This is a genomic window from Pseudomonas sp. R4-39-08 (assembly GCF_003852275.1).
Classification (GTDB): domain Bacteria; phylum Pseudomonadota; class Gammaproteobacteria; order Pseudomonadales; family Pseudomonadaceae; genus Aquipseudomonas.
In genome coordinates, this window is the sequence record NZ_CP027733.1 from 3,364,922 (window position 1) to 3,593,744 (window position 228,823).

General features: G+C 60.8%; 212 protein-coding genes, 1 tRNA gene and 6 pseudogenes (2 of these 219 cut by a window edge). 104 read left to right on the forward strand and 115 right to left on the reverse strand.

Features of this window, described 5'->3' with window-relative positions; genetic code table 11:
• From C4J88_RS15545 to C4J88_RS15560, 4 genes are all read right to left on the reverse strand, one after another.
• Positions 1 to 931, reverse strand: partial view of a diguanylate cyclase gene (locus C4J88_RS15545; RefSeq protein WP_124407478.1) — the 5' portion only. The gene continues 197 nt to the left of window position 1, outside the view; 931 of the gene's 1,128 nt are visible here — the first part of the coding sequence; the start codon lies at positions 929 to 931; its stop codon lies beyond the left edge, outside the window.
• 90 nt (positions 932 to 1,021) lie between these two features.
• Positions 1,022 to 3,259 carry a 1,4-alpha-glucan branching protein GlgB gene (gene glgB / locus C4J88_RS15550; RefSeq protein WP_124407479.1) on the reverse strand — a complete coding sequence of 746 codons (2,238 nt, stop codon included), beginning with the start codon at positions 3,257 to 3,259 and terminating at the stop codon, positions 1,022 to 1,024.
• Entirely contained in the window at positions 3,256 to 6,603 is a 3,348-nt protein-coding gene (gene treS / locus C4J88_RS15555) for a maltose alpha-D-glucosyltransferase (RefSeq protein ID WP_124407480.1), read from the reverse strand. Before treS ends, glgB begins: the two co-directional genes overlap by 4 nt.
• A gap of 92 nt (positions 6,604 to 6,695) precedes the next feature.
• Positions 6,696 to 8,684, reverse strand: a complete 1,989-nt coding sequence (locus C4J88_RS15560; protein WP_124407481.1) for an alpha-1,4-glucan--maltose-1-phosphate maltosyltransferase — start codon at positions 8,682 to 8,684, stop codon at positions 6,696 to 6,698.
• Positions 8,685 to 8,889: 205 nt separating this feature from the next.
• Here C4J88_RS15560 and C4J88_RS27430 point away from each other — a divergent pair, with 205 nt between their 5' ends.
• Complete coding sequence (locus C4J88_RS27430; protein WP_164484545.1) at positions 8,890 to 9,066, forward strand: hypothetical protein; 177 nt, start codon at positions 8,890 to 8,892, stop codon at positions 9,064 to 9,066.
• On the opposite strand, the gene C4J88_RS15565 is transcribed toward C4J88_RS27430, so the two are convergent.
• Positions 9,044 to 9,535 carry an MgtC/SapB family protein gene (locus tag C4J88_RS15565; protein ID WP_124367308.1) on the reverse strand — a complete coding sequence of 164 codons (492 nt, stop codon included), beginning with the start codon at positions 9,533 to 9,535 and terminating at the stop codon, positions 9,044 to 9,046. The genes C4J88_RS27430 and C4J88_RS15565 overlap by 23 nt on opposite strands.
• A 122-nt stretch (positions 9,536 to 9,657) precedes the next feature.
• On the opposite strand from C4J88_RS15565, the gene C4J88_RS15570 reads away from it, so the two are divergent.
• Positions 9,658 to 9,897 (forward strand): DUF3203 family protein, encoded by a 240-nt coding sequence (locus tag C4J88_RS15570; RefSeq protein ID WP_124407482.1) that lies wholly within the window; start codon positions 9,658 to 9,660, stop codon positions 9,895 to 9,897.
• Positions 9,898 to 10,150: 253 nt separating this feature from the next.
• Positions 10,151 to 11,560 carry a GntR family transcriptional regulator MpaR gene (gene mapR / locus C4J88_RS15575; RefSeq protein ID WP_124370965.1) on the forward strand — a complete coding sequence of 470 codons (1,410 nt, stop codon included), beginning with the start codon at positions 10,151 to 10,153 and terminating at the stop codon, positions 11,558 to 11,560.
• A gap of 179 nt (positions 11,561 to 11,739) precedes the next feature.
• Here the strand turns inward: mapR and C4J88_RS15580 are convergent, their stop codons facing one another.
• Complete coding sequence (locus C4J88_RS15580) at positions 11,740 to 12,486, reverse strand: SDR family oxidoreductase (RefSeq protein WP_124363173.1); 747 nt, start codon at positions 12,484 to 12,486, stop codon at positions 11,740 to 11,742.
• 120 nt (positions 12,487 to 12,606) lie between these two features.
• Complete coding sequence (gene glsB, locus C4J88_RS15585) at positions 12,607 to 13,515, reverse strand: glutaminase B (RefSeq protein WP_124407483.1); 909 nt, start codon at positions 13,513 to 13,515, stop codon at positions 12,607 to 12,609.
• A 331-nt stretch (positions 13,516 to 13,846) separates the two neighbouring features.
• Between glsB and C4J88_RS15590 the strand changes: the two genes are divergently transcribed.
• Positions 13,847 to 14,929: an LLM class flavin-dependent oxidoreductase gene (locus tag C4J88_RS15590; RefSeq protein WP_124408632.1), complete on the forward strand. Its 1,083-nt coding sequence runs from the start codon at positions 13,847 to 13,849 to the stop codon at positions 14,927 to 14,929.
• 54 nt (positions 14,930 to 14,983) lie between these two features.
• Here the strand turns inward: C4J88_RS15590 and uvrA are convergent, their stop codons facing one another.
• The 7 genes from uvrA to C4J88_RS15625 form a co-directional block, all read right to left on the reverse strand.
• Positions 14,984 to 17,509, reverse strand: coding sequence for an excinuclease ABC subunit UvrA (gene uvrA / locus C4J88_RS15595; RefSeq protein ID WP_124407484.1), 2,526 nt, complete (start codon positions 17,507 to 17,509; stop codon positions 14,984 to 14,986).
• Positions 17,506 to 19,218 (reverse strand): ATP-binding protein, encoded by a 1,713-nt coding sequence (locus tag C4J88_RS15600; RefSeq protein WP_124407485.1) that lies wholly within the window; start codon positions 19,216 to 19,218, stop codon positions 17,506 to 17,508. Before C4J88_RS15600 ends, uvrA begins: the two co-directional genes overlap by 4 nt.
• A 100-nt stretch (positions 19,219 to 19,318) precedes the next feature.
• Positions 19,319 to 22,390, reverse strand: coding sequence for an error-prone DNA polymerase (locus C4J88_RS15605; RefSeq protein ID WP_124407486.1), 3,072 nt, complete (start codon positions 22,388 to 22,390; stop codon positions 19,319 to 19,321).
• 410 nt (positions 22,391 to 22,800) lie between these two features.
• Positions 22,801 to 24,216, reverse strand: a complete 1,416-nt coding sequence (locus C4J88_RS15610) for a DNA polymerase Y family protein (protein ID WP_124407487.1) — start codon at positions 24,214 to 24,216, stop codon at positions 22,801 to 22,803.
• Positions 24,217 to 24,223: 7 nt separating this feature from the next.
• A complete protein-coding gene (imuA, locus tag C4J88_RS15615; RefSeq protein WP_124407488.1) occupies positions 24,224 to 24,838 on the reverse strand; it encodes a translesion DNA synthesis-associated protein ImuA in 615 nt (204 codons plus the stop codon).
• Positions 24,838 to 25,455, reverse strand: coding sequence for a transcriptional repressor LexA (lexA, locus tag C4J88_RS15620; protein ID WP_124367318.1), 618 nt, complete (start codon positions 25,453 to 25,455; stop codon positions 24,838 to 24,840). The genes imuA and lexA overlap by 1 nt, the downstream gene beginning before the upstream one ends.
• Before the next feature lie 225 nt (positions 25,456 to 25,680).
• A complete protein-coding gene (locus C4J88_RS15625; RefSeq protein WP_124367319.1) occupies positions 25,681 to 26,268 on the reverse strand; it encodes an NUDIX domain-containing protein in 588 nt (195 codons plus the stop codon).
• Positions 26,269 to 26,450: 182 nt separating this feature from the next.
• Here C4J88_RS15625 and C4J88_RS15630 point away from each other — a divergent pair, with 182 nt between their 5' ends.
• Positions 26,451 to 27,377: an alpha/beta hydrolase gene (locus C4J88_RS15630; RefSeq protein WP_124407489.1), complete on the forward strand. Its 927-nt coding sequence runs from the start codon at positions 26,451 to 26,453 to the stop codon at positions 27,375 to 27,377.
• A gap of 195 nt (positions 27,378 to 27,572) precedes the next feature.
• Here C4J88_RS15630 and C4J88_RS15635 read toward each other — a convergent pair whose 3' ends face one another.
• The 4 genes from C4J88_RS15635 to C4J88_RS15650 all read right to left on the reverse strand — a co-directional run bounded on the left by C4J88_RS15635 (position 27,573) and on the right by C4J88_RS15650 (position 30,176).
• Positions 27,573 to 28,730: an alpha-hydroxy acid oxidase gene (locus tag C4J88_RS15635; protein WP_124407490.1), complete on the reverse strand. Its 1,158-nt coding sequence runs from the start codon at positions 28,728 to 28,730 to the stop codon at positions 27,573 to 27,575.
• Positions 28,731 to 28,798: 68 nt separating this feature from the next.
• The gene (locus C4J88_RS15640; protein ID WP_124407491.1) at positions 28,799 to 29,536 is read right to left on the reverse strand and encodes a DUF72 domain-containing protein; all 738 of its coding nucleotides are present in this window, start codon (positions 29,534 to 29,536) and stop codon (positions 28,799 to 28,801) included.
• On the reverse strand, positions 29,533 to 29,964 hold the full coding sequence (locus C4J88_RS15645; protein WP_124370978.1) for a DNA methylase: 432 nt from the start codon (positions 29,962 to 29,964) through the stop codon (positions 29,533 to 29,535). Before C4J88_RS15645 ends, C4J88_RS15640 begins: the two co-directional genes overlap by 4 nt.
• Positions 29,965 to 29,966: 2 nt before the next feature.
• On the reverse strand, positions 29,967 to 30,176 hold the full coding sequence (locus tag C4J88_RS15650; RefSeq protein ID WP_124363186.1) for a hypothetical protein: 210 nt from the start codon (positions 30,174 to 30,176) through the stop codon (positions 29,967 to 29,969).
• Between the two features lie 210 nt (positions 30,177 to 30,386).
• On the opposite strand from C4J88_RS15650, the gene C4J88_RS15655 reads away from it, so the two are divergent.
• The gene (locus C4J88_RS15655; protein WP_124407492.1) at positions 30,387 to 30,890 is read left to right on the forward strand and encodes a DUF4142 domain-containing protein; all 504 of its coding nucleotides are present in this window, start codon (positions 30,387 to 30,389) and stop codon (positions 30,888 to 30,890) included.
• A gap of 30 nt (positions 30,891 to 30,920) precedes the next feature.
• Positions 30,921 to 31,481, forward strand: a complete 561-nt coding sequence (locus C4J88_RS15660) for a type 1 glutamine amidotransferase domain-containing protein (RefSeq protein ID WP_124407493.1) — start codon at positions 30,921 to 30,923, stop codon at positions 31,479 to 31,481.
• 62 nt (positions 31,482 to 31,543) lie between these two features.
• Here the strand turns inward: C4J88_RS15660 and C4J88_RS15665 are convergent, their stop codons facing one another.
• Positions 31,544 to 31,750: a hypothetical protein gene (locus C4J88_RS15665; RefSeq protein ID WP_124363189.1), complete on the reverse strand. Its 207-nt coding sequence runs from the start codon at positions 31,748 to 31,750 to the stop codon at positions 31,544 to 31,546.
• 279 nt (positions 31,751 to 32,029) lie between these two features.
• Between C4J88_RS15665 and C4J88_RS15670 the strand changes: the two genes are divergently transcribed.
• The 4 genes and pseudogenes from C4J88_RS15670 to C4J88_RS28125 form a co-directional block, all read left to right on the forward strand.
• Entirely contained in the window at positions 32,030 to 32,506 is a 477-nt protein-coding gene (locus C4J88_RS15670) for a hemerythrin domain-containing protein (RefSeq protein WP_124370981.1), read from the forward strand.
• Between the two features lie 380 nt (positions 32,507 to 32,886).
• Entirely contained in the window at positions 32,887 to 33,495 is a 609-nt protein-coding gene (locus C4J88_RS15675) for an SCO family protein (protein ID WP_124407494.1), read from the forward strand.
• Positions 33,495 to 33,977 carry a copper chaperone PCu(A)C gene (locus C4J88_RS15680; protein ID WP_124407495.1) on the forward strand — a complete coding sequence of 161 codons (483 nt, stop codon included), beginning with the start codon at positions 33,495 to 33,497 and terminating at the stop codon, positions 33,975 to 33,977. Before C4J88_RS15675 ends, C4J88_RS15680 begins: the two co-directional genes overlap by 1 nt.
• Positions 33,967 to 34,314 (forward strand): annotated as a pseudogene (locus C4J88_RS28125) (hypothetical protein); the annotation flags it as partial. The gene C4J88_RS15680 and the pseudogene C4J88_RS28125, both read left to right, overlap by 11 nt.
• A gap of 16 nt (positions 34,315 to 34,330) precedes the next feature.
• On the opposite strand, the gene C4J88_RS15690 reads toward C4J88_RS28125, so the two are convergent.
• Positions 34,331 to 34,843, reverse strand: a complete 513-nt coding sequence (locus C4J88_RS15690; RefSeq protein ID WP_124407496.1) for a GNAT family N-acetyltransferase — start codon at positions 34,841 to 34,843, stop codon at positions 34,331 to 34,333.
• A gap of 212 nt (positions 34,844 to 35,055) precedes the next feature.
• On the opposite strand from C4J88_RS15690, the gene C4J88_RS15695 reads away from it, so the two are divergent.
• The 4 genes from C4J88_RS15695 to argE are packed head-to-tail and all read left to right on the forward strand — an operon-like array spanning position 35,056 to position 38,609.
• Positions 35,056 to 36,345 (forward strand): NAD(P)/FAD-dependent oxidoreductase, encoded by a 1,290-nt coding sequence (locus C4J88_RS15695; protein ID WP_124407497.1) that lies wholly within the window; start codon positions 35,056 to 35,058, stop codon positions 36,343 to 36,345.
• Between the two features lie 22 nt (positions 36,346 to 36,367).
• A complete protein-coding gene (locus C4J88_RS15700) occupies positions 36,368 to 36,778 on the forward strand; it encodes a RidA family protein (protein WP_124404468.1) in 411 nt (136 codons plus the stop codon).
• An 11-nt stretch (positions 36,779 to 36,789) separates the two neighbouring features.
• Complete coding sequence (locus C4J88_RS15705; RefSeq protein ID WP_124407498.1) at positions 36,790 to 37,467, forward strand: DUF1028 domain-containing protein; 678 nt, start codon at positions 36,790 to 36,792, stop codon at positions 37,465 to 37,467.
• On the forward strand, positions 37,464 to 38,609 hold the full coding sequence (argE, locus tag C4J88_RS15710) for an acetylornithine deacetylase (protein ID WP_124407499.1): 1,146 nt from the start codon (positions 37,464 to 37,466) through the stop codon (positions 38,607 to 38,609). The genes C4J88_RS15705 and argE overlap by 4 nt, the downstream gene beginning before the upstream one ends.
• A 121-nt stretch (positions 38,610 to 38,730) precedes the next feature.
• Here the strand turns inward: argE and C4J88_RS15715 are convergent, their stop codons facing one another.
• Positions 38,731 to 39,642, reverse strand: a complete 912-nt coding sequence (locus tag C4J88_RS15715; protein ID WP_124367334.1) for a LysR substrate-binding domain-containing protein — start codon at positions 39,640 to 39,642, stop codon at positions 38,731 to 38,733.
• A 251-nt stretch (positions 39,643 to 39,893) separates the two neighbouring features.
• Between C4J88_RS15715 and C4J88_RS15720 the strand changes: the two genes are divergently transcribed.
• Positions 39,894 to 41,309, forward strand: coding sequence for a cytosine permease (locus tag C4J88_RS15720; protein ID WP_124363198.1), 1,416 nt, complete (start codon positions 39,894 to 39,896; stop codon positions 41,307 to 41,309).
• A 190-nt stretch (positions 41,310 to 41,499) separates the two neighbouring features.
• Here C4J88_RS15720 and C4J88_RS15725 read toward each other — a convergent pair whose 3' ends face one another.
• Positions 41,500 to 42,705 carry a YgcG family protein gene (locus C4J88_RS15725; protein ID WP_124407500.1) on the reverse strand — a complete coding sequence of 402 codons (1,206 nt, stop codon included), beginning with the start codon at positions 42,703 to 42,705 and terminating at the stop codon, positions 41,500 to 41,502.
• A gap of 154 nt (positions 42,706 to 42,859) precedes the next feature.
• Positions 42,860 to 43,675 (reverse strand): diaminopimelate epimerase, encoded by an 816-nt coding sequence (dapF, locus tag C4J88_RS15735; protein WP_124407501.1) that lies wholly within the window; start codon positions 43,673 to 43,675, stop codon positions 42,860 to 42,862.
• 66 nt (positions 43,676 to 43,741) lie between these two features.
• Between dapF and C4J88_RS15740 the strand changes: the two are divergent.
• A pseudogene (locus C4J88_RS15740) lies at positions 43,742 to 44,348 on the forward strand (AAA family ATPase).
• Positions 44,349 to 44,361: 13 nt separating this feature from the next.
• On the opposite strand, the gene C4J88_RS15745 reads toward C4J88_RS15740, so the two are convergent.
• From C4J88_RS15745 to C4J88_RS15755, 3 genes are read right to left on the reverse strand one after another with little or no spacing between them, the layout of a single operon-like run.
• Positions 44,362 to 44,778 (reverse strand): SRPBCC family protein, encoded by a 417-nt coding sequence (locus C4J88_RS15745; RefSeq protein WP_124371000.1) that lies wholly within the window; start codon positions 44,776 to 44,778, stop codon positions 44,362 to 44,364.
• 26 nt (positions 44,779 to 44,804) lie between these two features.
• Positions 44,805 to 45,602, reverse strand: coding sequence for an SDR family NAD(P)-dependent oxidoreductase (locus C4J88_RS15750; protein ID WP_124367338.1), 798 nt, complete (start codon positions 45,600 to 45,602; stop codon positions 44,805 to 44,807).
• Between the two features lie 16 nt (positions 45,603 to 45,618).
• The gene (locus tag C4J88_RS15755) at positions 45,619 to 46,623 is read right to left on the reverse strand and encodes an aldo/keto reductase (protein ID WP_124407502.1); all 1,005 of its coding nucleotides are present in this window, start codon (positions 46,621 to 46,623) and stop codon (positions 45,619 to 45,621) included.
• Between the two features lie 112 nt (positions 46,624 to 46,735).
• Between C4J88_RS15755 and C4J88_RS15760 the strand changes: the two genes are divergently transcribed.
• Together C4J88_RS15760 and C4J88_RS15765 are read left to right on the forward strand one after the other, a co-directional pair.
• Complete coding sequence (locus C4J88_RS15760; RefSeq protein ID WP_124367340.1) at positions 46,736 to 47,629, forward strand: LysR substrate-binding domain-containing protein; 894 nt, start codon at positions 46,736 to 46,738, stop codon at positions 47,627 to 47,629.
• A gap of 191 nt (positions 47,630 to 47,820) precedes the next feature.
• Positions 47,821 to 49,983 (forward strand): TonB-dependent siderophore receptor, encoded by a 2,163-nt coding sequence (locus C4J88_RS15765; protein WP_124407503.1) that lies wholly within the window; start codon positions 47,821 to 47,823, stop codon positions 49,981 to 49,983.
• A 3-nt stretch (positions 49,984 to 49,986) separates the two neighbouring features.
• On the opposite strand, the gene C4J88_RS15770 is transcribed toward C4J88_RS15765, so the two are convergent.
• From C4J88_RS15770 to C4J88_RS15785, 4 genes are all read right to left on the reverse strand, one after another.
• Positions 49,987 to 50,424, reverse strand: a complete 438-nt coding sequence (locus C4J88_RS15770; RefSeq protein WP_124363208.1) for a carboxymuconolactone decarboxylase family protein — start codon at positions 50,422 to 50,424, stop codon at positions 49,987 to 49,989.
• A gap of 93 nt (positions 50,425 to 50,517) precedes the next feature.
• A complete protein-coding gene (locus C4J88_RS15775; RefSeq protein WP_124371006.1) occupies positions 50,518 to 51,963 on the reverse strand; it encodes a mechanosensitive ion channel family protein in 1,446 nt (481 codons plus the stop codon).
• Positions 51,964 to 52,243: 280 nt separating this feature from the next.
• Positions 52,244 to 53,110 (reverse strand): pirin family protein, encoded by an 867-nt coding sequence (locus C4J88_RS15780; RefSeq protein WP_124407504.1) that lies wholly within the window; start codon positions 53,108 to 53,110, stop codon positions 52,244 to 52,246.
• A 76-nt stretch (positions 53,111 to 53,186) separates the two neighbouring features.
• A complete protein-coding gene (locus C4J88_RS15785) occupies positions 53,187 to 54,392 on the reverse strand; it encodes a multidrug effflux MFS transporter (protein ID WP_124407505.1) in 1,206 nt (401 codons plus the stop codon).
• 100 nt (positions 54,393 to 54,492) lie between these two features.
• Here C4J88_RS15785 and C4J88_RS15790 point away from each other — a divergent pair, with 100 nt between their 5' ends.
• From C4J88_RS15790 to C4J88_RS15810, 5 genes are all read left to right on the forward strand, one after another.
• Complete coding sequence (locus tag C4J88_RS15790; RefSeq protein ID WP_124407506.1) at positions 54,493 to 55,599, forward strand: efflux RND transporter periplasmic adaptor subunit; 1,107 nt, start codon at positions 54,493 to 54,495, stop codon at positions 55,597 to 55,599.
• Positions 55,600 to 55,601: 2 nt separating this feature from the next.
• Positions 55,602 to 58,676, forward strand: a complete 3,075-nt coding sequence (locus C4J88_RS15795) for an efflux RND transporter permease subunit (protein WP_124407507.1) — start codon at positions 55,602 to 55,604, stop codon at positions 58,674 to 58,676.
• A gap of 110 nt (positions 58,677 to 58,786) precedes the next feature.
• Positions 58,787 to 63,649, forward strand: coding sequence for an RHS repeat-associated core domain-containing protein (locus C4J88_RS15800; RefSeq protein WP_177412913.1), 4,863 nt, complete (start codon positions 58,787 to 58,789; stop codon positions 63,647 to 63,649).
• Positions 63,649 to 64,065 carry a hypothetical protein gene (locus tag C4J88_RS15805; protein WP_164487538.1) on the forward strand — a complete coding sequence of 139 codons (417 nt, stop codon included), beginning with the start codon at positions 63,649 to 63,651 and terminating at the stop codon, positions 64,063 to 64,065. The genes C4J88_RS15800 and C4J88_RS15805 overlap by 1 nt, the downstream gene beginning before the upstream one ends.
• A gap of 151 nt (positions 64,066 to 64,216) precedes the next feature.
• Positions 64,217 to 64,636: a hypothetical protein gene (locus tag C4J88_RS15810; protein WP_124407508.1), complete on the forward strand. Its 420-nt coding sequence runs from the start codon at positions 64,217 to 64,219 to the stop codon at positions 64,634 to 64,636.
• An 87-nt stretch (positions 64,637 to 64,723) separates the two neighbouring features.
• Here C4J88_RS15810 and C4J88_RS15815 read toward each other — a convergent pair whose 3' ends face one another.
• On the reverse strand, positions 64,724 to 65,380 hold the full coding sequence (locus tag C4J88_RS15815; protein ID WP_124407509.1) for a hypothetical protein: 657 nt from the start codon (positions 65,378 to 65,380) through the stop codon (positions 64,724 to 64,726).
• Positions 65,381 to 65,786: 406 nt separating this feature from the next.
• Here C4J88_RS15815 and C4J88_RS15820 point away from each other — a divergent pair, with 406 nt between their 5' ends.
• Positions 65,787 to 66,203, forward strand: coding sequence for a hypothetical protein (locus C4J88_RS15820; RefSeq protein WP_124407510.1), 417 nt, complete (start codon positions 65,787 to 65,789; stop codon positions 66,201 to 66,203).
• 180 nt (positions 66,204 to 66,383) lie between these two features.
• Here the strand turns inward: C4J88_RS15820 and C4J88_RS15825 are convergent, their stop codons facing one another.
• From C4J88_RS15825 to C4J88_RS15835, 3 genes are all read right to left on the reverse strand, one after another.
• Positions 66,384 to 67,613 (reverse strand): M20/M25/M40 family metallo-hydrolase, encoded by a 1,230-nt coding sequence (locus C4J88_RS15825; protein ID WP_124407511.1) that lies wholly within the window; start codon positions 67,611 to 67,613, stop codon positions 66,384 to 66,386.
• 48 nt (positions 67,614 to 67,661) lie between these two features.
• A complete protein-coding gene (locus tag C4J88_RS15830; RefSeq protein ID WP_124407512.1) occupies positions 67,662 to 68,720 on the reverse strand; it encodes a diguanylate cyclase in 1,059 nt (352 codons plus the stop codon).
• Between the two features lie 80 nt (positions 68,721 to 68,800).
• On the reverse strand, positions 68,801 to 69,433 hold the full coding sequence (locus C4J88_RS15835; RefSeq protein ID WP_124407513.1) for a LysE family translocator: 633 nt from the start codon (positions 69,431 to 69,433) through the stop codon (positions 68,801 to 68,803).
• 156 nt (positions 69,434 to 69,589) lie between these two features.
• Between C4J88_RS15835 and C4J88_RS15840 the strand changes: the two genes are divergently transcribed.
• The gene (locus C4J88_RS15840) at positions 69,590 to 71,002 is read left to right on the forward strand and encodes a PLP-dependent aminotransferase family protein (protein WP_124407514.1); all 1,413 of its coding nucleotides are present in this window, start codon (positions 69,590 to 69,592) and stop codon (positions 71,000 to 71,002) included.
• Positions 71,003 to 71,014: 12 nt separating this feature from the next.
• Here the strand turns inward: C4J88_RS15840 and C4J88_RS15845 are convergent, their stop codons facing one another.
• Positions 71,015 to 71,485 (reverse strand): Lrp/AsnC family transcriptional regulator, encoded by a 471-nt coding sequence (locus C4J88_RS15845; protein ID WP_124367355.1) that lies wholly within the window; start codon positions 71,483 to 71,485, stop codon positions 71,015 to 71,017.
• 123 nt (positions 71,486 to 71,608) lie between these two features.
• On the opposite strand from C4J88_RS15845, the gene C4J88_RS15850 reads away from it, so the two are divergent.
• Positions 71,609 to 72,850 (forward strand): methionine gamma-lyase, encoded by a 1,242-nt coding sequence (locus C4J88_RS15850; protein WP_124407515.1) that lies wholly within the window; start codon positions 71,609 to 71,611, stop codon positions 72,848 to 72,850.
• Positions 72,851 to 72,890: 40 nt separating this feature from the next.
• Here the strand turns inward: C4J88_RS15850 and aqpZ are convergent, their stop codons facing one another.
• From aqpZ to C4J88_RS15915, 13 genes are all read right to left on the reverse strand, one after another.
• On the reverse strand, positions 72,891 to 73,595 hold the full coding sequence (gene aqpZ, locus C4J88_RS15855) for an aquaporin Z (RefSeq protein WP_124407516.1): 705 nt from the start codon (positions 73,593 to 73,595) through the stop codon (positions 72,891 to 72,893).
• A gap of 308 nt (positions 73,596 to 73,903) precedes the next feature.
• Entirely contained in the window at positions 73,904 to 75,088 is a 1,185-nt protein-coding gene (locus C4J88_RS15860) for a sugar transporter (protein ID WP_124407517.1), read from the reverse strand.
• A gap of 122 nt (positions 75,089 to 75,210) precedes the next feature.
• Positions 75,211 to 75,504, reverse strand: a complete 294-nt coding sequence (locus tag C4J88_RS15865; RefSeq protein ID WP_305955136.1) for a type 1 fimbrial protein — start codon at positions 75,502 to 75,504, stop codon at positions 75,211 to 75,213.
• A 134-nt stretch (positions 75,505 to 75,638) separates the two neighbouring features.
• On the reverse strand, positions 75,639 to 76,040 hold the full coding sequence (locus tag C4J88_RS15870) for a response regulator (protein WP_124407518.1): 402 nt from the start codon (positions 76,038 to 76,040) through the stop codon (positions 75,639 to 75,641).
• Positions 76,037 to 77,254, reverse strand: a complete 1,218-nt coding sequence (locus C4J88_RS15875) for an EAL domain-containing protein (RefSeq protein ID WP_164487721.1) — start codon at positions 77,252 to 77,254, stop codon at positions 76,037 to 76,039. The genes C4J88_RS15870 and C4J88_RS15875 overlap by 4 nt, the downstream gene beginning before the upstream one ends.
• A gap of 9 nt (positions 77,255 to 77,263) precedes the next feature.
• Positions 77,264 to 78,364: a fimbrial protein gene (locus C4J88_RS15880; RefSeq protein ID WP_124407519.1), complete on the reverse strand. Its 1,101-nt coding sequence runs from the start codon at positions 78,362 to 78,364 to the stop codon at positions 77,264 to 77,266.
• Positions 78,364 to 80,961, reverse strand: coding sequence for a fimbria/pilus outer membrane usher protein (locus tag C4J88_RS15885; protein ID WP_256659035.1), 2,598 nt, complete (start codon positions 80,959 to 80,961; stop codon positions 78,364 to 78,366). The genes C4J88_RS15880 and C4J88_RS15885 overlap by 1 nt, the downstream gene beginning before the upstream one ends.
• Positions 80,962 to 80,995: 34 nt before the next feature.
• Positions 80,996 to 81,736: a fimbria/pilus periplasmic chaperone gene (locus C4J88_RS15890; RefSeq protein ID WP_124407520.1), complete on the reverse strand. Its 741-nt coding sequence runs from the start codon at positions 81,734 to 81,736 to the stop codon at positions 80,996 to 80,998.
• 61 nt (positions 81,737 to 81,797) lie between these two features.
• Positions 81,798 to 82,343 (reverse strand): fimbrial protein, encoded by a 546-nt coding sequence (locus C4J88_RS15895; RefSeq protein WP_124404501.1) that lies wholly within the window; start codon positions 82,341 to 82,343, stop codon positions 81,798 to 81,800.
• Between the two features lie 255 nt (positions 82,344 to 82,598).
• Entirely contained in the window at positions 82,599 to 86,234 is a 3,636-nt protein-coding gene (locus C4J88_RS15900) for a transporter substrate-binding domain-containing protein (protein WP_124407521.1), read from the reverse strand.
• Positions 86,234 to 86,860 (reverse strand): response regulator transcription factor, encoded by a 627-nt coding sequence (locus C4J88_RS15905; protein WP_124404503.1) that lies wholly within the window; start codon positions 86,858 to 86,860, stop codon positions 86,234 to 86,236. Before C4J88_RS15905 ends, C4J88_RS15900 begins: the two co-directional genes overlap by 1 nt.
• A 133-nt stretch (positions 86,861 to 86,993) precedes the next feature.
• A complete protein-coding gene (locus C4J88_RS15910) occupies positions 86,994 to 88,202 on the reverse strand; it encodes an EAL domain-containing protein (RefSeq protein ID WP_256659037.1) in 1,209 nt (402 codons plus the stop codon).
• A gap of 120 nt (positions 88,203 to 88,322) precedes the next feature.
• Positions 88,323 to 89,321 (reverse strand): bile acid:sodium symporter family protein, encoded by a 999-nt coding sequence (locus C4J88_RS15915; RefSeq protein WP_124407522.1) that lies wholly within the window; start codon positions 89,319 to 89,321, stop codon positions 88,323 to 88,325.
• An 85-nt stretch (positions 89,322 to 89,406) separates the two neighbouring features.
• On the opposite strand from C4J88_RS15915, the gene C4J88_RS15920 reads away from it, so the two are divergent.
• Positions 89,407 to 90,195: a helix-turn-helix domain-containing protein gene (locus tag C4J88_RS15920; RefSeq protein WP_124367360.1), complete on the forward strand. Its 789-nt coding sequence runs from the start codon at positions 89,407 to 89,409 to the stop codon at positions 90,193 to 90,195.
• A 109-nt stretch (positions 90,196 to 90,304) separates the two neighbouring features.
• Positions 90,305 to 90,736, forward strand: coding sequence for a hypothetical protein (locus C4J88_RS15925; protein WP_124407523.1), 432 nt, complete (start codon positions 90,305 to 90,307; stop codon positions 90,734 to 90,736).
• Between the two features lie 121 nt (positions 90,737 to 90,857).
• On the opposite strand, the gene C4J88_RS15930 is transcribed toward C4J88_RS15925, so the two are convergent.
• The 12 genes and pseudogenes from C4J88_RS15930 to C4J88_RS15985 form a co-directional block, all read right to left on the reverse strand.
• Positions 90,858 to 92,102 (reverse strand): zinc-dependent alcohol dehydrogenase, encoded by a 1,245-nt coding sequence (locus tag C4J88_RS15930; RefSeq protein ID WP_124407524.1) that lies wholly within the window; start codon positions 92,100 to 92,102, stop codon positions 90,858 to 90,860.
• A 60-nt stretch (positions 92,103 to 92,162) separates the two neighbouring features.
• On the reverse strand, positions 92,163 to 93,302 hold the full coding sequence (locus tag C4J88_RS15935) for a carboxylate-amine ligase (protein WP_124407525.1): 1,140 nt from the start codon (positions 93,300 to 93,302) through the stop codon (positions 92,163 to 92,165).
• A 6-nt stretch (positions 93,303 to 93,308) separates the two neighbouring features.
• A complete protein-coding gene (locus tag C4J88_RS15940; RefSeq protein ID WP_124367363.1) occupies positions 93,309 to 94,253 on the reverse strand; it encodes a class I SAM-dependent methyltransferase in 945 nt (314 codons plus the stop codon).
• 9 nt (positions 94,254 to 94,262) lie between these two features.
• Positions 94,263 to 95,642, reverse strand: a complete 1,380-nt coding sequence (locus tag C4J88_RS15945; protein ID WP_124407526.1) for an iron-containing redox enzyme family protein — start codon at positions 95,640 to 95,642, stop codon at positions 94,263 to 94,265.
• A 165-nt stretch (positions 95,643 to 95,807) separates the two neighbouring features.
• On the reverse strand, positions 95,808 to 96,083 hold the full coding sequence (locus tag C4J88_RS15950) for a type II toxin-antitoxin system RelE/ParE family toxin (RefSeq protein WP_124404510.1): 276 nt from the start codon (positions 96,081 to 96,083) through the stop codon (positions 95,808 to 95,810).
• A complete protein-coding gene (locus tag C4J88_RS15955) occupies positions 96,083 to 96,277 on the reverse strand; it encodes a stability determinant (RefSeq protein WP_124407527.1) in 195 nt (64 codons plus the stop codon). The genes C4J88_RS15950 and C4J88_RS15955 overlap by 1 nt, the downstream gene beginning before the upstream one ends.
• 375 nt (positions 96,278 to 96,652) lie before the next feature.
• Positions 96,653 to 98,394 (reverse strand): annotated as a pseudogene (locus tag C4J88_RS15960) (ABC transporter substrate-binding protein).
• Between the two features lie 160 nt (positions 98,395 to 98,554).
• The gene (locus C4J88_RS15965) at positions 98,555 to 98,827 is read right to left on the reverse strand and encodes a DUF2160 domain-containing protein (protein ID WP_124363237.1); all 273 of its coding nucleotides are present in this window, start codon (positions 98,825 to 98,827) and stop codon (positions 98,555 to 98,557) included.
• Between the two features lie 11 nt (positions 98,828 to 98,838).
• Positions 98,839 to 99,639: a carbohydrate ABC transporter permease gene (locus tag C4J88_RS15970; RefSeq protein ID WP_003232361.1), complete on the reverse strand. Its 801-nt coding sequence runs from the start codon at positions 99,637 to 99,639 to the stop codon at positions 98,839 to 98,841.
• A 10-nt stretch (positions 99,640 to 99,649) separates the two neighbouring features.
• Positions 99,650 to 100,516: a carbohydrate ABC transporter permease gene (locus tag C4J88_RS15975; protein ID WP_017527241.1), complete on the reverse strand. Its 867-nt coding sequence runs from the start codon at positions 100,514 to 100,516 to the stop codon at positions 99,650 to 99,652.
• Entirely contained in the window at positions 100,513 to 101,610 is a 1,098-nt protein-coding gene (locus tag C4J88_RS15980) for an ABC transporter ATP-binding protein (RefSeq protein ID WP_124407528.1), read from the reverse strand. Before C4J88_RS15980 ends, C4J88_RS15975 begins: the two co-directional genes overlap by 4 nt.
• Positions 101,610 to 102,704, reverse strand: coding sequence for an ABC transporter ATP-binding protein (locus C4J88_RS15985; RefSeq protein WP_124363240.1), 1,095 nt, complete (start codon positions 102,702 to 102,704; stop codon positions 101,610 to 101,612). Before C4J88_RS15985 ends, C4J88_RS15980 begins: the two co-directional genes overlap by 1 nt.
• A 337-nt stretch (positions 102,705 to 103,041) precedes the next feature.
• Between C4J88_RS15985 and C4J88_RS15990 the strand changes: the two genes are divergently transcribed.
• A complete protein-coding gene (locus C4J88_RS15990) occupies positions 103,042 to 104,859 on the forward strand; it encodes a sigma-54-dependent Fis family transcriptional regulator (protein WP_124407529.1) in 1,818 nt (605 codons plus the stop codon).
• A gap of 29 nt (positions 104,860 to 104,888) precedes the next feature.
• On the opposite strand, the gene C4J88_RS15995 is transcribed toward C4J88_RS15990, so the two are convergent.
• The 3 genes from C4J88_RS15995 to C4J88_RS16005 form a co-directional block, all read right to left on the reverse strand.
• A complete protein-coding gene (locus tag C4J88_RS15995; RefSeq protein ID WP_124408637.1) occupies positions 104,889 to 107,006 on the reverse strand; it encodes a TonB-dependent receptor domain-containing protein in 2,118 nt (705 codons plus the stop codon).
• Between the two features lie 81 nt (positions 107,007 to 107,087).
• Positions 107,088 to 107,369 carry a hypothetical protein gene (locus C4J88_RS16000; protein ID WP_124407530.1) on the reverse strand — a complete coding sequence of 94 codons (282 nt, stop codon included), beginning with the start codon at positions 107,367 to 107,369 and terminating at the stop codon, positions 107,088 to 107,090.
• 123 nt (positions 107,370 to 107,492) lie between these two features.
• The gene (locus C4J88_RS16005) at positions 107,493 to 108,233 is read right to left on the reverse strand and encodes a hypothetical protein (protein ID WP_124407531.1); all 741 of its coding nucleotides are present in this window, start codon (positions 108,231 to 108,233) and stop codon (positions 107,493 to 107,495) included.
• Positions 108,234 to 108,448: 215 nt separating this feature from the next.
• Here C4J88_RS16005 and C4J88_RS27785 point away from each other — a divergent pair, with 215 nt between their 5' ends.
• The 8 genes and pseudogenes from C4J88_RS27785 to C4J88_RS16040 all read left to right on the forward strand — a co-directional run bounded on the left by C4J88_RS27785 (position 108,449) and on the right by C4J88_RS16040 (position 114,432).
• Entirely contained in the window at positions 108,449 to 108,583 is a 135-nt protein-coding gene (locus tag C4J88_RS27785; protein WP_256658869.1) for a hypothetical protein, read from the forward strand.
• A gap of 53 nt (positions 108,584 to 108,636) precedes the next feature.
• Positions 108,637 to 109,017 (forward strand): annotated as a pseudogene (locus C4J88_RS16010) (NAD(P)H-dependent oxidoreductase); the annotation flags it as partial.
• A 794-nt stretch (positions 109,018 to 109,811) separates the two neighbouring features.
• Positions 109,812 to 111,527 carry a carbamoyltransferase N-terminal domain-containing protein gene (locus C4J88_RS16020; RefSeq protein WP_124407532.1) on the forward strand — a complete coding sequence of 572 codons (1,716 nt, stop codon included), beginning with the start codon at positions 109,812 to 109,814 and terminating at the stop codon, positions 111,525 to 111,527.
• A gap of 75 nt (positions 111,528 to 111,602) precedes the next feature.
• Entirely contained in the window at positions 111,603 to 112,778 is a 1,176-nt protein-coding gene (locus C4J88_RS16025; RefSeq protein WP_124407533.1) for an MFS transporter, read from the forward strand.
• Position 112,779: 1 nt separating this feature from the next.
• Positions 112,780 to 112,971, forward strand: a complete 192-nt coding sequence (locus C4J88_RS27790) for a hypothetical protein (RefSeq protein ID WP_256659138.1) — start codon at positions 112,780 to 112,782, stop codon at positions 112,969 to 112,971.
• Between the two features lie 26 nt (positions 112,972 to 112,997).
• Positions 112,998 to 113,450, forward strand: coding sequence for an HAD family hydrolase (locus tag C4J88_RS16030; protein WP_372237993.1), 453 nt, complete (start codon positions 112,998 to 113,000; stop codon positions 113,448 to 113,450).
• Positions 113,450 to 114,079, forward strand: a complete 630-nt coding sequence (locus C4J88_RS16035; protein WP_124407534.1) for a YdcF family protein — start codon at positions 113,450 to 113,452, stop codon at positions 114,077 to 114,079. The genes C4J88_RS16030 and C4J88_RS16035 overlap by 1 nt, the downstream gene beginning before the upstream one ends.
• 146 nt (positions 114,080 to 114,225) lie before the next feature.
• The gene (locus C4J88_RS16040) at positions 114,226 to 114,432 is read left to right on the forward strand and encodes a hypothetical protein (RefSeq protein WP_372237994.1); all 207 of its coding nucleotides are present in this window, start codon (positions 114,226 to 114,228) and stop codon (positions 114,430 to 114,432) included.
• Here the strand turns inward: C4J88_RS16040 and C4J88_RS16045 are convergent.
• Together C4J88_RS16045 and C4J88_RS27435 are read right to left on the reverse strand one after the other, a co-directional pair.
• The gene (locus tag C4J88_RS16045) at positions 114,429 to 114,863 is read right to left on the reverse strand and encodes a hypothetical protein (RefSeq protein ID WP_124367377.1); all 435 of its coding nucleotides are present in this window, start codon (positions 114,861 to 114,863) and stop codon (positions 114,429 to 114,431) included. The two genes, C4J88_RS16040 and C4J88_RS16045, sit on opposite strands and share 4 nt — an antisense overlap.
• A gap of 127 nt (positions 114,864 to 114,990) precedes the next feature.
• Positions 114,991 to 115,167, reverse strand: coding sequence for a hypothetical protein (locus tag C4J88_RS27435; RefSeq protein ID WP_164487663.1), 177 nt, complete (start codon positions 115,165 to 115,167; stop codon positions 114,991 to 114,993).
• A gap of 718 nt (positions 115,168 to 115,885) precedes the next feature.
• Between C4J88_RS27435 and C4J88_RS16055 the strand changes: the two genes are divergently transcribed.
• From C4J88_RS16055 to C4J88_RS27795, 3 genes and pseudogenes are all read left to right on the forward strand, one after another.
• The gene (locus C4J88_RS16055; protein WP_372237995.1) at positions 115,886 to 116,125 is read left to right on the forward strand and encodes a hypothetical protein; all 240 of its coding nucleotides are present in this window, start codon (positions 115,886 to 115,888) and stop codon (positions 116,123 to 116,125) included.
• A gap of 195 nt (positions 116,126 to 116,320) precedes the next feature.
• Positions 116,321 to 116,551 (forward strand): hypothetical protein, encoded by a 231-nt coding sequence (locus tag C4J88_RS16060; RefSeq protein ID WP_124408638.1) that lies wholly within the window; start codon positions 116,321 to 116,323, stop codon positions 116,549 to 116,551.
• A gap of 22 nt (positions 116,552 to 116,573) precedes the next feature.
• A pseudogene (locus C4J88_RS27795) lies at positions 116,574 to 116,699 on the forward strand (integrase); the annotation flags it as partial.
• A 126-nt stretch (positions 116,700 to 116,825) separates the two neighbouring features.
• Here C4J88_RS27795 and C4J88_RS16070 read toward each other — a convergent pair.
• Positions 116,826 to 116,916 (reverse strand) — tRNA-Ser (locus C4J88_RS16070).
• Positions 116,917 to 117,068: 152 nt separating this feature from the next.
• Here C4J88_RS16070 and C4J88_RS16075 point away from each other — a divergent pair.
• Positions 117,069 to 117,740, forward strand: coding sequence for a Bax inhibitor-1/YccA family protein (locus C4J88_RS16075; protein ID WP_053256786.1), 672 nt, complete (start codon positions 117,069 to 117,071; stop codon positions 117,738 to 117,740).
• Between the two features lie 69 nt (positions 117,741 to 117,809).
• On the opposite strand, the gene murB is transcribed toward C4J88_RS16075, so the two are convergent.
• The 8 genes from murB to C4J88_RS16115 form a co-directional block, all read right to left on the reverse strand.
• Positions 117,810 to 118,829, reverse strand: a complete 1,020-nt coding sequence (gene murB, locus C4J88_RS16080; RefSeq protein WP_124407535.1) for a UDP-N-acetylmuramate dehydrogenase — start codon at positions 118,827 to 118,829, stop codon at positions 117,810 to 117,812.
• Complete coding sequence (locus C4J88_RS16085; RefSeq protein WP_124407536.1) at positions 118,826 to 119,290, reverse strand: low molecular weight protein-tyrosine-phosphatase; 465 nt, start codon at positions 119,288 to 119,290, stop codon at positions 118,826 to 118,828. Before C4J88_RS16085 ends, murB begins: the two co-directional genes overlap by 4 nt.
• Positions 119,290 to 120,054 carry a 3-deoxy-manno-octulosonate cytidylyltransferase gene (gene kdsB / locus C4J88_RS16090; RefSeq protein WP_124407537.1) on the reverse strand — a complete coding sequence of 255 codons (765 nt, stop codon included), beginning with the start codon at positions 120,052 to 120,054 and terminating at the stop codon, positions 119,290 to 119,292. Before kdsB ends, C4J88_RS16085 begins: the two co-directional genes overlap by 1 nt.
• Entirely contained in the window at positions 120,051 to 120,236 is a 186-nt protein-coding gene (locus tag C4J88_RS16095) for a Trm112 family protein (RefSeq protein ID WP_003174668.1), read from the reverse strand. Before C4J88_RS16095 ends, kdsB begins: the two co-directional genes overlap by 4 nt.
• A 24-nt stretch (positions 120,237 to 120,260) precedes the next feature.
• Positions 120,261 to 121,271, reverse strand: coding sequence for a tetraacyldisaccharide 4'-kinase (gene lpxK / locus C4J88_RS16100; RefSeq protein ID WP_124407538.1), 1,011 nt, complete (start codon positions 121,269 to 121,271; stop codon positions 120,261 to 120,263).
• Positions 121,271 to 121,699, reverse strand: coding sequence for a biopolymer transporter ExbD (locus C4J88_RS16105; protein ID WP_124367383.1), 429 nt, complete (start codon positions 121,697 to 121,699; stop codon positions 121,271 to 121,273). The genes lpxK and C4J88_RS16105 overlap by 1 nt, the downstream gene beginning before the upstream one ends.
• The gene (locus tag C4J88_RS16110) at positions 121,696 to 122,331 is read right to left on the reverse strand and encodes a MotA/TolQ/ExbB proton channel family protein (protein ID WP_122676958.1); all 636 of its coding nucleotides are present in this window, start codon (positions 122,329 to 122,331) and stop codon (positions 121,696 to 121,698) included. The genes C4J88_RS16105 and C4J88_RS16110 overlap by 4 nt, the downstream gene beginning before the upstream one ends.
• A 109-nt stretch (positions 122,332 to 122,440) precedes the next feature.
• Positions 122,441 to 124,666 carry a DNA internalization-related competence protein ComEC/Rec2 gene (locus C4J88_RS16115; RefSeq protein ID WP_124407539.1) on the reverse strand — a complete coding sequence of 742 codons (2,226 nt, stop codon included), beginning with the start codon at positions 124,664 to 124,666 and terminating at the stop codon, positions 122,441 to 122,443.
• 135 nt (positions 124,667 to 124,801) lie between these two features.
• Here C4J88_RS16115 and C4J88_RS16120 point away from each other — a divergent pair, with 135 nt between their 5' ends.
• Complete coding sequence (locus tag C4J88_RS16120) at positions 124,802 to 125,317, forward strand: DUF2062 domain-containing protein (RefSeq protein WP_124407540.1); 516 nt, start codon at positions 124,802 to 124,804, stop codon at positions 125,315 to 125,317.
• Between the two features lie 3 nt (positions 125,318 to 125,320).
• On the opposite strand, the gene C4J88_RS16125 is transcribed toward C4J88_RS16120, so the two are convergent.
• Positions 125,321 to 126,679 (reverse strand): sensor histidine kinase, encoded by a 1,359-nt coding sequence (locus tag C4J88_RS16125; protein WP_124407541.1) that lies wholly within the window; start codon positions 126,677 to 126,679, stop codon positions 125,321 to 125,323.
• Positions 126,666 to 127,394: a response regulator transcription factor gene (locus C4J88_RS16130; protein ID WP_124367386.1), complete on the reverse strand. Its 729-nt coding sequence runs from the start codon at positions 127,392 to 127,394 to the stop codon at positions 126,666 to 126,668. Before C4J88_RS16130 ends, C4J88_RS16125 begins: the two co-directional genes overlap by 14 nt.
• Before the next feature lie 205 nt (positions 127,395 to 127,599).
• Between C4J88_RS16130 and C4J88_RS16135 the strand changes: the two genes are divergently transcribed.
• From C4J88_RS16135 to C4J88_RS16150, 4 genes are all read left to right on the forward strand, one after another.
• Positions 127,600 to 130,353 (forward strand): response regulator, encoded by a 2,754-nt coding sequence (locus C4J88_RS16135; RefSeq protein ID WP_124407542.1) that lies wholly within the window; start codon positions 127,600 to 127,602, stop codon positions 130,351 to 130,353.
• Between the two features lie 161 nt (positions 130,354 to 130,514).
• Positions 130,515 to 131,504: a 2-hydroxyacid dehydrogenase gene (locus tag C4J88_RS16140; RefSeq protein ID WP_124371048.1), complete on the forward strand. Its 990-nt coding sequence runs from the start codon at positions 130,515 to 130,517 to the stop codon at positions 131,502 to 131,504.
• 71 nt (positions 131,505 to 131,575) lie between these two features.
• Positions 131,576 to 132,016, forward strand: coding sequence for a hypothetical protein (locus C4J88_RS16145; RefSeq protein WP_124367389.1), 441 nt, complete (start codon positions 131,576 to 131,578; stop codon positions 132,014 to 132,016).
• Positions 132,013 to 132,417, forward strand: coding sequence for an META domain-containing protein (locus tag C4J88_RS16150; protein WP_124363263.1), 405 nt, complete (start codon positions 132,013 to 132,015; stop codon positions 132,415 to 132,417). The genes C4J88_RS16145 and C4J88_RS16150 overlap by 4 nt, the downstream gene beginning before the upstream one ends.
• A gap of 641 nt (positions 132,418 to 133,058) precedes the next feature.
• Here the strand turns inward: C4J88_RS16150 and C4J88_RS16155 are convergent.
• Positions 133,059 to 133,520 carry a TlpA disulfide reductase family protein gene (locus C4J88_RS16155; protein ID WP_124363264.1) on the reverse strand — a complete coding sequence of 154 codons (462 nt, stop codon included), beginning with the start codon at positions 133,518 to 133,520 and terminating at the stop codon, positions 133,059 to 133,061.
• A 115-nt stretch (positions 133,521 to 133,635) separates the two neighbouring features.
• Here C4J88_RS16155 and arsC point away from each other — a divergent pair, with 115 nt between their 5' ends.
• The 3 genes from arsC to C4J88_RS16170 are packed head-to-tail and all read left to right on the forward strand — an operon-like array spanning position 133,636 to position 134,991.
• Positions 133,636 to 133,989, forward strand: coding sequence for an arsenate reductase (glutaredoxin) (arsC, locus tag C4J88_RS16160; protein ID WP_124407543.1), 354 nt, complete (start codon positions 133,636 to 133,638; stop codon positions 133,987 to 133,989).
• Complete coding sequence (gene wrbA, locus C4J88_RS16165; protein ID WP_124367392.1) at positions 133,986 to 134,600, forward strand: NAD(P)H:quinone oxidoreductase; 615 nt, start codon at positions 133,986 to 133,988, stop codon at positions 134,598 to 134,600. The genes arsC and wrbA overlap by 4 nt, the downstream gene beginning before the upstream one ends.
• The gene (locus C4J88_RS16170; RefSeq protein WP_124363267.1) at positions 134,584 to 134,991 is read left to right on the forward strand and encodes a DUF2069 domain-containing protein; all 408 of its coding nucleotides are present in this window, start codon (positions 134,584 to 134,586) and stop codon (positions 134,989 to 134,991) included. Before wrbA ends, C4J88_RS16170 begins: the two co-directional genes overlap by 17 nt.
• Before the next feature lie 62 nt (positions 134,992 to 135,053).
• On the opposite strand, the gene C4J88_RS16175 is transcribed toward C4J88_RS16170, so the two are convergent.
• Together C4J88_RS16175 and ttcA are read right to left on the reverse strand one after the other, a co-directional pair.
• Positions 135,054 to 135,725 carry a DNA-3-methyladenine glycosylase I gene (locus tag C4J88_RS16175; RefSeq protein ID WP_124407544.1) on the reverse strand — a complete coding sequence of 224 codons (672 nt, stop codon included), beginning with the start codon at positions 135,723 to 135,725 and terminating at the stop codon, positions 135,054 to 135,056.
• Between the two features lie 67 nt (positions 135,726 to 135,792).
• A complete protein-coding gene (gene ttcA, locus C4J88_RS16180; protein ID WP_124363269.1) occupies positions 135,793 to 136,617 on the reverse strand; it encodes a tRNA 2-thiocytidine(32) synthetase TtcA in 825 nt (274 codons plus the stop codon).
• A gap of 295 nt (positions 136,618 to 136,912) precedes the next feature.
• Here ttcA and C4J88_RS16185 point away from each other — a divergent pair, with 295 nt between their 5' ends.
• From C4J88_RS16185 to C4J88_RS16195, 4 genes are all read left to right on the forward strand, one after another.
• Positions 136,913 to 137,515, forward strand: coding sequence for a Yip1 family protein (locus C4J88_RS16185; protein ID WP_124371051.1), 603 nt, complete (start codon positions 136,913 to 136,915; stop codon positions 137,513 to 137,515).
• 128 nt (positions 137,516 to 137,643) lie between these two features.
• Positions 137,644 to 138,138 carry a SprT family zinc-dependent metalloprotease gene (locus tag C4J88_RS16190; protein ID WP_124367396.1) on the forward strand — a complete coding sequence of 165 codons (495 nt, stop codon included), beginning with the start codon at positions 137,644 to 137,646 and terminating at the stop codon, positions 138,136 to 138,138.
• A 134-nt stretch (positions 138,139 to 138,272) separates the two neighbouring features.
• The gene (locus C4J88_RS27800; RefSeq protein ID WP_256658866.1) at positions 138,273 to 138,581 is read left to right on the forward strand and encodes a transposase; all 309 of its coding nucleotides are present in this window, start codon (positions 138,273 to 138,275) and stop codon (positions 138,579 to 138,581) included.
• 8 nt (positions 138,582 to 138,589) lie between these two features.
• Positions 138,590 to 139,420, forward strand: a complete 831-nt coding sequence (locus tag C4J88_RS16195; RefSeq protein WP_256659123.1) for an IS3 family transposase — start codon at positions 138,590 to 138,592, stop codon at positions 139,418 to 139,420.
• A gap of 64 nt (positions 139,421 to 139,484) precedes the next feature.
• On the opposite strand, the gene C4J88_RS16200 is transcribed toward C4J88_RS16195, so the two are convergent.
• The gene (locus C4J88_RS16200; RefSeq protein WP_124407545.1) at positions 139,485 to 140,660 is read right to left on the reverse strand and encodes a CaiB/BaiF CoA-transferase family protein; all 1,176 of its coding nucleotides are present in this window, start codon (positions 140,658 to 140,660) and stop codon (positions 139,485 to 139,487) included.
• Positions 140,661 to 140,819: 159 nt separating this feature from the next.
• On the opposite strand from C4J88_RS16200, the gene tusD reads away from it, so the two are divergent.
• The 6 genes from tusD (at position 140,820) to C4J88_RS16230 (ending at position 144,256) form a co-directional block, all read left to right on the forward strand.
• Positions 140,820 to 141,212: a sulfurtransferase complex subunit TusD gene (tusD, locus tag C4J88_RS16205; RefSeq protein WP_124367398.1), complete on the forward strand. Its 393-nt coding sequence runs from the start codon at positions 140,820 to 140,822 to the stop codon at positions 141,210 to 141,212.
• Position 141,213: 1 nt separating this feature from the next.
• A complete protein-coding gene (gene tusC, locus C4J88_RS16210) occupies positions 141,214 to 141,564 on the forward strand; it encodes a sulfurtransferase complex subunit TusC (protein WP_124407546.1) in 351 nt (116 codons plus the stop codon).
• Positions 141,564 to 141,842, forward strand: a complete 279-nt coding sequence (gene tusB / locus C4J88_RS16215; RefSeq protein WP_124407547.1) for a sulfurtransferase complex subunit TusB — start codon at positions 141,564 to 141,566, stop codon at positions 141,840 to 141,842. Before tusC ends, tusB begins: the two co-directional genes overlap by 1 nt.
• The gene (locus C4J88_RS16220) at positions 141,839 to 142,174 is read left to right on the forward strand and encodes a TusE/DsrC/DsvC family sulfur relay protein (RefSeq protein ID WP_124407548.1); all 336 of its coding nucleotides are present in this window, start codon (positions 141,839 to 141,841) and stop codon (positions 142,172 to 142,174) included. Before tusB ends, C4J88_RS16220 begins: the two co-directional genes overlap by 4 nt.
• A complete protein-coding gene (locus C4J88_RS16225) occupies positions 142,171 to 143,172 on the forward strand; it encodes a glycosyl transferase family protein (protein ID WP_124367401.1) in 1,002 nt (333 codons plus the stop codon). Before C4J88_RS16220 ends, C4J88_RS16225 begins: the two co-directional genes overlap by 4 nt.
• Positions 143,173 to 143,260: 88 nt before the next feature.
• Positions 143,261 to 144,256 carry a glutathione S-transferase family protein gene (locus C4J88_RS16230; protein ID WP_124367402.1) on the forward strand — a complete coding sequence of 332 codons (996 nt, stop codon included), beginning with the start codon at positions 143,261 to 143,263 and terminating at the stop codon, positions 144,254 to 144,256.
• Between the two features lie 189 nt (positions 144,257 to 144,445).
• Here C4J88_RS16230 and cysG read toward each other — a convergent pair whose 3' ends face one another.
• From cysG to C4J88_RS16260, 6 genes are read right to left on the reverse strand one after another with little or no spacing between them, the layout of a single operon-like run.
• Positions 144,446 to 145,840: a siroheme synthase CysG gene (gene cysG, locus C4J88_RS16235; RefSeq protein WP_124407549.1), complete on the reverse strand. Its 1,395-nt coding sequence runs from the start codon at positions 145,838 to 145,840 to the stop codon at positions 144,446 to 144,448.
• On the reverse strand, positions 145,841 to 147,121 hold the full coding sequence (gene serS, locus C4J88_RS16240) for a serine--tRNA ligase (protein ID WP_124363280.1): 1,281 nt from the start codon (positions 147,119 to 147,121) through the stop codon (positions 145,841 to 145,843). It abuts the gene before it with no gap.
• 16 nt (positions 147,122 to 147,137) lie between these two features.
• Positions 147,138 to 147,512, reverse strand: a complete 375-nt coding sequence (gene crcB, locus C4J88_RS16245) for a fluoride efflux transporter CrcB (RefSeq protein WP_124363281.1) — start codon at positions 147,510 to 147,512, stop codon at positions 147,138 to 147,140.
• Positions 147,509 to 148,834 (reverse strand): replication-associated recombination protein A, encoded by a 1,326-nt coding sequence (locus tag C4J88_RS16250; protein WP_124367404.1) that lies wholly within the window; start codon positions 148,832 to 148,834, stop codon positions 147,509 to 147,511. Before C4J88_RS16250 ends, crcB begins: the two co-directional genes overlap by 4 nt.
• A 27-nt stretch (positions 148,835 to 148,861) precedes the next feature.
• Entirely contained in the window at positions 148,862 to 149,485 is a 624-nt protein-coding gene (lolA, locus tag C4J88_RS16255) for an outer membrane lipoprotein chaperone LolA (RefSeq protein WP_124363283.1), read from the reverse strand.
• Positions 149,486 to 149,539: 54 nt separating this feature from the next.
• Positions 149,540 to 151,948 (reverse strand): DNA translocase FtsK, encoded by a 2,409-nt coding sequence (locus C4J88_RS16260; RefSeq protein ID WP_124363284.1) that lies wholly within the window; start codon positions 151,946 to 151,948, stop codon positions 149,540 to 149,542.
• A 500-nt stretch (positions 151,949 to 152,448) separates the two neighbouring features.
• Here C4J88_RS16260 and aat point away from each other — a divergent pair, with 500 nt between their 5' ends.
• From aat to infA, 3 genes are all read left to right on the forward strand, one after another.
• Entirely contained in the window at positions 152,449 to 153,129 is a 681-nt protein-coding gene (gene aat, locus C4J88_RS16265) for a leucyl/phenylalanyl-tRNA--protein transferase (RefSeq protein ID WP_124407550.1), read from the forward strand.
• A 56-nt stretch (positions 153,130 to 153,185) separates the two neighbouring features.
• Positions 153,186 to 153,893 (forward strand): arginyltransferase, encoded by a 708-nt coding sequence (locus C4J88_RS16270; protein ID WP_124367407.1) that lies wholly within the window; start codon positions 153,186 to 153,188, stop codon positions 153,891 to 153,893.
• 100 nt (positions 153,894 to 153,993) lie between these two features.
• On the forward strand, positions 153,994 to 154,212 hold the full coding sequence (gene infA, locus C4J88_RS16275; RefSeq protein WP_002553999.1) for a translation initiation factor IF-1: 219 nt from the start codon (positions 153,994 to 153,996) through the stop codon (positions 154,210 to 154,212).
• 241 nt (positions 154,213 to 154,453) lie between these two features.
• Here infA and clpA read toward each other — a convergent pair whose 3' ends face one another.
• Positions 154,454 to 156,724, reverse strand: a complete 2,271-nt coding sequence (gene clpA / locus C4J88_RS16280; RefSeq protein WP_124367408.1) for an ATP-dependent Clp protease ATP-binding subunit ClpA — start codon at positions 156,722 to 156,724, stop codon at positions 154,454 to 154,456.
• A 29-nt stretch (positions 156,725 to 156,753) separates the two neighbouring features.
• Positions 156,754 to 157,122: an ATP-dependent Clp protease adapter ClpS gene (gene clpS / locus C4J88_RS16285; RefSeq protein WP_124363288.1), complete on the reverse strand. Its 369-nt coding sequence runs from the start codon at positions 157,120 to 157,122 to the stop codon at positions 156,754 to 156,756.
• A gap of 224 nt (positions 157,123 to 157,346) precedes the next feature.
• Between clpS and C4J88_RS27805 the strand changes: the two are divergent.
• Positions 157,347 to 157,622 (forward strand): annotated as a pseudogene (locus C4J88_RS27805) (cold shock domain-containing protein); the annotation flags it as partial.
• A 56-nt stretch (positions 157,623 to 157,678) separates the two neighbouring features.
• Here C4J88_RS27805 and icd read toward each other — a convergent pair.
• Entirely contained in the window at positions 157,679 to 158,935 is a 1,257-nt protein-coding gene (gene icd / locus C4J88_RS16295; protein ID WP_124407552.1) for an NADP-dependent isocitrate dehydrogenase, read from the reverse strand.
• 494 nt (positions 158,936 to 159,429) lie between these two features.
• Here icd and C4J88_RS16300 point away from each other — a divergent pair, with 494 nt between their 5' ends.
• Complete coding sequence (locus C4J88_RS16300; RefSeq protein WP_124407553.1) at positions 159,430 to 161,655, forward strand: NADP-dependent isocitrate dehydrogenase; 2,226 nt, start codon at positions 159,430 to 159,432, stop codon at positions 161,653 to 161,655.
• Between the two features lie 57 nt (positions 161,656 to 161,712).
• On the opposite strand, the gene C4J88_RS16305 is transcribed toward C4J88_RS16300, so the two are convergent.
• On the reverse strand, positions 161,713 to 162,585 hold the full coding sequence (locus C4J88_RS16305; protein ID WP_124407554.1) for a LysR family transcriptional regulator: 873 nt from the start codon (positions 162,583 to 162,585) through the stop codon (positions 161,713 to 161,715).
• A gap of 72 nt (positions 162,586 to 162,657) precedes the next feature.
• Positions 162,658 to 163,638: a DMT family transporter gene (locus C4J88_RS16310; protein WP_124407555.1), complete on the reverse strand. Its 981-nt coding sequence runs from the start codon at positions 163,636 to 163,638 to the stop codon at positions 162,658 to 162,660.
• A 183-nt stretch (positions 163,639 to 163,821) separates the two neighbouring features.
• Here C4J88_RS16310 and C4J88_RS16315 point away from each other — a divergent pair, with 183 nt between their 5' ends.
• From C4J88_RS16315 to nuoN, 21 genes are all read left to right on the forward strand, one after another.
• Complete coding sequence (locus C4J88_RS16315; protein ID WP_124363292.1) at positions 163,822 to 164,268, forward strand: NUDIX hydrolase; 447 nt, start codon at positions 163,822 to 163,824, stop codon at positions 164,266 to 164,268.
• Between the two features lie 59 nt (positions 164,269 to 164,327).
• Positions 164,328 to 165,452, forward strand: a complete 1,125-nt coding sequence (gene mnmA, locus C4J88_RS16320) for a tRNA 2-thiouridine(34) synthase MnmA (protein ID WP_124367413.1) — start codon at positions 164,328 to 164,330, stop codon at positions 165,450 to 165,452.
• Positions 165,449 to 166,072: a high frequency lysogenization protein HflD gene (gene hflD, locus C4J88_RS16325; protein WP_017137510.1), complete on the forward strand. Its 624-nt coding sequence runs from the start codon at positions 165,449 to 165,451 to the stop codon at positions 166,070 to 166,072. The genes mnmA and hflD overlap by 4 nt, the downstream gene beginning before the upstream one ends.
• Before the next feature lie 125 nt (positions 166,073 to 166,197).
• A complete protein-coding gene (gene purB / locus C4J88_RS16330) occupies positions 166,198 to 167,568 on the forward strand; it encodes an adenylosuccinate lyase (protein WP_124363294.1) in 1,371 nt (456 codons plus the stop codon).
• An 83-nt stretch (positions 167,569 to 167,651) separates the two neighbouring features.
• Positions 167,652 to 168,818 carry a cupin domain-containing protein gene (locus C4J88_RS16335; protein ID WP_124407556.1) on the forward strand — a complete coding sequence of 389 codons (1,167 nt, stop codon included), beginning with the start codon at positions 167,652 to 167,654 and terminating at the stop codon, positions 168,816 to 168,818.
• Positions 168,811 to 169,233: a GNAT family N-acetyltransferase gene (locus C4J88_RS16340; RefSeq protein WP_124367415.1), complete on the forward strand. Its 423-nt coding sequence runs from the start codon at positions 168,811 to 168,813 to the stop codon at positions 169,231 to 169,233. Before C4J88_RS16335 ends, C4J88_RS16340 begins: the two co-directional genes overlap by 8 nt.
• A gap of 218 nt (positions 169,234 to 169,451) precedes the next feature.
• Entirely contained in the window at positions 169,452 to 170,189 is a 738-nt protein-coding gene (locus C4J88_RS16345; protein WP_124407557.1) for a secretin N-terminal domain-containing protein, read from the forward strand.
• Between the two features lie 177 nt (positions 170,190 to 170,366).
• Positions 170,367 to 171,692: an isocitrate lyase gene (aceA, locus tag C4J88_RS16350; RefSeq protein ID WP_124407558.1), complete on the forward strand. Its 1,326-nt coding sequence runs from the start codon at positions 170,367 to 170,369 to the stop codon at positions 171,690 to 171,692.
• 808 nt (positions 171,693 to 172,500) lie between these two features.
• Positions 172,501 to 172,914, forward strand: coding sequence for an NADH-quinone oxidoreductase subunit A (locus C4J88_RS16355; protein WP_003192109.1), 414 nt, complete (start codon positions 172,501 to 172,503; stop codon positions 172,912 to 172,914).
• A gap of 10 nt (positions 172,915 to 172,924) precedes the next feature.
• On the forward strand, positions 172,925 to 173,599 hold the full coding sequence (locus tag C4J88_RS16360; RefSeq protein ID WP_124367418.1) for an NADH-quinone oxidoreductase subunit B family protein: 675 nt from the start codon (positions 172,925 to 172,927) through the stop codon (positions 173,597 to 173,599).
• A gap of 71 nt (positions 173,600 to 173,670) precedes the next feature.
• A complete protein-coding gene (gene nuoC / locus C4J88_RS16365) occupies positions 173,671 to 175,455 on the forward strand; it encodes an NADH-quinone oxidoreductase subunit C/D (protein WP_124367419.1) in 1,785 nt (594 codons plus the stop codon).
• Between the two features lie 2 nt (positions 175,456 to 175,457).
• Complete coding sequence (gene nuoE / locus C4J88_RS16370; protein ID WP_003232080.1) at positions 175,458 to 175,955, forward strand: NADH-quinone oxidoreductase subunit NuoE; 498 nt, start codon at positions 175,458 to 175,460, stop codon at positions 175,953 to 175,955.
• Entirely contained in the window at positions 175,952 to 177,310 is a 1,359-nt protein-coding gene (nuoF, locus tag C4J88_RS16375; RefSeq protein ID WP_057024316.1) for an NADH-quinone oxidoreductase subunit NuoF, read from the forward strand. Before nuoE ends, nuoF begins: the two co-directional genes overlap by 4 nt.
• A 136-nt stretch (positions 177,311 to 177,446) precedes the next feature.
• Positions 177,447 to 180,161 carry an NADH-quinone oxidoreductase subunit NuoG gene (gene nuoG / locus C4J88_RS16380; RefSeq protein ID WP_124407559.1) on the forward strand — a complete coding sequence of 905 codons (2,715 nt, stop codon included), beginning with the start codon at positions 177,447 to 177,449 and terminating at the stop codon, positions 180,159 to 180,161.
• Complete coding sequence (nuoH, locus tag C4J88_RS16385; RefSeq protein ID WP_003174724.1) at positions 180,158 to 181,165, forward strand: NADH-quinone oxidoreductase subunit NuoH; 1,008 nt, start codon at positions 180,158 to 180,160, stop codon at positions 181,163 to 181,165. Before nuoG ends, nuoH begins: the two co-directional genes overlap by 4 nt.
• 11 nt (positions 181,166 to 181,176) lie before the next feature.
• On the forward strand, positions 181,177 to 181,725 hold the full coding sequence (nuoI, locus tag C4J88_RS16390) for an NADH-quinone oxidoreductase subunit NuoI (protein ID WP_003174725.1): 549 nt from the start codon (positions 181,177 to 181,179) through the stop codon (positions 181,723 to 181,725).
• 9 nt (positions 181,726 to 181,734) lie between these two features.
• Positions 181,735 to 182,238 (forward strand): NADH-quinone oxidoreductase subunit J, encoded by a 504-nt coding sequence (gene nuoJ, locus C4J88_RS16395; protein WP_065884950.1) that lies wholly within the window; start codon positions 181,735 to 181,737, stop codon positions 182,236 to 182,238.
• Positions 182,239 to 182,240: 2 nt separating this feature from the next.
• Positions 182,241 to 182,549 (forward strand): NADH-quinone oxidoreductase subunit NuoK, encoded by a 309-nt coding sequence (nuoK, locus tag C4J88_RS16400; RefSeq protein ID WP_003174727.1) that lies wholly within the window; start codon positions 182,241 to 182,243, stop codon positions 182,547 to 182,549.
• Positions 182,546 to 184,399: an NADH-quinone oxidoreductase subunit L gene (gene nuoL / locus C4J88_RS16405; protein WP_124367422.1), complete on the forward strand. Its 1,854-nt coding sequence runs from the start codon at positions 182,546 to 182,548 to the stop codon at positions 184,397 to 184,399. The genes nuoK and nuoL overlap by 4 nt, the downstream gene beginning before the upstream one ends.
• Before the next feature lie 55 nt (positions 184,400 to 184,454).
• Positions 184,455 to 185,987 (forward strand): NADH-quinone oxidoreductase subunit M, encoded by a 1,533-nt coding sequence (nuoM, locus tag C4J88_RS16410; protein WP_025858974.1) that lies wholly within the window; start codon positions 184,455 to 184,457, stop codon positions 185,985 to 185,987.
• A gap of 7 nt (positions 185,988 to 185,994) precedes the next feature.
• Positions 185,995 to 187,458, forward strand: a complete 1,464-nt coding sequence (gene nuoN, locus C4J88_RS16415; protein WP_124367423.1) for an NADH-quinone oxidoreductase subunit NuoN — start codon at positions 185,995 to 185,997, stop codon at positions 187,456 to 187,458.
• Positions 187,459 to 188,097: 639 nt separating this feature from the next.
• Here nuoN and C4J88_RS16420 read toward each other — a convergent pair.
• A complete protein-coding gene (locus tag C4J88_RS16420) occupies positions 188,098 to 188,850 on the reverse strand; it encodes an outer membrane beta-barrel protein (RefSeq protein ID WP_124363303.1) in 753 nt (250 codons plus the stop codon).
• Positions 188,851 to 189,102: 252 nt separating this feature from the next.
• On the opposite strand from C4J88_RS16420, the gene C4J88_RS16425 reads away from it, so the two are divergent.
• Positions 189,103 to 189,339, forward strand: coding sequence for a DUF6555 family protein (locus C4J88_RS16425; RefSeq protein WP_124363304.1), 237 nt, complete (start codon positions 189,103 to 189,105; stop codon positions 189,337 to 189,339).
• A 44-nt stretch (positions 189,340 to 189,383) separates the two neighbouring features.
• Here the strand turns inward: C4J88_RS16425 and C4J88_RS16430 are convergent, their stop codons facing one another.
• Both C4J88_RS16430 and C4J88_RS16435 read right to left on the reverse strand, forming a co-directional pair.
• Positions 189,384 to 189,578, reverse strand: a complete 195-nt coding sequence (locus C4J88_RS16430) for a DUF6021 family protein (RefSeq protein WP_124407560.1) — start codon at positions 189,576 to 189,578, stop codon at positions 189,384 to 189,386.
• 14 nt (positions 189,579 to 189,592) lie between these two features.
• Positions 189,593 to 189,772: a hypothetical protein gene (locus C4J88_RS16435; protein WP_124367428.1), complete on the reverse strand. Its 180-nt coding sequence runs from the start codon at positions 189,770 to 189,772 to the stop codon at positions 189,593 to 189,595.
• A 114-nt stretch (positions 189,773 to 189,886) separates the two neighbouring features.
• Here C4J88_RS16435 and C4J88_RS16440 point away from each other — a divergent pair, with 114 nt between their 5' ends.
• Entirely contained in the window at positions 189,887 to 190,396 is a 510-nt protein-coding gene (locus tag C4J88_RS16440) for a DUF3087 family protein (protein WP_124408639.1), read from the forward strand.
• On the opposite strand, the gene C4J88_RS16445 is transcribed toward C4J88_RS16440, so the two are convergent.
• The 3 genes from C4J88_RS16445 to C4J88_RS16455 all read right to left on the reverse strand — a co-directional run bounded on the left by C4J88_RS16445 (position 190,391) and on the right by C4J88_RS16455 (position 193,239).
• The gene (locus C4J88_RS16445) at positions 190,391 to 191,764 is read right to left on the reverse strand and encodes an MFS transporter (RefSeq protein WP_124363308.1); all 1,374 of its coding nucleotides are present in this window, start codon (positions 191,762 to 191,764) and stop codon (positions 190,391 to 190,393) included. The genes C4J88_RS16440 and C4J88_RS16445 overlap by 6 nt on opposite strands.
• A gap of 117 nt (positions 191,765 to 191,881) precedes the next feature.
• Positions 191,882 to 192,271, reverse strand: coding sequence for a hypothetical protein (locus C4J88_RS16450; protein ID WP_124407561.1), 390 nt, complete (start codon positions 192,269 to 192,271; stop codon positions 191,882 to 191,884).
• Between the two features lie 86 nt (positions 192,272 to 192,357).
• Positions 192,358 to 193,239, reverse strand: a complete 882-nt coding sequence (locus C4J88_RS16455; RefSeq protein WP_124407562.1) for a Dyp-type peroxidase — start codon at positions 193,237 to 193,239, stop codon at positions 192,358 to 192,360.
• Between the two features lie 138 nt (positions 193,240 to 193,377).
• Here C4J88_RS16455 and C4J88_RS16460 point away from each other — a divergent pair, with 138 nt between their 5' ends.
• Both C4J88_RS16460 and C4J88_RS16465 read left to right on the forward strand, forming a co-directional pair.
• Entirely contained in the window at positions 193,378 to 194,994 is a 1,617-nt protein-coding gene (locus C4J88_RS16460; RefSeq protein WP_124407563.1) for an NADP-dependent glyceraldehyde-3-phosphate dehydrogenase, read from the forward strand.
• Positions 194,995 to 195,037: 43 nt separating this feature from the next.
• Positions 195,038 to 196,099, forward strand: a complete 1,062-nt coding sequence (locus C4J88_RS16465) for an FUSC family protein (RefSeq protein WP_124407564.1) — start codon at positions 195,038 to 195,040, stop codon at positions 196,097 to 196,099.
• A 166-nt stretch (positions 196,100 to 196,265) separates the two neighbouring features.
• On the opposite strand, the gene C4J88_RS16470 is transcribed toward C4J88_RS16465, so the two are convergent.
• Positions 196,266 to 197,018: a TetR/AcrR family transcriptional regulator gene (locus tag C4J88_RS16470; protein ID WP_124407565.1), complete on the reverse strand. Its 753-nt coding sequence runs from the start codon at positions 197,016 to 197,018 to the stop codon at positions 196,266 to 196,268.
• A 352-nt stretch (positions 197,019 to 197,370) separates the two neighbouring features.
• Between C4J88_RS16470 and C4J88_RS16475 the strand changes: the two genes are divergently transcribed.
• From C4J88_RS16475 to C4J88_RS16490, 4 genes are read left to right on the forward strand one after another with little or no spacing between them, the layout of a single operon-like run.
• Entirely contained in the window at positions 197,371 to 198,078 is a 708-nt protein-coding gene (locus tag C4J88_RS16475; RefSeq protein ID WP_124367435.1) for an ABC transporter ATP-binding protein, read from the forward strand.
• Positions 198,075 to 199,274 carry an ABC transporter permease gene (locus C4J88_RS16480; protein WP_124367436.1) on the forward strand — a complete coding sequence of 400 codons (1,200 nt, stop codon included), beginning with the start codon at positions 198,075 to 198,077 and terminating at the stop codon, positions 199,272 to 199,274. The genes C4J88_RS16475 and C4J88_RS16480 overlap by 4 nt, the downstream gene beginning before the upstream one ends.
• The gene (locus C4J88_RS16485) at positions 199,267 to 200,745 is read left to right on the forward strand and encodes a TolC family protein (protein WP_124407566.1); all 1,479 of its coding nucleotides are present in this window, start codon (positions 199,267 to 199,269) and stop codon (positions 200,743 to 200,745) included. The genes C4J88_RS16480 and C4J88_RS16485 overlap by 8 nt, the downstream gene beginning before the upstream one ends.
• On the forward strand, positions 200,735 to 201,979 hold the full coding sequence (locus C4J88_RS16490) for an efflux RND transporter periplasmic adaptor subunit (RefSeq protein ID WP_124407567.1): 1,245 nt from the start codon (positions 200,735 to 200,737) through the stop codon (positions 201,977 to 201,979). Before C4J88_RS16485 ends, C4J88_RS16490 begins: the two co-directional genes overlap by 11 nt.
• Positions 201,980 to 202,081: 102 nt before the next feature.
• Here C4J88_RS16490 and C4J88_RS16495 read toward each other — a convergent pair whose 3' ends face one another.
• The 12 genes from C4J88_RS16495 to C4J88_RS16550 all read right to left on the reverse strand — a co-directional run bounded on the left by C4J88_RS16495 (position 202,082) and on the right by C4J88_RS16550 (position 213,657).
• Positions 202,082 to 203,476: an FAD/NAD(P)-binding protein gene (locus C4J88_RS16495; RefSeq protein WP_124407568.1), complete on the reverse strand. Its 1,395-nt coding sequence runs from the start codon at positions 203,474 to 203,476 to the stop codon at positions 202,082 to 202,084.
• A gap of 12 nt (positions 203,477 to 203,488) precedes the next feature.
• A complete protein-coding gene (locus C4J88_RS16500; RefSeq protein ID WP_124371088.1) occupies positions 203,489 to 204,256 on the reverse strand; it encodes an ABC transporter ATP-binding protein in 768 nt (255 codons plus the stop codon).
• 3 nt (positions 204,257 to 204,259) lie between these two features.
• Positions 204,260 to 205,600: an ABC transporter substrate-binding protein gene (locus tag C4J88_RS16505; protein ID WP_124407569.1), complete on the reverse strand. Its 1,341-nt coding sequence runs from the start codon at positions 205,598 to 205,600 to the stop codon at positions 204,260 to 204,262.
• A 21-nt stretch (positions 205,601 to 205,621) separates the two neighbouring features.
• A complete protein-coding gene (locus C4J88_RS16510; RefSeq protein WP_124407570.1) occupies positions 205,622 to 206,671 on the reverse strand; it encodes a branched-chain amino acid ABC transporter permease in 1,050 nt (349 codons plus the stop codon).
• A gap of 4 nt (positions 206,672 to 206,675) precedes the next feature.
• A complete protein-coding gene (locus C4J88_RS16515) occupies positions 206,676 to 207,557 on the reverse strand; it encodes a branched-chain amino acid ABC transporter permease (RefSeq protein ID WP_124367443.1) in 882 nt (293 codons plus the stop codon).
• On the reverse strand, positions 207,557 to 208,327 hold the full coding sequence (locus C4J88_RS16520; RefSeq protein WP_124371091.1) for an ABC transporter ATP-binding protein: 771 nt from the start codon (positions 208,325 to 208,327) through the stop codon (positions 207,557 to 207,559). The genes C4J88_RS16515 and C4J88_RS16520 overlap by 1 nt, the downstream gene beginning before the upstream one ends.
• Complete coding sequence (locus C4J88_RS16525) at positions 208,324 to 209,172, reverse strand: AMP-binding protein (protein WP_124407571.1); 849 nt, start codon at positions 209,170 to 209,172, stop codon at positions 208,324 to 208,326. The genes C4J88_RS16520 and C4J88_RS16525 overlap by 4 nt, the downstream gene beginning before the upstream one ends.
• A 112-nt stretch (positions 209,173 to 209,284) precedes the next feature.
• Positions 209,285 to 210,718 (reverse strand): LLM class flavin-dependent oxidoreductase, encoded by a 1,434-nt coding sequence (locus tag C4J88_RS16530; protein WP_124407572.1) that lies wholly within the window; start codon positions 210,716 to 210,718, stop codon positions 209,285 to 209,287.
• Positions 210,718 to 211,044, reverse strand: a complete 327-nt coding sequence (locus C4J88_RS16535) for an acyl-CoA dehydrogenase (protein WP_124407573.1) — start codon at positions 211,042 to 211,044, stop codon at positions 210,718 to 210,720. Before C4J88_RS16535 ends, C4J88_RS16530 begins: the two co-directional genes overlap by 1 nt.
• Positions 211,045 to 211,056: 12 nt before the next feature.
• Entirely contained in the window at positions 211,057 to 212,253 is a 1,197-nt protein-coding gene (locus C4J88_RS16540; protein WP_124407574.1) for an SfnB family sulfur acquisition oxidoreductase, read from the reverse strand.
• Positions 212,254 to 212,558: 305 nt separating this feature from the next.
• Positions 212,559 to 212,909, reverse strand: a complete 351-nt coding sequence (locus tag C4J88_RS16545) for a hypothetical protein (RefSeq protein ID WP_124407575.1) — start codon at positions 212,907 to 212,909, stop codon at positions 212,559 to 212,561.
• Between the two features lie 184 nt (positions 212,910 to 213,093).
• The gene (locus C4J88_RS16550) at positions 213,094 to 213,657 is read right to left on the reverse strand and encodes a helix-turn-helix domain-containing protein (RefSeq protein ID WP_124407576.1); all 564 of its coding nucleotides are present in this window, start codon (positions 213,655 to 213,657) and stop codon (positions 213,094 to 213,096) included.
• 92 nt (positions 213,658 to 213,749) lie between these two features.
• Here C4J88_RS16550 and C4J88_RS16555 point away from each other — a divergent pair, with 92 nt between their 5' ends.
• The 7 genes from C4J88_RS16555 to C4J88_RS16585 all read left to right on the forward strand — a co-directional run bounded on the left by C4J88_RS16555 (position 213,750) and on the right by C4J88_RS16585 (position 220,962).
• Positions 213,750 to 214,679 (forward strand): DMT family transporter, encoded by a 930-nt coding sequence (locus C4J88_RS16555; RefSeq protein ID WP_124407577.1) that lies wholly within the window; start codon positions 213,750 to 213,752, stop codon positions 214,677 to 214,679.
• 240 nt (positions 214,680 to 214,919) lie between these two features.
• A complete protein-coding gene (locus C4J88_RS16560; RefSeq protein ID WP_124407578.1) occupies positions 214,920 to 217,844 on the forward strand; it encodes a monovalent cation/H+ antiporter subunit A in 2,925 nt (974 codons plus the stop codon).
• The gene (locus C4J88_RS16565) at positions 217,844 to 218,188 is read left to right on the forward strand and encodes a Na+/H+ antiporter subunit C (protein WP_124363330.1); all 345 of its coding nucleotides are present in this window, start codon (positions 217,844 to 217,846) and stop codon (positions 218,186 to 218,188) included. The genes C4J88_RS16560 and C4J88_RS16565 overlap by 1 nt, the downstream gene beginning before the upstream one ends.
• Positions 218,185 to 219,867, forward strand: coding sequence for a monovalent cation/H+ antiporter subunit D (locus tag C4J88_RS16570; protein WP_124407579.1), 1,683 nt, complete (start codon positions 218,185 to 218,187; stop codon positions 219,865 to 219,867). The genes C4J88_RS16565 and C4J88_RS16570 overlap by 4 nt, the downstream gene beginning before the upstream one ends.
• On the forward strand, positions 219,864 to 220,352 hold the full coding sequence (locus C4J88_RS16575) for a Na+/H+ antiporter subunit E (protein ID WP_124371101.1): 489 nt from the start codon (positions 219,864 to 219,866) through the stop codon (positions 220,350 to 220,352). Before C4J88_RS16570 ends, C4J88_RS16575 begins: the two co-directional genes overlap by 4 nt.
• A complete protein-coding gene (locus tag C4J88_RS16580) occupies positions 220,349 to 220,627 on the forward strand; it encodes a K+/H+ antiporter subunit F (RefSeq protein WP_005789171.1) in 279 nt (92 codons plus the stop codon). The genes C4J88_RS16575 and C4J88_RS16580 overlap by 4 nt, the downstream gene beginning before the upstream one ends.
• A complete protein-coding gene (locus C4J88_RS16585; RefSeq protein WP_124367455.1) occupies positions 220,624 to 220,962 on the forward strand; it encodes a Na+/H+ antiporter subunit G in 339 nt (112 codons plus the stop codon). The genes C4J88_RS16580 and C4J88_RS16585 overlap by 4 nt, the downstream gene beginning before the upstream one ends.
• Before the next feature lie 140 nt (positions 220,963 to 221,102).
• Here the strand turns inward: C4J88_RS16585 and C4J88_RS16590 are convergent, their stop codons facing one another.
• The gene (locus C4J88_RS16590) at positions 221,103 to 222,221 is read right to left on the reverse strand and encodes an acyl-CoA dehydrogenase family protein (protein ID WP_124407580.1); all 1,119 of its coding nucleotides are present in this window, start codon (positions 222,219 to 222,221) and stop codon (positions 221,103 to 221,105) included.
• 63 nt (positions 222,222 to 222,284) lie between these two features.
• The gene (locus C4J88_RS16595; RefSeq protein WP_124407581.1) at positions 222,285 to 223,046 is read right to left on the reverse strand and encodes a GNAT family N-acetyltransferase; all 762 of its coding nucleotides are present in this window, start codon (positions 223,044 to 223,046) and stop codon (positions 222,285 to 222,287) included.
• Between the two features lie 366 nt (positions 223,047 to 223,412).
• Here C4J88_RS16595 and C4J88_RS16600 point away from each other — a divergent pair, with 366 nt between their 5' ends.
• Entirely contained in the window at positions 223,413 to 223,742 is a 330-nt protein-coding gene (locus C4J88_RS16600; RefSeq protein WP_124367459.1) for a helix-turn-helix domain-containing protein, read from the forward strand.
• A 79-nt stretch (positions 223,743 to 223,821) separates the two neighbouring features.
• Here the strand turns inward: C4J88_RS16600 and C4J88_RS16605 are convergent, their stop codons facing one another.
• The 3 genes from C4J88_RS16605 to C4J88_RS16615 all read right to left on the reverse strand — a co-directional run bounded on the left by C4J88_RS16605 (position 223,822) and on the right by C4J88_RS16615 (position 227,552).
• A complete protein-coding gene (locus C4J88_RS16605) occupies positions 223,822 to 224,148 on the reverse strand; it encodes a nuclear transport factor 2 family protein (RefSeq protein ID WP_124407582.1) in 327 nt (108 codons plus the stop codon).
• A 296-nt stretch (positions 224,149 to 224,444) separates the two neighbouring features.
• On the reverse strand, positions 224,445 to 225,833 hold the full coding sequence (gene cysS, locus C4J88_RS16610; RefSeq protein ID WP_124407583.1) for a cysteine--tRNA ligase: 1,389 nt from the start codon (positions 225,831 to 225,833) through the stop codon (positions 224,445 to 224,447).
• Positions 225,834 to 225,851: 18 nt separating this feature from the next.
• The gene (locus C4J88_RS16615) at positions 225,852 to 227,552 is read right to left on the reverse strand and encodes a glutamine--tRNA ligase/YqeY domain fusion protein (RefSeq protein WP_124407584.1); all 1,701 of its coding nucleotides are present in this window, start codon (positions 227,550 to 227,552) and stop codon (positions 225,852 to 225,854) included.
• Positions 227,553 to 227,800: 248 nt separating this feature from the next.
• Between C4J88_RS16615 and C4J88_RS16620 the strand changes: the two genes are divergently transcribed.
• Both C4J88_RS16620 and lpxH read left to right on the forward strand, forming a co-directional pair.
• Positions 227,801 to 228,307: a peptidylprolyl isomerase gene (locus tag C4J88_RS16620; RefSeq protein ID WP_065877469.1), complete on the forward strand. Its 507-nt coding sequence runs from the start codon at positions 227,801 to 227,803 to the stop codon at positions 228,305 to 228,307.
• A protein-coding gene (gene lpxH / locus C4J88_RS16625) for a UDP-2,3-diacylglucosamine diphosphatase (RefSeq protein WP_124407585.1) crosses the window boundary here: on the forward strand, positions 228,304 to 228,823 show its 5' portion. 230 nt of this gene lie beyond the right edge of the window; the window shows 520 of its 750 coding nt (coding positions 1-520); the start codon lies at positions 228,304 to 228,306; its stop codon lies off the right edge, out of view. Before C4J88_RS16620 ends, lpxH begins: the two co-directional genes overlap by 4 nt.

Sequence of the window (228,823 nt, forward strand, 5' to 3'; positions counted from 1 at the left end):
CGGTTTCCAGGGAGGTATTGGGCAGCAATATTGCGAACTCTTCGCCTCCCAGGCGGCCGTACACATCGACCTGGCGAAACGAGGTGCTGATCACGCTGCCAATCTGGCGCAACACCTGATCACCGGCTTGGTGCCCGTAGGTGTCATTGATGGTTTTGAAGTGATCCATGTCCAGCATCAGCACACACAGCGGCTGCTGCTCGCGCCGGCACTGGGCATAGAGCGCCTGGGCCTGTTCGAAAAAGGCCCGACGGTTCATCAACCCGGTCAGCTCATCGGTCTGGGAGGCGTGGGTTGAAATGGTGTGGGCGCGCTCCATTTGCCGGGTCAGGCGAAAGGCTTTTTCCAGGGCGTCGGACAGTTTGTGCGTGGCGGCCGCCACAAAGGACGAGAACACCAATACCGCCAGCGCCACGCCGACCTGCATCGGCGACGGCTGGAACAGCAGCCACAGGGCACAGGGCAACAGCACCAGGCCCATGGACCCCAGCGACATGTAGCGATAAGCCGAATAGCAGGACACCGCGCCGACCGACATGCCCACGGCGAACAGCATGACCAGCACCTGGGACACGCGGTCATCCACCGGCATCACCGCCAGCGCCCCGCCCCCCCAGATGCCCGCCGACAGCATCAGTGTCACCCAGTAACGCCGCTCCCACCGCGCCGGCGTGCGCTCGCTGTCGGGACAGCGGAACCATTCAAGGAACAATTGCAGGCGCAGCAGTGACGAACCGGCCAGCAGCACCAGCCATATCAGGATCAGCTGCTGGTCGAAGCGCTCCCAGCACAGCCAGCACAGCATGAGAGCGGCCAGGTAGCTGCCAAACAGCGCCGGGAAGGACTGGCGAAACAGCTGGTGCAAACGGTCGGTGCGCACCTGCTGTTCGATAACACGGTCCGGGTCTTGCCCAAGCCCATGGCTATTCATGCGATTCGCCTGTCTGAGTGCTACGACAAAGGTGCCATTGTGGCACCCTGCCAGTAGCCCGGACAACCGCATCCGTCGCGCCAGGCGCGTTTAACTCTCCTGTGGTCGCAGAATCAACACACCCAAGGGTGGCAGGTTCAGCGACAGCGACACCGGCTGCCCGTGGCGGGGCTCATCCACGGTCTGTACCGCACCGCCATTACCGAAGTTGGACCCGGCATACATGTCGGCGTCACTGTTGATCACTTCGCTCCAGCGCCCGGCAACGGGTACGCCGACCGCATAGGCCTCACGGGGCACCGGGGTGAAGTTGGCGACGACCAGCACTGGTTTGCTGTCCTTGCTCCAGCGCAGCCAGGCATAGACGCTGTTGATCGCATCGTCGCCAATCAGCCACTGGAAGCCCTGGGGCGCGTCATCCTGCTCGTGCAGCGCCGGTTCCTCGCGGTACAGGCGGTTCAAGTCGCCCACCAGCTTTTGCACCCCACGGTGCTCGGGGTATTGCAACAGGTACCAGTCCAGTTGCTGATCGTGGTTCCACTCGCGCCACTGGCCGAACTCGCAGCCCATGAACAGCAGCTTCTTGCCAGGGTGCATCCACATGAAACTCAAGTAGGCACGCAGGTTGGCGAATTTCTGCCAGCGGTCGCCGGGCATCTTGTCGATCAGCGAGTGCTTGCCGTGCACCACTTCGTCGTGGGAAATCGGCAGGATAAACCGCTCGGACCAGGCATACACCAGGCCGAAACTCAGCTCGTTGTGGTGATGGGCGCGGTACACCGGATCTTGCTGGATGTAATGCAGCGAGTCGTGCATCCAGCCCATGTTCCATTTGTAGTTGAAGCCCAGGCCGCCTTGCTGGGTGCTTTGGCTCACCCCCGGCCACGCGGTGGATTCCTCGGCGATCACCAGGGCGCCCGGTGCCTCCAGCGCCACCACGTCGTTCAAGTGGCGCAGGAAATCGATGGCTTCCAGGTTCTCGCGGCCACCGTGACGGTTGGGCACCCATTCACCGGCTTTGCGCGAATAGTCGCGATACAGCATCGAGGCCACCGCATCCACGCGCAGGCCGTCGACGTGGAAGTGCTTGAGCCAGTGCAATGCCGAGGCGAGCATGAAACCGTGCACCTCGGTGCGGCCCAGGTTGTAGATCAGGGTGTCCCAGTCCTGGTGGAAACCTTCCAGCGGGTTGGCGTATTCGTACAGCGCGGTGCCGTCGAACTGCGCCAGGCCGTGGGTGTCCGTCGGGAAATGCGCCGGCACCCAGTCAAGGATCACGCCGATGTCCGCCTGGTGGCAGGCGTTGACGAAATATGCGAAATCTTCCGGCGAGCCAAAGCGTGCGCTAGGCGCGAACTGGGACAAGGCCTGATAGCCCCACGAACCGCCGAAGGGATGCTCCATGATCGGCATCAGCTCGATATGGGTGAAGCCCAGTTGCTGCACATAGGGAATCAGCCGCTCGGACAGTTCGCGCCAGCCGTACTGGCGTGACACTTCCCCGGCCTCGTCCAGCTCGCATTGCCATGACCCTACGTGCAGTTCGTAGATCGACAGCGGCGCGGTGGATTTCTGTTTGTCACCTCTAGCCTGCATCCACTCATGGTCCTGCCAGTCCACCTGCAATGGCGCGGCGACCTTCGAGGCTGTGTCCGGCGGCAGCTGGGTGGCCAGGGCCATCGGGTCGGCCTTGAGCGGCAAAATGCCGTGGGCACCGAGAATCTCGTACTTGTAGGCCGCCCCCGGTTGCAGACGCGGGATGAAAATCTCCCACACGCCCGATGGATGGCGCAGGCGCATCGGATGCCGGCGACCGTCCCAGATGTTGAAGTCGCCCACCACCGAGACCCGTCGGGCATTCGGCGCCCACACGGCGAAACGTACGCCCTGCACGCCGTCGACCGTGGTCACCTGGGCGCCCAGGCAACTGCCCAGGTCGCGGTGGTTGCCTTCGGCAAACAGGTACAGGTCCATTTCACCGAGCAGCAATTGGTTGAAGCTGTACGGGTCTTCAGTGATCTGCTCGCCGCCGGCCCACTGGATCTTGAGCAGGTAAGCCTGACGCGTGCTGAAGTGCCCGACGAACAGCCCCGGCACCTGGCTGGCGTCGAGGCTGCCGATCGGCTCGCCACTGTCACGCGCCAGTACCTGGACACTCAAGGCTTCGGGCAGGAACGCGCGGATAAACTGCCCGCCCTGCTCATCATCATGCGGCCCAAGGATCGAGAATGGATCGTGGTGCTCGGCGCGTACCAGCGCCTCGACGTCCTTGGACGCCGGCATTGCAGTCAACTTGGGCTGCAGCGGTTCTCTTTGCGTAAAACTCATGACGTCTCCCCACCGCGTGCAGTTTTCGATTCAGGTGTAAGCCCGCTGAGCAAACCGTGCAACCCTTGCAAGGGCACCGGCAACCAGCTCGGGCGATTTTCCGCTTCGTAGGCCACTTCATACGCGGCCTTCTCCAGGCTGAACAACGTCAGCGCGGCGTCCTGGCCGTTGGCATCCTGCCAGTCATGCGCCAGTGTAGCCGTCGCCGCCTGATAAGCCTGGGTAAATGCCTGGCGGGCTTCACTCAGGTAACGCTCGGTCACGCGCCGTCGCGCGGCGTCAGCTTCCGGCGATTGATCAACCCCTTGCACGTTCAGGGCCATGGCCGCTGCGTAATCGAAGGATCGCAACACTCCACTCACGTCCTTGTAGGGGCTGTGCTTGCCGCGCCGTTCATGCAGCGGCCGCGCCGGTTCGCCTTCAAAGTCGATCAGATAGGCATCGCCCTTGACCACCAGTACCTGGCCCAGGTGCAAGTCACCGTGGACGCGAATCCGCAACCCGCCCAGCGTGGCTTTCGCCAGCGCCTGGACATGGCTGCCGATGGCTTTTTTCTGCGCCAGTAATTCACTGACCAGCGCCTGATCGGCGGGGTTCAACTGGCTTTGATTTACTTTGAGCAACTGCAGGGCCCGCTCGATCTGCGCCCCCACATCCTTGGCCCAGGCCTGGGTGTCCTTGACCGAAGTGACTTCGGGCTTGAAGTCCTTGTTCTGGGTAGGCGCGCCCAACACCACGTGCATCTCGCCCAGACGCTGGCCGAGCAGGCCGGCAAAGTCGGCCAGTTCGCCCAGAGCGTTGTAATGCTGCTCCTGTTCGGAAATCGCCTCGGCCAGTTCGTCGCGAATGGCGCGTTCGAGGTTGTTCTGGGTCCAGCTCCAGGCGTCGCCCTGGTTGCTCAAGTAGCCCTGGGCAATCATCAGCAGGTTGTCCTGGCCCTGGGCGTCGCGCCGGCTCATCGAGCCCATCAACGGCGAAATGTTCGGGTATTCGGCTGCGGTCAGGTAGGCGCTCATTTCCAGTTCCGGGTGCACCCCGGCACTGACTTTGCGGATCAGCTTGAGCACCAGGCTCTCGCCGACCACCACCGAACTGTTGGACTGCTCGGCAGACAAGTAGCGCACCGCTGATTCATCCGTCAGCTGCAAGGCTGCCAGGTGCGGCGTGGCCTCAAAGCGCAGGTCACCCTCGCTGCTATTGAGTACGGTGCCGGCCTGCAGGCTTTGGATCACACTGCGCACAAAATGCTCGAGGCTGAACGCGTCGGTGACCAGCCCTACCTGGCGGCTGCGCCGTACGCGGGCCATTGCCAATTGTTGCGGCAAGGCGCTGGTGAGCTGGTCCTCGCCAAGAAAGCCGAACGGCAGCTGATACCGGCTGGTCTGGCCCGCGCTGGTGACGTCGATCTCGCTGAGCAGCACCGGGTGCTGGGCGTCGCCGAAGCGCACGCCGTAGGCGATATGCACACTATCGATGGTGGCGTCCTTACCGGCGAACCAGCGGCGCTTGGGCAGCCAGGCCGGCAGCGAAGTGTGCTCCAGGGTGGTGCGGCAGGGGTCTTCCAGTAACTCTTCCATACGTTTTTTCAACACCAATGTCGTGAAGTCAGGAATGCTCTGGGCCGGTTCCACATGCCAGCTGGGCATCTGGTTTTCCGCCGCCAGCACGAACCAATAGAAGCCATAGGGCGCCAGGGTCAGCAGGAAATTCAGTTGGCCGATGGGCGGGAACGCGTTACCGCCGAGCATCTCGACCGGCACCATGCCGGCGAACGCCGACAGGTCCAGCTCCGCCGCCTGGGCACTGCGCGAGACGTTGGCCACGCACAGGATTGTTTCAGTGCGGCCGTCCTCTCCGGTGTACTCACGGGTATAGGCCAGGATGCGGCGATTGCTCGGCGACAGCATTTTCAGGCTGCCACGGCCAAACGCCTTGGATTGCTTGCGCACCGCCAGCATGCGCCGCGTCCAGTTCAGCAATGAGTGCGGGTCCTGGGCCTGGGTTTCGACGTTGACCGACTGATAGCCGTATTGCGCGTCCATGATCGGCGGCAGCACCAGGCTGGCCGGGTCGGCGCGGGAGAAACCACCATTGCGGTCGATGGACCATTGCATCGGCGTGCGCACGCCGTCGCGGTCGCCCAGGTAAATGTTGTCGCCCATGCCGATTTCGTCGCCGTAGTAGAGGGTCGGCGTGCCGGGCATCGACAGCAACAGGCTGTTGAGCAGTTCCACGCGGCGCCGGTCGCGCTCCACCAACGGCGCCAGGCGCCGGCGAATACCCAGGTTGATGCGTGCACGACGGTCTGCGGCATAGTAGTTCCACAGGTAGTCGCGCTCTTTGTCGGTGACCATCTCCAGGGTCAGTTCATCGTGGTTGCGCAGGAAGATCGCCCACTGGCAATTGGCCGGAATTTCCGGGGTCTGGCGCAGGATGTCGGTAATCGGAAAGCGATCTTCCTGGGCCAGGGCCATGTACATGCGCGGCATCAACGGGAAGTGGAAGGCCATATGGCATTCATCGCCGTCGTCGCCCTTCCTGTCACCGAAATAGAGTTGGGTGTCTTCGGGCCATTGGTTGGCTTCGGCCAGCAGCATGCGGTCTGGGTAATTCGCGTCGATTTCGGCGCGGATCTGTTTGAGCACCCCGTGGGTTTCGGCGAGGTTCTCGTTGTTGGTGCCGTCCCGCTCGATCAGGTAGGGAATTGCATCCAGGCGCAGGCCGTCGATGCCCAGGTCGAGCCAATAGCGCATCACCGACAGCACGGCTTTCATCACCTGGGGGTTGTCGAAGTTGAGGTCGGGCTGGTGCGAATAGAAACGGTGCCAAAAGTACTGGCCGGCCACCGGGTCCCAGGTCCAGTTGGACTTCTCGGTGTCGAGGAAGATGATCCGCGTACCGTCGTATTTCTGGTCGTCATCCGACCACACGTAGAAGTCCCGCGCCGCCGAACCCGGTTTGGCCTTGCGGGCGCGTTGGAACCAGGGGTGCTGGTCGGACGTATGGTTGATCACCAGTTCGGTGATCACCCGCAGCCCACGCTTATGGGCCTCGGCTATGAAGCGCTTGGCGTCGGCCATGGTCCCGTAGTCGCTGTGTACGCCACGGTATTCGGCGATGTCATAGCCGTCATCACGGCGTGGCGAGGGGTAGAACGGCAGCAGCCAGATGGTATTCACGCCGAGGTCGGCAATGTAGTCGAGCTTGGCAATCAGCCCGGGAAAATCGCCGATGCCGTCGTTGTTGGAGTCGAAATAGGATTTGACATGCACCTGGTAAATCACCGCGTCCTTGTACCAGAGCGGGTCCTTGATAAAGGTGGCAGCCTTGGGTTTTTTCGCCATTGGAAACTCCTGGAATGCTCAAACTCTTACAGACTGAACGCGTTCAATGTGGGAGGGGGCTTGCTCCCTCCCACAGTTGATCTGCGCAAGATTCAGGAAGCAGTGATGCGCCAGATCCCGAACGGCATCTGCGGCTCCAGCCGAGTCCATTGGGTCTTGCCATACCAGGTCCAGCGATGGCCGTTCATCAAGTCTTCACCCTGGGTCTGGGCGTCGTCCGGCAAGCCCATCTCCCATAGCGGCAACTCGAAGTGCGCTTCCTGGGCGTTGTGCGGGTCGAGGTTGATGGCCACCAGCACGAAATTGCTGCCGTCCTCGCTGCGCTTGCCGAAGTACAGGATGTTGTCGTTCCAGGCGTTGTACAGCTTGAGCCCCAGGTGCGTCTGCAACGCCGGGTTTTGCCGGCGGATGCGATTGAGCTGGGCGATTTCGGCAATGATGTTGCCGGGCGCAGTGAAGTCGCGCGGGCGGATCTCGTATTTCTCCGAGTCCAGGTATTCCTCTTTACCCGGCACCGGCGCGGACTCGCACAATTCGAACCCGGAATACATGCCCCACAGGCCCGAGCCCATGGTGGCCAGCGCGGCGCGGATCAGAAACCCTGGGCGGCCGGACTCATGCAGGAAGCCAGGGTTGATGTCCGGCGTATTGACGAAGAAATTCGGCCGGTAGCATTCGCGCCAGGGCGACTGGTTCAACTGGGTGAAATACTCACTCAGTTCGGCCTTGGTATTGCGCCAGGTGAAGTAGGTGTAGCTCTGGGAATAACCGACTTTACCCAAGCGCGCCATCATTGCCGGGGTGGTAAAGGCTTCGGCCAGGAAGATCACTTCCGGGTATTTGGCCCGCACGTCACTGATCAACCATTGCCAGAACGGCAGCGGCTTGGTGTGCGGGTTGTCCACGCGGAAGGTCTTCACGCCCTCTTCCACCCAGCCCACCACGACGTCGCGCAGTTCGGTCCACAGGCCGGGAATCGCATCCGCCGCGTAAAAGTCGACGTTGACGATGTCCTGGTACTTTTTCGGCGGGTTTTCCGCGTATTTGATCGTGCCGTCCGGGCGCCAGTTGAACCAGCCCGGATGCTGCTTGAGCCACGGGTGGTCCTGGGAGCACTGGATGGCGAAGTCGAGGGCGATTTCCAGGCCGTGGTCGGCAGCGGCCTTGACCAGACGGCGGAAATCCTCGCGGCTGCCCAGTTGCGGGTGGATCGCCTCGTGCCCGCCCTCTTCGCTGCCAATTGCGTAGGGGCTGCCGGGATCATCGGGGCCGGCGTTCAGGGAATTGTTCTTGCCCTTGCGATGGCTGCGGCCGATGGGATGGATCGGCGGGAAGTACAGCACGTCAAAGCCCATGTCATGGATCATCGACAAGCGTGAATGCACATCGTTGAAAGTGCCATGCCGGGCCGGATCGTCGGTGATCGAGCGGGGAAACAGCTCGTACCAGCTGGCAAACTGGGCGCGCTCGCGCTCCACGTCGATCGGGTACACGCGACTGATGCTCAAATAGGCACGGTGGTCGGCCTGGGTCATCAGGTGTGCACTGTCTTCGTGCAGGAACTGCGCGACCTGCTCGGTTTCCAGCAGGCCGGAGAGTTCGTGATGCAGCAGCATCAAGCGGTCGCGCAGTTCGTTGTCACTGCGTTCGGCGGCCTGCAGCACCAGGCTGCGGCCTTCCTGCAGCTCCAGGCTGACCGGCACCCCGGCCTCATGCTTTTTACGCAATTCATAGCAGAAGCTGGCGAAGGTATCGATCCAGGCCTCGATGCAGTATTCATGGGGCCCCTGGGTGGTGACAGTGAATGCACCTTCCCAGCCGTTGTTGCCCACATCGCTCATGACCACGCTGTGCCAGTTTGCCTGCCCGCGCGGGCGCCAGCGCACCAGCACCGCCAGCTGGTCATGGCCATCGGCGAACACTTTACTGGTCACGTTGACGCGCTGGCCAACGACCGCCTTGACGGCAAACTCGCCACCATCGATCACCGGCATGGTGCTTTCAATCGCAATTCTGGGTAATAGCAGCGCCTGGGACAACGGCAATAAAGACTCTTCTGGAACCAGTGTTTCAGCAGTCATCGAGCATATTCCCCTTACGCCCTGTGGACGCTCTGTGCTTGATCCGAATTCTTGAGATGGCGGCGCGCTCGCTGAGCAGGCCCGTATTAGGTCCGAGCCTGGGCTTCGGGCAAAAGTTCAGGTGAATATGCCGCCACCCGGCGGGGAATCAATTCCCACCGACGGCTGTCCACCCATAGAGCAAAGCACAAAGGAGGCCACACCGATGAATATCCCCATCCCGGCTGAAACCCCGGACCCGAACATCGACAACCCGACGCTGCCCCCCACCGAGCCTGCACCGATTCCGGAAAAAGAACCGCCGGAGAACGAGCCGCCACCGGTGCAGGAACCGCCGACCACGATGCCGCCTGTGATCGTCAGTCCTTCTCGAAACGCTTGACGATTTTCGGCATCACGCTGAACACCGCCAGGGCCAGCAAGGTACTGAGTACTGCTGTCGATTCCCGGCCCAGACCGGCCGAAACCCCAATCGCAGCGGTCATCCACAAACCGGCGGCGGTGGTCAGGCCCTTGACGTGGCCGGCATCGTCATCCTTGCCCTTGATAATGGTGCCGGCCCCCAGGAAACCAATCCCGGCAATCACACCCTGCACCACCCGGCTCATGGCATCGGCCTGATTGCCGGACATCTGCGGCACCATCACAAACAGTGCCGCCCCCAGCGCCACCAGCATATGGGTGCGCACCCCGGCGGCCTTGCCCTTGCTCTCCCGCTCAAACCCGAGAATGCCACCGAGTAGCGCGGCCATCAGCAGGCGCACGGTCATCTGGGTGAGCTGCCTGGCGTCGCCGATATCGGCAAATTCAGCCTGCAGTGTTTGCCACGCTTCATGCAACCAAGCGTCCATGAATGCCCTCCTGTGTTTTTTATAGGTAACGGATGGACAGCGGCGACCGCCAGTCAGTTGCGCGGAACCTGCATACACCGCAACACCCTAACCCTCATCGCCCATGAACAAAGGAGACCGGCATGTCCCTACGTATCGAAGATCAGCTGTGCTACTTCACGCTCGGTGACAATGCTCAGGAACACAGCGTGCCTGCGACCCGAGTCAATATCGCGACCGACACCGCAAAGTCCATGTCGTACGTAGAATTGGCGGCCGAGCGGATCTACATCACCGAAGCCGAGGCCGACGCCCTGACCGTTGCGGGGGCCCATGATGGGCGTCAGCATGTGAAGGCTGATGCACCTGGCTCGGTGATTTGACTGAGGTAATTTAACTGAGCTGCGCAGTACCTGTGGGAGGGGGCTTGCTCCCGATAGCGGAGGGTCAGTTACCTGATGTATCAACTGACCCAGCGCTATCGGGAGCAAGCCCCCTCCCACATTTTGAGTCGGTTTCGTCAGTTAGCGCTGGGCGAGTCGCCCATCTGATCCGCTTTTTGTCGCACTACATGATTCTGTTATGCAATCAGAGGTGCGGGTATAGTCCCCGGGGGAAATCAGCACCAAGGCCCCCATGAAACGCTACGAAAAATTCGCCGAAGACATCGCAGAACTGATCCGCTCCGGCGTGCTCGGCCCCGGCCAGCGCGTGCCTTCGGTGCGTTACGCCAGCCAGACTTACGGCGTCAGCCCGTCCACGGTGTTCCAGGCCTACTACCTGCTGGAGCGCCGTGGCCTGATCCGCGCGCGACCGCGCTCCGGCTACTTCGTCAATACTCATGCGCCCAGCCCGTTTTCCGAACCGGTGGTGAGCGCGCAGGTGCACGAGAGCACCGAAGTCGATGTGAGTGAGCTGGTGTTTTCGGTGCTGGACTCGATCAAAGACCCGAACACCGTGCCCTTCGGCTCGGCCTTCCCCAGCCCGATGCTGTTCCCGTTGCCGCGCCTGGCCCGCTCCCTAGCCAGTGCCAGCCGTGCGATGGACCCGCGCCTGGTGGTCACCGACATGTCCCCCGGCAACCCGCAACTGCGCCGTCAGATTGCGCTGCGCTACATGGTCGGCGGGCTGATGCTGCCCATGGAAGAACTGCTGATCACCAACGGCGCCCTGGAAGCGCTGAACCTGTGCCTGCAGGCCGTCACCGAGCCGGGCGACCTGGTGGCGATTGAAGCCCCGGCGTTTTATGCCTGCCTGCAAGTGCTGGAGCGCCTGAAGCTCAAAGCCGTGGAAATTCCGGTGCACCCGCGCGACGGCATCGACCTTGACGCCCTGGCGCAGAGCCTTGCGCGTTACCCGATCAAAGCCTGCTGGAGCATGACCAGCTTCCAGAACCCCATGGGCGCCACGGTGCCGGAAGAAAAAAAGCGCGCCTTGGTCGAGCTACTGCGCAGCCACCAGGTGCCACTGATCGAAGATGACGTGTATGCCGAGCTGTATTACGGGCAGCATGCGCCGAAACCGGCCAAGGCTTTCGATACCGAGGGGCTGGTGCTGCACTGCGGCTCCTTTGCCAAGAGCCTGGCGCCGGGTTATCGCGTTGGCTGGGTGGCGGCTGGTCGCTTCGCGCAGAAGGTCGAGCGCTTGAAACTGATGACATCGCTGTGCCCGTCGATGCCGGCCCAGGCCGCGATTGCCGATTACCTGCAACACGGCGGCTACGACCGGCACCTGCGCAAACTGCGCTATGCCCTGGAAGAACAGCAAAGCGCGATGCTCGCGGCGATCGGCCGTTACTTCCCGGCGCAGACCCGGGTCAGCCAACCGGCCGGCGGGTATTTCCTGTGGCTGGAATTGCCGGAGCATACCGATTCATTGAAGTTGTTTCAGATGGCCCTGGCGCAAGGCATCAGCATCGCACCGGGGCCGATCTTTTCGGCAACCCGGCGCTTTCGCAACTGCATCCGCTTGAACTACGGCAGCCCGTGGACCGAAGCGTCGGAGCAGGCGATGGAGACCCTGGGCCGGATCGTACGCTCGTTTTGAGTTGCACAATGGCGCTCCGGCCAGTCAAGGCTCTTTGTAGGAGCGAGGCGGGCGGCTAGCCCTTGCTCGCGAAGAACGTCTAGGCAACGCATTCATTCTGAATAACCGCGGGGGCCCTGAGTTCTTCGCGAGCAAGCTCGCTCCTACAGTCGGCATGCATCGGTTGGGGAAACGCGCGATCAGCGCCCGCCCCCCAGATCGATAAACGTACCGGTGGCATACGAGGCCTTGTCCGACAGCAACCAGATAATCGCCTCTGCCACTTCATCCGGGCGCCCGCCACGGGCCATGGGGATGCCGGACTCCAGCTTGCTGACCCGGTCCGGGTCGCCACTGAGGGCGTGGAAGTCGGTGAAGATATAGCCGGGGCGCACCGCGTTGACGCGAATGCCCTCGCCCGCGACTTCCTTGGACAGGCCGAGGGTGAAGGTGTCGAGCGCGCCCTTGGACGCGGCATAGTCGACGTATTCCCCTGGCGAGCCCAGGCGCGCCGCCACCGACGAGACGTTGACGATACTGCCGCCCTGCCCGCCATGCCTGGGCGACATGCGCAGCAGCGCATGCTTGGCGCAGAGGATCGGGCCCAGTACGTTGGTCTTGAGGATTTTCAGGATACGGAATTCGGACATTTCATCGACCCGCGACTTATGGCCGACGGTGCCCGCATTATTCACCAGCGCCGTGACGCGGCCCAGCTCGGTATCGACACGGTTGAACAGGGCGATCACTTCATCTTCGTTACTGACGTCCGCGCGTACCGCAATCGCCTGTGCGCCAAGGCCGCGCACCTGTTCCAGTACACGCTGGGCGGCGTTTTCGTCGGACTGGTAGTTGATGCAGATGCGATAGCCCTGGCGAGCGGCCAGCAAGGCTGTTTCGGCGCCAATCCCGCGACTGCCTCCGGTAATGATGACGACTCTGTCCATGTGCAGTCTCCTGACTCAACCTGATGTTTGGGGTTGGGTTGAAGAATACCCGTCACGCAGGGCTTTTGTCAGGCGCGTGGGCGTGTTGGGATCGTTCCCGCGAGAAGTGTGAAAATGATATTAGAACACCGACCACCCAATCCGCTCACTCAACAACTCCAACGCCTTCATCCCCGCCAGTGAATTCCCCGCCGCGTTCAATTCCGGCGACCAGACACACACCGTAAACTGCCCCGGCACCACCGCGACAATCCCGCCGCCTACCCCGCTCTTGCCCGGTAGCCCGACCCGATAGGCAAAATTGCCCGCCTCGTCATACAGCCCGCTGGTGGCCATGATCGAGTTCACCTGCTTGGTCTGGCGCGCCGTCAGAATCTGCTCGCCACTGTGGGCGCTCACGCCCCCGTTGGCCAGGAAGCTGAACGCCCTGGCCAGGTCCAGGCAGCTCATTTGCAACGCGCAGTAGTTGAAGTAGCTATGCAGCACCGCGTCCACATCGTTGTGAAAGTTACCGAAGGCCTTCATCAGGTAAGCCATGGCCGCGTTGCGCGCGCCGTGCTGCGCTTCCGAATCGGCGACAACGCTGTTGACCAGAATCTGCGGGTTACCCGACAGGCGTCGTACGAAATCGCGCATCGACAGAATCGGCACGGCGAAGCGTGACTGGTTGATGTCGCAGATCACCAGCGCGCCGGCGTTGATAAACGGATTGCGCGGGCGGCCGCGTTCGAATTCCAACTGCACCATGGAGTTGAACGGTTGCCCCGACGGTTCGTGGCCCAGGCGCTCCCAAATGGTTTCGCCGCCGTGGTCGATGGCCTGCACCAGGCTGAACACCTTGGAAATGCTCTGCACCGAGAACAGCGTGTCGGCATCGCCGGCGCAGTAGGCCGCGCCGTCGTTGCCGTAGACCGCGATGCCCAATTGGTTGGCGGGCACGTCGGCCAGCGCGGGGATGTAATCGGCGACTTTGCCGAGGCCGATCAGGGGGCGCACTTCGTCGAGGATCGACTCCAGCAGCGCCTGCATGTCTTGTCCTGTCATCTTCTCTGGATCAGTGGTGAGCGAGGCGCGGAGGATACTTCAATGGGCGCGATAGCCCCACACAATCTCTACGACCCGCTCGGCAACCATCCGATAAATCAGTATCAGCCACTCGCGACGCCAAGTGAAAGCGTACGCAAGACCGCCGGCTAAATGCAATCTACTGATAATAGAAAAAATTATAATTCCATAATTTAATAATTAGGTTAGAACCAATCGGCCTTTTACAGACGCGCCCGTGCGCCCTACTTTCACGCTACGGACCGACCCCCTGCCCGGTGGAGGCTTGTTTATCGACTTCAACAAGGACCTGACCATGAGCATCGAATTCATCGGCTACATCGGCGGCCACCATGCCTCCGAGATCCACCCACGCAGCGGCCCGACGCTGCAGCCGGACTACGTTGAGCGTGTGGCGCGCGCCCATGAAGAGGCCGGCTTCGACCGCGCCCTGGTGGCGTTCCACTCCACCAGCCCGGACAGCACGCTGATTGCCGCCCATGCTGCCAGCGTGACTCAGCGCCTGAAATTCCTGATCGCCCACCGCCCAGGCTTTGTCCAACCCACCTTGGCCGCGCGCCAGTTCGCTACGCTGGATGTGTTCAACGGTGGCCGTACCGCCGTGCATATCATCACCGGCGGCGACGACCGCGAACTGCGCGCCGATGGCAGCCATATCGGCAAGGACGAGCGCTACGCGCGCACCGACGAATATTTGAGCGTGGTGCGCCAGGAATGGACGAGCGACAAGCCCTTCGACTTCGCCGGCACCTACTATCAGGTCGAAGGCGCGCACTCCACGGTGAAGTCGCCGCAACAGCCGCATATCCCGCTGTACTTCGGCGGTTCGTCGGCGGCGGCGATCGCGGTGGCGGGCAAGCATGCGGATGTGTATGCGCTGTGGGGCGAAACCTATGAGCAAGTGCGCGAGGTCGTGACCCAGGTGCGTGCCGAGGCGGCCCGGCATGGGCGTACGATTCGCTTCAGCTTGTCATTGCGCCCGATCCTGGCCGAGACCGAGGAACTGGCGTGGCAGCGGGCAGACACTATTTTGCAGCAAGCCACGGCGCTGGCCGAACAGAGCGGCTTTGTGCGGCGCGAACCGCCCAATGAGGGCTCGCGCCGGTTGCTGGCGGCGGCAGCGCAAGGCTCGCGCCTGGATAAACACCTGTGGACCGGGATTGCCGCCTTGCTCGGCGCACAGGGCAATTCCACGGCGCTGGTGGGCACGGCCGAGCAAGTCGCGCAGGCGCTGCTCGATTACTACGATCTGGGTATCACCACATTCCTGATTCGTGGGTTCGATCCGCTCAATGACGCGATCGACTATGGCAAGGCGCTGATACCGCTGACCCGCCAGTTGGTCGCTGAACGCGAGCGGGCCAGGCAAGTCGCTTGAGAACAGCTGGGAGGACGCTCGCGCCTCCCACATTTCTGGCGACTAACCTGGCGACTAACTCAATCTCAATTCCCGCGCCAGGAACGGCGCCGTGCGGCTGGTTTTGCTGCTGGCAACTTTTTGCGGCGTACCACTGGCAACCACCTTGCCGCCCGCATCCCCGGCACCCGGGCCGATGTCGATCACCCAGTCACTCTGCGCCACCACGCGCATCTCATGCTCGACCACCACCACCGTATGCCCCGCCTCGACCAATTGATTGAGCTGGCTGAGCAAGCGGTCGACATCCCTGGGGTGCAGGCCGGTGGTGGGTTCGTCCAGCACGTACAACGTGGCGCCCCGCGCATTGCGTTGCAGCTCGGTCGCCAGCTTGATGCGCTGCGCTTCACCGCCCGACAACTCAGTGGCCGGTTGGCCCAGGCGCAGATAGCCCAGGCCGATATCGCGCAGCACCTGCAGAGCGCGCAGCACACCCGGTTGTTCGGCAAATACGTCGACGGCCTGCTCCACCGTCAAGCCCAGCACTTGGGCGATGTTCAAGCCTTGCCATGTGATCGCCAGGGTCTCGGGGTTGTAGCGCGCACCGTGGCAGGTCGGGCATGGCGCATACACGCTGGGCATGAACAGCAATTCGACGCTGACAAAGCCCTCGCCTTCGCAGTTCGGGCAACGGCCCTTGGCCACGTTGAAGGAGAACTGCCCCGCATCGTAACCGCGCTTCTTCGCGGCTGGCGTGGCGGCGAACAGTTTGCGCACGTTGTCGAACAGCCCGGTATAGGTCGCCAGGTTGGAACGCGGCGTACGGCCGATGGGTTTCTGGTCCACCTGCACCAGACGACGGATATGTTCTAGCCCGGCGCTGATGCGGCCCTCGCTGGCGGAAGGCGCAGGGTCTTCCAGGCTGGGCTCTTCGACGTTTTCCAACACGCGCCCGAGGCCGCTGCTGACCAGTTCCAACAGCGCCTGGCTGACCAGGCTGGACTTGCCCGAACCGGAAATCCCGGTCACTGCCGTGAAGCAGCCCAGCGGGAAATCCACCGCAAGATTCTTCAAGTTATTGCGCGTCACGCCTTGCAGCTTCAGCCAGCCGCTGGGTTGACGCCGCGCCGGGTTCGCCGGGCGCGGCTCGGCAAACAGGTATTCGCGGGTCTGCGACGCGGCAATCTGCGCCAACCCCGCCGGCGGGCCGCTGTACAGCACTTGCCCGCCGTGTTCGCCAGCGGCCGGGCCAACATCGATCAGCCAGTCGGCGCGGCGCATGGTTTCCAGGTCATGCTCCACCACAAACAGCGAATTGCCGGCCGCTTTCAACCGCGCCAGTGCACTGAATAAAGCTTCGCCGTCAGCCGGATGCAAGCCTGCGGACGGTTCGTCGAGCACGTAGATCACGCCGAACAACTGCGAGCCCAGTTGCGTGGCCAGGCGCAAGCGCTGCAACTCTCCGGATGACAGCGTCGGCGTGCTGCGCTCCAGGGCCAGATAGCCCAGCCCCAGCTCGATCAGCGTACTGACGCGTTCGAGCAGGTCCGCGGCGATCCGTTGGGCCGCCAGGCGTTTTTCCACTGACAACTTCATCTTGTCCTGCCCCGCCGCCACCGGCCGCAGCAACTCGGCCAGGCGGGTCAGGGACAGTTGCGACAGCTCACCGATATCCACCCCGGCAAACTTCACCGACAGCGCCGCCTTGGTCAGGCGCTTGCCCTCGCACAACGGGCAGGCGCTGCCTTGCATGAACTGCGACACGCGCTTTTTCATCAGCGCACTTTGGGTGTGGGCGAAGGTGTGCAGGATGTAGCGCCGCGCGCCGCTGAAAGTGCCCTGGTAACTGGGCTCCAGCTTGCGTTTCAAGGCATCGCGGGTCTGCGCCGGGGTGAAGCCGGCGTACACCGGTACGGTGGGAGTTTCTTCGGTGAACAGGATCCAGTCGCGCTGTTTTTTCGGCAGGTCGCGCCACGGGATATCCACGTCGTAGCCCAGGGTCACGAGAATGTCGCGCAGGTTTTGCCCCTGCCAGGCCAGCGGCCAGGCCGCCACCGCGCGCTGGCGAATGGTCAGCGACGGGTCGGGCACCATCAGCGCTTCGGTCACTTCATACACGCGGCCCAGGCCATGGCATTGCGGGCATGCGCCCTGAGGCAGGTTCGGCGAAAAGTCCTCGGCATACAGCATCGCCTGCCCCGGCGGGTAGCTGCCGGCACGGGAATACAGCATGCGGATCAGGCTCGACAAGGTGGTCACGCTGCCCACCGATGAGCGTGCACTCGGCGTGCCACGCTGCTGTTGCAGGGCCACGGCGGGTGGCAAGCCTTCGATGCTGTCGACATCCGGCACGCCGACCTGGTCGATCAAGCGCCGCGCATAGGGCGCCACCGACTCGAAATAGCGGCGCTGGGCCTCGGCGTAGACCGTGGAAAACGCCAGGGATGATTTGCCGGAACCGGACACGCCAGTGAACACCACCAGGGCGTCCCGGGGTATATCCACATCGACGTTACGCAAGTTGTGTTCGCGGGCGCCGCGCACCCGCACGAAGCCGGTGTGCGGGGCGGTCGGTGCAGGGATGTTGCGTTGTGAAGTCATGGACAACCTTGTCTGGCGGTGAGAACGCTGCGCACCCGTTGCGTGAGGGCATCGGGGCTGTAGGGCTTGCTCAGCAGGTGAATATCAGCGCTCAGCAGATGATTGGAGGAAAGAATGTCGCGGGTGTGGCCGGAGGTGAACAGCACCGGGATCGGCGGCACCTGCTCACGCGCCCAGTTGGCCAGGTCGATGCTCTTGATGCGGCCGGGCATCACCACGTCGGTAAAAATCAATTCCGGCTGCAGGCCGGCCTGGAGCTTGGCCATGGCCTGGTCGCCGTCTTCGGCCGTCAGCACCGTGTAGCCCGATTGTTGCAGCAGCTCCACCACGGCCAGGCGCACGCCTTCATTGTCTTCCACCACCAGGATGGTTTCCTGGCCGGTGCAAGGGCTCTCCTGGCCGATCTCCAGCTCCAGATGCTCCGGTTCCAGGCTGCGCGGGAAATACATCTGCACCACCGAACCTTTGTTTTCCTCGCTCCAGATGTCCACATGCCCGCCGCTTTGCCGGACGAAGCCAAACACCATGCTCAGCCCCAGGCCAGTGCCCTGCCCTTCGCGCTTGGTGGTAAAAAACGGCTCGAACGCACGCTTGAGCACGGTGGGCGGCATTCCAGTGCCCGTGTCGGTGACAGCCAGGCGCACGTACTCGCCGGGCTTGATGCTTTTGCCCGCGCATTCGGCCGGGTTGAGAATGATGTTTTCGCCAGTGATACGAATCACGCCCTCGCCGTGCATGGCATCGCGGGCATTGATCGCCAGGTTGAGCAGCGCGTTTTCCAGCTGGTTGCGGTCGACGTTGATGCACCAGGAATCCTGCGGCAATTGCACGTCGATATGAATGGTTTCGCCCAGCGCGCGTTGCAGCAGTTCACCGAGACCGGCGTAGATACGTTGCGGGTTGTACACCGCCGGCGACAAGGGCTGACGCCGGGCAAACGCGAGCAGTTGCGAGGACAGGGTGGCCCCGCGTTCCACCGCAGCAATCGCGGCAGAAACACGCCGCTGCACCTGCGCGTTGTCCGGCTCATGACGGGCCAGCAGGTGCAAGTTGCCGGCAATCACTTGCAGCAGGTTGTTGAAGTCATGGGCCACGCCGCCGGTCAGGCCGCCAATCGCTTCCAGCTTCTGCGACTGGCGCAACTGCTCTTCGGCGGCGGAACGCGCCTGCACTTCGGCGGCTACGCGCTGCTCCAGATTGTGGGTCAGCTCCTGGCGCACGCGCTCGGACCGCACCAGTTCAGTGGTCTCTACCACGATCGCCAGCACCCCGGCCGGTTGCTGGTTGTCCCCGGCCACGGGGCTGTAATAGAGGTCCATCCACAAGGTTTCCGGCTTGCCGTTGCGCGACAACACCAGTTCCTTGTTGTTGAACGACAAGGTGCCGCCCGCCAGGCATGTATCCACTACATGCCGGTTGAACTCGGCCACTTCCGGCCACCCCAGTTCCACCGGCGTGCCCAGCAAGTACGGATGGCGCCCACCGGCGAACTTCGAGTAGCTGTCGTTGTAGATCATGTAACCCGCCCGCCCCCACAACATCACCATGGGTACAGGCGAGGCGAGCATCATCTGCACGGTGCAGGCCAGGCTGGTGGACCAGCGATCAATCGGGCCGAGGTCGGTGGTTGACCAGTCAAACCCGCGAATCCGCTGGGCCATTTCACCGGACCAGCCTTCACAGCCGTGGGGGTTGGATAAGAATTGCATGTTCGGGCTCTGGGCAGTGAGAGGACAGTCGCAGGTTTTGGAGCGCAGCGGCGATAGATGGTTTCATCTTGGCTAACTTAAGCCGAAGAAACCACTGGCCTCAGTGAAAATCCCGGCTGCGCACCACAATGCCGTCCAGCAGCGGCGTCAGGTCGGTCAGGCGCCCAGCGATCAAATGCCGCACCTCGCCCACCGCCTCCCAGCGCCCGTCCACCTTGAGCAGGCGCGACCCGACCAGGGCCTGGCGCTGACGTTCGGCCAGGTCGCGCCAGACCACCACATTGAGGTTGCCGAATTCATCTTCCAGGGTGACAAAGGTCACGCCGCTGGCGGTGCCCGGGCGTTGGCGCCCGGTGACCAGGCCGGCGACGCTGACATTGCGCCCATGTTCCACAGTCAGCAGCTCCTGGGAACTGCGACAGCGGCGCCTGCGCAGTTCCGCGCGCAGCAGCGTCAGGGGATGCGGCCCAAGCGTGGTGCCGAGCGTGGCGTAATCGGCGTGCAAGTCCTCGCCGACCGTGGGCTGGGGCAACGCCACCGGCGCTTCATCGGGACTCGGCAGGCCGGCAAACAGGCCCAGTTGCGTGTGCACGCCGGCCACTTCCCAGCGCGCCTGGTGGCGGTTACCGGCTAACGCGCGCAAGGCGCCGGCATCCGCCAGCAGCGCTTGGGCGCGCGCATCCAGGCCGGCGCGGGCGTCAAGGTCGGCGATGTCGCTGAAGGCGCGGTGCTGGCGCACGGCCTCGATGCGCCGGCCATCCTCTTCGCGAAACCCGCTGATCATGCGCAGGCCCATGCGGATCGCCGGCTGCTGGCCGTCGATGGGTTCCAGGCTGCAATCCCAGTCGCTGGCCTGCACGTCCACCGGGCGGATCTGCAGGCGATGCCGGCGCGCGTCCTGCAGGATCTGGTCCGGGCTGTAGAAGCCCATCGGCCAGCTGTTGATCAGCGCGCAGGCAAAGGCCGCCGGCTCATGGCATTTGAGCCAGCTACTGGCGTAGGTCAGCAAGGCAAAACTGGCCGCGTGGGACTCGGGAAAACCATAGCTGCCAAAGCCTTTGATCTGCTCGAAAATCTGCGCGGCAAAGGCTTCGGTGTAGCCGTTTTTCAGCATGCCTTCGCGCAGGCGCTTTTGATGCGGTTCCAGGCCGCCGTGACGTTTCCAGGCGGCCATGGAGCGGCGCAACTGGTCGGCCTCGCCAGGGCTGTAGTCGGCGGCGACCATGGCGATCTGCATCACCTGTTCCTGGAACAAGGGGATGCCCAGGGTGCGTTCCAGCACTTCTTTCAATGCCGGCGACGGATAAGTGGTGGGCTCTTCCTTGTTTCTGCGACGCAAATACGGATGCACCATGCCGCCCTGGATCGGCCCCGGCCGCACGATGGCGACTTCGATCACCAGGTCATAGAAGGTTTGCGGTTTGAGCCTGGGCAGCATCGACATCTGCGCCCGCGATTCGATCTGGAACACGCCGATGGTGTCGGCTTTGCTGATCATCGCGTAGGTGGCCGCATCCTCCTTGGGAATGCCTGCCAGGCTCAAGTCCAGGTTGCGATGGCGGCGCAGCAGATCGAAACAGCGGCGGATCGCGCTGAGCATGCCCAGGGCGAGGATATCCACCTTGAGCAGGCCGACGGCGTCGAGGTCGTCCTTGTCCCACTGAATGATGGTGCGCTCGGCCATGGCGGCGTTCTCCACCGGCACCAGGGTGTCCAGCGGGTGTTCGGAAATCACGAAGCCGCCGGGGTGCTGAGACAAATGCCGAGGAAAGCCGATCAACTGCTGGGTCAGGGTCAATACGCGGCGCAGCAGTGGGCTGTCCGGGTCGAAGCCGCTTTCACGCAGGCGCTCCAACGGCGGCGCGTCGTCACTCCAACGTCCGCAGCATTCGGCCAACGCGTTGACCTGGTCCGCTGGCAGGCCGAGGGCCTTGGCCACATCCCGCACCGCGCCGGTCGCGTGGTAACTGCTGACCACCGCCGTCAACGCCGCACGCGTGCGGCCATAGCGCTGGAACACGTATTGCAGCACTTCTTCGCGGCGCTCGTGCTCAAAATCCACATCGATATCCGGCGGCTCGTTGCGTTCCCTGGACAGGAAACGTTCGAACAGCACGTTGCTCAGGCTCGGGTTGATCTCGGTGATGCCCAGGGCAAAACACACCGCCGAGTTGGCCGCCGAGCCACGGCCCTGGCACAGGATCGAACGGCTGCGGGCAAAGCGCACAATGTCGTGCACCGTGAGGAAATAGCTTTCGTAGCCCAACTCGCTGATCAGCTCCAGCTCGGTGTTGATCTGCTTCAGGGTCTTGGCATCGATGCCGTCGGGCCAGCGCTGGGCGATGCCTTCCTTGGTGAGGGTGCGCAGCCAGGATTCGGCGTCATGGCCGGCGGGCACCAGCTCGCGTGGATAGTGGTAACGCAACTGGCCGAGGTCGAAAGTGCAGCGCCGCGCGATGGCGAGGGTTTCATCGAGCAAGGCTTGCGGGTACAGCGCGGCCAGGGCGTCGAGACTGCGCAGGTGGCGCTCGCCATTGGGATGCAGATGCAGGCCGGCTTCGGCCACCGGTACGTGATGGCGGATGGCGGTCATGGTGTCTTGCAGGGCGCGGCGCCCACGCGCATGCATGTGCACATCACCGCAGGCGACGGCCGGGATTTTCAGGCTGGCCGCCAGCTGCAGGCGTTGCTCCAGATGCCGTGCATCGTCCTGCCCGCAGTGCAAGTGCACCGCCAGCCACAGGCGCTCGGCGAAGGTACAGCGCAGCCACTGGATGCTGGCTTGGGTGTCGCTGTCCTGCGCCACCCACAACGCCAGCAGGCCGGGCAGCGGTTGCTCGAAGTCTTCCTGCAGCAGGCGATAGCTGCCCTTTTCGGCGCGGCGGCGGGCCAGGGTGATCAACCGGCACAGGTGCTGGTAACCGCTCAGGTTTTCCACCAGCAGCACCAGTTTCGGCCCGTTCTCGATGCGCACTTCGCTGCCGATAATCAGCGGCAACTCCAGCGCTTTCGCCGCCTGCCAGGCGCGCACGATGCCTGACAGCGTGCATTCGTCGGTAATCGCCAGGGCGCTGTAGCCTTGGCGTTTAGCCCGCTCGAAGAGTTCCAGCGCACTGGAGGCACCGCGCTGGAAGCTGAAGTTGGACAGGCAATGCAGCTCGGCGTAACTCATGCCTCCCCCGCCCCTGTAGGAGCGAGCTTGCTCGCGAAAAACCCAAGGGCACCGCATTCATTCTGGTGCCCCGCGTTATCGTTAACCACCTTCGCGAGCAAGCTCGCTCCTACAGAGGGTGGCGACCTATGGGCTTTCATGCATCCGCCCCTGTAGGAGCGAGCTTGCTCGCGAAAAACCCAAGGGCACCGCATTCATTCCGGTGCCCCGCGTTATCGTTAACCACCTTCGCGAGCAAGCTCGCTCCTACAGAGGGTGGCGACCTATGGGCTTTCATGCATCCGCCCCTGTAGGAGCGAGCTTGCTCGCGAAAAACCCAAGGGCACCGCATTCATTCCGGTGCCGCGCGTTATCGTTAACCACTTTCGCGAGCAAGCTCGCTCCTACAGAGGGTGGCGACCTATGGGCTTTCATGCAAACCAGCCTTGCAGCCACAGGCCATCCTGTTGCCCCACCGTGCGGTAGGCCCAGCCTTGCTGGCCGGTGCGGGTCTGGATGAGGTAATAGTCGCGGCGAATATCGGCGCCATCCCACCAGCCGGATTCGATGCGTTCCGGCCCCATCAAAATCTGTACGCCCTGCTCGGCCAGCAAGGTCGGTTGGTTCAACAACCAGCCAGGGCGCCGGACCTTGTTCAGGCTCGGGCATGGGTGGTTGTCGACGGTGGCTTGCCAGGCGCATTCAGGGCGATGGTCGGCGTGGAAACGCAGGCCCTGCACTGCCTCATCGCCCAGGCGCGCGCGCAGGCGTTCGCGCAATTGCTCCCAGGGCAGGGACTGTTGCGGGCGGTCGTCGAACAGGTCCTGGCGCTGCGGCACGAATACCGGCAAGTCCTGGGCCACCAGGCGAAACCCGCGCACCGGTGCAGTGACTTGCACCTGCTCCAATCGCCCCCGGGCCAGTTCGAACAGCATCGAAGGCTCGCGCTCGGCGCTCAGCAGGCCGACCTTGATCACACTGTCCGCTGCCTGGGCATGTTCCAGGTGCAGGTCGAAACGCTGCACGCCGCTGTCTCGCCCGCACAGGAAGGCGGCCAGGTCGGCGGTCAGACGGCGCAAGGGAAACAGCAGTGCCTGGTGGGATTGCACATCGAAATTCAACTCGATGCGTACATCGAATTGGTCCGGCGGTTGATAGAAACCCAGGGGCAACGGCCGCTGCCCGCTCAGGGCGTCGACGTGCTTGAGCAGGCTGGCGTCAAAGCGCCGCGCCAGGGTATGCCGAGGCAGCGCTTGCACTTGGGCCAAGGTGCGCAGGCCCATGCGCGACAACGCGGTGGCGGCCTGCGGTTCAATCCCGGCGCGGTCGACCGGCAGCGGCGCCAGGGCCTGCATCAAGGCGCTGTCGTCGGCCACCGCCAGGCCATCGTAACGGTTGGCCAACACCCGTGCCGCCGCCGGGTTGGGCGCGGCAACGATGCGGTGACGGAAGCCCAGCTCGGTCAACTCTTTGCGCAAACGCGCCTCGAACTGCGGCCAGGGCCCGAACAGGCCCAGGCTCGACTCGATCTCGAACAGCAAGGCGCGTGGGTAATACACGCTGACCTGGGAACTGAAGCGGTAGGCCCAGGCGGCGAGAAACTGCTGCCAACGCTCGATTTCCAGCGGGTCGTACTCGGCACAGGCGAAGGTTTTGGCCAGCGCATGCGCCGCCGTCAGCGACTGGCCGGGGCGCAACCCCAGGGCGCGGGCGGCGGCATTGACGGTTTGCAGCACGCGCCGCTGCGGCGTACCGGCCAGCAGTGCCAGCGGTTGGTCGGGCTCGGGATGGGCCCGCAGCACCCCGTCCAGCGCCAATTGCGGGAAGACAATACAGACCCAGCGCATGGCAACCTCAATGCCCCGCCAGGGCAATCGGCGCCGGATGGGCCAGGCCGCCCCGGCATTTGAGCACGCGCACTTGCGCAGGCCTTGCCTCGACCGCCAGGCGCAAAGCGGCCGGCGATGGGTTGATCGCTTCACTCAAGGCGCGCCAGGCAAACGCCAGGGTTTGCCCGGTTTCCGCGGCCACCTGCAAACGGCGCAAGGCACGGTCATCGGCCTTGCGCGGCCAACACAACACCGCGCCACAACTGCCGGAGCGCAGGCATTGCTCCACCGCCCACAGCGCGTCGTGCTCCTGGGCCTGGATCACCGCGAGCTGACGCACATCTACCCCGGCGTTCTGCCAGGCATGGGGATACGGCGTGTAGGGCGGTGCCACCAGCACAATACGTTCGCCCATCGTCGACAAGCGCGCCAGGGTTGGCAGCACCAGTTGCAGCTCGCCCACACCGTCCTTGGCCATCAGGATTTCACTCAAGGCCGCCTCCGGCCAGCCGCCGCTGGGCAGCACCGCATCCAGCGCCGCAAGCCCGGTGGGATGCACACTGGCCGGTGGCGCGGCGGGCCGACCCTTCCAGACTCGCCCGCCATTGAACAGCGAGTCCAGGGCAACCACGGCGCCCATCAGCCTTGCCTCACCAGGCCGCAGAACACCCCTTCGATGGCCAGGTCCTGATCGACCCCGACCACGATGGGTTGATACGCCGGGTTGCGCGGCAGCAGGCGCACCTTGTCGCCATGGCGCTCGAAACGCTTGATGGTGACTTCACCGTCCAGGCGCGCCACCACAATTTGCCCGTTCAAGGCCTCGGCACTGCGCCGCACGCCCACCAGGTCACCATCGAGAATGCCGTCTTCGATCATCGAATCGCCCTGCACGCGCAGCAGGTAGTCCGGGGTCTTGGCGAAGGTGGCGGGGTCCAGCTGCAGGCGATTGTGCACTTCGGCATCCGCGCCGATGGGCAGGCCTGCGGCCACACGGCCGAGCACCGGGATGTCCAGCCATTCCGGGCGCGGCGGTTGGTTGAGCAGGCGAATCCCCCGGGCCTGGTTGGGGTTGACCTCGATAAAGCCGGCTTCGGTCAGGGCCACCACATGCTTGCGGGCGACGCTGCGCGAGGCAAAGCCGAACGCCTCGGCGATCTCGGCGAGGCTCGGAGGCTGACCTTGCTGCGCGATGCGCTCGCGGATGAAGGTCAGGATGGCGGTGCGGCGGGGGGTCAGGGTCGTCATGGAGTACATTTGTACTCTTGTGGGAAATTTCTGACAATAGCCGTCAGTCGGCGGGGGCTTGCCCTGATGCCAGCCAGTTAAGGCTTTTTGTAGGAGCGAGCTTGCTCGCGAAGAACTCAGCGCCTCCGCGGTTATTCAGAATGAACGCGCTGCCTGGACGTTTTTCGCGAGCAAGCTCGCTCCTATAGTTGACTGGAGCGAGCCTCCACCTTTTGATCTTCATGCTCGATCGAGCTACCACCGTTCTTTCAACATGCGCAGTTCCAAATGCTGCAGCAGCATGATGGTCTTGCCATCCACGATTTCCCCACTGGCCACCATCTCCAGCGCCTGCTCGAACCCCAGTTCCAGCACTTCGATATCCTCGCCCTCCTCCGCCAGGCCGCCGCCAGCCCCAACCCGGTCGCCCGGCTGGTATTCACCGATAAAAAAGTGAATCCGCTCGGTCACCGACCCCGGGCTCATGAACGCCGCATAGATTTTCTCGACATGCCCCACGCGGTAGCCGGTTTCTTCCTCGGCCTCCAGGCGGATGCGCTCTTCGGGGCTGGCGTTGTCAAGCAACCCGGCCGCCGCTTCGATCAGGTAGCCGGCGTAATCGTTGACAAACGTGGGCATGCGGAACTGGCGGATCAGCAGCACCGTGCGCTGCTCGCGGTTGTACAACAGGATGGTCGCACCGTTGCCCCGGTCGTACACCTCGCGGGTCTGGGCTTGCCAACTGCCGTCACGGCGGCGCAGCTCGAAGCTGTATTTCTTCAGGAGGTACCAGTTGTCCGAAAGGGTTTCTTCGGCGGTGATGCGCACGGGGCTGTTGTCCATGGTCGGGCCTTTGCTCAAAGAAACGGAGCATCGCGTGCAGGTCATGCAGCGTCAAGCCGGTCGCCCCGCTGCATCGCTGCAACACTTTGCAAGCAATCCTGGGTCACGGCCGTCGCATTAATTTCTCCCCCGCCCGGGCCATCTGGTACAACCCGTGCTTCGCCCTTTGTAATGGAACCTTCATGTCATCTCGTTCTATGCCCCGCCGGGGCCTGCGCTGGCTGGCGCTGCTGTGCATGGCCGTGTTGATCGTCGGCCTGCCGGTGGGCTGCGCCGTGCTGCAACACAAGGAGCGCGAACTGGTATTTCGCATTGAGCCGGGCACTGCAGGCTGGTACACCGGGCTGCCCAATGCCGTACAGGAGTTCGATATCAAGCCCGCCGCCTTCAAAGCCGGCCAGAATATTCATGGCTGGTGGTACCCGGCCGCGCAGAAAGATGCGCCCGCCATTCTCTACCTGCACGGCGTACGCTGGAACCTCACCGGCCAGCTGTTTCGCATCGAACAATTGCATGCCATGGGCTTTTCGGTGTTGGCCATCGACTATCGCGGTTTTGGCAAAAGCCAGGGCGACCTGCCTTCGGAAACCACGGTATATGAAGACGCACGCATCGCCTGGGAGCGCTTCCAGACCTTGCAACCCGACCCCGGAAAACGCCTGCTCTACGGGCATTCCCTGGGTGGCGCGGTGGCCATCGACCTCGCCGCAGAGTTGAGTAAGCAGGTACCGCTGCCGGTGCGCGGGCTGGTGATCGAATCCACGTTCACTTCCCTGGGAGATGTTGCCACGGCGGTTGCCAATACCTCGTTGCCGGTACGCTGGTTGCTCTCGCAGAAATTCGATTCCATCGACAAGATGGCCGATATCCATATGCCATTGCTGGTGGTGCATGGCCTCGATGACCGCTACGTGCCACCGCGTTTCAGCCAGCAATTATTTGAAGCCGCCCAGGAGCCCAAGCGGCTGTTACTGGTGCCGGGTGCCAGTCATAACAACAGCATGAGCCTGGCCGGGCGCGATTATGGCCAGGCGCTGCACAAGCTGATGCAAACGAGCATGCCTTCACCGCTGGTCACGCACTCCACAGGCCGCGTGGGCGACCCATAAATGCGCTTTTCGGCACTGGGTTCGCTCAGGCCTGTCAAGCGCAAACCCTGGCCATATTGGCCCACATTGCAAGTTGATCAAATATTGACCGCAGGTTAAATCGCCAACGCTGCCGGGCCCTTGCAAAGTTATCCACAGAGATACCCACGGTTTTCGTGGACAACTCTTTTTACTTTTTCAGGTTTTTTTTGCGCATCACGCGCCGTCAGGAAACGTGCCAGGCAGCAAGATCTCGCGATTCACCTCGCGTATATCGTTATAGCCACACAGTGCCATCGACACATCCAACTCACGGGCGATGATCTCGAGCGCTTTTGTCACGCCCGCTTCGCCCATCGCCCCCAAGCCATACAGGTGCGGGCGCCCGATCATGGTGCCCTTGGCGCCTAGTGCCATGGCCTTGAGTACATCCTGGCCGGAGCGAATCCCCCCGTCGAGCCACACTTCAATCCGATTGCCCACCGCCTCGACAATCGCCGGCAGCTGGCTGATGCTCGACGGCGCTCCATCCAGCTGGCGGCCGCCGTGGTTGCTGACCACCAACGCATCGGCGCCGGTATTGGCCGCCAGGCGCGCGTCCTCCACATCGAGGATGCCCTTGATGATCAGCTTGCCGCCCCAGCACTTCTTGATCCACTCCACATCGTCCCAGCTCAGGCGCGGGTCGAACTGCTGGGCGGTCCACGCCGACAGCGAACTCATATCGGCCACCCCCGTCACATGCCCGACGATATTGCCGAAGCCCCGTCGCTGGGTGCCCAGCATGCCCATCACCCAGCGCGGCTTGGTGATCATGTTGAGGATGTTCGGCAGGGTCAGCCTGGGCGGCGCGGACAGGCCGTTGATCAGGTCCTTGTGGCGCTGCCCGAGGATCTGCAGGTCCAGCGTCAACACCAACGCATCAACGCCAGCCGCCTTGGCCCGCTCGATCAAACGCTCGATAAACCCACGGTCGCGCATCACATACAACTGGAACCAGAAGGGCTGGCCGACGTGCTCGGCGATGTCTTCCAGCGAACAGATGCTCATGGTCGACAAGGTATAGCGCAGGCCAAACGCCGCAGCGGCGCGGGCGGTGAGAATCTCGCCATCGGCGTGCTGCATGCCCGCCAAGCCGGTGGGTGCCAGGGCTACCGGCATGGCCATGTCCTGGCCGATCATGCTGGCGCGAATCGAACGCTCATCGATATTGCGCGCCACGCGTTGACGGAATTTGATCCGGGCAAAGTCGCTTTCATTGGCCCGGTAGGTGCTCTCAGTCCAGGAGCCGGAATCGGCGTAGTCGTAGAACATCCGGGGGACACGTTTTTGCGCAAGCTTGCGTAAGTCTTCGATGGTTGTGATCAACGACATCGGGTCACCTCTCCCTGAACTGAAAACAAAGAGTACCCGGCCCTCGCCCAGCTAACCAGCCGTTGCGTTTATAAGCCTTGCCGAGCGTCGAGGTGCGGGTAGACGTCGAGCAGGTCGAGGGCATCGGCGACCGCATGGCCGCTGGCGGTATTGTCGAAAATGCACCAGGTGGGAATGCCCTCTTCAATCGACTGGCGCAGCAACCGCGCATACGCCTGCACCCGCTCGTGCCCATAGGCGCTGTGATAAATCCGCGGCGAGCCATGCAGACGCCAATAACGCACGCCGTGCCAGGCATCACCGGCAGCGATCACCGCAGGGTCGGCGCTGACCCAACCGATTTCGAGCGACTGCAACAGAGTTCCGGCCACGAGCCAACTGGCATGGCGCGGTTCCAGCACCACGGTACCGGCAAACCGTTGGCGCAGCGCCTCGAAAAAAGCGCCGGCAACCAGCGGCTCATACCTCAGGGACGGCGGCAGCTGCACCAACAGGCAACCCAGCTTCTCGTCCAGTTGCAGGCATTGCGCGAGAAACTCGTCCAAGGCAGTGCCACACTGCTGCAAGCGCAGTTCGTGGGTGATCCGCTTGGGCATCTTGACGGAAAAACGGAACCCCGCAGGCACCGACTCGCGCCAACGTTCGTAGGTTTTCGGCAGGTGAGGCCGATAAAACGAGCTGTTGATTTCCACCGCGTTGAAACGCGAGGCATAGCGTTGTAAATGCGTGCCCTGCTCAGCGAACGCCGGCCAATGCTCGCGGGGCAAGCTCCAGCCGGCGCAGCCCACATACAGAGGTGCTGTCAAAACAACACCGTGGCGGCATCGCGCATGAAAATCTCGATGGTCTTGGGGCCGACACCCTCGAACTCACCCAGGCGTTTTTCGAACGCCTGACGGTTATCGCTGGCCTCAAGCATACGGGTGATCTTGCCGCTGTACTCGGCGTTGAGCTTCGCACTCAGGTCCAACAGGCGCTGCGCCGTGGTTTCGTCGTAGCGCACGTAGTGCGCACGCCCCAACATCGCCACCAGCTCACGCGACGTGCAGTGTTGCAACTTGCGCGGAGTGTCGCGGCCCTCCTCTTCAACGATCACCTTGTAGGCTTGCGCGGCAATGGGCGCCTGAATGCGCTTGCCCATCAGGAAACTGGCGATAAACCACTTGAACAGGCCGGTGTCATCGCCGGGCTTGAGCGCGATGCCCAACTCGGCCGCGCTGATGGAACGGGCCATGCTCACTGCCCCTTGCTGAGCTTCTCGTTGATCGCATCCGTCTGGCGTTCGATGTCCTTGATCGAGGTTGGCGTCACGACCTTGTCGATGGTTTCGGTCTTGGGGTTCGGACGCTCCAGGGTCTGCCCCTTGGCGCCGTCGGCATGGCCTTTTTGCGCGTCTTCGGAACTGATGGGTGCAGGGGTTTTATCGGCGGGCGTGTGATCGGTCACAGTGCTATCTCCTGGCAATGACAGGCCACCCACAGCGGCGGCCCTATGCAGCAGAACCCTGGGAATTTGGATTAGTTCAAGGAAATTGCCCGGTTGGCCGCTGGGTCAATTCATGCAAAAAAAATTTAAACCTTTTGCGCAGGGCGTGGCTCAACACTGATGTAACAGCATGACGTAACGGCATCACGCCATTTCCCAAGGAGAGACACCATGACGACTCGACTGATGAAACAAATGGGCCTGACATTCGCGCTGGTTGCGGGCTCGATATCCACCGCGATGGCCGCCACGTCCAACGACTTCGTCGACAATGCCGCCCAGGGTGGTATCACCGAAGTGGAAGCCGGCAAGCTGGCCCTGGAAAAAAGCAGCGCGGCAGACGTGAAAACTTTTGCCCAACACATGATTACTGACCACACCAAAGCCAATCAGGAACTGATGGCCCTGGCGAAAAAACTCGACATCGAAGTACCGGATGACGCCGCCCTGACCGACAAGGCGAAGAAAGCCATCCTGGAAATGCGCGATGAGTCGTTCGATAAGGCGTACGCCAACAACCAGGTCGACGCCCATGAAAAAACCGTCGCTCTGTTCAAGAAGGAAGCCGAATCCTCGGACAACGCCGAGTTGAAGGCCTTCGCCACCAAGACGCTGCCAACCCTGGAAGCGCACCTGAAAATGGCCAAGGAGCTGCAAGCCAAACACGCCCATTAATCCTTCCATGACCCAAGGAGACACTCGACCATGAGTTCGCAACTCAACGGCAAGCACATCCTCGTCATCACCTCCAACACCGGCATCGAGCGTGACGAACTGCTCAAGCCCCTGCAAACCCTGCGTAGCTACGGCGCGACGGTAACGCACGCTTCCAGCAAAGGCGGCACCACCCAGACCTTTGTCGGCGATACGGAAAAGGACCAGACCGTGGAATCCGACGCGCAATTGTCGGATGTGGTCGGCGGCAACTTCGATGCACTGGTCATTCCCGGCGGCACCGTGAATGCCGACACCCTGCGCCAGGACGCCGCCGCGCTGCGCTTGATCAATGAGTTCGCCCAGGCCGGCAAGACCATCGCGGCGATCTGCCACGGCCCGTGGGCGTTGATCGACGCCGGCGTGGTCAAAGGCAAAACCCTCACCGCGTATAAAAGCGTGCGTATCGACCTGGAAAACGCCGGTGCCGCCGGCGTGGTCGATGCCCAGGTGCAGGAATGCAAAGCCAATGGCTGGACCTTGATCACTTCGCGCACGCCGGACGATCTGCCGGCGTTCAATGAAGCGATTGCCAAGGCAGTCGCGGGCTGATCTTCAGGTCGCAACCAAAACAGGCGCCCCATGGGCGCCTGTTTTTTTATCGCTGAATGTTTTTAGTTTTTGCGCTCTTGCGCCATCTCACGCTTGGGCCCGAACATCGCCCAGGCGATCAGCCCCAGCAGCGGTACGAAGACCAGCACCACCACCCACAAGCCCTTGGTTTCCCAACCCCCGGTGCTGCGCAATACGATATTGATCGCCCACAATTCCAAGAGCAGCAGAATCACCGCCAGTACGATCCAGATATAGTTTATTTCCATGTTTCACCTCCTGAGGTCTAAGGCTTAGGTCAAGCAGAAGCGCCAAGGGTTCCATTGGATTTTTTCAACCGGAACCTGGGCCAACGCGGTAAATGTGCGTTGTGCAATCCCGGCAACGACCGATCATGCAACCTGCACGACAGCGAAACGCTAGCTTGACGCTATCTATATAATTTTTAAGACAATTTGTTTTACGGAAAAGTTGGTACGCGTCATGCAATCTTCTGACTCACGAGGCGTGCGTTTCGACATGCCCGACTACTACCCGTGAGGTTCCACATGAATGCCATCGACCTTCTCAAAGCCGACCATGAACGCGTCAAGACCCTGCTGACCCAACTGAGCGAATCCACCGAGCGCGGGGTGAAAAAACGCACCGAGTTGCTGGCCAAGCTGGAGATGGAAATTACCCTGCATACCAAGCTGGAAGAAGAAATCCTCTACCCGGCTTTCAGGGAAGCCGGCGGTAAGGAACAGGACATCATGTACCACGAAGCCAAGGAGGAGCACCGCACCGTCGATTCACTGGTGCTGCCTGACCTGAAGCAGACCGATCCGTCTTCCACCGAGTTTTCTGGCCGCGTCAAAGTGGTCAAGGAGCTGCTGGAACACCATATCGAAGAAGAAGAAACCGAGATGTTTCCCCAGGCCAAGAAACTGCTGGGCAAGGCGAAGCTGGACGAGCTGGGCGCGCAAATGGAAGCGATGAAAGCAACTTACAAGAAGTCTCTGGCGAGTAAGCCACTGGCCGCGTGATCCGCTGTTTTCAAACCCTTCCCTGATTTGCGGTAGCGACAGGCCTGCTCACAGGCCCTGTCGCGTTCCATCGCAACTGAAAAATCATGAATATGATCGCGACGGTAACGGCGCTGCACTCGAGCAGGCAAAGTAGTTCGGGATGTTACTGGAACACCGGTCAGCCAAGCCTTAATCGGAAACCGAGACGCCCCTTTTCATGCGCCGCCGCTACCACCGAACCCGCAAAAGGACGCAGCGCAATGCTGCCCTGTGGCAGAACGTCGCAGATTACGCGCGGTGACCAAGGTTGGTAGACTCTGCACCCTTCTCGTTACTCCTTTTCAAAGCCGGGTGGGCCGCTGCACAGCCATTCAGGCGTTTCACAGGACGCACAGTTGATGAGTACGTTATTCACCCGTCGCAAAGTGCTGACCGGCATGGGCCTGTTGGGCCTGGGCAGCCTGCTGGGCGGCTGTGACTACAGCCCCAAGCTGAATTTCAAGTACGGCAAGGACCTCAGTGACAAGATCATGGGGCGCACCTTCAAGCTCAAGAACACCGCCGGCGAAACCGTCACCCTCAGCTCGTACCGTGGCCTGATGCCCGTGGTGTTCTTCGGCTTTACCCAATGCCCGGCGGTCTGCCCGACCACCCTGGCACGCGCCGCCCAGGCCAAGAAGCTGATGGGCCGCGACGGTGAAATCATGCAGGTGGTGTTCATCACCCTGGACCCCGAGCGCGACACCCCCGAGATTCTCGACAAATACGTCAAGGCCTTCGATCCGAGTTTCGAAGCCCTCTACGGCACCCCGCAGGAAATCGCCGTGGCCGCCAAGGAATTCGGGATCTTTTATGAAAAGATCCCCGCCGGCGCCACCTACACCCTGTCCCACACCGCCACCAGCTTCGTGTTCGACACCCGTGGCAACCTGCGCCTTGGCTTGCAGGCGTCCCTTACCGCTAAAGAGTGTGCAGAAGACCTGCTCACCGTCATGGAGGTCTGCTAATGACTGCCGTTCAACACCTCAAGCGTCTCACCCTCGGCCTCACCCTGCTCGGCCTCGCCGCCCACGCCAGCGCCCAGGTGCAAGTGACCGACGCCTGGGTCCGCGCCACCGTGCCGGGCCAGCCCTCCAGCGGCGCGTTCATGACCGTCACCGCCGACAGCGACAGCCAGTTGCTGCGCGTAGCGTCGCCCGTGGCCAAGGACGTGCAGATCCATGAAATGAGCATGAAGGACGACGTAATGCGCATGGGCCCGGTGAACTCGGTGGCGCTGCCCGCCGGCAAAGCCGTGACCCTCGACCCGAATGGCTACCACGTCATGCTGATGGGCCTGACCGGCCAGATCAAGGAAGGCGACCAGGTGCCGCTGACCCTGACGGTAAAAGATGCCAAGGGCGCTGAGCAAAGCATTGAAGTGAAGGCTGCTGCGCGGGGTGTTGACGGGATGGACCACAGCCAGATGGACCACAGCAAGATGCATTGAGGCTCGAACCCGGCCGTGGCTGTATATCAGCCGCTACGGGCATATGCCTGGATTCGCGCTGCACTTTCATTTCATCCCCGTCTATGACTGGGTAGAGCAAGCGTTCTGGCAGGACGAACGCTATCGCACGCTGCACAATTTCGGCTCGCAAGCACAGGCCAAAACCCTGACCGATGGGGCTGAACTGACGCTGTTTGTAAAGATCGTTCCCACGCTCCCGCGTGGGAATGCAGCCCGTGACGCTCTGCGTCACCTGAGCGCAGTGGCTGGCAGGACGCAGAGCGTCCCGGAAGGCATTCCCACGCAGAGCATGGGAACGATCAGGGCTATACGGTGATCGACGGAGCAGGCGATTACGTAACCAGGCACTCGCTTTGGTCGCCTGCCGCACTGGAATTCTGCGCAAGCTTTTTCACCATCGGCACACACGCCAACACCAGTCCCGCTGGCGAGCGATACACCGCCTGCTCATGCCCCACATACCCGCACGCTCTATAAAAGCTCACCGCGTTCAACGTCGAGTCAAGCACCACCTCTGCAACCGCCCGCTGCCGCGCAACGTCTTCCAGGTGGTCAAGCATTGCCTTGCCATAACCGCGCCCGGTGAATGCGGACCTTACGAACAACGCCCCGAGTTCATTATTGGCCAGGTCAAGCATGCCCGTGACGACGGCTTCACCGTTCACCCACCCCAGGTAGAACAGTTTTTCCATCAGGATGCTGTAACCGTCGCTTGCGCGGCCTCGGGTCCAGAGCGCCATTTGCTCAGCGCTGTAGGCGCCAATGCACTGACTGCGAATGGCCTCGCGACGAATCTCAAACGCCCTGTCAGCGTCTTCTGGTGTGGCTCGTTTTATCTCTAGCACAGCACTCACCCTCTCCATGACTTTAAAAAATCCACCCTTAACCGTTTGTATTAATCGCCCTACCTCCTCCACCGAAGGCTATCTCAAGACACGCTGCATCCGATATTTATGCTCACTCCCAAGCTTAATAATATTTTATTAAAAACCACCCTCCCCCTAGCCTTGAAGTCATGCCCACGTTGAATCCAACTGCATGACGCAAGGACAGACACATGACTCAAGCAATAACAAAAACCGACACCCTGGTGGTCGGCGCCGGCCAGGCCGGCGTGGCCATGAGCGAGCATTTGAGCAAGCACGGCGTGCCGCACCTGGTGCTGGAGCGCAGTCGTATTGCCGAGCGCTGGCGCACCGGGCGCTGGGATTCACTGGTGGCCAACGGGCCGGCCTGGCATGACCGTTTTCCCGGCCTGGAATTCGATGATGTGGCCCCCGATGGCTTTGCGCCGAAGGAGCGCGTGGCGGACTACTTTGAAGCCTATGCGCGCAAGTTCAATGCGCCGATTCGTACGGGCGTGGAGGTGACGTCGGTGGTGCGCAATGAAGGCCGTCCAGGCTTTACCGTGCACACCAGCGAAGGCGTGATCGAAGCCAACCGCGTGGTGGCCGCCACCGGGCCGTTTCAGAAGCCGGTGATTCCGGCGATTGCGCCGACAGATACCGCGCTGCATCAGCTGCATTCCGCCGATTATCGCAACCCGGCGCAACTGCCGGCGGGCGCCGTGCTGGTGGTGGGTGCGGGCTCTTCCGGCGTACAAATCGCCGATGAACTGCAACGTTCCGGTCGTCAGGTGTACCTGTCGGTCGGCGCCCATGACCGTCCGCCTCGGGCTTATCGCAACCGGGATTTCTGCTGGTGGCTGGGGGTGCTGGGCGAGTGGGACCAGGCCGCGATGAAACCCGGCCGCGAGCACGTGACCATCGCGGTGAGCGGCGCCCACGGCGGCAAGACCATCGACTTTCGGGAACTGGCCCAGCAAGGCATGACCCTGGTTGGCCTCACCCAAGCGTTTAACGGCAGCGTCGCCACGTTCCAACCGAACCTGGTAGAGAATCTGGCCCGTGGCGATGAAAACTACCTGGCCCTGCTGGATGCGGCCGATGCCTACATAGAGCGCAACGGCCTCGACCTGCCGCTTGAGCCCGACGCCCGCCGCGTATTCCCCGATGCCGACTGCATTAAGCATCCGATCCTGGAACTAGACCTTGCCCAGGCCGGCATCACTTCGATTATCTGGGCCACCGGGTTTGCCGTGGACTACAGCTGGCTCAAGGTCGACGCATTCGACGCCGCTGGAAAGCCCCGGCACCAGCGCGGCGTAGCCAGCGAAGCCGGGATTTATTTCCTGGGGTTGCCATGGCAGTCGCGCCGTGGCTCGTCGTTTATCTGGGGCGTATGGCACGACGCCAAGTACGTCGCCGACCATATCGCCATTCAGCGTCAATACCTTGAGTACCGCGAAGCCGCCCCGGTGGCTCGCCCCTCCCCTGTCAGCGCCTGATCCCTTTGCCGGAGTTTTTTTTATGCCTACTCATACTCGCATCCGCATGTTCAACACCCAGGAAACCTACCCCAACCAAAGCCTGGACAACGACCTGTGCCAAGCCGTACGTGCCGGTAATACCGTGTATGTGCGCGGCCAGGTGGGCACCGATTTCGACGGCAACCTGATCGGCCTGGGCGACCCGCGTGCCCAGGCCGAACAAGCCATGCGCAACGTCAAGCAACTGCTTGAGGAAGCGGGCTCCGATCTGTCGCATATCGTCAAGACCACCACCTACCTGATCGACCCGCGCTACCGCGAACCGGTGTATCAGGAAGTCGGCAAGTGGCTCAAGGGCGTGTTCCCGATCTCCACCGGGCTGGTGGTTTCAGCGCTTGGCCAGCCGCAGTGGTTGATGGAAATCGATGTGATCGCGGTTATTCCAGAGTAAGGAGACTAGCCATGACCTTTTCAATCGTCGGTCGCTGCGCCGAGACCGGCCAGTTGGGCATCGCCATCAGCTCCTCGAGCATTGCCGTGGGCGCGCGTTGCCCATGGCTGCGGCCGGGTGTAGGTGCGGTCGCCACCCAGAACATCACGCTGCCGGCCCTTGGCCCGGAAGTGCTCGACTGCCTGGAGCAAGGCCTCACGCCGGCGGATGCCGTCGACACAGCCCTGACACGCAACGGCTACAGCCAATACCGCCAATTGACCGCAATCGATCACCTGGGCCGCAGCGTGCATTTCAGCGGCAGCGAAACCCTCGGCACCCACAACGCCCTGTCGGGCGAGCAATGCGTGGCGGCGGGGAATATGCTCGCCGACCAAGGGGTGATCGAGGCGATGGTCAGCGCCTTCGAACATGGCGAAGGCCAGTTGGCGGACCGCTTGCTCGCGGCAATGCATGCCGCCATCGGCGCCGGTGGCGAAGCCGGCCCGGTGCATTCCGCCGCGCTGGTGGTGGTGGGTGAGCTGACCTGGCCGATCATCAACCTGCGCGTGGACTGGGCCGATGAAGCCCCCATCAGTCAGTTGCAAACACTGTGGGACGCCTACCGTCCGCAAGTGCAGGACTACATCGACCGCGCCCTCGCCCCCGACCGCTCCCCAGGCTATGGCGTGGCCGGAGATGAGCGATGAGCCGCAGCCGCGAGTTGCTGCAGACGCTGGTGGGGTTCGATACCACCAGCCGCGAGTCCAACCTGCAGTTGATCGAGTTCGTGCGCGACTACCTGGAGGGGTTCGGCGTGGCCAGCGAGCTGATCTACAACGCGCCGCGCAGCAAGGCTAACCTGTTCGCCAGCATCGGCCCGGTGGAATTACCCGGCATCGTGTTGTCGGGGCATACCGATGTGGTGCCAGTGGATGGGCAGCCTTGGACGTTGCCGCCGTTTCAACTGACCGAGCGTGACGGCAAGCTGTACGGGCGTGGCACCGCCGACATGAAAGGCTATATCGCCTGCGTGCTGGCGCTGGTGCCGGAGTTGGTCAAGGCGCGGTTGCGCCTGCCGGTACACATCGCCCTGTCGTATGACGAAGAAGTCGGATGCCTCGGGGTACGCTCGCTCCTCGACGTGTTGGCGCAACGTCCGGTGAAGCCGATGCTGTGCATTATCGGCGAGCCGACCGAGCTCAAACCGGTGCTCGGCCATAAGGGCAAGCTGGCGATGCGCTGCGATGTACAGGGCGAGGCGTGCCACTCGGCGTATGCACCGTCCGGAGTGAATGCGATCGAGCATGCCGCCGAGTTGATCGGCGAACTGGGGCGCATTGGCCAACGCTTGCGTGCACACCAGGACCCTCGCTTCGATCCGCCGTTCAGCACCGTGCAAACCGGCGTGATCAGCGGCGGCAAGGCACTGAATATCGTGCCCGCCGACTGCCGGTTTGATTTCGAAGTACGCGCCCTGCCCTCGATGGATCCGGGTGAAGTGGCGCACGAACTGCACACCTACGCCATGCAGCAAGTACTGCCGCGCATGCAGGCCGTGAGCAAGCAGAGCTCGATTCGGTTCACCGCGTTGTCGGCTTACCCGGGCTTGGTCACCGGTGAGCACAGCCAGGCCGCGCAATTGATTGCGTCGTTTTGCGGCTCCAGTGCGTTTGGCACCGTGGCGTTTGGCACTGAGGGTGGGCTGTTTGATGCAGCGGGTATTCCCACCGTGGTGTGCGGGCCAGGCAGCATGGACCAGGGGCACAAGCCGGATGAGTTTGTGAGCGTGGAGCAGCTGGCAGGGTGTGATGCCCTGTTACAGCGGATGCTGGACTCGCTACGCATCTGAAATACACCACAAATCAAATGTGGGAGGGGGCTTGCCCCCGATGGCAGTGGTTCAGCCAATACATGAGCTGGCTGATACACCGCTATCGGGAGCAAGCCCCCTCCCACATTGGGCTCTGTGTTTACCCGAGCAATCGCGCCAGCTCTTCGCGGCAGTAATCGACGAACAACTGCACCGGCTTGGTCAGCGGGGCGCGCTTGAGCCACACCGCCGACAACCCCGAGCCAGTGACGGTTTCTACCAGCGGAATACACACCACCTTCTGCCCATCATAGGTGTACTCGCTGAACGGCTTTGTCACCAGGATCGAAAACCCGAACCCGCGCCCCACCATGCCCCGTACCATCTCGATCGACGGCGAGCTGAACACGATATTCGGCGTCAACCCACGCTCATCAAAGATGCTCACGAAGTAAGTCCGGCTCGGCAGCACATCCAGCAGAATCATCGGCTCCAGCACCAGGTCGACCAACGACACCTTGGCCTGCCGTGCAAAACGGTGATCGGCCGGCAGCAACGCGTATGGCTGCTGCGGCGGCATCAACGGCGTGGTCTCGATGGCGCCGCCCAGGTCGTGCTCGAACAGCATCGCCACATCGATGGTGCCCGCCGTCAGCGCCTGCACCAACTCCTGCTGCTCACCGTCACGCAGGCGGATTTCCACCCCCGGCCAGCGGGTCTTGAAGCCGGCGATCAGGCGCGGCAGGTACAACGGCGCCACGGTCTCAAAGCAGCCGATATCGATCTGCCCGGCCACCACATCATTGTCGGCCAAGGCGTTCTGTTCGAACTCATGGGCCACCCGCAGCAGCTCCAGCGCCTTGCGATAGAACCGCGCGCCGCTGGGGGTCAGCGACACACCCTGGGCGTGATGGCGGATAAACAACTGCACACCAAAACTGTCTTCCAGCTGCTTGATGGCGGTGGACACCGACGGCTGGGCGATATACAGCTTGCGCGACGCCTCGGCGACGCTGCCGCATTCGGCGGTGGTGACGAAATATCTGAGTTGGCGCAGGTTGTAGGCAGCCATCGGGGCCTCCGAAAACGGGGGTTTTCGCCCCAAAAACGTGCAAGAAAAACCGGCTTTTTTTCGTCGATTCAAGCCCATGCAACATACCGGAGCAAAAACCGCCGCGAGATACTTTTTTTAAGGTCTATAGCAACAAACTTACTAATTTACCTCCCCGTGCCCATTGCAGATGATCACTCCAACAACAAAGCGCCGCCGTTGCTGCGCACAGCGAAGTACGTCCACGTACTCACCTTGCCTTGGAGCTCGTCATGGTTACCACTGCAACATCCTCCGCCCCGCTTATCGAAAAACACACGATTGGATACGTGCCCCCGGAAGATCGCCATGGAAAGGTAAGAGACCTGTTCACCCTGTGGTTCGGCGGCAACATCGCGCCGCTGCCGATCGTCACCGGCGCATTGGGGGTGCAGTTGTTCCACCTCAACCTGGTATGGGGCATCGTCGCCATCCTGGTCGGCCATCTGGTCGGCGGTGTGTTGATGGCACTGCACTCGGCCCAGGGCCCGCAAATGGGCATTCCGCAAATGATCCAGAGCCGTGCCCAGTTCGGCTCCCTCGGCGCGTTGCTGGTGGTGGTGATTGCCGGCGTGATGTACATCGGCTTCTTCGCTTCCAACATCGTGCTGGCCGGCAAATCCCTGCATGGCGTGGTCGATGCGGTGCCGGTGCCCGTCGGCATCGTGATCGGCGCCATCGGTTCGGGCATCATCGGCATCATCGGCTATCGCTTCATCCATGTGCTCAACCGCATCGGCACCTGGGTACTTGGCGCCGGCATCGTGCTGGGCTTCGGCTACATTTTCACCCATGTGCAGACCACGGATTTCCTGACCCGCGGCAGCTTCAACATTTCCGGTTGGCTGGCCACCGTTTCCCTGGCCGCGCTGTGGCAGATCGCCTTTGCGCCGTATGTTTCGGATTATTCCCGCTACCTGCCCGCCGATGTACCCGTCGCGTCCACCTTCTGGACCACCTACCTGGGCTCCGCGCTGGGTTCGAGCCTGGCCTTCATCTTCGGCGCCGTCGCCGTGCTCGCCACCCCCGTGGGCATGGACACCATGGACGCCGTCAAACTCGCCACCGGCGCCATTGGCCCGCTGATGCTGGTGCTGTTCCTGCTCAGCGTGATCAGCCACAACGCCCTGAACCTGTACGGCGCGGTGTTGTCGATCATCACCCTGGTGCAGACCTTCGCCTACCGCTGGATCCCTACGGCGAAAAGCCGCGCGGTGATCTCGGTGGTGGTGCTGGCCGCCTGCGCGATTGCGGCGGTATTCGCCTCCAAGGACTTCATCGGCCACTTCGTCGACATGGTGCTGGTGCTGCTGGTGGTCCTGGTGCCGTGGACGGCGATCAACCTGATCGACTTCTACGCGATCCACAAAGGCCAATATGACATCGCCTCGATCTTTCGCGTGGATGGCGGGATCTATGGCAAGTACAACCCACAAGCGCTGCTGGCGTATGCGGTGGGCATCGCGGTGCAGATTCCGTTCATGAATACGCCGCTGTACGTCGGGCCGATTTCCGAACACATCAACGGGGCGGATCTGTCCTGGGTGGTGGGGTTGGTGGTGACGTCGCCGTTGTACTTCTGGTTGGCGAGTCGGGACAGTGCGTATAAGCGCCGGATGGAGGGGGGCAAGTTGGCGGCTGGGGTCTGATACAAACGCTCGGTTGCGCCTTGGAAGGTTTGTATGGCGAACTCGATCAAAACTGTGGGAGGGGGCTTGCTCCCGATAGCGGTGGATCATTCAGCACATCAGTGCCTGATCCTCTGCTATCGGGAGCAAGCCCCCTCCCACATTGGACCTTCATACATCAGGCAGACCTGGCAGCCACCTCAGCGGCGCGCTACCAACTCCCCGACGCCCCACCGCCGCCACTGGAACCACCGCCACCGGACGAGCTGCTATTGGAACTGGAACTTGAACCGCTGGAACTCGAACCCGACCCACCGCCAGACCCCGATCCCGAACCCTCGCCGATCTTGCCGAAAATAATCAGCGCCACGAACGAAGCGATAGGAAACGCCAGCAGCCAACCGTCGCGACCGTCATCCAACATCCACCCGGCCACCCCATAGACCGCGACCGCCGCCAGCAGCCGCACGACAAAGCCTGTGCGGCTGGTCCTCCAGGTGTGCCTCATGATCATCAACAGCAGCAGATACAACCCCAGCACCGCCAACACAGCCAGCGGCCACGCCAGCCAATGGATAAAACTGACGTCCACATACCGATCCGCCACCCCCAGCGCGACGCTGTAGACGAGTAACCCGACCACGCCGTAAAACAGCGGCCGTAGCTGCCACAACGCGCCGAAGGTGGCGCCGCCAATCAACAGGGTCAGCGGTATTACAAACAGAAACATTGGCCATTCCCGACCACCGCCCAGCAGCGCCAGCAATAACGTGGCCGCCACGGCGACGATCAAGGCCTTGCGCCAATGCACCTTGCCGGCGGCGAGCAGCGCCCCAATGAGGCCGCCCAGGACAAACGCCGCCAGTACCGCGATGATTTGTGGATTGATCCCAGGCCCGGCCACTTTGGGCAGGTCGCCGCCGTCCACCAGCACGGTCAGGGCGTCCACACCCTGTTGAACGCCGCCGGCAAAGTCGCCCTGGCGAAATGCCGGGGTGATGCGCTCTTCGATGATGCGATGGGCCAGCAGGTCGGTGACCGTACCTTCCAGGCCATAGCCCACTTCAATGCGCACGGTGCGGTCCTCCTTGGCCACCACCAGCAGGATGCCGTCGTCGACGTCCTTGCGCCCCAGCTTCCAGGCGCGGAACAGTTGGTTGGCGTAGTCTTCGATGCCGGTGTCGCCGGTGCTGGGCACCAGCAATACCGCGAGCTGCGCGCCTTTGCGCTGCTCAAGGTCAGCCAGTTGCTGCTTGAGGCGCAAGACGCTGCCCGCGTCGAGGGTGTTTGTCAGGTCTATGACCCGCTTATCCAGCGCAACGCCGATGGGCAACGTGTCGGCCTGGGCGGTGCTCCACAGACTGGCAAACACCAGGGCCAGCAAACTCAAGACGGATTGCCGCAGCATCAGCATCATGTATTGTTACCTGAAGTTTCTTCCTGAAGGCGCCGACTTTACCTTATCTACGCGCAAACGCGACCCAGGGCCAGCGACTCTCTAACGTGCGAACTGGCCAGGGTGCATGGCGGCGATGTGGCGGTGAACTCCTGCGCGACGCGCGGCACCACGTTCAGCGTGACGTTCCAGGCAGGTACGCCGCACCCTGCATGATCGGCTCGACGCTGCCCGTCAACACCACCCCGCCCTGCCCGTCCCACTGCACCGTCAGGGTTCCGCCGTCGCATTCGACCTCCACTTTGTCATCCAGCAGCCCGCGTCGAACGCCATTGACCACGGCCGCGCAGCAACAGGACCCGGAACCCAGCGGCACGCCGCCGCCGCGTTCCCAGATCCGCAGGCGGATACGGTTACGCTCGAGCACCTGCACGAAATGCACATTGGTCCTGGCCGGGAACAGCGGGTGATATTCCAGAACCGGGCCCACCGCTTCGACATCCACCGCAGCGATGTCTTCCACGAAGAACGTACAGTGCGGATTGCCCATGCCGCAGGCGGCCGGCTCACCGTCGATGGGCAGCACGCGGGTGTCCATCGCCCGCGCCAGCGGCACCGCCTCCCACGCCAACGAAGGTTCGCCCATGTCCACCGACACCCGCTGCCCGTCCACGCGCACGCAGGTGAGTAACCCACGGTCGGTACGCAGCACCACGGCATGGGTGCCGGCCTCATGCATCAAGCGGTCGGCCACGCCTCGTGTGGCGCTGCCACAGGTTTGCAGTGGCGTGCCGTCGCAGTTCCAGAACTGAATGCGGGCGGCGGCGTCGTCACAGTCGAGCATGACCGCGAGTTGATTGAAACCGATGCCGGTGTGCCGGTCGCCCAGGCGTCGGGCGATCTGCGCCGTGATAGGGTTATCCTGGCCACGGCGGTCGATGATGATGAAGTCGTCGCCGTGGGCGTGCATTTTCACGAAGGGCAAGGTCATGAACGGTCCTGTAGTCGAACGAAACAGCCCCACTCTAACACCCCCGTAGCAGCGAGGAGATGGACCATGCTTATCGTATTCAGCGGCCTGCCCGGCACCGGCAAGACCACGATTGCCCGGGAGCTGGCCCGGCAGATGGGTGCGGTTTACCTGCGCATCGACGTGATCGAGCAATCGTTGCGGGAGGCTGGCGGGTTGGCGGGCGATGTGGGTGCCAGCGGTTATGGCGTGGCGAATGCGTTGGCACTGAGTAATGTGCGGCTGGGGCAACGAGTGATCGCTGACTGTGTGAACCCGGTGAGGGAGAGCCGCGAGGCTTGGCGAGGCGTAGCGCGGGCGGCGGGCGTTGAGCTGGTCGATATTCAGGTGATTTGTTCTGATCAGCAGGAGCATCGGCGTAGAGTCGAGCCGTGAAAGCGATATTCCAGGGTTGCTGCCGCCGACTTGGCAGTCGGTGCTGGCACATGAATACGAAGCCTGGGATGAGCCGCCGGTCCTGCTCGATACGGCGCGGCTCACACCCGCACAGGCCATCGCGTCGGCCCGCGCACTGCTTGATCGTCCCCACGCTCCGCGTGGGCATGCAGCCCGTGACGCTCTGCGTCACCTGCGCAAGGGGACGCGGAGCGTCCCAGGAGGCATTCCCACGCGGGAGCGTGGGAACGAGCCCTGACAGAGGGTTGGCGTCAGCCGGGGAAGTTGGCGCGCAACGCCTCCAGGCCATCGTTGTACACGCCGGCAAACAACGTCTCCGCCGCTGCATCCGTGGTGCCCTCGGCCGGCGTGAACACGCCGGACCAGGTTACTTTGGCAGACGATTCGGTCAGCGCTTCGACCTGCACGGTCGCCAAGTAAGCGCTCACCGGAAACGGCGACTGCTCAATGGTGTAGCTGTAGGTGCGCGCCACGTTGTCGAAGGTCTGCAACCGCTCGACAATCTGGCCGCCATCGGCAGTATGCAGGTGACGCACGCGGCCACCGTCGCTCGGCTCGCTCTTGGCGATGAAGGGCAGCCAGTCAGGCAGGCTGTTGAAGCCACCGATGAGTTTCCAGACCTGGTCAGCCGACGCAGGGATTTCAATCACAGAAGACGCTGTTGCCACGATAAATACTCCAGACCGTTAAAAAATCAGATTGCCATGCTGTCGACAACACCACCGTCGACCCGCAACGCGGCGCCGGTCGTGGCAGACGACAGCGGTGAAGCAATGTACGCCACCAGGTTGGCCACTTCATCCACATTCGCCGCGCGCTGGATGATCGAAGTCGGCCGCGCGTTGCGCACGAACACATCGGCCTCGTCCCGCGCGGTGCGCCCGGATTGTTGCGTGGCGTCCTTGAGCATGTGCTCAAGGCCATCGGTGAACGTCGGCCCCGGCAGGATCGCGTTGACCGTCACACCGGTACCTGCCAGGCGCTTGGCCAAACCATGGGACACTGCCAGATTGGCGCTTTTGGTCACGCCATAATTGATCATGTCTGCCGGGGTCGCCACGCCGGATTCAGACGACACAAAGATCACCCGCCCCCAGCCCTGCTCGACCATGCCGGGTACGTAATGCCGCGCCAGGCGCACGCCGGAGATCACGTTGACTTCATAGAAGCGCGTCCATTCACTGTCCGGTGCCTCGAAGAAATCCACATCATTGAAGATGCCCAGGTTGTTGACCAGGATATCGGCGCGGGGTTCGGCGGCGAACAGTGTCTCGGCGCCTTCGACCGTGCCCAGGTCGGCCACGCACCCGCGCAGATCGGCGCCTGGCACCGCCTGACGGATGCTCGCCAGTGCAGCGTCGACTTTGCCGCTGTCACGCCCGATCACCACCACAGTGGCACCGGATTGCGCCAGGGCCTGACTGATGCCCAGGCCGATCCCGGCCGTGCTGCCGCTGACGATGGCTACTTTGCCGCTCACATCGATTTTCATGGTTGAACTCCTGAAGTTAAAGCGGCAGAGGCGCGCGAAGCGAGATCAACTGCGCATCGCGCAACGCCTGCCAGAAGGCTGCTGGAATCTGCTCTGACAACGCCGCCACGTCTTCGGCAATACGCCCCGGACGACTGGCACCGGGAATCACCGCGGCCACGGCCGGGTGAGCCAGGGAAAACTGTAGCGCAGCGGCCTTGACGCTGACGCCAAACGCTTGGGCAATCGCCTTGATCTGCTCGACTTTGGCGATGATCGCCGGGCTGGCCTGCTGGTATTCAAAGTGCGCGCCGCCGGCAAGGATGCCGGAGCTGTAGGGGCCACCGACCACGATCTCAACGTGCTGTGCGAGGGCCGCGTCCATCAGGCGCTGCAAGGCTCGCTCGTGGTCGAGCAGGGTGTAGCGACCGGCCAGCAGAAAGCCGTCGGGTTGGGCTTCGGCCAGGTCCAGCGTCAACTCGCACGGTTCGACGCGGTTCACACCCAGGCCCCAGGCCTTGATTACGCCTTCTTCGCGCAAGCGCGTCAGCACCTTGAACGCGCCGGTACGCGCCTGGTTGAAGTACTCCAGCCACTGGTCGCCGTAGAAATCCTGGGCAATGTCGTGAATCCACACGATGTCCAGGCGGTCGGTGCGCAGGCGCTCAAGGCTGTCTTCGATCGAGCGCAAGGTGGCGTCGGCGCTGTAGTCATTGAGCATTTTGTTCGGACGGCCGTGCTCGAACACACCGCTTTTCTCGCCCAGGTCACGGGCGCTGTCTTCGACCTCGTCGAGAATCACCCGGCCGACCTTGGTGCTGAGCACATAGTCGTCGCGGTTGTAATGGGACAAGGCCTGGCCCAAGCGGATTTCCGATAACCCCGAACCGTAGAACGGCGCGGTATCGAAATAACGCACGCCGTGATTCCAGGCGGCCTCGACGGTGGCCTGGGCTTCTTCTTCAGGAATCGCGCGGAACATATTGCCCAACGGTGCGGTGCCAAAGCCCAGGACGCCGGGCAGTTTGTCTTTCAAGCTCATGGTGGTTCCTCAATCGGTTCAGGGTCGCGATGACCGTTGAGCAGATCCTAGATTGCCTGGATCGGACCGTCCAAGACATACTACGACCAACTTGAGTCCCGATAGGTCTTACATGATTGATCTACGCCAACTGCGCTACTTCGAAGTGGTCGCCGAAGAACAACACGTCGGACGCGCCGCCGAGCGCCTGCACATCTCCCAGTCACCGTTGAGCCGGCAGATCGCCCAGCTTGAAGAACGCCTGGGCCTGACCCTGTTCGAACGCAGCCAGCAACGCATCCGCCTGACCCGCGACGGCCAGACCTTCCTCGCCGAAACCAAGGCGCTGCTGACCCACGCCAACCGGCTGGAGTCCCTGGGCAAGCGCCTGGGCCGGGGGGAAGAAGGCGGTTTGTGCATCGGCTATATCGAGAACGCCATGCACGCCGGGGTATTGCCCACTGCCTTGCGCGTGCTGCGCGATGACCGGCCTAACGTGCATATCAAGCTGTATAACCTGCCCTCCCTTGAACAGTTGGAAGGCCTGCGCCAGCGCAGCCTGGACATTGCCCTGGTGGGCGAACCACCAGCGGCCGACGACCCGGACCTGACTGCCCGCCAGGTGCTCGATGAACCCATGCTGCTGGCCTTGCCCGAACATCACCCGCTGACGCAGCAACACGAGCTGCTGCCCGAACACCTGGCCGATCAACAATGGATCGGCGTACAGCGCAAACCCGGCGCCAGCCCGGCTGATGACTTCGTCGCCGCGTGCATCCGTGCCGGTTTCACCCCACAGATCCCCATGGAAGCCAGCGAGCCCTTCACCGCACTGGGCCTGGTGGCCTCCGGACTGGGCGTGGCCATGGTCCAAAAAGGCCTGAGCCGCAACGCACCACCAGGCGTGGTGTTGCGCGAACTGCCCTGGCTGAACTACACCACCCCGCTGTGGGCGGCCTGGCACCGCATCAACCTGCGGCCGTTGGTGGAGACGTTTCGCAAAGTGCTGACCGAACCCCAAGGCTGACGCAATCCAAACTGTGGGAGGGGGCTTGCTCCCGATAGCGGTGGGTCAGTCAGCTCATCTATGGCTGATATACCGCAATCGGGAGCAAGCCCCCTCCCACAGTTTGACCGAGTCCATACTGGCATCTTGTAAAGTCCCGCACTTCCCCCTAGCTTATGCGCCCCCCGCCCAGCGCTTTAAGGCCTTGCCCCATGGTTTTGCGTTTTCGTCCCGTCGTCACTTCACGTTTCGCCCTTGGCCTGTTGTTCAGTGGAGGCATCGGTCACAGCCTGGCGGCGCAGGTTGAGCTGCCGGCGGTGCAGATCCAGGGCCAGGATGAGTCCGGCTATCGCACGCAAACCGCCGCGGTCGGTGGCTTCGATGAGGCGCCCCTGCTCGATACGCCCGCCTCGATCAGCGTGATCAACGCCGCTCTGATCAAGGACCAGCAGGCCCGCCTGCTCAGTGAGGTGCTGCGCAACGACGCGTCGGTGGGCGACAGCTACGCGCCCATCGGCTACTACGAAAACTTCGTGGTGCGCGGCTTCTCGCTGAATGCGGCGAGCAGCTACAAGATCAATGGGCGCACCATCACCGGCGAGCAGAACGTCGCCCTGGAAAACAAGCAACAGGTGGAAGTGCTCAAGGGCCTGGCCGGGTTGCAAAGCGGGATTTCCGAGCCCAGCGGGGTGATCAACTACGTGACCAAGCGCCCTGAGGACGTGCGTTCGGTGACGGTGTCCAGCGATGATCGCGGCAGCGGTTATGTGGCCACCGATGTCGGCGGCTGGTTCGGCAGTGAGCAGCAGTTCGGCCTGCGCGCCAACGTCGCCCACGAGGATCTGAATTCGTACGTGGAGCATGCCAACGGCCAGCGCGATTTTGTGTCCCTGGCCTTCGACTGGAATATCAGCCCGGATGCCGTGCTGCAACTGGATGCCGAATACCAGAACAAACAGCAGCGCTCGGTGCCGGGTTATCAATTGTTGGGCGGTACCGAGGTACCCCACGACGCCTCGCCGAAAAAACTGCTCGGCCACCAGACCGGTTCCAGACAAGTGGGCATCGACTCACTGAACCTCAACGGCAAATTCGAATATCGTTTCAGCGATCAGTGGAAAGGCAACATCAGCGCGGCGCGCAGCAAGGTGGTGATTGACGATTACAGCTCATTTGCGTGGGGCTGCTACGGCTCGGCCAGCTGCAGCTCGGCAAGCGTGCCGAACTACTTCAGCCCCGAAGGCAATTACGACGTCTACGACTACCGCAGCCCTGACGACACGCGGCGTGACGACGAAGTCCAGGCCGCCATGACCGGCCTGTTCGACACCGCAGGCATAGGCCATGAGCTGACCTTCGGCACCAGCGCGTTTCGCCGGGTGATCGACAAGCGCAAGTCGGTCAATGAGCTCATTGGCACCGCCAATATCGACGCAGATGCGCCGAGCTTCCCGCCGACTGACAAACCATTGAACGACAGCCATCGCACCCTCGACAGCCGCCAATACGGCCTGTTCGTCACCGACCGCATTCGCTTCAACGAGCAATGGCAAACCATCCTCGGCGGCCGCGAAGTACGCCTGGACGAAACAGCCTTCGACGGCGTCACCGGCAATAAGGCCCGCCACACCCAACAGTATGTGTTCCTGCCGCAGGCTTCGTTGATCTACAAACCGATTGAAAACGTCTCGCTGTACACCAGCTATAGCAAAGGGCTGTCCCTGGGCGGCACCGCGCCCTGGTTTGCGAATAACGCCGATGAAACCCTGGCGCCTACCACCTCACGGCAGATCGAAGCCGGGGTGAAATACGACTGGCGCCGCATCAGCTTCGCCGCCGCTGTGTTCCAGACACGCCAGGCCTATCAGTACGCGAAGCCCGAAGACGGCGAGTTCACCTACGTGCAACAAGGCGAGCAGAAAAACACCGGGATCGAAGTGTCGGCCAACGGCTGGGCCACCGAGCGCCTGCAGGTTTCCACCAGCGTCGCGGCGATCCGGGCGCGGGTGAACGGCAGCGGTACGCCGGAATACGAAGAGCACCAGGCGATCAACGTGCCCAAACTGCGCGCCAGTGTGTATGCCGACTATGCGCTGCCTTGGGTCAATGGCCTGGCGGTGCTTGGTGGTGTGCAATACAGCGCCAAAAAGTACGCCAACCGCACCGGCAATGTGGAGGTGGGGGATTACGCGGTGGTCAATATCGGCAGCCGCTATACCACCCGGGTCGATGGCTATGAAACGGTGTTTCGCCTGAGCGTCGACAACCTGTTCGACAAGCGCTACTGGCGCGACGCGGGCGAATACATGGGCGATGACTACCTGTTCCAGGGCGCGCCGCTGACGGCGCGCCTGAGTGCCTCGGTGAATTTCTAAGGGTTACTTGGGCATCTTGCGAAAGCCAACGGCCAGGCGATTCCAGCTGTTGATGGTGGCGATCGCCACGCTCAGGTCAACCTGTTCCTGCGGGCTGAATTCGGCGGCCAGTGCGTTGAAGTCTGCGTCCGGGGCGTGGGTCTGGCTGAGCAGGGTCAGGCTTTCGGCCCAGGCCAGGGCGGCGCGTTCACGCGGGGTAAAGAACGGCGTTTCACGCCAGGCCGACAGGGTGTACAGGCGGCGCTCGGTTTCGCCGCCCTTGCGTGCATCGGCAGTGTGCATGTCGAGGCAGAATGCGCAGCCGTTGATCTGCGAGACGCGCAGGCGCACCAGTTCCAGCAGCGGCAGTTCGATGGAGAGTTTGCCGACCGCCGCCTCCAGGGCCAGCATGGCTTTCATGGCGTCGGGGGAAGCGGTGTAGAAATCGGTACGGGTTTGCATGGTGGAACTCCAGAACGGTGGGATTGGTGAGCAGATTAGTCACCTGGGCGTTCTGGAGAAATAGCCAATCCGGGCGAAGAACAGGTGACCAATCTACAGGCCACGATTCTTCAACCACTGCAGGAAACCCTTCTTCACCGGCACCACCGGCGCGTCCTCGGTCAGCGCCTGGGCGGCATGCACGCGGAAATCCAACAGCGCCTTCATGGCTTCGCCGATGTCATGCCGTGCATCCAGGCAGGGCTTGAGGTATTCGTTTTCGATGCGGTACAGGGTGCAATAAGTCTTGGCGGTGAAGTCCGCCAGCGTGGCCTGGTCGGACAGGATGCCGGACTCGCCAATCACCTCCCCCGGTCCCATGCGCCCGGCTTCGAACTTATGGCCACCCTTGAGCAACATCACCGAAACCACGCCGGATTCAATGATGAACAAATGGTCGCTGACCTCCCCCGCCGGCAGGATCATGTCACCGGCGCGGTAGGTGTGCAGGGTCATGTTCTGGCTGAAGGTGTCTTTTTCCTCCTGGCGCAGCGTGGAAAAGATCGACGAACGCTCAAGCAAGGCTCGCGCGCCGGAGACCGTGGCGGGCGTGCTGCCTTCGGTGGCAGACAACAGGCCCACGCCCGCCGCCTGCAAGTGCCGGAATGCCAGGTCGTAAAGCTGGTTGCGCACTTCGCGCTTGAGGCCCATGGCCGGCACGAAGCCACTGATTTCATACTCCACGCCGCCACTGCTCGACACCTTGAACGCCACGCTGGGCGCCGGCTTGGCCAGCAGCGCCCGGCAGCCCTGCATCGCCCGCTCGAGGGCCTCGATCACCGTTTGCGGACGCGCATGGGGGCTCACTTGCAGGCTGACTGCCAGGCCGAACATGTCCGCCGGGCGCGAGAAGTTGATGATCTTGGCCTTGGCCGCCAGGGAATTGGGGATGACCGCCAGGCTGCCCTGGGACGTCTGCAACCGCGTGGCACGCCAATCGATGTCGGTGACGCGGCCTTCGGTGCCGTCAATGGAGATCCAGTCGTCGATCTGGTAAGGCTTGGTGGTGTTGAGGACGATCCCCGAAAACACGTCGCTCAGGGTGCTTTGCAGCGCCAGGCCGACGATGATCGCCACGGCGCCCGAGGTGGCGAGCACGCCTTTGACCGGCAGATCAAGCACGTAAGCCATGGCGGCGATGATCGCGATCAGGAAAATCACGGCGCCCATCAGGTCCTGCAACAACCGCCCGGTATGGCCGACCCGCTGCATCATCACCGCGCCGAGCAATACCGTGAGGGTGCGCGCGGCGAACAGCCACCAGCCGATCTGCAACGCGGTGGCCGCCAGGTGCAGGGTGGTGTCATCGGCGTAGGGCGCCGCTTGCATGGGGTTCATGCCGTCGTTGAACAACACCGCACTGAACACCGCAAAGATCACCAGCCGCGCCGCGAGTTTCCAGTTGGCGAGCGTGGGCGAGATCAGGCGCCACACGGCAATGTCGATAAGGATCAGCGCCACGGCGCACAACATCGGGTGATCAGCGATAAATGAGGGCATCCAGGCGACTCCAGGGCGAATGCCGAGAAGATCGCATGAAATGGCGATGGCGGGTATAGCGCAGGAAAAAATGTGGGAGGGAGCGAGCCCTAATGCCAGTCAGTCAAGGCGACACCGAACCTGTGGCGAGGGAGCTTGCTCCCGCTGGACTGCGCAGCAGTCCCATTGTTTGGGGCCGCTTCGCGCCCCAGCGGGAGCAAGCTCCCTAGCCACAAGTTAGTTCTCGCTCCTGCTACTTCTTAACTGACTGGCATTAGGGCAAGCCCCCTCCCACGGGCTTTCAGGCCTGCATGCGCCCGAATTTTCCCGACTGGAAGTCGGCAAAAGCCTGGTGGATTTCCTGCTCGCTGTTCATCACGAACGGCCCGTGGCCGACGATGGGTTCGTCGATCGGCTCGCCGCTGAGCAACAGCACCTTGGCGTCGTCATTGGGCTCAAGGGTGAGCCGGTCACCGTCACGCTCGAACAGTGCCAGTTGCCCTTGGCGCGCGACTTCTTCGCCATTGACCCGCACCGTCCCGCTCAAGATTACCAGTGCGGTGTTACGCCCGGCGTTCAGGTCCAGCGTAACGGCCTTACCGGCCTTCAGGCGCAAGTCCCACAGGTCAATCGGCGTGAAGGTACGCGCAGGCCCTTGAGTGCCGGCGAATTCACCGGCGATCAAGCGCAGTTGCCCCGCGTCGCCCGGCAGCCCCAACACCGGAATGTCGCCATCGACAATGGTCTGGTAACCGGCATCGGCCATTTTGTCCTTGGCGGGCAGGTTGACCCACAGCTGCACCATCTCCAGCGGCCCGCCTTTGCGCGCGAAAGCTTCAGAATGAAATTCTTCATGGAGAATGCCTTTGGCGGCTGTCATCCATTGCACATCGCCCGGGCCGATTTTGCCGCCAGCACCGGTGGAGTCGCGGTGCTCGACTTCGCCGTCATAGACGATGGTCACTGTTTCAAAGCCGCGATGGGGGTGCTGACCGACACCGCGACGTGTTTCGGTAGGCGTGAAATCGGCCGGGCCGGCGTGGTCCAGCAACAGGAAGGGGCTGATGTGTTTGCCCATCGTGTCGTAGGAAAACAGGGTGCGCACCGGAAAGCCGTCGCCGACCCAATGGGCGCGGGGGCTGGTGTAGATACCGATCAGTTTTTTCATGGTGTACCTCCAAAGTGCATACACCATAAGTCTCCCGACCGTTGAGCACTAGCCGGCGAACGCGGCTTTGAGCGTTCTATGTATAGGACAATGCCTTGGGCGTGCGCTTACGCAACAGGCGGAACGCGACGAAGGCCGCGACGGCAAAAACGGCTTGAATAACGATCATCGGCGTCGCGCTGCCATCACGTAAATGGCTCAACAGCACGCCGCTGCAGGTGGCCCCGAACATCTGCGCAAACCCCATCAACCCGGCGGCCAGCCCGGCGCGATGGGCGTTGGGCATTACCCCGCCCGTGACCGCACCGGGCAGCACCAGCCCGCCCCCGAGCGTGGCCAGGGCGATGGGTAGGTCCAGGCCGACCATCGAGAGCCCGAACAGCACATAAATCACCAGAGCCAACACCCCACCGGCCGCCACCAGCGTCACGCCCATCGTCACAATCCGCTGCGGTCCCAGGCGCAAAATGTTGCGCCGGGTATAGGTGGAACCGACGATCAGCATCGACACGATCAGGCCAAAATTGATGCCGTACTCCAGGCTGCTCAACCCCAGCAGGTTGATGAATACCGCCGACGAACCGGCAATCACCGCAAACATCGCGCCGTAGGTACAGGCCAGGGCCACGGCATAGGCACGGTACTGGCGGCCCTTGAGCAAATCCAGGTATTGCCCGCCGAGGGTGCGCCAATGCGCGGCCTTGGGATCGAGGTGAGGGTTGCTCTCGCGAAAGAACGCCACCGCCAGCAGCAACACGACGCTGCCGATGACCACAGCGAGCACGATGGGCGCGTGCCAACCGAACAGTTTGATCAGCAAGCCGCCCGCCATCGGCGCCATGACAATGGCATAGAGCATGCCGATCATGGTCAGCGCCAGGGCCGGGCCCGCCTCGGTTTTCCACACATCGCGTACCACCGTGCGCGCCAGCACCAACGCGGCGCATGCCCCCAGGCCCTGCAGCACGCGGGCGGCGATAAATTGCTGAATGTCGGTCACCAGCAGCATCGACAGCGTCGCCAGCACGTACAGCGTGAGGCCACCGATCAATACCGGACGGCGGCCGATACGGTCCGACAACGGCCCGAACAGCAACTGCCCCAGGCCGAACGCGGCCACAAATGCCGACAGTGCCATCAACGCCGAGCCTGGCGGCGCCGCCAATGCCTGCTCGATGGCGCCCAGGCCCGGGATGATCAATTGCGTCGAGACTTCACCCAGCGCTGTCAGCGCAACCAGTAAGAACAACAAGCGGCGCGAAGGTGCCGGGGCGTTTGCCATGGGGAATGTCCGGGGGCTGGATTAATTTATATTTCGACCATAATATGAGCGAAAAATTATGTCCATAATTTTTTGCCCTATGGTCACCCTGGAGTCCGTCATGCCGCCCCTTTCCTTTCGCCTCTTAACGCCCCTGGCTCTGTTGATGGTCCTCAGTGGCTGCAACAGCAAGGCCGACAGCGCCGCTCAAATCTCCCCGCCGCGTCCGGTACTCGCCGTCAAGGTCGAGGCTGGCGGCACCCAGCAAAGCGCGTACACCGGTGTGGTTGCCGCCCGTACCGAAAGTAACCTGGGCTTTCGGGTCAGCGGCAAGGTGATCGAACGCAAGGTCGATCCCGGCCAGCACGTCTCTCGGGGCGACACCCTGCTGGTGCTGGATATCGGCGATTTCGAACTGGCGTTGCGCTCGGCAAAAAACCGCGTCAACGCCGCCCAGGCGCAACTGCGCCAGCGCCGCGACGACGAAAACCGCTACCAGCGCCTGGCCAGTACCGGCGCGGTGTCGCGGCAGATTTTCGACCAGTCGGCGACCAACCTGCGCGTTGCCGAAGCGGAACTGGCGGCGGCGCAATCGGATGCCAGCCAGATCGAAAACCGGCGTACTTATAGCGTGCTCAAGGCCGATGGCGACGGCGTCATCACTGACGTCCTGGCGGATCGCGGCCAGGTGGTGGCCGAAGGGCAGATCGTCGCGCGCCTGGCCCATGACGGCGCCCGCGAAGCCATCGTCAACCTGCCGGAACAGCAGCGCGCCCAGGCCGCGCAAAACGCCCTGGCCTTCCCCTTCGGCGCCCCGGACCAGGCCGTCACCGCTACGCTGCGCGAGTTGTCCGCCAGCGCCGATCCCACCACCCGCACCTACCGCGCGCGCTATGTGCTGCACGGCCCGGTGGAGCGTTTCGCCCTCGGCTCCACCATCACCGTGCGCCTGCAAGGCAACGGCCAGGCCCAGCAAACCCGCGTACCCATCGGGGCGTTGCAGGATGCGGGGCAAGGCACCGGCGTATGGCTGGTCGGTGAAGACAACCGGATCAGCTTCGCCCCGGTGAAAGTCGCCAGCCTCGGCCAGGAAGAGGCCCTGCTCGACAGCGGCGTCACGCCCGGCCAAACCATCGTCGCCCTCGGCGCGCACCTGTTGCACAGCGGTGACAAAGTACGTCTGCTGCCCGCCCAGGCGCTGGCCCTCAACCGCAAACAGGACCAATGAGCATGCGTGGAATCAACCTTTCGGAACTGGCGGTCAAGCACCGCGCAGTCACGCTGTTCCTGATCATTGCGATTATCGCTGCCGGGATCTTCTCGTTCGGCAAACTGGGGCGCGCCGAAGACCCCTCGTTTACCGTCAAGGTCATGACCATCACCGCCGCCTGGCCCGGCGCCACTGCCGAAGAAATGCAGGAACAAGTGGCCGACCGCCTGGAAAAGCGCCTGCAGGAACTGGACTACTACGACCGCGTCGAGACCATCGCCCAACCGGGTTTCGTTTCGATGCGCATGACCTTCCTTGAATCCACGCGCCCGAGCGAAATACAGGAGCTGTTCTACCAGACCCGTAAAAAGCTCAGCGACGAAGCCGCGAAACTGCCCAAGGGCGTGATCGGGCCGTTTTTCAACGATGAGTATTCGGATGTCTACTTTGCGCTGTATGCCCTGGAGGCCGAACACTTGCCCCATCGCCAGCAGGTGCAAATGGCCGAAGCGCTGCGCCAGGGCCTGCTCAACCTGCCGGGAGTAAAGAAGGTCAATATCCTCGGCGAGCAGGCCCAGCGCGTGTTTGTCGAGTTCTCCTATGAGCGCCTGGCGACCCTGGGCATCAAGCCCGAACAGATCTTCGCCGCCCTCGCCGCGCAAAACGCCGTGGCGCCCTCGGGCTTCGTCGAAACCGCCGGCGCCCGCGCCTACATCCGTATCGATGGCGCCTTCGACAGCCTTGCGCTGATCGAGAACGTGCCGGTGCAAGCCAATGGCCGCGTGCTGCGCATCGCCGATGTGGCCACCGTCAGGCGTGGCTATGAAGACCCGCCCAGCTACCGCATCCGCCACCAGGGCGACCCGGCGCTGATGCTTGGGGTGATCATGCAGAAGCATTGGAACGGCCTGGAACTGGACAAAAGCCTGCAGGCCCAGGAAGCCCGAATCCAGGCCGACCTGCCCCTGGGCGTAAATTTTGCCAAGGTGTCCGACCAGGCGAAAAATATCAGCCTGGCGGTGAACGAGTTCATGCTCAAGTTCTTCGTCGCCCTGGCCGTGGTGATGCTGATCAGCCTGTTAGCCCTAGGCTTTCGCGTCGGGCTGGTGGTGGCGGCGGCCGTGCCGCTGACGCTGTCGATTGTGTTTGTGATCATGCTCGTCACCGGCCGTGAATTCGACCGCGTCACCCTCGGTGCCCTGATCATTTCCCTGGGCCTGTTGGTGGACGACGCCATCATCGCCATCGAAATGATGGTGGTGAAACTCGAAGAAGGCTTTGACCGCATCCATGCGGCCACCTATGCCTGGAGCTCCACGGCGGCGCCTATGCTGACCGGCACGCTGGTAACGATCATCGGCTTTTTACCCGTGGGGTTCGCGCGATCCGGTGCCGGCGAGTACGCCGGGAATATCTTCTGGATCGTAGGCTTTGCGTTGATTTCATCCTGGTTGGTGGCGGTGGTGTTCACGCCGTATCTGGGCGTGAAGCTGTTGCCGCAGATCAAGCCGGTGCCCGGCGGGCATGATGCGATTTACGCCGGGCGCTATTACCAGAAACTGCGCGGCCTGGTGGAGGCCTGTGTGCGAGGGCGCTGGCTGGTGACCGGGCTGGTGGTGGCGGCGTTTGTGCTGTGCGGCCTGGGGATGGCGGTGGTAAAGAAACAGTTCTTTCCCGACTCCGACCGCTCCGAGCTGATTCTGGAGGTGTACATGCCGCCCGGCAGCGCATTCAAAAGCACCGAAGCGGTGGCGGCGCAGGTGGAAAAAGCCCTGTTGCAGGAACCGCAGACGAGCCTGGTCGACACCTATGTAGGCGGCGGCGCACCGCGCTTTTTCCTGTCGTTGAACCCTGAGCTGCCGGACCCGGCGTTCGCCAAGCTGATCGTGCAAACCCCGGACTCCCACGCCCGCGATGCCTTGAAAGTGCGCATGCGCGAGCGCATCGCTGCCGGTGAGTTCCCCGCAGCGCGGGTGCGCGTCACGCAACTGGTGTTCGGCCCGCCGGTGCCGTTCCCCGTAGTGTTCCGTGTGTCCGGGCCGGACCTGGACACGCTGCGCGGGCTGTCCGAACAGGTGCGTCAAGTGGTGGCCGGCAACCCGCTGACCCGCGACGCCTTTCTCGAATGGGGCGAACGCGCCGGCGGTTACCGCCTGGTGCTCGACCAGGATCGCCTGCGCCTGCTGGGTTTCACCCCGGACGAGGTCAAGTCGCAGCTCAATGCCCTGCTCAGCGGCAACCCGATCACCGAAGTGCGTGAAGGCAACCGCACCGTATCCGTGGTGGCCCGCGCCCAGGGCAGCCAACGCGAAGACCTCGGCAACCTCAACAACATGACCCTGACCAACAGCGCCGGCACGTCGGTGCCGCTGGCCCAGGTCGGGCATTTCCAGGCGGTGATGGAAGAACCGATCCTCAAGCGCCGCAACCGCGCTACCACCGTGGAAGTGCGCGCCGACATCATCGACGGCGTACAACCGCCCGATGTGGAAATGGCCGTGTACAAAGACCTGCAGCCGCTGATCGCCCAGCTGCCCAGCGGCTACCGGATCGACATCGGCGGCCCGGTTGAAGAAAGCGCCAAAGCCAACGTCGCCCTGGCGGCGCTGTTCCCGATCATGATCCTGCTGACCCTCACGGTGATCATGTTCCAGGTGCGCTCCTTCGGCGTGATGCTGATGGTCTTCGCCACCGCGCCGCTGGGCCTGATTGGCGCGGTGCCGACCTTGCTGCTGTTCAACCAGCCGTTCGGGTTCAATGCGATCCTCGGGCTGATCGGCATCGGCGGGATTCTGATGCGCAATACGCTGATCTTCACCGACCAGATTCGCCAGAACCAGGACCACGGCATGCCGATCCGCGAGGCCATCGTCGAGGCAACCGTGCGCCGAGCGCGGCCAGTGATCCTCACCGCACTGGCGGCGGCGCTGGCGTTCATTCCGCTGACGCTGTCGGTGTTCTGGTCGTCCCTGGCCTATGTGCTGATCGGCGGGGTGCTGGTGGGCACGGTGTTGACGCTGCTGTTCCTGCCGGCGCTGTGCAGCCTGGTGCTGCGCGACAGGGTTGCTGAAACTTCCCACGTAACCGCCGGATAAGCTCTACTCCCCCGCCCTGAAAACCTCTGCAAAGTCCTTCGCCTGATTAAACAGTGCGAGGGAGTGCAGATGGTTTTTCCAGTGAGAGCCCTGATCGATGGGGCTCACCCATGATCGAAGCAACCGGCCGAGCCATTGGCTTTCTGGTGCTGGCCGCGATGGATTCAAAGACGCGGGACGTCGAATCCGTGCTCAGCGATTTTCGCGGCTGCCTCAACCACTACGATACCTGGGCACAGGGCTTTTTCAGCGCGTCGGCACTGGATGTGGAGCAGGTGTTCAAGGTTGGGAACGAGGTGGCGCTGGTCGCCCCGATCAACCGTTCGATCTTCCCCAGCAGCACCGTCGCTACATGCCAGGCCAACGGCACGTTGACACTGGTGCATATGTTCCAGAGCTCGCGGTTCGTGCCGATCGGCAACACGCCGGTGATGTTGCAGCACATCGATCCAGGCGGCGGCCCGCTAGGCGAGCCCATTCATAAAACCATCGGCCCAAGCGGCATCCTCGAAGTCACCGAGTGCGACCGCAACCAGCGATACCGGGTGAGTTTCTACCCCGACGTTTCCTCGGCGCATTTCAAGGCGCTGTATGCCTCTTATCAGTCGGTCATCACGCCACTGGAAGGCTGGCTGCGCAGCGAGTGGGACGCCACCTTTGAACCGCTATGGAAGGGTTATTCCGAAGCGAATTTTCTCCAGCGTTACCTCTCGCTGCACCGCGCTTATGCCCAAGGCTTTGGCGAAGTCCTCTACTCGGTTTGGGACAACATCAAGCAGTTGCTCCAGTGGTTGTCCGACCCGCTGGCCAACGCTGAAAAGCTGCTGCATTACCTTTCCCAGGACGAGCTTGAAAAGTTACTCGCGTTAAGTGCCGAGACCCTCGCCAAGGGTTTGCTGGTGCTCAGCGATGAGCCGTTGCTGTTCGTTCACCTGGCGGCCCTGGTCAGCTGGATGCGCATGCTGCCACCGCCATATATGAACGAAATGCTCGGGTCGATTGGCGCCGAGGTCGTCATCACCCTGTTATTGGGACTGGCGACGGCCGGCATGGGTTTTGTGGTGCGCATCAGCACCAAAGTGCTGGCCGGCATCAAGTCACGCCGGGTGCGCAGGTGGCTGGAGCAGATAGCCGCGCAGTTCGGCACAGCTCGCTTGGAGGGGCACACCGAAGCGCTTAAGCCGGTGCTGCTGGGCAGTGCCCCAATTCCGGTCAAGGCGGTGCCGGTGGCGCCGTTGAAGGCGGGTGACACGCTGGTTTCGAACCCGGTGCCGGCGGTGCGTAGCAAGACCCAGCGTACGGCGTTGGTGCGGCAGGAGGCGGTGGATGATGTGCCTGCCGTGGCTTCGAATCCGAAGGGTGATGCGGCGGCCTCTGCGGATAAAACCGTTACCCACGGTTGCCCGGTGTCGATGGTTACCGGCGAGGAACTGCTGACACTTACCGATGGCGCGCTGGGTGGGCTCCTGCCGTTCGAGTGGACGCGCTTGTATCGCAGCAGTGCGGTGGAAGTGGACTGTGGACTGGGGTTTGGTTGGAGTCATGCGCTGGCGCAGCGGCTTGTGGTGTCAGGCGATTCGGTGGTGTGGACGGACCACGAAAATCGCGCGACCACCCTGCCCTTGCCGACGGTTTCTCGACCGGCGATTACCAACAGCTTGGCCGAAGTGGCGATCTATTTGGGCTCGGTTCCTGACGAGTTGGTGCTGGCCCAGGGGTCGCGGTTCTACCATTTTCGCGACGGAGTGCTGACGGCGATCAGCGATGCGTATGACAACCGGTTGTTGGTTGTCCGGGATCGATTGGGGCGGATCGAGCGGTTGGATAACGGCGTGGGCCGCTCTTTGCTCTTGCGCTATGAGCTGAATCGCATCGTGGCGGTGGACTACCAGGTTCATCGCGCCACAGGGCATGAACCCTTCGTCTGGGTGACCGAGCAGAACGTCGTTTCCTACGCCTATGACGGCGCTGGACGACTGGTGTCAGCGACCAATGCCGTCGGTGAATGTGAGCGTTATCGGTACGACGAGCAGCACGTCATTCTTGAACGGCAACTGGCCGGTGGGGCGAGTTTCTTCTGGGAATGGGAACGCGCTGGCAAGGCGGCGCGCTGTGTCCGGCATTGGGCCAGTTTTTCGCAGATGGACACGCGGTATGTCTGGGGTGATGACGGTCGCGTCACCGTGCATAACGCCGACGGCAGCCAGGAAGTTTACGTACATGACCAGCGGGCGCGGCTGGTACAGCGCATCGATCCCGACGGCGCCCAGCATTTCAAATCATACGACGATAAAGGCCGCCTGACGGTCGAGCAGGATCCGCTGGGCGCGGTGACGGCCTATCAATACGACGACGCCGGACGCTTGGTCGCGCTGTTTCCGGGGGATGATGAGCCGACGTCCTACGAGCATGACAACGGTTTCGTACGGGTGGTGCGGCGTGGTGAAGCGGTCTGGAAATACGAGCGCAATGAACAAGGCGATGTCATTCGCCAGATCGATCCGGATGGCAACGCGACCGACTACAGCTACGACAAACAGGGGCAACTGACCGGGGTATGGTATCCGGATCACAGTTGTCATCGGTTGGTGTGGAACGAGCGTGGGCAGCTCGTTGAAGAGCAGCTGCCCAATGGTGGGATCAAGCGTTATCGCTATGACGATCTAGGCCGACAGATCGCGCGTGAGGATGAGCACGGCGCGCTGACCCAGTATCAATGGGACGCTGTAGGACGCCTGCTGAAACTGACCCAGCCCGGGGGAACTAGCCGGGAATTCAGCTACAACCCCTACGGAAAAATCATCGCCGAACGCGATGAACTCGGCCACGTCACCCGCTACGAATACGCCGATGGCCTGCACCTGATCAGCCGCCGCATCAATGCCGACGGCACCCAGGTCAACTACCGCTACGACAACGCCCGCTTACTGCTCACCGCCATCGAAAACGAAGTCGGCGAAACCTACCAGCTCGACTACCACCCCAACGGCCTGATCCAACAGGAAACCGGCTTCGACGGCCAACGCACCGCCTACGCCTACGACCTCAACGGCAACCTGCTGGAGAAAACCGAATACGGCGACGACGGCAGTCAGCTCGTCACTCAATACCATCGCGACCATGCCGGTCGCCTCGTAAGAAAAACCCTGCCCGACGGCAGCGCTGTCGATTATGCCTACGACCGCCAAGGCAACCTCCTCAGTGTCGACGACGGCCACTGGTTCCTTGCCTACGAGTACGACCGCCAAAACCGCCTCACCGCCGAACACCAGGGCTGGGGCACGCTGCGCTACGGCTATGACGCCTGCGGCCAACTTCAGCACTTACGCCTACCGGACAACAACCGCCTCACCTTCAACCACGACAAAGGCGGCCACCTTGCCACCGTCGAACTGAACGGTGCGCTGCTGACCTCACACCTGTTCAAAAGCGGCCGTGAACACCAACGCCAACAAGGCCAACTCCTCAGCCACTACCACTACGACGAGCAAAACCGGCTACATACCCACGCCGTCATCCAACAGGAAAACCACCTCTACCAACGCCACTACGACTACGACAAAACCGGCAACCTCACCCGCCTGCACGACACCCGCAAAGGCGAACACCTCTACCGCTACGACCCACTCCACCGCCTGACCCGCGCCGATCATTCGCAAGACGTCCAGGAACGCTTCGGCCACAACCCGGCCGGCAACCTGCTGATGCAAGATCGTCCTGGCCCGGACATCGTTGCGGGTAACCGGCTCGTGATCCAAGGCGATCACCACTACGACTATGACGCCTTCGGCAACCTGATCCGCGAGCGGCGCGGCAAGGGTCATTCACTCGTTACCGAATACCGCTACGACTGTCAGCACCGGCTGATCGGCATCACAAAGCCCAATGGCCAAAGCGCCAGTTATCGCTACGATCCGTTTGGGCGGCGTATCAGCAAAACCGTCGACGGCATCACCACGGAGTTCTTCTGGCAAGGCGACAAAGTAATCGCTGAGCATCACGCGGATCGTCATCGCAGCTACCTCTACGAACCCGACAGCTTCCGCCCATTGGTACTGCTGGAAGGCTTCGGCCCAAAAGAAACCAAGCCCTACCACTACCAACTCGACCACCTCGGTACACCGCAAGAACTCACCACGCCCGAAGGTGAAATCGTCTGGTCCGCCCACTACCGCGCCTACGGCGAAATCAGCCGCCTCGACGTAGGCAAAGTCGACAACCCGCTGCGCTTTCAAGGCCAATACTTCGACCAGGAAAGCGGCCTCCACTACAACCGCCATCGCTACTACAATCCGGATATTGGTCGTTACCTGACGCCTGATCCGGTGAAGCTGGCGGGTGGGATCAATGCGTACCAGTACGTGCCCAATCCGACAGGTTGGGTAGACCCGCTAGGCTTGAATTCATGTCCCGCCAGTGATGGATGCAAGCCCATCAACGGCTTAGAAGATCCTATAAAAAAGGCTAAGGTCGACGGGAGCCAACCAACACTACCCAAGGCAAATGAACGAAGAGCACGCATCGAAGCCTTGACCGAGGAAAACGCAAAACGGCGCGTGCTGGAACTTGAAGAGAAATATGACATGCACACAGTGACCAAACACGGACCTGAGATCACCGATACGGCGTTGAGACAAAGAGCTATTGACGGCACAGATCCCATCACCGGTTTGCCAAAACCGGATGGAAAAGGCAATTTAAGCTCTCAATTTCATAGTTGGAAAATGCAGCTAAGCGCTTTGAACAAGGCATTGACACGTACGTCTCTTGGACTCGATCCGTTCAATGGTCAAGACCACAACAAAAACCCCATACTCAGGCTGGAGCTAACTGGATCGGGAAGAGGATACAGACCTAACAAAAAAGATGCAGAAAACCCACATCTGAACGAAAATATGAATTGGTTTGAAGTAAAGTTTGATAAAAACAATAGAAATCGACCATTCACCGCATTTCCTACCGAGAAGAAATAATGTTGAAAGACCCGTTTTTAAATGAGCCGTTTGCCCCAAGCCTAATGTGGTTTATCGGGGTATTTGATATTTACGACCGCGAGCAAGAGGTCGGTATAGAGCTCAGTAAATATGACCCAAATAACAAGTCGGACAGAGAAAAACTAATAAAGCGTTACGCATTGAATTTAAGCTACCTATCATATAGACATAAATACGCGTTAATTGAAAACTTAAAAGACAAGCTGAATGACGAAACTTACAACTTCCATAGCTTATTTGAGATAAGCGAAGACGACACAGGGTCGTGGCCAAGAGCCGAATGGTATGAACTGGACAACCCGAAAGATTTTCTAAGAGAGATTTATCTTCTAGCTAAAGATGTGTGGAAAGATGACCTTCAAAAAGCAAGCTGCGAAGACCAGTCGACCTGGTAGAAACGCCGACACTTTTCCGGAAAAAAAACAACCTCCTCTGGCGAGTGAGATAGCGCGTCCGCTACAAAAAATTCGCCAGCCAAAGTCCCGTGCTTATAGCACTAAGCGCGCACCAAACAAACCCGTAAACTTTCCAACGAATAAATAAAAAATGCTATTTCACCCATATTCGGACACTATCCACTTCGACGCCAGCCTTTACTATTTTGTGGGAATTTTTGATATTTATGACCGGGAGGAAACCAAGGGGAAGGAGCTCGCTTGCTTCAATCCAAATGACCGTAAACATAGAGAAAACCTCATAGTAAAATACTGCCTGGATCCATACAAGAAACTGTCCTATCGACACAGGTATAAATTAACAGAAAACTTATCTATCGCATTAAACACCCAAAATTTCAACTTCCACTCTTATTTTGAGGATGACCCAGATAAGTGCTCTACTATGGCTTGGGACGAAACGGAAATAGCCGACCCACGTGGTTTCTTCGCCGACATCTATCGCCTAGCCAACGAGGCCTGGAGAGACGATCTCGAAAAAGCCGGCCTTGAAGATCAATCAACTTGGTAAACCTAACACCGCTCTGCAAGACAACGCCCTATCTTGCAGTGTGCAAACTTACCTGCTCTCGGCTGCGAGGAACGCCAGGGATAACAATTAATCTGAAGTGCTTGCAACCAATACACTTAGAGTATTCTTCTTTGGATTCCACACAGTTAGGCACCAAATGCCCCACCACTCCAGTCCCCACTCGAAATACTCACCCCAAGGCCGCTCCATTCGCAGACTGCCATCTGGTAATCGCCCCCATTTTTCCTCATACGCATCCACCCAATTTATGACCACTACGTCGTCCTGTACCTCAATACCGAGCAATTGCAACCACTCACAATATAGAGACTGAGCCTCACTCTCGCCTCTTTTAAACCGAGCGCTATAAGGTGGATGGCAAAAAGCACTATAGAGCACAGTAGAATCGAATTGATTTTTTTGCATAACCGTCAGGTTTTGGACTTCAGCTAAGGTCAACGGCGTAGCCTCCGCACGTTTCACATCCCAATCCCAATCTGGAATCGGAGCATATTGAGAAGGAAGATAGTCGCCTAACTCGGCCAGTTCTGGCGTTTTGTATGCCGCACCCTGATAGTAATCCATACCTAATAAAGCCTGCCGATGGATATGCTCATCAACAACAGTGTTGGGCTTTGGAGAAAAGACTACAAATTCAAACACACAACCTGCGGTGCGCATGCGTTTACGTAAAGAGGTGGTTCGCTCGTGCTCAACAACAGTTAAAAGAAACGGAGATTGCATTTTTATCCTTACGATGACTGCGATCGGTGGTCTCGCATTAAAACATGTTATACCTCAGATTAAATGCGCAATGTCTTGCGCACATACCTGTAACGCACGCCGTCAGTGCGTTTTACCGATTTGTAGCTAAATGCATCTAACCGCTAAGCATCGATAATTCAGATTCCCCCTAATGCAAGAAGCCTTCGACAACAAAATCCAGCCAATAAAATCGAAAAATCCTACAACGTGCTCTCAAGAATCGAACAATGCTTTGCTTACGCTGGGCCGCGAAGCTGCCCGAATCAAGGTGATGCGGTATTTCAGGTAGTTTAGAACTAATATATAAAAATCTGAATAACGTGGAAGTCAGATTCGACAAAGAGGACAATTTGCCCATTCACTGCATTTCCGTACTGAGGTCACAATGTTGAAATCGCCATTTGGAAATATGCCTTTTACGCCCACGATCTCTTATATTTTGGCGGCACTATCAATATACGACCTAGAGGACACCAAAGGCGAAGCGCTCTGGAGATATAATCCTAACGACACCAAAGAGCGAGAAATAATAATAAAGGACTTTATTCTTAAAGACCTTATGTACCTTACTTACAAGCATCGCTTCATATTAATAACAATGCTTCAAGCCGCTTTAAAAAAACCTGAATTTGACTTTGCCAAAGAATTCGAAAGCGATTACGACGAATATATAACAATGGCCTGGGACGAAACCGAAATAGCCGATCCCCGAGGTTTCTTCGCTGACATCTACCGACTCGCCAACGAGGTCTGGAAAGACGACCTTCAAAAAGCCAGCCGCGAAGACCAGTCAACTTGGTAAACACACCGCCGCTCTCACTCAAAGCCCACCACCCTGTGGCGAGCGAGCTTGCTCGCGCTGGGCCGCGAAGCGGCCCCAGTCCGGTTGATGAGTCTCTTCAGGTAGATAACCAATACCGGATTTGGGGCTGCTCCGCAGCCCAGCGGGAGCAAGCTCCCTCGCCACAAGTACACGACCCCCTCAGCGCTTGGAAAGCTCCATAATCATCCGACTCAACAAATAAACCCGAGGCACCACACTCTCCACCTCGGCATATTCCTCCGGCGTGTGAATATTCCCGCCCACTATCCCAAACCCATCCAATGTCGGCGTGCCGACCCCGGCCGACAAGCTTGCGTCCGCCGCGCCGCCGCTGCCTTCGATGGTCAGGGTTTTGCCCAGTTCGCCGTAGATGCCCTGGGCAATTGCGACGAGTTTGTCCGATTCCGCCGTTTGCGGCATTGGCGGCAGCCCGCGTTGCAGGGTGGTCTTGACTTCGGTTTCGGGGATCAGTTTGTCCGCTGAAACCCGCGCCAGGTCCTTCTCGATGCGGTCGAACTCTTCCGGCAGCGCGGCGCGTACGTCGGCCTTGGCGGTGGCTTGGTCGGGGATGACGTTGGTGCGGTCGCCGGCCTTGAGTACGGTGAAGTTGATGGTGGTTTTTTTCTCGGCGTCGCCCAGCTTGCCCAGTTGCAGGATCTGGTGTGCGGCTTCCATGGCGGCGTTGCGCCCCAGTTCAGGCGCGACGCCGGCGTGGGCGGCTTTGCCTTTGACTTCAACCACCGCGGTGGCGCTGCCTTTGCGCCAGACCACCAGGCCGTCGGCTGGGCGGCCGGGTTCCAGGTTGAGGGTTACGTCGTGGCCCTTGGCGGTGGTGCGGATCAGTTCGGAGGCGGCGTCGGAGCCGGTTTCTTCGCTGGCGTCGAGCAGGAAGGTGATTTGTGCATAGTCCTTGAAGCCTTGGTTTTTCAGGACTTTCAACGCGTAGATGCCGGCGACGATGCCACCTTTGTCGTCCATCACGCCGGGGCCATAGGCGCGGCCGTCCTTGATGTGGAACGGGCGTTCGGCGGCCGAGCCTTCCTTGAACACGGTGTCCATGTGCGCCATCAGCAGAATTTTGGCCTTGCCGGTGCCCTTGAGGGTGGCGATCACATGGCTGTTGTTGGCGGCTTTGTCCGGCACCAGCTCGATGCTGAAACCCAGCTGTTTCAATTCATCCACGGCGATGTCGCGCACTTGGGTCAGGCCGGGCTCGTAGCCGGAGCCGGAGTCGATATTCACCAGGCGCTCCAGCAGTTTCAGGGCCTCGGCCTTGTACTGTTCGGCGTCCGCCTGGATCGGCTTGTGGGGTTCGGCGCTGTAGGCCGGCACGGCGAAGGACAAGGCCAGGGTGGCGGCCAGCAGGGTGCGGGGGAAGGTGAAGAGCATGGACCGATCCTTGTTTTTCATTGAGGGGGGCCGCCACACCCTACCCCACTAAACGGACCGCAACCAAGCCCCCTGCAGCGAACTGACCCGGTTGCGCCCGCTGCTTTTGGCCTCGTACAAAGCCTGGTCGGCATCGTTGAGCCAACTGGTGGCGTCGGCGTGGCTCGGCAGGTATGGCGCCAGGCCGATACTCAAGCTGGCGCGCAAGGTCGGGTCCTGGGCGTAGGCCAAGGCGTTGAAACGATCACGCAACGCGTCCATCACTTCAGTGGCACGGTTGAGCGGCATGTCCGGCAGGATCACGCAGAACTCGTCGCCGCCATAACGCCCGGCAAGGTCGGTGGCGCGCAGGTTCTGGCGCAATACCCGGCTCAACTGGCGCAGAACGATATCGCCGGTGACATGGCCATAGGTGTCGTTGATGATTTTAAAGTGGTCGATATCGATCAGCGCGATGGCCGCACCGGAAGGGCCACGGCGGCAACGTTGGAACTCGATTTCCAATTGATCCTTCCAGGCGCCGTGGTTGAGCAGGCCCGACAGGCTGTCGGTGCGGCTCAGGGCCAGCAGCTCGCGCTTGTGCCGCGCCAGGGTCACGGCCTGGCGGTAGCAGATCCAGCCCAGGGCCAGGGGATACAGCGTCAGGATCGGCAGGCAGGCATACAGCTGGGCCTGGGTGGTGACGCCGATGAATGCCGGCGCGATTATCAGCAGCGCGGTGGCGATGCCCAGCGCCTGGGCCACCCACCCCGCCAGCAGGAAGCGCGGCCCGCCGATGGCGACGTTGTTCATGCTCATCATCGACAAGGTGGTGACGCTGGGCAGCGGGTTGAAGTGCATCGCGCCGACCCAGAAGCCGCCGCAGAAGGAATCGAACAGCAGGTTGCGGCGCTCACTGCGCAGGGTATGAGCGGCACGCAAAGACGCTTGGAACGCCAGGTGCGGCCAGACAAATGCGTTGATCAGCATCCAGGCCCACACCCATGGGGACGGGTTCAGCGGATACATGCCGAACGCCACGCAAACAAAGCCGAGCGCCAGCCCCAGGAGGCGCGATTTGTACAAGCGCGAAGCGAGCGGAAGTCCATTTCCTCCGACGGCTGCCATGATGGGGGGTAATCCTGGGTGAGTCCCTGGAGTCTATCAGGGCGACGGCAAATCGCCACTACTGCTTACAGGCTGATACTTCAGTGCGAAAACCCGCGTGCCAGCATCAATGCCACGCCGAGCAACATCACCGCCGTGATCCGCTGCAACATCACGCGCCGCTTGGGGTTTTCCAGCAGGTGTTTGATGCGCTGGCCGAAATAGCAGTACAGGCAACCACTGGCAAATTGCAGCAACAGGAAGGTCAAGCCGAGGATCGCGATATCCGCCGCCGAGCTGTGCTCCCCGGCCCCGGCGAACTGCGGGAAGACGGCGCTGAACATGATGATGGTCTTGGGGTTGGAAAAGCCGGTCAACAAGCCCTTGCCGAACAGGCTGCGCGAGCCCTCCACCGCGCCGGCCTTGTCAATCGACACGCCGCTGCTGGTCCACTGCTTGTAGGCCAGGTAAAGAATGTAGGCCACGCCGACAAACTGGATGGCCTGGGTAATCGCGAGGTTGCCCTTGATCAGCTCGGAAAAGCCCACGGCAAAGATCAGGATCGAAATCAGGTACGACACACTGGCGCCGATCTGTGCCGGGATCGAACTGCGCAGGCCGTCCTTCAGGCCCAGGCTCAATAACAACAGGGTCATGGGGCCGGGACTGAAGGTCATGGTCGCGCAAAACAGCAGGAAGTAGAGAAACGAAGACAGCGTTAACGCACTTGTCATGGTCAGGGACCTTGAATGGATAGACCGGCAACAACGGTCAATTGCTGGCGAGATGGCGCGCAGTCTAGGGGAACGGCATTGCACCAGGCAGGTGAAGTGATGCCTAATCGGGCCTGACTTCACCGGTAAAAGTACCGGCAAACATAAGGACACTTCATGTTGGTATCCGCCATCGCCTTTGTGGAAGGCACACCCAAGGTCCAGCAGATCGTGGAGGCGTTCAGCCAGGCCATCGAGGCCGGTGAATGGGCGCCCGGCAGCAAGTTGCCGTCGGTGCGGGCGTTGACCGAAATCCTCGGCGTCAGCAAATTCACCCTCAATGAGGCCCTGGACCGTCTGCGCGGGCGCAACCTGCTCACCTCCCGCCAGGGCCGTGGCTATTTCGTGGCGATGGACACTGCGCGCCCGGCGTCGGTGACCTGGGTCGACCTGCTGCCTCAGGACCTGCTCAGTGTGTTGCGCCGCCCTCTGGCCACCGCCAGTGGCGAGCTGCGCCCCGGCGGCGGGCACTTGCCGGAAGACTGGTTGAACGGCGAAGCCATCCGCCAAGCCATGCGCAGCGTGGTGCGCGCGCCGTCGCTGCGCATCGCCGGGCTCGGCACGCCGGCCGGGCTGTTGCCGTTGCGCCAGGCGCTGCAACAGAAACTGCACGGCGAGGGCCTGTCGGTGCCGGTGGAACAGATCATCACCACGCCCAACACCGTGCAAGGCCTGGACATGCTCATGCGCCTGCTGGTGCGTCCCGGCGACACGGTGCTGCTGGACGCGCCGTGCTACTTCAACTTCCACGCCAACCTGGCCCTGCATGGGGTCAAGGTGGTGACCCTGGAACGTCGCCCCGACGGCTTCGACTTCACCGCCCTCGAGCACCTGCTGGCCGAACACCGGCCCAGCCTGTACCTGACCACCAGCGTCTTGCATAACCCCACCGGCCATTCCTTCAGCCCCAGCCAGGCGTTTCGCCTGCTGCAACTGACTCAGCAGTACCACTGCCATATCGTCGAGGATGATCTCTACGGCGACCTGCACCCCAACCCGCCGCCACGCCTGGCCGCCGTCGCCGGGCTGGATCAGGTCACCTACCTGTCGGGGTTCTCCAAGATCCTCAGCGCCAACGCCCGCGTCAGCTACGTGGTGGCCGCGCCGCAGCTGGCCGCCAACCTGACCAATATGAAGTTGATGAGCGGCGGCGTGACCTCGGAGCTGTTCGAGCAGATCGTGTACCGCATGCTCAGTGAAGGCAGTTATGCCAAGCACCGCAAGCGCATGGTCCAGCGCCTGATGGAAGCCGGCGGGCGCGTCGAGCAATGGCTCAGGCACTGCGGTTGCGAACTGCCGATGGCGTTTGAAGGCGGCATGTTTATCTGGGCGCGCCTGCCGCCCGACGTCAACGGCGAGCTGCTGGTCCAGGAAGCCTTGAAGCGCAGCATGGTGCTGGCGCCCGGCACGCTGTTTGGCTATGACCCGGCGCATCGGGACTTTATGCGGTTCAATGTGGCCCACAGTGATGAGCCGCGGGTGCAGCGGGTATTTGAGGCGTTGTTGGTGCAGGCGGTACGGGCAGCTTGAGTGGCGGTGCCGTCACCCCGGCAACGGCATTACCCGCAACGGCCGCACCGACTTGTAGGAAAAGCTCGAATAGATTTCTTTCACACAGGGCAGGGTCTGCAGAACTTCCCTGGCGAATTCGCCAAACGACTCCAGGTCCTTGGCCACCACTTCCAGCAGGAAGTCATAGCGCCCCGACACGTTATGGCAGGCCACAATCTCTGGGATCGCCAACAGCCGCTGCTCGAACGCCCGGGCTATTTCCTGGGTGTGACTTTCCATCATGATGCTGACGAAGGCGGTCACCCCGTAGCCCAGGGCCTTGGGGGACAGGATCGCCTGGTAACCGCTGATCACCCCGCTCTCTTCCAGATTGCGCACCCTCCGCCAGCACGGCGATGTGGTCAGGGCAACGCGCTCGGCCAGTTCGGCCACGGTCAGGCGGGCGTTGCCCTGTAAGGCGTTTAACAGGGCTTTATCGGTGCGGTCCAGGCTGACAGGCATAACGTGCCTCTATTTATTGTTTTTATCGGGTTTTCATCCATGAACGCCGGCGCATCCAGGCATTTTCGCAACGTTCAACTGTGGTTATGAGCATAGCATTGTAGGAAATAAGGAGCGCCTGACATGAACAATAAACACCCTGCGTTCGGCTTTTCTACCCGCGCGATTCACCACGGTTACGACCCCAAGGACCATCACGGCGCCCTGGTACCGCCGATTTACCTGTCGGCCACCTTCGCTTTTCCGACCGCCGAGTACGGCGCGGCCTGCTTTGCCGGGGAGGCCAGCGGCCACTTCTATACGCGTATTTCGAATCCGACCCTCGCCCTGCTGGAGTCGCGCATGGCCGCCCTGGAAAACGGCGAGGCGGCGGTGGCGTTCAGTTCCGGGATGGGCGCGATTGCTGCGACGTTCTGGACCCTGCTGCGTCCAGGCGACGAGGTAATCGTCAGTCAGACGCTGTACGGCTGCACCTTCGCCCTGCTGCACGGCATCGGCGAATTCGGTATCAAGGTGCGCCATGTCGACCTCACCGACCTGGCCGCCCTGCAAACGGCACTCGGCCCCGCGACCCGCATGATCTACTGCGAGACCCCGGCCAATCCCACCCTGCGCCTGGTGGACATCGCCGCCGTGGCCCGGCTCGCCCACCAGCAACCGAATGTCACCGTGGTAGTCGATAACACCTATTGCACGCCCTACCTGCAACGGCCCCTGGAACTGGGCGCCGATGTGGTGGTGCACTCGGCCACCAAGTACCTCAGCGGGCATGGCGATATCACGGCAGGCATTGCGGTGAGCAGTCACGCGATAGCGCAACGCATCCGCCTGGAAGGGCTCAAGGACTTGACCGGCGCGGTGATGTCGCCGCAGGACGCCGCCTTGCTGATGCGCGGCCTCAAGACCCTCGCCCTGCGCATGGACCGCCATTGCAGCAACGCCCAGGCGGTGGCCGAAGCCCTACAGGCGCATCCCGCCGTGCAGTGGGTGACCTACCCTGGGCTGGCGTCCTTCCCACAATACGAACTGGCTGCGCGGCAAATGAAGCGTTCCGGCGGCATGATTGCCTTCGAGCTCAAAGGCGGGATCGATACCGGGCGGCGCTTCATGAACGCGCTCAAGCTGTTTACCCGCGCGGTCAGCCTGGGCGACGCCGAATCACTGGCCCAGCACCCGGCCAGCATGACCCACTCCACCTACACCCCGGAGGAACGCGCGCAACACGGCATCAGCGAAGGCCTGGTGCGCTTGTCGGTGGGGCTTGAGGACGTCGCCGACCTGTTGGCGGATGTGCAACAGGCACTGGGCAAGTGTGCCCGTGCGGTTGCGCGTCCAACGTTGCTGGCCGCGCACGCGGTGAAATAACCGTCGGGCTGTGGTAACGGGCTAAGGAGCCCCAGGTGCATCAAGCCGGATCGCGTTCATCCAACGCACGCGCCGCCAACGCACCCATCACCCCGCCTGCGATTGGCGCCAGCCAGAACAACCAGAGCTGTGACAGGTATTGCGCCCCGGCAAACAACGCCGGGCCCGTGCTTCGCGCGGGGTTGACCGACGTGTTGGTCACCGGGATCAGCGCCAGGTGAATCAGGGTCAGCGCCAGGCCGATGGCGATGGGTGCAAAGCCGGCAACCGCGCCCGGCGCCGTGACGCGCATGATGATCAACACAAAAAAGAACGTGGCGATCAGCTCGGCCAATGCAGCGGACTTCATGTCGAAGTGCCCGGGACTCAGCGGGCCATAACCGTTGGCGGCAAAACCGCCGAGTTCGAAACCGGGCTGGCCGTTGGCGATCAAGTACAGTGCTGCGGCCGCCAGAATTGCGCCAATCACCTGCGCCGCGATGTAAGGCAACACATCAGCACCGCACACCCGACGCCCCGCCCATAAGCCAATGGTCACCGCCGGGTTGAAATGCCCGCCGGAAATACCGCCCACTGCATAGGCCATGGTCAACACGGTAAGACCGAATGCCAGAGACACCCCTGCAAAACCAATACCCAACTCTGGAAACGCCGCCGCCAGGATGGCACTGCCACATCCGCCGAAGGTCAGCCAGAAAGTACCCAGAAGCTCTGCGATCAAACGCTTTTGCACACTCGACTCCATTGCAGTTCATGCCGTCACACGGGGGGTGGGCGGTCCCGCGTGACGGTAGCAATGGACATCGATGAACCCTGTAGGAATTGTCCGGTTTTGTGTGGGAGGGGGCTTGCCCTAATGCCAGTCAGTTAAGCGTACACCACCGTCTGTAGGAGCGAGCTTGCTCGCGAAAAACTCACAGGCACCGCGTTTACTCAGGAAGCACGCGTTATCGTTGACGTTTTTCGCGAGCAAGGGCTAGCCGCCCGCCTCGCTCCTACAAAAAGCCTTGACTGACTGGCATTAGCCCCAGGGCCGCCCTCTATTTTTCCCGTTCAGCTCTGCACCACACCCGTCCCAAACCGTCGAATCGCCAGGCAATACCCTATCAACCCCAGCGCCGCCAGCAATCCGCCCGCCGCACCGATCCAGGCGAAGCCGAAGTGGCTGCCGACCCAGCTGCCCATCAGCGCGCCGCCGCCGATGCCGATGTTGTAGATGCCGGAAAACATCGCCATCGCCACGTCCGTGGCGTCCGGCGCGAGCACCAGTACCTTGGACTGCATCGCCAGGCCGAAGCCCATGATCGCCATGCCCCAGAACACGCTCAGCACCACCAGGTAGGATTGGCCGCCGCTCAACGGCAGCATCAGCGCCAGGCAGGCCGCGAGCAGGAACACGCAGCTGATCACGAACACGTGCGGATTGAACCGATGCACCAGGCTGAACAGCAGCGAGCCGATGATGCCGGCGCCGCCGAACACCAGCAGGATCAGGGTGACCGCGCTGCCGCCCAGGCCGGCGACACCTTCGACGAAGGGTTCGATGTAGCTGTAGGCGGTGAATTGTGCGGTGACGGTCATCGCGGTCAGCACGTAGAGCGCCACCAATGCCGGGCGCTTGAACAGCAACGGCAGGCTGCGCAGGGAGCCTGAGTTCTGGCTCGGCAGCGGCGGCAAGGTGCGCGCCAACCAGAACACCAGTGCGGCCGCAAACGCGGCGATCACCAGGAAGGTGGTGCGCCAGCCCATGGCTTCGCCGAGCAGGCGGCCAAGGGGAATGCCCAGCACCATCGCCAGGGAGGTGCCGGTGGCGAGCAGGCCAAGGGCTTGCACCTGCTTGCCCACCGGTGCCAGGCGCACCGCCAGGGACGCGGTGATCGACCAGAACAATGCATGGGCCAGGGCGATACCGATGCGGCTGACCATCAGCAGGCCGAAGCTGGTCGCCACGCTGGACAGGATATGACTGGCGATAAACAAGCCAAACAACACGATCAGCAACTTGCGCCGCTCGACGTTACGCGTGAGCAGCATCACCGGCAACGATGTCAGCGACACGATCCACGCGTAAATAGTGAGCATCAGGCCGACGCTGGCCACGGGCATATCAAAGCTGGCGCCGATGGCGCTGAGCAGGCCGACCGGCACGAATTCGGTGGTATTGAACACAAACGCGGCCAGCGCCAGGGCGATGACCGGTTGCCAATTGGCTTGAGGGGTTGCGGCTGAAAGGCTCATTGACGGGCGAGGTACTCTGACAGTGATCAAACGGCCGCGCAGGACACGCGGGGCCGTTGAGCATTCTATAGGTTTCCTGCGGTGCTGTTGGCGCCGATCCTGCCCGGTTATCGCGTGAAGGTTCAGGGCGACGTCAGGGTGATCACATAAGCGCCGGATTGAATCGGCATGCCGAGCGAGTCGACCAGTTGATACTGCTGGTCGTAATAGCGCCCGACACGGGCCTGCGACACCAGCCGCGCACTGGCTGCGTCGATGCCGGCCACCGTGGCGACTTTGCGCACGTCGATGTGCGTGTCATGACTGGCAGTGGTACATCCGGTCAACTCCATCGAAGCGCTACTGCGCGCATTTGTCGCACAGGGTCCATCGACCAGGCTGCCGCTGAACGAGATCACGCCCTGGGATGCCGCCATGCACGTCCCTGTCCAAAGGGCAACGAATCCTGCAATCACTGATAAACGTTTTACGTTCATACCGACGCTCCTTCTGGGTTATTGAGAAGGTAGTCGTCATTTTTGGTACGGACTTGAGGTATTTCTGTTTTTGTTTAAGAAAACACCGGCAGACGCAATGGATCAGCTCTGCGTAGTAACGCTCTGACGGGTCCTCCTTCAGGCCATAGCGCCGGGGTGCAAACGGTGCGCTCCCGGGCCTCGGCGCTCAATATCGCAAGGCGACATACAGGCATGTCGTAGATCAGTACGTGCACCCTTGAGGGTAGGTCCCGCAAAAAGTCGTGCAGGTCGAAGCGCTCCCTGATCACCAACTGGGCATTGACCAACAGCAGATCGAAGCCTCGCTCGCCATACCCGAGTAGATCCAGCATTTGTTCCAGGCTCGATACTGGCGCAATGGCGTAATAGCCTTGGTGATTGATATCCCGCTCCAGACGCAGCCGACGTATGTGCTGAGGGTCGGCGATCATGATGCGCAGCGCTTTATTGATCACAGGTCGCCACCGTTGAACTGACTGGAAGGTGCGTTGCGCTGTAACCAGCGCAGCAAGTCATCCCCTTTCATAGGTCGGGCGAACCAATACCCCTGGCCCAAGGTGCATCCCAATTGGAGCAGCGCCTGGTGTTGTTCAAGCGTTTCGATACCTTCAACCACCACTGACATGCCCAACGTTTTTCCCAAGGCCAGGGTGCTGCCGATAACCGCCCGGCAGCGCGGTTCTTGCAGTAGGCCACGCACAAACTCGGCGTCGAGCTTGATCTCGTTGAAAGGCAACTGGCAAAGGCGCTGCAACGAGGAAAATCCGGCACCGAAGTCATCGATGGACAATCGACAACCCATCATGCGCAGGCGCACCAGGTTTTCCAGAGAAACCGCAGGCACTTCCAGCAGGCCGCTTTCCGTGAGTTCGAACGTAATGCCAAACCCCAATGCCTGGAAGTCGGCCAGGACATCTTTGATCAAAACGATTAAACCCGCATCGGCTAATTGGCCGGCTTGCAGGTTAAACGCCAAGCCCAAATTCACCCCCATCCCCTTGACCTGCCGCTGCAGCGTCAATGCCTGCCGCATCAAGGCCAATAGTAAGGCGTCCATCAGGCCCGCGCGCTCGATCGCCGGCAGAAATACCGCAGGCGATAGAACGCCTTTGAAGGGATGGTTCCACCGCGCAAGCACTTCCACACCTTGAAGCGCGCCGGTCTGCAAGTCGAATTTGGGCTGGTAATAGGCCTCCAGTTGCTGATCGGCCATGGCGTGACGCATCTGTTGCTCATCAGCTGTATCCAGGCCCGTCGCGGGTTCGCCTGGAACCGGGCCTTGTCTCAACGCGAGCTCAAGCAACGGTTGCAGCGTCTCCTTCAGCAGCGGCTTACCGACATCGCCCAACATGTTCACGCCCAACAGCGCGCCCATTTGCCGCACCGCAAGGCGCACATCGCCAGGTAAGCCACTGCTGACGATAATCGCGCCCACCTGCCCGGCGGCACTGATGCGCTGGATGAACTCCAACCCATCCATGCCATCCATTTGCAGATCGCACACCACGACGTCCACATAGCCTGCACATTGCAGGACGGCCAGGGCCTCGCTACCGCTGGAGGCTTGCAGCACCTCCTGACACCCCAACTGCTTGAGCAGGCTGACGGCCATGGAGCGTTGGAAAAGGTGGTCTTCAAGCACCAATACCCGAAGCGGCAGAAAGGTCATGGCAAGCTCTCAGTAATAATCAATGGTGAACGTGGCGGTGGCGTTTGCCGGGCCGGCGCTGATGCTGTCTTCGGTCTGGATGTAGCGCGCCTTGAGCGGGATGGAATAACTGGCACCTTCCTCGGCTCGGGGAGTAATGCCACTGGCGCGCAAGGTGGCCAACGGCAAAGGGGTGCCATGACTGTCGGCGATCTGTACGCCCACGCCAGTCGCAGCCGGCGCATCGCCCCCCGCACTGGCGTTAAGTTTGAAGATGCCCAGCACCGGGTTGATGGCTGCCACAGTCGGGTCTATGCGCACGCGCAAAGTGTTGTTCTTGCGCGATTCCAGGTTGTTCGAGGTACCGTCGCTCAGCCAGCGCGGACCAGTGCCCTGGTAATAGCCGTTGAAGGCCGGACAGTTGTTCAGCGCGATGGAAAAATCCTTCCACGGAGTAAAAGTGTTCCTGCCGCTGAACTCGTTGGTCAAATGCGTCCCCATCGGCACACTGACGTCCGGTGTCGAACAAGTGCGCGAGACGATATTGATGTTGCCGGAAAAGTTGACCTGTTGAAACTCGACGGTATTGCTGGTGATGAAGCTTTGCGCCATGGTTGGCAATAATGCGCCTTGGATCGTGCCCGCGCTTACCTCTCCGATCTTGATGAACGACATGTCAAACACCAACGTGGGACCGATATTCCAGTTACATCCGGCGGTCCCATTGCCACAGTTGGTGCCGAACCCGGAAAACGGTAACGTGCTGCCGGAATACCACAATGCAACGCCAATGCCCTTGACCCCGGTCTCATAGACTTTCCCCCCGTGAGGCGTGCCGGTCCAGTTGGCCAGGGGCAGCGGCGTGGAGGCCAACGAACGCCTGGTCTCAATACTGTAATTGCCTGCCGAGCATCCCACCGTCAACCCACTGACAGGGGTGAAGGTTTGCCGATAAATCTCCGCCCCCAGCGGCACATCGCGTCCCACGGTCAGATTCCCGCCCAACAGCGGTTGGGTACGCACCATCTTCATTGAGCCGGCGTTGATATTGCAGTCAGCGAACGCTGCCCCCGCCGCCAGCCACAACCCTGCCACCAGCGCACCTGTTTTCAACCGTTGCATGGTTTTCATCACAATGTCTCCTGTGCGCTGTTCACAGAAGCAACGCGTTTATCGAATTGAACCACCGAGCACACAACGTCCACTTGGCGCAGTTGTTTGCCATCACTTTTCCCTGGCGGCAACGCCAAGGCACATTGCTGCCCGGCTTGCGGGCCCCAACTGATCAACAACCGGCGCGCGTCGTCCTTGACCCGTGCATAGAGCTGGCCGCCCTGCCCGACCACGCCGACCGATACGCCACGATCATCATCAACCGTGGCGCCAAACGGCAGCGCACCGCCATCGGCCAAGGTCACGTTGAGCAACACGGCCTGGCCGTTACTGGTGCCGTACTTGAGCGCCACCACCGCCCCGGCGCGTGGCGCGACCTGCTGGCTGGTTTCGGTCAGTTCCACATCCAGCGAGGTGCCCAGTGGGTCGATCGCCACTTCGTTCAACTCATAAGGACGCAAATAAGGCACCACGGCATTACCGCGAGCGTCGAGCTTCAAGCCAGGAAATCCGACGACTCTGGCACCCTCGGCCCCCGGCGCACTGACGACCGCCAGGGTCTCGCCGCGATAAGGCGTGAAGGTTACGCCCGCAGGATGGGCGACCACGCTGCCGCTGGCATTCACGGACAGGCTGTCATAGCCTTCGCCGCGACTGACCGTGGCGCCGACGATTGCCTTTGGCCCGATGTACTGGCCATTGACCGAGGTGCTATTGGCCCCAGTGGCGCCCTCATGACCACCGGTCAGGCTGTATTGATACTGGCGGTCTTCGCCGGCGATACCACTGAGGGTCGCTTGCTGACTGTATTGACCTTGGGTATCGCGCATGACTCGCGCCGATAGCTGTGGCTGGTTGGACGACTTGCCAAACTCCAGCGGCATACTCACTGTAAACAACACGCTGGTGTCCATTTCGCCCAGCCCCACACGGCTGCGATTGGCGCTGACGCCATAACTGACCTGGCGCACCTGTTTGTTGTAGCTGAACTGGTACTGCACGTCCCGCCCGGATTGGTTCCAGTAGTTTTGAGTGAAGCCGCTGAAGGCTACTTGCCCCCAATCGCCAAGGCTCTGGTTGGCAGTCAGCGACAAGCGACTGCGCGGCCGCCCATACGACGCCGTGTCGAGCCCGTTGCGTTCGGCATCGAGCAGTTGCATGGCGTTACTGAAATCCAGATAGTCCTGTGTGGAAAAGCGAGTAGCGGCTACAGCAAAGTTGCTCCCGGTGCTGAGAATGTTTTTGCTGTAGCTCACGCGGGCGCTCTGACCGTTGGCCTGGCCACTCTTGAGCCGGGTCTGTGCCTGGGTCAGGTCAACGGCCACGGCACCCAGCGGGGTGCTGAAAGCCAGGCCGCCCAGTACGGAACGGTAATCGTCACTGCCCTGGACACCGCCATAACCCGTAAAAATATTGGTCAGGCCCAACTGATAGGTGCCTTGCACAAGCTTGGCCTGGCGGTCGAGGTAGTTACTGCGGGTCTCACCCGCCGTCACGCTGAAACGCGATGTGCCCGGGCGCAAGAGTTGCGCAGTCGCCGCGTAAGGCACGACAAAGCGCTGCTCGCTGCCGTCCGCTTCGTACACGGTGACCTCAAGGTCACCGCCGTAACCGGTGGAATACAGATCGTCAATCACGAACGCGCCCGGTGCCACCGTGGTTTCGTACAACAGATTGCCGGCCTGGCGCACCGCGACCCTGGCCCCGGTCCGGGCGATGCCCCGTATAACCGGCGCGTAACCGCGTTGGGATTCCGGCAACATGCGGTCGTCGGTACCCAGTTGCACACCACGGTAGGCCAACGTGTCAAAGATCTCGCCGCTGGTGTTCGCTTCCCCCACGGTCAATTGGCTTTTCAAGCGGGTCACATCGCGTTGGGCGTAGGTGTTGAGCGTCTGGTAAACCTGGCCCGTATCCTTCTGCCAGTTCATCGAGCCGTTATGGCGCAGGCGCCAGTCACCCAGGTTCAAACCCGCGTTGAGGCCCAGGTAGGCCGAGTCGTAATTGCCGAAATCGGTTTTATTGTGGTTGGCATTGAAGGTGTAACTCAGAGTTGCAGCAGTCACGCCGCGATCCCACAGTTCGGGGCTCACATAGCCCCGGGCATCACGACGCAAGGCGATCTGCGGGAGACTGATATCCAACTGCTGGTTGGCAGGGGAAAATGTCGCCGTCGCCCCTTCGATCAACTGCCCAAGCGCAAGACACGTAGCGCCGCTTTCCAGTTCGGACGTGGCCTGTACCGATAATTTGTGCATGTCCACACCGATCAGCTCAAGCAAGCCACGGGTGATGCACACCACAGGCTGGCTGCCGTCCGACTCGGCATTGATGCGAATGTCCTGGCGACTGACCAAGGTGCCGTTGACCGCCACGTCCGCACGATATTGACCCGGCAACACCGGATTACCTTTTTCGTATTGGGTCAGGTCGAGGCTACGCGAGTCTTCCGGCAGGAAGGCATCGTTGAATTGCACCTCTTCGGCCCATGCCAATGGCGCCGTCAAGACACCGGGCAGCAAAGCCAGGGCCTTGAACATCAGCGCTGTTACAGAATTCAAGGCAAAGCGAGGGCAAGCCTGGCAGCCGTGGCCCAGACGTTGGAAAGTCGTCATAAATTACTCGTGCGCAGGCGCGTTCGCGTGAAGGTCAGGGCGTGAGCGGTTGCTTGATCGGCATCAGCGCGCCGTAATCATTGATGGCGTTGAACTCCACCTGAGCAGAGGCGGCCGGCGGCGACTGGAGCGCTGGCAGGGCGAACACTTTGGTTTCACCGGGGCCGACCATGCCGTTTTCACTCTCGTAACGCTGGTTGCCGCTCGCCAATGCCAGCTCAACCTGGGAAACGTGGTAGGCCGTCGGGTTGAACGCTTGCAACGCATACCCCTGGCCTTGCTTGATCACCGTCCACTGCAGCAGGGTCGGGGCATCGACCGGCGCTCCTGGCAAGCCGTCGGGACGGTAAAAAATCTTTATGCGCGAGCGAAATGCCATTTGCAGCACATTGAGATCCGATGCACCTGCTGCCTTGGGTGGGATTTCGAGCACGTTGAGCCAGAACACCGACTCCCGATTACCCGGCAGCGGTGCGCCGGTAAACATCAGGCGCAGGCTTTGCCCTTTGCTCGGATCGATTCGCGATACGGGGGGCGAGATCACAAACGGTGCCTTCGAACTGGTCGGGCTGGACCGCAGATCACCGGTATCAACCCAGGCTTGTACGAGCGCCGGTTTCATACCGTTGTTATTGAGCTTGACGGTGATTTCTTTCTGGCTCGCCGGGTACACCAAGCGGGTCCCGGTAATCACCACACCGGCCATTGCCTGGGAACAGGCCAATGCCGCCAGCACCAGCGAAACGCCACAACGTAGGTTTTTAAAACAGAACATAACTCACCTCATCAGCCGAATATCGGCGCGCCTGAACTCGGCGCGCAGATAGGCGAACGGCTTACTGATAGTCGACGTTGTAGGTCACGGAACTGATCACGGTACCTGGCGTGGTAGCGCCGGTGGCCAGGTATTGCACGGCATATGGCATGTTGGCTGCGCCCGTACCGTCAATAGTGTTGCGCGTAGTCTGGGTGAGCTGGTTGGTGTTGCCGGCCTGAATAACCGCGCCGCCCTGGGCATCGACCAATTGCAGTTGTACGTTGGTTGCAGTGCCGGTCATGTTGTTCAGATTGCCGGTCACCGGGTCCACAGTGGCGCCGGAGTTGAAGAAAGCAGCGGCGGTAGCGGCGGTGCCCACGCAGTTGCTCAGTTGGATATTGAAACCCGTACGACCTTCGGCCTGGCCCGCCGCCGTCAACAGCCCGGTAGAAATGGTCGGCAGTGTCACGGTGGCCACGGCCGGGGTAACCACGCCGTCCACAGCAATGGTGCAGGTCTGGTTGACCAGTTCACCGTTGAAGTTAATGGTGCCGTCAGCAGCGCTGGCGAACTGGGCAGCAGCTGCGCTGAACAGGGCGACGAGGGTAAGTGCTTGAACTTTCATGGTACTGCTCCAAAGGGAAGGTTATGAACACCGTCGCCAAGTCTGGTTGGACTGCCAGGCGCCTTAGCGACTGTGCAACACACTCAACGGCTGTCTTGTGCGACAGGTGCATCTTCCGCGTATCAGCACACCCTACCTGTAGTACCGATCCCTTGGACACGTAGGAAATTTCCCACGCAAAAAAACCACCCCAAGCTGGTTCGTCCATAAAAAAACCGCATCGAGGGATGCGGTCTTTTCGGCCTGGCACGTTCTTCAGCCCAGATAGGCATCCAGGCGTTGCTCCAGCCCTTCCATGGCTTGCTGCAAAGCATCCACTGCCTCGGTCAGCACTGCGGAATTCAGGCCTTTGCAGGCTATTTCCAATACCTCGCAGCAGTCGACCAACCAGTGCGCCTGGATAATCTTCGCACCGCCCTTGACGCGATGTGCCAGATCGCTCAAACCGATCAGGTCATGCTGGGTAAACAACTGGATCAACCGGGTCATATCCTGGGCATTGCTGGTCGCCAGATCCTGCAGCAGGCTGCGCACGCCAGCAGCGTCACCCCGGCTGAGTTGTTCAAGACTGGTCACGTCTATACCCTCGATGGTTGCAGTGGCGCCCTGCTCTGCCGGTACCGCAGCGGCGGGCACCCGTGATGCCAACCGTGCGTTGAGGTCATTGAGGCTGATGGGCTTGAACAGGCAGTCATCCATCCCGGCCTCCAGGCAACGGTCTTTCTCCTCAGGTTGAGCGTTGGCGGTCAACCCGAGAATCATCGCCGGGGCAAGCCCCCTGCTACGCTCTTCATCACGAATGGCGCGGGCCAGTTCATAGCCATTCATGATCGGCATGCTGCAATCGGTAATCACCACATCAAAATGCTGGTGACGCCAGGCCCGCAGCCCATGGGCGCCGTCTTCAGCATCGCTCACGCGATGCCCGAGGTAGCTCAATTGCTGGGATAACAACAACCGATTGGCCGGGTAATCGTCGATCACCAACACGCTGAGCGCCTGGGTCGGCGCCGATGACAATGTGCGAGGAGGCGAAGGTTCGTCGACCGGCACCAGCGTTGGCAGACCGACACGCACCTCTACCTGGGTACCCTGCGTCAGCTCACTGCTCAAGTTCAGGCTGCCCCCCATCATCTCGCAGAGCGTACGGCTGATCACCAAACCCAGTCCCGAACCACTGCGAGCTGACTGTCCTTGGTCCGAGGCCTGGCTGAATGGGTGGAACAAGCGCTGCTGGTCTTCGATGGAAATGCCGCTGCCGGTGTCCTCTACACGCAGGCACAGTGCGAGACGCTCGTCGTTGAGGCTTGGCTCGGCGCTGACCTGTAAACGCACATGGCCTTGCGCGGTAAACTTGATCGCGTTGCTCAGCAGGTTCGAAACGATCTGCTTGAACCGCAGCGGGTCTACCAGTACCTGGCGGTTAAGCCTGGCGTCCAGATCAAGAATCAGGCGCAGTTGCTTTTGCCGCGCCAGCCCTTCGAAGATGCGCGCTACCGACTCCACCAACTCCAGCAGGTTGGCTCGCTGCGGGGCCAGGGACAGGCGGCCTGATTCGATGCGGGCGATATCGAGGATATCGCCGATCAGATCCAGTAGACCCCGAGCGGCGCCAGAGGCGACCTCAATGGAGACACGGTCCATATAGCCCTGATCGGCTTTTTTTTGTGCCAGTTCCAACATGCCGATGACGGCGTTCATCGGCGTGCGGATTTCATGGCTCATGGTAGCCAGAAACGTCGTCTTGGCACGATTGGCATCGTCTGCATGCTCCTTCGCTTCCCGCAAGGCTTGCAGCAGGTGCTGGCGCTCGCTGATATCGATCCAGCCACCGATCATGCCGCTGACCTCGCCATTGCTGCCCCGGTACGGCAGCATCCAGTGGTAGATGGTCAGCATTTGATCGGGCCCCATGGTCAGGCTACGGTCCTGTACGCGGGGCATGCCATCTTCCATGGCTTGCAGATATTCTTCATGGTAGGCCGCCGCCTCTTTTGGGTCACTGAGGACGCCGTCCACCACCGTCTTACCAATGACAGCCTCGCGATCCACGCCAAAGACGCTCAGATAACCGCTGTTACACAGCACCAACCGCGCGTGACGATCACGCACATAAATAGGATGGGGCGTGCCATCGATCAGTACACGCATGAATTCCAACTGGTCATTGAGCGCTATTTCAGCCTGCCTGCGCGTGTGTATCAGCCGCCGCAAGTAAGCAATCCAAACCACGGCCGCGAGCAACAGCAACGCCGCCAGGGCGAACGCCTGGAGAATCACGGTACGGTTGCGCAGCCAATAACTGTCATCTACCGCGATTTCGCTGCGCCACCGGTTTGTGACCTCATCGAGCTCTTCAGGCGGGATGCTGAGCAGGGCTTTCTCCAGGATCGAATACAATTCCAAGGCGCCACGCGGGGTGGCGAACGCCGTGCGAGCCAGTTGCGTACCCACGGTGCTGGTAATGCGCAGTTGATCGCGGTATTGGCGGGAAATCATGTATCGAGCAATGATCAGCGAATTGATCGCAGCCTCCGCTTGTCCATTGGCCACCAGCGCCATCGCGTCCTGGGCGTTGCGTGCATCCACTATCTGCACCTTGGGGTATTGCTCGATGAGCAGGTCGCGCACGGGGTTGCCGTGGATCACCGCCAGCCGTTTGCCCGCCATGTCATCCAGGGTGCCCGGGCTGGAAGAATCAATGACACTGACCAGCACGTAGGGGGTGTTCAAGTACGGCCGGGTAAAACGCAGCAAACCCTCGCGCTCGGTACTCGGCGTCAAGGTGATCAGCAGGTCGGCCTCGTTATCACGAACGCTGTCGAGCATATTTGCCACCGAATACGCGCGCCGTACTTCGAACTTCAAGCCGGTACGCAGCGATACCTTGGCCAGGACGTCCGCGCTGATTCCGCGGAACTCGCCCTGTTCATTGAAAAACGACAGCGGTAGATAACTGTCGTCCACCACGACACGCAATACCGGGTGCGCGCCCATCCAGCGTTGTTCGCCAGCACTGAAATGCAAGACAGCACGCCCGGGCATGCTGGCACCACCGGCACTCCAGCGGCGCAGAATATTCATACGCTCACTGATCGGAATCGCCGCCAATGCGGTATTGAGGATGCGTAGCAAGCGTGTGCCCGTCTGCGGTACGGCAAACGCAAAGTTGCTGGCTTCGATCTGGGAAAAATCCGCCAGTTGCACGTTATTGAGGTAGTTTTTGCTGATCAGGAAATTTGCGCTGATGGCATCGCCCAAATACACGTCGGCGTTCCCGAAGGCCACTGCACCAATTGCGCTCAGGGTCGAGGGAAACAACTGCAAGGTGGCCTTGGGGTAAAACGCTTTGACGGCCTCGGGTGACAGGTAGTGATACAACATCGCGATTTTCTTGCCGGCCAGGTCTGGCATCAGTGCGCTGCTGTCGCCCAGTCGGGTGACCAGGGTCGGCATGTCCTCGGCATAGGCCGTCGACAACAGCAGCCCGGCATCGGCGGCTTCATATCCATTGGCGACCCCTAGGAAGTCTACTTCGCCACGCTTGAGCGCCTCGATCACCTCGGCGCGGGAGGCGAATCGGCGCACCTGCACCCGAACACGCAACAGCTCGCTCAGCAACTGCGCATAGTCAGCCGTCATGCCTTCATAATCGCGGTCATTACTGGCCATGCCCAGGGGTGCATAGTCCGGCGCCGAATCCCCCAGGATCAGCACATCCTTGCCACGCAACCAGCTCCAGTCAGCCTCGGCGAGCGCTGCACTGTAGCCATCGACATGGGAACGTCCCAGCACCTGGAAAGTATCTGCCCGCAATTCCGCCAGCACCGTGCCGTTCAGGGTCATGCCCAATGCCGCTGCGGCGATCCATGTACGCAAGTCAGTGCTCATCAAACCAGATTATTGCGTTTGGCAAAATCAGCGAGGTATACCACTGATTTAACGTTGAGCTTTTCGATCAAACGCGTTTTGTAAGTGCTGATGGTCTTGTTACTGAGCAGCATCGAATCGCCGATTTCTTTGTTGCTCAGGCCCTGGGACAAGCGTTGCAGGATCGTCAGTTCACGATCGGAAAGGCTTTGGATCAACTCCAGATCGGTGACTTCGCTATCGCTGCGACGCACTGAGCTGCCTGCCAGGTTCGGGAAGAAGGTATAGCCCCCCATCACCGCCTTGATGGCCTTGTTCAATTCATCCAGATCGTTGGTCTTGGAGAGATAGCCGGCGGCACCCGCCTTCATGCAGCGCATTGAATAGAACAGCGGAGACTGCGAGGTCAGTACCAGGATCTTGCACTTGAGGCCCAGCGCGCAGATACGCGCGATCACCTCCAGCCCATCCAGCTTCGGCATGGCAATATCCAGCACGATCAGATCCGGCTCGAATTCACGCGCCATCTGCACCGCGTCCGCCCCATTGTCCGCTTCGGCCACAACGTCAAAATGCTCCTGCTTCAACAGCATTTTGACCGATGAGCGAATGAACGGATGATCGTCCACAACTAGCGCTTTAAACATAACTACCTCTGGAAGACACACCGGCGAAGCCGATGACACATATGTCCGTCGCGTAAACTGTGGGACCGCTGTTCGGTGATACGCCGTTCAAACTACACGAGCGTGGTTCAAGTGTAGGAAGTATCTCGGGATATCAGGAGAAATCGCTTTGCGTACGCTGGCTGGCAAAGTGCGCTTCAAGCCACGGCAGCAGTCGATACCCTGCCATCGGCCGCGCCAGGTAAAACCCCTGACCGATCTCGCAGCCCAGGGCCAGCACACCTTCATGACTGCGTTGGGTGCCGATTCCCTCGATCACCAGGCTCATGTCCAGCGAACGCGCGAGTGCCAGGGTGCTGGCAACCATGGCCCGACTGTGAGGTTCGTCGACATGACGAACGAACGCACCGTCGAGCTTGAGTTGATTGAATGGAAGCTGGCAAAGCAGTTTGAGCGATGAAAAGCCCGTGCCGAAGTCATCGATGGACAGGCTGCAGCCCAACAGACGCAGGCGCAACAAGTTTTCCTGAAGGCGCGGTGAGAGATCCAGCAAGCCGTTTTCCGCCAACTCGAACAGCAACGTGGTGCCGGGAAACCCGTGGCGGAACAAGGCCTGCTGGATATGCAGCAGCAATTGGTCGTCGAGCAATTGCGAGGCATGCAGGTTGAAGGCCAGTTCGAGCTGGATCTGTTGACGGCGCAGCATGCCGAGAAGGTTAAGACCTTGCTCCAGAAGTTGCTTGAACATCGGGTCGATCAGGTCGTAAGCCAGCACAGCCGCCAGAAACTGCGCGGGCAACAACACACCCCTGGTGGGATGCTCCCAGCGCACCAACGCTTCCACACCGGCCAGTTGCCCGGTACCTAGCATGAATTTGGGCTGGTACCAGGCGCGAAACTCCCCCAGCGCCAGGCCCTGATGGATCTCCTGCTCACTGGGCAACGCCCTGGGTACTGGTAGGCGCACCGGCGGCAGGCGCCGTCGCCAATAACAGTGCAGTAAATGGCGCAGGGCACGCAATTGAAGGGGTTGGCTCAACACGCCAAGCATCTGCAGGCCCGAGAGAGAACGCATTTGGGCGAGTGCGCGTCGCAGCTCCGGGCGCAGCTCGCTGCATAAAGCTACCGCCTGTACCAGCCCTGCCTGCCTGGCGCAGCGCAGGAACTCCAGGCAGTCCAGGCTCCTGTCGGCCAGATCACAGAGCACAACATCAACGCCCCCGCACGCGTGCAGCTGCGCCATGGCGTGTTTGGCATTACTGGCCTGGCGTATCTCCTGCAAGCCCAGCCGATCAAGCATCTTGATCAGCACGCTGCGTTGAAATCGTTGGCTTTCCAGAACCAGTACGCGGGGATGGGCCATTTTTAATCAACCACCTGGCAGAAGCGAAGGCGGTCATAGTGGCGGGAAGCCATTTGAATCAGTAAGGGAAGCGTCCCACCAGCTTGTAGGAAATTTCCCAGCGCTATGCGTAAAGCTGACTCACGGATCCACCTGCCTCATCAACTCAGGAATGCTTTCCGGTCGATTCGCATAGCGCTGGGCCAACGCCGCGCACACCATCAGCTGGATCTGGTGAAACAGCATCAGCGGCAGGATCAGCACGCCCATGGTCGCCCCGGCGAACAGCACCTGGGCCATGGGCACGCCGGTGGCCAGGCTTTTCTTCGAACCGCAGAACAGGATGGTGATGCGGTCTTCCTGGTTAAAGCCGAACGCCTTGCCCAGCAGCGCGGAGGCCACCAGCACCAGGGCCAGCAACACGCAGCACGCCACCACCAGCCCGCCCAGTTCCCACAGCGGAATCTGGTGCCAGATGCCTTCGTTGACCGCTTCGCTGAAGGCGCCGTACACCACCAGCAAGATCGAGCCCTGGTCGACGAATTTGAGCCAGTTTTTATTGCGGCCCACCCAGTCGCCGATCCAGCGCCGGGCGATTTGGCCGGCGACGAACGGCAGCAACAACTGCACGCTGATCTTCAGGATCGCGTCGACGGTGGAGCCGCCATCGCCGTGCACATCAAGCAGCAGGGTCACCAGCAACGGCGTCAAGAAGATCCCGAACAGGCTCGAGGCCGCCGCGCTGCAGATCGCCGCCGGGATGTTGCCGCGCGCCAGGGAGGTGAAGGCAATCGCCGATTGCACGGTGGCCGGCAGCGCGCAGAGATAAAGCATGCCCATGTACAGCTCGTTGCCGATCAGCGGTGACAGCAGCGGCTTGAGCGCCAGGCCGAGCAGTGGAAACAGCACGAAGGTCAGGCTGAACACCAGCAGGTGCAGACGCCAGTGTCCGGCCCCGGCGACGATGGCTTGGCGTGACAGCTTGGCACCGTGGAGGAAAAACAGCAGCGCGATGGCGAGGTTCGTGACCCAGCCGAAGGCCACGGCGGTCTGGCCGCTGGCCGGCAGCAAGGAAGCGAGGATCACCGTGGCGATCAGCGTCAGGGTGAAGTTGTCGGGCAGGAAACGTGGACGGGTCATAAGCAAATCTTCCAGGGGTTGCTAAGAGCATCCTGGCGACTCTAACGTAACGACCTGTTACCGACTAACGCCAATGAGCCAGTAAATGCCGCCTAAAGGACACGAAAAAACCGTCCGCCGCAGCGTACCCGGGCTGTCCAGCCTGCCACGCCCGGTGTATGGGCGCACCGAATCCTTGCCCAACCGCGCGCTGACGCGGCGACACAGCCATCCTTGGGTGCAATTGTCGTATGCGATTTCCGGGGTGCTGGAGATCCAGACCAGCGCCGGCCGCTTCGTTGCGCCACCGCAACGTGCGGTGTGGATTCCGGCGGGCATGCCCCATCGCGTTTATAGCTCGCCCCATACGGAAATGCGCAGCCTTTACCTCGATTGCCGCGTGACCGCCTGGGCAGCCGAGCGCTGCCAAGTGCTGGCGGTGAGCAATTTGTTGCGCGAATTGATACGCAGCTTCAGCGAACTGCCCGTGGAATATGCCGAGGATGGCCCCGACGGCCGCCTGGCCCAAGTGGTGTTGGACCAGCTCGCTGCAGCGCCCCATGTGGATTTGATGCTGCCCTTGCCCCATGACCCGCGCCTGCGCCAGATTTACCGCAGTCTGAACCTGCATCCGGAACAGCAGACCACCCTGGGCGAGTGGAGCCGCAAGCTGGGGGTGAGCGAAAAGACCCTCAGCCGTTTGTTTGTGCGCGACACAGGGCTGACGTTTCGCGCGTGGCGCCAACGCCTGCGACTGTTGAGCGCCCTGCCCGCCCTGGAGCAAGGTGAACGGGTGACGGATGTGGCGTTGGGCTGTGGTTATGAATCGACTTCGGCGTTTATCAACGCGTTTCGCCAGCAGTTCGAGGCCACGCCCGGTGAATTTTTCCGCTGAGCGTTGTCCAGTTAACCAAGCGCCACGTTCAAATAATCCCCAAACACGCGCTCGGCTGGTATTGTGCCGCGCTTTGAAAGACCGCTACCGACTTGCGAGGAAATGGACGTTGAACACTGACGAAAAAATGACCGGGGACCTGTTCGAGGTTGATAAGCGCCTGTCACTCAAGCCCGTGGTGGACTTCAACGCCTACCTGCGCAGCGCTTTCGGCGACGGCCCGTGCACCTGCATCCGCTGCAGCGCCAGCGGCGGCGATGAGACCGGTTACGCGTTTCAGCACACCTTCAATTTCGACGGCAAGCCCACGCACCGCCGCTTCGCCTCCACGGCGGGCAGTGATGTGTTGATGGTGTTGAAGAAAGCCTGGTTGTCCTACACCAAGGCGGAGTTGCCGCTCAGCGGTGTGCTGGTGCTCGATACCGTCAAGGAATTCGTCGAGCCACAGTTGCATAAGCGCGTGGCGCCACTGCTGCTGGCCAGCGGGTTGGTCAAGGACCTGGATGACCAATTGCACATTCAGCCACAGGCTATGACTTGAGTTCACATTAAATGTGGGAGGGGGCTTGCCCCCGATGGCGGTGTGTCAGCTACCTATTACTTAGCTGGCCCACCGCTATCGGGAGCAAGCCCCCTCCCACATGGGTTGTGCATTCGGCAGGTTAAAAGCCGGGAACGCCTTGCATGCGGGTCTCAGGCGTCAGTTCTTCCAGCGGCTCGGTCAGCGGCCGATCGCTGCTCCCCGGCACCAGAATCACCTTGCGGCACTCCTCCTCGCACTTATCGAACAGCTCATAGCCGCGTGCCGCCTGTTCCAACGACAGCCGGTGGGTGATGATCGCTTCCGGGTTCAGGTGGCCCAGTTCGATATGCTCCAGCAGCTCCGGCAGGAAGCGCTGCACGTGGGTCTGGCCCATCTTGAAGGTCAGGCCCTTGTCGAACGCGTCGCCAAACATGAAGCCGTGGATAAAGCCGGCATACACCCCGGCCACGCTGACCACGCCACCGCGGCGCACGGCGGCGATGCATTGGCGCAGGGCCTTGCCGCTGCTGCCTTCGATCTTCAAGGTGGTGAGGATCGTTTCGGTGGTACTGCCCTTGGCTTCGAAACCCACCGCATCCACTACGCCATCGACACCGCGCATGCCGGCGGTCTGGCGGATGATGGTGTCGGCGGGGTCGTCATCCTCTTCGAAGTTGATCGGGATCACGCCGTACATCTTTTGCGCGTAGGCCAATCGATAGGGATGATCGTCGACCATGAAAATCTGTTCGGCGCCGAGCATCTGCGCGCACGCTGCGCTGAGCAAGCCCACCGGGCCAGCACCATAGATCGCCACGCTCGAGCCTTTGCCGATACCGGCGTTGGTCACCGCCTGCCAGGCGGTGGGCAGGATGTCGGAAAGGAACAACACCTTTTCATCCGCCAGCACACCGGGCACCTTGAACGGCCCGGCGTTGGCCTTTGGCACACGCACCAGCTCGGCCTGGCCGCCGGGAATGCCGCCATACAGGCGGCTATAGCCGAACAGCGCGGCCCCCGGCGGGATCGCCTTTTTATTCAGGATCGCACCGCGCCCGTCGTTGGTGGTTTCGCAGGCTGCGTATTGCTGCAGCTGGCAGAAAAAACAGTCGCCACAGGCAATCACGAAGGGGATCACCACGCGGTCACCCCGTTGCACCGCCGTCACGGCCGGGCCGGCTTCTTCGACGATGCCCATGAACTCGTGCCCGAAGATATCACCATGCTCCACGGTCGGAATTTTGCCTCGGTACAGGTGCAAATCCGAACCGCAGATCGCCGTGGCGGTGACGCGCAAAATGATGTCGTCGGGCTGTTCAATAATCGGGTCAGGTACCGTATCGACCTGGACTTTGTGGGCGCCTTGGTAGGTCATCGCGCGCATGCTCTGCACTCCTGTGGTTGGGCTTATTAGTTAAGGGCGCACGCAGTGCCCAGTGTTCCCTCAACCTGCTGCGGCAACCGATAAATGGTCGCCGCGGCTCTGGGCCAGGAGCCCATCCACCACGCGGCACAGGCCGCCCGACGCATCGACACCCGCGCTGCGCGCCTGCGCGTACCAATGCAACTGCTCGGTTGCACTGTTACCACGCCGCAGCAACCTGTGCAGGCTGTCGAACAGCTGGCCTTCACCCAGGGCGTCGGCCGTGTCGGCGAACCTCTGGCAAGCGCGTTGCAACCACTGGTGCGCGCTGCAAAGGGCGCCTGAGGCGTCCAGCGCAAAGGTACCGGCTGCGCCAAAGCGCTTGGCTTGCCAGCGGTTTTCCTTGAGCAGCCAACGCGTCTCGGGGGTGAAGCCCGCACCGGGCTGCCGCATCGCGCAGGCATGGCTGACCATCACCCGAAATAACGTCGCCAGGGCCAGGCCATCTTCCAGCCGTGGGCATGCATCGGTCATGCGCAGTTCAAGGGTGGGATAGCGCGCCGCCGGGCGAATGCCCCACCAGCCGTTGCCATCGGCTTCGATCGCGCCCATGCGCTGCAACATTGCCAAGTAGCGCTGGTACTCGTCCCAGTCGGCAAAATGCTCCGGCACACCCATGCGCGGCCACTCATCGCAAGCGGCCTGGCGGTAGCTCATGAACCCCGTGGGCGCACCGTTCCAGAAGGGTGAGGAGCAGCTGAACAACAGCAGTAACGGCAACCAGGGCGACACCTCGTTCATCACCGCGATGCGATCGACCCGTGCCGGTACCTCGACATGCACGTGCAAGCCACACAACACACTGCGCCGCGCCACGTACTGCACGTCCTCGAATAACTGCCGGAAATGCCCGTGCTCGGTGGGCCGTTGCTCACGCCAATTGGCCAAGGGATGGCTGCCGGCGCACACCACGCCCAGGCCGAAGTTGGCCAAGGCCCGCGCCAGGTCGCGGCGCACCGTTGCCAGGTAGTGGGCCGCCTCCTCGCCGCAGTGAAACACCGGTGAGGCAGCCTCTATCTGGCCCTGGAACATTTCATGGGTAAAGCCCTCGCCGATAGCCTCCCGGCAGGCCGCGATTACGGCTGCCGAGGGTGCGGCGAGCATCTGGCGCGTGTGCAGGTCAGTGATGAAATACTCCTCTTCGATACCGAAGGTGAGCATGAGCGTTCAGCGCAGGCGTGTGACGGTGAGTGCAACCACAGCGATCCGCTCGACGCGTTCATAACCGGGTTTATCGAGTTCTTCGCCGAAGACGTCGGGGTCCAGTTCACGGTAGGTCCAGCCATACGCATCGCTGGTCAGCAGCGGCTTGACCGCTTCCAGAAACGCATCGCCGCCCGCCACCATCGCCACGCCGGTATACAACACCAGGCTACCGCCAATGGCGAGGCGTGGGAGCGATTCGCTGACGATGCGCACCGACAGCTGTTCGCCCAACGCGCCACCGCCGTGGCGATAGGCGCGCTGGCGGTCGTCATTCATGTACGGCGGGTTGGCGACGATCAGGTCGAATTCGCCGTCGACGCTGGTCAGCACATCACTCTGGTACACACTGACATTCGCCAGACCGGCCAGCTCGGCGTTCACTGCGGTCAGGCGCAAGGCACGGGGATTGATATCCACCGCCAGCACCTCGGCGTCGTGCCGCGCATGGGCGATGACCAGCGCACCGACACCCGCCCCGCAACCGATGTCCACCGCACGCTTGAGCGGTTCGAAACGCTGCTGCAGATGGGCCTCGATAACCTGCGCAAATCGATAGCTGTCGGGGCCGAAGAACACCGCATCCGCCTCGACGGTGGGATACGGCGAATGGGCAAACAACAGGTCATCCAGGCTCGACCAGCGCACGCTGCTGCGCCACAGCGCGTCGTGTTTTTCGATCACCTCGGCCTGCTGCAACTCGTCACGAAACGCCTCGGGCAACAGCTCGTTGTCAAACGGCATCGACCAGCCGAATACGTCACGCATATTCATCGCCAGCGGCGTGCCCAGGCGCCGGTACACGCGCTCGTGGGTCAGCGGCGTCGGCGTGATAAAACGGTAGCCGCTCTCCTTCAAGCCTCGGCCGAGGTTCAGCAGGGCGCGGTCAGCCAGTTGTTGTGCAGACATGGAGTTTCCTTAGCGCAGGCGTGCGCGCAGTTGGATAAAGCGGCGGGTGGCGTACAACCCTGCGGGACTGCAGTGACGTCGCGCCGACATCCACGGGATCAGCGCGGTGAGCTGCTGGTCATCGGGCAAGTTCCATAACGAATCCACCAGGGCCTGGGTGTCAGGATCCGCAGGGCGATGCTGCTCGCGGGAGAAACGGCTGCCACGGCCCGGACGAACCGACGGCACGCGCTGGCTGCTGATCCAGTCACCGGCGATCCAGTCATGCAGCACCTGTTTTTCATAACCGCTGAACACGCCGAACATCGCCGCTCCCGCCCCCTCGATCAACTGCCAGAAGCGGCTCTCGGCGGGGTCCTGGTTGCGTTTGATCCAGCCCTTGTCTTCCATCGCCCGGAGAAAATCCCCGATCTGGCCGGGCTTGGCCAGCCATTGGTTGACGGTTTTGCCTTCGAAGCGGCAGTAGTCCGAATGCATGTGCTGGCCAAAGGTGCGCTTGCGTTCAAGCATGGCCACCACTTCGTCCTGCAGATCGAAATCTGCGATGACCGCCGTGGTGCCTGGGCCAAGGTCGTTGAGGCGATACCCGGCCGCGACGCGACGGTAGAACGCCTCCCTGCCCTCGCCCAGCGGCAGCAGGTTCAACACCGATTGCGCGGCTTTGCTGGCGTGGCCGCTGCTGGCGTTGTCGATGGTCACGTGGAGGGTGAAGTAATAGGGGTCGATGCCCAGCTCACTCAGCTCGTATGACGTAATCAGCAGGTGCAGTGGCAACTGCTCGTAACCCAGGTTGTAGCCGATGACTTCCGGCAGGAATTCGTCGGCGCACAGGCCCAGGGCCAGTTGCAGGGCACCTTGCAGATAGTGACCATCCTCAAGCCCCGCCTCGCTGTCGGCATCGTGCTCACTGAGCAGCTTGCGATAGATCACCACGTGGTTCTGCGCGGCTTCGCCGTCGCCCAACTCTTCGAGGTAGGTGGTCAGCAGGCCGTCAAAACGCTGGTCCTGCCAATAGCGCAGCAGGCCGTAGAGCCAGGCGCCGTCGACCTGTTTGGTCGGGGCCACGCGTTGCAGCACATACAACGCGTGTGCCTTGTTGTGGAAATAGCGACGCGGCCGGCCCTGCTGGCGTTGCTCCAGGTACTCGGCATAGGCCTGGGCCACGGCGGCGCAACGCTGTTCGACCCAGGCCAGCAACTGCTCGGGCGCTTCGGGCAGGTCGCAGGCGGTGCTTTCCACGTGCGCCAGTTGATCCTGCAGGTAGTCACGCGCCAATGCCGCCGCGCCTGGAGCTTCGCCATACAGCTGTTGATACACCCGTTGATGCCGGCCAGGGGCCGAGTCGGTGAGAGAGGCCGGTTGGCCCGACAGCGCAGTGAGGAGTGTCATGGTGGCAGTTTCCGCAAAGTCCGTTACAACGGGCCACCCTGCAAGGCGGCCCCGCAAAAGCGCTTCAAAACACACGCTTATGGAATGCAGAGCATCGGAATGTGCAGAAAATTCAAATGAGGTTGTAAAAGGGGGGATAAGCGGTCGCGATTTCTCCGGAGAGCGTCACGGGTATTCCTGCCGGGCGTGCAATACGTTGACGATCTCGATCCGCTCTGCGGTCACTCGATACACCAACACATAATTCGGGTGAACGACGACCTCGCGAGTCCCCGGCACACGACCATTTGGATACAAGTAAGGATGTTCTGTCAGTGGTAAAGGCGCACCTTCAAGGCGAATCTTGAGGCGTCGTGCAGCACCAGGATTTTGTGCTGCGATAAAAGTCACGATTTCAATCAGGTCGCTGATGGCTTCATCAAGCCAAACAACGGACAACATCAGGCTTTCGCCCTCTGTTGACGCTCCGCTTCCTGAATGATCGCTTCAACCCTCGCCATGACTTCATCATGGGGCACACCGGGGCCAGGATTGTTCAGGCTTTTTTCGACTTTTTTACGAAACCAGAGATCATGGCTACTCGCCTGCTCTTCGGTTTCAAACTCCGAAACAATTGGGGAAAGTGGAACTGCCATCAGGTCACCTCCTGGATGAATGCTCAGCAGTTTAGCCGCAACCCGGGAAGCTGTCTTGAACCACCAGATGAAATGCAGGCGAGCTTACCCGCAAGATGAAAAATGGCACACACGGTTCCGTTCTGTCCCAAGTGATGTGGGAGGGGGCAAGCCCTAATGCCGGTCAGTTAAGAAGTAGCAGGAGCGAGAACTAACTTGTGGCGAGGGAGCTTGCTCCCGCTGGGGCGCGAAGCGGCCCCAAACAATGGGATTGCTGCGCAGTCCAGCGGGAGCAAGCTCCCTCGCCACAGGTTCGGTGTCGCCTTAACTGACTGGCATTAGGGCAAGCCCCCTCCCACACTGGTACTCAGCGCATCCAGGGTTGTCGTAGCCCTGTTACTTACGCGCCGCCTCCCACTGCTTGAGCAGGTCGTTGTAGTTCACGGTCTCGCCTTTAGGCTTCTCGTTCGCCAGTTTCGGCTTCGGCGCGCCTGGCTGGTCGAACCAGTATTGCGCGTCACGCTCGGGGTTCATTTTCGGGCCGCACACCGGTTGCACCTTGGAGCGCTCCAGGCGCGTCATGATTGCGTCCTGTTCCTTGGCCAGGTTGTCCAGGGCTTGTTGCGGGGTTTTCTCGCCGCTGGCGGCGGCCGCGATGTTGCTCCACCACAGTTGCGCCAGGCGTGGGTAGTCCGGCACGTTGGTGCCGGTCGGCGACCACTCGGTGCGGGCCGGGCTGCGGTAGAACTCCACCAGGCCGCCGAGTTTGGGGCCATGTCGGTCATGGCCTGGGAGTTGATATCGGACTCACGAATTGGCGTCAGGCCAACGATGGTTTTCTTCAACGACACGGTTTTCGAGGTCACGAACTGCGCGTAGAGCCAGGCCGCGAGTTTCTGCTTCTCCGGCGTCGACTTGAGGAAGGTCCAGGACCCTACGTCCTGATAGCCCTTTTTCATGCCCTTTTCCCAGTACGGTCCGACCGGTGACGGCGCCATGCGCCATTTCGGCGTACCGTCGGCATTCACCACCGGCAGGCCCGGCTTGACCATGTCGGCGGTAAACGCGGTGTACCAGAAGATCTGCTGGGCGATGTTGCCCTGGGACGGCACCGGGCCGGATTCGGAGAACGTCATGCCCGCCGCTTCCGGTGGCGCGTAGGCTTTCATCCAGTCCACGTATTTCTGCGTGGCAAATACCGCGGCCGGGCCGTTGGTGTCACCGCCACGGGTGACGCTGGAGCCCACCGGGTGGCAGTCCTCCACGCGAATGCCCCACTCGTCCACCGGCAAGCCGTTGGGCAAGCCCTTGTCGCCGCCGCCGGCCATGGAGAACCAGGCATCGGTGAAGCGCCAGCCCAGGGATGGGTCTTTCTTGCCGTAGTCCATGTGCCCGTAAATGCGCTTGCCGTCGATTTCCTTGACGTCTTCGCTGAAGAATTTGGCGATGTCTTCATAGGCCGACCAGTTCACCGGCACGCCGAGGTCATAGCCGTACTTTTCCTTGAACTTGGCTTTCAGCTCCGGGCGCTCGAACCAGTCGGCGCGGAACCAGTAAAGGTTGGCGAACTGCTGGTCGGGCAACTGGTAAATCTTGCCGTCCGGGGCGGTGGTGAAGGACAGGCCGATAAAGTCCTTGAGGTCCAGGGTCGGCGAGGTGAAGTCCTTGCCCTCGTTGGCCATCAGGTCGGTGATGGACTCGGTCTTGCCGTAGCGAAAGTGCGTACCGATCAGGTCCGAGTCGTTGACCCAGCCGTCGTAGATATTCTTGTCGGACTGCATCTGGGTTTGCAGCTTTTCCACCACGTCGCCTTCTTGCAGCAGGTCGTGGGTCAGCTTGATCCCGGTGATTTCGCTGAAGGCCTTGGCCAGCACCTTGGATTCATACTCGTGGGTGGTGAGGGTTTCCGACACCACGTTGATCTTCATCCCGCGGAACGGCTCCGAGGCCTTGATAAACCACTTCAGCTCCTCCAATTGCTGTTCGGCCGTGAGGGTGGACGGCTTGAACTCGCTGCCGATCCATTTTTTCGCGGCATCTTCATACGCATCGGCCCAGGCCGTAGCGCTCAAACCACTGAGGGCCAGTACGGCGGCCAATGAAATGCTATGTCGCAGCTTATTGTTTTTATTCAACATAGAGACCTCCTGGTTATTTTCAGACGGGACTCGCAGACACCCCTCTCTTGTAGGAGCGAGCTTGCTCGCGAAAAACTCAAAGACACCGCGGGCTACCAGGAACACCGCGTTATCGTTGACGATTTTCGCGAGCAAGCACGCTCCTACAGGGTGTGCACACCTAGCCCCAGCGCATCACACTCAACAGCCACACCAGGGACAGCGCAGTCGCCACCCAGATGCTCCAGCCGGTGGCGCCGATTACCAGCAAATGCAGGTAGGCGCTGCCGAGAAGACCGATAAACAAGCGATCACCACGGGTGGTGCTGATCGGCAGAAAACCACGCCGAGGGATACTCGGCGCGCGCAACTCCCAGGTGGTCATGCCCGCCAGAATCAGCGCGATGCCGCCAAAGAACAGTGCAGTCGGGGTGGTCCAGGCCATCCATTCCATCGTCGATTCCTCTAGACCCGGCCCAGGGCAAAGCCCTTGGCCACGTGGTTACGAACAAACCAGATCACCAGCATGCCCGGCAGGATGGTCAACACCCCCGCCGCCGCCAGCACGCCCCAGTCGATACCCGAGGCCGACACCGTGCGGGTCATCACCGCCGCGATAGGCTTGGCATTGACTGAGGTCAGGGTGCGCGCCAGCAACAGTTCGACCCAGGAAAACATGAAGCAGAAAAACGCCGTAACGCCGATACCGGAGCCAATCAACGGGATGAAAATCTTCACGAAGAACTTGGGGAACGAGTAGCCATCGATGTAGGCGGTTTCGTCGATTTCCTTGGGCACTCCGGACATGAAACCTTCCAGAATCCACACCGCCAACGGCACGTTGAACAAACAATGCGCAAGCGCCACCGCGATATGCGTGTCAAACAGGCCGATGGACGAATACAGCTGGAAAAACGGCAGCAGAAACACCGCCGGCGGCGCCATGCGGTTGGTCAGCAGCCAGAAGAACAGGTGCTTGTCGCCCAGGAAACGGTAGCGCGAAAACGCGTAGGCCGCCGGCAATGCCACGCTCAGGGAAATCACCGTGTTCAAGCTCACGTAGTACAGCGAGTTGAGGTAGCCGGTGTACCAGCTGGGGTCGGTGAAGATCACCTTGTAGTTGGCCAGGGTGAAATCCTGCGGAAACAGGGTCAGCCCGCCAAGGATTTCGGTGTTGCTCTTGAAAGACATGTTCAGCAACCAGTAGATCGGCACCAGCAGGAACAGGATGTAGATCAAAAGCGGTATTAGCTTGCGTTTGCTCATGTTGGCGGCCTCAGCGGTTGGCGTCGGAGTGGGTCATGGCGGTGTAGAACAGCCAGGACACCAACAGGATGATCAGGAAGTACACCAGCGAAAACGCCGCCGCCGGGCCGAGATCGAATTGGCCTACGGCCATCTGGGTCAAGGTCTGACTCAGAAAGGTGGTGGCATTGCCCGGCCCGCCACCGGTGAGTACGAACGGCTCGGTGTAGATCATGAAACTGTCCATGAAGCGCAGCATCACCGCGATCAATAGCACGCTTTTCATCTTGGGCAACTGGATGTGTCGGAAAACCGCCCAGGCCGACGCCCGATCGATGCGCGCAGCCTGGTAGTACACGTCCGGGATCGCCCGCAGCCCCGAATAGCACAGCAACGCCACCAGGGAAGTCCAGTGCCACACGTCCATCACCAGCACGGTGACCCAGGCATCCATGGTGTTCGCCGCATAGTTATAGCTGATACCCAGGGCGTTGAGGCTGTAACCGAGCAGGCCGATATCGGCGCGACCGAAAATCTGCCAGATGGTGCCGACCACGTTCCACGGAATCAGCAAGGGAATCGCCAGCACGATCAACACCAGCGACGACCAGCGCCCCTTGGTCGGCATGGTCAGGGCGATGGCGATGCCCAGCGGGATTTCAATCAGCAGCACACAGGCTGAATAGATGAACTGGCGCAGCAGCGAGTCATGCAGGCGCGGGTCGAGCAGCACCTGTTTGTACCAGTCGGCCCCGACGAAGTAGCGGCTGGACTGGTCGAAAATATCCTGCACCGAGTAGTTGACCACGGTCATCATCGGAATCACGGCACTGAACGCCACCAGCAGGAACACCGGCAATACCAGCCACCAGGCCTTGTTGTTCTGCACCTTGTTCATGGCAGTTCCTCCAGCAGGTAATCGTCGGCGTAGAGCATCAGCCATTGCGCGGGGAAGCTGATGCAGGCGCGGCCTTCGGGCACCGGTTTGTCTTCAGCCAGGCGCACTTTGAGGGTGGCACCGTCGAGGTTGAGGGTCATGATTTTGTAGGTGCCGAGGTCTTCCAGATGTGTGACCTCGGCCTGCAAGGCGTCAGGGTTATGCTCGTCCCACACATGGATGAATTCCGGGCGAATACCCACCTGAAGCTTTTTGTAATCGGTGGCAGCGAGGCGTTGCTGCAATGCCTCGGACAACGGCAACGACGTGTTGGCAAACCGCACCCCGCCCGCCTCGGCCTGCACCTCGATCAGATTCATCCCAGGGCTGCCAATGAAATAACCGACAAAGGTGTGGCTCGGCCGCTCGAACAACTCGCGCGGCGTGCCGAACTGCACGATCTGCCCGCCGTACATCACGGCGATTTTATCGGCGAAGGTGGATGCCTCGAGCTGGTCGTGGGTGACGTAGACCATGGTGATGTTGAACTGCTCGTGAATCTGCTTGAGCTTGCGCCGCAGTTTCCACTTCAGGTGCGGGTCGATCACCGTCAGCGGTTCATCGAACAGGATCGCCGACACGTCGTCGCGCACCAGGCCACGGCCCATGGAGACTTTCTGTTTTTCGTCGGCGGTGAGGTTGCGGGCTTTTTTGCTCAACAGGTTTTGCAGGTCGAGAACCTCGGCAATTTCCTGCACCTTGCTGTGAATTTTCGCCTCGGCCATGCCTTGGTTGCGCAAGGGAAACGCCAGGTTATCGAACACTGTCATGGTGTCGTACACCACCGGGAACTGAAACACCTGGGCGATATTGCGCTTTTCCGGGGTGAGGTCGTTGACCACTTGGGTATCGAACAACACCTGGCCCTCGGACGGGCTGAGCAGGCCGGAAATGATGTTGAGCAAGGTCGACTTGCCGCAGCCCGACGGCCCGAGCAAGGCGTAGGCTCCGCCCTGCTCCCACACATGGTTCATTTCCCGGATGGCGTAATCCTCAGGACCGCTCGGGGTCGCGCTGTAGCTGTGCGCCAGGTTCTGCAAATGGATCTCGGCCATCAGGCAACCCTCGCGACACGGCGCCCGGGGGCCTGGACCAAACGGCCCTGGCCATCGAACACGAACAGTTTATGGGTGGGGATGTACACGCGGATCGGCGCATCGACGTCGTACTCGTGCACCCCCGGCAGGTGCAACACCAGCAGGAAGTGTTCGCTGCGCACATGCAGGAAGGTTTCCGAACCGCTGATCTCGGCGACTTCCACGGTCACCGCCAGTTCCAGGTCATCGTCGTTGCTCGGCACCAGGCTGATATGGCTGGGGCGCACGCCAAAGCGGAACTCACCTTCGCCGATGGGGCGCAGGTCGACATTGAGCGGGAAATGCACGAAGTTGGCGAAACTCACTTCGTTGCCACTGATGCGCCCCGGCATCAGATTGATCGGCGGCTCGGAAAACAACTCGGCCGCCAATACGCTTTGCGGCTGGTGATAGACCTCGGCGGCCTTGCCGCTCTGGATCACCCGGCCTTCATGCAGAATGGTGGTAGTACCGCCCAGCGCCAGCGCTTCGTTCGGCTCGGTGGTGGCGTAGATGGCGATGGTGTGGCGCGCCTTGAACAGTTCGCGCATTTCCTGGCGCAGTTCTTCGCGCAACTTGTAATCCAGGTTGACCAACGGTTCATCGAACAGGATCAGCTCGGCGTCCTTCACCAACGCCCGGGCCATAGCCGTACGCTGCTGCTGGCCACCGGACAGTTCCAGCGGATGGCGCTGCAGGAATTTCTCGATGCGCAGCATCCGCGCCGTTTCCAGCACCTTGCTCTGGATCAGCTCGTTGGACACACCGGCCTGGCGCAAAGGCGAGGCGATGTTCTCGAACACGGTCATGGTCGGGTAGTTGATGAACTGCTGATACACCATCGACACGTTGCGCAGGCGCACCGGTTTTTGCGTGACATCCACACCGTTCATCAGGATGCGACCGCTGTCGGGCTTGTCCAGGCCAGCCATCAGACGCATCAAACTGGTCTTGCCGGACAGGGTGCGACCGAGCAACACATTGAAGGAGCCCGCCTCGAAGCGCAGGTTGGCGTCGTCGATCCAGGTTTGACCTTCGACAACGCGGGAGACATGTTCCAGGGTCAATGACATGACACGACCTTTTTATTATTGGAATGAATCTGGCCAGTTATCAGAGCGAGTTTCGTGCCAGAAATGGCAGGTGGTTGATGCATAAGGAAATGGGTCAATCTGGATGTTCAGGAATGAACACCCTGGCTGAACAAATGAACACTGAGGGGGTTGACAATGAACAGTTCTGAACAACACTGATCAGACTGTGGGAGGGGGCTTGCTCCCGATAGCGGTATATCAGTAAAAGAAATGCTGACTGACACACCGCTATCGGGAGCAAGCCCCCTCCCACATGGGTCTGGTTACATCCGTTAGATTGTGCACACTCAATAACAATAAAAATGAAGGTCAATACATGGCCGAACCACTGACTCACGACACCATCATCCAGGACTCCTGGCGCCGTTGCCGCGCGTTCGGCCTGGATCACCAGAGCGTCCCCAGCTTCGACCAACTGCCCGCCGAGGGCATTCGGCAGTTGTTGGAGAGTCAGCATTCACTGGTGCAGACCACCCATCAGGAAGTGCTGCCCTACTACGAAAACATCCTGAGCAATTCCAACTGCCTGATCATGCTGGCCGACAACCAGGGCCAGGTCCTGACGTCGTGGGGTACCCAGCGCTTTATCGAGCCCGGGCTGGCCCGTGGTTTCAGCGCGGGCGCCAGCTGGATGGAACGCGCCAGCGGCACCAACGCCATCGGCACCGCGTTGGCCTGCGCCCAGGCGGTACATATCGAGCACGACGAACACTTCCTCAAGGCCAACCGCTTCATGACCGGTTCGGCGGCGCCGATTTTCGACGCGCAACGCGAGATCATCGCAGTGCTGGACGTCTCCAGCGACAGCTACCTGCCGCCCTCCCACACCCTGGGCATGGTCAAGATGATGAGCCAGACCGTGGAAAACCGGCTGATCCTCAACCTGTTTCGCGGCGAGCATTTCCAGCTGACGTTCAACACCGGCCTGAGCAACCTCGACAGCCAGTGGGCAGGCCTGCTGATCTTTGATGAAAGCGGCCAGGTGCTGTCGGCCAACCGGCGCGCGGACAACCTGCTGGGGATCAGCTTGTCGAGGGTGATGATCGACAGCTTGTTCAAGGTGTCGCTGCTGGAGTTGTTGAACCAGCCGGAGGGGCTGGCGTTTTCCCTGCAAGCAGCGGGACGCAATCGCTTCCAATGCCTGCTCAAACGCCCCAGGCAGACGCCGGTACAAGCGCGGATGTTCAATGAACCGGCGCCGTCAAAGCCAAGCGCCGTCAGCCTCACCACCCTGCATTTTGGCGACGCACGCGTGGAGAAAGCCGTGCGCCAGGCCGAGCGCCTGCTGGAGAAGGACATTCCGTTGTTGATCCACGGCGAGACCGGCGTGGGCAAAGAGGTCTTCGTCAAAGCCTTGCACCAGGCCAGTTCCCGTAGTCGCCAGGCATTGATCGCGGTGAACTGTGCGGCGATTCCGGCTGAGCTGGTGGAATCGGAACTGTTCGGCTATGAAAAAGGCGCGTTCACCGGCGCCAATCAGAAAGGCAGCATTGGGCTGATCCGCAAGGCCGACAAGGGCACGCTGTTTCTCGATGAGATCGGCGATATGCCTCTTCCCACCCAGGCGCGACTGTTGCGAGTACTGCAGGAGCGCTGCGTGCAACCGGTGGGCAGCAGTGAGGTGTTCCCGGTGGACTTGCGCATCATCTCGGCGACCAACCGCGCGCTACGGGAGCTGGTGCAAGCCGGGCGTTTTCGGGAGGATTTGTATTACCGCATTGGTGGCCTGACCCTGGAACTGCCGCCGTTGCGCGAGCGCAGCGACAAGCAGGCGTTGTTCCAGCAACTGTGGCAGCGACACCGCGACCCCACGCAGTGGGCCGGCCTGAGCGCCGAGGTACTGAAGCTGTTCGAACAGCATCCATGGCCGGGCAATCTGCGCCAGGTCAGCAGTGTGTTGCAGGTGGCATTGGCGATGGCTGAGGAACAGCCGATCCGCCCGGAGCATCTGCCCGATGACTTTTTTGTGGATTTGCAGGGGCCGATACCGCAGCCCGCCAGCGAGCGACTGGATGACAGCATCGACCTGACGCAACGCTTGAAGGCGGCAGGCGGCAACATATCGCACCTCGCCCGCGAACTCGGGGTGAGCCGCAATACCCTGTACAAGCGCCTGCGCCAGAACGAAGGCTGAGCGGGCGCGTCAGTCAGCCGGATGTCCCTTCAGCGCCAACGCCACGACACGCCGGTGTAGAGGCCAAGGCCATCGGCCGGTGTGGAGCGCGCGACATCCAGGCCTTTGTCGTCATAGCCCGGGGTAACGGTGTTGGCATAACGCCGGTTGGTCAGATTGCGCAGATCGACCCAGGCCTGCCAATCCTGCTTGGGCGCATCGTAGCCGAACGTCGCGCCCAGGGTGGTGTAGGCTGCGGCGTAGTAAGAGTTGGCGTAGTCCACCGCCACCCGCGAGGCGTGCTCGGTGTTGAGGCTGGTGTAGAAACCGCTCGGATGGCTGTAGCGCAACTGCGCCTGGTAATAGTGCTTGGGAATGCCGGGCAAGGTGTTGTCACCGAAACGCTCGTCGTCGCGGTAGTGGAAGTCGCTGAAGGTGTAGACTTGGCGCAGCGCAAGCTGGCCGTTGCGACCGCCCTCCCACAGCGGGCTGAGCAGGCTCAGTTCCACGCCCTGATGCACGGTGGGGCTGGCGTTGGCTTCGGCGACGATGGCATTGCTGGTTGCGGTCTGGGCCTGGGTTTCCACGGTCAACAGCTCGTGGCGAACCTCAGAGCGGTAGAGCGCCAGGTCCCACTGGCCGAGCCAGGCCTCACCGCGGCCACCGACTTCCAGCGTCGTCGCCGTCTGGTTGCGCAACTTCACGCCTTCACGCTGCAAGCCGGTGGCCGCGCCACTGCCGGTACCAAAGTATTTGTTGGAACCCCAGATCATCGACCAGGCGTGCGGCGGCTCCACCGAGCGGCTCAGGTTGGTGTACACCTGCAATTGCGGGGTGAAGTCATAGCGCAGGCCAATGCGTGGCGCGTAGTCCCAATCGTGCTGGCTGGTCGGGGCTTGACCGTCTGGATAGGTGACCTGGGTTTCGCGGCGGGTATAGATCGCGGCCAGGCCGCTGGTCAGCCACAGGTCGGGGACCAGCTCCAGTTCGTTGCCGATATGCAGCACGGTGTCGGAACCCAGGTAGGTGTAGTCACGGGTCTTGGTGCCCGGAGCGTAGCCGGCCGTGTTGCCCGCCGGAATGCGCACAAACTCCGAGGCGCCGTTGTTCGGCATCGCCTGGGTGGTGCGCAGGCCGAGCGTGGTTTTGCTGTCGTGGCCGAACAGGCTGTCCTGGCGAATGTAATTGAGGGTGCCGCTGACGTCGGTGTAGGCCACTTTCAGGCGGTTGGTGCCTTCGCGCAGGTCCATCGGGTAGTCGTGATAAGCCAGCCCGACTTCGACGCGCGAAGCGTCATCCAATTGCAAGGTGGTCTTGTTGGCGATCCAGGTGGAACCCGGTTGCAAGCGCTTGGAATCGCGGGCGGCGTTGAGGCTGTTGGCAGCACGCGGGTCATGGCTGATCTGGTAACGGGTGAGCTTGCCCGGCGTGTCGTTGGTGGTTTCGCGGTAGCGAAAATAGAAGCGCGTTTCCAGATCCGGGTTGAAGCGATAACCGAAGTTGGCCGCGACGCCCTTGCCGGTGCCGGCGCTCTGGTGCTGGTAACCGTCGGACGCAGAATCGGTGAGGCTGATGTAGTAATCGGCATCCCCGAGCACCTGGCCGGAACTGATCTCGCGCTGGGCGTAACCATGGCTGCCCGCCTCATAGCGCAGTTGCAGTTTGGGCGCATCAAGACCGGTGCGGCTGACGTAGTTGACCGCGCCGCCCAGGGCCAACGCGCCCCGGTCGAAGCCATTGGCGCCGCGCAGCACTTCTACCCGGCTTTGCCAAAGCGGGTCCTTGAGCTCATAGGGCGTACCGCCGGGGCCGGTGAGCGGCAGGCCGTCGAACATTTCGTACAACCCGGAGGCATGGGCACCGGGGCTGCGGTTCAAGCCCGAACCGCGAATGGACAGCTTGACCCCTTCATTGTTCGCCGCCTTGGCGTACACCCCGGCCTGGTACTTGAAGACATCCTCGTTGGAGCTCACCCGGCCCTGTTGCACACTGTCCATGTCGATAAAATTAGTGCCGCCGGGCACGCTTTTGAGCTGTGCCTGGGCGATTTCGCCGGCGCTGGCTTCAGAGGCAGTGACTTCGACCGGCGCCAATTGCAGGTCTTCGGCCTGTACCTGAGAACTGAGGGTCAGGGCGGCGAACAGTAGCGCAGGTTGTCGCAACAGCATGGGCAGGTCCTTGGAATACGGGGGCGTGGACGGCAGCGCCGGCACGCGAACAGTCATGGGAAGACGTCCACACCCGTCAGGTCACGTGCGCTCCTGGTTGCCCGGCAACTCCAGCGTCTGCATCAAGTCGTCGGCATCCGAGCCGATGGGGAATCTGAAACCATACATTTCATCGGTGGCCAGGATCTCGGCAAGCGTGTCGCGCAGCTGCACCTCCGTAGGCGAGCCGCGCAGCAGTTTGTGCGCGGGTAACAACACTTCCGAAGCGACTCCTTGAGCGCTTGCGGCGTCGATCACAGCAAACAGGATAAATCGCAGGCGGATTTCGCGATCAGTAGGCCAAACCGTTTTTCGCTTACCCAAGGTAGGCACTCATGTTTAAGAAAAGTCCGAGGCTAGGGCTGACCGGGGCGTGGTTCAAGCGGTCCAGGGCATGAAAGGCAGTTTCCTACAGAGGAAAGGGAAACACCGCACCCATTGGCCCTGTCACTGCACAGGCAGGAAATTCATCAGCAACAGACTTTGCGCATAATTGAGGCCGATGCGTCGGTAGCGCTCATCGAGTATCTGGGTCAGCAGATCCAGGCGCGCGACGATCTTGCCGAATTCGACGGCGAAACTGAGGTTGCTGCCCTCCTCCGATATTTCATTGGAAAACAGCAGCAACACGCCATTGGCGTCCTGGCGCTGGCCGAGCAACCAGGTGGCTTTCTCGATATTCCGTGCGGCGTTGCTGACAAACTGCGGGTTGATCGAGTCGGTCACATAAAATTGCGTGCGCCCACCGTGTGCGGTCACCAGCATGCTGCCGATCGCGTAGATGAACGCCCCCACCCGATCACCCCGAAACTCCGGGCTCAGGGAGTAACTCAAGGCCGCCAGATCACGACGTTCCCCCAGCGCAGGCAATGGCTGACGGTTTTCGATAGCCTGGCGAATAGTGCGCGCAGCAGTTACCGCATCCGGATAACCGGACTGGCGCCACTGGCTGGGGTTGCGCAGGTAAAGCTTGCTCATCAGCAGATAAAGGCTTTGCAGGTTGTCGCGCATGCCCAGGGTGGCCATGCGATCAACGCTGGTTTGAAAAAACTCATCGGGCTTGCCATCGCTGAACTGCCTGGCAATGTCGCGCCCCTGTTGCTGGCTGCAACCGACGGCACACAGCGCCAGTATCGCAACCAGCCACCGCGGCCATCGGGTGATAAAAGCAGTTAGCGTTCGATGCATCGGTACCGGGTCTGTGGCTGTTGGCCACCCGCAGGATATGGGTGGCTGGGACAGAGGTAGATCAGGAGAATGGAAAAAAGTGCAGCCCCGGGGGCCAGATAAGCATCGGACTACAGGCCCGGCCTTCAACTATTAAGCGTGTAGAAAATTTGAATTAGCGAGTTGCCCCCTCGGTCAAGAATTATGAACGCAGTAAATCTGACGAGGTAACCGCAATGACTATCCAGGCAGAGACACTCGTACAACTGACCGAAGCGCTGAAAAAGCGCGGCCTGAATCTGGTTTCAGATGTGCACTTCACCCGCGCGCCCTATCGGCATAATCACCGCTGGATCTGCACGGTCGAGTAACGACCCCATCAAACCTCGGGGTCGGGAGCCGCTTGCAACGTCGAGGCAATCGCATGACTGGAAAGCGCGCGATGCTGGTGGTCAGCATGGGCGGTTGGGAGTCCCACTACAGTGGTCGAGGGGTGAACGGTGCGCTGGATGACCTGCTATTCCCTATCCAGCATGGGGTGCTCTTCTATCCTGGGTTCACCGTTGTGCCGCCCTTCCCCATCTATAAGACCAGCAAAATGGACGCCGCCCGGTTCGAACAGCTATGCACGGCCTATGCTGCTCGGTTGGGCAACCTGTTCACTGATCAGCCGTTGCCATTTCGTCGCCAGAATGCCGGTGACTATGACATTCCGGCATTGACACTCAAACCGCATCTTGCGCCCGGCCGTCAGGATTTGGGCATTCATATCGATATCGATGGGGGCGTCACGTCAGGAGACTAGCGTCTTTCAGGCCTACCCCGGTCCGCCCATACACTGCGCAGTACTGCAGAGTAATGCTCCGGCGTGTTTGACAAGGCTTCGCCACTCATCACTCGAGATGAGGTCGGCTCGCTCCATGGCGTCAGCCCGCCGCAGCAACTCGAAGTATTTAACTTCTGCATCCATTCGATTTCCGCCCAGTGCGGAAAGCTCGCGCCATGCTGTCAGGGTCAGTCTTCGCTGCGCCTCTCTCATGGGAGCCTCTATCTCGATTGCTGGTGAATTCAGCATAGTCGCGGTGGCGAGTCTCAGATCTGGCTTTAGACCAATGGAGCCGCTAAACAGGCGGTGGAGGTCGTGCCCGACGGCAACTACCTTCGAAGCGGTAGGTAGGTCGACTCATGGCTTTGCACAGCGAAAAGCAAGACTTGAATGAGGTTGGTAATAACGTACGTGGTGCTCTTTTTCCTAATAGGTGAAAACGCTGGGCACATCAAGCAGGGCTTGGCGGGATTGAGTCCGAGCGTCTCGCGTTGGCAAAGCTCATATTCAGCATGTACAGCTACAAGAATTTAACTGCGTTCTCGGACAATCAATACTTATAACCAAATCCATGCAAAATTTTTCTTTATGAAAAATCTTCATACGGGTGTCACAATCCACTGCTACGCTGTTTGTGTCAGAGGGCAGGATCGCCCACTTGGGAGCTATTAAACGGCCCACTGGACGCCAGGGAATATTCTGAGGACAGAATTATGGGCGGTACTGATGCAGTGATCTCTGATAATCACTGAACTGCAAAACATGGAGTTGTTATGATAGTTTTAGGAATTACTAACAATGATTTATCAGGTGCTTGCCTGGTCCGCGACGACCGAATCCTCTCGGCGGTGAGTGAAGAACGTTTTACCCGCATCAAAGATGACAAAGTCTGGCCTGCGCAATCTATTTCATTTGTACTAGGTGAGGCGGGTGTAAGTTTAGAGGACGTAGACTATGTGGCCTATGGCTGGAACGCAGGCTTCACAGCTGAAAAGCACTTACCTTTATATTTCGATCGCATTGTAGATGAAGTTAAGAACAACCCTGATGGGCTACCTCTTTTTCGAAAACGTATTACTGACGAAATCACCAACGACAAAGAAAAAAGAGCTGAGTTCGATAAGTTTATCGCAGATAATGCGCTGTCCGCATACTACATAGACCACCATGAATGTCACGCTCTGGGTGCTTATGTATGCTCCCCCTTTGATGAAGCTTTAACCTTAACATGTGATGGGCGAGGTGATTTTCAATCACTGACGCTAACACATTACACACCCAACGAAACCACGGTATTACAGCGTGAAACAAGCGTTGATAGCTTGGGGTACTTCTACGGACGCATCACCCATCTGCTAGGTTACAAACCTAATCGTCATGAAGGCAAGATCACAGGCTTAGCTGCATTCGGCGATCCTGAGAAATTGCTTGGCGTAATGCAACAAATGATTAATGTTGAGGACGGGCGAATTAGAGCCAAATGCGGAGATCTTTTCCTACCTTCATATACTGGTTATAGCGATATATTACAAAGTTTACTGGCCAAGGAAAAACCGGAAGATATCGCAGCCGCCGTTCAACGCCATGTCGAAGACATGCTAGTTAAAGTCGTAACTTACCATCTAGAAAAGATAGGGAGTAGTAACCTTTGCTTGGCGGGTGGTGTATTTGGCAACGTGAAGCTTAACCAGCGGTTACGAGAAATCCCTGACGTGCGTAACGTTTATGTGCTGCCATGCATGGGAGACGGCGGCTTGGCATTGGCTGCTGCAGTGGGGGCTGCTTACTTAGAAAAGGGTACACGATTCAAAAACCCGGCGATGACGCTGGGCCCAGCGGCACGGAGCGTTTCACAAAACATAAACCTGATAAATCGTGACTACCCTGAATTGGGTTATCACAATCCGACTAATATCATTGAAACGCTCGTAGATGCTTTAATGGAAAACCAAGTTCTAGGAATGTTCAAAGGAAAAATGGAATTTGGCCCGAGGTCGTTATGCAACAGGAGTATCGTTTACCATGCCAAAGATGCTGACGTGAACGACTGGCTCAACAAACGCATGCACCGAACTGAGTTTATGCCGTTTGGCCCAGTGACAGCTGTCGAGCAGGCCGCCGAGTGCTATATTGACTGGTCCGAAGAGCATATTGCCGCTGATACCATGACGATGACATATGATTGCCATCCGCAGTTTATCGAGGCCAGCCCTGCTGTCGTGCATATTGACGGTACTGCTAGACCACAGGTAATTCGTCCTGAAGCGGATGGCTTTATGCACAAGCTTCTAAATGCCTGGCACTCCCGAACAGGGCAATCTGCTTTGATAAACACTTCCTTCAATCGTCATGAAGAGCCGATTGTATGCTCTTCACAAGATGCCTTGGCTGCCCTTAAAGACGGCATGGTCGATTTGGTCGTTATGAGCGAGTCGTTAATCATATGGCGTAAAAACAAGAACAGTTTCGCATTACAGCGCTTTGAGTAAAACCGATGCGCTTAGGGGCTTCCTGAAGCCCCTTTTTTTCAAGATTGGTGTTCAACTGTTTTATTTGGTGACCCGATGTACATGATATTTTTTGGTTTTTTTGCAGCCGAGGGCATTATTTATCCATTTTGGCCAACTTGGCTAGCTACTTTAGGATTTGGCGCCAGTCAGATAGGTTTGCTGATCGCGGCAGCTTATTGGCCTCAAATTGTAACAGGGGTGTTAATTACTTACGTTGCGGACTGGCGCGTAGATCAAATTTACTTGGCCGCACTATTAAGTTTTTCAGCAGCAATTAGTACTCTGCTGTTTTATTTTCTACCTCCCTCTCTATTCACTTTTATCGCGCTGAGCATTTCGTTTGGCGGACTATGGATGGTCGTGCTGCCTCTCTCCGAGTCGTATCTGCTCAAACGAGACAAACAGTCCATTCAAAATTACGGCTGGGTAAGAGCGGTTGGCTCTTCAGCCTTTATTTTAACGTCGACACTTGGTGGTGTTTTTTTTACTATTTATGGACTTTCCTGGGTGCCTGTCATCGTTGCCGCAAGCATGATTTTTACAGCGTTAAGTTGCTTATGGTTGAGACATCGAATTCCAAATATAAACTTCTCTGGCAATACTCAAATCATTAAAAAGCCAGATTGGAGACGGCTATTCGAAAACAAAATACTGCTACTTGCAATCGCCTCTGCCAGTATAATTCAATTAAGCCACACACTATATTTTGCCACAGCCTCAATAAATTGGGGAATCAAAGGCTACTCATCAACTACAATTGGATTATTTTGGTCAGTCGCTGTAATTGCTGAAATCACATACTTTGCGTTCTCAAATAAAATTTTAAACTTTTTCTCTCCGCTATCCATTGTAGTTCTGTCCAGTTTATGTGCATCGCTTCGCTGGGCGTTTTTCTCTAATAGCGATGCCCTATCACTAATCATTATAGGGCAATGCATGCACGCGCTGAGTTTTGCTGCTTATCACACGGCGATTATGCGCTTTATCCGAGATCACGCTCCGCAAGACATACAGACTTTAACGCAGGGATTCTATTATTCTTTCGCAGTAGCAATACCGATGGGGGTGGCCACGCCTTTTTCCGGCTATCTTTACGAGATAATACCCAATGGCTCTTTTTATGTAATGGCCATTATAGCCTTAATCGGCGCGCTGCTAGCTTTAATCGCTCATCAAAAAATGCGGAACTCTAAACATGATGACACACACGTTTACAGCGGTCTGTTTTGATATGGACGGCGTTCTTATTCAGTCACGGCAAGTTATTGAACATGCCTGGACGAGCGTGGCACGGGAATACGGAGTTGAAATCAGCCAAGATTTTATCCATGAACACATCCATGGCCGACCAGGGGAGTATACGCTTCACGCACTCTTCCCTAACTTCAATCAGCCCACCCGCAGCATTATCAAAAACAAGTAGATGCTGGTGAAGAGGTAGCCGCCTGTTTGTTGGTACCTGGGGTGAGAGAGCTAATTTCTCAATTGCGGGAACGCTCAGTTCCGTTGGCTTTGGTGACTAGTAGTTGGCCCGCTCGTATCGCCTACGTGCTCGAACAACATGGCTTGGAAACTAGCTTTGACTGTAGAGTCTCACGCGAGGATGTCAGCAATGGAAAGCCCGCTCCTGATTGTTATCAGCTAGCGGCTCGAAAACTAAACACCCCCATAAATGAGTGCCTTGTCTTCGAAGACTCTGTAAGCGGTGTGCAGTCAGCAGTCAGCAGCGGCGCATGGTGTATCGGTATCGGCAGTGACGTTTCGCTAAGCAATTACGGCGCTAAGGCTGTGTATACCGACTTTAACACGCTGCCAACAATCGAACGTTTGACACCGACCTCCCTTTTTAATGAAAAATTCTTGATTCTCGGCAACCATAGCTCTAGGAGATTACCTTCTTAATGACATCAACACTAAAGTACGCCGCTATTCTTTGGGAGTTCTTATCTGAAGGACGTCAGCATGAGAACTGTGATTTGTTAGTAGTCTGTGGATCGTACGATCTTCGTGTCTGCGATTACGCTTGCGAATTGCTTCGCAAGGGAATAGCTGGACATTTATTGTTCACAGGCAATACCGGCAACTGGACTAAACATTTATGGGACAAGACTGAAGCCGAAATTTTTGCGCAGCGCGCGCTAGATCTCGGAGTTTTACATGAGCAATTCAGCTTAGAAAAACGAGCCACTAACTTTGCTGAAAATATTGCCTTTACCAAAGAAATGTTTCCACAAATAAAGAGCGCTACTTTTCTTACCAAGCCAAACTCAATCCGCCGAGTAAGGTTGACTTTACCTATCCAGTGGGCGGGCCTTGACGCTTGGGTTGATGCGCCGAGGTATTGTTTCCCTGAGCAAACTTCCAATCAGGTGGGGGTGCTCGGATTAATCGATGAAATGGTGGGGGATATACAGCGTATTATGCTGTATCCAAAAAAGGGATTTCAGATCGAAGAAGAATTACCGAAAAAAGTCCTAGCGGCCTGGAAGTACTTAATTGAGCAGGGATTTAAAAACCACCTTATTGGTTAGTATGACGGAATAGAAGAGATAGGCCATGGCAGCAGTACCGCAAAAGATCGCTTGGCCAAGTCTGCCGGGACGCGCGTGGCGAATGCCGAAGAGGGAAATTGAGGCTCAGGGTTAGCCCAGGCACCCGGCAGGCCCTGGCCGCTCTGATGGAATGGTCAGGCATTACTGAGCAGAGCGAGGCGATGACGCTGATGATTCATCACCTTCATGCGCTGGGCTCAGCTAAGTGCCTGCCACTCTTGAATCCGCCGCGCCACGAAATCGATATATCCGAAAACGTGGCGCGGGAATTTCGCAATAAAAGCCTGCTCGCCCTTCAGAAAGACGCAGGCGACAAGATTCGAGCTATCTAGTTAACTGATATCGGAGGCGTTTCGTTGACAACAGGATCCGCGACATCTGCCGGCTGCCCAGTTTGCACGTCACGAACCTCGTATCGCCACCATGTTGACGAAGAGATCCCATAGAGCCCATAAGTACGGCCGCCTACCAGATCAACAGTCATTTCAATTGGAGCAGTTTGCTGCTCCGCGGTAATAAATTTACGAACTTGAATCTTATGCCTGCCTGCACCCAGCCGGTATTCGCTTTGGCGGCTCAACCAATAAAGGGTTTGATCGTCGTCAATCTTAAATATTGTCAAAGATTTATCGAACTGCTGAATCGTAGCGATCTCGGAGTTTGATTTTCCTTCTGCACTTTTGTGTTCGTAATGAATACACCCGGTCAGCGTGAAGCTGAACAAAATCATTGCTATAAAGCGCCAATAAATCTCGTGTCGCATCAGTGCTCCTTTATAGGCTCAAATCCAAGGTGCGGATTGATACCTTATCTTTTTCCAAAATTCCATCCTGCTCGCCGCATCCGGTAACGGAGTGCGACAGCTATGTGAAATTGCCTTTGGGATGTAGCTAGACCTTTACTGCTTCTTTGATAATCCAGATACCAACCAGTACAAATACTGCTGATTTAGCCACGGCAAACAGAGAATCTCTTCCAGCAAACAACTCGAATGCCGAAAATAGTAGTGAGATCGTTCCTACTACCACCAGACCATAGCCAACCGAACGCACGTACTTGGGGAACATCTATTCATCTCCGTGATAAAATAGAAATTATAAGTTTCCCCATCCAGTAACGCTATCAATCATTCCGCTTCCATCCGATATTACGGAGGGCGGCGCCTGACATCGCGCAAGATGCTGGTCTACTCCTTAGAGGCCAACGACCCAGACGAATCCAACATCCAGTTCGCCGAACACTTGGTCCAGAACGAATTAAATGGTTTCGATTCTTGGTTTGAACTCATAGCGCAGCTGCAGCAACAAATTTCAGAACTCGACGTTCGCTGGAATTAGCGCCTCACTCTTTCGTTTCACCCCTCCCCATCCCCCTTCAAAGTCAGCCGCTAGCGGCAAGGGCTCGGCATCAGGGATAGGGAACAAAATCTCCTAACCACTCTCGAGCTGTCGGCACCGCGTACTCAAGCAACTCAAGCGGTACATCCGGTACGAAAAAAGTCACCTCAAATCGAAGCGTTTCATCATTTCGAAAAATCTCAAACAAAGGTCCGTTGTCGCCTTTCCAGCACTCCATCGCGAGGCCATCGTGTCCTTCGACAACGCTTGAAGCGCAGCAAAATCGGTATTCAACTCCGTGTACGACCACATCACACCTCCCTATCTGAGGTGGCAACGATACCTCTCCCCTCTATGAATTTGATAGCCGCTATAGCGGCGAGGACGAAGTCATGCTTGAAGAAATCAAATTGATCCACTCAGCCCCGGTCGTCGCGATGAATACGGCATGTTCGCTCACCCCGATATGCCCGACTTCGACGAGGGCGACGGTGACAAGTGCAAGGCCTGGGTCGCTGCGCAACGCTTGCAGGTGAAGATGGTACAACTCGAATACCACAACGCCGAAGCGGTGTCTGAGCGCTATTTCGAAGCTGGCGACCCGGACTGCAATGACCAGGGAATTGTTTGGGAAAACGACGAGCGCCCAAGCGTTTACGGGCTCAGGGCCGACGGAACCATTGGATAGCGACCTGAAACGCCGGAAGAGCGCTGGACCAGGATGCGCCAATGGCGCCGACTCCAACATGAAACAGGTGACCTCATGATCCCTATCAAAGAACGCCCCATCCTGTTCTTGGCGCCGATGGTGCGCGCCATCCTGGAAGGCCGGAAGACGGTCACGCGGCGGGCAGTGAAAGCATCCAAGGCTCATGCCGACGGCATCACGCTGATTAAATTCACCCTGATACTGCTGGGCGCTTTGCTGTACTTGGTCGCCAGCGACTGCTGGTTCACCTGGACCGGACTCGACCTGCTGGAAACCGGCAGCACCGACGCACTGATCTACGCCTTCGCCGGCACCTGCGCCTGGCTGCTGATCACCTTCGGCCTGGCCGTTCACATCATCAAGACAGCGCTCCCCACGGGCTCTTTCGACCAACCAGAGGCATAGAGGGGCACACCATGGAAATACAAAGCAAAAAGCTGCCAGTGAGATCCTCGACCTTTGGGATGCAAGCCGACTGCTGGGGCACACTGACAAGCGGATAACCGAGACGGTTTATCGACGTGTCGGGGAGATCGTGAAACCGACCCGGTGACCACAACTTGCAACAAGTTGCGGAAACCGTCTGTAATGATGCGGAAATGATCAGCTGTGAGGCAGACAATTGCGCCTGACCCCAGAAACGCAAAAGCCCCGCAGTGCGGGGCTTTCGTGTGAATCTTGGCGGGAAACCAGGGATTCGAACCCTGGGAACGCTATTAACGTTCGCCGGTTTTCAAGACCGGTGCATTCAACCACTCTGCCAATTTCCCTTGTGCGTTACAGGATCATAGTAGCTCATCCTGCGTCAGCGGGCGCAATAATACCCGAATGAAACACACTGTCAAACTCTCTGCATAGCTTGTTACAGAGCGTCTGTTATGATCTTTGCGACTGAACGTTTCAAAACTGAAGGAGAGTCGCCATGCGCGAACAGAATTACGCAGTGAATGGCAACGCGCAGGCTGAGCAGCTTGAAGTCAGCCGCGTCTTGCGCAATACGTACGGCCTGCTCGCCCTTACCCTCGCATTCAGCGGCGTGATGGCTTATGTGGCCCAACAGATGCGCGTCGGTTATCCCAATATCTTTGTCGTGTTGATCGGCTTCTATGGTCTGTTCTTCCTGACCAACAAGCTGCGTGACTCGGCCTGGGGCCTGGTGTCGGCCTTTGCCTTGACCGGTTTCATGGGCTTTATCCTTGGCCCGATCCTGAACCGCTACCTCGGCATGGCCGGCGGCGCGGAAGTGGTCAGTTCGGCATTTGCCATGACCGCGTTGGTGTTTGGTGGCCTGTCGGCGTACGTGCTGATCAGCCGTAAGGACATGAGTTTCCTGGGCGGCTTCATCACCGCTGGCTTCTTCGTGTTGCTGGCGGCAGTGGTAGCCGGCATGTTCTTCCAGATCAGCGGCCTGCAACTGGCGATCAGCGCAGGTTTCGTGCTGTTCTCGTCGGTGTGCATCCTGTTCCAGACCAGCGCCATCATCCATGGTGGCGAGCGTAACTACATCATGGCGACCATCAGCCTGTATGTGTCGATCTACAACCTGTTTATCAGCCTGTTGCAGATCTTCGGCATCATGAGCCGTGACGACTGATTGTTAACGCTATAAAAAATGCCCCGTATCGCGAGATACGGGGCATTTTCATTTCCGGCCCAAGGACGATCAGTACTGGTTAGGTTCCATTTCCAGTTCCACCCCGAAGCGCTCGACAATATCCTGCTGGATACGCAGCGCCAGGTTGGCAATCTCACGCCCGGTGGCAGAGCCATAGTTCACCAGTACCAGCGCCTGCAATGCATGCACGCCAGCGTCGCCCTCACGAAAGCCCTTCCAGCCCGCCTTGTCGATCAGCCAACCGGCGGCGAGCTTCGTTTGCCCGTCTGCCTGAGGGTAGGCCACCAGGTCCGGATACTGGCTTTTCAGCTCAGTAGCCAAGGCCTCGGGCACCAGCGGGTTCTTGAAGAAGCTGCCGGCATTGCCAAGCTGCGCCGGGTCGGGCAACTTTTCGCGGCGAATGCTGCAAATCGCACGGCTTACATCCGCTGGCGTGGCGTTGGTAATCCCCTGCCCGGCCAGACGCTGCTGCACCGGGCCGTAGTCGAGTTTCAGGTGACTGGCGCGGCTCAGGGCAAAGCGTACCCGCAGGATCAACCAGCGGCCGACTTCATGCTTGAACAGGCTGTCGCGGTAGGCAAACCGGCACTCCTGCAGGCTGAAATCCCGCAGTTCACCGGTCTCACGATCCAGCGCAGTGAGTCCGGCAAACACATCCTTGACCTCCACGCCGTAGGCACCGATGTTTTGCATTGGCGCCGCACCGACCGTGCCGGGGATCAGGCTGAGGTTTTCCAGGCCGCAGAAGCCCTGCTCCAGGGTCCATAACACAAAGGGGTGCCAGGCTTCGCCCGCTTCGGCTTCGACCACCACCTGCACGCCATCATCGTGCAGCACGCGAATGCCTTGGGTGGCCATACGCAACACCAGGGCAGGCACGTCCTGAGTCAGCAGCAGGTTGCTGCCGCCCCCTATCACCAGCAGCGGCACACTGTGCGCCTCGGCGTAGGCCAAGGCTTCCCGCACGTCGGCATCACTGCGGGCCTCGGCAAATAGCTGGGCGCGCACGTCGATGCCAAAGCTGTTGAACGGCTTGAGCGATACCTGCGCCAGTACCTGCAAGGTCATAACCGCCCCTTCAATTCGATCACCAATAAATCACAGGCGCGCTCGATCAGGTCCAGGACCCGCTCAAAACCTTGTTCGCCTTCATAATAAGGGTCTGGCACCTCGTCCACTTCACCGCCGAAGCGGCGCAGGAATATATCCAACTGCGCCTTACCCTGTGCAGGCTGCATGGCTTTGAGATGGCGCAGGTTGCTGTGGTCCATGGCCAGGATCAGGTCATAGCGCGCAAAGTCGGCGCGGCAGACCTGCTGGGCACGCTGGGATGACAAGTCATAGCCCCGCGCCAGCGCCGCACGTTGGCTGCGCTGGTCCGGTGGGTTGCCGATATGCCATTGTCCAGTTCCCGCTGACGCCACCTCCACCTGGCTGGACAAACCTGCTTCGCGCAACTTATGGCGCAAAACGCCTTCGGCGGTGGGCGAGCGGCAGATATAGCCCAAGCAGACAAACAGGACCTCCATCAAGCCCCCAGCAGGCGACGGACGCGCTCGAGGTCTTCCTGGGTATCGACGCCTGCAGGCGGCGCTTCCAGCGCATCGCCCACGTGGATGCGCACGCCGTGCCACAGGGCCCGCAGCTGCTCCAGGGACTCGGTGTTCTCCAACCAGCACGGGCCCCAGCTGACGAAGTCATGCAGGAAGCCGGCGCGATAGGCATAAATGCCGATATGGCGGCGGTACGGCACGCCTTGCGGCAGTGCGTCGGGGTTGCTGGCGAAGGCATCCCGCGCCCAGGGCAGGACCGAGCGGCTGAATGTCAGGGCCAAGCCGTTGATATCGCTGACGACCTTCACCACGTTCGGGTTGAACAAGGTTTCGCTGTCTTCGATCGGTTCGGCCAGGGTGGCCATGCGCGCTTCGCCATGGGCCGCTAGATTGGCGGCGACCTGGTCGATGACGCGTGGCGGAATCAGCGGCTCGTCGCCTTGCACGTTCACTACGATGGCGTCCGGCGCCAGGCCCAGTTGCATGGCCACTTCGGCCAGGCGGTCGGTGCCGGAATTATGGTCTTCGCGGGTCAGAACCGCCTCGGCGCCGAAACCTTGGCAGGCTTCGATGATGCGCGGATCGTCGGTCGCCACCACCACCCGTTCAGCGCTGCTTTTACAGGCCTGTTCCCATACCAGCTGGATCATCGGCTTGGCACCGATCATTTGCAGCGGCTTGCCCGGCAGGCGGGTCGACGCATAGCGCGAGGGAATCACCACGGTAAAGGCGGTAGTCATTTATCCAGGCGCTCATCGGTCGTCAGGGTGCGGGCTTCGCTTTCCAGCATCACCGGAATGCCGTCGCGAATAGGGTAAGCCAGGCCGGCGCCTTTGCTGATCAGCTCGGTTTTGTCGGCGCTGAGCTTGAGCGGGCCTTTGCAGATCGGGCAAGCAAGGATGTCGAGCAGTTTGGTGTCCATGAGTAGTTCCTGGAAATAAGCGGTTTAAGGCAAAAGACGGTTGGGCAGCAAGCGCATCAACTGCGTATCGAACCAGGCGACGAATGCTGGCGACGGCAGCGCATCCACCGCAAGGTACCACCAGTCGGGCCGGGCGAAGGCGCGGCACTTCACCGCGTCTTTTTCGGTCATGACCAGCGGCAATGGCGGCGTGAAATCCAGCACCTCGGCGCTATAGGGCGCGTGGTCGGCAAACGCATGGGGGATCGGCTGCCAGTGTAGCGTTTCAAGGGTATTGAAGAAACGTTGCGGATTGCCGATACCGGCAACCGCGTGTACCGGTTGGCCTACCGGAAAGTAGCTGACCGGCTGCCGCTCGCCGCTGTGCAGGTTGACCAGCGCCGAGGGTTGCAGGCGGAAGGCAAAGCCGTCTTCGCGGTCCGAGGCGGCGCCGTTATAGAGCAGCGCATCAACGCTCTGCAGGCGCTCAACCGGCTCACGCAACGGCCCGGCCGGCAGGCAATGGCGATTGCCCAGGCCACGGGCGGCATCGATCAATACCAGCTCGAGATCACGGGCCAGACGATAGTGCTGCAGGCCGTCGTCGGAAAGGATCAGGTCCAGGGTTTCGCTGGCCAACAGCGCTTTCACCGCACGACTGCGATCCGGATCGATCATCAACGGTACACCGCAGCGCTGCACGATCAGCAACGGTTCGTCGCCGGCCACTTCGGCACTGTGGTTGGCCTCGACCCGCCAGGGCAACTGTGGCGGCTTGGCGCCATACCCACGACTGACCACGCCTACGCGCAACCCAGTGCGCCGACAGTGCTCGATCATCCACAGGATCAGCGGCGTCTTGCCAGTCCCGCCTACGGTGATATTACCCACGACCACAACGGGCACCGGTGACTGGTAGACAGCGCCCTCACCCGCCAGGAAGCGCGCGCGCTTGCGCTGCACCACCCGGCGATACAGGCACTCCAGCGGCTTTAACAGCACGAGGGCCGGATGCCCGTCGTACCAGGCCTTGAGCAAACGATCGGACATGGCCATCAGGGTGGGCTCGCCGCCTCGACGGTGGTCATGCGCAGATGACTGAAACCGAGCTTGCCGGCAGCGTCCATCGCGGTAATCACTGCCTGGTGCTGGGTTTTGCCGTCGGCGCTGATCGACAGTGGCATGTTGGTGTCGCCCCCGGACTCCTTCTGCAAGGCCTCCATCAAGCTGGCCAGGTCGTTTTTCTCCAGCAACTGGTTATTTACCGAAAACACGCCATCGGCGCTGATGGCAATGTCCAGCTGCTTGACCTGCTGGTCTTCGGCCGGGGAGCCGCTCACGGCTTCGGGCAAGTCGACGCGCAGCTGGGTTTCCCGGGTGAACGTGGTGGTAACGACGAAGAACAGCAGCAGGATAAACACCACGTCAATCAGCGACGCGAGGTTGATATCGACATTTTCCCGTTGCTTGCGGCGAAATTTCACGCTTTGCCCTCGACCAGGTCCACATCACGGTCGCCCTGCACCACCTCCACCAGCTTGATGGCTTCCTGTTCCATGCCGACCACCAGTTCATCGATGCGCCGTTGCAAAAAGCGATGGAAGAACACCGACGGGATCCCCACCATCAGGCCCGCAGCCGTGGTGATCAGCGCTTTGGAAATACCACCGGCCAGCACCGCGGCGTTGGTGGTCATGCCCGAGCCCATGAACGAGCTGAAAATGTCGATCATGCCCAGCACCGTGCCCAGCAAACCGAGCAGCGGCGCCATGGCGGCGATGGTGCCGAGGGCGTTGATGTAGCGCTCCAGCTCATGGATCACTCGCGCTGCGGCTTCCTCGATGCACTCTTTCATGATCTCGCGACCATGCTTGGAGTTGGCCAGGCCGGCGGCGAGGATTTCACCCAGTGGCGAATTGGCGCGCAGTTCCTTGAGTTTCTGCTTGTCGAGCTGCTTGTTCTTGATCCAGCCCCAGACTTGCCCCAGCAGGTGCTCGGGGGTAACGCGACTGGCGCGCAGGGTCCACAGGCGTTCGGCGACGATGCCGAGTGCGGCAATGGAACTCATGATGATCGGCAACATCATCCAGCCGCCGGATTTGACCAATTCCCACACAGTGAATGCCCCCTCGAAAAAGTGCGCCACTTTATCATATAGGTTCAGCGGCGGGGTTCGTCGACCGCAGACCGGACTGTCGCAGCCCGCGGTGTTTGGTAACGCCGGATTACGGTAACGGTTCGCGCCAGAACCGGCGTTGACTGCGCGCAACAACAGCGGGTTGGAACGCGCCCAACTGAAGACGCACGGCACCTTGTTCGGCGCTGTCGTATAGCCGGCTGCCCAGGGCCCGATAGCGTTCTACCACTTGCGAATGAGGATGACCAAAGGCATTGCCACGGCCTCTGGAGATCAGCACCGATCCAGGCGCAAGCCGTTGCACAAAAGGCCTGGATGACGAGCTGCGGCTACCATGATGGGGCGCTTGCAGCCAATCGGTGGGCACCGCCAACGGTGTGTCAAGCAGTGCGCGCTCCGCCGCACGGTCGATATCCCCGGTGAGCAGCAGCCGCTCACCGCTGGCCTGCACCTGCAACACACAGGATTTGGCGTTGCCACTGATGGCGCCGGACCACTGCCATAACACGAACGACACACCATCCCACTCCCATCGTTCGCCACTGATACAAGGCTCGGTCCCCAGAAACGCCGGCAACCCGTCGGTTTCGCCGCCGACCACACGCCGGATGGGCAGCCCGCGGGCGACAGCTGCAGCGCCACCAGCATGATCGGCGTCGGCATGGCTCAGTAGCAGCATGTCCAACCGCTCTACTCCGAACTTTTTCAACGACGGCAGAACCACGCGCGCGCCCAGGTCGACCGCCCCCGAACGCGGCCCCGCGTCGTAAAGCAAGGCGTGGTTGCGGGTGCGCAAGATCACAGCCTGCCCCTGGCCGACATCCAGTTGCACCACCGTCACCTGCCCATGGGGTACCGATTCCTTGGGTGGAAACACCGCCAACAGCAGCATGGGCCAGCCCAGCAACCGAAATGGCACGCCCTTGGGCAGCAGCAATAACACCGCGCCCGCCAGGCTGACCAGCCAATAAACCAGCGGCACCTCGGCCGGCGTCCAGGCCGGCAACTGCACGGCCAGCAGGGTCAGCCCCTTGAACCATCCCTCCAGCGCTCCGCCGGCCAACCACAGCAAACCGTCACCGGCCAACGGCAGCCACAGCAGCGCCGTGCCCAGCAACGCCAATGGCAACACCACCAGACTGATCCACGGCACAGCGAATAAATTGGCCACAGGCGCGGTGAGGCTGATGGGTAAACCCAGCACCAACAGGACCGGAAACAAACCGATGGCAATCAACCACTGTGGACGCGTCCAGGCCTGCCAGACACTCCAGGGCCCGAGCCGCCCGCCGAACGTCAGCACCAGGATCGCAACCGCCGCAAAGGACAACCAGAAACCCGGCTGCAGACTGGCCAGGGGCTCAAGCAGCAGCACAGCGTTGAAGGCCAGCAGCAACGGCCACCACACGCCCAAATGCCGAAAGCGCAGCCGCCATAGCAATACCAGGCCCACCATCACGCAGGCCCGCTGCACCGGCACGCCGAAACCCGCCAGCAGGCCATAACCCAGCGCTGCAATAAAGGCCAGGCCGCAGGCCCACGGCAGCCATGGCAGGTTGCGTGGCCAGCAACCGTAACGCGCCATCCCGGCCACCAGTGCGTAGATCAGCCCGGCCAGCAAGCCAATGTGTTGGCCGGAGATAACCAACAGGTGCACGGTGCCGGTGTCTTGCAATACCTGCCATTGCTCCGTGCGCAGCCCGGAACCGTCACCCAGCACCAACGCCGCCACGGCGGCTTCATGGGTTTGCGCATCCGCAGCCATCAGGCGCTGGCGCAGGCTGTCGCGCAGGGCGTTGCGGGCTGGCGTCAGGCGCTCACCGTCTTTCACCGAGCCCGTGGCGCCGATGCGTTGCGCCAGCAACCAGGCCTCGTGGTCGAAACCGTGAAAGTTGAGCAGGCCAGACGGCCGCTTGAGGGTGACAGCCAGGCGCCAGCGTTCTCCACTGCGCACCGGCGGCCCGCCGTGCCAGGACACCCGGATGCGCTTGGGTAGCCGGGCTTTGCGCGACCGGCTGTCGGCCAGGTCAAAACGCACGCCGGTGTCGGTCTGCTGAGGCAAGCCGACGACGCGCCCTTCCACACATCGTGTTTCGCCGTCCAGTGCTGGTCGCAATCGATCATCCAGTGCCCACTGCGCGCTGATGCACGCCCAGCTCAAGCCCATCAGGAAAAACGCCAGCGGATAGGTACGAAACGGCACTAACATCAATGCCAGCACCAGCATGGCCAACAGCCATCCGGTCGGCGGCAACGCCGGTAGAAAACGCAGGGTCAGCAACCCCAGCGCAAGCGCGAACATCCCTGTCCTCATGAATCATTCCTTTCAATGATCCACTCAGTCTTAGCCGGGGTTCCCAGGGGCGCCTTTGATGTTTTGTCACAAAGTCTGAATTTTCTGTTTATAGAATACGCGCATACTTGCCCCTCGAACTGACCTGGACCCCTTATGCCCCGGCGCTTATTCAAACGGTACATGCCCGACCCCAGCAGTATCAGGGAACACAAGTCATTACAGTTTCTTGGCACCCTGCTGCATGACCCGAACCTCTGGCACCTCAACCGGCACTCGGTGGCCCGCGCCATGGCCGTGGGTCTGTTTGCCGCGTTTATCCCCATTCCCTTGCAAATGCTGCTGGCCGCGATCCTGGCGATCGTGGTGCGCGGCAATATGCCGATTGCCGTCAGCCTGGTGTGGCTGACCAACCCGATCACGATGCCGGTGGTGTTTGTCTGCACCTATATGACCGGTGCCTGGTTGATGAATGTGCCGGCACGCAGCCTCCCCGATAACCTCACCTGGGAATGGATCAGCGGCGAATTGAGCACGATGTGGCAACCATTCCTGCTGGGCTCGGTGGTATCCGGATTGGTGTTGGGCGCATTGGCCTATTGCCTGACCATGGGCTATTGGCGCTGGTGGGTCGCGCACCAGTGGAAGAAACGCAAACTGCGCCGCCGCTGATGGCTAACGGGCAGGCAGGCGCAGGTGTACACGCAGGCCCTGCCCGGTATTTTCCGCCCAGATACGCCCGCCCTGGCGCTGCACCGCGTTGCGCGCAATGCTCAAGCCCAGGCCGAAGCCGCCGTCACCGGGCCGGGAACCGTCCAACCGGATGAAGGGCGCGAAGATACGCTCCAGGTCGGCCTCATCGATGCCTCCCCCCTGATCCTCCAGCCACACATGCCAGTGCTCGCCTTCGCGCGCGCCGTCCAATGTCACCCGGCCTTGGCCTGGTGAGTGGCGTATTGCGTTACGCAGGATGTTTTCCAGAGCCTGGGCCAGTGCATTGAGATTGCCTCGCACCCAGCACTCAGCTGGCAACAGGCATGGCAAGCGCGATGCCGGCCAATGGCTTTCGAAACACGCGTTTTCCCGCAGCATGTCCCACAGCGCCGGCAGCTGGATGTCCTCCTGGGGCAGTGGCGCCCGGTCGCTGTCGAGCCAGGCCAGTTGCAGGCTGTCTTCCACCAGGCGCTGCATGGCGTCGATTTCCCGGCTCAGGCGCTCACGCAACCGCGCCAGGTCCTGTTCGCTGTCGCAGGCCACACGCAAGCGGCTCAGGGGCGTGCGCAACTCATGGGACATGTCGCGCAGCAGCTGTTGCTGCAACTGCACCGTGCCCTGCAAGCGTTCGGACATCTGGTCAAAGGCGCGTCCCAATTCACCCAACTCGTCCTGGCGGCTGGTCGCGTCACGGGACATTCGCGCCGTCAATTGGTCCGCACGCCAGGCATTGGCCTGCGCACGCAATTGATTGAGGGGCATGATCAGCAATCGATACAGGCCGATACATAGCAATAAGGTAAACAACCCGGGAATCAGGCCGTTGGTGATGACCCGCCAGAACAGTTGATAACGCCCCGGCATAAAGCGCTTGGGCAACTCGATCACCAGTGACCCCGCATCGGGGTCGACCGGGAAGGCGATTTTCAACCAGGGCAAGCCTTTGGCATGGCGGCTCACCGGCCAGTCCAATCCGCGCAAGAAGGTCAGGCGCTGGCTTTGCTTGTCGCTCAACGGTGCGCTGCCAAGTGATTGCAAGTCATTGCCGATGACGCCCAGCCAAGTGGTTTCACGCTCGCCCATATGCTGCAACCACGCATCCACACCGGCACTGCCCTGGGTACTCCACGCCAACTCGGCGCCGGCTGCATAGCCGCGGAGCGTGTCGCGGGCTTCGTCAGTGAGGTAGGCACTTTGCTGCTCCATGTAACGGCCCCAGGACCAACTGAGCCAGATCATCAGCAAACAAAACGCGATCAGAAGGCACGCCAGCTTCCAGAACAACGAATGCCTGCCCGGCAACCGCTCAAAGCCCTTCATCGTGACCGCTCAACACATAGCCTTTGCCCCACACCGTGCGCACTTCGCGCTCGGTGTAGCCGATCGCTTTGAGCTTGCGGCGAATCTGGCTCACATGCATGTCGAGACTGCGATCGTGTGGGGCATAACCGCGCTGCAGCACGTGCTGATAAAGGAAGGCTTTGCTGAGTACCTCTTCGGCGTTGCGGTGCAAGGTTTCCAGCAGGCGGTACTCACTGCGTGTCAGGCCGGCCCAATGCGTGTGATAGACGACATCGCACAGCCCCTCGTCAAACCGCAGGACCTGCGCATCATCGCGCAGGGGCGCAAGGCCCGGCGGCGGGCGACGGTCCAGGGCCACCCGGCGCAGGATGGCTTCGATGCGCACCCGCAGCTCGATCATGCTGAACGGCTTGGGCAGGTAATCGTCGGCGCCCAGGCGAAAGCCGCTGACACGGTCGGCTTCGGCGCCCAGGGCCGACATCAGGATCACCGGTATGGCATGACTCTGGCGCAGATGCGTAAGGACTGACAGCCCGTCCAGCCCTGGCAGCAGAACGTCCATCAGCACCAGGTCGAACGCTTGGTCGCGGGCCAGCTGCAAGCCTTGCTGGCCATTGCGGCACCAGGTGACCTCGAAGCCACAGCGGCCCAGATGTTCATGGACGTAGGCGCCCAACACGGGGTCATCCTCGATGGTCAGGATACTGGGTAGGCCAACGGTTGCGGGATTCATTAGCGTCTGCAAGTCATTCTCAATGACTGATTATTCAAGATTAAAGTGTTACAGGCAATCGCAGGCCGCTACCGAATGGCCCGAAGATTGCCGTGTGTCATTAATTTACGAGATTCCTGGCGGCGCAAATGGCTACACTGCGCAGGTAGCGCGGGCCGGACGCCCGTGCGGAAGATTGATATCAATGTGGTAGCAGGAGAGTGGCGTGCTTAGAAGAATGGGGATAAAAGGCCGCGTACTGTTGCTGACGTTATTGCCGACCAGCCTGATGGCGCTGTTGTTGGGGGGCTATTTCACCTGGATGCAGCTCTCCGAGCTGCAAACTCAACTGCTGCAACGCGGTGAAATGATCGCCGAGCAGTTGGCGCCACTGGTTGCGCCCGCCCTGAGCAGCAAGAACACTGACCTGCTGGAACGCATCGCGACCCAATCCCTGGAACAACCGGACGTGCGCGCGGTGTCGTTCCTGGCACCGGACCGCTCCTCCCTGGCCCATGCCGGCCCGACCATGCTCAATCCACCGCCCACCGGCAACAGCTCGCACCTGCTGCAGCGTACCGGCAACGATGCCACCCGTTACCTGATGCCGGTGTTTGGCCGTCATCGCAACCTTGCCGGCGAGCTGATTCCGGATGAGTCCGACCGCCTGTTGGGCTGGGTCGAGGTGGAACTGTCCCACAACGGCATGTTGCTGCGCGGCTATCGCAGCCTGTTCGCCAGCCTGCTGCTGATCGCCATCGGCTTGATCTGCACCGCGGCACTGGCCCTGCGCATCAGCCGCACCATCAATTCGCCGATCGGCCTGATCAAGCAAGCCGTGGCCCAGCTTAAAGACGGCAACCTGGAAACCCGCCTGCCGCCCTTGGGCAGCCAGGAGCTGGATCAGTTGGCGTCGGGCATCAACCGCATGGCAGAAACCCTGCAAAACGCCCAGGAAGAATTGCAACACAGCATCGACCAGGCCACCGAAGACGTGCGCCAGAACCTGGAAACCATCGAGATCCAGAACATCGAGCTGGACCTGGCCCGCAAGGAAGCCCTGGAAGCCAGCCGGATCAAATCGGAGTTCCTGGCCAATATGAGCCATGAAATCCGCACGCCGCTCAACGGCATCCTCGGGTTCACCCACCTGCTGCAAAAAAGCGAGCTGTCGCCACGTCAGCTGGATTACCTGGGCACTATCGAAAAATCCGCCGACAACCTGTTGGGCATCATCAACGAGATTCTCGACTTCTCCAAGATCGAAGCCGGCAAGCTGGTGCTCGACAGCGTGCCCTTCAACCTGCGCGACCTGCTGCAGGACACCCTGACCATCCTTGCCCCTGCCGCCCACGCCAAACAGCTCGAACTGGTCAGCCTGGTCTACCGCGACACGCCGCTGGCGCTGGTGGGCGACCCGCTGCGTCTCAAGCAGATCCTGACCAACCTGATCAGCAACGCGATCAAGTTCACCCGCGAAGGCACCATCGTGGCGCGGGCGATGATCGAGGATGAGCAGGAAGACAGCGTACAACTGCGCATCAGCGTGCAGGACACCGGCATCGGCCTGTCCAACCAGGATGTGCGCGCACTGTTCCAGGCCTTCAGCCAGGCGGACAATTCGCTGTCGCGCCAGCCAGGTGGCACCGGCTTGGGCCTGGTGATTTCCAAGCGCCTGATCGAACAGATGGGTGGCGAAATCGGCGTCGACAGCACACCGGGCGAAGGCTCGGAGTTCTGGATCAGCCTGAACCTGCCCAAGACCCGCGACGACATCGAAGACCTGCCCAGCGCGCCGCTGCTCGGTCGCCGCGTGGCCGTGCTGGAGAACCACGAGCTGGCGCGCCAGGCCTTGCAACACCAGTTGGAAGACTGCGGCCTGGAAGTCACGCTGTTCAATACCCTGGAGAGCCTGACCAACGGCATTACCAGCGCCCATCAGACCGAACAGGCGATCAACCTGGCGGTGCTCGGCGTCACCGCCAATGACATCCCGCCCGAGCGCCTCAACCAGCACTTGTGGGACCTCGAACACCTGGGCTGCAAAGTGCTGGTGCTGTGCCCGACCACCGAGCAAATGTTGTTCAACCAATCGGTGCCCAACCCCAACAGCCAGTTGCAGGCCAAGCCAGCCTGTACGCGCAAGCTGCGCCGCTCCCTGGCCGACCTGATCAGCCCGCGCCCCTCGCGCAGCGAGCCGGGTGAGCCGTTGTCCAGCCGTGCGCCGCGGGTGCTGTGCGTGGACGATAACCCGGCGAACCTGTTGCTGGTGCAAACCCTGCTCGAAGACATGGGCGCCAAGGTCCATGCCGTGGAAAGCGGCTTTGCGGCCATTGACGCCGTGAAGCAGGAAACGTTCGACCTGGTGCTGATGGATGTGCAGATGCCCGGCATGGACGGGCGCCAGAGTACCGAAGCGATTCGCCAATGGGAGAGCGAACGCCATGGCACGCCGCTGCCGGTGGTCGCCCTCACCGCCCATGCCATGGCCAACGAGAAACGTGCCCTTCTGCAAAGCGGCATGGACGATTACCTGACCAAGCCCATCAGCGAGCGGCAGCTGGCCCAGGTGGTGCTGAAATGGACCGGCCTGGCCCTGCGCAACCAGGGGCCCGAGCGCCTCCCCGAAGGCCTTGGCCCAGGCGTGCAACTGCTGGTGCTGGACCATGAGGAAGGCCTGCGCCTGGCCGCCAACAAGGCGGACCTGGCGGCCGACATGCTCGCCATGCTGCTGGCCTCCCTGGAAGCTGATCGCTTGGCGATCACGGTCGCCCGCGAAGCCAATGACAACCACGCCCTGATCGAGCGCGTCCACCGCCTGCATGGCGCCACCCGCTACTGTGGCGTGCCGCAATTGCGCGCGGCCTGCCAACGCGCCGAAACCCTGCTCAAGCAGGACGACGCCAAGGCCATAACCGCGTTGGATGAACTGGACATGGCGATTGCGCGGCTGGCCAGTGAAGCGCGGGTCAGCGCCTGACTCTATTTTATGGACGACGCCAATCAAAATGTGGGAGGGGGCTTGCCCCCGATGGCGATATATCAGTTACAAATATTTCGACTGATACACCGCTATCGGGAGCAAGCCCCCTCCCACATTGAGTCAGCATTCCCAAGGTATAAATTGCAGGGAGCCTTTTAATGCGCGTGATTCTTTTCAGCAGCCAGGCCTACGATCGCGAAAGTTTTCTCGGTGAGCCGCGCCCTCAGGGGATCGAGCTGCAATTCCAACCCGCCCGCCTCAACCTCGACACCGTCGCCCTGGCCGAACGGCACGAGGTGGTCTGCGCGTTTATCAACGATGATCTCAGCGCCCCGGTGCTCGAGCAACTGGCCAGTGGCGGTACGCGCCTGATTGCGTTGCGCTCGGCCGGCTACAACCATGTTGACCTGCACGCCGCCAAGCGCCTGGGCCTGAGCGTGGTGCGCGTACCGGCCTACTCGCCCCACGCCGTGGCCGAACACGCCGTGGCCCTGATCCTCGCCCTGAACCGGCGCCTGCACCGCGCCTACAACCGTACCCGCGATGGCGACTTCAGCCTGCACGGGCTCACCGGTTTCGATCTGGTCGGCAAAACCGTCGGCGTGGTCGGCACCGGGCAGATCGGCGCCACCTTCGCCAGGATCATGGCCGGTTTTGGCTGCCAGTTGCTGGCCTACGACCCCTTCCCCAACCCTCAGGTGCAAGCCATGGGCGCACGCTACGTGAGCCTGCCCGAATTGCTCGCCGAGGCGCAGATCATCAGCCTGCATTGTCCGCTGACCGCCGAGAGTAAACACCTGATCGACACCCGCGCCCTGGCACACATGCAACCGGGTGCGATGCTGATCAATACCGGTCGCGGCGGCCTGGTCGACACGCCGGCACTGGTCGAGGCGCTCAAGAACGGCCAACTCGGTTACCTGGGGCTGGATGTTTATGAGGAAGAGGCGCAGCTGTTTTTCGAGGACCGTTCGGACCTGCCCCTGCAAGACGACGTGCTCGCCCGCCTGTTGACCTTTCCCAATGTGATCATCACCGCCCACCAGGCCTTCCTGACCCGCGAGGCGCTGGCGGCGATTGCCGGCACGACGCTGGCCAATATTGCGGCGTGGGCCGATGGCCGCGCGCAGAACCTCGTCGAGGGATGATCAGCGGTCACATACCGGGCTCATGATGAGCCGGCACCCGTGATAGGATGCCGCGCCTATTTGGAGGATCCATGGCCGAACACGATTTCCGCTTCAGCTTGCTGAGCCCGCAACACACCCTGATCGAATGCCGCGCCCTGGTGCCGGGCCGTTATCAAGTCACCGGCAACGGTGGTTCGATCAAGCATGGCGACGTGCTGATCGTCACCCTGCGCGGCAGCAAAACCCTGTCGATGCGCCTGACCGTGGAAGGTGACGCGCGCTACTCCATCCGCCCGGCGGGCCAATGGGTCGCCATGGCCCTGGGGCCGAAATTCGGCGAGCTGGAGATTCACACCTGGAAGGTCAATTGCGACAGCTGCGACAGCGTGCTGGAGTTTGAATTCGCGGTGGAAACCAAGCTGACCAAAGAACCGCTGCAGCCGGCCGCCAACGCACGTATCAAAGAACTCGGCTGGGCCAGCGAAGGCGACCACCACCGCTGCCCGAAATGCCAGCGGGCCGCACAATGAAGGGCCTGCTGCTGCTTGCCGCCGTGGGCGCGGCCCTGAGTGGCTGCGCCGGCGATGCGGCCAAGCTCAAGCAGGATCACAGCTATGTGGTGGAGTGGATAGGCGAGCGGCCCTTGATGGACTACGCGCACCTGACCGTGACCCTCGGTGCCGATGGGCGCGCCTATGGCAATGGCGGCTGCAACCACTGGTTTGCGCCGTACACCCTCGAAGGCGACAAGCTCAGCTTCGGCCCGATCGGCAGCACCCGCAAAATGTGCGCCGAGGCGTTGATGGAACAGGAGCACCGCTTCTTCCAGGCCCTGCAGGGCGTACAGCGCTGGGACATCTCGCCGATCGAACAGACCCGCTTCTGGCCGGCCCAAGGCAAGCCGATCCGCCTGTGGCTTGAAGAAGGCTGACGGCAACGATCTTTGATCTGGTGGGATCAAAATGTGGGAGGGGGCTTGCCCCGATAGCCATAGGTATCTACACAACTTTGGCACGGCCCTGAACCTGTGACGGCTCAGGAGCCGAAGCCTCTCTAGCTGATACCCCGCGACCTAAATGTGGGAGGGGGCTTGCTCCCGATGGCGGCCTGACAGCCGACCAGGATGCTGGATCAGAGCGAGTACATATCCGTTGCTGCGGTAACGGCTGCTATGGGTTCCGCCCTTACGGCGTCTCACTTTTGAAAAGCGCAAAAGTAAGCAAAACGCTCTTGCCCCACCACTCGGCACCTCGCTTAGGCTCGGTGTGCCCGTAATCCGACAGTGATTTGGGGGCCGCCGCCACGCGCCATCCATGGCGCGGGGCGGCTAAACCGGCATCCCTGCCGGTTTACCCCCCAAATCACTATCGGATTACGGCCAGCGTGGTTTAACGGGGCGCCTAGATCAAGAGCAAGATCAAGAGCGGCTCGCTTCGCAGCGTGGTTACTTATGCTGCTACAAAGTTGTGTAGATACCTATGCCCCGATAGCGGTATATCAGCTAGCAATTATCAAGCTGACCCACCGCAATCGGGAGCAAGCCCCCTCCCACATTGGCTCTGAGTTGATGCTTTAACCGCGCAGGGCCTTGAGCTTGGCCAACACCCCTTGCGCCGTCTGCTCACCCATCAGTTGTTCGCGCACCTTGCCTTTGTCATCGATGATATAGGTCACCGGCAGCGCCTCGCTGCGTGGAATATCGAAGATCCCTTCCGGGTTCTGCGCCAGCACGGTGAACTTGATGCCCAGCTTGTCGCTGGCGGCCTTGAGCTCCTCACCCTGCACATTGTCGAAATTGACCCCGAACACGCCCACATTCTGCGCTTTGAGTTGCTCGGCCAGGGCGTTGAGCTCGGGGATTTCCGTGCGACACGGGCCACACCATTCAGCCCAGTAATTGACCACCAGCCACTGCTTGTCCAGGCGTTCGGCCGGTATTTTCTGGCCATACTGGTCAACGCCGTAATCGTTACCGCAGCCACTGAGCAGCAGGGTTGTGATGATCGCCAATGCACCGATCAGTCGCCTTGTCATGGGGTAATCCTTCGTAAAAATGAACGTTGGCTGCGGCCTATCGCCTCTTACGGTTTAAGGACGGCCCGCAGCGCAGGTAGAATACCCGCCACCTTACGCAAGATGCGACCCGCACATGACCGATCTGACGCTTTATCACAACCCGCGCTGCTCGAAATCCCGCGGTGCGCTGGAACTGCTGGAAGCCCGTGGCCTCACGCCTACCGTGGTGCGCTACCTGGAAACCCCACTGAACGCTACGCAAATAAAGGCCCTGCTGGCCAAGCTTGGCCTAAGCGCCCGTCAGTTGTTGCGCACCGGCGAAGAGGAATACAAAAGCCTCAACCTGGCCGACGCCAGTCTCAGCGAAGCGCATCTGATCAATGCTATCGCCGAACACCCCAAGCTGATGGAACGTCCCATCCTGGAAACCGCCGATAAAGCCATCATTGGCCGTCCGCCGGAAAATGTACTGGAGTTGCTGCCGTGACGACCCCCTATGTGCTGGTGTTGTATTACAGCCGCAATGGCTCGGTCAGCGAAATGGCCCGGCAGATTGCCCGGGGCATCGAGCAAGGCGGCATGGAAGCCCGGCTGCGCACGGTGCCGGCGATCTCCACCGAGTGCGAAGCCGTGGCGCCGAGTATTCCGGACGAGGGCGCGCTGTATGCCAGCCTGGATGATCTGAAAAACTGCTCGGGCCTGGCCCTCGGCAGCCCGACGCGCTTTGGCAACATGGCCGCGCCGCTCAAGTACTTCCTCGATGGCACCAGCAACCTGTGGCTCACCGGCGCCCTGGTCGGCAAACCTGCTGGCGTGTTCACCTCCACCGCCAGCCTGCACGGCGGCCAGGAGACCACGCTGATGTCGATGCTGCTGCCGCTGTTGCACCACGGCATGCTGATCACCGGCCTGCCCTACAGCGAGCAGGCGCTGCTCGACACCCAGGGCGGCGGTACGCCGTATGGCGCCAGCCACCACGCCGGGCCTGATGGCAAGCGCATGCTCGACCCCCATGAAATCACGCTGTGCCGCGCCCTGGGCCTGCGCCTGGCAAAAACCGCCACACTGCTGGAGAACGGCCGTGGCCAGGCAGCCTAAGGTCCTGCCGCCCCAGGCGTGGCTGGAGCCGCGGGTCAAGCTCGCGCGCGCACTCAGCCTTCTGGCGTTTTTTGGCCTGGTGGGCTTGTTGTGCGTGTACTACCTGTTCGTCGCCGACCTGCACGGCGCGCGTCCGTGGGTGATCCTGCTGATCGAGCTGGTGCCGCTGCTGGTGCTGGCGCCAGGCATGATCCTGGGCAGCGCACGCGGGCATTCGTGGATGTGCTTTGTGGTGAACCTGTATTTCATCAAGGGCGCGCTGGCAGCGTATGACCCGAACCGCCAAGGGTTCGGGGTGCTTGAGATGGTGGCAAGCCTGGCGCTGTTTTGTACGGCGTTGCTGTATGTGCGCTGGCGGCACCAGTTGAATCGGCGGTTGGCGGCAGTCTGATACAGCAAGGTCTGGGACGCAGAGCGTCCTGGGCAGCATTCCCACGCAGAGCGTGGGAACGATCAATGGTTGACGGTGTAAGCCAGCATCATCGACAACTGGCACATCGGCCGCCCACTATCGGCATGCCACTGGTTGAAGGCGCCCTGCACCGTCGCCAGGTCGCGCAGGCTGGTGGGCACCTTGTCGACGATCTTCTGCGCATTCAATGCCGCCACCACGTCATAGCTCGGCACAAAAGTGTCCTTGCCCACCATGCGCAAAAAGCGCGGTGCCGACAGGCCGCCCAACTGGTGACCGTGCTTGCTCAGGTACTTCCATAGCCCAACGATATCGGTGACTGGCCACTCGGCGATAAACGCGCCGAAGCTGCCCTTCTCCTGGGTGATATCCAGGATCATCTGCGCATTGCGCGGCACGCTCTTGAGCTTGCCCAGGTGACGGATGATGCGGGCGTCCTGCATCAGGCGTTCCAAATGCTCGGCGCCCATCAGCACGACCTTTTCCGGGTCGAAGCCAAAGAACACCTGTTCGAACGCCGGCCATTTGGCGTCCACCACGCTGTGCTTCAAGCCTGCACGGAACACGCGCAGCGCCAGGGTCGACAGGTAGCGGTCAGCGCTGATCCTGCGCAATTGCGCCGGGGTCTTGGGCACCGGCAGATGGGCTTCCAACTGGGCCGCTGAACCAAAACGGTTCAGACAATATTCGTGCAGCCACTTGTAATCGCGCATGCCCTCTCCTGGCAGGTGAAATGAAAACGGCGCCCGTGAGCGCCGTCTTTCAGAGCGTTGTAGAGCGTTAGAGGTTCACTACATTGACGAAACGCGAGGCGGCGGTTTCATCGATTTTCAGGCTGGTGAAGTCGAACAGGTTGCGGTCGGCCAATTGCGACGGGATCACATTCTGCAGGCTGCGGAAGATGCTTTCGGTGCGGCCCGGCGTCTTGCGTTCCCACTCCAGCAGCATGTCCTTGACCACCTGGCGCTGCAGGTTTTCCTGGGAGCCGCACAGGTTGCACGGAATGATCGGAAATTGCTTGAAGTCGGCATACGCCTGGATGTCCTTCTCATTGCAATACGCCAGCGGGCGGATCACCACGTTGCGCCCGTCATCGGCGCGCAGCTTGGGGGGCATGGCCTTGAGCGAACCGTTGAAGAACATGTTAAGGAAGAAGGTTTCGACGATATCGTCGCGATGATGCCCCAGGGCCATCTTGGTCGCGCCGATCTCATCGGCAAAGGTATAGAGCGTGCCACGCCGCAGGCGCGAGCACAGCGAGCAGGTCGTCTTGCCTTCGGGGATCAACTGCTTGACCACCGAATAAGTGTCTTTCTCGACGATGTGGTACTCGACGCCCAGTTCCTTGAGATAGGCCGGCAGCACGTGCTCGGGAAAACCTGGCTGTTTCTGGTCCATGTTGACGGCGACGATCTCGAACTTGATCGGCGCGACCTTTTGCAGGTGCAGCAGCACATCGAGCAGGGTATAGCTGTCTTTGCCGCCGGAAAGGCAGACCATGACCTTGTCGCCCTCCTCGATCATGTTGAAATCGGCGACCGCTTCACCGGCCAGGCGACGCAGGCGTTTTTGCAGTTTGTTCTGGTTGACCGTAAGAGTGCCCATGGCGCTTGGATCCGCTGCAAGTGTGTGACGAAAAACGGGGTATTTTAGCGACCTGAGCGCCTCGGATTCAATGTGGGAGCAAGCCCCTCCCACCTTGAATCCATTGCCCGCTACAGACCGTGCCGCGATTAGCACCTATGTTTACAGCGCGATTTACTCTAAAGGCCCTACAGTTTTCCAGGACATCACTTCCTATACTGCGACTAGAGGTCGCACAACTATCCGGACCTTGCAGGCCATTTGGCCGGTAGCGCTCCGCTGGGGGGCGATGGTAATAACGACAGGAGTGACTGGCATGATCCATCACGTCGTGGGGCTTTTTACCCATCCCGATCAGGAATGGCGGGAAATTCGTGGCGATAAAGAAGAAAGCATCAGCCACATGTACCTCACCCATACCCTGGTTCTCGCGGCGATTCCCGCCGTCTCAGCCTTTATCGGCACCACTCAGGTCGGCTGGGTGATCGGCAACCGCGCCCCGGTCATGCTGACTCAGGAAAGCGCGCTGTGGATGACCCTGATGTCCTACGCTGCAATGCTCGGCGGCGTGGCGGTGATGGGTGCGTTCATTCACTGGATGGCCCGCACCTACGACGCCAACCCCAGCATGGCGCGTTGCGTGGCCTTCGCCACCTACACAGCGACGCCTCTGTTTATTGGCGGGCTGGCGGCGCTTTATCCGCACATGTGGCTGGGCATGGTCGTGGGCACGGCGGCGATCTGCTACACGGTATACCTGCTGTATGTGGGGCTGCCGACCTTCATGAGCATCGACCCGGATGAAGGCTTCCTGTTTTCCAGCTCGGTACTGGCTGTAGGACTGGTGGTGCTGGTGGCGATCATGGCGTTTACCGTGATCGTCTGGGGCCTGGGCGTTGGGCCGATCTACACCAGTTAAGCCTTTTTTACCGCAGGCAAAGCCACCACAAGGTGGCTTTGTGCGTTATGCGTGACCATTCGGCGCCTGACAGATTCGGAAACACCCTGCTTTGCGGCATACTGGACATCTCTGGAGATATGTACAGCATGCCCGAGCAACTCAATACCCGCGTCGAAGATTGTTTCCTGCAAGCCGAATCCTTTTTCAAACGAAGCTTCAAACGCCCCAAGGTCAGTCTCAAGCTGCGGGGCCAGAAAGCCGGTGTCGCGCATTTGCACGAAAACCTGCTGCGTTTCAACCCTCAGCTTTACCGTGAAAACAGCCAACATTTCCTCAAACAAACCGTGGCCCACGAAGTGGCGCACCTGATCGCCCACCAACTGTTTGGCGAGCGCATCCAGCCCCATGGTGAGGAATGGCAGTTGATCATGCGTGGGGTTTACGAACTGCCGCCGGACCGTTGCCACACCTATGAAGTCAAGCGGCGCCAGGTGACGCGCTATATCTACCGGTGCCCGTGTGCCGACAGCGACTTCCCGTTTTCGCCGCAGCGGCATGGGCTGGTAGGCCAGGGGCGGCGGTATTTGTGTCGGCGGTGTCGGCAGACCCTGGTGTTTACTGGGGAAACTCGGGTGGAATGAGAGTCTCATCGGGGGCAAGCCCCCTCCCACATTTGAATGTATTCACAAATCAAAGTGTGGGAGGGGGCTTGAACTGGCCTAATGATCCCGGACACCTCTTAAGGGCGATATGATTCGCCCAATCAGGAGGTTCCATGCAACAGCGAAAGACCTACACCCACGAGTTCAAGCAACGTGCTGCAAGCATGGTTCTTGATGATAACTGCTCAGTTCCCGACGTCTGTGCATCGATGGACGTTGGCCCTACGGCTCTGCGCCGCTGGGTTGATCAGGTTCGTAAAGAGCGTCACAAAGGGCAGCCAGTGGCAGGTACCAAGGCTATCAGCGACGAACAGCGAGAGCTTCAACAGCTACGAGCCAAGGTCAAGCGCCTGGAGAGTGAGGCTGAAATCTTAAAAAAGGCTACGGCTCTCTTGATGTCGGATCCCGATCGTTTTTCCTGATCGAGGAACTGAGGGAGTCGAGTTCATATCCGACCAGCCTGCTTTGCAGTGCGCTAGGCGTTTCTCGCAGCGCGTTTTATGACTGGATTAAGCGTCGCTCAGCGCCAAATACCAAGCGTGACGCGCTTAGAGCAAAAGTCGTGCAACTGCATGTCGAAAGCCGAGAAAGCGCAGGCGCGCGGATGATCTCTCAGCGCCTGAAGGCCCAGCAGATCAAGGTGGGTCGGCATCTGGCCGGAAAACTTATGGCGGAGGCAAATCTGGCCAGCAGACAGCGCCGCCGCCATCAATATCGCTCTAGAGGCGTTGAAGCATTTGTGGCCAAGAACCTGCTTGAGCGTAACTTCGAGCCAACCGCAATTAATCAAGTCTGGTGCGGCGACGTTACCAGTCTAATGGTTGGGAAACGCTGGTATCACTTGGCAGTGGTCATTGATCTGTTCGCCCGCCGAATCGTTGGCTGGGCGTTTTCTCTGATCAATGACGCCAACCTGGTTAGCAAGGCGCTGAGAATGGCGGTGGAGGTTCGAGGCAAACATGCAGGCTTGATGTTTCATTCAGATCAAGGCTGCCAATACACCAGCCAGCACTTTCAGTCCGAGCTGCTGGGGCATGGGATAACGCAAAGCATGAGCCGTAGGGGGCAGTGCTGGGACAACGCGCCAACAGAGCGTTTCTTCGGGACGCTCAAATCAGAGTGGGTGCCCACCAAGGGCTATATGACAGTTGAAGAAGCCAAGCAGGATATGACCAGCTTCTTCATGCGATACAACCGAATCAGGCTCCACAGCTACAACAACTACCTGTCGCCAATAGCCATGGAGCAGAAGGCGGCTTGATCACCGTAATCGGTGTCCGGAAGAACTTGACCAGAACAGCTTGCCCCCGATGGCATCAGAACAGTCACCCGACAACCTTGGCCTGGCGCAATTCCCCTATCCGCTGAGCACTGAACCCCAACTCCACCAGCACCTCATCACTGTGCGCCCCTACGGCGGCACCAATATGCCGTGGCGCCGGCAACCCCTCGGAAAACTTCAGCGGGCAGGCAATCTGCGCCTGGGTCGAGCCATCGCCCCTGGGCACCTGGCTGATCAGCCCGCGCGCCTGCAGCTGCGGATGCGCTACCGCTTCACTCAAGTTCAACACCGGTTCCACGCACGCATCCACTCCAGCAAACAACGCGCACACTTCATCAAAGCTGCGTTTTTCGAATTCCACCTGCAGCGCCTGCTTGAGGGCCGGCTGCTGCTCAGGCTTGAGGCTGTGCAGCGCCAGCTCCGGTCGCCCCAGTGCTTCGCACAATTGCTGCATGAAGGCCGGTTCCAGGCTGCCCACCGACATCCAACGCCCATCACGGGTGCGGTAATAATCGTAAAAACTGCCGCCATTGAGCACATGGTTTTCCCACGCCGGTTCCACCCCGCAGGCCAGGTAACCCGCACCGGCCATGGCGTTCAGGCTGAACGCGCAGTCGGTCATGCTCACATCCAGGTACTGGCCGACGCCGCTCTGCTGCCGCGAGATGACCGCCGCGAGCAAGCCCACCACCGCATGCAACGACCCGCCGCCGATATCCGCCAATTGCACCCCCAACGGCAACGGCCCGCTGTCGCGCCGCCCGGTGTGGCTGGCCACACCGGCCACGGCCAGGTAGTTAATATCGTGGCCGGCGCGATCCCTGTAAGGGCCGGTCTGGCCGTAGCCGGTGATCGACACGTAGATCAGCCTCGGGTTGATCGCGTTCAAGGCCGCATACCCCAGGCCCAGGCGCTCCATCACGCCGGGGCGGAATTGCTCGATGAGGATGTCGGTGCCCTTGACCAGCTCGAACACAATCTGCAGCGCCTCGGCCCGCTTGAGGTCCAGCGCCAGGCTGCGCTTGTTGCGATTGAGGTAGGCATGGCTCGCCGAGGTGCCCTGATCATGGGGCGGCAAGACGCGCAACAGATCCATGCGCGTCGGCGATTCGATGCGCAGCACCTCGGCGCCCATGTCCGCCAGCATCAGTGAGGCGAACGGGCCGGGCAACAGGGTGGAAAAATCCAGCACTTTGAGGGACGCCAAGGGGCCTGACATACAAACTCCGTTTTCGATTCGACGGTTCACAGCGTAGTCAGCCTTGAGCGTCGACGGCAATCGTCAGAACGATCAACCCCCCTGACCGTTTTGATCACGGCGGGCTTTTTCGTCGCCACGGCTTTATCATTGGCCCACGTTTTATTGGCAGAGTGTTCCATGAAGTTCGCGATTGCAGTGTTCAGCGCCGCCCACGCGCCCTCCTCGCGCCGCGCCCTGTTGTTCGCCCAGGCGGCGCTGGCCGGTGGGCATGAGATTGTGCGGCTGTTTTTTTATCAGGATGGCGTGTACAGCGCGTCCAATAACATCGTCGCGCCCCAGGATGAGCAAGACATCGCGCGCCAATGGCGCGAGTTCGTCAGCGCCCACCAGCTCGACGGCGTCGTCTGCATCGCTGCAGCCCTGCGCCGTGGCGTGCTCAACGCCGAGGAAGCCATGCGCTATCAACGCAGCGCGGTGAACCTGGAGGCGCCCTGGGCGCTGTCGGGGCTGGGGCAACTGCATGACGCGATCCAGGACGCCGACCGCCTGATCTGTTTTGGAGGTTCATGACATGGCCAAGTCATTGCTGGTGATCAGCCGCCAGGCACCGTGGTCCGGCCCCAGTGCGCGAGAAGCGCTGGATATCGTGCTGGCCGGTGGCGCGTTCGATCTGCCGATCGGCCTGCTGTTTCTGGACGACGGCGTGTTCCAGCTCGCATCGCACCAGGACGCCAAGGCCGTGCAACAAAAGGATTTGAGCGCCAACCTGCAAGCCCTGGGGCTGTTCGGCATCGATGACGTGTTCGCCTGCAGCCACAGCCTGGCCGAACGCGGGCTGGGTGTGCCGGCCAGCGCGCAGCCGTTGGCCCCTGCCGCCATTTCCCAACTGATTGAACGTTACGACCAGGTGATTACCCTCTGATGTCGACTCTACATGTGGTGTCCCACTCCCCCTTTACCGACAGCCGTCTCGACAGCTGTCTGCGCGTCTGTGCCAGCGCAGATGCGATCCTGCTGTGCGGCGACGGCGCCTACGGCCTGCGCAACCCGGCCCTGCACACCAAAGGCGTGAAGGTGTTCGTGCTGGCTGAAGACATGCAGGCGCGCAACCTGCCTTTGCCGGACTGGGCCGACAGCGTGGACTATCCGGGTTTCGTGCAGTTGTCGATCGACTATGACAAGGTTAATACCTGGTTATGAATACGCTGACCGTAGGCACGCGCACCCTCGAACTGGACAAGGACGGCTACCTGGTCGACCTCGAGGCGTGGTCTGCCGAGATTGCCGACGCCCTGGCCGCCGCCGAATCGCTGGAACTGACCCCGGACCATTGGGAAATCCTCGAACTGCTGCGCGGCTTTTACGCGCAATATCAGCTGTCGCCGGCCACGCGCCCGCTGATCAAGTACGCCGCCTTGAAGCTCGGCCCGGACAAGGGCAACAGCCTGCACCTCAATAAACTGTTCAACGGCACTCCCGCCAAACTTGCCGCCAAGCTGGCGGGCCTGCCCAGGCCGACGAATTGCTTATGACCGACTTTGCCCCACTGACCCTCTCAACGCCTGAAGAGCACCCTTTTGCGCAGTTCGTGCGCATCCTCGGCAAAGGCAAGCGCGGCGCGCGCAACCTCACCCGTGAGGAAGCGCGGGAAGCCATGGGCATGCTGCTCGATGAAAAAGTCGAAGACACCCAACTGGGCGCCTTTCTCATGCTGTTGCGTCACAAGGAAGAAAGCCCGGAAGAGCTCGCCGGTTTCACCGAAGCGGTGCGCGAGCGCTTGAACCCGCCCGCCTTGAAGGTGGATATCGACTGGCCGACCTACGCCGGCAAAAAGCGCCACTTGCCGTGGTTCCTGCTGGCGGCCAAATGCCTGGCGCAAAACGGCGTGCGCATCCTCATGCACGGCGGCGGCGCGCATACGGCGGGCCGCCTGTACACCGAGCAATTGCTGGAGCGTTTGCAGATACCGTTGTGCCGCAATTGGCAGCAGGTCGAGGCGGCGTATGAACAAGGCAACCTGGCGTTTATCCCGCTGGGCGACTGGGCGCCTCAGTTGCAGCGCATGATCGACCTGCGCAACACCCTGGGCCTGCGCTCGCCGATCCACTCCCTGGCACGCTTGCTCAACCCGCTGAATGCCCGTTGCGGCCTGCAAAGCATCTTCCACCCGGGTTATCAAGGCGTGCACCGCGATGCCAGCGGCCTGCTGGGCGACAACGTGATTGTGGTCAAGGGCGATGGCGGCGAAGTCGAAATCAACCCCGACACCCTCAGCCACCTGTACGGCACCACCGGTGGCCTGAGCTGGGACGAAGAATGGCCCGCCCTCTCCGCCCAGCGCCACGTCAAACCGGCGAGCCTTGCGCCTGAGCATCTCAAAGCCCTGTGGCGTGGCGAGGTCGAGGACAGCTACCCGCAACTGGCACTGATCGCGACCATGGCCCTGGCTTTGCGCGGCCTCGGACACACCCGGGAGCAGGCATTTGAACTGGCCCAGCAGTATTGGGATGCGCGCGACAAATCGATTTAATCGATCATTCACCTCGGGTCTTTGCGCTTTTAGTTCGAACTCATCCCTTTAGACTGGGCTCCAACGCTTATTAGCCAAGGAGCCAGTCATGGGTTTGCTGATCGAAGGACACTGGAAAGACCAATGGTACGAAAGTAGCGCAGACGGTGCGTTCCAGCGTGAACAGGCGCAACGCCGCCACTGGGTGACCGCCGACGGCCAGCCCGGCCCGAGTGGCGAAGGCGGCTTCAAGGCCGAGGCGGGTCGCTATCACCTCTACGTCTCTCTGGCCTGCCCCTGGGCCCACCGCACCTTGATCCTGCGCAAGCTCAAGGGCCTGGAAAGCCTGATCGACGTCTCGGTGGTCAGTTGGCTGATGCTGGAAAACGGCTGGACCTTCGACAAGGCCCACGGCTCCAGCGGCGACGCGCTCGACGGCTTCGACTTCATGCACCAGCGCTACACCGCTGAGACCGCTGACTACACCGGGCGTGTCACGGTGCCGGTGTTATGGGACAAAAAGCTCAAACGCATCGTCAGCAATGAGTCGGCGGAAATCATCCGCATGTTCAATAGCGCATTTGATGAGCTGACCGGTAATACCCTGGATTTCTATCCCGACGCACTGCGCCCGACCATCGATGCGCTGAACGAACGCATCTACCCGGCCGTGAACAACGGCGTGTACCGCGCGGGGTTCGCCACCTCGCAGCAGGCCTATGAAGGTGCGTTCGATGACGTGTTTGCCGAGCTGGACCATTTGGAGCAGCACCTGGGCGAGCATCGCTATCTGGCCGGCGAATACCTGACCGAGGCGGATGTGCGGCTGTTCACCACGCTGATTCGTTTTGATGCGGTGTATTACAGCCACTTCAAATGCAACCTGCGGCGGATTGCCGATTATTCAAATCTGTCGAATTGGTTGCGGGAAATGTATCAGTGGCCGGGGGTGGCCGAGACGGTGGATTTTGAGCACATCAAGGGGCATTACTACGCCAGCCACCGCACCATCAATCCGACGGGGATTGTGCCGAAGGGGCCGCTGCAGCGGTTTGATGTTGGGCATGATCGGAAGCGGTTGAATGGCAAAGGTGTGTGGAGCTGATCCGGATGATGAGCTGAAGCTGATGGCCTCTTCGGGGGCAAGCCCCCTCCCACACTGATCGTTCCCACGCTCTGCGTGGGAATGCACCCCGTGACGCTCTGCGTCACTTGTCCACATTGAGCTGTACCGCGTGACGCGGAGCGTCCAAGGTGGCATTCCCACGCAGAGCGTGGGAACGATCAATTGGTCTCAGACCTGGGCCTGGGCGCCTTCGAACCACTTGAGCTTCTCGCGCAACACCACCACCTCACCCACGATCACCAGCGTCGGCGCATGCACTTCATGCTCCGCCACCATGCGCGGCAAGTCGGCCAGGGTGCCGGTGAATACGCGCTGGTTGGCGGTGGTGCCCTGCTGAATCAACGCCGCCGGCGTATCCGCCGCGCGCCCGTGCTTGATCAATTGCTCGCAGATGATCGGCAAGCCAATCAAGCCCATGTAGAACACCAGGGTCTGTGACGGCCCCACCAGGTCCTGCCAGGGCAGGTCCGAGGTGCCATTCTTCAAGTGGCCGGTGATAAACCGCACCGACTGCGCGTAGTCACGGTGCGTCAACGGAATGCCCGCATAGGCCGCGCAACCACTGGCCGCCGTGATCCCCGGGACCACCTGGAACGGGATGCCATGGGCCGCCAATTCCTCGATCTCTTCACCGCCACGCCCGAAAATGAACGGATCGCCGCCCTTGAGGCGCAGCACGCGCTTGCCTTGCTTGGCCAGGTCCACCAGTTGCTGGTTGATCTGGTCCTGCGGCACGGCATGGTCGGCGCGACGCTTGCCGACGTACACGCGCTCGGCATCCCGGCGGCACAGTTCCAGGATCGCCGGTGCCACCAACCGGTCATACAACACCACGTCGGCTTGCTGCATCAGGCGCAAGGCGCGGAAGGTCAGCAGGTCCGGGTCGCCCGGGCCTGCACCCACCAGGTATACCTCACCCGGTGCGTAAGGCGGCGCGCCATTGACCTTTTCGATCAACAGACGCTCAGCCTCATCGCCCTGCCCGGCCAGTTGCCGGTCGGCAATCGGGCCCTGGAACACTTCTTCCCAGAACGCCCGTCGCTGCTGCACATCCGGGTACAAACCTTTGACCTGGGCACGAAAACGCGCCGCCAACCCGGCCAACTGGCCATAGGTGGACGGAATCCAGGTTTCCAGCTTGGCCCGGATCAAGCGCGCCAGTACCGGCGCATCGCCGCCACTGGACACCGCGATCACCAACGGCGAACGGTCGACGATCGCCGGGAAGATCACGCTGCACAGGGCCGGCGCATCCACCACATTGACCGGTACACAGCGCCGCTTGGCATCACTGGACACTTTCGCGTTCAGTGGCTCGTCGTCGGTGGCCGCGATGATCAGCACGCAACCGTCGAGGTCCGTCTCCTGATAACCGCGCAACATCAGGTCCCCGCCACTGCCCAGCACCAGTTCACGCAACTGGTCTTCGATCTGGGGAGCAACCACCCGCAGCAACGCCCCGGCATCGGCCAGCAGCCGGGATTTGCGCAAGGCAATCTCCCCGCCGCCGACGACCAGCACACGACTGCCGCGCAGGTTATGAAACAGCGGCAGAAATTCCATTTAGCCGATGACCTCGACGCCCGCCATGTAGGGCTTGAGCACCTCAGGCACACGAATAGAACCGTCGGCCTGCTGGTAGTTTTCCAGCACTGCCACCAGCGTACGGCCTACTGCCAGGCCCGAACCGTTGAGGGTGTGCACCAGTTCCGGCTTGCCGGTTTCCGGGTTGCGGAAACGCGCCTGCATGCGTCGGGCCTGGAAATCGCCGCAGTTGGAGCACGACGAAATCTCGCGGTACTTGTCCTGGCTCGGCACCCACACTTCGAGGTCGTAGGTCTTCACGGCGCTGAAACCCATGTCACCGGTGCACAACGCCAGCACGCGATACGGCAGCTCCAGCAACTGCAGGACGCGCTCGGCGTTGGCCGTCAGGCCTTCCAACGCTTCCATCGATTTGGACGGCTCGACCACCTGGACCATCTCGACCTTGTCGAACTGGTGCTGGCGGATCATGCCACGGGTGTCGCGCCCCGAGGCGCCGGCTTCACTGCGGAAGCACGGGCTATGGGCGACAAACTTGAGCGGCAGTTGCTTGGCATCGAGGATTTCGCCAGCGACGATATTGGTCAGCGACACTTCCGCGGTCGGGATCAGATACAAGTCGGCTTCGCCGTCGCGGCTGATCTTGAACAGGTCTTCCTCGAATTTCGGCAACTGGCTGGTGCCCATCAACGCCGGCGCTTGCACCAGGTACGGGGTGTAGGCCTCTTCGTAACCGTGCTCGGCGGTGTGCAGGTTGATCATGAACTGCGCCAGGGCACGATGCATGCGCGCAATCGGGCCACGCAACAGGGCGAAACGCGCGCCGGACATTTTCGCGGCGGTTTCGAAATCCAGGCCGCCGGTCAATTCGCCCAGGGCAACGTGGTCCTTGATATCGAAATCGAAGGCTTTGGGCGTGCCCCAGCGGCGCACTTCAACGTTGCCGTCTTCGTCCGCGCCAATCGGCACGGATTCGTGGGGCAGGTTGGGGATGCCCAGCAGGATCGAATCCAGCTCGGACTGAATTTTGTCCAGCTCGGCTTTGCCGTCGGACAGCTCGGTACCCATGCGCTCGACGTCCGCCATCAACGGCGCGATGTCTTCGCCGCGCTGCTTGGCCTGACCGATGGACTTGGAACGCGCATTCCGCTCAGCCTGCAGTGCTTCGGTGCGGGTCTGGACGGTCTTGCGCTGTTCTTCCAGCGCTTCGATGCGCGCAACATCCAAGGCAAAGCCACGGGATGCCAGGCGGTCCGCTACGTCCTGAAGGTTGCTACGTAACAGTTTGGAATCGAGCATGTCGGTCTCTCGTTTATCAAAGTTTGGTCAAGGACAGGCCGGCCCAGGTGGCGAGCAGCCCGCCGAATACGCTGATAGCTGCATAGCCAATCGCCAGCAGCACTTGCCCGCTTTCCAGCAGGCGTACGGTATCCAGTGAAAATGATGAAAAGGTCGTCAGGCCGCCAAGGAAGCCAACCATCAGTCCGGCGCGCACCTCAATCGGTACTTCGGGACGCACCAGGAACAGGCCGTATAAAACACCGATCAACAGGCAGCCCACGATATTAACGGCCAGCGTCGCGGTATAGAAGTGCTTGGGCCAATTCGCGTTGATCCAGTTACCCGTCGCAAAGCGCAGCAGTGTACCCGCGATACCGCCCGCCGAGACGGCGACCACTAAAGGAATCATGATTTTCTCCGCTGCCTGGGACTTAAACGATCGAGTGCGGCCAGGTGATTGAGCTTCTCACCGATCTTCAGCTCCAGGCCACGGGGCACCGGCTGATAGAGCGGCAACGGTTCCAGCTCATCGGGAAAGTAGTCCTCACCGGCCGCGTAAGCGTCCGGCTCATCATGGGCATAGCGGTACTCATCACCGTAACCCAGCTGTTTCATCAACTTGGTCGGCGCGTTGCGCAAGTGCATCGGCACTTCGAGCGAACCGTGTTCGGCCGCCGCGCGCATCGCCGACTTGAAGCCCATGTACACCGCATTGCTTTTGGGCGCGCACGCCAGGTAGGTAATGGCCTGGGCCACCGCCAGCTCGCCTTCCGGGCTGCCGAGGCGCTCCTGCACGTCCCAGGCGGCCAGGCACAGGCTCAGGGCGCGCGGGTCGGCATTACCGATGTCCTCGCTGGCCATGCGCACCACGCGGCGTGCCAGGTACAACGGGTCGCAACCGCCGTCGATCATGCGCGCAAACCAGTACAGCGCGCCGTCCGGGTTGGAACCGCGTACGGATTTGTGCAGCGCCGAGATCTGGTCGTAGAACGCTTCGCCGCCCTTATCGAAACGCCGGCGTGTGTCGCCCAGCAGGCTTTGCAGCAGGTCGACGCCAATCTCGCCGCCATCTTCGGCCAGGTCCGAGGCGTTCTCCAGCAGGTTGAGAAACCGTCGGCCATCGCCATCGGCGGCGGTGAGCAGGATCTTGAAGCCCTCTTCACTGACGCTCAGCTGGCGCTTGCCAAGCCCCTTGTCTTCGCTCAAGGCGCGCTGCAACAGCTTTTGCATCGCCGCTTCGTCCAGGCTCTTGAGCACGTAGACGCGCGCCCGCGAGAGCAGCGCGTTATTCAATTCGAACGAAGGGTTTTCGGTGGTGGCGCCGATAAAGATCAGCGTGCCGTCTTCGACGTACGGCAGGAACGCATCCTGCTGGGACTTGTTGAAGCGATGCACTTCGTCGACGAACAGGATGGTGCGCTTGCCGTATTGCCCGGCCTGCTGCTTGGCGATTTCCACCGCCTGGCGGATCTCCTTGACCCCGGCCAGCACGGCTGAGACCGTTTCGAAGTGCGCATCCGAGACCTTGGCCAGCAGCCGCGCCAGGGTGGTTTTACCCACGCCCGGCGGCCCCCAGAAAATCATCGAGTGCAGCGCACCCTGCTCCAGGGCTTCACGCAAGGGCTTGCCGCGAGCGAGCAGGTGTTCCTGACCGACGTACTCGTCCAGGTTGGTCGAGCGCAGGCGCGCGGCCAGAGGCTGGGCAATCGGGTCACTTCGAAACAGATCCATGGGCAGCGTTTGAAACCTCTGGGGAGTTTATTCCTGGATCACGTCGGCACCCTTGGGGATGTCGAACTTGAACTTGGACGCGGGCACCGGCTGGTTGGCCTTGACCCCGGAAAACAGGATATCGGTGCGCTGGCCGACGCTGTCGATCAGGCGCATGTTATTGATCACGCCGTTGCCGAACGACAGTTGCAGGCTGTCAAACAGCGTGTCCTTGGATTTGGGCTTGAGGGTGAATTCGATCACGTTGCTGGTTTGCTTGGAGGTGATATCGAAACTGTCATTGATCTTCGATACATCGCCCGACAGCAGCAGCGCTGGCGTCTGGTTCAGCCGTGGGTCGAGCTTCTTGATGGTCGCCTGCTCCAGGTCCGGGTCCCACAGCGTGACTTTCTGGCCGTCGGAAACGATGGTCTGTTCGGCCTTGCCTTCGGTATGCCAGTAGAACAGGCCAGGACGCTGCACAGCCATTTCGCCTGCGGTTTCCTGCAACTGGGTGCCACCGGCGTCCAGGGTCAGCTGGGAAAAGCGCGCGGTCAGGGTCTGGGATTTGTCCAGCAGGTTCTTCAGGCTGGCCACCGAAGCTGGGTCAGCGTGAGCCGAAGCGGCGGTCAGGGCCAGTACCGGCAACAACAGCATGCGGATAATGCGCATGGGAATCCTCATTGAGTAAACAGGGCGCGCCGCGTGCTGCCACGCGGCGCGGGATCAGTCGCGCATCTGCCCGGGGGCGATGATTTCACGCGAGCCGTTGGTGTTCATTGCGGTGACGACGCCAGCGTTTTCCATGGCCTCGATCATGCGGGCTGCGCGGTTGTAGCCAATCTTCAGCTTGCGTTGCACCGCAGAAATCGAGGCGCGACGGCTTTCCAGCACGAACGCCACGGCCTCGTCGTACAGCGCGTCGGTTTCGGCGTCATCGTCGCCACCGCCGCTGCCGCCGTCGAAGCCGCTGCCGGCCTCTTCAACGCCGGCGAGGATCTCGTCGTTATATTCAGGTGCGCCACGCAGTTTCCAGGCTTCCACCACGCGATGCACTTCATCGTCGGACACGAAGGCACCGTGCACACGGATCGGCAGGCTGGTGCCGGGCGGCATGTAGAGCATGTCACCGTGGCCCAGCAGTTGCTCGGCGCCGCCCTGGTCGATGATGGTCCGCGAGTCGATCTTGCTCGACACCTGGAACGCCATGCGCGTGGGGATGTTGGCCTTGATCAGGCCGGTGATCACATCCACCGACGGCCGCTGGGTCGCGAGGATCAAGTGGATCCCGGCCGCACGGGCCTTCTGGGCAATACGCGCGATCAGTTCTTCGACCTTCTTGCCGACGATCATCATCATGTCGGCGAATTCGTCGACCACCACCACGATGGTCGGCAACTTGGTCAGCAGTGGCGCTTCGTCGTGAATGTTCTCGCGCTTGTACAGCGGGTCGGTCAGTGGTGTGCCGGCGTCCTGGGCTTCCTTGACCTTGGCATTGAAGCCGGACAGGTTACGCACGCCCATCTTCGCCATCAGCTTGTAGCGACGCTCCATCTCGGCGACGCTCCAGCGCAGGGCGTTGGCGGCGTCCTTCATGTCGGTGACCACCGGGCACAGCAGGTGCGGAATGCCTTCGTAGATCGACAATTCCAACATCTTCGGGTCGATCATGATCAGCTTGGCGTCGTCCGGGCCGGATTTGAACAGGATCGACAGGATCATTGCGTTCACGCCCACCGACTTACCGGAACCGGTGGTACCGGCCACCAGCAGGTGCGGCATTTTTGCCAGGTCGGTGATCACCGGCTTGCCGCCGATGTCATGGCCGAGGGCCAAGGTGACCGGCGATTTGAAATTGTCATATTCCGGGGTCGACAGCACCTCGGAGAACCGCACGATCTGGCGGTCTTCGTTGGGAATCTCGATGCCCACGGTGGTCTTGCCAGGAATTACTTCCACCACGCGCACACTGGTCACGGCCAGGGAACGGGCCAGGTCTTTGGCCAGGTTGGAAATACGGCTGACCTTGACGCCCGCCGCCGGCTGGATTTCGTAACGGGTAATCACCGGGCCTGGGTGAATCGAGTCTACCGACACTTCGACCCCGAATTCCTTGAGCTTGATTTCCAGCAGGTGGCCGACGGCCGCCAGGGATTCGGGCGAGTAGTTGAGCTGTTTCTTTTCCGCCGGGTCGAGAATCGAGATCGGCGGCAAGGTGCCTTCGACCGCGCTGTCGATGAAAAGCGGAGCCTGTTTCTCTTTCTGCACGCGATGGCTTGGCTCGGGCGCCTTGGGCGGCGCGGGAGCGATCACCGGCGGCACCTGCTTCTCGCGGTCCGACATGTGCTTGCTCAAGGCCTGCTCGCGCTCGATCAGGCGCTCCTTGACCTTGGCCTGCTCGCGGCGGTCCGGCGTGCTAGGAGCCACCACTTCGTTGACGCGGGTGTCCACTTCGCGCAGCTGCGCAACCATTTGCTTGCGCTCGACACGCGCCGCCCACCAGCGGTTGGCGGCACCCTGGAACAACTCGAACAGATCGAGGGTGATCTTGCCGGTCACGTCCATCACTTTGAACCAAGACAGGTCGGTGAACACCGTAAGGCCGAACAGAAACAGTGCGATGAACATCAGGGTGCTGCCCTGGATATTCAGGGTACGGCGCGCCAGGTCGCCCAGGCTTTCGCCCAGCGCCCCGCCCGCACCCGCCGGCAGACCGGTGGGCGCGTGGAAATGGATATGCGCCAGGGCGGCGCCGGACAACACCAGGAACACCAGCCCGATCAGGCGCCAGGAGAACAGCCAGCCGCTCCACTGCCACGGTTCATGCCGCTGGCGGAAGATCTGCCAGGTCTTGATCGCCAGCAGCAGTGGGAAGATGTAGGCGAAATAACCGAGGATCATGAACAGGATATCGGCGCTGTAGGAACCCACGGGGCCACCGAAATTCTGCACGTCGTCGATTTTGCTGTTGTGGCTCCAGCCAGGATCGTCCTTGCCATAGGTGAGCAAGGCCATCATCAGGAACAGGCACAGCGCGCCGATAGCGATCAGCGCACCTTCCTTGAGTCGGTAATGCAGGTGCTGACGCCAGGCCGGCACGACTGCTGCTTTGGGTGTTGCGGCGGATTTCTTCAAAACGGGTCTTTTCCTGCGCCTTTTAGCGCGTCCATCTGTTGAATGACTGCACACGACTGCTCTGTCCCGAGCAGCTGAAAAATGACGAATGTTGCTGAATCTACTTTTAACACTGCGTAACGCATAGGCGAAATGGCGATAACGCCACGATCGCCGCATTGTACGGGTTTGCGTGCGCGATGCCACGCACTTGCCCATCACCCGGCAGCGTGAACCCTCCAGGTGTTGCAGCCTGCTCAATTTGAGCATGCATTGTCTTTGCTGACAAAGGCTTATGCGCTGTATTTAGCAAACCAGACAAGCTTGGCAAAGTGCCTGCACTGGCCAGACCCGATTACGACCGCGCCTTATGCACAGAGTTGCAGAAACACCCTTACACGCTAATCCGCGCCGGAAACCTATTCGGGCTGGCCCCGTGGCGCTGTGTCGACAATAATCACCGCCTGGGGCAGGCGCCCAACAGCCTGCCACTCCCCTCCCCTTCCGTAAGCCTGGATGCCATGCTGACCTGGTTACAACGCGACACCCTCACATTCCCGCCACTGGCCAAGGCCATGCGCGAACCCAACGGCCTGCTTGCCGCCGGCGGCGACCTCTCAGCCGAACGGTTGATCCAGGCCTATCGTCACGGCTGCTTCCCCTGGTTCTCCGAAGGCCAACCGATTCTCTGGTGGTCGCCGGACCCACGCACCGTGATATTCCCCGACGAGCTGCACGTCTCGCGCAGCCTCGGCAAATTATTGCGCCAACAGCGCTATCGCGTGACCTTCGACCAGGACTTCGCTGCGGTTATTCAAGGCTGTGCGGCGCCACGCGCCTATGCCGATGGCACCTGGATCACGCAAGGCATCCAGAGCGCCTACCTGGAGCTGCATCAGCGTGGTTACGCCCACTCGGTGGAGGTGTGGGACCAGGGGGAACTGGTCGGAGGCCTTTACGGCCTGGCGATGGGCCAATTGTTTTTTGGTGAATCGATGTTCAGCCGCGCCGACAACGCCTCCAAATTCGGCTTCGCCACGCTGACCCGGCAATTGCAGGCCTGGGGCTTTGTGCTGATTGACTGCCAGATGCCCAACGACCACCTGCACAGCCTGGGCGCACGCGCCATACCGCGCACCGAGTTCGCGCAGTGGTTGGGCAATCACCTGGACGTGCCCAGCTCTGGGCCGTGGGTTTCTTAAGCGCCATCCGCGTACCTGGCTTACACTTATTTCAAAGCTTATCCCGAGGGTTGATCATGACCGAGCTGGCGCGCTTGAAGTTCTATGCCACTCAAGCCCACTCTTGCAGCTATCTGCCCGACGAGCAGGCCACTACGCTGTTCCTCGATCCCAGCCAACCGATGGACGTGCATGTGTACGCCGACCTGTCGGAGATGGGCTTTCGGCGCAGCGGCGATCACCTGTACCGGCCTCACTGCCAAAATTGCAACGCTTGCGTGCCGGCGCGGATTCCGGTGGCGCAATTTGTGCCGGATCGCAACCAGAAACGCATTCTCAAGCGCAACGCCGACCTGACAGTAGATGCGGTCAAACCGCAGTACAGCGAAGAATACTTCGATCTTTATCAGCGCTACATCGAACAGCGCCACGCCGACGGCGATATGTTCCCGCCCAGCCGCGATCAGTTTTCCACCTTCCTGGTGCGCGACCTGCCTTTTTCGCGCTTCTACGAATTCCGCCTCGACGGACGGCTACTGGCGGTGGCGGTCACCGACTTGCTGCCCAACGGCCTGTCGGCGGTGTACACCTTCTATGAACCCGCCGAAGAGCGCCGCAGCCTGGGACGCTTTGCCATTCTCTGGCAGATAGGTGAAGCACTGCGCCTGGAACTGGAGGCGGTGTACCTTGGATACTGGATCAAGAACTGCAAAAAGATGAACTACAAGACCCAATATCGGCCCATTGAACTGCTGATTAATCAAAGATGGGTAACGCTTAACTAGAACCCCTTGGCTTGAACACCCTTTTTCGGGCACAATGCACGCCGCTTTTGCCTGGCGCAGTTGCACCGGGCCATTCACTGGATACCGAGGGCTTTACTGCATGTCGAAAGAAGACAGCTTCGAAATGGAAGGCACTGTCGTCGACACCCTGCCCAACACCATGTTTCGTGTGGAGTTGGAAAATGGGCACGTCGTAACCGCGCATATCTCCGGCAAGATGCGCAAGAACTACATTCGTATTCTTACCGGTGACAAAGTGCGCGTCGAGCTGACGCCCTATGACTTGAGCAAAGGGCGCATCACTTACCGCGCTCGCTAAGCAAGTCAATACAAAACGCCCGGTTCTGCCGGGCGTTTTTGTGTGCGTGGGTTTTTTGGGCCATCAATGACCAAATGTGGGAGGGGGCTTGCCCCCGATAGCGGTGGTTCAGCCAGTACATGGGTGACTGATATACCGCTATCGGGAGCAAGCCCCCTCCCACATTGGAAACACATCGTTTTGGTAATGGCATTCCAGCAAAAAGGCGCCTTTCGGCGCCTTTGTGTTATTGCAGGAACGGTCAGGCCATTTCAGCGGTGGTTTCGAAGTCGAAGGTCAGTTCGCCGTCCTTCAGATCGATATGCACCACGCCACCATGGTCGGAAAGCTCGCCGAACAGGATCTCTTCGGCCAACGGCCGCTTGATCTTGTCCTGGATCAGACGCGCCATCGGGCGAGCGCCCATTGCCGCGTCGTAGCCGCCTTCCGCAATCCAGCTGCGCGCTGCCTCCGTCACATCCAGTTGCACGCGCTTGTCTTCCAACTGCGCCTGAAGCTCGGTGAGGAACTTGTCCACCACGCTTTTGATGACCTCATGGCTGAGGCGACCAAATTGGATAATGGTGTCCAGACGGTTACGGAACTCCGGCGTGAAGCTCTTCTTGATCACTTCCATCGCATCGGAGGAGTGATCCTGATGCGTAAAGCCGATCGACGCCCGCGCAGCGGTTTCAGCACCGGCGTTGGTGGTCATGATCACGATCACGTTGCGGAAATCCGCCTTGCGCCCGTTGTTGTCGGTCAGGGTGCCGTGATCCATCACCTGCAACAGCAGGTTGAAGACTTCCGGATGCGCCTTCTCGATTTCATCGAGCAACAATACGCAATGCGGCTGCTTGGTGATCGCCTCGGTCAACAGGCCACCCTGGTCGAAGCCGACATAGCCCGGAGGCGCACCGATCAGGCGCGACACGGTGTGACGCTCCATGTATTCGGACATGTCGAAGCGCACCAGCTCGATCCCCATGGCTTTGGCCAATTGGCGCGCCGCCTCGGTTTTGCCGACACCGGTGGGGCCGGCGAACAGGAACGAGCCCACGGGTTTGTCTGGCGACTTGAGGCCCGCGCGCGACAGCTTGATCGCGGTGGACAACGCATCGATGGCCGCGTCCTGGCCAAACACGGTCAGCTTGAGGTCACGTTCCAGGTTACGCAGCAGCTCTTTATCGGAGCTGTTGACGTGTTTAGGCGGAATACGCGCGATCTTCGCCACGATGTCCTCGACCTGAGGCACGTCGATGCGCTTCACACGTTTCTCGACCGGCTGCAGGCGCTGGTAGGCCCCCGCCTCGTCGATCACATCGATCGCCTTGTCCGGCATGTGCCGGTCATTGATGTAGCGCGACGCCAGCTCAGCCGCCGCACGCAAGGCCTCATCGGTGTACTCGATGCCATGATGCGCTTCAAACCGGCCCTTGAGCCCGCGCAGGATGCCGATGGTGTCTTCAACCGAAGGCTCGGACACGTCGACTTTCTGGAAACGACGCGCCAGGGCACGGTCTTTTTCGAAGATCCCGCGGAATTCCTGGAACGTGGTCGAGCCAATGCAGCGGATATCACCCGACGACAGCAGCGGCTTGAGCAGGTTGGACGCGTCCATCACCCCGCCCGACGCGGCGCCGGCACCAATGATGGTGTGGATTTCGTCGATGAACAGAATCGCCTGCGGGCGTTTTTTCAGCTCGCCGAGCAGCGCCTTGAAGCGCTTCTCGAAATCGCCACGGTACTTGGTCCCGGCGAGCAACGCGCCCAGGTCCAGGGAGTAGACGACGCTGTTGGCCAGCAGGTCCGGCACCTGATTGTCGACGATACGCTTGGCCAGGCCCTCGGCGATCGCGGTTTTCCCCACGCCCGCTTCACCCACCAGCAACGGGTTGTTCTTGCGACGGCGCGCGAGGATCTGCGCTACACGTTCAACCTCGAGCTCACGCCCCACCAGCGGATCGATCCGCCCCTGGCGCGCCAACTCATTGAGATTGCTGGCATAGGCATCCAGCGGATTGCTTGAAGAGGAAGACTCACCGCCCTCGTCGTCCTGCATATCCTGCTCACCCTCGGAATGATCGCCGTGCCCCGGCACCTTGGAGATACCGTGGGCGATGTAGTTAACAACATCAATACGGGCAACGCTCTGCTGCTTGAGCAGAAATACGGCCTGGCTTTCCTGTTCGCTGAAAATCGCCACCAGCACATTGGCGCCCGTGACTTCACGCTTACCGGAGCTCTGTACGTGGAATACGGCACGCTGCAATACCCGCTGGAAGCCCAGGGTCGGCTGGGTCTCACGGTCCTCGTCATGCACGGGAATCAGTGGCGTGGTGGAGTCGATAAACTCCTGCAGGTCATGCTTGAGTTTGTCGAGGTTGGCGCCGCACGCACGTAGAACGGTGGCGGCAGCTTCGTTATCCAAAAGTGCCAGCAGCAGGTGCTCGACGGTCATGAATTCATGACGCTTCGAACGAGCCTCCTTGAAGGCAAGATTGAGGGTGACTTCGAGCTCGCGGTTTAACATAGCTTCACCTCATACCCAAGTGGTCGGCGTTAACCGTCCTTCTCGATTTCACAGAGTAGCGGATGCTGGCTGTCCCTGGCGTACTGGTTGACCTGCATGGCCTTTGTCTCGGCGATGTCGCGGGTAAACACTCCACATACTGCCCGTCCTTCTGTGTGAACGGCCAGCATTACCTTGGTCGCCAACTCGCGGTTCAGGTTAAAAAACACCTCGAGCACTTCGACCACGAAATCCATCGGTGTGTAGTCATCATTGAACAAAACCACCTTGTACATCGGCGGCGCCTGTAAAGCAGGCTTGGCCTCCTGAACAGCAATGCCTGCAGAACCGTCGTCGTCATGTTCCTGATCCGGGCGATCCTGATTGAATGTTAGTCGAATCTGGCTATTTGCATGCATGGAAAGAAAGGTTCGTCAGTGGTTCAAATACAGTGGTGGGGGCGAGCTGTCAGATTTTCAACTCTGACCCTTCGGTCGCCTTGACTATCGGCAAATCGGTGTTACAACCAATAGAGCCCACAGTGGGTAAAAAAGGTCCGCGCAGTCAACCTTATTTATTCGGGTTAGGACGGATAGACGGGATGATACTCCAGTGATGGGGTCTGGTGCAGAGGGATAAGGGAATGGCTAGTGGAGAGGTCAAGTGGTTCAACAACGCCAAGGGGTTTGGATTCATTAGAGTAGAAGGCTACGAAGAAGATATTTTCGTGCATTACTCGCAGATAAAAATGGATGGTTATAAAACGCTGAAAGCGAACGAGCCTGTACAGTTCGAAAAAATTGTTGAAGGACGGAAAGGAAAGCAAGCCGAGGGCGTTTTTGCGTCCATGAGCCCTGCAACCGAAGCGTCTGTGGCACTGGCCACTCAAGCAGAAAAAAAGAAACTGCCTGATTCTCCGTCGGGCAAAGAAACCGGCCACTCCAGTCATCGGATGGCCGGTTTTCATGCACCTGCTTACATATGCTTGATCAGCGCATCACCAAAGCCCGACGACGACACCAATGTCGCCCCGTCCATCAGGCGTTCAAAGTCATAGGTCACGGTCTTCGCCGAAATCGCACCGTTGGTGCCCTTGATGATCAGATCGGCCGCCTCTACCCAGCCCATATGCCGCAGCATCATTTCCGCCGAAAGAATCAATGAGCCCGGGTTGACCTGATCCTTGCCCGCGTACTTCGGTGCAGTACCGTGGGTGGCTTCGAACATGGCCACGGTGTCGGACAGGTTGGCCCCCGGCGCAATACCGATGCCGCCCACTTCCGCCGCCAGGGCGTCAGACAGGTAGTCGCCGTTCAGGTTGAGCGTCGCAATCACGTCATATTCAGCCGGGCGCAGCAGGATCTGCTGGAGCATCGCATCGGCAATCGCATCCTTGACCACCACGTTCTTGCCGGTCTTCGGGTTCTTGAACTGCATCCACGGCCCGCCATCGAGCAGGGTTGCGCCGAACTCCTCGGCCGCCACTTCGTAGGCCCACTCCTTGAAGGCCCCTTCGGTGAACTTCATGATGTTGCCTTTGTGGACGATGGTCAGCGAGTCGCGGTCGTTATCCACTACATATTGCAGGGCCTTGCGCGCCAGGCGCTGGGTGCCTTCCTTGGAAACCGGCTTGATACCAATGCCGCAATCCTGGTCGAAGCGGATCTTGGTAACGCCCATCTCCTCCTTGAGGAACTTGATCACCTTGATCGCCTCAGGCGAACCGGCCTTCCACTCGATGCCGGCGTAAATGTCCTCGGAGTTCTCACGGAAGATGGTCATGTCCACATCGCCCGGCTTCTTGACCGGGCTGGGCACGCCTTCGAACCAGCGCACCGGGCGCAGGCATACATAGAGGTCGAGTTGCTGGCGCAGGGCCACGTTCAGCGAACGGATGCCGCCGCCGACCGGGGTGGTCAGCGGGCCCTTGATGGACACCACGTAATCCTTGACCGCATCCAGGGTTTCCTGAGGCAGCCAGGTGTCTTGGTCGTAGACTTGGGTGGCCTTCTCGCCGGCGTACACCTCCATCCACGAGATTTTGCGCTTGCCGCCGTAGGCCTTTTCAACAGCTGCGTCGACCACCTTGATCATCACTGGGCTGATGTCGACGCCAATACCGTCACCTTCGATATAGGGGATGATCGGTTGGTCAGGAACATTGAGAGAATGGTCTGCATTGACGGTGATTTTGTCGCCGACTGCCGGAACCTGAATCTTCTTGTATCCCATGCTGAACTCCATCTATGGATTGAACATCTGGCTGCGTTCGAGCCTACTCCAGATAAATGGCGACTGAAACCTTGCGCCATGCTCATTTGCATCGAAAACAGCATAAATTGTCGCCTACAAGCCTGAAAGCAAAGGCAAAATCGCCAATCTTGAGCACCCCGTGCGACTTTAGCCGCACAGGCGCTGCCTGCGACCTTTAGACCAATGGACGACCCACCTTTTGTATGAAGGCTCAGCGTAAGCATAGCGACCTATGTATAATGCCGCCGCTGACCAAAGAGTCACGACGGTTGACCGCTCTAGACAGTAGCCTTCAGCCAGAAAGCAGGACTATTACAATAGTCCAAACGCTTGACGCTCGACTGATGCAACCCAACATCACCGCGAAGAAACCTCGACATTTCGCTCATGGATGACTTTGAACGAACGCGCTCCACCCGGCGCATCTCGAGTTTCTGCGCACGCTTTCAGCAAAGAAGAGAGTTAATCCGAATATGCCCACCCGCTCGAAGATCATCTACACCTTCACCGACGAAGCCCCAGCCCTCGCCACCTATTCACTGCTGCCTATCGTAGAGGCCTTCACCGCTTCCGCTGATATTGCCGTGGAAACCCGCGATATTTCCCTCGCCGGGCGCATCCTCGCAAGCTTCCCCGAGCAACTGGGCGACAAGGCTATCCCGGACCACCTCGCCGAACTGGGCGACCTGGCCGTTACGCCTGAAGCCAACATCATCAAGCTGCCTAACATCAGCGCCTCGACCCCGCAGCTGCAAGCCGCGATCAAGGAACTGCAGGCCCAGGGCTACGCCCTGCCGGACTACCCGGAAACCGTAACCACCGACGCGGAAAAAGAAACCCGTGCCCGTTACGACAAGGTCAAGGGCAGCGCCGTGAACCCGGTCCTGCGCGAAGGCAACTCCGACCGCCGCGCACCGCTGTCGGTCAAGAACTACGCACGCAAGCACCCCCACAAGATGGGCGCCTGGTCTGCCGACTCCAAATCGCACATTGCCCACATGAGCAATGGCGACTTCTACGGCAGCGAAAAAGCCGTACAGATCGAAACCGCTGACGCTGTCAAAATCGAGCTGATCGCTCAAGACGGCACCGCCACCGTCCTGAAAGAAAAGACCTCGGTACAGACTGGCGAGATCATCGACACCGCCGTACTGAGCAAGAAAGCCCTGCGCGCGTTCATCGCCGCCGAGATCGAAGACGCCAAGAAGCAAGGCGTGCTGCTGTCGGTTCACCTGAAAGCGACCATGATGAAGGTCTCCGACCCAATCATGTTCGGCCAGATCGTTGCCGAATTCTATAAAGACGCCCTGGCCAAGCACGCGACTGTGCTGGAGCAGATCGGCTTCAACCTGAACAACGGCATCGGCGACCTGTACGCGCGCATCAAGGCCCTGCCTGCCGAGCAACAAGCGCAGATCGAAGCGGACATCCAGGCGGTCTATGCCGCTCGCCCTTCGCTGGCGATGGTCAACTCCGACAAAGGCATCACCAACCTGCACGTGCCGAGCGACGTGATCGTCGACGCCTCGATGCCAGCCATGATCCGTGACTCCGGCAAAATGTGGGGCACCGACGGCCAACTGCACGACACCAAGGCCGTGATCCCGGATCGCTGCTACGCCACCATCTACCAGGCGGTCATCGAAGACTGCAAGGCCAATGGCGCCTTCGATCCCACCACCATGGGCAGCGTGCCAAACGTTGGCCTGATGGCGAAGAAAGCCGAAGAGTACGGCTCCCACGACAAGACCTTCCAGATCAAGGCTGACGGCGTAGTCCGCGTCACCGACAGCAAGGGCAACCTGCTGATGGAACAGAACGTCGAAGCGGGCGATATCTTCCGCATGTGCCAGACCAAAGACGCGCCGATCCAGGATTGGGTCAAGCTCGCCGTCAACCGTGCCCGCGCCAGCAACACCCCGGCCATCTTCTGGCTGGACCCTCAGCGCGCTCACGATGGCGTGGTGGTCGAGAAAGTTCAGGCCTACCTGAAAGACCACAACACCGAAGGCCTGGACATCCGCATCATGGCCCCGGTCGACGCGATGAAGTTCACCCTGGAACGCACCCGCAAGGGCCTGGACACCATCTCGGTGACCGGTAACGTACTGCGCGACTATCTGACCGACCTGTTCCCGATCATGGAGCTGGGCACCAGCGCCAAGATGCTGTCGATCGTGCCACTGATGAACGGCGGCGGCCTGTTCGAAACCGGCGCCGGCGGTTCGGCGCCGAAACACGTGCAGCAGCTGCTGGAAGAAAACTTCCTGCGCTGGGATTCCCTGGGCGAGTTCCTGGCCCTGGCCGCGTCCCTCGAGCACCTGGGCGTGACGTACAACAACCCGAAAGCCCTGGTCCTGTCCAAGACCCTGGACCAGGCCACCGGCCAGTTCCTCGACAACAACAAGTCGCCATCGCGCAAAGTCGGCAACATCGACAACCGCGGCAGCCACTTCTACCTGGCACTGTACTGGGCCCAGGCCCTGGCCGCCCAGACCGAAGACACGGCACTGCAAGCGCAGTTCGGCGAACTGGCCAAGACCCTGGCCGCGAACGAAGCAACCATCGTTGCCGAGCTCAACGCCGTACAGGGCAAGCCAGTGGACATCGGCGGCTACTACGCGCCGAACCCGGAGCTGACCAGCAAGGCCATGCGCCCAAGCAACACGCTGAATGCGGCGATTGCCAAGTTGAAGTAAGGTTGTAAAGCGATACCACAAACCCCGGCCGAGTGCCGGGGTTTGTGTTTTCAGGGCTTATGCAGCGCCGTATTCCCCGCGCCAAGCAGCCTCGATAATCGCCAGCAACTGCGACGCGTACCAAGGCTCCCAACCCAGCCTCTGCTTGAGTTCGACGCCAAACCCCGGCAGGGCGGGCAAATGCGCGAGCGCTTCGACGCCTTTCAAGCCCGGCACTTGGGCAAACCAGGGTAAAAGCGTCACGCCGACGCCCGCCTGGACAGCTGAACGCAACGACATCAAGTCTTCAGACTCATACACACAGCGCCACCTGACCCCACTCTCCTCCAAGCGCCGAATCGCCAGGCTCCTGAAGATGCAGGGCGCCTTGAACAAAGCCAGCGAAATTTCCTGCCGTTCCATGGGGGCTGCCGCGCGCTCGCCACCCAGCCACATCAACGAAAGTGCATGTAAAGGCACACCTGCGACTTTTGGCAACTCATCAATCATCAGGCCAATATCGATTCTTCCTTCACTGAACGCCTCGGCGAGCAGCATGGAACGTGCGACCTTGACCACAATTCGCACTGAAGGCAACTCGAGCGCCACAGCAGGAATAACGCGCTGCAGAATTTCCTCGCTGAAATATTCGGGTATACCCAGCGTCACGGATTCTTGAGTGCGGCTGACATCAAACAGGCTCCCCACCTTGTCGTTAACGCTGACCATCTGCTGGGCATAGCCGGTCAGGCGCTCCCCTTCAAGGGTGAGCAACACCTGACGGTTGTCGCGGGCAAAAAGCTCGACACCCAGCAAATCCTCAAGTCGTCGAACCTGCTGGCTGATTGCCGGCTGGGTCAGGCTCAACGCCTGCGCGGCCCGTGTGAAACTGCCCAGCTCCGCGACTTTGAGGAAACTGCGCAGCGACTGGATATCAAGATTGACTCTCATGACACACCCATGCGCGTGAGTAACTATTCCGCGCCATTAGTGCAAGGCGCCTGCTATGGCTGTCAAGGCTGCCTACCTGGCACGCGCATGATTCATCCAATAAACCCCCGCTCCTGAAACAACAAATCCCACAATCGCAATCACACCCGGCACCTCACCCAACACCAACGACGCCATAATCTGCGTGACCGCTGGAATCACATGAAACAAGTTCGTCGCTTTGCTCGCCTCCCCGCGCCGAATCATCAAATAGAGCAGCGTCAGCGCACCCACGGAGTTCATCAGCGTGATCCAGGCTACCGATGCTGCGAACGGAGCCAACTCAGTCACCTGCATGGTTTCGGTGGTATATGCCAACAGCAACATGACCAGTGACGCGGTAGCCATCTGTATGAAACAACCCACCCATAGATTCACCCCGCCAAGAAAACGCTTCTGATAGAGCGTGCCAAGCGTGATACCCAATAGCGCTAAGCCCACCGCGCCGTAACCGCCAACTGACGCCTCGGAGCCAAAAAAACTGCTGGCCACGACGATGGCCACGCCGCCAACACCCAGGATCGAACCCGGCAGATCGCGCCAACTCAATTGTTCACCCAAGCAGAAATAGGCACCGATCACGACGAACACCGGCATCAGCCCGACGATCAACGCCGCCTGCCCAGCTGGGACGCCCTGACTTATCCCGGTGTAGAGACCGCCGAATTGCAGGGCTTGCAAAAGCAGGCCGACTGCCGCCGCATGAAGGTAAGGCGTAAGCCGCCGGGGCCACTGCGCCTTGATGACGAGCGCCACCCCCAGGAACACGAGGGCAGCCAAGGCAAATCGATAGAACGTCATGGTGAAGGGCTCGCCATAACGCACACCGAACGCACCGCCGATGTAGCCGGAACTCCACAGCAGAATGAAGGTTATGGGCAGCGGCGATGTGAGGCGCACTTGGTAGCGTTTATGAGCAACCGGTTCATGACACTCTCCAAACTGATAGTCCTGGAGAGATAAGCTGCGCCATGCGCTGAAATCGGTAAAATCATAAAATGTCAGATGTATCATGCAGATTGCTTATGCATCAGCTCTGAAGAAACCGAATCCAAATGTGGGAGGGGGCTTGCCCCGATCGCGGCGTGTCAGCCGCCAATGTACTGGCTGACATACCGCTAGCGGGAGCAAGCCCCCTCCCACACTGACCGCAATTCTGCTTGAAGAGCGCGTTGTATCCTGAATCGAGAGGCTTTCATGACCTGGCTCCCCCACATCACTGTCGCCACGATCGTCGAAGACAATGGCCGTTTCCTGATGGTCGAGGAACTCAAGGGCGGTCGCGCTGTGCTCAACCAGCCGGCCGGCCATCTCGACCCGAACGAAACCCTGACCGAAGCCGCTGTGCGCGAAACTCTCGAAGAGACCGGCTGGGACGTCGAAGCCACCGGCATCGTCGGCATCTACCTGTACACAGCCCCGAGCAATGGCGTGACCTATCAACGGGTCTGCTTCATCGCCAAGGCCCTGAAACACCACCCGGAGTACCAACTCGACGAAGGCATCCTGCGCGCCCGCTGGCTGACCCGTGACGAACTGATGGAACTGCGCGACGACTGGCGCAGCGAGCTGATCATCCGCTGTATCGATGATTATCTGGCCGGCCAGCGTCACAGCCTGGAATTGATCCGTCCTTCTCTTTAGCCTTGCGGGCCCAGGCCTGCTAGAATCGCGTCCTTTTTCAAGACACCCGTTGAAACCCTATGCGTGATCCAGCCCCTTCTGACACACAAAAGAAGCGCGTCATCGTCGGTATGTCCGGCGGCGTGGATTCTTCCGTTTCCGCCGTTCTGCTCATGGAGCAGGGTTATGAGGTGGAAGGCCTGTTCATGAAGAACTGGGAAGAAGACGATGGAACGGAATACTGCACCGCGATGGACGACCTCGCGGACGCCCAGGCCGTGTGCGACAAGATCGGTATCAAGCTGCACACCGCCAACTTCGCCGCCGAGTACTGGGACAATGTGTTCGAGCACTTCCTGGCCGAATACAAGGCCGGGCGCACGCCGAACCCGGATATCCTGTGCAACCGCGAGATCAAGTTCAAGGCGTTCCTCGACTACGCGATGATGCTCGGCGCCGACCTGATTGCCACCGGCCACTATGTGCGCCGCCGCGATATCGATGGCCGCACCGAACTGCTCAAGGGCCTGGACCCGAACAAGGACCAGAGCTACTTCCTGCACGCCGTGGGCGGTGAACAGATCGCCAAGACCCTGTTCCCGGTGGGCGAGCTGGAAAAGCCCGAAGTGCGCAGGATCGCCGAACAACACGGCCTGGCCACCGCCAAGAAGAAGGATTCCACCGGAATCTGCTTTATCGGCGAGCGCCGCTTCAGCGATTTCCTCAAGCAATACCTGCCGGCACAACCGGGCGAGATCAAGACCACCGACGGTGAAGTGATCGGCCGTCACCACGGCCTGATGTACCACACCATTGGTCAGCGCCAGGGCCTGGGCATCGGCGGCTTGAAAGATGCCGGCGAAGAGCCGTGGTACGTGCTGGTCAAGGATCTGGAAAACAATGTGCTGATCGTCGGCCAAGGCAATGAGCATCCCTTGCTGTTCTCCGGCGCCCTGCTCGCTTCAGAAATCTATTGGGTCAACCCCATCGACCTGAGCACCCCGCGCCGCCTGACCGCCAAAGTGCGCTATCGCCAGAGCGACCAGCCCTGCACCCTGGAAAAAACCGCTACCGGCTACCGTGCCACCTTCGATGACCCGCAGCGCGCAGTCACCCCTGGCCAATCCGTGGTGTTCTATGACGGCGACATCTGCCTGGGCGGCGGCGTGATTGAAGTTGCGCAAGCCTGGAGCAACCCGGCATGAGCCCGACCCAGGAGCAGTTGACCGCACTGGGCGGGGTTTTCCTTGCGGCGGTGCTGGTGGACAAGATCGCCAAGACCGGCCAGGTCACCGAGGCGGGCCTGACCTGCATGCTCGGCAGCCTGCTGATCCGCGACCCCAAGGACACCCTGGAAGTCTACGGTGGCGACGACCTGGCGCTGCGTGAAGGTTACCGCGCCCTGATCGGCGCCCTGGAACGCGACCCCAGCACCCTGCAGCGCGAACCCCTGCGCTACGCCCTGTCGATGCTCGGCCTGGAGCGTCAACTGGCCAAGCGCGACGACCTGCTGGAAACCATTGGCAAGCGCCTGCCGCAGATCCAGTCCCAGGTGGAGCACTTCGGCCCGGCCCACGAGAACGTGATCGCCGCCTGTGGCGCGCTGTACCAGGACACTCTGAGCACCCTGCGCCAGCGCATTCAGGTGCACGGCGACATGCGCAACCTGCAGCAACCGAACAACGCCTCGAAAATCCGCGCCCTGCTCCTGGCGGGTATTCGTTCGGCGCGGTTGTGGCGCCAGTTGGGTGGCCATCGCTGGCAACTGGTAATCAGCCGGCGCAAATTGCTCAAAGAGCTTTACCCGTTGATGCGCAACGAATAAGTCGCACCAGCAGACCTTTTTCAAGCTGTTACGCGTAATACGCCGGTCAGTTGGCGACGGACCGGCGAATATTTTCATGTATGATACGCGCCCCATTTCGTTGCCCGACTGTCCGAGAACACCCCATGCAGCTTTCTTCGCTCACTGCGGTTTCCCCTGTTGACGGCCGCTACGCCGGCAAGACCCAGGCCCTGCGCCCTATTTTCAGCGAGTACGGCCTGATCCGTGCCCGTGTCCTGGTTGAAGTGCGCTGGCTCCAGCGCCTGGCCGCTCACCCTGCCATCAGCGAAGTGCCGGCGTTTTCCGCCGAAGCCAACGCTGTCTTGAACACCCTGGCGGAAAACTTCTCCCTGGAGCACGCCGAGCGTGTGAAAGAGATCGAGCGCACCACCAACCACGACGTCAAAGCCATTGAGTACCTGCTCAAGGAGCAGGCGGCCAAGCTGCCGGAACTGGCCCAAGTCAGCGAGTTCATCCACTTTGCCTGCACCAGCGAGGACATCAACAACCTGTCCCACGCCCTGATGCTGCGCGAAGGCCGTGATGAGGTGATGCTGCCGCTGATGCGCCAGACCGCCGAGGCCATCCGCGAGCTGGCGATCCGTTTCGCCGCCGTGCCGATGCTCTCGCGCACCCACGGCCAGCCGGCCTCGCCGACCACCCTGGGCAAAGAACTGGCCAACGTGGTGTACCGCCTGGAGCGCCAGATCGCTCAAGTCGCCGCCGTGCCATTGCTTGGCAAGATCAACGGTGCCGTGGGCAACTACAACGCCCACCTGTCGGCCTACCCCGAGATCGACTGGGAAGCCAACGCCCGCGCCTTCATCGAAGACGAGCTGGGCCTGGGCTTCAACCCCTACACCACGCAAATCGAACCCCACGACTACATTGCCGAGCTGTTCGACGCAATCGCGCGCTTCAACACCATCCTGATCGACTTCGATCGCGATATCTGGGGCTACATCTCCCTGGGCTATTTCAAGCAGCGCACCATTGCCGGTGAAATCGGTTCGTCGACCATGCCGCACAAGGTCAACCCGATCGACTTCGAAAACTCCGAAGGCAACCTGGGTATCGCCAACGCCCTGTTCCAGCACCTGGCCAGCAAGCTGCCGATCTCGCGCTGGCAGCGCGACCTGACCGACTCCACCGTACTGCGCAACCTCGGCGTGGGCTTTGCCCACAGCGTGATCGCGTACGAAGCCAGCCTCAAAGGCATCAGCAAGCTGGAACTCAACGAGCAGAAAATCGCCGCTGACCTGGACGCCTGCTGGGAAGTGCTGGCCGAGCCGATCCAGACCGTAATGCGCCGCTATAACATCGAAAACCCCTACGAGAAGCTCAAAGAGTTGACGCGCGGCAAGGGGATTACCTCCGACGCACTGCAAACTTTCATCGATGGCCTGGACATGCCAGCCGCTGCCAAGGCCGAGCTGAAACTGCTCACCCCAGCCAACTACATCGGTAACGCTGTAGAGCAAGCCAAGCGCATCTGATCCACGCGAGCCCCTTGAGACGCCCGGCCGCGCCGGGCGTTTTTATTCCTGTCTTAAAAGTGCTTTTTTTCAATAGGTTACACATGAATCCTGATATCCCTCTTCAACTTCTGGGCGGCATCACGGCACGGGAATTCCTGCGCGACTACTGGCAGAAAAAACCGCTGTTGATCCGCCAGGCCATCCCTGATTTCGAAAGCCCGATCGACGCCGACGAACTGGCCGGCCTGGCGCTGGAAGAGGAAGTCGAATCGCGCCTGGTGATCGAACACGGCGAGCGTCCGTGGGAACTGCGTCGCGGCCCGTTCGCCGAAGATGCCTTCAGCACCCTGCCCGAGCGTGAGTGGACCCTGCTGGTGCAGGCGGTCGACCAGTTCGTGCCGGAAGTTGCCGAATTGCTAGAGCATTTCCGCTTCCTGCCAAGCTGGCGCATCGACGATGTGATGATCAGCTTCGCCGCGCCGGGTGGCAGCGTCGGTCCGCACTTCGACAACTACGATGTGTTCCTGCTGCAAGCCCAGGGCAAGCGCAATTGGAAGATCGGCCAGATGTGCAGCTCTGAAAGCGCGCTGCTGCAGCACGCCGATCTGCGCATCCTCGCCGAATTCGAAGAAAGTGCCGAATGGGTGCTCGAGCCGGGCGACATGCTGTACCTGCCGCCGCGCCTGGCGCACTTCGGCATCGCCGAAGACGACTGCATGACTTACTCGGTGGGCTTTCGCGCCCCAAGCGCCGCCGAAGTGCTGACCCACTTCACCGACTTCCTCAGCCAGTACCTGACCGACGAAGAGCGCTACACCGACGCCGACGCCCAGCCAGTCAGCGACCCGCACCAGATCCAGAGCGACGCTCTGGACCGCCTCAAGAGCCTGTTGGCCGAGCACATGAGCGACGAGCGCATGCTGCTGACCTGGTTCGGCCAGTTCATGACCGAACCGCGCTACCCGGAGCTGGTGGCAGGTGAAGAGTTGGGCGAGGACGATTTCATCAGCAGCCTGCAAGACGGCGCGATCCTGGTACGCAACCCGAGCGCGCGCCTGGCCTGGTCGGAAGTGGACGACGATGTGCTGCTGTTCGCCAGCGGCCAGAGCCGTTACCTGCCGGGCAAACTGCGCGAACTGTTGAAACTGGTGTGCTCGGCAGACGCCCTGCACAACGAAAATCTGGGCGTTTGGCTGGCGGACGAAGACGGTCGCGACCTGCTGTGCGAACTGGTCAAGCAAGGCAGCCTGGGGTTTGCGGATGAATAAGATTCACGTAAGTGTCGCGGACTGGCGAAAGGATATCGACGAGATTCGGCGCATTCGTGAAGCGGTATTCATCGCTGAACAATCGGTCCCACCGGAGCTGGAGTGGGACGCGGACGACGCCGGCGCAATGCATTTCCTGGCATTCGAAGGCGACTTTCCGATTGGCACCGCTCGCTTGCTGCCCAGTGGCGAAATCGGACGCGTATCGGTGCTCAAGGACTGGCGCGGGCTTAAAGTCGGCGACAAGCTGATGGAAGCGGTGATCGGCCAAGCCGAGAAGCGTGGCCAGACCCGGCAATTCCTCAGTGCGCAGGTGTACGCGGCGCCGTTTTATGAGCGGCTGGGCTTCAGGATCGTCAGCGATGAATTCCTTGAAGTCGGGATTCCCCATGTTGATATGGTGCGCGAGGGCTGAGCCGAGACCGCAGCGCTGCCATCGGGGGCAAGCCCCCTCCCACATTTTGACCTGTGAACCCAGTCAGTGTGGGAGGGGGCTTGCCCCCGATGGCTATTCCAGCAACACCCCAGAATGCCCTGCCTTGCCAGGGCATTTTGCCGTCTAGTATTCAACTTGCGACCCGCCAGGCCGACAAACTGGCACTATCCAGCCTTTGACTCGCCGAGATCACGGACATGTTCCTACGCACCCTGCTCACCGCCCTCCTCCTGACCGCCAGCGTTTCGGCCATGGCTGACACCCAAGTCGTCAACCTGAGCAACCGCACCAGCGCCGACCTGCTGCCCGTGGCGCAGAACTTCATCGGCAAGGACGGCACCGTGAGTGCCTACGGCAATCAACTGATCATTAACGCCGACCCCGGCAAAATCCAGGACCTGCGCACCCTGCTCTCTCAACTCGACACCCCTGCCAAGCGCCTGCTGATCACCGTCGACACCAACGAAAACAATCAGCAGAACAGCGGCGACAGCCAGACCCGCATCATCAGCTACGGCACTACCAGCCGCGACGGCGGCATCCAGCAGATCCAGGCCAGCGAAGGCGTACCCGCGCTGATCCAGGTCGGTCAAAGCGTACCGCTGACCACCACCCAGCAGGACAGCTACGGGCGCCTGCAGAACCAGACCCAGTATCGCAACGTCACCCAGGGTTTCTACGTGACCGCCAGCGTCACCGGCGAGACCGTTCACCTCGCCATCAGTACCAACCGTGACCGCATGAGCCAGGAACGTCCCGATGTAGTGAACGTGCAAAGTACCGACACAAGCGTCAGCGGGCGCCTGGGCGAGTGGATCTCCCTGGCCGGCGTCAACCGCGAAACCCAAGCCGACAAATCCTCTACAACCCGCAGCTACTCTACTCAGGGCCGCGATGACCTGACTTTGCGGGTCAAGGTCGACACGCTGAACTGAAGCACCAAAAACTGACTGCCGAGTCGTCCAAGAACAAATATGTAGTGCTCGAAAAAAAGCACTACAAAACATTTGACGCCCTCAAAAAGGCTGTGCATGATGGCCTCGCTCCCGCTTATCAGGGGCCCTGGCAAGGGCCTTCGAACCCTACAAGACGCGACGACGAGGTTTATCTACATGGCACTGACACGTGAACAGCAAATTGCAGCCCTTGAGAAAGACTGGGCTGAAAACCCACGCTGGAAAGGCGTGACCCGCGCTTATTCCGCTGCTGACGTCGTCCGCCTGCGTGGCTCGGTCCAACCCGAGCACACCTTTGCAAAACTCGGCGCCGAGAAGCTGTGGAACCTGGTCACCCAAGGCGCCAAGCCGTCCTTCCGTCCCGACAAAGATTTCGTCAACTGCATGGGCGCCCTCACAGGCGGCCAGGCAGTGCAACAGGTAAAAGCCGGCATCCAGGCGATCTACCTGTCCGGCTGGCAAGTGGCAGCGGATAACAACTCCGCTGAATCCATGTACCCCGACCAATCGCTGTACCCGGTGGACTCGGTGCCAACCGTGGTCAAGCGCATCAACAACGCGTTCCGTCGCGCCGACCAGATCCAGTGGAAAGCCGGTAAAGGCCCGGGCGACCAAGGCTACATCGATTACTTCGCGCCGATCGTGGCTGACGCTGAAGCCGGTTTCGGTGGCGTACTCAACGCCTACGAGCTGATGAAGAGCATGATCGAGGCGGGCGCCGCCGGCGTTCACTTCGAAGACCAGCTGGCTTCGGTGAAAAAATGCGGCCACATGGGCGGCAAAGTACTGGTCCCAACCCAGGAAGCTGTACAGAAGCTGACCGCTGCCCGCTTGGCCGCTGACGTTGCCGGTACGCCGACCATCATCCTGGCGCGCACCGATGCCAACGCCGCCGACCTGCTGACCTCGGACTGCGACCCGTACGACCAACCGTTCGTGACCGGCGAACGCACCCAGGAAGGCTTCTACAAAGTACGCGCCGGCCTCGACCAGGCGATCGCTCGCGGCCTGGCCTACGCACCGTACGCCGACCTGATCTGGTGCGAAACCGCCAAGCCGGACCTGGACGAAGCCCGCCGCTTCGCCGAAGCGATCAAAAAGGAATACCCGGACCAGCTGCTGTCCTACAACTGCTCGCCTTCCTTCAACTGGAAGAAGAACCTGGACGACGCGACCATTGCCAAGTTCCAGCGTGAACTGTCGGCCATGGGCTACAAGCACCAGTTCATCACCCTGGCCGGCATTCACAACATGTGGCACAGCATGTTCAGCCTGGCGCACGACTACGCCCGCAACGACATGACCGCCTACGTGAAGCTGCAGGAGCAGGAGTTCGCTGACGCCGCCAAAGGCTATACCTTTGTGGCGCACCAGCAGGAAGTGGGCACCGGCTACTTCGACGACATGACCACCGTGATCCAGGGCGGCACCTCGTCCGTGACCGCGCTGACCGGTTCGACCGAAGAAGAGCAGTTCCACTGAGTGACTGAGTACCCGGCCATTGCGGCCCCAGGGAAGACCTAACCGCAGTGCCGCACAACATCACGCCCCGACTGGTTCGGGGCGTTTTTTTTGTTTCAGTCACACCCAAAATCAACTGTGGGAGGGGGCTTGCTCCCGATTGCTGAGTGCCAGTCAGCACATCTGTTGCTGATCCACCGCCATCGGGGGCAAGCCCTAATGCCAGTCAGTTAAGGCTTTTTGTAGGAGCGAGCTTGCTCGCGAAAAACTCACAGGCACCGCGTTTATTCAGGAAGCACGCGTTATCGTTGACGTTTTTCGCGAGCAAGCTCGCTCCTACAGACGGTGGTGTACGCTTAGCTGACTTGCATTAGGGCAAGCCCCCTCCCACATTGGAATGCGATCAGCCTGAAGATTTTGTGCAAAACCTTGATCCAGAGCGGTATTCGCTGCAGATAAATCGGTTACAAAATCCGTTCCATCAACCGGCGACAATCACACAAGTAACGGCAACTTCCCCCGCCACACGAGAAACATTCGCTTAAACCCTGCGCAAACAATATTCATTATCATTTAAACCATGAAAACTTTCTTACCGGTCAAACAAAACGCAATTGTTCAAAAGCCCGCTAATGCCCATGCTGCAAGGGCTACAGCCCCACAACGGTGCACTATGTGCTTATTCCATCGAATAATTTCGCCACAGGAATTTTACTTGCCCGGTGTTTAGCCATAAAATCACCGCGATTGATTGCAGTGCGACATATCGTCACTGCATCGTTACTTTTTCGAGCTCAGAGACCTTTGCTCTCTGTTAAGGATTTCCAGCATGACCGACGCGACAGGACTCATGGCCCACAACTGGGGCTTTGCCATTTTCCTCCTCGGTGTTGTAGGCCTTTGCGCTTTCATGCTCGGCGTCTCCAGCCTCCTCGGGTCAAAAGCCTGGGGCCGCAGCAAAAACGAACCGTTCGAGTCGGGCATGCTACCTACAGGTGGCGCCCGCTTGCGGCTCTCAGCCAAATTCTATCTGGTCGCGATGCTCTTCGTGATCTTCGATATCGAAGCCCTCTTTCTCTTTGCCTGGTCTGTGTCCGTCCGCGAAAGCGGCTGGACCGGATTCGTCGAAGCTCTCGTTTTCATAGCAATTCTGTTGGCAGGTCTTGTCTACCTGTTCCGAGTGGGCGCCCTTGACTGGGCTCCGGAAGCTCGTCGCAAGCGGCAAGCGAAGCTGAAACAATGAGGCTTTGGCGATGCAATACAATCTCACCAGGATCAACCCGGACGCTCCTAACGAGCAGTACCCCATCGGCGAACGCGAAACCGTTTCCGACCCGTTAGAAGACCAAGTCCACAAAAACATCTACATGGGCAAGCTGGAAGACGTGCTGAATGGCGCGGTCAACTGGGGGCGCAAAAACTCCCTGTGGCCGTACAACTTCGGTCTTTCGTGCTGCTACGTGGAAATGACCACCGCCTTCACGGCGCCCCACGACATCGCGCGCTTTGGCGCCGAAGTCATCCGGGCATCACCGCGCCAGGCGGATTTCATGGTTATCGCCGGTACGCCGTTCCTGAAAATGGCCCCCATTATCCAGCGCCTGTATGAACAGATGCTGGAACCCAAATGGGTCATTTCCATGGGCGCCTGTGCCAATTCCGGCGGTATGTACGACATCTATTCCGTAGTGCAGGGGGTCGACAAGTTCCTCCCCGTGGATGTCTACGTGCCCGGCTGCCCGCCCCGTCCCGAAGCTTTCCTGCAAGGCTTGATGCTGTTGCAGGAATCGATTGGCAAGGAGCGTCGCCCGCTTTCCTGGGTCGTCGGTGATCAAGGCGTGTACCGCGCCGAGATGCCGTCCCAAAAGGAACAGCGCCGCGAACAGCGAATCGCAGTCACCAACCTGCGCAGCCCCGACGAAGTCTGATCCAGCCCGCTTCTTTTATAGAACGAAAACCTGGCTTCATTCTTTACGTTGACCGAAAGCGATAAAAAACCATGACTACAGGCAGTGCTCTGTACATCCCGCCTTATAAGGCAAACGACCAGGACGTGGTCGTCGAACTGAACAACCGTTTTGGCGCCGAGGCGTTCACCGCTCAGGAGACCCGCACCGGCATGCCCGTGCTGTGGGTTGCCCGCGCCAGGCTCATCGAAGTCCTGACCTTCCTGCGCAACCTGCCCAAGCCCTACGTCATGCTCTATGACCTGCATGGCGTGGACGAGCGTCTGCGCACCAAGCGCCAGGGGTTGCCGAGCGGCGCCGATTTCACCGTGTTCTACCACTTGATGTCGCTGGAACGTAACAGCGACGTGATGCTCAAGGTTGCCCTGTCTGAAAGCGACCTGAGCGTACCGACCGTCACCGGAATCTGGCCGAACGCCAACTGGTACGAGCGTGAAGTCTGGGACATGTTCGGCATCGACTTCCCGGGGCACCCGCACCTGACCCGCATCATGATGCCACCGACCTGGGTAGGTCACCCGCTGCGCAAGGACTTCCCGGCGCGCGCCACCGAGTTCGACCCTTTCAGCCTCACCCTGGCCAAGCAACAGCTTGAGGAAGAAGCTGCGCGCTTCAACCCGGAAGACTGGGGCATGAAGCGCTCCGGCACCAACGAGGACTACATGTTCCTCAACCTGGGCCCGAACCACCCTTCGGCCCACGGTGCCTTCCGTATTATCCTGCAGTTGGACGGTGAAGAAATCGTCGACTGCGTACCGGACATCGGCTACCACCACCGTGGTGCCGAGAAGATGGGCGAGCGCCAGTCGTGGCACAGCTACATTCCGTACACCGACCGTATCGACTACCTCGGCGGCGTGATGAACAACCTGCCGTACGTGCTCTCGGTCGAGAAGCTGGCCGGCATCAAGGTACCGGACCGCGTCGACACCATCCGCATCATGATGGCCGAGTTCTTCCGCATCACCAGCCACCTGCTGTTCCTGGGCACCTACATCCAGGACGTGGGCGCCATGACGCCAGTGTTCTTCACCTTTACCGACCGCCAGAAAGCCTACACCGTGATCGAAGCGATCACCGGTTTCCGGCTGCACCCTGCCTGGTACCGCATCGGCGGCGTTGCGCACGACCTCCCACGCGGCTGGGAACGCCTGGTCAAGGAATTCATCGACTGGATGCCCAAGCGCCTGGACGAATACCAGAAAGCCGCCTTGGACAACAGCATTCTCAAGGGTCGTACCATCGGCGTCGCCCAGTACAACACCAAGGAAGCGCTGGAATGGGGCGTCACGGGCCCAAGCCTGCGCGCGACCGGCCTGGACTTCGACCTGCGCAAGGCGCGCCCTTACTCCGGCTACGAAAACTTTGAGTTTGAAGTGCCGCTGGCGGCCAACGGCGATGCCTACGACCGCTGCATCGTGCGCGTCGAAGAAATGCGCCAGAGCCTGAAGATCATCGAGCAGTGCATGCGCAACATGCCGGCCGGCCCGTACAAGGCGGATCACCCGCTGACCACGCCGCCGCCCAAAGAGCGCACGCTGCAGCACATCGAAACCCTGATCACGCACTTCCTGCAAGTCTCGTGGGGCCCGGTGATGCCGGCCAACGAGTCCTTCCAGATGATTGAAGCGACCAAGGGCATCAACAGTTATTACCTGACGAGCGATGGCGGCACCATGAGCTACCGCACCCGGATTCGCACCCCAAGCTTCCCGCACTTGCAGCAGATCCCTTCGGTGATCAAAGGCGAGATGGTCGCGGACTTGATTGCGTACCTGGGTAGTATCGATTTCGTTATGGCCGACGTGGACCGCTAAGCATGAACAGCACGCTTATCCAGACAGACCGTTTCACCTTGAGTGAAACTGAGCGCTCGGCCATCGAGCACGAGCTGCATCACTACGAAGACCCGCGCGCGGCGTCGATCGAAGCCTTGAAGATCGTCCAGAAGGAACGTGGCTGGGTGCCGGACGGCGCCCTCTACGCCATCGGCGAGATCCTCGGCATCCCCGCCAGCGACGTTGAAGGCGTGGCGACGTTCTACAGCCAGATCTTCCGCCAGCCGGTCGGCCGCCACATCATTCGCGTGTGCGACAGCATGGTCTGCTACATCGGTGGCCACGAGTCCGTGGTCAGCGAAATCCAGGCCAAGCTGGGCATCGGCCTCGGCCAGACCACCGCCGACGGCCGCTTCACGCTGCTGCCGGTGTGCTGCCTGGGCAACTGCGACAAGGCGCCGGCGTTGATGATCGACGACGACACATTCGGTGACGTGCAGCCTGCTGGCGTGACCCAATTGCTCGAGGGCTACCCATGACCCTGACTTCCTTCGGCCCGGCCAACCTGATCAAGCGTTCGGCCGAGACCCACCCGCTGACCTGGCGCCTGCGTGACGACGGCGAACCCGTGTGGCTCGACGAGTACCAGGCCAAGAACGGCTATGCAGCCGCGCGCAAAGCCTTCGCCGACATGGCCCAGGACGACATCGTCCAGACCGTGAAAGACGCCGGTCTCAAAGGCCGTGGCGGCGCAGGTTTTCCCACGGGCGTGAAGTGGGGCCTGATGCCCAAAGACGAATCCATCAACATCCGCTACCTGCTGTGCAACGCGGATGAAATGGAGCCCAACACCTGGAAAGACCGCATGCTGATGGAGCAACTGCCCCATCTGCTGATCGAAGGCATGCTGATCAGTGCCCGCGCGCTGAAAACTTACCGTGGCTATATCTTCCTGCGCGGTGAATACACCACCGCCGCCAAGCACCTCAACCGTGCCGTGGCCGAAGCCAAGGCGGCGGGCCTGCTGGGCAAGAACATCCTCGGTTCGGGTTTTGACTTCGAGCTGTTCGTGCACACCGGCGCCGGGCGTTATATCTGCGGTGAAGAAACCGCACTGATCAACTCCCTCGAAGGCCGCCGCGCCAACCCGCGCTCCAAGCCGCCCTTCCCTGCCGCCGTGGGCGTGTGGGGCAAGCCGACCTGTGTGAACAACGTCGAGACCCTGTGCAACGTGCCGGCGATCATCGCCGACGGCGTGGACTGGTACAAATCGTTGGCCCGCGAAGGCAGTGAAGACATGGGCACCAAGCTCATGGGCTTCTCCGGCAAGGTCAAGAACCCTGGCCTGTGGGAGCTGCCGTTCGGCGTAACCGCGCGCGAGCTGTTCGAGGACTACGCCGGCGGCATGCGCGACGGCTACACCTTGAAAGCCTGGCAGCCAGGCGGCGCCGGCACCGGCTTCCTGCTGCCCGAGCACCTCGACGCACAGATGTATGCCGGCGGCATCGGCAAGGTGGGCACCCGCATGGGGACCGGCCTGGCGATGGCGGTGGACAACACGGTGAACATGGTCTCGTTGCTGCGCAACATGGAGCAGTTCTTTGCCCGTGAATCCTGCGGCTTCTGCACCCCGTGCCGTGACGGTCTGCCGTGGAGCGTCAAGCTGCTGATGGCCCTGGAAAACGGTGAAGGCCGCGAGGGTGACATCGAAACCCTGCTCGGGCTGGTTGGTTTCCTCGGCCCAGGCAAGACCTTCTGTGCTCACGCACCGGGCGCCGTGGAGCCGTTGGGCAGCGCAATCAAATACTTCCGCCCTGAATTCGAGGCCGGCATCGCGCCAACCCGCGCGGGCGAACTCACTCAGGTGGTATCACCGACCATGGTCGGTGCGTAACGCTTAAAGAAGCGAAGGGTTCGTGCCCTTCGCTTTTCTCATGTGCGGACGCCTTTATGGCTGTGTAGATGCACATGAATAACAAGATTCCATTAGCCACGCCCGCTGACAACGGGCCAACGAAGAACTTTGAACCATGGCCACTATCCACGTAGACGGCAAAGCGCTCGAAGTCGATGGGGCAGACAACCTGTTACAGGCATGTCTGTCACTCGGCCTCGACATCCCGTATTTCTGCTGGCACCCCGCGCTCGGTAGCGTCGGTGCCTGTCGCCAGTGCGCGGTCAAGCAGTACACCGACGAAAACGACACCCGTGGTCGTATCGTCATGTCCTGCATGACCCCAGCCACCGACAACACCTGGATTTCCATCGACGATGATGAATCCAAGGCGTTCCGCGCCAGTGTCGTCGAATGGCTGATGACCAACCACCCCCACGACTGCCCGGTCTGTGAGGAAGGCGGTCACTGCCACCTGCAAGACATGACGGTGATGACCGGCCACAACGAGCGCCGCTATCGCTTCACCAAGCGTACCCACCAGAACCAGGACCTCGGCCCGTTCATCTCCCACGAAATGAACCGCTGCATCGCCTGCTACCGTTGCGTGCGTTTCTATAAGGACTACGCCGGCGGCACCGACCTCGGCGTGTTCGGCGCCCATGACAACGTGTACTTCGGTCGTGTTGAAGACGGCGTGCTCGAAAGCGAATTCTCCGGCAACCTCACCGAGGTCTGCCCGACCGGTGTGTTCACCGACAAGACTCACTCCGAGCGCTACAACCGCAAGTGGGACATGCAATTCGCCCCGAGCATCTGCCATGGCTGCTCCAGCGGTTGCAACATCTCGCCGGGCGAGCGCTACGGCGAACTGCGTCGTATCGAAAACCGCTTCAATGGCTCGGTCAACCAGTACTTCCTGTGTGACCGTGGCCGCTTCGGCTATGGCTATGTCAACCGCGAAGACCGCCCGCGCCAGCCACTGCTGGCCGATGGCGCCAAGCTGAGCCTGGACGCGGCGCTGGATAAAGCCGCCGACCTGCTGCGTGGCCGTAACATCGTCGGTATCGGTTCGCCGCGCGCCAGCCTCGAAAGCAACTTCGCGTTGCGCGAACTGGTCGGTGCCGAGCACTTCTACAGCGGTATCGAAGCCGGCGAGCTGGAGCGCATCCGCCTGGTCCTGCAGGTGCTGAACGACAGCCCGCTGCCGGTACCGAACATGCGCGACATCGAAGACCACGATGCGATCTTCGTGCTCGGTGAAGACCTGACCCAGACCGCCGCGCGTATCGCGCTGTCGCTGCGCCAGTCGGTCAAAGGCAAGGCCGAAGCCATGGCCGACGCCATGCGCGTGCAGCCTTGGCTCGACGCCGCAGTGAAAAACATCGGCCAGCACGCGCTGAACCCGCTGTTTATCGCCTCCCTGGCTGAAACCAAGCTCGACGACATCGCCGAAGAATGCGTCCACGCTGCACCGGACGACCTGGCGCGCATCGGTTTCGCCGTGGCCCACGCCCTTGACGCCAGCGCGCCTGCCGTCGACGGCCTGGACGCCGAAGCCGTGGCACTGGCCCAGCGTATCGCCGGCGCCCTGCTGGCCGCCAAACGCCCATTGATCATCGCCGGCACCTCGCTGGGTTCCAAGGCGCTGATCGAAGCCGCCGCCAACATCGCCAAGGCCTTGAAGCTGCGCGACAAGAACGGCTCCATCAGCCTGGTGGTACCGGAAGCCAACAGCCTCGGCCTGGCCATGCTCGGTGGCGAGTCCCTGGACGCCGCCCTGCAAGCAGTGACCGACGGCAACGCCGACGCCATCGTGGTGCTGGAAAACGACCTGTACACCCGCACTGATGCGGCCAAGGTTGACGCTGCGCTCAACGCCGCCAAGGTGCTGATCGTGGCCGACCACCAGAAAACCGCCACCAGCGAACGTGCCGACCTGGTACTGCCAGCCGCCACCTTCGCCGAAGGCGACGGCACCCTGGTCAGCCAGGAAGGCCGCGCCCAGCGCTTCTTCCAGGTGTTCGATCCGAAATACATGGACGCCAGCATCCTGGTTCATGAAGGCTGGCGCTGGCTGCATGCCCTGCGCGCGACCCTGCTGAACCAGCCGATCGACTGGACCCAGCTCGACCACGTCACCGCCGCTACCGCTGCAAGCGCACCGCAACTGGCGCGGATTGTCGATGCCGCACCGTCCGCCTCGTTCCGCATCAAGGGCCTGAAGCTGGCCCGTGAACCGCTGCGTTATTCCGGGCGTACCGCCATGCGCGCCGACATCAGCGTGCATGAACCGCGGACCCCGCAAGACATCGACACCGCGTTCGCCTTCTCCATGGAAGGCTATTCGGGTTCGGCCGAACCGCGGCAGCAGGTGCCGTTCGCCTGGTCGCCGGGCTGGAACTCGCCGCAGGCCTGGAACAAGTTCCAGGACGAAGTCGGTGGGCATATCCGCGCTGGCGACCCAGGCACCCGCCTGATCGAGAGCAGCGGTGACTCGCTGAACTGGTTCGCTGCCGTACCGCGTCCGTTCAACCCGGCCCCGGGTACCTGGCAAGTGGTGCCGTTCTTCCACCTGTTCGGCAGCGAAGAGACTTCTTCCAAGGCCGCGCCGGTTCAAGAACGCATTCCAACCGCCTACGTGGCCCTGGCCAAATCCGAAGCCGACCGCCTGGGCGTCAACGACGGTGCCCTGCTCAGCCTGAACGTGGCCGGCCAGACCTTGCGCCTGCCGCTGCGCATCAACGAAGAGCTGGGTGCCGGCCTGGTTGCACTGCCTAAAGGCATCGCCGGTATTCCTCCAGCGATCTTTGGCCAAACCGTTGACGGTCTGCAGGAGGCAGCGCAATGACCTGGTTCACCCCTGAAGTGATCGACGTGATCATCTCGGTCGTCAAGGCCATCGTGATCCTGTTGGCCGTGGTCGTCGCGGGCGCCCTGCTCAGCTTCGTCGAACGTCGCCTGCTGGGCTGGTGGCAGGACCGTTACGGTCCGAACCGCGTTGGCCCGTTCGGCATGTTCCAGATCGCCGCCGACATGCTGAAGATGTTCTTCAAGGAAGACTGGACCCCGCCGTTTGCCGACAAGGTGATCTTCACCCTGGCACCGGTGGTGGCCATGAGCGCCTTGCTGATCGCCTTCGCGATCATCCCGATCACCCCGACCTGGGGCGTGGCGGACCTGAACATCGGCTTGCTGTTCTTCTTCGCCATGGCTGGCCTGTCTGTGTACGCGGTGCTGTTCGCCGGTTGGTCGAGCAACAACAAGTTCGCCCTGCTGGGCAGCTTGCGTGCCTCGGCGCAGACCGTCTCCTATGAAGTGTTCATGGGGTTGGCGCTGATGGGCATCGTGGTGCAGGTTGGTTCGTTCAACATGCGCGATATCGTCGAGTACCAGGCGCAGAACCTGTGGTTCATCATTCCGCAGTTCTTTGGCTTCTGCACCTTCTTCATCGCCGGCGTGGCTGTGACTCACCGTCACCCCTTCGACCAGCCGGAAGCGGAGCAGGAACTGGCCGACGGTTACCACATTGAATATGCCGGCATGAAATGGGGCATGTTCTTCGTCGGTGAGTACATCGGCATCATCTTGATCTCGGCCCTGCTGGTCACGCTGTTCTTCGGCGGCTGGCACGGTCCGTTCGGCATCCTGCCGCAGTTGGCCTTCTTCTGGTTCTTCTTGAAGACCGCGTTCTTCATCATGCTGTTCATCCTGCTGCGCGCCTCGATTCCGCGCCCGCGCTATGACCAGGTGATGGATTTCAGCTGGAGATTCTGCCTGCCGCTGACCCTGATCAATTTGCTGGTGACGGCCGCCGTCGTGTTGTTGAACACGCCAGCAGCCGCGGTTCAGTGAGGATTTGACCCATGTTCAAATATATTGGCGACATCGTTAAGGGTACCGGTACCCAGTTGCGAAGCCTGGTGATGGTGTTCGGTCACGGCTTTCGCAAACGCGACACCCTGCAATACCCGGAAGAAGCGGTATACCTGCCGCCGCGCTATCGCGGCCGCATCGTGCTCACCCGCGATCCCGATGGCGAAGAGCGTTGCGTAGCCTGCAACCTGTGCGCCGTGGCGTGCCCGGTGGGTTGCATCTCCCTGCAGAAAGCTGAAACCGAAGACGGTCGCTGGTACCCGGACTTCTTCCGCATCAACTTCTCGCGCTGCATTTTCTGCGGTCTCTGCGAGGAAGCTTGCCCGACCACCGCGATCCAGCTCACACCGGATTTCGAGATGGCCGAGTTCAAACGTCAGGACCTGGTGTACGAGAAAGAAGATCTTTTGATTTCCGGTCCCGGTAAAAACCCTGATTACAACTTCTATCGTGTTGCAGGTATGGCCGTTGCCGGTAAGCCCAAGGGCGCCGCACAAAACGAAGCCGAGCCGATCAACGTGAAGAGCTTGCTGCCTTAAGGAAGAAAGATGGAATTCGCTTTCTATTTCGCATCGGGTATTGCAGTGGTGTCCACGCTTCGCGTGATCACCAACACCAACCCCGTGCACGCCCTGCTCTACCTGATCATTTCGCTGATCGCTGTGGCCATGACCTTTTTCGCCCTCGGCGCACCGTTCGCCGGTGTGCTGGAAGTGATCGCCTACGCCGGCGCCATCATGGTGCTGTTCGTGTTTGTGGTGATGATGCTCAACCTCGGGCCGGCCTCGGTCGCCCAGGAACGCGTCTGGCTCAAGCCCGGCATCTGGCTCGGCCCGGTCGTGCTGGCAGCGCTGCTGCTGGGTGAACTGCTGTATGTGCTGTTCGCTCACCAGAGCGGCCAGGCCATCGGCCACACCACCGTAGACGCGAAAGCCGTGGGCGTCAGCCTGTTCGGCCCGTACCTGCTGGTGGTCGAACTGGCTTCGATGCTGCTGCTCGCCGCAGCCATCACCGCCTTCCACTTGGGCCGCAACGAAGCCAAGGAGCAATGACGATGCCTGCTATCCCTTTGGAGCATGGTCTGGCGGTTGCCGGCATCCTGTTCTGCCTTGGCCTGGTCGGCCTGATGGTTCGCCGTAACATTCTGTTCGTGTTGATGAGCCTGGAAATCATGATGAACGCTGCCGCACTGGCGTTCATCGTGGCGGGTGCGCGTTGGGGCCAGCCGGATGGACAAGTCATGTTCATCCTGGTGATCAGCCTGGCAGCCGCCGAGGCCAGTATCGGCCTGGCGATCCTGCTGCAACTGTATCGTCGCTTCCACACGCTTGATATCGACGCTGCCAGTGAGATGCGCGGATGAACATGATCTTTCTGACTTTCGTATTTCCCCTGATCGGTTTCCTGCTGCTGTCGTTCTCTCGCGGACGCTGGTCGGAAAACCTCTCGGCCCTGATCGGCGTCGGCTCGATTGGCCTGTCGGCCATCGTGGCCGCCTACGTCATCTGGCAATTCAACGTAGCGCCGCCGGAAGGCGGTCACTACACCCTGGTGCTGTGGCAGTGGATGTCGGTGGAAGGCTTCAAGCCCAACTTCGCCCTCTACGTCGACGGCCTGTCGATCACCATGCTCGGCGTGGTGGTGGGTGTAGGCTTTCTGATCCACCTGTTCGCGTCCTGGTACATGCGCGGTGAAGCGGGCTACTCGCGCTTCTTCTCGTACACCAACCTGTTCATCGCCAGCATGCTGTTCCTGGTGCTCGGCGATAACCTGTTGTTCCTGTACTTCGGCTGGGAAGGCGTGGGCCTGTGCTCGTACCTGTTGATCGGTTTCTACTACAGCAACCGCAACAACGGTAACGCGGCACTCAAGGCCTTCATCGTCACTCGTATCGGCGATGTGTTCATGGCGATTGGCCTGTTCATCCTGTTCCAACAGGTGGGCACGCTGAACATCCAGGAACTGCTGGTGCTGGCACCGCAGAAATTCCAGGTCGGCGATTTCTGGATCACCCTGGCCACCCTGATGCTGCTGGGCGGCGCCGTGGGTAAATCCGCGCAACTGCCACTGCAAACCTGGTTGGCGGACGCGATGGCCGGTCCTACCCCGGTGTCGGCACTGATCCACGCCGCGACCATGGTCACCGCCGGTGTCTACCTGATCGCCCGTACCCACGGCCTGTTCACCCTGGCGCCGGACATCCTGCATCTGGTAGGCATCGTCGGCGGCGTGACCCTGGTACTGGCCGGCTTCGCCGCGCTGGTGCAGACCGACATCAAGCGTATCCTCGCCTACTCGACCATGAGCCAGATCGGCTACATGTTCCTGGCCCTGGGCGTCGGCGCCTGGGACGCGGCGATCTTCCACCTGATGACCCACGCCTTCTTCAAGGCCCTGCTGTTCCTTGCTTCCGGTGCGGTGATCGTGGCCTGCCACCACGAGCAGAACATCTTCAAGATGGGTGGCCTGTGGAAGAAACTGCCGTTGGCCTACGCCAGCTTCATCGTCGGTGGTGCCGCGCTCGCCGCCCTGCCGCTGGTGACCGCCGGTTTCTACTCCAAAGACGAGATCCTCTGGGAAGCCTTTGCCAGCGGTAACCAGAACCTGCTGTACGCAGGCCTGGTGGGTGCGTTCATGACCTCGCTGTACACCTTCCGCCTGATCTTCATCACCTTCCACGGTGAAGCCAAGACCGAAGCGCACGCCGGCCACGGCATCTCCCACTGGTTGCCACTGTCGGTGCTGATCATCCTGTCGACCTTCATCGGCGCCCTGATCACTCCGCCACTGGCCGGTGTACTGCCGGAAAGCGTCGGCCATGCCGGCGGCGAAGCCAAGCACAGCCTGGAAATCGCCTCCGGCGCCATTGCCATCGCCGGTATCCTGCTGGCGGCCCTGCTGTTCCTCGGCAAGCGTCGCTTCGTCACCGCCGTGGCCAACAGTGGCATTGGCCGCTTCCTGTCGGCCTGGTGGTTCGCTGCCTGGGGCTTCGATTGGATCTACGACAAACTGTTCGTCAAACCTTACCTTGCGATCAGCCACGTGCTGCGCAAAGACCCGCTCGACCAGACCATCGGTTTGATCCCGCGCGCCGCCAAGGCCGGTCACACCGCCCTGAGCCGCAGCGAGACCGGCCAGTTGCGTTGGTATGCGGCGTCCATGGCAGTGGGTGCCGTGCTGGTGATCGGCGCCATCGTCGTGGTAGCGGTCTGACTATGTTTAAGTGCACTGCGTACTTTGCGAACTTGCGAAAGGAAACGAGCCCGTCATGATTCTGCCCTGGCTAATCCTGATCCCCTTTATCGGCGGCCTGCTCTGCTGGATGGGTGAACGCTTCGGCGCCACCCTCCCCCGCTGGATTGCGTTGCTGACCATGTCCCTGGAACTCGCGCTCGGCCTCTGGCTGTGGGCCCATGGCGACTATTCATTCGCCCCCGCTCCGGGTGTCGATCCGACCTTCGCGCTTGAATTCAAGCACGTATGGATCCAGCGCTTCGGAATCAACGTGCACCTGGCCCTCGACGGCCTGTCGCTGTTGATGATCCTGCTGACCGGCCTGCTGGGTATCCTCTCGGTACTCTGCTCCTGGAAAGAAATCCAGCGTCACGTGGGCTTCTTCCACCTGAACCTGATGTGGATCCTGGGCGGCGTGGTCGGCGTGTTCCTGGCGCTGGACCTGTTCATGTTCTTCTTCTTCTGGGAAATGATGCTGGTGCCGATGTACTTCCTCATCGCGCTCTGGGGTCACAGTTCTTCGGACGGCAAGAAAACCCGGATCTACGCGGCGACCAAGTTCTTCATCTTCACCCAGGCTTCCGGCCTGATCATGTTGGTGGCGATCCTGGGCCTGGTACTGGTCAACTTCAACAACACCGGCGTGATCACCTTCAACTACGCCGACCTGTTGAAAACCAAGATGTCCCTGACCACCGAGTACGTGCTGATGCTGGGCTTCTTCATCGCCTTCGCGGTGAAGCTGCCGGTGGTGCCGTTCCACTCCTGGTTGCCTGACGCCCACGCCCAGGCGCCGACCGCCGGCTCCGTGGACCTGGCCGGTATCCTGCTGAAAACCGCTGCCTACGGCCTGCTGCGTTTCGCCCTGCCGCTGTTCCCGAATGCCTCGGCCGAGTTCGCGCCGATCGCCATGACCCTGGGTCTGATCGGGATCTTCTACGGTGCGTTCCTGGCCTTCGCGCAAACCGACATCAAGCGTCTGATCGCCTTCTCGTCCGTTTCCCACATGGGTTTCGTACTGATCGGCATCTACTCCGGCAGCCAACTGGCGTTGCAGGGCGCGGTGATCCAGATGTTGGCCCACGGTGTCTCGGCCGCTGCACTCTTTATCCTGAGTGGCCAGCTGTATGAGCGCCTGCACACCCGTGACATGCGTGAAATGGGTGGGGTGTGGTCGCGCATCGCGTACTTGCCGGCAATCAGCCTGTTCTTCGCCGCTGCATCGCTGGGCTTGCCGGGTACCGGTAACTTCATCGGCGAGTTCCTGATCCTGATGGGTGCCTTCGTGCAGACGCCGTGGATCAGCGCCATTGCTACCTCCGGCCTGGTGTTCGGTTCGGTCTACTCGCTGATCATGATCCACCGCGCCTACTTCGGCCCGGCCAAGTCCGACACCGTCCTGCAAGGGATGGATGCGCGCGAACTGATCATGGTGCTCGGCCTGGCGGTACTGCTGATCTACATCGGCGTATACCCACAGCCGTTCCTGGACACTTCTGCCGCAACGATGCATGGCGTGCAGCAGTGGTTCGGCACCGCCTTCTCTCAACTCGCTTCGGCCCGGTAAGAGCGCTATGGAATTCACGATCCAACACTTTATCGCGCTTGCGCCGCTGCTGATCACCAGCCTCACCATCGTGGTGGTGATGCTGGCGATCGCCTGGCGCCGCAATCATTCGCAAACATTCCTGCTGTCCTGCGCCGGGTTGAACCTGGCTCTGCTGTCGATCATCCCGGCCCTCAAGGTCGCGCCACTGGCGGTCACGCCATTGATGATGGTCGATGACTTCGCGCTGCTGTATATCGCGCTGATCCTGGTCGCGACCCTGGCCTGCGTCACTCTCGCCCACGCCTACCTCGGCGAAGGCGGCACCGGCTACCCAGGCAACAAGGAAGAGCTGTACCTGCTGATCCTGCTGGCGGCGGCCGGCGGTATCGTGCTGGTCAGCGCGCAGCACCTGGCCGGCTTGTTCATCGGCCTGGAACTGCTGTCGATCCCGACCTACGGCCTGGTGGCCTATGCCTTCTTCAACAAGCGCTCCCTGGAAGCCGGCATCAAGTACATGGTGCTGTCGGCGGCCGGTTCCGCGTTCCTGTTGTTCGGTATGGCCCTGCTCTACGCCGAAGCCGGCAGCTTGAGCTTCACCGGTATCGGCCACGCCCTGGCCGCCACCAACAGCCCTGCGCCGATTGCCCAACTGGGCCTGGCGATGATGCTGATCGGCCTGGCGTTCAAGCTCTCCTTGGTGCCGTTCCACCTGTGGACCCCGGACGTGTACGAAGGCGCCCCGGCGCCGGTGGCCGCGTTCCTGGCCACTGCGTCGAAAGTGGCCGTGTTTGCGGTGATGGTGCGTCTGTTCCAGATCTCGCCTGCGGCCAATACCGGCGTACTGAGCAATGTACTGACTGTGATTGCCATCGCGTCGATCCTGTTCGGCAACCTGCTGGCGCTGACCCAGAACAACCTCAAGCGTCTGCTCGGTTACTCGTCCATCGCTCACTTCGGCTACCTGCTGATCGCCCTGGTGGCGAGCAAAGGCCTGGCCGTGGAGGCCATCGGCGTGTACCTGGTCACCTACGTGATCACCAGCCTTGGCGCATTCGGGGTGATCACCCTGATGTCCTCGCCGTACAAAGGCCGTGACGCCGATGCCCTGTACGAATACCGCGGCCTGTTCTGGCGCCGTCCGTACCTGACCGCCGTACTCACCGTGATGATGCTGTCCCTGGCGGGTATCCCGCTGACTGCCGGCTTTATCGGCAAGTTCTACATCGTCGCCACCGGTGTCGAGGCCCACCAGTGGTGGCTGGTCGCGTCCCTGGTCCTGGGCAGCGCCATTGGCGTGTTCTACTACCTGCGCGTGATGGTCACCCTGTACCTGATCGAGCCGAACCTGCGCCGTGTGGATGCCGAGCTGCATTGGGAACAGAAGGCAGGCGGCGTGATGCTGCTGGCCATCGCCCTGCTCGCGTTCTTCCTGGGCGTGTACCCGCAACCGTTGCTGACGCTGGTGCAGCACGCGGTGCTGGGGGTTTGATCGCTTAGGTTGATGCAGTAAACAGAACGGCGCCTTCGGGCGCCGTTTTTGCGTCTCAGAGGGAAACAATAGAGATGCAGTGCAACCACTATCGTCTTCGCGGGCAAGCCCACTCCCACATTTGGAATGCACTCCCCTAGGGGAAGTGGGCTTGCCCTGCTAATGCCAGTCAGTTAAGGCTTTTTGTAGGAACGAGGCGGGCGGCTAGCCCTTGCTCGCGAAAAACTCACAGCCACCGCGTTCATTCAGAAAGCACGCGTTATCGTTGACGCTTTTCGCGAGCAAGCTCGCTCCTACAGACGGCGGTGTACGCTTAACTGACTGGCATTAGGGCTTCGCGACAAAACTGTCTGACTCAATACAGGGAGGGATACTCTGGGCTAACGGCCACGGGCAAAAAAACGCCCCGACCCATATCGGAGCGTTTTTATGATCGTTCCCACGCTCTGCGTGGGAATGCCACCCGGGACGCTCCGCGTCCTGCTTTAAGCGCAAGATCCGGCACTTGCGCAAGGGTGACGCGGAGCGTCACGGGATGCATTCCCACGCGGAGCGGGGGAACGATCAACTGGGCTGATCTGAAACAGCTGCAAAAAAAACGCCCCGAATGTTCGGGGCGTTTTTTATAGTGCAATAACGTCAGAACGCGATACCGACCTTGAAGCCATACTCATCACGCTTGAGCTTGGTGTTGTCGGCCACATAGGAGTCGTCATCGAGCTTGTATTCGGTGCGGGTGTAGTACAGGCCCGCCATCACCGGCAGGTCGCCCTTCTGGTTCATCAGCAGGCTGACTTCGGCGTATGGGTTGGTGCGGTCCTTGAGATCGACGCTGTCGCTGCCGACGCCATCCACCTTGAGTTTGGCGCGACCATCGATGGTATGACGGGCGCCGGCTTCAACGCGCAGGGTCATGTCATCGAACTGGTGGTTGTAGCCCAGGGCCGCCTTGGCGAACGGCGACTTATTGGTGAGCTTCATGTCGTAGCCATTGGTGTCCGGTTCATAACGGGTCCATGTGTAGCCACCGCCGACGATCACGTCGACGAAGTTGCGCGCATCCAGCGCGGCACGCCAGCCGAGGTCGAGGTCGGCCTGGCCTTCCTTGAGTTTGTTGTCGCTTTTCTCACCGTACTTGGCTTCGATACCGGCCTGGTAGATAAAGCCGGATTCAGCGGTGAGCTTGTTGCCGAAGTTATAGAACAGGCCCGCTTCGGGCATGTGCTCCTTGTCGCTGTCGCTACCGCCTTCGAGTTTGAAGTCGTTATAGCTGCCGAGAATCCCGAAGGTGGAAATCGGGTCGGTGGACGGCGCAGCGAACACCACGGTTGGCGCGGCCACCAGGGCCAGCAACGAGGTGTTCTTGAGAAATTTTCCGAATAGTTTGGACATCGTTTACATCTCCATTTTTGAGTGGGCAAAGTATTCAGGAATCGGTTCGAACCTTGGCGGTTGCAAAAAGTTCGAACGGATTTGCACCAAAATGGACAAAAAACGGTTCAGCGAAGGCTCTAGGTCAATACTCTTCGCTATCGGCCAGGAGCCAGTGTTCAAGTCCCCGCGCAAGTGCCGCTGCGAATTGTGATTTTGAATGAACCTTTCCGCGCGCCTACCTATCCATCTATAACAAGACAGGGAGGCAACATGAGTACCGCTAAGATCTACACCATCCACTATCAACTACACGGTAAACCCAAGTCTTTCGTGGTACGCGCCGAGGTGATGAACAGCACCGAAGCCTGGCATTGGGCGGCCGTCGATGCCGACATCGCGCACGTCAGCCGCATCGGCCGCGTGGGGCACGAGCAGGTGAAGAAAACCACCCGGCCCTGGGCTGAAAAGTACGGCATCACTGACGTGAGCTGGAACCCTCCAAAATAACCCCCTCCAAAATAAACAAAGCCCCGCAAAGTGCGGGGCCTGGTTCACTTCTTCAAGTCGCCCAGCGGATCGTAGGGCGGCTTTTTTTCCGGCGGCTTTTGCTTGTCCAGCGGCGCGATGGCCGGGCCGACGGGGTCGACCTGCGGGTCAGCCAAATCAGGAGAATCGGGATCGAATCCCAACTCATCGTTACCGCTGGCGTGTTCGTCGGAACGTGGGCCGTTCGGGGGATTGCTCATGAAGACCTCCTTGCTTACAACGGGCGGGCTTTGTCGTGAAGGGTTTCCAGGTCGTGTTCGACCCGCTCCACGTCGTCGTTGTCTTGACGCTCCGCCGGATCATTGGGGCGCAGTGCATCGTTATCGCGCTCCTCTTCACCGGGCGTTCGATCAGGATCAGGCGTGCCAGGTGGCGGTTGCTTGTGTTCGGACATGATGGCTTACCTCATGGGGACTTCACGGATTTAGAGGAACCCCTTGTGGCCATCGTTCAACTTGATTGCTTCAAGCATGAGAAGATGCCCTCCCGTGCTGGAGACCTGACCCGAATGTTCGAACTCAAACCCTGTGACCCCGCTGTCTACCGACAGCAGACCCGCCGCAGCACGCTGATCGTCGCTGTGGTGTTCCTGGCCCTGGCGATGTTGCTGTCGAGCCTGGCGGTGATGCTGTTCGGTGAACCGGGCGGTGATAACTTACGCTTCAATGTCGGCGGGGTGTTTGCCGGAGTGTTGATCACTGTCGCCCTGGTGCGCGGCCCGTTCTGGAACCAGGCGTGGTTGGCGCCGGCGGTATACGGCTGGCAGCTCAAGCGCAATCTGATGCGCGTGACCAATGTGATGCATAAGGTCAGCGAACGAGTCCAGGCCAATGACCCCAGCGCGATCAAGCTGCTGCGCTTCTACCACCTGGGCCTGACGCAGATGCATGCCCTGGATGCCAACTCCAGCGCCCAGGCGCAACTGGCCGGTGAGATCGACGCGCATGCGGCGAAAATGCAGGCACTGGGCATCGATACCGAACAGACCCGCCTCGATCCGGCGTGGCTACAGCTATAAAGGCTGATCCGTACGTTTATAGGGCAATAAACGCAGGCCGCTGGCCACGGCCCCTGCCAGCGCGAACACGCACCCCAGCCACAATGCGTATTGCGGGCCACTGTCCACGAACAGATGAAAACACAACGCTACCAACGATGCGCCCAACGTCTGCCCCAGCAGCCGCGAGATCGCCACGATGCCACTGGCCCCGCCGCTGCGAGCCAACGGTGCGCTGGTCATCAAGGCCTTGAGGTTGGGCGATTGGAAAAAGCCGAAACCGGCGCCGCAGAGGGCCATGCGCCAGCCGATTTCGAAGGCCGAGGCGTCAGTGCCCAAGGTGGCCAGCGCAGCCATGCCGACGCTGAGCATCAACAAACCAATGCCACACAGCAGGCCCAGTGACACACGATCGGCCAGGCGCCCTGCGATCAAGGCCATGACCGCCACCACGGCCGGCCACGGTGTCATCAGAAAACCAGTTTCCACTTGGCTGTGGCCCAGCGTCGTCTGCAACAGAAACGGCAGCGCCACAAACGCCAGGCCCTGGGCACTGAAGGCACAGATCGCCGTCAACGAAGACAATGCAAACACCGGGCGCTTGAACAAATCCACCGCCAGCATCGGCGCCGGGTGCCCGGCCTCGCGGCGCAGCAGCAACGCGCCGAACACCAGCGCCAGCGCGATCAGCCCCAGGGTCAGCGCGCCCTGTGCGCCATGCACGGCGGCGCCCAGTCCCAAGACCAGCAAGGCAAACAAGCCTGCGCACAACAGCGCCGCCAAACGGTCGAAAGCGTGACCCATGATTGGCAGCACGGGTAACGATCGCAGGCCCAGGCCGAGGGCCAGCAGCCCCAACGGCACATTGATCAGGTACAGCCAGTGCCAGGTGGCGACCGAGAGGATCGCCGATGCGGCGGTCGGGCCCAAGGTGAACGCCAGCCCCACCACCAGCGAGTTATAGCCCAGGCCACGCCCGAGCATGTTTGCGGGGTAGATATGCCGCAGCAACGCGGTGTTGACGCTCATCAGCGCCGCCGCCCCCAGGCCTTGCGCCACCCGTGCGGCAGTCAGGGTCAGCAGCGAATCGGCCAGCCCGCACAACAACGACGAAACAATGAACAGCAGCAACCCGCCCAGGTACACGCGGCGATGCCCCAGTACATCGCTCAGCGCCGCGAACGGCAGCACCGTCGCGACAATCGCCAACTGGTAGGCGTTGACCACCCAGATCACCGAAGCCGAGTCAGTGCCAATACCCTCTGCCAGTGTCGGCAAGGCGGTATTGACGATGGCGGTGTCGAGGGTCGCCATGCCGATCCCCAAGGACAGGGCAATCACGGCCGGCAAGCGTTTATTGAGGGGCAGCCCATCGGCAACAGAAGACATGAACGATCCGCACGGGTGGCAAGGGCGGTTAGATTACGACCAGTGCAGATTTTTTTCAGCGGTCATTGGCGTGGCCGTCAATTTTTTCATGTTCGCCGAGGCCAGGCCTGGCCCGGCTCAATAGGTGATCTGGACGGTGGTAACGGACGGGCTCATGCAGCGATTACAGGCTAACTGGTCAGCCGCCATCTGCGGATTCCAGGGGCCGATCACGCCGTCGCGCTTGCCGTTGTCATCCACCGAATCCAGCGCCTTCAGGACGTTGTCACGTTTGAGTACTTCGCGGGCAAGTTGGGTTTCATTGTCTTTTTGCGCGTCGCCCGTCAGCGAACGTCCCGCCACTTCACGGATTTTGTCCGTGGTTGCATTCGCAGTCGTAGGGTGCTTGAACGCTTGGAAGTTGTCACCAAACGCCTTGGCCAGATCCGAATCCGACATCTTCGAATACTGATTGGGGGACGGACGTGCCGGCGCGGCGTGCGACACGGAAATGCTTGAGATCAGCATGGTTGAGTGCTCCTGGAAGTTTGCCGAGGTCGCTGTTCTGTGGCCAGCGACCATAGGTCAGTTCCAAGGCTTCAGGGGGCAAGCTGTCACCTGTGGATCGGCGTAGCCGGGGTAATCGCGCTCAGGTCCAAATGCCCCTGTTTCAACGGCGGGCACCAGTAGTAGCCACCGGTCAACGGTGTGCTGATGCGATACAAACCATCGACAATCCCGTCTTCCAGGCCACTCATGCGGCGCAGTTGCGCTTCGAATGCATCGAAGGAATGCCCGAACGCGAGAAACATCAGCCCCGCCTGGCCGTTCTCGGCCCATGGCATCGACCGACGCACCACGAAGGCCTCCGGGGTGAAGCTTTCCTGGGCGGTGCGCTTGGTATGGGCAAATTCGGGGGCGTCATCGAGCTCTTCGTTGTCGCCATGGCGGCGGCCGATAATGTGGTCGCGCTCCTGGGCCGGCAGCGCGGCGAAACCGTCGAGGTCGTGCTGCCATTGCTGGATAGCGGCGAAGCTGGCGCCGCTGTCCGTCAGGGCCGCTTCAACGGCCGCGTCGTCGTGTGGATTCTCGGTGCCATCTTCATAGTCGGTCAGGTCGAAACCGGTCTTGTAGCGAAAGCCTTCAGTCATTTGTACCAGGCGCAACGCCGGCGCCAGGGCTTTTTCGAACGCGCGGCTGCGCAGCAACAATTCTCCCCGGTCCACGCCATGCAGCCATACCCACAGGGCCTGCTGGGTGGAGGGGTTATGCGCGCCCGGGCCGCTGAGGGCCGGGAAGTTACGCAAGCCTTCGATGCGTGTACCCAATGCGTGTACCAGCGGCTCACCGAAACCGACCACCGCCGCGCAATCCGTCAACTGCACCAGTGCGTCCAGCGCAGCGGGCAAGGCGTCCAGGGACTCAATGGCAAAAAACAGATGGCGTGCCTGCAACGGCACCGGTGCGGCAAGAATGCCCGGCTGGTACTGACTCATGTGAACTCCTTCAAGAAAGCCGCGCAGTTTATCCCGAAGCACCCGGAATGCGCAGGGGAAAGCGCGCAAGCCTTGCCATAGAGCCCTGGTATGGGCGACTCTCTAGTCATGTTTTGCAACTATTCCAGGGGTAGCGCCATGACCACCAGTAACCTGCTCGCCCAGTTGTTTCCCGCCTCCACCGCCGACATTCCCGAGCCATTTCGCCTGGGCGCGCCGATTGAACAGCGTGATTACCTGGTCGACGGCCAGTTGCGGGTGTGGAATGGCCCGTTAGCGCGCATCCAAAGCCCGGTGCAACTTGGCGATGAACGCGTGCACATCGGCAGCACCCCGCTGCTGGATGCCGAGACCGCCCTTACCGCCCTCGACGCGGCCGTGCGCGCATATGACCGGGGCCAGGGTGAATGGCCGACCCTGCGCGTGGCCGACCGCATCCAGCATGTGGAAGCCTTCCTGCGGCGCATGCGCGAACAGCGCGACGCGGTGGTCAAGCTGCTGATGTGGGAGATCGGCAAGAACCTCAAGGACTCGCAGAAAGAGTTCGACCGCACCTGTGACTACATCACCGACACCATCAACGCCCTCAAGGAACTCGACCGACGCAGCAGCCGCTTCGAACTGGAACAAGACACCCTGGGGCAAATCCGCCGCGTACCGCTGGGCGTGGCGCTGTGCATGGGGCCTTATAACTACCCGCTCAACGAGACCTTCACCACGCTGATCCCGGCGCTGATCATGGGCAATACCGTGGTGTTCAAGCCGGCCAAGCTCGGCGTGCTGTTGATCCGCCCGTTGCTGGAGGCGTTCCGCGACAGCTTCCCGGCCGGGGTGATCAACGTGATCTACGGCAGCGGCCGCGAAACCGTCAGCGCGCTGATGGCCAGCGGCAAGATCGATATCTTTGCCTTCATCGGCACCAACAAAGCCGCCAGCGACCTGAAAAAACTGCATCCAAAACCCCACCGCCTGCGCGCCGCATTGGGCCTGGATGCGAAAAACCCCGGCATCGTGCTGCCCGAGGTCGACCTTGATAACGCGGTCAGCGAAGCGCTCACCGGCTCGCTGTCGTTCAACGGCCAACGCTGCACCGCGTTGAAAATCCTGTTTGTGCACGCGGATGTGGTCGATAGCTTTATCGAGAAGTTCAACGCCAAGCTAGCGACGCTCAAGCCCGGTATGCCTTGGGATGATGGCGTAGCGCTGACGCCGCTGCCGGAAGTGGGCAAGGTGGATTATCTCAACGAACTGGTGGCCGATGCGGCGCGGCACGGCGCCAAGGTTGTCAACGCCGAAGGTGGCAGCAGCCGCGGGTCGTTCTTCTACCCGGCGGTGCTGTACCCGGTGAACCCGCAGATGCGCGTGTACCACGAAGAACAATTCGGCCCCGTCGTGCCGATCGTGCCCTACCGTGACCTGGATACCGTGATCGACTACGTGCTGGACTCGGATTTCGGCCAGCAGTTGAGCATTTTCGGTACCAACCCCGTCGAAGTCGGACGCCTGGTGGATACATTCGCCAACCAGGTCGGCCGGATCAATATCAACGCTCAGTGCCAACGCGGGCCGGACACCTTCCCCTTCAACGGGCGCAAGAACTCGGCCGAGGGCACGTTGTCGGTACATGACGCGCTGCGTGTGTTCTCGATCCGCACCTTGGTCGCGACCAAGTTCCAGGAGAGCAACAAGGCGTTGCTCAGCGATATCCTACGCAACCGTGACTCGAGCTTCATCAGCACCGACTACATTTTTTGAGCGCACCGCGCGCGCTCCCGCAATCGAGGCCCCTTTACTACCGATGAACCTGCCTATGCTCGCCCGGCGCCTGCTGCGCCCCGTGCTCGACCCGTACCGGCGCTATCGCCATGCCAAGCTGATCCACGCGGTACGCGTGTCCATCGGCTTGCTGGCAACGATCCTGCTGACCACCGGCATCAACCTGCCCCATGGTGAGTGGGCGTCGGTGACCATGCTGATTGTGATCGGCGGGTTGCAGCACCACGGCAATATCGGCAAGAAAGCCGTGGAGCGCGCCTACGGTACGTTGATCGGGGCCAGCGTCGGCTTGTTGGTGGTGGTGCAACATGCCTGGCTGGGTATGCCGCTGCTCACCTACTTATTGATGTCGGCGGTGTGTGGGTTCTTTTCCTACCACGCCATCGGCAAGGGCGGCTATATCGCGCTGCTGTCGGCGATCACGGTGTTTATCGTGGCCGGGCACGGCGACAACCCGATCTCGGATGGGTTGTGGCGCACCGTCGACATCCTGATCGGCATCGCGCTGGCCCTGGCGTTTTCCTTCGCCCTGCCGTTGTACGCGGTGTACTCATGGCGCTACAACCTGGCCAGTGCCTTGCGCGATTGTGCAGCGATCTACAGCCGGATCATCAATGGCCAATCGGTCACCGATGACGAACACCTCAAACTCCTCAACCGCTTGAACGCGGCCATGCTGCAACTGCGCTCGCTGATGCCGTCGGTGTCCAAGGAAGTGCGAATTTCCATGACCGAGCTGGATAAACTCCAGCGGCACCTGCGCATGTGCATCAGCACCCTGGAGATTCTTGGCAATACCCGACCGGACCCGCGTGATGAGCAAGCTACCGCACGGATGCGCGTGATGCTCAAGGCCGAGCATCGGCAGACTCGGGTGCAGTTGGTGGGAATGGCACGGGCGTTGAAATCGGGCGTTACGGAGCGTCTGCAACGCCCCCATGCCTCCAGCGGCACCCAAACCACACTGGATGCACCCGTATACAGTGCGCTGGATGGTTATCGATTGTTGACCGTACAACTGGCGGATAACGTGGATCAGATGCGCCAGCGGCTGGCGAAAAGTGCCCCTCGCTGGAAAATCTAGAGAAGGCCGTTGGGTAAATTTGCTCGCATTAACGTATTCACACTTTCTCTTACATATTTTTCACGTTTTATTCACAAGCCGAGACGTAGTGTGAAGCCTCATCCGTTACAAACGTTGCATATCAAGCCCGCCGCCCCAGCGGGCTTTTTTTTGCCCTGGATTTGACCTAGCGCGCAACCTTGCCGGCAGGCGTTATTGCCTGCTCACGAATCGCCCGCTGGGTCTCCAGCACTTTGGCCAAGGCCGTTTCGGCCTCAGCGCTCTGCTGCGGCACACGAATGGCCGCCGATACCAGGGTGATCAACTTGGCCATCACTTCGGCATCCGTCGCCGGGCGCCCGAGGCTCATGGAGTTCATCAGCAGGCGCAATTCAGTGCCGGCCATCACCCCGGAAATCGCCTTGAGCGCAAATTGCAGGCGCACGCCCAGTTCATTGCGTGGCAAATCCGGCAATGCCAGGGCGAACGCCTCGAAGAAACGCTGGAACACCGGCTGGTAATGCACCTTGAGGTATTCCTGGATAAACGGCGAGGTGTCGCTGTACACCCGACCGAGAAAACGGATGAAGGAACGCCCTTCCCCACTGGCTGGATCGCTGCGTTCCAGGCCCATGGCCGGGGCGAACAGCACGCCGAGCAGCGTGTCGCAGTCCAGCGGGCCATCGGACTCGGCCTCGCAACGCGCCAGCAATTCCAGGCGCTGCTCGTTGAGCGGCTCCAGGCGCTGCATCAGCAGGGTTTTCATCAGGGAGTCCTTGTCCCCGAAGTGATAGTTCACCGCAGCCAGGTTGACCTGGGCGCGCTCGGTAATCTGCCGTAATAAAACCGCGTCATATCCGTACTTAATAAAGAGCGCCTCTGTCGCATCCAGCAGTCGAGTCTTGGTAATGTTTGGAGCGCTGAGCTTCTTCGCGGCCATAAGGGTTCCACGGGGGAAATATTGTTTTAAAAAATAATTTGATTTTTTATACCGGGGCCTTCGTTCGAAAGCAAGTAATGACACGGTGCCATATGAGCAAAAGCCTTGCATGCGAGAATATTCACGGCCGCCAACGGATTTTCAACCCTTCTCGAGGCCTGCGCAAACGTCGTCTCAACGCAACAAACCGCTCTACATCCACAGCTGGCGAAGCGGATTGAACGCGGTTACTATTCAAACAATTTTTTAAAAACAAGAAATTAAACTAGTCGGTGACGGCATCGGCAGCCCCGCAAGCTTGTTACAAAGATTTGCAGGGCCACCCAAGACCGTCGAGACTGCAGGCGTAGTCATGATGACCGAGACCCCCGCGCACCCCAGCTTGATTTCCCTGCAAGGCATCGGCAAAAGCTATCAGCTTGCCGGGCAACAGCTGTCGATTCTGAATGACGTGTGCCTGTCCATTGCCAGCGGTGACAGCTGCGGCATCCTCGGCGCATCCGGCTCCGGCAAAAGCACCCTGCTCAATATCCTCGGCCTGTTGGACTTGCCCAACTGCGGCCAGTACCACTTCGCCGGCCATGACATTTTCAACGCCACGGCGGATGAACTGGCGGCGATCCGTAACCAGCAGATCGGTTTCGTGTTCCAGAGCTTCAACCTGCTGCCGCGCCTCAGCGCCCTCGACAACGTCGCGCTCCCCCTCAGTTATCGTGGCGTATCTCGCCATGAATCGGTGGAGCAGGCCTTGCGCATGCTCGAGCAAGTCGGCCTGGCCGAGCGCGCCCACCATCGTCCCGCCGATCTCTCCGGTGGTCAACGCCAGCGCGTCGCCATCGCGCGGGCGCTGGTCGGCAAGCCCTCGGTCATCCTCGCCGACGAACCCACCGGCAACCTCGACAGCAGCACCGCCCAAGACATCATGGACCTGCTCCTCACCCTCAATCGCGAGCAACAGGTAACACTGATCATCGTCACCCACGACGCGCAGATCGCCGAGCGGCTGGAGCGCAAGATCCGGGTGCGCAACGGCGTAGTGCACGAGGACCAGCGCCGATGAGCCTGCGGGTCGAGCAGAGCCTGAGCCAACTGCTGCATGAAGCGTTCATCAGCCTGCGCACCCTGGGCAAACGCTCGGTGCTGGCCCTGCTGGGTATCGTGATCGGCAGTTCATCGGTGGTGGCGTTGATCAATATCGGCCATAACGCCGCGACCGACGCCGCGATGATTTTCAAGGACATGGGCACCGACACCCTGGTCGTCCAGTTCCCGCCCAAAGGCACCAGCAACGTAGCGATGCGCAGCCAGATTGACCTGGAACCGGTGCGCCAGGCTGTGCCGGGCATCGCCCATATCGGCGCGCTCAGCCTGTTCAGCGGGCCCATCGTGTTCCATGGCCGCAGCGCCAATGCCAACTTCGTCGGCAGCACCCCGGATGTACACGCCGCCATGCGCCTGGCGCTGCGCGAGGGGCGTTTCCTGTCCGCCTTCGATGCCAATGAAACCTATGGTGTGATCGGTGACCAGGTCGCCCAGGCGCTCGGCGCACCCGGTGAGCCGCTCAAACTGGGCGACCGCGTGCGCATCAACGACTACCTGTTCCTGATCATCGGCATCCTGCACAACCAGCCCCGCGCGATGCTGATGCCGGTGCAAGCCAATGAATCGCTGTTCATTCCCGTCGAGGGCATGCGGCGTATCCTCGCCAGCCCGCAGATCAACAATGTGATCATCCGCGCCCAGCCTGGACAAGACATGGAACGTGTGGCGCGGGACGCCGCCGCCGCGCTGCAACCGCAATTGACTGAGCACACGGTCGACATCACCGTACCCCAGCAAATGATCGACGGCATGACCCGCCAAAGCCGCACCTTCGCCTATCTGCTGTTGGCCCTCGGCGCGATTTCGCTGGTGGGCGGCGGTGTCGGGGTGATGAATGTGATGCTGATGAACGTATCGGAGCGGCGCCGTGAGATCGGCATTCGCATGGCCCTGGGCGCGCGCCAGCGGGATATCCGCAACCTGTTCCTGCTCGAAGCCGTCACCTTGACCGCCGTCGGCGCGTTGTGCGGCGCGGTACTGGGCATGACCGCCGCCTGGTTCTACGCGTGGCTGTCGGGCTGGGCATTTTCCCTGGCGGTGGCCGCCCTGCCCCTGGGCGTCGGCAGTACGTTGCTGGTGGGTCTGTTCTTTGGCATCTACCCGGCGGTCTCGGCCTCACGGTTGCAACCGGTGGAGGCCTTGCGCGATGAATAAGGGGCTACTGCTGCTGGCGCTGGTCAGCCTGCACGGCATGGCGGCCGACGTGGTCGTCAAACCCTCGGCGCCCAGCAGCACCCGCAGCGGCTATGACCGCGGCGTATCGCTGAACGCCCAGGTGACGACCTTGACCCTGGGCGACGCCGTGTACCTGGGCCTGCGCAACAACCCGGCGATCCGCAGCGCTTACCTGCAGCGGGTCGCGCAGAAGTTCGACCTGCGGGTCGCCGAAGACGTGTTCAACCCCAAGCTCACCCTCAACAGTTATTACCGTGGCACACGCGGTTCCCAGGACAGCGCGCGCAACGCCAACCTCGCACCGTCCACCAGCCTGCTCGGCGAATACGGCACCCGTTTGAGCATGGCCTGGACCCAGCAACTGAACAACGCCGACCGTGCCGGCCGTTACCGCAGCGACGGCCTTGACCTGGCCGTCATCCAGCCGCTGATGCGCGGCGCCGGCTGGGACGCCACCACGGCGCCGCTGCGCCTGTCGCGCCTGGCGGAGCAGGCCAACCGCCTCAACCTCAAGGCTACCGTGGCGCAAACCATCAGCCAGATCATCGCGACCTACCGCGAGCTGCTGCGGGCCCAGGAACAACAGGTGATCGTCCAAGATGCGCTCAAGCGTTCCAACACCCTGCTGGAGGTGAACAAAGCATTGATCAGCGCCGGGCGCATGGCCGAGTTCGAGATCGTGCAGACCGAAGCCGACATCGCCACCCAGCAATTGGGCGTCGAAGAAGCGCAGAACCAACTCGATACCAGTCGCCTGGCCCTGCTGCGCCTGCTGGCCCTGGACCTGTCCACGCCGATTCGCGCCACCGAAGCCCTGGAGGCCAGGCCCATGGAAATCGACAGGCGCCAGGCGTTCAACCTCGCGCAAACCCAGCAACCGGAATACCTCGCCGCGCTGCTGGGCAGCCAGCAAGCCGACCTGAACCTGGTGATCGCCAAGGATTCCGGGCGTTGGCAAGTGGACCTGGTGGCCGGTGCGAATCAGGTGCGCGACGCCTACGATAACGATAACGGCCGTACCAATAACCGCACCTGGGACAGCTACGCCGGGGTACAGGTGCAGATCCCCATCGGTGACATCAGCACGCGCCAGGCAGAAGTACGCGCGCGGGTGAATGTCGAGGACCAGGAAATTCGCATCACCGACGCCCGCCAGGAACTGGAACGCAACGTCAACGACGTGGTGCGCGACCTCGGCACCCGTTGGCGCCAATATGAAATCTCCCAGCGCGCCGTGGAGCTGTCGCGGCGCAAGATCGAGATCGAACGGGAAAAACTCAGCGCCGGGCGCTCCACCAACTTTCAGGTGCTGAGCTTCGAGACTGACCTGCGCAACGCCGAAAACGCGCGCCTCAATGCGCTGATCGCCTATTTGAACGCTCAGACCCAGCTTGACTTGACGCTGGGCATGACCCTGGAAAGCTGGGAAATCGCCCTCAATGACTACTAATCGCAAACGCCTGCTGGGTGCTGGGTTGATCGTGCTGCTGGCAGCGGCGGGGCTGGCCCTGCGCAGCCCGGCCGAAGGGCCGGCCACCCGTGAACAATGGCTGGCGGTGAAGCCCGACCCGCTGGTGCACCAGATCGGCCTGGTGGGCAAGATCGAACCCGACACCACCGTTACGCTCACCGCGCCGTTCGACGGCAATGTCTTGGCCAACCTGGTCGAGCAAGGCCAACGCGTCGAGGCCGGCCAGGTGCTGTTGCGCATGGACCCGGCCACCTTAGAAGTGCAACTGCGCGAAGCCCTTTCGGCCCAGCTCAAGGCCCGGCGCACCGTGCAGGAAATGCAGGACTGGGACAGCAGCGCCGCCGTCAGCCGGGCCCGGCGCAGCCTGCGCACCGCAGAAATGACTGCCGGCAATACCCAGCGCAAACTCACTGAAAGCGAAAACCTGTTCAAGCGCGGCATCATCCCGCGCAACGAGCTCGACGACCTCAAACAACAGACCCAGCAGCAACAGCTGGACCTGACAGCGGCGCGCAGTGAACTGCAACAGGCGCTGGAGCAGGGCAAGGGCGTATACCGGCAGATCGCCGATATGGAGCTGACCAACGCCACGGTCAAATATGACGCCCTGCACACCCTGCTCGAAGGCAAGGAGGTCAAGGCGCCCTTCTCCGGCATAGTGGTGCCCGCGCCCGGCATCAGCACCTCGTCCCAGGGCGGCAGCACTAACAACGCACCGGTACAAGCCGGCAGCAAGGTCAGCCAGGGCCAGGTGCTGTTCGGCCTGGCCAATATCGAGCGTTTGAAAATCGTCGCCAAGGTCTCTGAACTGGACATCAACCAACTGCATCAAGGGCAGGCGGTGGAAGTTATGGGCGATGGGTTTGACGGTGAGCGCCTGACCGGTTCGGTAAGCGTGGTCAGTGGCCTGGCGATCGCCAACGACAGCCAGGGCAGCGCGCAGTTTGCGGTGACCTTGTCGATCCCCAGGCTCACGCCGCAGCAATTGCAGCGGGTGCGGCTGGGGATGAGCGCGCGCTTGACCATTGTGACTTACAACAATGCGCAGGCGATTGTGGTGCCGAGCGAAGCGATCCAGGCGGACATGACCGTGGAATACCGCGAGGCGATGGATAAACCGGTGGAGCGGGTGAAGGTGACGACCGGGCAATCGACGCCCCAGGGCGTTGAAGTGTTTGGCCTCAAGCCCGGGCTGGTAAAGACCTCAAGATAAATGCAGATCCAAATGTGGGAGGGGGCTTGCTCCGATAGCGGTGAATCAGTCACACATGCTTTAACTGACCCTCCGCCATCGGGAGCAAGCCCCCTCCCACATTTAAATTTGTGTGAGCCTGGCGGCCAGTGCTTTAGCCTGAATCGCCACATCGGTCACCGCCGTACTCTCCCACCACATCCCGCGCAATGGCGGGCCCATGGCGAACAGCCGCTCACTCACCTGGCCCTGGGCATCCAGTACCGCGCCAGAAGTGTCCGCTGCAATCCCCAGCGCCAACGGCCCCGGCCGGATCAACCCGCGCTTGAGCAGTTGTTGCGGCAACGGCCTGGCCACGCGGCGCCAGTCGTATTCGATGCCGCTGGAGTTGATCAGCGCCGCTCCGTGCACCTGGGTGAGCGCCTGCTCGCCGCGATGGCGCAGGCGAATCGCCACACCGCTGGCCGAAGGCACCAGCCCCTTGAACGACGCCGCGTGAATCTGCAGGCGTCCTTCTGCATGCAAGCGTTCGACTAACTGCGCACTCAACGGCGGCGAACGGTGGTGATGGCTTTCCCACCATGGCCGCACATGCCGCACGAACTGGCGTTTCTCGCGGTCGCTGGCCTGGCTCCACAACCTCGCGATGTGCACCCGCACCGTGTCCAGCGGCGCCTGCCAATCGATGTCCTGGTCGAGCGCGATGCGGCATTGTCGCCGCACCTCACGCACCAGTTGCCGAGGGCTGCGCAGCCCGTAATCAGCGCCAAGAAAGTCGTCCCAGCCCGGCGGCTGGCGGCGCACATGGGGCAACAGACCATGGCGCGAGAACACCTCGATCGGCCCACGGTGCCCGGCGTGTTCCAGGGACACCACGGCATCCACCATGGTCAGCCCGGAGCCGATGATCAGCACGGTCGCATGCGGGTCGAGCTGGGTCATGGCCTGTACGTCCCACGGGTCCAGCGCCGCAGCGTTCAGTCCGCTGGATTCGGTCTGCGGCGTGCGGGCCGCCGGAAACATGCCGGTGGCCAATACCGCAAAGGTGCCACGCAGGCGTCCGCCGTTATCCAGGGACACCAAGGTGCCGGCAGCCTCAACCTGTAAGTCGACCACCTCTGCACGGACATGCTCGACCGTGGAAGCCGACAGCGCCTTGGCCTCAGCCAGGCGCTGCTGCGCGTACAGGCCAAAAATCCCGCGAGGCGGGAACAGCTCGCTGATGGGCACCGGCTGCTGCGCCGCCTGCGGCCACCCCCCGGCGTCGATGTAGGCGGTGAGCCATTGGGTCAGGTCATCGGCATTGTCCGGGTCGACACTCATGCGCGCCGCATTGCCGTTCAAGGTGTGGCCCAGCTCGACCGCACTGTAGGCCTCGCCCCGCCCCAGTTCCGCGCGCGGCTCAATCACCAGGATGCGCCGCCGGCCTGGCAGGCGCAGCAACTGCACCGCCAGCATCGTACCGCTCAGGCCGCCGCCGACGATCAGTACATCAGCGTTGCGGATGGATTCACTCATGCACGTTCGCCCTTAGCGTTTACCCAGATAAATGTCATGCAAATCACCCCGTGCCAACAGCTCGGCGGCACTGCCACTCAGCACCACTCGCCCAGTATCCAGCACGTAGCCCTGGGACGCATAGGTGAGCGCGACGTTGATATTCTGCTCGGCGATCAGAAAGCTCACCTGCTCGTCGCGGTTGAGCTGCGCAATGATCGCGAAGATCTCCTGCACGATCATCGGTGCCAACCCCATCGATGGCTCGTCGAGCAGCACCAACGCAGGACGGGTCATCAACGCCCGGCCAATGGCGACCATCTGCTGCTCGCCCCCGGAGGTCAGCCCGGCGCGGGTGTGGCGCTTGGTCTTGAGCCTGGGGAACCAGGTGTAGATTCGCTCCAGGTCGCTGGCCAGTTCCTTGCGACTCAAGCGCCGCACGAAGCCGCCGCTGCGCAGGTTGTCTTCCACCGTGAGCTGGCCGAACACATGGCGGCCTTCCAGCACATGCACCATACCCTGGCGCACGCGCTGGCTGGGGTCCACACCCGCCAGGTCGTGGCCGGCGTATTCGATGCGGCCACGACTGACTTCGGCGCGCTCGGCCCGCACCAACCCGGAAATGGCCTTGAGGGTGGTGCTCTTGCCGGCGCCATTGGCGCCGAGCAACGCAACGATGGCGCCCTTGGGCACACTCAGCGACACCCCGGCCACCGCCAGGATCGCACCGTCATAGATCACCTCGATGTCGTCGACCGTCAGCAACGCCGGGCGCCCTGGCTCGATGGCAGGCTGATTCATGGTTTATTCATCCCCGTTGCAGGTGCGTGGCGTCAGGTGTTTTTCCTTGGCGAACGCGGCGGACTTTTCATCGATCAGCGGACGCAACAGCGCACGGTCGGCGGCGATCCAGTCGCTGATCAGCGCCCAGTTGGCACCGTCCCACTGCTGCACCCGCGCCGAGCCGCCGCCCTCGTGGTCGCGGCAGGACAGCTTGAGGTTCTGCATCAGGCCCAGGTAGCCCATGTCTTTGAGGCGCGCATCGTCGATATTCAGGTGTTCCAGGCCCCAGCGACCCTCTTCGCCATTGAGCGGGCGCTTGCCGAAGCGGGCCTGGCCCGTGCGGATCGCCTCCACCGCCACAGCGGCGTTCACCAGGCCTGAGTTGTAGTAAACACTGCCGAAGTTTTTCAGGTCCTTGAGGTCGCTGTGGCCCTTGTCGAGGACGTATTGCTTGAGGCGTTTGTGGATCTCGAAGTCGCTGCCTGCCGGGTACGGCGTAAGCGCCAGGTAGCCTTTGGCGGCGACGCCGGCGGGTAACACGTCTTCGCTGGAACTGGCCCAGATATCGCCGATGATATGGTCGACCGGGAAGCCGAAGCGCGCCGCCGTCTTCACCGCCACCGGGGTCGACACGCCCCAGGTGCGCAGGAATACCCAGTCCGGATTCGCCTGGCGGACCTGGCGCCACTGCGCCGACTGCTCGTTGCCGGGGTCGGCCACCGGGATCTGGATATTTTCAAAACCGTATTTTTCGGCAAGCAGCTTCAACGGGCCGAGGGTTTCGCGACCGTAGGCCGAGTCGTGATAGACCGTGGCTATCTTCTTGCCCTTGAGTTTGTCAAAGCCGCCTTCGCGCTCGGCGATGTAGTTCACCAGGGTCGAGGCCTCGCTGTAGAAGGTCAGCATCACCGGAAAGTTGTAGGGAAACACCGTGCCGTCGGTGGCTTCGGTGCGCCCGTAACCCAAGGTGATCAGCGGGATCTTGTCCACTTCCGCCCGTTCACTGAGGGCGTAGGCCGCCGGCGCGCCGTTGGGCTGGTACACCGCGACCGGCGCGCCGTCCAAGCCATTCTTGAAGCGCTCGTAGCACTCGATGCCCTTCTCCGCCGTCCATTCGGTCTCGCACTCCTGCCACACCAGCTTCACGCCGTTGATGCCGCCTTCGACTTCATTGATATAGCGCAGGTAGTCGATCATCCCGGCCCACACCTGCACGCCGCTGGAGGCATAGGCGCCGACCCGGTAGGTGGCCAGGGGAATGAATTGCTGGTCGGGCGAAGCCATGGCCTGGGGCACGGCGCCGGTCAAGGCCGCCAGCGCGAATGCGGTGCCGACCAGGGAACGTTTCAGGGATGCACGCATGGAGATTCTCTTGAGGGAAGGTTAGAAGCGCAGCGGCCACTGCCGCAGACGCTCACGCAGGTTGTGCAACAGGCGAATCAGGCCCTCGGGTTCCTTGATCAGGAACACGATGATCAACACGCCAAAGATGATTTTCTGCAGGTTCTGCAACTGCCCCGCATCCACCGCGCCGCCGAACAGCGCCTGCCCGGCGTGGCTGAGCAGAATCGGCAGCAAGCTGATAAAGGCCGCGCCCACGAAGTTGCCGGCGATGCTGCCCATGCCACCGATAATGATGATGAACAGGATCTGGAACGAGCGGTTGATATCGAAACTGCTGGCACTGGCCGTGCCCAGGTAGGCGAAGGCCCACAGCGCACCGGCCACGCCTAAATAGAACGAGCTGATCGCGAACGCCAGGCGCTTGTAGCGCACCACCGGAATGCCGACCACGGCGGCCGCGGTGTCCATGTCGCGGATCGCCATCCAGTTGCGCCCCACCTGGCTGCGCACCAGGTTGACGGCGGTCCAGGTCAACAGCAGCACCGTGACCAGGGTCAGCCAGTAGCGGCCCAACGGGGTATTGAGGTCGTGGCCGAACAGCGTCAGCTGCGGGGCGGAAATCGTCCCGGAGGAGCCATAGTTGTAGAACCAGGGGAATTTGACGAATAGCCACTCAAGGAAAAACTGCGCCGCCAGCGTCGTCACCATCAGGTAGAAACCCTTGATCCGCGAGCTGGGCAGGCCGAACAACAGGCCCACCAGCGCGCTGATAATCCCGCCGCCGAGCAACGCCACTGGCAAGCCCAACTCCGGCAGGCGCAGTAGAAAACCGTAGGTGGCGAAGGCCCCGACCGCCATGAAGCCCGCCGCGCCGACCGATGTCTGCCCGGTGTAACCGGTGAGCAGGTTCAGGCCCAACCCGGCCAGCGACAGCACCAGAAACGGCACCAGAATCGCATTGAGCCAATAATCATTGCCCCACAGCGGTACCGCGATAAACGCCAGCGCCAGCCAGGCGAACAGGCCCCAGGGCAAGCGACGCGGCACCAGCAGCAGCGGCGCGGTGGGTTGTGCAACAGAGGTCGACATGGCTTCAGACTCGCTCGATAGCGCGCTCGCCAAACAGGCCGGCGGGACGGATATACAGGAAGGCCAGGGCCACGACATAGGCGAACCACGGCGTGATGCCGCCGCCGATCCACGGGCCGATATACACCTCGGCGAGGTTCTCCGCCGCGCCGACAATCAGCCCGCCGACAATCGCCCCGCCAATCGAGGTGAAGCCGCCGATGATCAGCACCGGCAAGGCCTTGAGCACCACCAGCGACAAGGAGAATTGCACGCCCTGACGCGCGCCCCACAACAGCCCGGCCACCAGCCCGACGATGCCGGCCACTGCCCAGACGATCTGCCAGATGCGGTTGAGGTTGATGCCAATGGACAACGCCGCCGTGGTGTCATCCGCCACCGCGCGCAACGACACACCGATACGGGTCTTGTTGAACAGCAGCGCGAGCACCGTCACCAGCACCACGGCGGTGGCCGCAGCGATCAGGTCGAACTGGCTGAGCATCAGCGGGCCGACGAACAGCGGCACGTCATCGATGCCCAGGTCCAGCGCGCGCACCTGCGAGCCCATCAAGCCTTGCGCCAGGCCCTCGATGATGAATGACAGGCCGAGGGTGGCCATGAACAGGGTGATCTGCGAACGGTTCACCAGCGGCCGCAGCACCAGGCGTTCGATGAGCAAGGCGCCGACGACCATCACGATCACTGTCAGCAGCAACGCCAAGGCAAACGGTACGCCCTGGTCATGCAGGCTGACGAATGTCAGCGCGGCAAACAGCAGCATCGCGCCCTGGGCAAAGTTGAACACGCCACTGGCCTTGTAGATCAGCACAAAACCGATGGCGACCAGCGAATACAAGGTGCCGGCGAGCAGGCCGCCGAGCAGGGTTTCGAAGAAGAAGGTCATCAATGTGTCACTCCCAGGTAGGCCGCAATCACCTCGGGATTAGCCTGCACCTCGGCGGGTGTGCCGTCGCCGACCTTGCGCCCGTAATCGAGTACCACCACATGGTCGGACAGGCCCATGACCACACCCATGTCGTGCTCGATCAACACCACGGTGGTGCCCAGGTCACGGTTCACGTCGGCGACGAAGCGCGCCATTTCCTGTTTTTCCTCGGCGTTCATCCCGGCCATGGGCTCATCCAGCAACAACAGGCTGGGCCCGGCGATCAACGCTCGGCCCAGTTCCACGCGCTTTTGCAAGCCATAGGACAGGTTGCCCACCAGCACCTCGCGATGGGCTTGCAACTCCAGGAAGTCCAGGATGCCCTGGGCGCGCTCACGGAACGCTTCGGCTTCACGCCGCGCGCGGGGCAAGCCGAGGGCCTGTTCGATGAAGGTGCTGCGCATATGCCGCGACAGGCCGGTGAGAAGGTTGTCCAGCACGCTCATTTTCTTGAACAGCGCATTGTTCTGGAACGTACGGCCAATGCCTCTGCGCGCAGCGCTCAGCGGGTCGATGCGATGCAAGCGTTGCGCCTCGAACAGGATCTCGCCGGCATCGAAGCGATACACACCATTGAGCACGTTAAGCAGCGAGCTTTTGCCGGCGCCGTTAGGGCCGATCAGCGCGCAGATCTCACCGCGCCGCACCTCGAAAGACAACGCGTTGATGGCCTTGACGCCTTTGAACGACAGCGAAATATCACGCACTTGGAGAATTGCCTGGCTCATGCGATGTCCCGTTTGAATTCGGCCAGCCAGGTAGGCTCGGCAGTGGCTTTAAGTGGCTGCCAGATATAGCCCAGGCGCTGGAAGCCCAGCAGCGTACGCACACGATTTTTCAACAACCGGCGCAGGCCGCTTTGGGGATGGGCGATGGCCCAGTCACACAGGCGTCGGCGCCAGGTGCCGCGGGGGGCAAGGCGGTTTTCGATGTCGTCGGCCAGGTGCTGCAAGCGTTCGGGCGACAGCAGCAGACCGGTGGGGGCGACTTCGCTGCGGTCGCGCCGCGCCGAGGCCAGGGTCTCCGGGAAGGCCAGGCCGTGGCCGCTGTTCAGCCATTGTTCCAACACCACGGCGAGGCCACCTTGCCAGTGGGTGCCCTCCTCGCTCCACAGCAGAGTTTCGCCGCTGGGGTGCCACCAGCGGCTGATGCGTTGCGCGGGGTCTACGGGGCCAAGCAACTGGACGAAGTCCAACCGTCGGGTGAACTCCCAATCGGGTTGGCGCCCCTGCACGTAGGCGTGGCTGGGGCGAATGCGCCACAGCTGCTGCTGCAAGGCCTGGGGCTCCAGGCTGTCGGCCAGCGTCAGCACCTGCCCGCCCACGGATTGGGCGGCCAGCGCCAGCAACAATAGGTTCGGCTCGAATGCGCCGCTGAGTGCCAGCCGCGACTGTTCGCTGAAGCCCTGCTGGCGCAAGCCGTCAGCCACGCGTTCGACGTCGCGCAACGCGTCGATCCAGCGCCAGGCATGCCATTGGCCCTGGCGCTTGTGGCGCAGGGCGATGTGCAACGGCGTGAGCTGTGCCCAGTGGTGCAGGCGTTCCAGGGCGGCTTTGGGTTCGGGCACGCTCATAGGGGTGATGCTCCTATCAGGGGTGGGCGTGCGGTGGTCCGCTGGCTGGGTTCTATCAAACAAAGAAGATCAAAATGTGGGAGGGGGCTTGCTCCCGATGGCGGTGGTTCAGTTAAACCACCTTTGACTGGCCCACTGCTATCGGGAGCAAGCCCCCTCCCACATTGGTTTTGTGTAGGGTAGAGAGGTCGCGGTAGCCGGCACCGGGGTGATTGGCGCCCAACCTCGGCCCCTCGCCAAACAACTTCTCGCGCAAGGTGCCCTGGGCGTATTCGGTCTTGTACACCCCGCGCTTCTGCAACTCCGGCACCAACAAATCCACCGCGTCGATGAAGGTTTCGTGGGTCAGCGCATAGGCCAGGTTGAAGCCGTCCACATCGGTCTCTTCCACCCATTCCTGGAGCAGGTCCGCGACCGTCTGCGGCCCGCCGACAAACAGCGGGCCAAAGCCACCGATGCCGACCCAGTCGGCCAGTTCATTCGGCGTCCAGACCTTGTTCGGATCCGCCGTGGAGAAGGCTTCCACCGCCGACTGGATGGCGTTGGTATGCACATGCTTGAGCGGTTCGTCGGGCCTGAAGCGGCTGAAATCGATACCGGTCCAGCCGGAGATCAGCGCCATCGCGCCTTCGTAGCTGACATAGGACTTGTAGTCGTCGAACTTGGCCTTGGCCTGCGCATCAGTCTCGCCGACGATCACCGTCTGCAGGTTGAAGATCAGGATTTTGCGCGGATCACGCCCGGCCTCGGCGGCGCGGCGGCGGATATCGGCGACGGTCTTTTTCAGCAGCACCTTGGACGGCGCGGCCACGAATACGCACTCGGCCTGTTCGGCGGCGAACTGTTTGCCACGGCTGGATGCCCCGGCCTGGTAGAGCACCGGCGTACGCTGTGGCGAGGGTTCGCACAGGTGAATGCCTGGCACCTGGAAGTGTTTGCCCACATGGCGAATCTCGTGGATCTTGCTCGGGTCGCTGAAAATCCGGCGTTCGCGGTCACGCAGCACCGCGCCCTCTTCCCAGCTGCCTTCCCAGAGCTTGTAGCAAACTTCCAGGTATTCCTCGGCGTAGTCATAACGTGCGTCGTGTTCGGTCTGGGCCTTCTGGCCGAGGTTCTTGGCGCCGCTTTCCAGGTAGGAGGTAACGATGTTCCAACCGATGCGGCCCTTGGTCAGGTGATCGAGGGTGGAAAGCCTGCGGGCGAACGGATACGGATGCTCGAACGACAATGACGCCGTCAGGCCGAAACCCAGGTGCTCCGTGACCAGCGCCATCGGCGTGATCAGCGATAACGGATCATTGACCGGCACCTGGGTCGCCTGGCGAATCGCCGCGTCGCCGTTGCCGTTGTACACGTCATAGATGCCCAGCACGTCGGCGATAAACAGGCCGTCGAACTTGCCGCGCTCAAGGATCTTCGCCAGGTCGGTCCAGTATTCCAGGTCTTTGTATTGCCACGAGCGGTCACGCGGGTGCGCCCACAACCCAGGCGATTGATGGCCGACACAGTTCATGTCGAAGGCATTCAAGCGGATTTCACGGGACATCAGAGCACTCCGTTGAGGTGGTAGTTGCCGACGACCTGGTATTTCCAGCGCAACGGGTCATCCACCGACGATGGCAGCGCGGTGCGTTGACCGGTCAGTTCGAATTCGGCATTACTGGCGACGATGAGGGCTTCGGCAGCCGCGATTTGCGCTTCGGCCAAGGCGACCGGGCTCGGATGGGTTTCGGCGCGTTCAAACAAAGCGGCGGCCACGTCGACGCGAATCTGCAAATCACCGAAGCGGCTGATTACGTAAGGGTCATCACTTTTTGCGACAAAACGTCGGGTACTTTCCAGCAGTTGGCGCGCCTGATTCAATGCGGTCATGGGTAAGGTTCCTCAGTTCCAGGCGTGGCGCGCAGGCTTCACGCCGTTGAGCACGAAGTTGCCGATCAGGTGGTACTTCCAGCGCGCCGGGTCGTGCAGGGTGTGGGTGCGCGCATTGCGCCAGAAGCGGTCGAGGTTGTGCTTGCCGGTCACCGAGCGGGTGCCGGCCAGTTCGAACAGCTTGCTGCTGGCGAGCAAGGCGGTTTCCGCCGACAGCACTTTGGCTTGGGCGACGACCAACGAGGCGTGGGCCACGCTGTCTTCGCTCGGCTCGGCCAGCGCCTGGTCCACTGCCTTGCCGGCTTTGGCGAGAATGGCTTCGGTGCCGTGCACGCGCCATTCCAGGTCGCCGATCGCGGCAATAGTGAACGGGTCCTGCCAGCCGTGTTCCTGCTGGCTGTCGATCCACGGACGGGCCTGGCGCGCGAAAATCTTGGCTTGCTCCAGGGCACCGAGGGCAATCCCGGTATCAACCGCCGCCTGGATTATCTGCGAAATCGGGCCATCGGCCGTGGGGTGATCGAAGGCCAGATGAGCGGGTATCACCGCGCTCAGTGGCAAGGTCACGCCGTCGAGGATGACGCTGCCGCTGGCGGTGGTGCGCTGGCCGAAGCCGTCCCAGTTGTCGATCACGGTCAGCCCTGGCGCATCGCGCTCGACAAACCCGATGAACGCCTGGCCGTTTTCGTTATTGCCGACAGTGGGCACGATATGGGCGAACAGCGCGCCGGTGCAGTAGAACTTCTCGCCGTCGATTTGCGCGGTGTCGCCATGAAAGCGAATCTGGGTATCGAAGGTGCCGGCGTTTTTGCTCTTGGCTTCGGAAAAGGCGTTACCGAACCGATAGCCGGCCAGGACTTTGCCGAAATAGTGACGTTTTTGCTCCTCAGTGGCGGTTTGCAGCAGGATATCCACCACGCCCAGATGGTTCTGCGGGATCTGCCCCAGGGACGGGTCGGCGGCGGAGATCAACTTGATCACTTCGGCCACCGTCACATAGGACACCCCGGCGCCGCCATAGGCTTTGGGAATGGTGATGCCCCACAGGCCGCTGGCGGAAAACTCGTCGAGTTCGGCAACGGGCAGGCGGCGGTCACGGTCACGCGCGCTGGCGTCGACGGCAAAATGTTCGGCCAGGCGCGTGGCGATCTCGATGGCCTCCGCGTCCGAGCGAATGATGTGGGCAGGGTGTTGAGGGTGGGCTGACATAAGCCGACTCCAGGCTCCGATTGGGATGACCTGTGTGACTGCAGGAGTCGTGCCTAAAGCCAATATCAAATAAATTCAATAAGTTACAATCGAATAGCACTCAGCCCGAATACAATAAATCAGCAAACTGTTCGTTGCCTGTTGTTCAGCGAACAGTGTAAGTCATTCCAGCGTTCGGCGACCGGGCTGGCAGAGGCGTTCCAAAACAGGGGATAACGGGCGAATGCGCGGGCCGACAGGCAGACTCCAAGCATGGAAGAGGTACCAAAACTACAACAGGAGTCTTGCCGGAAACCAAACGACTTTCACTTGGTCGGGTAGCCTTGTACTTTGTAAATGGCATCCAACGAGGCAAATATTGGTTCGCCCGCCAATCGCACTTCATAGGAAGCAGTGACTTCATGAATACTAAAAACGCGACGGTTCAGTGAGACGGTGTATTGTTTAACCTCTGTCACTTCAAAATCACTTAACAACGTGCCATCACCGCGGACTCTCCAATGGATTTGTTGCCCTGGCGCCATACCTTTAAAGGGGTTGATCACCAACACACCCTTACCGTCCACCATATCCTGATAATGAATAACGCCATTATGCAGGGGCTCGATAGCAGGTGCTGGAACCATGTTATCCAATTCAATATATATTTCGCTCATTAGACCATCTCCGTATGTTGAGTTAGGTAGCCAACTAAGAACGCTCGAGACGGACAAAACATGCAAGCATTCAAACACACGATGTTCTTTATGAAGACTACTCGGCCGATAATAAGCTGTTAATGCCGCCTTGACACCTGTGAACGTTGACAGTTGACAATGCAGTAGCTGCTTCAAATTAAAACTAAAGCACCACGTTGCGTACGAAACGCACGGCCACGTCGCCATCATTGCGATAAGCGTGGGCCTGACGGCTGGCAAACATGTAGAACTCACCCGCGGCAACATGTGTTTCCTGCCCGTCCAAAAGCAGGCTCAGGCTGCCTTCAAACACAAACACCTGCACGCTCCAGCCTTCCGGGTCCGGTTCGGGGCTGTAACTATCTCCTGACTCCAGGCGCATCTCCCACAACTCCACTTCGCGCCGGGCAGTGGCCTTGGCGAGCAGCACGGCCTTGCTGCCGGGGATGTCACCGGCCCAGGCCAGCTCATTGATGCGGCTGTGGTCGGGCGCATCCGGGGCCTGGATCAGGTCGCTGAACGCCACATCCAACGCTTCGGCCACGCGGTCGAGGGTGGAGAGGCTGACATTCTTCTCCCCCGCCTCGATCGCCACCAGCATGCGCCGGCTGACCCCGGACTTTTCCGACAGCGCGGTCTGGCTCAGGTCGGCGGCATGACGCAGGCGACGCACATTCTGGCTGACGTGTTGCAGGACCGAAGCCCGTTGCGGATTTTCTTTGTGCACTATATTGCTCAATGGGTGGGTGTGCGCAGTATACTGCCCAGGGTGCGGCGCATTGTGCGGTCCGTGCCTTTCCCTTGCAAGACCGAGCCGCCATGACTGCCCCGAACTCTCCTTCGCGTTTCAATCGCTTGCGCAAAGCCGAATGCATCCTGGTGGTGATCACCATGATCTGGGGCGCCACCTTTTTGCTGGTGCAGCATGCCATGGCCGTCAGCGGGCCGATGTTTTTCGTCGGCCTGCGGTTTGCGGCGGCGGCCATTGTAGTCGGCTTTTTTTCCTTGCGTACCTTGCGCGACCTGACCCTGTTCGAGTTGAAAGCCGGGGTGTTCATCGGCGTGGCGATCATGTTTGGCTATGGCTTGCAGACCATTGGCCTACAGAGCATTCCGAGCAGTCAGTCGGCGTTTATCACCGCGTTGTATGTGCCGTTCGTGCCGTTATTGCAATGGCTGGTACTGGGGCGGCGCCCGGCACTGCTGCCGAGTATTGGCATCATGCTGGCGTTTGCCGGGTTGATGCTGTTGACCGGGCCGGCCGGCGCTTCTTTCAATTTCAGCCCCGGTGAAATCGCCACGCTGATCTGCGCAATGGCGGTAGCCGCCGAAATCATTCTGATCAGCGCCTTTGCCGGGCAAGTGGATGTGCGTCGGGTAACCGTGGTGCAGCTGGCCACGGCGTCGCTGTTGTCGTTCCTGATGGTGGTGCCGATGGGCGAGGCATTGCCGGGCTTTTCGTGGTTGCTGTTGTTCAGTGCGGTGGGCCTGGGCTTGACCAGCGCGGTGATCCAGGTGGCGATGAACTGGGCGCAGCAGAGTGTTTCGCCGACCCGGGCTACCCTGATCTATGCCGGCGAGCCGGTGTGGGCGGGCGTGGTGGGACGGCTTGCCGGCGAGCGCTTCCCGCCGATTGCGATGGTGGGCGCGGCGTTGATTGTGCTGGCGGTGATTGTGAGTGAGATGAAAACCAAGGGGCAGAAGGCGCTCGAACTTCGAGCTGAGGTCGAGCAGGAACAACAGGGTTAAGCCTTGATGATCGTTCCCACGCTCCGCGTGGTAACGCCGACCTGGACGCTCCGCGTCCACATTGAGGACTGCGTCAGGGTGACGCGGAGCGCCTCGGGATGCATTCCCACGCGGAGCGTGGGAACGATCATCTTGTAGCTGCTTTCTAATGCTCTTGTAGGATCCTGCCACATCTTGCCGTTTGGTGATCACGAAAGCGGCACGTATGATGCATCCCAAACTCCCGCAGATTAGAAGCCTATGTCCCTGATAGTTCTACTGCTTCTGCCCTTCGTTGGCAGCTGTCTGGCGGCCTTGCTGCCGCACAACGCGCGTAACACCGAATCCCTGCTGGCTGGCCTGGTGGCCTTGGTCGGCACCGTACAAGTCGCCATGCTTTACCCCCAGATCGCCCATGGCGGCGTTATCCGTGAAGAATTCATGTGGTTGCCCAGCCTGGGCCTGAACTTCGTGCTGCGCCTGGATGGCTTCGCCTGGCTGTTCTCGATGCTGGTGCTGGGCATCGGTGCGCTGGTGTCGCTGTATGCCCGTTACTACATGTCGCCGGACGACCCGGTGCCGCGTTTCTTTGCGTTTTTCCTGGCGTTCATGGGCGCTATGCTCGGTCTGGTGATTTCCGGCAACCTGATCCAGATCGTGTTCTTCTGGGAACTGACCAGCCTGTTCTCGTTCCTGTTGATCGGTTACTGGCACCACCGCGCCGATGCGCGCCGTGGGGCCTATATGGCGCTGATGGTCACCGGCGCGGGCGGCTTGTGCCTGTTGGCCGGGGTGATGTTGCTCGGGCATATCGTCGGCAGCTATGACCTGGACCAGGTGCTGGCGGCGGGCGAGCAGATTCGCGCGCACTCGCTGTACCCGGCGATGCTGGCCCTGGTGTTGATCGGCGCCTTGAGCAAAAGCGCGCAGTTCCCCTTCCACTTCTGGCTGCCCCACGCCATGGCGGCGCCAACGCCGGTTTCGGCCTACCTGCACTCGGCCACGATGGTGAAGGCCGGCGTGTTCCTGCTGGCCCGCCTGTGGCCGTCGCTGTCGGGCAGCGAAGAATGGTTCTGGATCGTCGGCGGCGCCGGCGCCGTCACCCTCCTCCTCGGCGCTTACTGCGCCATGTTTCAAAATGATCTGAAGGGCCTGCTGGCCTATTCCACCATCAGTCACCTGGGGCTGATCACCCTGCTGCTGGGCCTCAATAGCCCGCTGGCGGCCGTCGCGGCAGTGTTCCACATCCTCAACCACGCCACGTTCAAGGCCTCGCTGTTCATGGCGGCGGGCATCATCGACCACGAAAGCGGCACGCGGGATATCCGCAAGCTCAGTGGGCTGGTGCGCCTGATCCCGTTCACCGCGACCCTGGCGATGGTGGCCAGCGCCTCGATGGCCGGCGTACCGTTGCTCAATGGTTTCTTGTCCAAGGAAATGTTCTTCGCCGAAACGGTGTTTATCTCGGCGACAAAATGGGTGGAAATCACCCTGCCGTTGATCGCAACCATCGCCGGCACCTTCAGCGTGGCCTATGCGTTGCGGTTTACCGTGGATGTGTTCTTCGGTCCGCCTGCCACCGACTTGCCCCACACGCCCCACGAACCCCCGCGCTGGATGCGCGCGCCGGTTGAACTGTTGGTGTTCACCTGCCTGCTGGTGGGGATCTTCCCGGCCCAGATGGTCGGCTCGATCCTCGCCGCCGCCGCGTTGCCCGTGGTGGGCGGCGTGCTGCCCGAGTACAGCCTGGCGATCTGGCACGGCTGGAACGCACCGTTGATCATGAGCCTGGTGGCCATGTGCGGCGGTGTGGTGCTGTACCTGATGCTGCGCAAACAACTCAAGCGTGGCCGCTTCGCCTACCCGCCCCTGGTCGGCTATTTCAACGGCAAGCGTGGCTTCGAGCGCTGCCTGGTGCTGATGATGCGCGGCGTGCGTCGCCTGGAAAAACGCATCAGCACCAAGCGCCTGCAAACCCAATTGTTCCTGCTGGTGATCGTCGCGGTGATCGGCGCCATGATCCCCATGTTCAACAGCGGCCTGAGCTGGGGCGACCGGCCGAAAATCCCCGGTTCCATCGTGTTCGTCACCCTGTGGTTGCTGGCGATTGCCTGCGCGCTGGGCGCCGCCTGGCAGGCCAAGTACCACCGGCTGGCGGCCCTGACCATGGTCAGCGTATGCGGCCTGATGACCTGCATTACCTTTGTGTGGTTCTCGGCGCCGGACCTGGCGCTGACCCAACTGGTGGTGGAAGTGGTGACCACCGTGCTGATCCTGCTCGGCCTGCGCTGGCTGCCACGGCGGATCGAAGAAGTCTCGCCGCTGCCCAGCTCGCTGCGCAAGGCGCGTATCCGGCGCCTGCGCGACTTTCTGCTGTCCACCGTGGTGGGCGGCGGCATGGCGCTGCTGTCTTACGCGATGCTGACCCGCCAGACGCCCAACGATATCTCCTCGTTCTACCTCAGCCGCGCCCTGCCCGAGGGCGGCGGCAGCAATGTGGTGAACGTGATGCTGGTGGACTTCCGCGGCTTCGACACCCTTGGCGAGATCACCGTGCTCGGCGCGGTGGCGCTGACCGTGTACGCGCTGCTGCGGCGCTTCCGCCCGTCGAAAGAAAGCATGGAACTGCCGCCTCAACAGCGCCAGCTCGCGCCCGATGTCGCCACCGACCTGGTCAACCCGCGCCAGGCCAGCGACACCGCCCTGGGCTTCATGATGGTGCCGGCGGTGCTGGTGCGCCTGCTGTTGCCGATAGCGCTGGTGGTGTCGTTCTACCTGTTCATGCGCGGCCATAACCAACCGGGCGGCGGCTTTGTCGCGGGGTTGGTGATGTCGGTGGCGTTCATCCTGCAATACATGGTGGCCGGCACGCAGTGGGTCGAGGCGCAGATGAGCCTGCGGCCGATGCGCTGGATGGGCTTCGGCCTGCTGTCGGCGACCCTCACCGGGCTTGGTGCGTTGTTCGCCGGGTACCCGTTCCTCACCACCCACACCTGGCACCTGAGCGTGCCGGTGCTGGGCGATATCCATGTCGCCAGCGCATTGTTTTTCGACGTCGGCGTATACGCCATGGTCGTCGGTTCGACCCTGCTGATGCTCACCGCCCTCGGCCACCAATCGGTGCGAGCGCACAAACCGAGCAACCAGCTCAAAGCCGTCGCCAACCCACAAGGAGCTGCCGCCTGATGGAAGAAGTCATTGCAATTGCCATTGGGGTGCTGGCGGCCTCCGGCGTCTGGTTGATCCTGCGGCCACGGACATTCCAGGTGGTGATGGGCCTGTGCCTGTTGTCCTACGGCGTCAACCTGTTCATTTTCAGCATGGGCAGCCTGTTTATCGGCAAGGAGCCGATCATCAAGGACGGCGTGCCCCAGGACCTGCTCAACTACACCGACCCCTTGCCCCAGGCGCTGGTGCTCACGGCGATCGTGATCAGCTTCGCCATGACCGCGTTGTTCCTGGTGGTGCTGCTGGCCTCCCGGGGCCTGACCGGTACCGACCATGTGGATGGCCGGGAGCCCAAGGCATGAATTGGGTCAATCAACTGATCGTTGCGCCGATCCTGCTGCCCTTGCTGACCGCCGCGCTGATGCTGATGCTCGGCGAGAAACGCCGCCCGCTGAAGGCAAAAATCAACCTGGTTTCGAGCATGCTGGGGCTGGGCATTGCCGTGCTGCTGTTGTACTGGACGCAAAAAGGCGGCCCCGGCTCGATCGGCGTATACCTGCCGGGCAACTGGCAAGTGCCGTTCGGCATCGTGCTGGTGGTGGACCAACTGTCGGCGCTGATGCTGGTGCTGACCGGGATTATCGGCGTGAGCGCGCTGCTGTTCGCCATGGCCCGCTGGGACCGTGCCGGCACCAGTTTCCATGCGCTGTTCCAGGTGCAGATGATGGGCCTGTACGGCGCCTTCCTCACCGCTGACCTGTTCAATCTGTTCGTGTTTTTCGAGGTGCTGCTGGCGGCGTCCTACGGCTTGATGCTGCACGGTTCGGGCCGCGCACGTGTGTCGTCGGGGCTGCATTACATCGCAATCAACCTGCTGGCGTCGTCGCTATTCCTGATCGGCGCGGCGATGATCTACGGGGTCACCGGCACGCTGAACTTCGCTGACCTGGCGCTGAAAATCCCGCTGGTGCCGGAGGCCGATCGCGGCCTGTTGCACGCCGGTGCGGCGATCCTGGCCACCGCGTTCCTGGCCAAGGCCGGTATGTGGCCGCTGAACTTCTGGCTGGCCCCGGCCTACTCCTCGGCCAGCGCGCCGGTAGCGGCGATGTTCGCGATCATGACCAAAGTGGGCGTGTACACCGTGCTGCGCTTGTGGACGCTGCTGTTCTCCGGCCAGGCCGGCGCTTCGGCGTTGTTTGGCGGTGACTGGCTGGTGTACGGCGGCATGGCCACGATTGTCTGCGCGGCACTGGCAATGCTCGCGGCGCAGCGCCTGGAACGCATGGCGAGCCTGAGCATTCTGGTCTCGGCCGGCATCCTGCTGTCGGCGGTGGGCTTTGCCCAGCCGAGCCTGACGGCGGGTGCGCTGTTTTATCTGGTCAGCTCCACCCTGGCGCTGAGCGCGCTGTTCCTGCTGGCTGAATTGATCGAACGCTCGCGCTCGGCCAATGACCTGCCGCTGGACGAAGAGATCGACGCACTGCCCAAGGCCATGGAATCCCTGCATCCACGGCCCGGCGTCAACCTCGACGATGAACAGAAAGCCGTGGTCGGCCAGGTGATTCCCTGGACCATGGCGTTCCTGGGGTTGAGTTTTGTCGCCTGCGCGCTGCTGATCATTGGCATGCCGCCGCTGTCCGGGTTTATCGGCAAGCTCAGTTTGTTAAGCGCGCTGGTCAACCCGCTGGGCCTGGGCAATGCGCTGGATGAACCCATTCGCCCGGCGGCCTGGGGCCTGGTGGCGCTGTTGATCCTGTCTGGCCTGGCCTCGCTGATCGCCTTCGCACGGCTCGGCATCCAGCGCTTCTGGACACCCGAAGAGCGCCCATCGCCCCTGCTGCGCCGCTACGAATGTATACCGATCTTCCTGCTGCTGGGCCTGAGCATCGCGCTGACCTTCAAGGCCGAGCCCCTGATGCGCTACACCCTGGCCACCGCCAACAGCCTGAATAACCCTGAGCATTACGTAATAGCTGTGATGGCGACACGTCCGGTCCCCAGCCCTGAAGCCAAGGCCGCCGCCCTGGAGGTACAGCCATGAAACGCCTGTTCCCCGCGCCGTGGCTGTCGCTGGCGTTATTGGGCTTATGGCTGGTGCTGAACCTGTCCATCAGCCCCGGCAACCTGCTGCTCGGTGCGCTGCTGGGCGTGCTTGCGCCGTTGATGATGGCGCCACTGCGCCCGCAACCGATCAGCCTGCGCCGTCCCGGCGTGATCCTGCGCCTGTTCCTGCTGGTGGGCCGCGACGTGATTGTGTCCAACCTGCAAGTGGCCTGGGGCGTCTTGACCTGTGGCTCACGCGCGCCGCGTTCGCGCTTTATCAAGATCCCCCTGGACCTGCGCAGCCCCAACGGCCTCGCGGCGCTGTCGATGATCACCACGGTGATCCCCGGCACCATCTGGTCCGAACTGGCGCTGGACCGCAGCATCCTGCTCTTGCACGTGTTCGACCTGGACGAGGAGGCGCCGTTTATCGAGCACTTCAAAGCCACCTATGAGCGGCCCCTGATGGAGATCTTCGAATGAGCGCCCTGCTCTCCAATGCGATCCTGTTCAGCCTGTTCCTGTTCAGCCTGGCGATGGTGCTGACCTTGATCCGCCTGTTCAAAGGCCCCTCGGCACAGGACCGGGTACTGGCGCTGGATTACCTGTACATCCTGGCGATGCTGATGATGCTGGTGCTGGGCATTCGCTATGCCAGTGACACCTACTTTGAAGCCGCGCTGTTGATCGCGCTGTTCGGCTTCGTCGGCTCGTTCGCCCTGGCCAAATTCCTGCTGCGTGGGGAGGTGATTGAATGATGCCGTTGTGGATGGAAATCGTCGTGGCCGTGCTGCTGGTGCTCAGTAGCGTGTTTGCGTTGATCGGAGCGATTGGCTTGCTGAGGATGAAAGACTTCTTCCAGCGCATGCACCCGCCAGCCCTGGCCTCAACCATTGGGGCGTGGTGCGTGGCGTTGGCCTCGATCATCTACTTTTCGGTGCTCAAGTCCGGGCCGGTGTTGCACGGCTGGTTGATCCCGATTCTGTTGTCGATCACCGTGCCGGTGACCACCTTGCTATTGGCCCGTACCGCGCTGTTCCGCAAGCGCATGGCCGGTGACGACGTGCCCGCCGAGGTCAGCAGCCGCCGTTGATTTAAAATGTGGGAGGGGGCTTGCTCCCGATAGCGGTGGTTCAGTCAGACCATCTGTGACTGACACTCCGCCATCGGGGGCAAGCCCCCTCCCACATTTGGTTTTGTGTCAGGCGAAAGATCTGGTTCCCCCCAACCTTTTTAGCCCAGTTGCTCACATAGAAATGCGCTGCTGGCGACCCTGGAAGTCGGGTGGAACGCCAACACACGCGTTGCCACCAGCAGATAGGCGACTTCTTCCGACGAGATGAACGCCATGCCGCCCATGAGTTCGAAGGCACGCGTGCCGATACGATTGACCGCTTCCTGCACCGAGAAGCGTGTGGCCTGTGCACGCGCCAGGTCGGCGCGCAAGAAGCGGTTTTCGTCTATCGAAGTGGCCAACCCCTGCAACGCCATCGTCGCCCCTTGCAGGTCGATCAGCAACAGTGCCCGGTCTTCCGGCGAACCTTTAGCCGCCGTCAAAGCACGCGAGACCAACGCGGACGCCATGCCCAGGTAGGACGCCGCAGCCAGCAGCTGGAACCAGATCGCAAACAGGTGGTTACCCATCCCCTGTTGATCCTCATCGAGCTGCTCATCCACCGTGTTGCTGAAATGCATCATGGACTCGGGAACCACCAGGTTATTGAAGATGACCTCATGGCTGTCCGCCGCTTGCAGATGAGGAACGCCCCAGAACTTCTTACGCTCGATACGTGGATCACCCGCCAACCCCGCGCCGATGCCAAGATGCGTGCGGCCTTCTGGATCGATGTAATTGACGCCAAACGTGATCACGTCGAAGTGATGGGTCATCGTGCAGGGTTTCTTACTGCCATTCACGACATAGCCGTCGGCGGTTTTTTCCACGGTCATGGTCGAGGCCAGAATATCCGAATGCGCACGCCCTTCGGCGAACCCGGACGCCACCAACAAGTCGTTGCGTGCAACCAGGCTCAACAACTTCTCAAGATCAGGAAAGAAATAACTGGCGGCCATCATGCCGGCGATGGTGTGGTGGTGCATGGTCATCATCACTGCCAGTGAAGGGCAATGTGCGCCGACCCACGTGTGCAACTGCGCCAATTGGCGTGCACTGACACCCCCACCACCCAGCGCTTCGGCAATGGCAAGCCCAGGCCGGCCAACGGTGCGAAACAGATCGGCCAGTCGTTGGGACGGGCCCTGTTCCAGTTCCAAAAGCGATGCGGACTCAAGAAAGGTTGCCAATTGCGGTAGCAGTTCAAATGCAGTGGTTCGTTCTTCTGTCAACAACATAGCGTTAACCCCTTCGATGGTTCATGCAGTATCCCGATTCACACTAACGGAGTGCCGGCATATTTACTTCACGTAATGGCGCGCATAGCGCTGATCTATATTCGATAACGGCATCAACACAAAGAAGTCAGCCGTATGAAAATCACAGTCCCAGGCCGGGTCGCCACATACCCAGGCACCACCGCGCAAATAACCTTTTAATAAGGGTGGCATGGGCACAGGTTTTTCATTTTTAACGTCATGAAGTGCAAAGGGTATATGAGGGGTAACACGGTATTCAGACGGCGCGAATTGTTTGGGTGTAATTGCACGATAAATGGCCGACGCTTGGTAACCGCCATCGGCCAAACTGACGCTGGCGCACCCCATTAAATAATCACATCCTTTACGTTGCATGTAGGCTATCAAGCCCGACCACAGCATCATGATCACGCTGCCGCTGCGGTAGTCAGGGTGCACGCAGGCATGCCCCACTTCGGTAATACGATCGCGCAAATGATCCAATCGGCTCAGGTCGAATTCCTTTTCCGAGTAGTATCCCAAGTGTCGGGCTGCCGTAGGACTCATTAAGCGATAGGTACCGACCACACAGCCAGTCGTGATGTCCCGTACTATAAGATGGTCGCAATAATCATCAAACTCATCGGCATTCAAACCTTGCGCGTTCGTAAGTGCCGTCGCCTGAAAAGTTTCATTGAATACTTTATAACGAAGGGCTTGTACTTCTCGCAGTTGCTCTGACGTACTGGCGAGGCCGACGATCAACTTACCGCCATGCGGCGGCAAGCCTGAACCCGCGTTTCTGGTTTCTGTAAGCATTTGCATATAGTTTCCCTTCTTACAACGACAAGTAATAAACAAAACATTAGCTGCCCTGCTTGAGGGGAGACTGTAAGGAAACTCTGAAACCTCGGGTTAATTCGGCAAGACTATAATCAAAGCGAAAGTCAACATTTTGACCGCCAGTCAGTTCCGACAGTGTTTAGGGTGTTGCTTGGAAAATGGCTGCACACCCTTCGGCGGTTGCTGCAAATTCATCGACCGCGTTTCGCGGCCCGGTTAAACTCCGAGCGCATAATGCCCGCACCTGGGTAGCGGGCGTTTTTTACGCCTGATGTAAAATGTGCAATCGATGCCAGGCGATGGATCGCATTCGTGCCGCCCATTTTGCCACCTTCCAGGAATCGAGCGATGAGCAACGCCTACACCCCCGCCACCGCCGCAGCCGACGTCGAAACCACCCTCGCCTGGCTCGGCGGGCGCTGGAAGCTGATCATCCTGTTCCACTTGTTCGGTGGCCAGGTACAGCGCTATTCCGACCTGGAGCGGCTGATCCCGGATATCTCGCAGAAGATGCTCGCTCAACAACTGCGCCAGCTTGAAGCCGACGGCCTGGTGCACCGCACGGTCTACCCGGTGGTGCCGCCCAAGGTCGAATACCGCATGACCGAATGGGGCCAGAGCCTGTGCCCGGTGCTCGATGGCCTGCTCAAATGGCAGGCGGTCAAGCCGGCGATTTAGACCGTGGGCACGGTACCGCCGTCGATCACGTACTCGGTGCCGCTGATTGTAGTGACCGCGCACCCCGCAGCGGTCGAACTCATACCAGAATCTCCAATACAGCGATCCTGTCGTCTTCCAGGCCGAAGACATACCGCAAGTCCAGCGGGCTTCCAGGAAAGTCGCCGACCAGATGGCTGGTGACCACGGTTTTGTCGCCCTGTACTTCACAGGCGAAGGGTTCGCTGGTGTAGGTGTACTTGTCGGCGGTGCCGTCCTTCCAGGCCTGGATAGCTGGCAACCCAATATAAGTGTGGCCCTCGTCCTTCACCACCGCGTCGGCGGTGAAACATTCGCTGAAATCGCCTGTTTTGGCGGCGTCGGCGGCAAAGTAACGGGCGATGGCTGGGGCAAGCGCGAGGGTCATGGTGGGTATTCCTGAAGATTGGATAGGACTCCAGCATAGAAACCGGCACGACTCGCCACAAGAACGCACGAAAAGGTAATGGACTTACTGCAAAGTAAGTATGAGGCAGGCCCAAGTATCAAAGCCTGCTCACACAATTGATCGTTCCCACGCTCTGCGTGGGAATGCCGCCTGGGACGCTCCGCGTCCCTCTATGCGTACGGGTGACGCAGAGCGTCACGGGATGCATTCCCACGCGGAGCATGGGAACGATCGCCCCGAACCAGTCGGGGCGTTTTTCGTTCAGCGTTTACCGATCAGGCCTGATCAGCCAACCGCCACGTCGTCCCACCCTTCCCGTCTTCCAACACCACACCCATCGCGGTCAGTTGGTCGCGGATACGGTCGGATTCCGCCCAGTCCTTATTGGTACGCGCCGCCAGACGCGCCTGGATCAACGCATCCACCTGCGCCGCATCCACACGCCCTTCGGCGCCGGCTTGCAGGAAGTCATCGGCCTCCATCTGCAACACGCCCAGCACGCTCGCCAGTTCTTTCAGGCGCGCCGCCAGACCCGCCGCCGCGTCGAGATCAGTCTCACGCAAGCGGTTGATCTCACGCACCATCTCGAACAGCACCGCACAGGCTTCCGGCGTGCCGAAGTCGTCGTTCATCACTTCGGTAAACCGTGCCACAAACGCTTCGCCGCCGGCGGGGGCCACGGCAGGCAAGCCTTTCAACGCATGGTAGAACCGCTCCAGGGCGCCCTTGGCGTCCTTGAGGTTGTCTTCCGAGTAGTTGATGGCGCTGCGGTAGTGGCTGGACACCAGCAAATAACGCACAACCTCCGGGTGGTACTTTTCCAGCACGTCGCGGATGGTGAAGAAGTTGTTCAAGGACTTGGACATCTTCTCGCCATTGATGCGGATCATGCCGCAGTGCATCCAGGCATTGGCGTAAGTCTTGCCGGTGGCCGCTTCGCTCTGGGCGATTTCGTTTTCGTGGTGCGGGAACTCCAGGTCGCTGCCGCCGCCATGAATGTCGAAGGTCTCGCCCAGGCAGCAGGTGGACATCACCGAGCATTCGATGTGCCAGCCCGGACGCCCGGCGCCCCACGGCGACTCCCAGCTCGGCTCGCCGGGCTTGGTGGCTTTCCACAGCACGAAGTCGAGTGGGTCCTGCTTGGCTTCGTCGACTTCGATGCGCGCGCCGATGCGCAGGTCTTCGATTTTCTTGCGCGACAGCTTGCCGTAGCCCATGAACTTGGCGACGCGGTAGTACACGTCGCCGTTGCCCGGGGCGTAGGCGTAACCCTTGTCGATCAGGGTCTGGATCATCGCGTGCATGCCAGGGATGTGGTCCGTGGCGCGCGGTTCCATGTCCGGCTTGAGGATATTGAGGCGCGCCTCGTCCTCATGCATGGCGGCGATCATGCGCTCGGTCAGCGCGTCGAACGCCTCGCCGTTTTCATTGGCGCGGTTGATGATCTTGTCGTCGATGTCGGTGATGTTGCGCACATAGGTCAAGTCATAGCCGCTGAAACGCAACCAGCGGGTCACCAGGTCGAAGGCAACCATGCTGCGGCCATGGCCGATATGGCAGTAGTCGTACACGGTCATGCCGCACACGTACATGCGCACCTTGTTGCCATCCAGCGGCTTGAAGACTTCTTTGGTCTTGCTGAGTGTGTTGTAGATCGTTAGCACAACGGCTTCCTTAGAGAATCACTGGCCCCACGAATCACGCAAGGTCACGGTACGGTTGAATACCGGATGACCAGGTTTGGAGTCCTTGATATCCGCGCAGAAGTAACCTTCGCGCTCGAACTGGAACCGATCTTCCGGCTGTGCGTCGCCAAGCGATGGCTCGGCACGACAACCCGTGAGAACTTGCAGCGAATCTGGGTTGATGTTGTCGAGGAAGCTTGCGCTGTCTTCGGCTTTCTCAGGGTTCGGCGAGCGGAACAGCCGATCGTACAGGCGCACTTCGCACTCGATGCTGGCAGCGGCCGGGACCCAGTGGACCACGCCCTTGACCTTGCGGCCTTCGGGGTTCTTGCCCAGGGTGTCCGGGTCGTACGAGCAGCGCAGTTCGACGATGTTGCCATCGGCGTCCTTGATGGCCTCATCGGCACGGATCACGTAGCTGCCGCGCAGGCGCACTTCGCCGTTGGGTTCCAGGCGTTTGTAGCCCTTTGGCGGCTCTTCCATGAAGTCATCGCGGTCGATGTAGATTTCACGGGCGAATGGCAACTTGCGCACGCCCAGCTCTTCTTTCTGCGGATGACGCGGCAGTTCGAGGTTTTCGACCTGGTCTTGCGGGTAGTTGCTAATCACGACCTTCAACGGACGCAACACGCACATGGCACGCGGGGCATTGGCGTCGAGGTCCTGGCGGATGCTGAACTCGAGCATGCCGAAGTCGACCACGCCGTCGGAACGGTTGGTGCCGACCATCTCGCAGAAATTGCGGATCGACGCCGGGGTGTAGCCGCGACGGCGAAAGCCAGACAACGTCGACATGCGTGGGTCGTCCCAGCCAAATACGTGCTTTTCATCCACCAGTTGCTTGAGCTTGCGCTTGCTGGTGATGGTGTAGTTCAGGTTCAGGCGGCTGAACTCGTACTGGCGCGGCTGTGCCGGCACCGGAAGGTTGCTCAGGAACCACTCGTACAGCGGACGGTGGCTTTCGAACTCCAGGGTGCAGATGGAGTGAGTGATGCCTTCGATGGCGTCCGACTGACCGTGGGTGAAGTCATAGTTGGGGTAGATGCACCACTTGTCACCGGTCTGGTGGTGGTGGGCATGGCGGATGCGGTACATGATCGGGTCGCGCAGGTTCATGTTCGGCGAGGCCATGTCGATCTTGGCGCGCAGCACGCGGGCGCCGTCCGGGAACTCACCGGCGCGCATGCGGGCAAACCAGTCGAGGTTCTCTTCTACCGAACGGTCGCGGAACGGGCTGTTCTTGCCCGGCTCGGTCAGGGTGCCGCGGTATTCCTTGGCCTGTTCCGGGCTCAGGTCGTCGACGTAGGCCTTGCCGGCCTTGATCAGCTCGATGGCCCAGTCGTGCAACTGGTCGAAATATTGCGAGGCATAGCGCACTTCACCGGACCATTCGAAACCGAGCCACTTCACGTCGCTTTCGATGGCGTCGATGTATTCCTGGTCTTCCTTGGCCGGGTTGGTGTCGTCGAAACGCAGGTGGGTGACGCCGCCGAATTCCTGGGCCAGGCCGAAGTTCACACAGATCGACTTGGCGTGACCGATGTGCAGGTAGCCGTTGGGCTCTGGCGGGAAACGGGTGACGATCTGCGTGTGCTTGCCCGAATCCAGGTCCGCCTGGATGATCGGGCGCAGGAAATTGACCGGGACGGCAGGTCCGGCCTTGGAATTCGAGGTAGGGTCGACAGTGGGCTTGCTCATAGGATCCTTGAACAGACAGGTTCGTGGCCGGGTGAGGCCAGATAAAACAAAGGGCTTATCATAGCCGAACCTGTCAACCGCCTGACAGAGCGCGGTCAAAAACTGCTGCTTTAATTGTCTTGGCGGTAAAAAACCACCTCGAAATTCCTGCAGGGCACGCTAAACTGCGCGACTTGGCCGCCGTTTAGCCAGGCAGGTAAAGCGTTTATTCGCCCAACCCCACGAATTCCCTGAAAAGAGTAGTGAACATGACTCAAGTCAAACTGACCACCAACCACGGTGACATCGTCATCGAGCTGAACGCCGAGAAAGCGCCGATCACCGTCGCCAACTTCATCGAGTACGTCAAAGCCGGCCACTACGAAAACACCGTTTTCCACCGTGTCATCGGCAACTTCATGATCCAGGGCGGCGGTTTCGAGCCCGGCATGAAAGAGAAGAAAGACAAGCGTCCAAGCATCCAGAACGAAGCGGACAACGGCCTTTCCAACGACAAGTACACCGTCGCCATGGCCCGTACCATGGAGCCGCATTCGGCCTCCGCGCAGTTCTTCATCAACGTGGCCGACAACGCCTTCCTCAACCACAGCGGCAAGAACGTGCAGGGTTGGGGTTACGCGGTGTTCGGTAAAGTCACCGCAGGCACCGACGTTGTCGACAAGATCAAAGGCGTGTCCACCACCTCCAAGGCCGGCCACCAGGACGTTCCAGCCGAAGACGTGATCGTCGAGAAAGCCGAGATCATCGAAGCGTGATATTGCTGATTTCAGATTTGCATCTGGAAGAGGAGCGCCCGGACATCACCCGGGCGTTTCTGGATCTGCTCCACGGCCGCGCCCGTGGCGCCCAGGCGTTGTACATTCTGGGCGACTTCTTCGAAGCCTGGATTGGCGACGATGGGATGACACCGTTCCAGCGCTCGATCTGCGCCGCACTGCGCGAACTGAGCGACAGCGGCACCCCGATTTTCATCATGCACGGCAACCGCGATTTCCTGATCGGCAAGGCGTTCTGCAAAGCGGCAGGCGCAACGCTGCTCAAGGACCCGAGTGTCGTGCAGCTCGCCGGCGAACCCGTGCTGCTGATGCACGGCGACAGCCTCTGCACCCGCGACCTCGGCTATATGAAGCTGCGGCGCATTCTGCGCAACCCGATGGTGCTGTTCATCCTGCGCCACCTGCCCCTGCGCACCCGCCACCGGCTGGCACGCAAGCTGCGCAGTGAAAGCCGGGCGCAAACGCGCATGAAGGCCAACGACATTGTCGATGTGA

Coding starts and splice junctions, on each gene's coding strand:
- glgB (WP_124407479.1), bottom strand. CDS start 3,259: ATGAGTTTTACGCAAAGAGAACCGCTGCAGCCCAAGTTGACTGCAATG.
- treS (WP_124407480.1), bottom strand. CDS start 6,603: ATGGCGAAAAAACCCAAGGCTGCCACCTTTATCAAGGACCCGCTCTGG.
- C4J88_RS15560 (WP_124407481.1), bottom strand. CDS start 8,684: ATGACTGCTGAAACACTGGTTCCAGAAGAGTCTTTATTGCCGTTGTCC.
- C4J88_RS27430 (WP_164484545.1), top strand. CDS start 8,890: ATGAATATCCCCATCCCGGCTGAAACCCCGGACCCGAACATCGACAAC.
- C4J88_RS15565 (WP_124367308.1), bottom strand. CDS start 9,535: ATGGACGCTTGGTTGCATGAAGCGTGGCAAACACTGCAGGCTGAATTT.
- C4J88_RS15570 (WP_124407482.1), top strand. CDS start 9,658: ATGTCCCTACGTATCGAAGATCAGCTGTGCTACTTCACGCTCGGTGAC.
- mapR (WP_124370965.1), top strand. CDS start 10,151: ATGAAACGCTACGAAAAATTCGCCGAAGACATCGCAGAACTGATCCGC.
- C4J88_RS15580 (WP_124363173.1), bottom strand. CDS start 12,486: ATGGACAGAGTCGTCATCATTACCGGAGGCAGTCGCGGGATTGGCGCC.
- glsB (WP_124407483.1), bottom strand. CDS start 13,515: ATGCAGGCGCTGCTGGAGTCGATCCTCGACGAAGTGCGCCCCCTGATC.
- C4J88_RS15590 (WP_124408632.1), top strand. CDS start 13,847: ATGAGCATCGAATTCATCGGCTACATCGGCGGCCACCATGCCTCCGAG.
- uvrA (WP_124407484.1), bottom strand. CDS start 17,509: ATGACTTCACAACGCAACATCCCTGCACCGACCGCCCCGCACACCGGC.
- C4J88_RS15600 (WP_124407485.1), bottom strand. CDS start 19,218: ATGCAATTCTTATCCAACCCCCACGGCTGTGAAGGCTGGTCCGGTGAA.
- C4J88_RS15605 (WP_124407486.1), bottom strand. CDS start 22,390: ATGAGTTACGCCGAGCTGCATTGCCTGTCCAACTTCAGCTTCCAGCGC.
- C4J88_RS15610 (WP_124407487.1), bottom strand. CDS start 24,216: ATGCGCTGGGTCTGTATTGTCTTCCCGCAATTGGCGCTGGACGGGGTG.
- imuA (WP_124407488.1), bottom strand. CDS start 24,838: ATGGGCGCCGTGGTTGCCCTGGACTCGCTGTTCAATGGCGGGCGAGTC.
- lexA (WP_124367318.1), bottom strand. CDS start 25,455: ATGTACTCCATGACGACCCTGACCCCCCGCCGCACCGCCATCCTGACC.
- C4J88_RS15625 (WP_124367319.1), bottom strand. CDS start 26,268: ATGGACAACAGCCCCGTGCGCATCACCGCCGAAGAAACCCTTTCGGAC.
- C4J88_RS15630 (WP_124407489.1), top strand. CDS start 26,451: ATGTCATCTCGTTCTATGCCCCGCCGGGGCCTGCGCTGGCTGGCGCTG.
- C4J88_RS15635 (WP_124407490.1), bottom strand. CDS start 28,730: ATGTCGTTGATCACAACCATCGAAGACTTACGCAAGCTTGCGCAAAAA.
- C4J88_RS15645 (WP_124370978.1), bottom strand. CDS start 29,964: ATGGCCCGTTCCATCAGCGCGGCCGAGTTGGGCATCGCGCTCAAGCCC.
- C4J88_RS15655 (WP_124407492.1), top strand. CDS start 30,387: ATGACGACTCGACTGATGAAACAAATGGGCCTGACATTCGCGCTGGTT.
- C4J88_RS15660 (WP_124407493.1), top strand. CDS start 30,921: ATGAGTTCGCAACTCAACGGCAAGCACATCCTCGTCATCACCTCCAAC.
- C4J88_RS15665 (WP_124363189.1), bottom strand. CDS start 31,750: ATGGAAATAAACTATATCTGGATCGTACTGGCGGTGATTCTGCTGCTC.
- C4J88_RS15670 (WP_124370981.1), top strand. CDS start 32,030: ATGAATGCCATCGACCTTCTCAAAGCCGACCATGAACGCGTCAAGACC.
- C4J88_RS15675 (WP_124407494.1), top strand. CDS start 32,887: ATGAGTACGTTATTCACCCGTCGCAAAGTGCTGACCGGCATGGGCCTG.
- C4J88_RS15680 (WP_124407495.1), top strand. CDS start 33,495: ATGACTGCCGTTCAACACCTCAAGCGTCTCACCCTCGGCCTCACCCTG.
- C4J88_RS15695 (WP_124407497.1), top strand. CDS start 35,056: ATGACTCAAGCAATAACAAAAACCGACACCCTGGTGGTCGGCGCCGGC.
- C4J88_RS15700 (WP_124404468.1), top strand. CDS start 36,368: ATGCCTACTCATACTCGCATCCGCATGTTCAACACCCAGGAAACCTAC.
- C4J88_RS15705 (WP_124407498.1), top strand. CDS start 36,790: ATGACCTTTTCAATCGTCGGTCGCTGCGCCGAGACCGGCCAGTTGGGC.
- argE (WP_124407499.1), top strand. CDS start 37,464: ATGAGCCGCAGCCGCGAGTTGCTGCAGACGCTGGTGGGGTTCGATACC.
- C4J88_RS15715 (WP_124367334.1), bottom strand. CDS start 39,642: ATGGCTGCCTACAACCTGCGCCAACTCAGATATTTCGTCACCACCGCC.
- C4J88_RS15720 (WP_124363198.1), top strand. CDS start 39,894: ATGGTTACCACTGCAACATCCTCCGCCCCGCTTATCGAAAAACACACG.
- C4J88_RS15725 (WP_124407500.1), bottom strand. CDS start 42,705: ATGATGCTGATGCTGCGGCAATCCGTCTTGAGTTTGCTGGCCCTGGTG.
- dapF (WP_124407501.1), bottom strand. CDS start 43,675: ATGACCTTGCCCTTCGTGAAAATGCACGCCCACGGCGACGACTTCATC.
- C4J88_RS15750 (WP_124367338.1), bottom strand. CDS start 45,602: ATGAAAATCGATGTGAGCGGCAAAGTAGCCATCGTCAGCGGCAGCACG.
- C4J88_RS15755 (WP_124407502.1), bottom strand. CDS start 46,623: ATGAGCTTGAAAGACAAACTGCCCGGCGTCCTGGGCTTTGGCACCGCA.
- C4J88_RS15760 (WP_124367340.1), top strand. CDS start 46,736: ATGATTGATCTACGCCAACTGCGCTACTTCGAAGTGGTCGCCGAAGAA.
- C4J88_RS15765 (WP_124407503.1), top strand. CDS start 47,821: ATGGTTTTGCGTTTTCGTCCCGTCGTCACTTCACGTTTCGCCCTTGGC.
- C4J88_RS15770 (WP_124363208.1), bottom strand. CDS start 50,424: ATGCAAACCCGTACCGATTTCTACACCGCTTCCCCCGACGCCATGAAA.
- C4J88_RS15775 (WP_124371006.1), bottom strand. CDS start 51,963: ATGCCCTCATTTATCGCTGATCACCCGATGTTGTGCGCCGTGGCGCTG.
- C4J88_RS15780 (WP_124407504.1), bottom strand. CDS start 53,110: ATGAAAAAACTGATCGGTATCTACACCAGCCCCCGCGCCCATTGGGTC.
- C4J88_RS15785 (WP_124407505.1), bottom strand. CDS start 54,392: ATGGCAAACGCCCCGGCACCTTCGCGCCGCTTGTTGTTCTTACTGGTT.
- C4J88_RS15790 (WP_124407506.1), top strand. CDS start 54,493: ATGCCGCCCCTTTCCTTTCGCCTCTTAACGCCCCTGGCTCTGTTGATG.
- C4J88_RS15795 (WP_124407507.1), top strand. CDS start 55,602: ATGCGTGGAATCAACCTTTCGGAACTGGCGGTCAAGCACCGCGCAGTC.
- C4J88_RS15800 (WP_177412913.1), top strand. CDS start 58,787: ATGATCGAAGCAACCGGCCGAGCCATTGGCTTTCTGGTGCTGGCCGCG.
- C4J88_RS15805 (WP_164487538.1), top strand. CDS start 63,649: ATGTTGAAAGACCCGTTTTTAAATGAGCCGTTTGCCCCAAGCCTAATG.
- C4J88_RS15810 (WP_124407508.1), top strand. CDS start 64,217: ATGCTATTTCACCCATATTCGGACACTATCCACTTCGACGCCAGCCTT.
- C4J88_RS15815 (WP_124407509.1), bottom strand. CDS start 65,380: ATGCAATCTCCGTTTCTTTTAACTGTTGTTGAGCACGAGCGAACCACC.
- C4J88_RS15820 (WP_124407510.1), top strand. CDS start 65,787: ATGTTGAAATCGCCATTTGGAAATATGCCTTTTACGCCCACGATCTCT.
- C4J88_RS15825 (WP_124407511.1), bottom strand. CDS start 67,613: ATGCTCTTCACCTTCCCCCGCACCCTGCTGGCCGCCACCCTGGCCTTG.
- C4J88_RS15830 (WP_124407512.1), bottom strand. CDS start 68,720: ATGGCAGCCGTCGGAGGAAATGGACTTCCGCTCGCTTCGCGCTTGTAC.
- C4J88_RS15835 (WP_124407513.1), bottom strand. CDS start 69,433: ATGACAAGTGCGTTAACGCTGTCTTCGTTTCTCTACTTCCTGCTGTTT.
- C4J88_RS15840 (WP_124407514.1), top strand. CDS start 69,590: ATGTTGGTATCCGCCATCGCCTTTGTGGAAGGCACACCCAAGGTCCAG.
- C4J88_RS15845 (WP_124367355.1), bottom strand. CDS start 71,485: ATGCCTGTCAGCCTGGACCGCACCGATAAAGCCCTGTTAAACGCCTTA.
- C4J88_RS15850 (WP_124407515.1), top strand. CDS start 71,609: ATGAACAATAAACACCCTGCGTTCGGCTTTTCTACCCGCGCGATTCAC.
- aqpZ (WP_124407516.1), bottom strand. CDS start 73,595: ATGGAGTCGAGTGTGCAAAAGCGTTTGATCGCAGAGCTTCTGGGTACT.
- C4J88_RS15860 (WP_124407517.1), bottom strand. CDS start 75,088: ATGAGCCTTTCAGCCGCAACCCCTCAAGCCAATTGGCAACCGGTCATC.
- C4J88_RS15865 (WP_305955136.1), bottom strand. CDS start 75,504: ATGGCGGCATCCCAGGGCGTGATCTCGTTCAGCGGCAGCCTGGTCGAT.
- C4J88_RS15875 (WP_164487721.1), bottom strand. CDS start 77,254: ATGACCTTTCTGCCGCTTCGGGTATTGGTGCTTGAAGACCACCTTTTC.
- C4J88_RS15880 (WP_124407519.1), bottom strand. CDS start 78,364: ATGAAAACCATGCAACGGTTGAAAACAGGTGCGCTGGTGGCAGGGTTG.
- C4J88_RS15885 (WP_256659035.1), bottom strand. CDS start 80,961: ATGACGACTTTCCAACGTCTGGGCCACGGCTGCCAGGCTTGCCCTCGC.
- C4J88_RS15890 (WP_124407520.1), bottom strand. CDS start 81,736: ATGTTCTGTTTTAAAAACCTACGTTGTGGCGTTTCGCTGGTGCTGGCG.
- C4J88_RS15895 (WP_124404501.1), bottom strand. CDS start 82,343: ATGAAAGTTCAAGCACTTACCCTCGTCGCCCTGTTCAGCGCAGCTGCT.
- C4J88_RS15900 (WP_124407521.1), bottom strand. CDS start 86,234: ATGAGCACTGACTTGCGTACATGGATCGCCGCAGCGGCATTGGGCATG.
- C4J88_RS15905 (WP_124404503.1), bottom strand. CDS start 86,860: ATGTTTAAAGCGCTAGTTGTGGACGATCATCCGTTCATTCGCTCATCG.
- C4J88_RS15910 (WP_256659037.1), bottom strand. CDS start 88,202: ATGGCCCATCCCCGCGTACTGGTTCTGGAAAGCCAACGATTTCAACGC.
- C4J88_RS15915 (WP_124407522.1), bottom strand. CDS start 89,321: ATGACCCGTCCACGTTTCCTGCCCGACAACTTCACCCTGACGCTGATC.
- C4J88_RS15920 (WP_124367360.1), top strand. CDS start 89,407: ATGCCGCCTAAAGGACACGAAAAAACCGTCCGCCGCAGCGTACCCGGG.
- C4J88_RS15930 (WP_124407524.1), bottom strand. CDS start 92,102: ATGCGCGCGATGACCTACCAAGGCGCCCACAAAGTCCAGGTCGATACG.
- C4J88_RS15935 (WP_124407525.1), bottom strand. CDS start 93,302: ATGCTCACCTTCGGTATCGAAGAGGAGTATTTCATCACTGACCTGCAC.
- C4J88_RS15940 (WP_124367363.1), bottom strand. CDS start 94,253: ATGTCTGCACAACAACTGGCTGACCGCGCCCTGCTGAACCTCGGCCGA.
- C4J88_RS15945 (WP_124407526.1), bottom strand. CDS start 95,642: ATGACACTCCTCACTGCGCTGTCGGGCCAACCGGCCTCTCTCACCGAC.
- C4J88_RS15950 (WP_124404510.1), bottom strand. CDS start 96,083: ATGTTGTCCGTTGTTTGGCTTGATGAAGCCATCAGCGACCTGATTGAA.
- C4J88_RS15955 (WP_124407527.1), bottom strand. CDS start 96,277: ATGGCAGTTCCACTTTCCCCAATTGTTTCGGAGTTTGAAACCGAAGAG.
- C4J88_RS15965 (WP_124363237.1), bottom strand. CDS start 98,827: ATGGAATGGATGGCCTGGACCACCCCGACTGCACTGTTCTTTGGCGGC.
- C4J88_RS15970 (WP_003232361.1), bottom strand. CDS start 99,639: ATGAGCAAACGCAAGCTAATACCGCTTTTGATCTACATCCTGTTCCTG.
- C4J88_RS15975 (WP_017527241.1), bottom strand. CDS start 100,516: ATGAACAAGGTGCAGAACAACAAGGCCTGGTGGCTGGTATTGCCGGTG.
- C4J88_RS15980 (WP_124407528.1), bottom strand. CDS start 101,610: ATGGCCGAGATCCATTTGCAGAACCTGGCGCACAGCTACAGCGCGACC.
- C4J88_RS15985 (WP_124363240.1), bottom strand. CDS start 102,704: ATGTCATTGACCCTGGAACATGTCTCCCGCGTTGTCGAAGGTCAAACC.
- C4J88_RS15990 (WP_124407529.1), top strand. CDS start 103,042: ATGGCCGAACCACTGACTCACGACACCATCATCCAGGACTCCTGGCGC.
- C4J88_RS15995 (WP_124408637.1), bottom strand. CDS start 107,006: ATGCTGTTGCGACAACCTGCGCTACTGTTCGCCGCCCTGACCCTCAGT.
- C4J88_RS16005 (WP_124407531.1), bottom strand. CDS start 108,233: ATGCATCGAACGCTAACTGCTTTTATCACCCGATGGCCGCGGTGGCTG.
- C4J88_RS27785 (WP_256658869.1), top strand. CDS start 108,449: ATGACTATCCAGGCAGAGACACTCGTACAACTGACCGAAGCGCTGAAA.
- C4J88_RS16020 (WP_124407532.1), top strand. CDS start 109,812: ATGATAGTTTTAGGAATTACTAACAATGATTTATCAGGTGCTTGCCTG.
- C4J88_RS16025 (WP_124407533.1), top strand. CDS start 111,603: ATGTACATGATATTTTTTGGTTTTTTTGCAGCCGAGGGCATTATTTAT.
- C4J88_RS27790 (WP_256659138.1), top strand. CDS start 112,780: ATGGACGGCGTTCTTATTCAGTCACGGCAAGTTATTGAACATGCCTGG.
- C4J88_RS16035 (WP_124407534.1), top strand. CDS start 113,450: ATGACATCAACACTAAAGTACGCCGCTATTCTTTGGGAGTTCTTATCT.
- C4J88_RS16040 (WP_372237994.1), top strand. CDS start 114,226: ATGGAATGGTCAGGCATTACTGAGCAGAGCGAGGCGATGACGCTGATG.
- C4J88_RS16045 (WP_124367377.1), bottom strand. CDS start 114,863: ATGCGACACGAGATTTATTGGCGCTTTATAGCAATGATTTTGTTCAGC.
- C4J88_RS27435 (WP_164487663.1), bottom strand. CDS start 115,167: ATGTTCCCCAAGTACGTGCGTTCGGTTGGCTATGGTCTGGTGGTAGTA.
- C4J88_RS16055 (WP_372237995.1), top strand. CDS start 115,886: ATGTTCGCTCACCCCGATATGCCCGACTTCGACGAGGGCGACGGTGAC.
- C4J88_RS16075 (WP_053256786.1), top strand. CDS start 117,069: ATGCGCGAACAGAATTACGCAGTGAATGGCAACGCGCAGGCTGAGCAG.
- murB (WP_124407535.1), bottom strand. CDS start 118,829: ATGACCTTGCAGGTACTGGCGCAGGTATCGCTCAAGCCGTTCAACAGC.
- C4J88_RS16085 (WP_124407536.1), bottom strand. CDS start 119,290: ATGGAGGTCCTGTTTGTCTGCTTGGGCTATATCTGCCGCTCGCCCACC.
- kdsB (WP_124407537.1), bottom strand. CDS start 120,054: ATGACTACCGCCTTTACCGTGGTGATTCCCTCGCGCTATGCGTCGACC.
- C4J88_RS16095 (WP_003174668.1), bottom strand. CDS start 120,236: ATGGACACCAAACTGCTCGACATCCTTGCTTGCCCGATCTGCAAAGGC.
- lpxK (WP_124407538.1), bottom strand. CDS start 121,271: ATGGCCATGTCCGATCGTTTGCTCAAGGCCTGGTACGACGGGCATCCG.
- C4J88_RS16115 (WP_124407539.1), bottom strand. CDS start 124,666: ATGAGGACAGGGATGTTCGCGCTTGCGCTGGGGTTGCTGACCCTGCGT.
- C4J88_RS16120 (WP_124407540.1), top strand. CDS start 124,802: ATGCCCCGGCGCTTATTCAAACGGTACATGCCCGACCCCAGCAGTATC.
- C4J88_RS16125 (WP_124407541.1), bottom strand. CDS start 126,679: ATGAAGGGCTTTGAGCGGTTGCCGGGCAGGCATTCGTTGTTCTGGAAG.
- C4J88_RS16130 (WP_124367386.1), bottom strand. CDS start 127,394: ATGAATCCCGCAACCGTTGGCCTACCCAGTATCCTGACCATCGAGGAT.
- C4J88_RS16140 (WP_124371048.1), top strand. CDS start 130,515: ATGCGCGTGATTCTTTTCAGCAGCCAGGCCTACGATCGCGAAAGTTTT.
- C4J88_RS16145 (WP_124367389.1), top strand. CDS start 131,576: ATGGCCGAACACGATTTCCGCTTCAGCTTGCTGAGCCCGCAACACACC.
- C4J88_RS16150 (WP_124363263.1), top strand. CDS start 132,013: ATGAAGGGCCTGCTGCTGCTTGCCGCCGTGGGCGCGGCCCTGAGTGGC.
- C4J88_RS16155 (WP_124363264.1), bottom strand. CDS start 133,520: ATGACAAGGCGACTGATCGGTGCATTGGCGATCATCACAACCCTGCTG.
- arsC (WP_124407543.1), top strand. CDS start 133,636: ATGACCGATCTGACGCTTTATCACAACCCGCGCTGCTCGAAATCCCGC.
- C4J88_RS16175 (WP_124407544.1), bottom strand. CDS start 135,725: ATGCGCGATTACAAGTGGCTGCACGAATATTGTCTGAACCGTTTTGGT.
- ttcA (WP_124363269.1), bottom strand. CDS start 136,617: ATGGGCACTCTTACGGTCAACCAGAACAAACTGCAAAAACGCCTGCGT.
- C4J88_RS16185 (WP_124371051.1), top strand. CDS start 136,913: ATGATCCATCACGTCGTGGGGCTTTTTACCCATCCCGATCAGGAATGG.
- C4J88_RS16190 (WP_124367396.1), top strand. CDS start 137,644: ATGCCCGAGCAACTCAATACCCGCGTCGAAGATTGTTTCCTGCAAGCC.
- C4J88_RS27800 (WP_256658866.1), top strand. CDS start 138,273: ATGCAACAGCGAAAGACCTACACCCACGAGTTCAAGCAACGTGCTGCA.
- C4J88_RS16200 (WP_124407545.1), bottom strand. CDS start 140,660: ATGTCAGGCCCCTTGGCGTCCCTCAAAGTGCTGGATTTTTCCACCCTG.
- tusD (WP_124367398.1), top strand. CDS start 140,820: ATGAAGTTCGCGATTGCAGTGTTCAGCGCCGCCCACGCGCCCTCCTCG.
- tusC (WP_124407546.1), top strand. CDS start 141,214: ATGGCCAAGTCATTGCTGGTGATCAGCCGCCAGGCACCGTGGTCCGGC.
- tusB (WP_124407547.1), top strand. CDS start 141,564: ATGTCGACTCTACATGTGGTGTCCCACTCCCCCTTTACCGACAGCCGT.
- C4J88_RS16220 (WP_124407548.1), top strand. CDS start 141,839: ATGAATACGCTGACCGTAGGCACGCGCACCCTCGAACTGGACAAGGAC.
- C4J88_RS16225 (WP_124367401.1), top strand. CDS start 142,171: ATGACCGACTTTGCCCCACTGACCCTCTCAACGCCTGAAGAGCACCCT.
- C4J88_RS16230 (WP_124367402.1), top strand. CDS start 143,261: ATGGGTTTGCTGATCGAAGGACACTGGAAAGACCAATGGTACGAAAGT.
- cysG (WP_124407549.1), bottom strand. CDS start 145,840: ATGGAATTTCTGCCGCTGTTTCATAACCTGCGCGGCAGTCGTGTGCTG.
- serS (WP_124363280.1), bottom strand. CDS start 147,121: ATGCTCGATTCCAAACTGTTACGTAGCAACCTTCAGGACGTAGCGGAC.
- crcB (WP_124363281.1), bottom strand. CDS start 147,512: ATGATTCCTTTAGTGGTCGCCGTCTCGGCGGGCGGTATCGCGGGTACA.
- C4J88_RS16250 (WP_124367404.1), bottom strand. CDS start 148,834: ATGGATCTGTTTCGAAGTGACCCGATTGCCCAGCCTCTGGCCGCGCGC.
- lolA (WP_124363283.1), bottom strand. CDS start 149,485: ATGCGCATTATCCGCATGCTGTTGTTGCCGGTACTGGCCCTGACCGCC.
- aat (WP_124407550.1), top strand. CDS start 152,449: ATGCTGACCTGGTTACAACGCGACACCCTCACATTCCCGCCACTGGCC.
- C4J88_RS16270 (WP_124367407.1), top strand. CDS start 153,186: ATGACCGAGCTGGCGCGCTTGAAGTTCTATGCCACTCAAGCCCACTCT.
- infA (WP_002553999.1), top strand. CDS start 153,994: ATGTCGAAAGAAGACAGCTTCGAAATGGAAGGCACTGTCGTCGACACC.
- clpA (WP_124367408.1), bottom strand. CDS start 156,724: ATGTTAAACCGCGAGCTCGAAGTCACCCTCAATCTTGCCTTCAAGGAG.
- clpS (WP_124363288.1), bottom strand. CDS start 157,122: ATGCATGCAAATAGCCAGATTCGACTAACATTCAATCAGGATCGCCCG.
- icd (WP_124407552.1), bottom strand. CDS start 158,935: ATGGGATACAAGAAGATTCAGGTTCCGGCAGTCGGCGACAAAATCACC.
- C4J88_RS16300 (WP_124407553.1), top strand. CDS start 159,430: ATGCCCACCCGCTCGAAGATCATCTACACCTTCACCGACGAAGCCCCA.
- C4J88_RS16305 (WP_124407554.1), bottom strand. CDS start 162,585: ATGAGAGTCAATCTTGATATCCAGTCGCTGCGCAGTTTCCTCAAAGTC.
- C4J88_RS16310 (WP_124407555.1), bottom strand. CDS start 163,638: ATGATACATCTGACATTTTATGATTTTACCGATTTCAGCGCATGGCGC.
- C4J88_RS16315 (WP_124363292.1), top strand. CDS start 163,822: ATGACCTGGCTCCCCCACATCACTGTCGCCACGATCGTCGAAGACAAT.
- mnmA (WP_124367413.1), top strand. CDS start 164,328: ATGCGTGATCCAGCCCCTTCTGACACACAAAAGAAGCGCGTCATCGTC.
- hflD (WP_017137510.1), top strand. CDS start 165,449: ATGAGCCCGACCCAGGAGCAGTTGACCGCACTGGGCGGGGTTTTCCTT.
- purB (WP_124363294.1), top strand. CDS start 166,198: ATGCAGCTTTCTTCGCTCACTGCGGTTTCCCCTGTTGACGGCCGCTAC.
- C4J88_RS16335 (WP_124407556.1), top strand. CDS start 167,652: ATGAATCCTGATATCCCTCTTCAACTTCTGGGCGGCATCACGGCACGG.
- C4J88_RS16340 (WP_124367415.1), top strand. CDS start 168,811: ATGAATAAGATTCACGTAAGTGTCGCGGACTGGCGAAAGGATATCGAC.
- C4J88_RS16345 (WP_124407557.1), top strand. CDS start 169,452: ATGTTCCTACGCACCCTGCTCACCGCCCTCCTCCTGACCGCCAGCGTT.
- aceA (WP_124407558.1), top strand. CDS start 170,367: ATGGCACTGACACGTGAACAGCAAATTGCAGCCCTTGAGAAAGACTGG.
- C4J88_RS16355 (WP_003192109.1), top strand. CDS start 172,501: ATGACCGACGCGACAGGACTCATGGCCCACAACTGGGGCTTTGCCATT.
- C4J88_RS16360 (WP_124367418.1), top strand. CDS start 172,925: ATGCAATACAATCTCACCAGGATCAACCCGGACGCTCCTAACGAGCAG.
- nuoC (WP_124367419.1), top strand. CDS start 173,671: ATGACTACAGGCAGTGCTCTGTACATCCCGCCTTATAAGGCAAACGAC.
- nuoE (WP_003232080.1), top strand. CDS start 175,458: ATGAACAGCACGCTTATCCAGACAGACCGTTTCACCTTGAGTGAAACT.
- nuoF (WP_057024316.1), top strand. CDS start 175,952: ATGACCCTGACTTCCTTCGGCCCGGCCAACCTGATCAAGCGTTCGGCC.
- nuoG (WP_124407559.1), top strand. CDS start 177,447: ATGGCCACTATCCACGTAGACGGCAAAGCGCTCGAAGTCGATGGGGCA.
- nuoH (WP_003174724.1), top strand. CDS start 180,158: ATGACCTGGTTCACCCCTGAAGTGATCGACGTGATCATCTCGGTCGTC.
- nuoI (WP_003174725.1), top strand. CDS start 181,177: ATGTTCAAATATATTGGCGACATCGTTAAGGGTACCGGTACCCAGTTG.
- nuoJ (WP_065884950.1), top strand. CDS start 181,735: ATGGAATTCGCTTTCTATTTCGCATCGGGTATTGCAGTGGTGTCCACG.
- nuoK (WP_003174727.1), top strand. CDS start 182,241: ATGCCTGCTATCCCTTTGGAGCATGGTCTGGCGGTTGCCGGCATCCTG.
- nuoL (WP_124367422.1), top strand. CDS start 182,546: ATGAACATGATCTTTCTGACTTTCGTATTTCCCCTGATCGGTTTCCTG.
- nuoM (WP_025858974.1), top strand. CDS start 184,455: ATGATTCTGCCCTGGCTAATCCTGATCCCCTTTATCGGCGGCCTGCTC.
- nuoN (WP_124367423.1), top strand. CDS start 185,995: ATGGAATTCACGATCCAACACTTTATCGCGCTTGCGCCGCTGCTGATC.
- C4J88_RS16420 (WP_124363303.1), bottom strand. CDS start 188,850: ATGTCCAAACTATTCGGAAAATTTCTCAAGAACACCTCGTTGCTGGCC.
- C4J88_RS16425 (WP_124363304.1), top strand. CDS start 189,103: ATGAGTACCGCTAAGATCTACACCATCCACTATCAACTACACGGTAAA.
- C4J88_RS16430 (WP_124407560.1), bottom strand. CDS start 189,578: ATGAGCAATCCCCCGAACGGCCCACGTTCCGACGAACACGCCAGCGGT.
- C4J88_RS16435 (WP_124367428.1), bottom strand. CDS start 189,772: ATGTCCGAACACAAGCAACCGCCACCTGGCACGCCTGATCCTGATCGA.
- C4J88_RS16440 (WP_124408639.1), top strand. CDS start 189,887: ATGTTCGAACTCAAACCCTGTGACCCCGCTGTCTACCGACAGCAGACC.
- C4J88_RS16445 (WP_124363308.1), bottom strand. CDS start 191,764: ATGTCTTCTGTTGCCGATGGGCTGCCCCTCAATAAACGCTTGCCGGCC.
- C4J88_RS16450 (WP_124407561.1), bottom strand. CDS start 192,271: ATGCTGATCTCAAGCATTTCCGTGTCGCACGCCGCGCCGGCACGTCCG.
- C4J88_RS16455 (WP_124407562.1), bottom strand. CDS start 193,239: ATGAGTCAGTACCAGCCGGGCATTCTTGCCGCACCGGTGCCGTTGCAG.
- C4J88_RS16460 (WP_124407563.1), top strand. CDS start 193,378: ATGACCACCAGTAACCTGCTCGCCCAGTTGTTTCCCGCCTCCACCGCC.
- C4J88_RS16465 (WP_124407564.1), top strand. CDS start 195,038: ATGAACCTGCCTATGCTCGCCCGGCGCCTGCTGCGCCCCGTGCTCGAC.
- C4J88_RS16470 (WP_124407565.1), bottom strand. CDS start 197,018: ATGGCCGCGAAGAAGCTCAGCGCTCCAAACATTACCAAGACTCGACTG.
- C4J88_RS16475 (WP_124367435.1), top strand. CDS start 197,371: ATGATGACCGAGACCCCCGCGCACCCCAGCTTGATTTCCCTGCAAGGC.
- C4J88_RS16480 (WP_124367436.1), top strand. CDS start 198,075: ATGAGCCTGCGGGTCGAGCAGAGCCTGAGCCAACTGCTGCATGAAGCG.
- C4J88_RS16485 (WP_124407566.1), top strand. CDS start 199,267: ATGAATAAGGGGCTACTGCTGCTGGCGCTGGTCAGCCTGCACGGCATG.
- C4J88_RS16490 (WP_124407567.1), top strand. CDS start 200,735: ATGACTACTAATCGCAAACGCCTGCTGGGTGCTGGGTTGATCGTGCTG.
- C4J88_RS16495 (WP_124407568.1), bottom strand. CDS start 203,476: ATGAGTGAATCCATCCGCAACGCTGATGTACTGATCGTCGGCGGCGGC.
- C4J88_RS16500 (WP_124371088.1), bottom strand. CDS start 204,256: ATGAATCAGCCTGCCATCGAGCCAGGGCGCCCGGCGTTGCTGACGGTC.
- C4J88_RS16505 (WP_124407569.1), bottom strand. CDS start 205,600: ATGCGTGCATCCCTGAAACGTTCCCTGGTCGGCACCGCATTCGCGCTG.
- C4J88_RS16510 (WP_124407570.1), bottom strand. CDS start 206,671: ATGTCGACCTCTGTTGCACAACCCACCGCGCCGCTGCTGCTGGTGCCG.
- C4J88_RS16515 (WP_124367443.1), bottom strand. CDS start 207,557: ATGACCTTCTTCTTCGAAACCCTGCTCGGCGGCCTGCTCGCCGGCACC.
- C4J88_RS16520 (WP_124371091.1), bottom strand. CDS start 208,327: ATGAGCCAGGCAATTCTCCAAGTGCGTGATATTTCGCTGTCGTTCAAA.
- C4J88_RS16525 (WP_124407571.1), bottom strand. CDS start 209,172: ATGAGCGTGCCCGAACCCAAAGCCGCCCTGGAACGCCTGCACCACTGG.
- C4J88_RS16530 (WP_124407572.1), bottom strand. CDS start 210,718: ATGTCCCGTGAAATCCGCTTGAATGCCTTCGACATGAACTGTGTCGGC.
- C4J88_RS16535 (WP_124407573.1), bottom strand. CDS start 211,044: ATGACCGCATTGAATCAGGCGCGCCAACTGCTGGAAAGTACCCGACGT.
- C4J88_RS16540 (WP_124407574.1), bottom strand. CDS start 212,253: ATGTCAGCCCACCCTCAACACCCTGCCCACATCATTCGCTCGGACGCG.
- C4J88_RS16545 (WP_124407575.1), bottom strand. CDS start 212,909: ATGAGCGAAATATATATTGAATTGGATAACATGGTTCCAGCACCTGCT.
- C4J88_RS16555 (WP_124407577.1), top strand. CDS start 213,750: ATGACTGCCCCGAACTCTCCTTCGCGTTTCAATCGCTTGCGCAAAGCC.
- C4J88_RS16560 (WP_124407578.1), top strand. CDS start 214,920: ATGTCCCTGATAGTTCTACTGCTTCTGCCCTTCGTTGGCAGCTGTCTG.
- C4J88_RS16565 (WP_124363330.1), top strand. CDS start 217,844: ATGGAAGAAGTCATTGCAATTGCCATTGGGGTGCTGGCGGCCTCCGGC.
- C4J88_RS16570 (WP_124407579.1), top strand. CDS start 218,185: ATGAATTGGGTCAATCAACTGATCGTTGCGCCGATCCTGCTGCCCTTG.
- C4J88_RS16575 (WP_124371101.1), top strand. CDS start 219,864: ATGAAACGCCTGTTCCCCGCGCCGTGGCTGTCGCTGGCGTTATTGGGC.
- C4J88_RS16580 (WP_005789171.1), top strand. CDS start 220,349: ATGAGCGCCCTGCTCTCCAATGCGATCCTGTTCAGCCTGTTCCTGTTC.
- C4J88_RS16585 (WP_124367455.1), top strand. CDS start 220,624: ATGATGCCGTTGTGGATGGAAATCGTCGTGGCCGTGCTGCTGGTGCTC.
- C4J88_RS16590 (WP_124407580.1), bottom strand. CDS start 222,221: ATGTTGTTGACAGAAGAACGAACCACTGCATTTGAACTGCTACCGCAA.
- C4J88_RS16595 (WP_124407581.1), bottom strand. CDS start 223,046: ATGCAAATGCTTACAGAAACCAGAAACGCGGGTTCAGGCTTGCCGCCG.
- C4J88_RS16600 (WP_124367459.1), top strand. CDS start 223,413: ATGAGCAACGCCTACACCCCCGCCACCGCCGCAGCCGACGTCGAAACC.
- C4J88_RS16605 (WP_124407582.1), bottom strand. CDS start 224,148: ATGACCCTCGCGCTTGCCCCAGCCATCGCCCGTTACTTTGCCGCCGAC.
- C4J88_RS16615 (WP_124407584.1), bottom strand. CDS start 227,552: ATGAGCAAGCCCACTGTCGACCCTACCTCGAATTCCAAGGCCGGACCT.
- C4J88_RS16620 (WP_065877469.1), top strand. CDS start 227,801: ATGACTCAAGTCAAACTGACCACCAACCACGGTGACATCGTCATCGAG.